This window comes from Xenorhabdus hominickii, assembly GCF_002632725.1.
Classification (GTDB): Bacteria; Pseudomonadota; Gammaproteobacteria; order Enterobacterales; family Enterobacteriaceae; genus Xenorhabdus; species Xenorhabdus hominickii.
Genome location: NZ_NJAI01000004.1, coordinates 199,425 through 379,663, shown reverse-complemented (window position 1 = coordinate 379,663; position 180,239 = coordinate 199,425). Strand labels below are relative to the sequence as shown.

General features: G+C 46.3%; 98 protein-coding genes and 3 pseudogenes. 80 read left to right on the top strand and 21 right to left on the bottom strand.

Going from position 1 to position 180,239, the window contains the following annotated elements; all coding sequences use genetic code 11:
* The 3 genes from Xhom_RS14000 to Xhom_RS13995 all read left to right on the top strand — a co-directional run.
* A partial coding sequence (locus Xhom_RS14000; RefSeq protein ID WP_244590775.1) for an IS1 family transposase occupies positions 1-130 on the top strand: 130 nt, incomplete at its 5' end.
* Positions 131-433: 303 nt separating this feature from the next.
* Positions 434-601, top strand: a complete 168-nt coding sequence (locus Xhom_RS30225; RefSeq protein ID WP_157104585.1) for a hypothetical protein — start codon at positions 434-436, stop codon at positions 599-601.
* Between the two features lie 612 nt (positions 602-1,213).
* Positions 1,214-1,438 carry a hypothetical protein gene (locus tag Xhom_RS13995; protein WP_069315133.1) on the top strand — a complete coding sequence of 75 codons (225 nt, stop codon included), beginning with the start codon at positions 1,214-1,216 and terminating at the stop codon, positions 1,436-1,438.
* A gap of 250 nt (positions 1,439-1,688) precedes the next feature.
* Here the strand turns inward: Xhom_RS13995 and smrB are convergent, their stop codons facing one another.
* On the bottom strand, positions 1,689-2,234 hold the full coding sequence (gene smrB, locus Xhom_RS13990; RefSeq protein WP_069315134.1) for an endonuclease SmrB: 546 nt from the start codon (positions 2,232-2,234) through the stop codon (positions 1,689-1,691).
* Positions 2,235-2,418: 184 nt separating this feature from the next.
* On the opposite strand from smrB, the gene hutI reads away from it, so the two are divergent.
* The 13 genes from hutI to Xhom_RS13925 all read left to right on the top strand — a co-directional run bounded on the left by hutI (position 2,419) and on the right by Xhom_RS13925 (position 16,441).
* Positions 2,419-3,687: an imidazolonepropionase gene (gene hutI, locus Xhom_RS13985; protein WP_069315135.1), complete on the top strand. Its 1,269-nt coding sequence runs from the start codon at positions 2,419-2,421 to the stop codon at positions 3,685-3,687.
* Between the two features lie 19 nt (positions 3,688-3,706).
* Entirely contained in the window at positions 3,707-4,666 is a 960-nt protein-coding gene (gene hutG / locus Xhom_RS13980) for a formimidoylglutamase (protein WP_099139776.1), read from the top strand.
* A gap of 33 nt (positions 4,667-4,699) precedes the next feature.
* Positions 4,700-5,431, top strand: a complete 732-nt coding sequence (hutC, locus tag Xhom_RS13975) for a histidine utilization repressor (protein WP_418384902.1) — start codon at positions 4,700-4,702, stop codon at positions 5,429-5,431.
* Between the two features lie 325 nt (positions 5,432-5,756).
* On the top strand, positions 5,757-7,436 hold the full coding sequence (gene hutU / locus Xhom_RS13970) for a urocanate hydratase (RefSeq protein WP_198148731.1): 1,680 nt from the start codon (positions 5,757-5,759) through the stop codon (positions 7,434-7,436).
* Positions 7,437-7,450: 14 nt separating this feature from the next.
* Positions 7,451-8,983, top strand: coding sequence for a histidine ammonia-lyase (gene hutH / locus Xhom_RS13965; protein ID WP_069315137.1), 1,533 nt, complete (start codon positions 7,451-7,453; stop codon positions 8,981-8,983).
* Between the two features lie 90 nt (positions 8,984-9,073).
* On the top strand, positions 9,074-10,432 hold the full coding sequence (locus tag Xhom_RS13960; RefSeq protein WP_069315138.1) for an amino acid permease: 1,359 nt from the start codon (positions 9,074-9,076) through the stop codon (positions 10,430-10,432).
* Between the two features lie 222 nt (positions 10,433-10,654).
* Positions 10,655-11,587: a 50S ribosomal protein L3 N(5)-glutamine methyltransferase gene (gene prmB, locus Xhom_RS13955; RefSeq protein ID WP_069315139.1), complete on the top strand. Its 933-nt coding sequence runs from the start codon at positions 10,655-10,657 to the stop codon at positions 11,585-11,587.
* A gap of 147 nt (positions 11,588-11,734) precedes the next feature.
* Positions 11,735-12,820 (top strand): chorismate synthase, encoded by a 1,086-nt coding sequence (gene aroC / locus Xhom_RS13950; protein ID WP_069315140.1) that lies wholly within the window; start codon positions 11,735-11,737, stop codon positions 12,818-12,820.
* Between the two features lie 85 nt (positions 12,821-12,905).
* Entirely contained in the window at positions 12,906-13,706 is an 801-nt protein-coding gene (locus Xhom_RS13945) for a sulfite exporter TauE/SafE family protein (RefSeq protein WP_069315141.1), read from the top strand.
* Positions 13,707-13,727: 21 nt separating this feature from the next.
* Complete coding sequence (locus Xhom_RS13940; RefSeq protein ID WP_069315142.1) at positions 13,728-14,279, top strand: elongation factor P hydroxylase; 552 nt, start codon at positions 13,728-13,730, stop codon at positions 14,277-14,279.
* A 21-nt stretch (positions 14,280-14,300) separates the two neighbouring features.
* On the top strand, positions 14,301-14,576 hold the full coding sequence (locus Xhom_RS13935) for a YfcL family protein (protein WP_069315143.1): 276 nt from the start codon (positions 14,301-14,303) through the stop codon (positions 14,574-14,576).
* 531 nt (positions 14,577-15,107) lie between these two features.
* Positions 15,108-15,830 (top strand): hypothetical protein, encoded by a 723-nt coding sequence (locus Xhom_RS36615; RefSeq protein ID WP_232326222.1) that lies wholly within the window; start codon positions 15,108-15,110, stop codon positions 15,828-15,830.
* A 92-nt stretch (positions 15,831-15,922) separates the two neighbouring features.
* Positions 15,923-16,441, top strand: a complete 519-nt coding sequence (locus Xhom_RS13925; protein WP_069315144.1) for a GNAT family N-acetyltransferase — start codon at positions 15,923-15,925, stop codon at positions 16,439-16,441.
* A gap of 83 nt (positions 16,442-16,524) precedes the next feature.
* Here Xhom_RS13925 and mnmC read toward each other — a convergent pair whose 3' ends face one another.
* The gene (gene mnmC, locus Xhom_RS13920) at positions 16,525-18,576 is read right to left on the bottom strand and encodes a bifunctional tRNA (5-methylaminomethyl-2-thiouridine)(34)-methyltransferase MnmC2/FAD-dependent 5-carboxymethylaminomethyl-2-thiouridine(34) oxidoreductase MnmC1 (RefSeq protein ID WP_069315145.1); all 2,052 of its coding nucleotides are present in this window, start codon (positions 18,574-18,576) and stop codon (positions 16,525-16,527) included.
* 202 nt (positions 18,577-18,778) lie between these two features.
* On the opposite strand from mnmC, the gene fabB reads away from it, so the two are divergent.
* A complete protein-coding gene (gene fabB, locus Xhom_RS13915; protein ID WP_069315146.1) occupies positions 18,779-19,993 on the top strand; it encodes a beta-ketoacyl-ACP synthase I in 1,215 nt (404 codons plus the stop codon).
* A gap of 63 nt (positions 19,994-20,056) precedes the next feature.
* Here the strand turns inward: fabB and Xhom_RS13910 are convergent, their stop codons facing one another.
* From Xhom_RS13910 to Xhom_RS13900, 3 genes are read right to left on the bottom strand one after another with little or no spacing between them, the layout of a single operon-like run.
* The gene (locus Xhom_RS13910; RefSeq protein ID WP_069315147.1) at positions 20,057-21,565 is read right to left on the bottom strand and encodes a tripartite tricarboxylate transporter permease; all 1,509 of its coding nucleotides are present in this window, start codon (positions 21,563-21,565) and stop codon (positions 20,057-20,059) included.
* A 9-nt stretch (positions 21,566-21,574) separates the two neighbouring features.
* Positions 21,575-22,006, bottom strand: coding sequence for a tripartite tricarboxylate transporter TctB family protein (locus tag Xhom_RS13905; RefSeq protein ID WP_069315148.1), 432 nt, complete (start codon positions 22,004-22,006; stop codon positions 21,575-21,577).
* A gap of 12 nt (positions 22,007-22,018) precedes the next feature.
* Positions 22,019-22,999 carry a Bug family tripartite tricarboxylate transporter substrate binding protein gene (locus Xhom_RS13900; RefSeq protein WP_069315149.1) on the bottom strand — a complete coding sequence of 327 codons (981 nt, stop codon included), beginning with the start codon at positions 22,997-22,999 and terminating at the stop codon, positions 22,019-22,021.
* 282 nt (positions 23,000-23,281) lie between these two features.
* Between Xhom_RS13900 and tctD the strand changes: the two genes are divergently transcribed.
* Both tctD and Xhom_RS13890 read left to right on the top strand, forming a co-directional pair.
* Positions 23,282-23,947, top strand: coding sequence for a transcriptional regulator TctD (gene tctD, locus Xhom_RS13895; protein ID WP_069315150.1), 666 nt, complete (start codon positions 23,282-23,284; stop codon positions 23,945-23,947).
* Positions 23,947-25,380 carry a sensor histidine kinase gene (locus Xhom_RS13890; protein WP_069315151.1) on the top strand — a complete coding sequence of 478 codons (1,434 nt, stop codon included), beginning with the start codon at positions 23,947-23,949 and terminating at the stop codon, positions 25,378-25,380. Before tctD ends, Xhom_RS13890 begins: the two co-directional genes overlap by 1 nt.
* Here Xhom_RS13890 and Xhom_RS13885 read toward each other — a convergent pair.
* Complete coding sequence (locus Xhom_RS13885) at positions 25,333-26,232, bottom strand: DMT family transporter (protein ID WP_069315152.1); 900 nt, start codon at positions 26,230-26,232, stop codon at positions 25,333-25,335. The genes Xhom_RS13890 and Xhom_RS13885 overlap by 48 nt on opposite strands.
* Positions 26,233-26,381: 149 nt before the next feature.
* Between Xhom_RS13885 and Xhom_RS13880 the strand changes: the two genes are divergently transcribed.
* From Xhom_RS13880 to Xhom_RS13830, 11 genes are all read left to right on the top strand, one after another.
* A complete protein-coding gene (locus Xhom_RS13880; protein ID WP_069315153.1) occupies positions 26,382-27,161 on the top strand; it encodes an AraC family transcriptional regulator in 780 nt (259 codons plus the stop codon).
* 86 nt (positions 27,162-27,247) lie between these two features.
* Positions 27,248-28,387, top strand: coding sequence for a 4-phosphoerythronate dehydrogenase PdxB (gene pdxB / locus Xhom_RS13875; RefSeq protein ID WP_069315154.1), 1,140 nt, complete (start codon positions 27,248-27,250; stop codon positions 28,385-28,387).
* A 59-nt stretch (positions 28,388-28,446) separates the two neighbouring features.
* Positions 28,447-29,457: an aspartate-semialdehyde dehydrogenase gene (locus Xhom_RS13870; RefSeq protein ID WP_069315155.1), complete on the top strand. Its 1,011-nt coding sequence runs from the start codon at positions 28,447-28,449 to the stop codon at positions 29,455-29,457.
* Complete coding sequence (truA, locus tag Xhom_RS13865; protein WP_069315156.1) at positions 29,457-30,305, top strand: tRNA pseudouridine(38-40) synthase TruA; 849 nt, start codon at positions 29,457-29,459, stop codon at positions 30,303-30,305. Before Xhom_RS13870 ends, truA begins: the two co-directional genes overlap by 1 nt.
* Positions 30,306-30,361: 56 nt before the next feature.
* The gene (locus Xhom_RS13860; RefSeq protein ID WP_069315157.1) at positions 30,362-31,063 is read left to right on the top strand and encodes a DedA family protein; all 702 of its coding nucleotides are present in this window, start codon (positions 30,362-30,364) and stop codon (positions 31,061-31,063) included.
* 132 nt (positions 31,064-31,195) lie between these two features.
* A complete protein-coding gene (accD, locus tag Xhom_RS13855) occupies positions 31,196-32,143 on the top strand; it encodes an acetyl-CoA carboxylase, carboxyltransferase subunit beta (RefSeq protein ID WP_069315158.1) in 948 nt (315 codons plus the stop codon).
* On the top strand, positions 32,136-33,449 hold the full coding sequence (folC, locus tag Xhom_RS13850; protein ID WP_069315159.1) for a bifunctional tetrahydrofolate synthase/dihydrofolate synthase: 1,314 nt from the start codon (positions 32,136-32,138) through the stop codon (positions 33,447-33,449). The genes accD and folC overlap by 8 nt, the downstream gene beginning before the upstream one ends.
* The gene (gene dedD, locus Xhom_RS13845) at positions 33,439-34,098 is read left to right on the top strand and encodes a cell division protein DedD (protein WP_069315160.1); all 660 of its coding nucleotides are present in this window, start codon (positions 33,439-33,441) and stop codon (positions 34,096-34,098) included. Before folC ends, dedD begins: the two co-directional genes overlap by 11 nt.
* Before the next feature lie 260 nt (positions 34,099-34,358).
* On the top strand, positions 34,359-34,847 hold the full coding sequence (gene cvpA / locus Xhom_RS13840; protein ID WP_069315161.1) for a colicin V production protein: 489 nt from the start codon (positions 34,359-34,361) through the stop codon (positions 34,845-34,847).
* Between the two features lie 32 nt (positions 34,848-34,879).
* Positions 34,880-36,397: an amidophosphoribosyltransferase gene (gene purF, locus Xhom_RS13835; RefSeq protein ID WP_069315162.1), complete on the top strand. Its 1,518-nt coding sequence runs from the start codon at positions 34,880-34,882 to the stop codon at positions 36,395-36,397.
* A gap of 157 nt (positions 36,398-36,554) precedes the next feature.
* Positions 36,555-37,148: a UbiX family flavin prenyltransferase gene (locus tag Xhom_RS13830; RefSeq protein WP_069315163.1), complete on the top strand. Its 594-nt coding sequence runs from the start codon at positions 36,555-36,557 to the stop codon at positions 37,146-37,148.
* Between the two features lie 60 nt (positions 37,149-37,208).
* Here the strand turns inward: Xhom_RS13830 and Xhom_RS13825 are convergent, their stop codons facing one another.
* Both Xhom_RS13825 and Xhom_RS13820 read right to left on the bottom strand, forming a co-directional pair.
* The gene (locus Xhom_RS13825) at positions 37,209-38,120 is read right to left on the bottom strand and encodes a TIGR01777 family oxidoreductase (RefSeq protein ID WP_069315164.1); all 912 of its coding nucleotides are present in this window, start codon (positions 38,118-38,120) and stop codon (positions 37,209-37,211) included.
* Between the two features lie 150 nt (positions 38,121-38,270).
* On the bottom strand, positions 38,271-38,891 hold the full coding sequence (locus Xhom_RS13820) for a glutathione binding-like protein (protein ID WP_069315165.1): 621 nt from the start codon (positions 38,889-38,891) through the stop codon (positions 38,271-38,273).
* Positions 38,892-39,022: 131 nt separating this feature from the next.
* On the opposite strand from Xhom_RS13820, the gene yfcD reads away from it, so the two are divergent.
* The 17 genes and pseudogenes from yfcD (at position 39,023) to Xhom_RS36600 (ending at position 88,708) form a co-directional block, all read left to right on the top strand.
* On the top strand, positions 39,023-39,547 hold the full coding sequence (yfcD, locus tag Xhom_RS13815; protein ID WP_069315166.1) for an NUDIX hydrolase YfcD: 525 nt from the start codon (positions 39,023-39,025) through the stop codon (positions 39,545-39,547).
* A 299-nt stretch (positions 39,548-39,846) separates the two neighbouring features.
* Positions 39,847-40,017, top strand: coding sequence for a hypothetical protein (locus Xhom_RS30220; protein ID WP_157104586.1), 171 nt, complete (start codon positions 39,847-39,849; stop codon positions 40,015-40,017).
* A gap of 215 nt (positions 40,018-40,232) precedes the next feature.
* A pseudogene (locus Xhom_RS13805) lies at positions 40,233-40,990 on the top strand (HesA/MoeB/ThiF family protein).
* Positions 40,991-42,206: 1,216 nt separating this feature from the next.
* Positions 42,207-48,404, top strand: a complete 6,198-nt coding sequence (locus Xhom_RS13800) for a type I polyketide synthase (protein ID WP_084022942.1) — start codon at positions 42,207-42,209, stop codon at positions 48,402-48,404.
* 180 nt (positions 48,405-48,584) lie between these two features.
* Complete coding sequence (locus Xhom_RS13795; protein WP_069315170.1) at positions 48,585-53,000, top strand: polyketide synthase family protein; 4,416 nt, start codon at positions 48,585-48,587, stop codon at positions 52,998-53,000.
* Positions 52,997-56,041, top strand: a complete 3,045-nt coding sequence (locus Xhom_RS13790) for a PfaD family polyunsaturated fatty acid/polyketide biosynthesis protein (RefSeq protein WP_069315171.1) — start codon at positions 52,997-52,999, stop codon at positions 56,039-56,041. The genes Xhom_RS13795 and Xhom_RS13790 overlap by 4 nt, the downstream gene beginning before the upstream one ends.
* The gene (locus Xhom_RS13785; protein ID WP_069315172.1) at positions 56,038-56,805 is read left to right on the top strand and encodes an SDR family NAD(P)-dependent oxidoreductase; all 768 of its coding nucleotides are present in this window, start codon (positions 56,038-56,040) and stop codon (positions 56,803-56,805) included. The genes Xhom_RS13790 and Xhom_RS13785 overlap by 4 nt, the downstream gene beginning before the upstream one ends.
* A 100-nt stretch (positions 56,806-56,905) precedes the next feature.
* Positions 56,906-58,138, top strand: coding sequence for an SDR family oxidoreductase (locus Xhom_RS13780; protein ID WP_069315173.1), 1,233 nt, complete (start codon positions 56,906-56,908; stop codon positions 58,136-58,138).
* Between the two features lie 110 nt (positions 58,139-58,248).
* On the top strand, positions 58,249-59,031 hold the full coding sequence (locus Xhom_RS13775; RefSeq protein ID WP_069315174.1) for an amidohydrolase: 783 nt from the start codon (positions 58,249-58,251) through the stop codon (positions 59,029-59,031).
* Positions 59,032-59,047: 16 nt separating this feature from the next.
* Positions 59,048-72,067: a non-ribosomal peptide synthetase gene (locus tag Xhom_RS13770; protein ID WP_069315175.1), complete on the top strand. Its 13,020-nt coding sequence runs from the start codon at positions 59,048-59,050 to the stop codon at positions 72,065-72,067.
* A gap of 105 nt (positions 72,068-72,172) precedes the next feature.
* The gene (locus Xhom_RS13765) at positions 72,173-78,919 is read left to right on the top strand and encodes a non-ribosomal peptide synthetase (RefSeq protein WP_069315176.1); all 6,747 of its coding nucleotides are present in this window, start codon (positions 72,173-72,175) and stop codon (positions 78,917-78,919) included.
* A gap of 26 nt (positions 78,920-78,945) precedes the next feature.
* Positions 78,946-83,853, top strand: coding sequence for a type I polyketide synthase (locus Xhom_RS13760; RefSeq protein ID WP_069315177.1), 4,908 nt, complete (start codon positions 78,946-78,948; stop codon positions 83,851-83,853).
* The gene (locus tag Xhom_RS13755) at positions 83,850-85,454 is read left to right on the top strand and encodes a condensation domain-containing protein (RefSeq protein ID WP_069315178.1); all 1,605 of its coding nucleotides are present in this window, start codon (positions 83,850-83,852) and stop codon (positions 85,452-85,454) included. The genes Xhom_RS13760 and Xhom_RS13755 overlap by 4 nt, the downstream gene beginning before the upstream one ends.
* Positions 85,455-85,462: 8 nt before the next feature.
* Complete coding sequence (locus Xhom_RS13750; RefSeq protein ID WP_232326223.1) at positions 85,463-86,422, top strand: ABC transporter ATP-binding protein; 960 nt, start codon at positions 85,463-85,465, stop codon at positions 86,420-86,422.
* Complete coding sequence (locus tag Xhom_RS13745; RefSeq protein ID WP_069315179.1) at positions 86,415-87,512, top strand: ABC transporter permease; 1,098 nt, start codon at positions 86,415-86,417, stop codon at positions 87,510-87,512. Before Xhom_RS13750 ends, Xhom_RS13745 begins: the two co-directional genes overlap by 8 nt.
* An 86-nt stretch (positions 87,513-87,598) precedes the next feature.
* Positions 87,599-88,185 (top strand): annotated as a pseudogene (locus tag Xhom_RS45865) (SDR family oxidoreductase).
* 7 nt (positions 88,186-88,192) lie between these two features.
* The gene (locus Xhom_RS36600) at positions 88,193-88,708 is read left to right on the top strand and encodes a hypothetical protein (protein ID WP_232326224.1); all 516 of its coding nucleotides are present in this window, start codon (positions 88,193-88,195) and stop codon (positions 88,706-88,708) included.
* Between the two features lie 309 nt (positions 88,709-89,017).
* Here the strand turns inward: Xhom_RS36600 and Xhom_RS13735 are convergent, their stop codons facing one another.
* The 5 genes and pseudogenes from Xhom_RS13735 to Xhom_RS13715 form a co-directional block, all read right to left on the bottom strand.
* A complete protein-coding gene (locus tag Xhom_RS13735; RefSeq protein WP_069315180.1) occupies positions 89,018-99,826 on the bottom strand; it encodes a non-ribosomal peptide synthetase in 10,809 nt (3,602 codons plus the stop codon).
* 4 nt (positions 99,827-99,830) lie between these two features.
* Positions 99,831-109,910 carry a non-ribosomal peptide synthetase gene (locus Xhom_RS13730; RefSeq protein ID WP_069315181.1) on the bottom strand — a complete coding sequence of 3,360 codons (10,080 nt, stop codon included), beginning with the start codon at positions 109,908-109,910 and terminating at the stop codon, positions 99,831-99,833.
* Between the two features lie 95 nt (positions 109,911-110,005).
* Positions 110,006-113,245: a non-ribosomal peptide synthetase gene (locus Xhom_RS13725; protein ID WP_069315182.1), complete on the bottom strand. Its 3,240-nt coding sequence runs from the start codon at positions 113,243-113,245 to the stop codon at positions 110,006-110,008.
* A 244-nt stretch (positions 113,246-113,489) separates the two neighbouring features.
* The gene (locus Xhom_RS13720; protein ID WP_069315183.1) at positions 113,490-115,103 is read right to left on the bottom strand and encodes a cyclic peptide export ABC transporter; all 1,614 of its coding nucleotides are present in this window, start codon (positions 115,101-115,103) and stop codon (positions 113,490-113,492) included.
* 326 nt (positions 115,104-115,429) lie between these two features.
* Positions 115,430-116,110, bottom strand: a pseudogene (locus Xhom_RS13715) (IS1 family transposase).
* 100 nt (positions 116,111-116,210) lie between these two features.
* Between Xhom_RS13715 and Xhom_RS13710 the strand changes: the two are divergent.
* The 8 genes from Xhom_RS13710 (at position 116,211) to Xhom_RS13675 (ending at position 125,860) form a co-directional block, all read left to right on the top strand.
* Entirely contained in the window at positions 116,211-116,495 is a 285-nt protein-coding gene (locus Xhom_RS13710) for an HAD family hydrolase (protein ID WP_071933820.1), read from the top strand.
* A gap of 842 nt (positions 116,496-117,337) precedes the next feature.
* Positions 117,338-118,549, top strand: a complete 1,212-nt coding sequence (locus Xhom_RS13705; RefSeq protein WP_084022946.1) for an aspartate aminotransferase family protein — start codon at positions 117,338-117,340, stop codon at positions 118,547-118,549.
* Positions 118,550-118,569: 20 nt separating this feature from the next.
* Positions 118,570-119,601: an arginine N-succinyltransferase gene (astA, locus tag Xhom_RS13700; RefSeq protein ID WP_099139772.1), complete on the top strand. Its 1,032-nt coding sequence runs from the start codon at positions 118,570-118,572 to the stop codon at positions 119,599-119,601.
* Positions 119,602-119,628: 27 nt separating this feature from the next.
* Positions 119,629-121,107 (top strand): succinylglutamate-semialdehyde dehydrogenase, encoded by a 1,479-nt coding sequence (astD, locus tag Xhom_RS13695; protein ID WP_069315187.1) that lies wholly within the window; start codon positions 119,629-119,631, stop codon positions 121,105-121,107.
* A gap of 35 nt (positions 121,108-121,142) precedes the next feature.
* Positions 121,143-122,486, top strand: coding sequence for an N-succinylarginine dihydrolase (gene astB / locus Xhom_RS13690; protein WP_069315188.1), 1,344 nt, complete (start codon positions 121,143-121,145; stop codon positions 122,484-122,486).
* Positions 122,487-122,498: 12 nt separating this feature from the next.
* Positions 122,499-123,485: a succinylglutamate desuccinylase gene (astE, locus tag Xhom_RS13685; protein WP_069315189.1), complete on the top strand. Its 987-nt coding sequence runs from the start codon at positions 122,499-122,501 to the stop codon at positions 123,483-123,485.
* A gap of 48 nt (positions 123,486-123,533) precedes the next feature.
* Positions 123,534-124,958 carry an amino acid permease gene (locus Xhom_RS13680; RefSeq protein WP_069315190.1) on the top strand — a complete coding sequence of 475 codons (1,425 nt, stop codon included), beginning with the start codon at positions 123,534-123,536 and terminating at the stop codon, positions 124,956-124,958.
* A 194-nt stretch (positions 124,959-125,152) separates the two neighbouring features.
* On the top strand, positions 125,153-125,860 hold the full coding sequence (locus tag Xhom_RS13675; RefSeq protein ID WP_069315191.1) for a hypothetical protein: 708 nt from the start codon (positions 125,153-125,155) through the stop codon (positions 125,858-125,860).
* Positions 125,861-126,107: 247 nt separating this feature from the next.
* On the opposite strand, the gene Xhom_RS13670 is transcribed toward Xhom_RS13675, so the two are convergent.
* Complete coding sequence (locus Xhom_RS13670; RefSeq protein ID WP_099139770.1) at positions 126,108-143,438, bottom strand: non-ribosomal peptide synthetase; 17,331 nt, start codon at positions 143,436-143,438, stop codon at positions 126,108-126,110.
* A 456-nt stretch (positions 143,439-143,894) separates the two neighbouring features.
* On the opposite strand from Xhom_RS13670, the gene Xhom_RS45860 reads away from it, so the two are divergent.
* Positions 143,895-143,996, top strand: coding sequence for an IncC plasmid conjugative DNA transfer DtrJ family protein (locus Xhom_RS45860; protein ID WP_145957464.1), 102 nt, complete (start codon positions 143,895-143,897; stop codon positions 143,994-143,996).
* A 401-nt stretch (positions 143,997-144,397) separates the two neighbouring features.
* Here Xhom_RS45860 and pta read toward each other — a convergent pair whose 3' ends face one another.
* Positions 144,398-146,527 carry a phosphate acetyltransferase gene (gene pta / locus Xhom_RS13665; RefSeq protein WP_198148764.1) on the bottom strand — a complete coding sequence of 710 codons (2,130 nt, stop codon included), beginning with the start codon at positions 146,525-146,527 and terminating at the stop codon, positions 144,398-144,400.
* 192 nt (positions 146,528-146,719) lie between these two features.
* Positions 146,720-147,922, bottom strand: a complete 1,203-nt coding sequence (gene ackA, locus Xhom_RS13660) for an acetate kinase (RefSeq protein ID WP_069315195.1) — start codon at positions 147,920-147,922, stop codon at positions 146,720-146,722.
* A gap of 263 nt (positions 147,923-148,185) precedes the next feature.
* On the opposite strand from ackA, the gene yfbV reads away from it, so the two are divergent.
* The 3 genes from yfbV (at position 148,186) to Xhom_RS13645 (ending at position 151,744) form a co-directional block, all read left to right on the top strand.
* The gene (gene yfbV, locus Xhom_RS13655) at positions 148,186-148,641 is read left to right on the top strand and encodes a terminus macrodomain insulation protein YfbV (RefSeq protein WP_069315196.1); all 456 of its coding nucleotides are present in this window, start codon (positions 148,186-148,188) and stop codon (positions 148,639-148,641) included.
* Between the two features lie 448 nt (positions 148,642-149,089).
* Positions 149,090-149,764 carry a sugar phosphatase gene (locus Xhom_RS13650; protein WP_069315197.1) on the top strand — a complete coding sequence of 225 codons (675 nt, stop codon included), beginning with the start codon at positions 149,090-149,092 and terminating at the stop codon, positions 149,762-149,764.
* Between the two features lie 150 nt (positions 149,765-149,914).
* Complete coding sequence (locus tag Xhom_RS13645) at positions 149,915-151,744, top strand: SLC13 family permease (RefSeq protein ID WP_069315198.1); 1,830 nt, start codon at positions 149,915-149,917, stop codon at positions 151,742-151,744.
* 116 nt (positions 151,745-151,860) lie between these two features.
* On the opposite strand, the gene yfbR is transcribed toward Xhom_RS13645, so the two are convergent.
* Entirely contained in the window at positions 151,861-152,442 is a 582-nt protein-coding gene (gene yfbR / locus Xhom_RS13640) for a 5'-deoxynucleotidase (protein ID WP_069315199.1), read from the bottom strand.
* 225 nt (positions 152,443-152,667) lie between these two features.
* On the bottom strand, positions 152,668-153,882 hold the full coding sequence (locus Xhom_RS13635) for a pyridoxal phosphate-dependent aminotransferase (protein ID WP_069315200.1): 1,215 nt from the start codon (positions 153,880-153,882) through the stop codon (positions 152,668-152,670).
* 799 nt (positions 153,883-154,681) lie between these two features.
* Between Xhom_RS13635 and hexA the strand changes: the two genes are divergently transcribed.
* From hexA to nuoN, 14 genes are all read left to right on the top strand, one after another.
* Positions 154,682-155,665, top strand: a complete 984-nt coding sequence (gene hexA, locus Xhom_RS13630) for a transcriptional regulator HexA (protein ID WP_069315201.1) — start codon at positions 154,682-154,684, stop codon at positions 155,663-155,665.
* A gap of 709 nt (positions 155,666-156,374) precedes the next feature.
* Positions 156,375-156,806 carry an NADH-quinone oxidoreductase subunit A gene (locus Xhom_RS13620; RefSeq protein WP_069315202.1) on the top strand — a complete coding sequence of 144 codons (432 nt, stop codon included), beginning with the start codon at positions 156,375-156,377 and terminating at the stop codon, positions 156,804-156,806.
* Positions 156,807-156,834: 28 nt separating this feature from the next.
* Positions 156,835-157,509 (top strand): NuoB/complex I 20 kDa subunit family protein, encoded by a 675-nt coding sequence (locus Xhom_RS13615; protein ID WP_069315203.1) that lies wholly within the window; start codon positions 156,835-156,837, stop codon positions 157,507-157,509.
* Positions 157,510-157,646: 137 nt separating this feature from the next.
* Complete coding sequence (nuoC, locus tag Xhom_RS13610) at positions 157,647-159,446, top strand: NADH-quinone oxidoreductase subunit C/D (RefSeq protein ID WP_198148732.1); 1,800 nt, start codon at positions 157,647-157,649, stop codon at positions 159,444-159,446.
* Positions 159,447-159,448: 2 nt separating this feature from the next.
* Positions 159,449-159,994, top strand: coding sequence for an NADH-quinone oxidoreductase subunit NuoE (nuoE, locus tag Xhom_RS13605; protein ID WP_069315205.1), 546 nt, complete (start codon positions 159,449-159,451; stop codon positions 159,992-159,994).
* On the top strand, positions 159,991-161,355 hold the full coding sequence (gene nuoF, locus Xhom_RS13600) for an NADH-quinone oxidoreductase subunit NuoF (protein WP_069315206.1): 1,365 nt from the start codon (positions 159,991-159,993) through the stop codon (positions 161,353-161,355). The genes nuoE and nuoF overlap by 4 nt, the downstream gene beginning before the upstream one ends.
* Before the next feature lie 120 nt (positions 161,356-161,475).
* Complete coding sequence (nuoG, locus tag Xhom_RS13595; RefSeq protein ID WP_099139790.1) at positions 161,476-164,199, top strand: NADH-quinone oxidoreductase subunit NuoG; 2,724 nt, start codon at positions 161,476-161,478, stop codon at positions 164,197-164,199.
* A complete protein-coding gene (gene nuoH, locus Xhom_RS13590; protein ID WP_069315207.1) occupies positions 164,199-165,176 on the top strand; it encodes an NADH-quinone oxidoreductase subunit NuoH in 978 nt (325 codons plus the stop codon). The genes nuoG and nuoH overlap by 1 nt, the downstream gene beginning before the upstream one ends.
* A gap of 15 nt (positions 165,177-165,191) precedes the next feature.
* Positions 165,192-165,734: an NADH-quinone oxidoreductase subunit NuoI gene (nuoI, locus tag Xhom_RS13585; protein WP_069315208.1), complete on the top strand. Its 543-nt coding sequence runs from the start codon at positions 165,192-165,194 to the stop codon at positions 165,732-165,734.
* Positions 165,735-165,746: 12 nt separating this feature from the next.
* Positions 165,747-166,277 carry an NADH-quinone oxidoreductase subunit J gene (nuoJ, locus tag Xhom_RS13580; RefSeq protein ID WP_069315209.1) on the top strand — a complete coding sequence of 177 codons (531 nt, stop codon included), beginning with the start codon at positions 165,747-165,749 and terminating at the stop codon, positions 166,275-166,277.
* Positions 166,274-166,576, top strand: coding sequence for an NADH-quinone oxidoreductase subunit NuoK (gene nuoK / locus Xhom_RS13575; protein ID WP_069315210.1), 303 nt, complete (start codon positions 166,274-166,276; stop codon positions 166,574-166,576). The genes nuoJ and nuoK overlap by 4 nt, the downstream gene beginning before the upstream one ends.
* Entirely contained in the window at positions 166,573-168,447 is a 1,875-nt protein-coding gene (nuoL, locus tag Xhom_RS13570; protein WP_069315211.1) for an NADH-quinone oxidoreductase subunit L, read from the top strand. The genes nuoK and nuoL overlap by 4 nt, the downstream gene beginning before the upstream one ends.
* A gap of 19 nt (positions 168,448-168,466) precedes the next feature.
* The gene (nuoM, locus tag Xhom_RS13565; protein ID WP_069315212.1) at positions 168,467-169,987 is read left to right on the top strand and encodes an NADH-quinone oxidoreductase subunit M; all 1,521 of its coding nucleotides are present in this window, start codon (positions 168,467-168,469) and stop codon (positions 169,985-169,987) included.
* Between the two features lie 6 nt (positions 169,988-169,993).
* A complete protein-coding gene (gene nuoN / locus Xhom_RS13560; protein WP_069315213.1) occupies positions 169,994-171,451 on the top strand; it encodes an NADH-quinone oxidoreductase subunit NuoN in 1,458 nt (485 codons plus the stop codon).
* A gap of 127 nt (positions 171,452-171,578) precedes the next feature.
* Here the strand turns inward: nuoN and Xhom_RS13555 are convergent, their stop codons facing one another.
* On the bottom strand, positions 171,579-172,340 hold the full coding sequence (locus Xhom_RS13555; protein WP_069315214.1) for an SDR family oxidoreductase: 762 nt from the start codon (positions 172,338-172,340) through the stop codon (positions 171,579-171,581).
* A 338-nt stretch (positions 172,341-172,678) separates the two neighbouring features.
* Between Xhom_RS13555 and betT the strand changes: the two genes are divergently transcribed.
* Positions 172,679-174,673 (top strand): choline BCCT transporter BetT, encoded by a 1,995-nt coding sequence (gene betT, locus Xhom_RS13550; protein ID WP_069315215.1) that lies wholly within the window; start codon positions 172,679-172,681, stop codon positions 174,671-174,673.
* A 142-nt stretch (positions 174,674-174,815) separates the two neighbouring features.
* Here betT and Xhom_RS13545 read toward each other — a convergent pair whose 3' ends face one another.
* Positions 174,816-175,529 (bottom strand): LexA family protein, encoded by a 714-nt coding sequence (locus tag Xhom_RS13545; RefSeq protein ID WP_069315216.1) that lies wholly within the window; start codon positions 175,527-175,529, stop codon positions 174,816-174,818.
* Between the two features lie 98 nt (positions 175,530-175,627).
* Between Xhom_RS13545 and Xhom_RS13540 the strand changes: the two genes are divergently transcribed.
* From Xhom_RS13540 to Xhom_RS13515, 6 genes are all read left to right on the top strand, one after another.
* Entirely contained in the window at positions 175,628-175,849 is a 222-nt protein-coding gene (locus Xhom_RS13540; RefSeq protein WP_069315217.1) for a Cro/CI family transcriptional regulator, read from the top strand.
* 85 nt (positions 175,850-175,934) lie between these two features.
* Complete coding sequence (locus Xhom_RS13535; RefSeq protein WP_069315218.1) at positions 175,935-176,387, top strand: DUF2335 domain-containing protein; 453 nt, start codon at positions 175,935-175,937, stop codon at positions 176,385-176,387.
* Between the two features lie 360 nt (positions 176,388-176,747).
* Positions 176,748-177,326 carry an NADAR family protein gene (locus Xhom_RS13530; RefSeq protein WP_069315219.1) on the top strand — a complete coding sequence of 193 codons (579 nt, stop codon included), beginning with the start codon at positions 176,748-176,750 and terminating at the stop codon, positions 177,324-177,326.
* Between the two features lie 244 nt (positions 177,327-177,570).
* Entirely contained in the window at positions 177,571-178,341 is a 771-nt protein-coding gene (locus Xhom_RS13525) for a thioesterase II family protein (protein ID WP_069315220.1), read from the top strand.
* Between the two features lie 135 nt (positions 178,342-178,476).
* Positions 178,477-179,304: an alpha/beta fold hydrolase gene (locus tag Xhom_RS13520; protein ID WP_084022948.1), complete on the top strand. Its 828-nt coding sequence runs from the start codon at positions 178,477-178,479 to the stop codon at positions 179,302-179,304.
* Between the two features lie 38 nt (positions 179,305-179,342).
* The gene (locus Xhom_RS13515) at positions 179,343-179,945 is read left to right on the top strand and encodes an RBBP9/YdeN family alpha/beta hydrolase (protein ID WP_069315221.1); all 603 of its coding nucleotides are present in this window, start codon (positions 179,343-179,345) and stop codon (positions 179,943-179,945) included.
* Between the two features lie 164 nt (positions 179,946-180,109).
* On the opposite strand, the gene Xhom_RS13510 is transcribed toward Xhom_RS13515, so the two are convergent.
* Positions 180,110-180,239 (bottom strand): IS1 family transposase (locus tag Xhom_RS13510; protein WP_244590775.1); only part of this gene is annotated, 130 nt, incomplete at its 5' end.

Here is a 180,239-nt window from a genome sequence, read left to right as displayed (position 1 = left end):
AGAGAGAACGAATTTAACTCAGCGTACTCGAGTAAAAAGACTGAATAGAAAAACTATCAGTTATTCAAAATCCGAAGAAATGCACGATAAGGTGATAGGAACTTTTATTGAGCGTGAGTACTATTTTTGATATTCAATCTAACTATTTAATACATGACCGGGATTTTCACCATACCTTTTGCTTTCATATTTACAAGGTTATTTAATGTAACTTAGTGACTAACGACTAATCTGACGGTAGAGCAAAGCCCTAATTCGGGCTTAGGTGATAACCCATTGATATTCAATCAGACGCCAAATTTTGCGTCTGCTTATACTTTGAGCATCTCAAAATCGGGGGGCGCAAAATACCATCAACAGTGTCCGAGGCAAGCACTGCCCCGATTATTTCGGGTCAGTTTGACCCCCACGATAAAATCAGTCTGGTGATTTTATGGCTAAAATAGTATCTAACTCATTAATATTAAATCAAACTGCAAATATGCAGTCTGCTTTTATTTTAACCGCCGGACTTATTGTCGGTTGGTTACCTCGTTGCATAGAGCAAGAACTTACCATCTTTAAGAGGGTTAGTTTGAACACCAAAAATATCGGTATGTAAAATGATGCATATTTATGTCGACGAAAAACGTTGATGCAAAATTCAATATCCGATAATCGGACTTTGAACGTAACTGATAGTTACTCGCAAATGACTTTGTGCATAAATGATATTGACTCACAAACTTTGCACATCTCTTTAAGAGGAGCACAAAAGAGTGAGGCAGAAACAAGGGGTTAAGTCGCTTTGTCCAGACCCTTGTGTCCAAGCAATACGTTGAAACACAATGCATTTATTGTGTTTGTCCAGCACATAAAGTAACCATAGAGGTATTCTCTGAGAACCAAAGTGAGGACCTCGGATAAATCAACGAGTTAACCAACTGTTGGGGAAATCCCAATGGTTTACGCGAGGTGTAATATCCCATCTTGGGTATTGAGATTTCCTCAAACACCTTTTGCTGAATGTAACTGAGTGACTGAATACGTATTACGTTCGCAGTGATTTAACTGACTGATTTTTATTATGAAGAAAAAACAAGATCATCTATAGGCGGTGGTAAATGGCACGAAGAAAGCAAAAGAACGCATCATTGATAGTCGCCACGGTCACAGGCAAGATTACCTTTGCCCCCAAGCGTATTAAAGTGCCAGACAGGTAAAGTACGCTACCATGCAGGTACAGAGCGATAAGCGCAATGATTACCCGCTGCGTGTTGTGGGATTTGATGAGATGGCAGCTATTGGTGATGCTGTTACAGAAAGGTCAGGTGATCACTGTTATGGGGAGATCTTCTTACTGGCAGGGCTATCAGTTAATTGCTTCCTCAATCGCTCTATAGGTTACGACGAAATGCGTCGCGACCTCTTCACAAGGTTGGTAAGTTTAACGTACTAACCCACTCACTGAATTTGCAGAGCTGATTTTAAGCTTTGATATAAAAACAATGAGTAACAGAATGGTCAGCCCCAATTCTTCTATTCACTGCCGACAAAATTCGTCGTTAGTCATTAGCTCAGGGCGTTTAGTGTACTGACCTTGTACATCCCCTTAGCCTGATCTTCCTTTCACCCTGTTCTCATCTTATGCCTTGCTTATAGATTTGTTCAGCAATTTATATATAAGTAATTGAATTATATGTCAATAATTATTGACGTTGTATAAATTCATCCATTTCTACCAAAATGAGCAAGGCAGCGTTTCCTCCCCACTCTTTGGGAGCTTGGTGAAAGGCGATAATATCAGGGTGTTGGGCGAGCCATAATGGTGTTTGTTGCTTGAGAATATGTTTACCATGACCGTGCATAACGCAGGCACAATAAATATGTTCACGTCGGCAAGCAGCAATTAACGCGCCAATTTCTTGTTTGGCCTGCAATTGCGTTAACCCATGTAAATCGAGAAACAATTCTGGGGAATAATCTCCACGACGCAACTTCTTCAATTCATAGTGATTGTCACCTTCTCTAATATAGCGGGTTGGTCCTTCTGTATCGAGATTCGGTTGGAACTCATCAGAAAAATAGTAACTGGCGTCGATTTGTTCTTGCATAAGACGCTTTGGGGCGACATGGCTTATTTTTTTTCTTTTCGGGGTATGGGTAACCGTATCTTGAACGATGCGACGAGCTCCGGTCACAGACGTTCTGAATAGACTGATATCTTCTTCGTTTAGTAGATTTTTCTTCTTCATTACACGTTAATTCACTCACATCTTTTGGTTAGTTTAACTGATTTTTTGTGATTTTTCTTGGAAGCTATCGTTTTAAAGGTCAGGTTGTTCATAAAATGATTTGACAATTGAGCCTGGTTATAAAATATATGTATATACAACATGAAAATTTATACTAACAAGAAAAAATAACAGGACGATAATAATGTCGATTGAACTGAAAGATAGCGATGTTATTTGGTGTAATGCCAGACTTGCTACAATGAACCCTACAATTAATCACATTGATGGCAAAAATAATTATGGCATGTTAGAGCAGCATGACCTTATTGTTCGAGATGAAAAAATCTTAGCGATCTTACCGACAAATAGCGTTCCAGCCAGCCAGTGTAAAGTTATCGATGTAGGGCAACGGCTCATTACCCCTGGTCTGATTGATTGTCATACCCACTTGGTTTTTGGTGGTAATCGGGCGTCTGAATGGGAACAACGTTTGAATGGTGTTTCTTATGAAGAAATCAGTGCTAAAGGTGGTGGGATTAATTTCACAGTCAATGCTACGAGAAACAGCTCAGCCTATCAACTGGAGATGTCTTCCCAAAATCGGCTGAATTCTTTAATTGCAGAAGGCGTGACGACAATTGAGATAAAATCAGGTTATGGACTGGATCTGGAAAGTGAGGAGAAACAGTTGAATGTCGTGCGGGCATTGGCACAGAAAAATGCTATCGAAATCAGCCCGACATTACTTTCAGCCCATACGGTTCCCCCTGAATATAAACACAATCCTGATGCCTATATCGATTTAATTTGTGATTCTATCCTTCCGACACTCTGGCAAAAGCAGTTATTCGAATCCGTTGATGTGTTCTGTGAAACGGTTGGTTTCAATCTTAGCCAGACCAAGCGCCTGTTTGATGCGGCAAAGCGCTTGAATATTCCCGTAAAAGGCCATGTTGAACAACTTTCTAATCTGGGAGGAAGTGAACTGGTTGCTGAATATCGAGGTCTGTCAGTTGATCATATTGAATATTTGGATGAAAAGGGGATTGAAGCTATCAGCCGCAGCGGAACAGCCGCTGTCCTACTGCCAGGCGCATTTTATTTCCTAAAGGAAACTAAACGCCCTCCCATTGCATTATTGCGCCAATATGGTGTCCCGATGGCTATTTCGACCGATTTTAATCCGGGTACTAGTCCTTTTGCCTCTTTGCGCCTGATTATGAACATGGCCTGTGTACAATTTGGTTTAACACCCGAAGAAGCGTGGCTGGGCGTAACCATTCATGCGGCCAGAGCATTAGGTCGGGCTGACAGTCATGGTCAATTGGCGGCAGGTTATATGGCAGACTTTGTTGTTTGGGATGCTCAGAATCCCGTTGATATTTTATATGAAATAGGACATAACCCGTTGGTTTATCGTATTTATCGCGGTGAAATCACGCATCATAATCATTTCAATAACCATAATTAATGATAACGAGGGAAAGGACATGAATTTATGGCATCCTACATCGGAAAATATCTGGCAAGGGCGTAATGATCTTGCCGAAGCGGATAATGCTTTGCGTGTATTTCAGACAATCAAACAACCTGCCCATTTTTCCCCAGAAAAATATCCTCATCACATTGCGTTATTGGGATTTGAGTGTGATGAAGGTGTCAAACTTAACCAAGGTCGTCCGGGAGCAAAGTTAGGGCCTGAATATTTGCGTCAGTCATTGGCAAATCTCGCAAGCTATGATGGCCATGATCGACTGGTTGATTTGGGAAATATCCGCGCCAACCCCGAAAGATTGAGTGAAGCACAGAGTGCCCTTAGTGATGCGGTATATGAGTGCCAGCAGCAGAATATGCGAACGCTTATTTTTGGGGGGGGGCATGAAACGGCATTTGCACATGGAATGGGAATTTATCGTGCGTTTCCGACACAGCGTGTAGGCATCATCAATTTTGATGCACATTTAGATCTGCGAAATTCATCTCAACCTACATCAGGAACACCATTCCGGCAGCTTGCCCATTATTGCCAGAAGGATCAGCGCCTATTTAATTACACTTGTGTTGGAGCCAGTTTGGCGTCGAATACTCAAGCGTTGCTGGATGAGGCCAACCATCTTGATGTCACCATTATTTGGGATACGCATTGTGTTGAGTCGATGCTGGATAAGGTCCAGCAGCAACTGCAAGATGTCATTAATCAAGTCGATATCATTTATCTGACTATCGATCTGGACGTATTGCCAATTTGGCAAATGCCAGCCGTTTCTGCACCAGCAGCGTTAGGTGTTCCGCTAGAACGTTTACTGCCATTAATTCAACTTATCTGTCAGAGCAAAAAGTTGCAAGCTGTGGATTTGGTCGAACTTAATCCTTTGTATGATATTCAAGGAATGGGAGGCAAGGCTGCGGCTCGTCTTGCGTGGCAATTAGTCCATTGGTGGAACAAATAATTAGTGGAACAAATAAGCGAGAAGGGAGCCATTGTGACAGCTGATTTACCAGAGACATTTGCCAAACCAGTGCCTTTGTATGCGAAAGTCAAACAAGCGATTATTGAGAAAATCCATACAGGGGAATGGAAACCGCATGATCGTGTTCCTTCAGAAGCGGAATTAGTTAAACAATTCAATTGTAGCCGCATGACCGCTAACAGGGCGTTGCGGGAACTTATGACAGAAGGTTTTTTGTTTCGTCTGCAAGGTGTGGGTTCATTTGTTTCTGAACCGAAAGGACAGTCTGCCCTGTTTGAAATTCACAGTATTGCGGATGAAATTGCTTCACGTGCTCATCAGCACAGTTGCAAGGTGCTAAAACTCGCTGAAGAGAGTGCCAATATGACGCAATCAGCGGAATTTGGTATTACGGTAGGTACGCCTATCTACCATTCCATTATTGTCCATTATGAAAATGATGTGCCAGTGCAGGTTGAAGATCGTTATGTCAATGCTCAGGCTGTACCGGAATATCTGAAACAAGATTTCAGCCAGCAAACAGCCCATGATTATTTATCACATGTAGCGCCTCTGACAGAAGGGGAGCATATTGTTGAAGCGGTTGCGGGCGATGCCCGTTCTTGCCGATTACTGCAAATTGAGGCAAATACGCCTTGTTTGTTAATTAGTCGCCGAACTTGGTCGAAAGAATTCATTGTATCGAGTGCCAAGCTTTTGTTTCCTGGGCATCGATATAAATTGAAAGGACACTTTAGTTCATGATTTGCCCATCAGTTCATGATTTGTTTACTCGTTTATGATTTGTCATCGGGCCACAAAAAAACCTCTTTTCCCTTTTAAGGGGAAGAGGTTTTCATCAATGTTTGTGATAATAATGTAAATGAAGTGTGATATAAAACACAAAGACAGCAAAAAAATTTCCCTGCCTATCACAGAATAAATCATCAATATCTTATTGATATTTATTATTAATTATAATCCATGCCATATTATCGACTTTATCTGTGTCACATTTTTGCCTATTGAACAGACATGTATATACAACTATACAATTGATAAAATTAATAAAGATGGAAATAGGAAAATCGTGACGATGCAAAATAATAAACTTAGCAACGTAATCATTCGTGCCCCCAGAGGGACACAACTCACAGCAAAAAGTTGGTTGACAGAAGCACCACTCCGTATGCTCATGAATAACCTTGACCCTGATGTTGCCGAGAATCCCGGTGAGTTGGTGGTGTATGGTGGAATAGGTCGTGCAGCCAGAAATTGGGCATGTTATGAAAAAATCGTTGAGACGCTGAAGAATTTGGAAGATGACGAAACCCTATTGGTACAGTCAGGCAAGCCGGTCGGTGTTTTTAAAACACATGAAAACGCACCTCGCGTATTGATTGCCAACTCGAATCTGGTTCCACATTGGGCGACATGGGAACACTTTAACGAATTAGATGCCAAGGGGCTGGCGATGTATGGCCAGATGACTGCGGGTAGCTGGATTTATATCGGTAGTCAGGGCATTGTTCAGGGCACTTACGAAACTTTTGTTGAAGCGGGTCGCCAGCACTATAACGGTAGTTTGACGGGGCGTTGGGTTCTGACAGCAGGGTTGGGCGGCATGGGGGGAGCGCAGCCTCTGGCAGCAACGTTGGCAGGTGCCACTTCATTGACGATAGAGTGCCAGCAAAGCCGCATTGATTTCCGTTTGCGTACTAAATATGTAGATGAGCAGGCTGTTGATCTGGATGATGCTTTATCGCGTATTGAGCGCTATACGCGGGAAGGTAAAGCAGTGTCAATAGCATTGTGTGGTAATGCAGCAGAAATTTTGCCTGAGTTGGTAAGTCGTGGCGTGCGTCCTGATTTGGTAACGGATCAAACCAGTGCACATGATCCATTGCATGGTTATTTGCCAGCAGGTTGGACATGGGAAGAATATTGCCACCGTGCTGAAACTGAGCCAGAAGTGGTAATCCAAGCGGCGAAAGCCTCAATGGCTGCACATGTTGAAGCCATGCTGGCCTTTCAGAAACAGGGTATACCGACTTTTGATTATGGCAATAACATCCGCCAAATGGCGAAAGAATCAGGTGTTGAACACGCTTTTGATTTTCCGGGATTTGTTCCTGCCTACATTCGTCCTCTGTTCTGTCGCGGCATCGGGCCATTCCGTTGGGTGGCTCTCTCCGGTGATCCTGAGGATATTTATAAAACCGATGCTAAAGTAAAAGAGTTGTTGCCAGATGATGCTCACTTACATCATTGGTTAGATATGGCGAGAGCGCGCATTAGTTTCCAAGGTCTGCCAGCACGTATTTGCTGGGTCGGATTGGGTGATCGCGCCAAATTGGGATTGGCATTCAATGAAATGGTACGCAGCGGAGAACTTTCTGCACCGATTGTGATTGGTCGTGACCATTTGGATTCAGGCTCTGTCGCCAGTCCTAACCGTGAAACAGAATCCATGCAGGATGGCTCTGATGCTGTTTCTGATTGGCCATTACTCAACGCTTTATTGAATACCGCCGGTGGCGCGACATGGGTTTCCCTGCATCATGGTGGTGGTGTTGGTATGGGGTTCTCACAGCATTCCGGCATGGTCATTGTTTGTGATGGTACTGATGAAGCTGCAGAACGTATTGCCCGGGTACTACACAACGATCCGGCAACCGGGGTTATGCGTCATGCAGATGCTGGTTATGAATTGGCTGTCCAATGTGCGAAAGAGCAAGATCTGAACTTGCCAATGATTGATGTGAAATAAGGAGCATTATTAATATGAAAAATATGACTATACGTCCTGGAAAAATGACATTTGAAGAATTACGCTATGTTTATCAGCATCCTGTTCACATTAATCTGGACGAGCAATGTTTCCCTGCCATTGAAGAAAGCGTCGCTTGTGTCAATCGTATCATTAGTGAAAACAGAACCGCGTACGGAATCAATACGGGTTTTGGTTTGTTGGCAAATACGCGTATTGCAGAAGAAGATTTGGAAGAGTTACAGCGTTCTATCGTATTGTCTCATGCTGCTGGGGTGGGAAAGCCTTTGCCGGATGAAATTGTCCGATTGATTATGGTGCTGAAAATCAACAGCCTTGCTCGTGGTTATTCTGGCATTCGTCTGGAAGTGATTCAGGGATTGGCCGCTCTGGTCAATGCCGAAGTTTATCCTTGCATTCCAAGTAAAGGTTCAGTTGGTGCTTCAGGTGATTTGGCTCCATTGGCACATATGAGCTTAATATTGTTGGGTGAAGGTAAAGCTCGCTATCGTGGTGAATGGTTGCCAGCAACAGAGGCGCTGGAAAAAGCGGGACTTAAGCCGATCCGTCTTGTCGCAAAAGAAGGATTGGCACTGCTCAATGGAACACAAACTTCAACCGCATTTGCTTTAAAAGGACTGTTTGCCGCAGAGGACTTACTTGCATCGGCTATTATTTGCGGTTCACTATCTGTCGAAGCGGCTTTGGGGTCTCGTAAACCATTTGATGCACGTATTCATGAAGCACGAGGTCAGCAAGGTCAAATTGATGTAGCAACCCTTTATCGTCTGGTACTGGAAGACTACAGTGATATTTCTGAATCTCATCATAACTGCCCTAAAGTCCAAGATCCTTATTCATTGCGCTGTCAGCCACAAGTGATGGGGGCTTGTTTAACTCAGATCCGTCATGCAGCCGATGTGATTATGGTTGAAGCCAATGCGGTCTCTGATAATCCTCTAATATTTACTGAAGAAGATGAAGTAATTTCTGGCGGTAATTTCCATGCGGAGCCTGTTGCTATGGCGTCAGATAATCTGGCTATCGCATTGGCAGAAATTGGCTCATTGTCAGAACGCCGTATTGCTTTGCTGATGGATAGCAATATGTCTCAGTTGCCGCCATTCTTGGTCGAAAATAGTGGTGTGAACTCCGGTTTTATGATTGCACAGGTAACCGCAGCAGCGCTGGCAAGTGAGAACAAAGCACTGGCACATCCTTCCAGTGTTGATAGCTTGCCTACTTCTGCCAATCAGGAAGATCACGTATCAATGGCTCCGGCCGCGGGTCGCCGCTTATGGGAAATGGCGGATAACGTGCGTGGGATCTTAGCCATTGAGTGGCTGACGGCGTGTCAGGGGATGGATTTTCGTCATGGCTTGAAGAGTAGTGTGATACTGGAAAAAGCCCGTCATATCCTCCGTGATAAAGTTGCGCATTATGATAAAGATCGCTTTTTCGCCCCCGATATTGATAACGCTATTCAACTGCTGGTTGAACAACGGCTTTCTGCATTGCTGCCGACCGGAAAGATCTTAGAAAACTAAGCACAGACACATCGTCTAAGGCCGGATAACACCGGCCTTATCGTAGTATTTATCTTTTCCAATCTAATAATAAAAGACACAGGATAAATCATGCAAAACATCTCACAACTCAAGCGAGGGTTAAGTGTTCGCCATATTCGCTTTATGGCACTGGGGTCTGCAATTGGCACAGGACTTTTCTATGGTTCAGCTGGCGCTATTCATGCTGCGGGGCCGGCAGTATTACTGGCCTATGCCATTGGTGGTGCTGCCGTTTTTATGGTCATGCGAGCATTGGGAGAAATGGCGGTTCATCGCTCCGAACCGGGATCTTTTTCTTATTATGCTACCCATTACTTAGGGCCATTAGCGGGGTTCCTGACGGGATGGACTTACGTTTTTGAAATGTTAGTCGTCTGTCTCGCTGATATCACCGCATTTGGCATATATATGAAACTCTGGTTTCCCCATGTCGATCAATGGATTTGGGTACTCAGTATTGTCTTTTTCATTGGGGCGATAAATCTATGTAATGTTAAAGTGTTTGGTGAAATGGAATTCTGGCTTTCTATCATCAAAGTCGCTGCTATTATCGCCATGATCATCGGTGGCCTTTTCCTTATGATGTATGGTTTTGGTCAAGACGCCGGTAATAGCATTGGCCTATCGAACTTGTGGGAACATGGCGGGTTCATGCCAAATGGCATTGCAGGAGTGATTGCTTCATTTACGGTGGTGATGTTCGCATTCGGTGGTATTGAAGTCATCGGCATTACCGCTAGTGAAGCGAAAAATCCGGAAAAATCCATTCCGCGTGCGATTAATGCGGTTCCATTCCGTATTTTGTTATTTTATGTTCTTACCTTATTTGTTCTGATGTGCATTTATCCGTGGAATCAAGTGGGACAGAATGGGAGCCCATTTGTCCAAATATTCTCTAATCTGGGAATTGATTCGGCAGCCAATATCTTGAATGTTGTCGTAATTACAGCTGCAATTTCTGCGATCAACAGCGATATCTTTGGTGCCGGACGGATGATGTATGGTATGGCACAGGAAAAACAGGCACCATCATTTTTCACACAACTCACTAAAAACGGCGTACCGTGGGTCACTGTTGTGGTGATGTCAGGGATCTTGCTGGTCGGCGTTGTTTTGAATTATTTGCTGCCGGAAAAGATTTTCGTAATTATTGCTTCTATCGCGACATTTGCAACTGTTTGGGTGTGGCTGATGATTTTGCTGTCACAATATATGATGCGTCGCAAAATGACAGCAGAAGAAGTTAAACAGCTTAAATTTCCTGTTCCTTTGTGGCCTGTTGCTCCTATTGTAGCCATTGCATTTATGGCATTCGTTATTGCGGTGTTGGGATATTTCCCCAGTACCCGGCTTGCACTGTACGTTGGGGTAGTCTGGATAGCATTATTGACTATCAGCTATTACCTGTGGGTGAAGAAGTCTAAATAACACCCAATATCCTCATCCACCCTGCCGACACAGGGTGGTTTTTATCTTTCTCCACTTCGTTTTGGCCTGCTTCTGGCACGATATTTTCCCGACAGAATTTATTCCTGAGATAATTCACATGTCCAGAAAGCTGATTTGTGTCTATGTTCATGGCAAACTAGCGCGTTAATACTTTTTCATGCGTCTATGCGTTAATACTTTTTTGTTGTTTTGGAGGTGCTTTTGGATAAAATTTTTGTAGATGAGGCTGTTGCGGAGCTGCATACCATTCAGGATATGCTGCGTTGGTCTACCAGCCGATTCAATGCTGCCAACATCTATTATGGTCATGGAACAGATAACCCGTGGGATGAGGCTTTACAATTAGTGCTTCCTACTCTGTATTTGCCTCTGGATATTCCTGAATCGATGATGACATCACGCTTGACCTTAACAGAGCGCCATCGCATCGTTGAACGTGTTCTGCGTCGTATCAACGAGCGTATTCCAGTGGCTTATCTGACGAATCGCGCATGGTTCTGCGGCCATGAATTTTATGTCGATGAACGTGTTCTGGTTCCTCGTTCACCGATTGGTGAATTGATTAACAATCAATTTACAGGATTAGTTTCACATGAACCATCGACCATTTTGGATCTGTGCACCGGCAGTGGCTGCATAGCGATTGCTTGCGCTCATGCGTTTCCTGAAGCTGAAGTGGATGCTGTTGATATTTCTGCTGATGCGTTAGCAATCACCGAGCAAAATATTGAGGATCACGGGCTTTCACATCGCGTGATTCCGATCCGTTCGGATTTATTCCGTGATATGCCTCCGATGAAGTACGATCTTATTGTCACTAATCCTCCGTATGTGGATGAGGAAGACATGAGTGATCTGCCGGATGAATTCCGTTGTGAACCTGAATTGGGATTAGCTGCGGGAGTGGATGGATTGCAACTGGCTCGCCGTATTCTTGCAACTACGCCTGATTTCCTTACGGAAGACGGGGTACTGATTTGTGAAGTGGGTAACAGCATGGTACATCTGATTGAGCAATATCCAGAAGTACCATTTACATGGCTGGAATTCGAACATGGTGGTGACGGTGTTTTCATGCTGACTCGTCAGCAATTAGTTGAACATCATGAGTATTTCCATCAGTTCAAAGACTAATATTTTTTCAGTGCGCTCAATGATTAAAACGGATACGTCATCAAATTAAAGGCAAATAAAATTGATGAAATAAGATAGGTTTTAATCATTGGGTAGGTTATGGTTATTCGATCTCATTTTTAACGCATTAATGATGGCAGGGTAAGAATGGCAGGAAATAGTATTGGGCAGTTTTTTTGTGTCACTACGTTTGGCGAGTCCCACGGGATCGCGTTGGGATGCATTGTCGATGGTGTTCCGCCCGGCATTGCTATTACAGAAGCTGACTTACAAATTGATTTAGACAGACGTCGCCCGGGAACCTCCCGTTATACAACGCAGCGTCGTGAACCCGATCAAGTCCGAATTCTTTCTGGTGTTTTTGACGGTGTGACTACAGGCACCAGTATTGGCCTGATGATCGAAAACACCGATCAGCGTTCACAGGATTACGGTGCGATTAAAGATGTTTTCCGCCCAGGTCATGCCGACTATACTTACGAACAGAAATATGGACTACGAGACTACCGTGGTGGTGGGCGCTCATCTGCCCGTGAAACCGCGATGCGTGTTGCGGCGGGTGCGATTGCCAAAAAATATCTGTTTGATAAACACGGCATTCACATTCGTGCCTGCCTGACTCAGATGGGGAATATTCACTGCGAATTGAAAGATTGGGATCTCGTCGAGCAAAATCCTTTTTTCTGCCCTGATGATAGTAAATTGTCTCAACTTGATGAATTACTGCGGGCACTGAAAAAAGAGGGGGATTCTATTGGTGCGAAAGTCACTGTAATTGCCGAAAATGTCCCTGCGGGGTTGGGAGAGCCGGTTTTTGACCGCTTGGATGCTGATATTGCTCATGCTCTGATGAGCATTAATGCGGTGAAAGGCGTTGAAATAGGCGATGGTTTTGGTGTTGTAAACTTACGTGGCAGTGAAAATCGCGATGAAATCACAACACAGGGATTCACCAGCAACCATGCGGGTGGCATTCTGGGTGGAATTAGCAGCAGCCAGCCAATTGTTGCACATATTGCTCTGAAACCGACATCCAGCATTATGGTGCCAGGAAAAACCATCAATCGTCAGGGCGAAGAAGTGGATATGGTGACCCGCGGTCGGCACGATCCTTGCGTCGGTATCCGTGCTGTACCGATTGCAGAAGCGATGATGGCAATTGTACTGATGGATCACTTACTGCGCCAGCGGGCACAGTGTGCCGATGTGACATCTTCGCTTCCACGTTGGTAAATCAGGAAGGGTTCCTGATACAAGCTCCGGTCGATGCTGAAAAGGCATCATAATAATGGGTAGCAGTTTTCTGGTGAAATAAATAATGGAATGGTCATTACTGGGCCCGGATATTTACGGTTTCCTCTTTTTGGTTGCGATGGTTGCAGGTTTTATCGATTCTATAGCAGGTGGCGGGGGATTATTGACCATCCCCGCTCTGCTATCCGTGGGAGTATCCCCTGTCCAGGCGCTGGCGACGAGTAAACTTCAAGCTGTAGGGAGTTCATTCTCTGCCAGTCTTTACTTTATCCGCCGTGGTATAGTGGATTGGCGCTCTCAGCGTTTTGCTATCGTTATGACCCTGTTCGGCGCTATGTTGGGTGCCTTATTGGTTCAATTTGTATCACCGGATTTTCTGCGTTATTTATTGCCGGTATTGGTGATCATTATCGGTCTTTATTTTCTATTGGTACCCAATATTGGGGCAGAAGATCGGAAGCGTCGTCTTGGTCCACTCGCATTTGGTTGTCTGATTGGGAGCGGAATTGGTTTCTATGACGGTATATTCGGACCGGGAACCGGCTCCTTTTTCGCGCTGTCTTATGTCATGCTCTGTGGATACAATTTGGCAAAAGCAACGGCTCATGCAAAGGTACTGAATTTTGCATCCAACATTGGTGCTTTAGGCTTTTTTATTCTCAGTGGACAAGTCATATGGTTACTGGGTTCTGTGATGCTGATAGGGCAAATGATTGGTGCGCGGTTGGGTGCAGGTCTTGTACTTAGCAGAGGGCAAAAATTGATCCGCCCGATGTTAGTCACGGTTTCTTTTTTAATGAGTATAAAACTTATCCATGATAATCATGGGGATAGTATCCGCTCTTGGTTGGCATTTTATTTTTAATTTTGGGATCCGCATTAATACATGACAGCACATCATTATCAACAACTGATTGAAATTTTTGATAATTGCTTTAGCGATGATTGTAACACCCGTTTAATAAAAGGTGATGATGAGCCGATTTATCTGCCCGCAGATGGTGAAGTGAGCTATGACCGGATTGTATTTGCCCACGGTTTCTATGCCAGCGGATTACATGAAATTTCGCATTGGTGCATTGCGGGTAAAGAGCGCCGTAAACTGATTGATTTTGGTTACTGGTACTGCCCTGATGGCCGTGATGCTCAAACACAGGCTGAATTCGAAAAAGTAGAAGTTAAGCCACAAGCGTTGGAGTGGTTATTCTGTATGTCAGCTGGTTTTCCTTTTAATATCAGTTGTGACAATCTGGAAGGGGATTTCGAGCCGGATCGCTTTGCTTTTCAGCGAAAAGTGCATGCTCAAGTCATGCAATACCTTGAAAATGGAATACCAACACGAGCAGCACGCTTTATTCAAGGTCTGCAATCGTTTTACAATACTCCCCCACTAGAAGCTGAACATTTTCCCTATCCGGAAGATCCTTTTGCTAATTGAAATTGATTTTGAGGAATAACAATGCTCGCAGAGTTTGAAACACGCATTCTGGCACAAATTGATGATATGGTTGAACATGCCAGTGATGACGAATTATTTGCTGGTGGATACCTCCGCGGGCATCTGACATTGGCTGTTGCTGAGTTGGAACAAGAAGGTGCTAATACCGCTGAGCAGCTCCATCAGCGTGTTGAAGAAAGTGTCCATAAAGCGATTAAAGTGGGTGAATTGACACCACCGGATCAAGTTTTGGTTTTGACGACATGGCAAACATTACTGGATAATGCGAAAACTTAATTTATTTATACATCATTATTTCTATTTAGGGCTATTTACGTAGCCCTTTATTTTTTCTGATTGGGCAGAGTCATCATCTATTCACGATTACAAAAAAATTCGTACTGGATCTCAATAATGAGAATAAATAGTGATATCTTCATCTTTTTTGATCTTTTTATAATGAATATAAAGTAAATTTATATGGGTTTTAAATTGACGCCATAGCTAATATTTCAATTAATAGCATTCTATTTATTACTATGGGTTAGGTGTGATTTTCTATTATTATTCTGAAATGTTATTTAAATAATCTCTGCTTTAATCGATAAGGTGAAAATATTTATTATTATCTTAAAATGATCATATTGTTAATGGAACGTCTGATGATTAAAAAATGTAGGGATGATAAAGTTGGAGCAATAGCAGGGTAGGGAATGATGGTTTTTTACATGATTAACTAACTTAAACTTATATACAAGAGGTTGATATGAATTTGTGATTAACGAATTGGGAAAAGGATAATTCAGGGATGTTTAAGGAGACAGTACTATGAAAACAGAAAGATATTCTGTTCAGAGTGAATACGGATTTTATACTGAAAATAATAAAATACTTTTTTTACCTGATTCGATAAATTTTAGTTACTTAAAATATGTTGGGAAAAAAGAGATGAGTACGACATTAGAAAAAAGAATTGAAAATCTGGAATCAGATGTTGCACAAGTAAAAGCAGATGTTGCCGTTATAAAGTCAAATTATGCGATAAAATCGGATATTGAGACTATTAATTTATTAATTTGTAAGGAAATAAGTTCTGTTTGTACTGATGTATCGTTGTTAAGTAGTGAAATGGTATCTATGCGCAAAGACATATCATCATTGAACAGTGAGATGTCATCTGTACGTGAAGATATATCAACCTTGAACAGTAATATGTCATCTGTGCGCATGGACATATCATCATTGAAGAGCGAGATATCATCTGTACGTGAAGATGTATCGTCCTTGAACAGTGAAATGTCATCTGTGCGCAAGGATATATCATCATTGAAGAGCGAGATGTCATCTGTACGTGAAGATATATCGTCCTTGAACAGTGAGATGTCATCTGTGCGTAAGGATATCTTATCTATACATCAGAGAATATCATCTATACATGAAAGTATGTCCGATAGAATAGCTTCTCAAACTAAGTGGATGGTAACAATCATGTTTGGTTTTTCTGGTATAGTTATTGCTGCAATGAGATTTATGTTATTGAGTGCTCACTAAGTAGAAAAATTTAACTTCTGTAATGCGGTTTTGTAATTGTATTTTTTCTACTGAATTAAATGAATAACACTGAGGCATAGTTAAGAAAAAATATGTTTTCTATTCGCTTAACACAAAAATCAGATGTAAGTCGACTGCCAGCAGTCGAATATTCTGCTGCGAAATTATTTAGTTTTATACCAGAATTGTCCTGGATAGCTGATGGTCATGTGCAAACGGAACAACAACATCTGGAGTATCTTTCACAAGACAATAGTTGGATTGCCCTTAATAATATCCAGCCTATAGGTTTTATTTTGGCTAAGCCACTGAATGATGGGTTACATATTATGGAGCTTTCAGTACATGAACATTGGCAAAGGAAAGGCATCGGAAGGGCATTGATTGAAAAAGTGGTTCAAGTTGCTGAACAACGTAATCTCCAAGCTGTTACATTAACAACGTTTCGTCATGTCAGTTGGAATGCTCCTTTTTATCAAAGATTGGGATTCGACATTTTGAAACCACAACAAATTACAGCAGCACTACGCAAAATTTTACAAAGTGAAATTGATTACGGATTTACTGAAGAACAACGTTGTGCCATGAAACGTTTGATCACCACATCTTAACGCAGTGCTGGTTTTTGAGAATGAAAATACAGAATATTGCATCAGGTATGATGTTTTACATACCTGATGCAGATAAGGTGTTTTTAAGGCTTTTCAGTTCTTACTGCTTTGCCCCGTAATAGCTTTCTGACCCAAAATCGGTTTGGATGTAAAGCGGCTAATGTTTCATCATCAAGCGGCAATGCCTCCCCAAAGATCTGGCTTGCCAGTAGTTCAGCACTTAAAGGGGCTGAACATAATCCGCGTGAACCCAATGCCCCAAGGGTAAATAAATTAGGATAGCAAGGGGAATCATCAACGGCGCCACCTGTACTTATTCGTTGGGGTAAGTTTGCATATTTTTCCATAACTTCGCTGAAATTAGGCACGTTTCCAACCATAGGCATATGATCCCGAATAGCACACCGTATACCTTGACGGGATTTGCCTTCAGAAATATCAATTTGCTGTACCCAATCAACATCAGGAAAACATTTCAATAAACGATTACGGTTTTCTTGTTGTTCGATAGAAGAATAGTGTGTATCCAATTGTTCGCGTTGGTAGCTGGCTCCAATGCAGTGATACTGATTATGGTGATTAACAGGGGTCATATACCCATCATAGCACAGCACACTTTTTAGTTTACTGAGGTTATTTGTTGTGGGAATATGGCTGACTTGACCACGAACAGCCGTGACAGGAAGTTTTTTAGTTTGTTCAAATTGTGGCAGGCAGTGACCATTGGCGATGATGACAACGCTGTGGTTTTTGCGTTGTAAATTCTTCTGTCCCTCAATATCTAATTGCCAGCTATTTTTATTCTGAATCAGTTGGGTCACTTTATGATTGAAATACACTTGCATTCCTTGTCGCTCAGCAAGGTTAATCACTGATTGAGTTAATTGAGCAGGGTATAACCATCCTCCTTGTGGATAGTGGATGCCATGATGATTAACGTCCAATCCGCTTATATGGCTAATTTGTTGGCGATCCATGCCAAGTGCAATTGTTTCCGGCCACTGTGTTTGCAATATCTTGCCTATTTTTTTGTCACTTTTTTCATCATAAGCTAGCTGACTGACACCACACCATTGATGGTCAAATAATACATTTTCATTGATTAATTGGTCATACTGACGGCGGGAAAAAGTAAATGCCGACGTGAAAAAACGTTCTAATGGGTCATCCCGACCATTCAATAAAGGATAAATCGCGCCTTGCCGATTGCCTGATGCATTCTGAGCGGGGTGAGCATCCTGACAATATAGCGTGACTTTTGCACCACGACGTAATAAAGCCAGTGCGGTCAATGCGCTGGCAATACCTCCACCAATGATGGCGATATCCTCAGTATGTGTGGCTGTTTGGCGAGAAAACCATGGTGTGCGAGATGGAAAGAGAGAAGTACTGGTTGATGGAGATAAAATACCAGTAAGCATCTCCCTTTTACGTCCGAAGCCTTTAATCTTCGAGACAGTAAAGCCAGCTTCTTGTAAACCTCGGCGAACGATACCGGCGGAGGTAAATGTCGCAAACGTGCCTTTAGGACGGCAAAATTTTGCCATTGCAGCGAACAGTTGTTCGCTCCACATTTGTGGATTTTTGGAGGGTGCAAAGCCATCTAAAAACCAGGCATCAATTTTCCCAGTCAGGTTTGAAGTTATCTCCGGTAATAAATCATTGACATCCCCAAACCAAAGATCCAGTGTGATAGCGCCATTAGCAAGGATTAACCTGTGGCAACCCGCAAGAGGCAAGGGCCATTGTTGACATAATTGTTCTGAAAATTCCTGAAGTTCGGGCCAGCGTTGATGTGCTGTTTTCAGGTCTGCTGCCTGCAAGGGATATTTTTCAAAACTGATGTAATGGAGCCGTTTTAAGGTGGCATCAGGGTGTTGCTGTCTGAAAACAGAAAAAGCCCGCCAGAGCGTTAGAAAATTCAATCCAGTACCAAAACCGGTTTCTGCAATAACGCAGTCTGAGCGAAGATGGGTGTTAAAGCGTTGAGGAAAATTATTGCCTTTCAAAAATACATATAAAGTTTCTTCTAAGCCATCTTGATTTGAAAAATAAACATCATCAAACTGCTCTGAAATGGGGGTGCCCTGCTCATTCCAGCTTAGGGTGGCGCTGCTGATAGCACTGTTTTTCACAATAATGCCTGTATCGTTGACAAAATAATATGAGTGATTTTAACGGCCTTCATGTAGTTGTACCACCCAAGCTAGGGCTTAAGACCTGAGTCCAGATCAATTTTTCTGTGATTTTTTGACCTGATCGGACTTGTTCAGCGTACAAGTGTACGCTAAAGTGCAGGGGAAAATCCCGCTGGTAAACATATTGATGAGGTAAGGAATGAAACGTGCAGTAATCACTGGTCTGGGTATTGTTTCCAGTATTGGTAATAACCAGGAAGAGGTGCTGGAGTCTCTGAAAGAAGGCCGTTCCGGGATAACTTTCTCTGAAAAATTCAAAGAAATGGGAATGCGCAGCCACGTTTGGGGCAATGTAAAGCTGGATACATCAGGTTTGATAGACCGTAAAATCCAACGTTTTATGAGCGACGCATCTATTTATGCTTATCTAGCAATGGACGAGGCCATTAAAGATTCAGGTCTGTCCGATGAACAAGTTTCTAATTTTCGCACTGGGATTGTGGTGGGTTCAGGAGGTGGTTCCCCATACAACCAAGTTGCAGGTTCAGACGGTATGCGTGCCCGAGGATTACGTGGCGTTGGGCCTTATATGGTCACACGAGCGATGGCTTCCGGCGTATCGGCATGTCTGGCAACGCCTTTTAAAATTAAAGGGGTCAACTATTCCATCAGTTCTGCCTGTTCGACTTCTGCACATTGTATCGGTCACGCAGTTGAGTTAATTCAACTGGGTAAACAAGATGTTATTTTTGCGGGTGGTGGTGAAGAATTAAGCTGGGAAATGGCTTGTGAATTCGATGCAATGGGTGCGCTTTCCACTAAATATAATGAGACACCAGAACAAGCTTCCCGTACTTACGATCAAAACCGCGACGGTTTCGTGATTGCAGGCGGTGGCGGTATTGTCGTTGTTGAAGAATTAGAGCATGCATTGGCTCGCGGTGCCCATATTTACGCTGAGATTATCGGCTATGGCGCAAATTCAGATGGAGCGGATATGGTTGCACCTTCTGGTGAAGGGGCTGTACGCTGCATGAAGATGGCGTTGGACGGTATTGAAGGTGGCGTGGATTATATTAACACTCACGGAACATCGACACCAATTGGTGATTTGAAAGAGCTGGAAGCCATTAGAGAAGTTTTTGGTGACGATACGCCTGCTATTTCTGCCACTAAAGCAATGACCGGCCATTCATTAGGTGCGGCTGGTGCCCATGAAGCGATTTACAGCTTACTGATGTTGGAGCATGGTGTTATTGCACCAAGTATCAATATTGAAGATCTGGATGAAAAAGCACTAGGTATGAATATCATCACTGAACCTACCGAACGCGAGCTAAGAACGGTAATGTCCAATAGCTTCGGGTTCGGTGGTACAAATGCTTCTCTGGTGATGCGTAAATATTCAGACTAATTACTAAAAAAATCATCAGCGAGAATGAGAGCCAATCCATGAGCTATGGATTGGCTACTTTAATTATGGTGTCAGGTTTTTATTACGGCGTTTATTAATGGTGCGTAAAACAGGAGGGACAATAATTACCAATACCGCCAGAACCAGCAGAACCTGAGCAATGGCACTACTCCATAGAATTCCAAAATGTCCATTACTGATTGATAGCGCGCGTCTTAGATTTTGTTCCAGCATTTCACCTAATACAAACCCCAAAATCAATGGCGACATTGGAAAGTTCAATTTTCGGAGTATATAGCCAAAAACACCTAACCCAATCATCAGCATCAGATCAAATGTGGTACTGTGAACAGCATAGACGCCGACTGCCGAAACAATAGCTATTGAAGGAACCAGAAACCACATCGGAACATTCAGTATACGGGTAAATAACCCAATCATTGGGATATTCATAATCAGCAACAAAATGTTGGCGATCAATAGGGCGGCAATAAGTCCCCAGACAATGTCCGGTTGTTCTGTAAACATAGTCGGGCCGGGTGTGGTGTTATAAAGCGTCAGAGCACCTATCATGACAGCAGTTGTGCCTGAGCCGGGGACACCAAGAGTAAGCATCGGGATAAATGAACCACATGCTGAAGCATTATTTGCGGCTTCTGGTGCAGCAACACCACGAATATCGCCCTTACCAAACGAATCACTGTTACCACTGATCCGTTTTTCCGTCATATAGGTAATTGCACTCGCAATTGTTGCTCCTGCGCCGGGCAGTATGCCGACAAAAAAACCAATTACTGAAGAGCGTAACGTTGGTCCGACACAGGTAGCGGCTTCTTTCCTATTGAAAAGCAATCGTCCAGTGTTGCGTATCCTCTTTTGCCCCGTAGACGTGCTTTCCAGCATCAATAAAATTTCACTGACTGAGAACAGACCAATCACCACGACGATAAATTGAATGCCATCGGATAGGTGTATGCTATTGAAAGTGAAACGATAAACGCCGGTATTAGCATCCACACCTACAGTTGCTAAACCCAGACCGATTAAGGCTGCCAATAATGATTTGATGGGATTTTGGCTCATCATACTGCCGAGGCAGGCAATCGCAAAAACCATCAGTGCAAAATACTCAGCAGGCCCAAATGCCAAAGACCATTGTGCCAAAAGAGGGGCAAATAAAATGATGCCCGTGATAGCCAGCAATGAACCGAAAAACGAACTGACGGCTGAAATAGAGAGTGCAACCCCCGCTTTACCTTGCTTTGCCATTGGGTAACCATCAAGGGCGGTCATTATTGCAGCAGCGTCTCCCGGTACATTCAGCAATATCGAAGAAATGCGACCACCATATTCACAACCAATATACACTGTTGCCAATAATATGAGAGCGGATTCAGCCGGTAACTTTAATGCAAAAGCCAGTGGAAGAAGGATCGCCACGCCATTTATGGGGCCAAGGCCGGGCAGTAAACCAACAACAGTACCAATAAAACAACCGATTAATGCAATGGCTAAGTTTTTAGGCATTAATGCAACTTCAAAACCTTGGCTCAGATATATCCAAGTATCCATGTTGTCTCCTTAACTGAGCCAACTGCCGACGGGCAGCGTGACATCTAACAGGCGATCAAAGGCAAAAAAGAGCGAAATACCAAGAAATAGACCTGAGATAATCGCTGCAGGGAGCTTGGCGTTGAACAATAATGCGACACTGATAGTCAACAATGTTGTTGCCAGAGGAAAACCTAGCCATTCAAATGACCATGCGTAAATGGCTAGTGAAACAATTAATAACATTAGACGATGCAATACTTTTGGCGCAGGCCAATGAATGAGATCAGGTTTCTTGAATATCAACAGTAATGCACAAAGCGCCGATAATGAAAGAATAGCGATTGGAAATGGGCGGGGGCCGAGAGGCTCATAGCTATATTCACTATGGATTTCCCAGCCAATGACTAGCCCAATTCCGCAAAGAACTAACCAGACAGCGGCAAAGATACGATCGCTCACGATACCACCTTATTATTTTGCTAAACCAAAGGATTTGGCCATCTCATGATATTGGACAACTTGTTTTTTCACATACTCATCCAACTCTTTGCCCGTCATGTTAAATTCAAATAACCCGCGCAGATCGCGTTGTTTTTTGAACTCTTCAGTTTGTTGTAGCTTTTTAAAGGTATCTACCCACCATTGGTATTGTTCATCAGTCACTTTTGGCCCTACATAAAAACCGCGAATCACAGGCCAAACGAGATCATAACCCTGTTCTTTTGCCGTCGGAACATGTGCCAGATCACCATCCAGGCGTTTGTCGGCATAGACTGCAAGGACACGGAGCTTATCACCATTAAGATAAGATAAGATTTCACTCAGATCGCCGGAAACGGCTTGAATGTGGTTACCCAACAAGGCTGTAATTGGCTCTCCACCGCCTTCAAAGGCGACATAACGCATCTTGCGGGGATCAACACCCGCTTCTTTTGCCAGTAATGCTGTTTTCATCCAATCCTGACTACCGATAGAAGCCCCAGCACCGAATACAATGCTGTCAGGGGATTTTTTGAACGCATCCATAAGGTCTGTTAACGTCTTGTAAGGGGAATCACTGCGCACAGCAATCATGCCGTAGTCTGTGCCGACACTGGCTAGCCAACGCACATCATTCACGTTGTATCGACCAAATTTACCTTGAGCAAGGTTCAACAGAGAACCTCCTGAAAAGGCGACAATGGTGCCAGACTCAATAGGTCTTTGAGCAATGATGGTATTATAGGCAACGGCACCGACACCACCGGGCATAAACGTTACCCGCATCGGCTTGTTGATGGCTTTGGTTTCCAATAAAGAAACCTGAACCAGCTTACAGGTTAGATCAAAACCTCCACCGGGCTTGGCTGGTGCAATACATTCGGTTCTATCGGGAGCAGCAATTGCAAAGGCATTAGTACAGACAAGTAGATTTGCAGTGGTTAATAAGGCTTTGAATATTCTCATTTTGATTCCTCATATAGCACCAGTAAAGAAAAATAACAGGGATGACAAATTTTTGGTGCATTTTTATTTATAGAATCGAAACCTTTCAATTACCTTTCATTAACAATAAAATTTGCCTGGATGTGAACTTAGTCGCCTAATTTGCGTAATGTTTCACATGAAAATGTTGATCAATTGTTTCTAAAGACGTTTTATGTTAACCCATAAACAATTACCAAATCTTAATGTTGCATTTGTATAATATTTCCGTTTTATTCCTCTGTTGATTTTTAACAGTGGATATTACTCATGCGCCTTTTATTGGTTGAAGATCATACTGACTTATCACATTGGTTACAGAAGGCATTGAGTCATTCTGGGTTTGTAGTTGATCTGGCTGAAGATGGTATTGTGGCTGATCAGCTTTTGCAGACTGAAAATTATGCCTTACTGATTTTGGATATTTCGTTACCTAGGTTGGATGGGTTTTCACTGTTATTGCGATTGCGTAAGCGTGGGCAAAATTTACCTGTTCTGTTATTGACCGCTCAAACTGATGTGGCGGATCGTGTGAACGGGTTGAATTCTGGTGCTGATGATTACCTAACTAAGCCTTTTGATTTTCAAGAGTTGGGAGCTCGTATTCGAGCGTTGTTGCGTCGTGGGTCAGGTATATCGCAAGAGACACAAAAATTCGGTTCATTAGTTTATGAAGATGAAGGTTATTTCGTATTAAATAATGTACCGTTAGCACTGACGCCCAGAGAATTATCCGTTTTAACAACACTCTTTCATCGGCGAGGACGTCCTGTTTCTAAACTGCAATTGTTTGAGCAGGTGTTTTCTCTATCGGATGAAGCGAATCTACAAAGTATAGAACTGTATGTTCATCGATTGAGGAAAAAGCTACTCAGTAGTGACGTGAGAATATATACATTACGTGGGTTGGGATACCGGCTGGAGCTGAAGGAGTAATGAATTTTTTCAAAATACCACGGTCGTTATTTCACCAGTTGCTGCTGTTCTTTGGGGTGCCTCTAGTATTATTGGGCGGTGCTTCTGTTTATAGTCAGTATGTCGGTGTGAAAAATGCCGCGACATATGCCTATGATCGAACCTTGCTTGCATCGGCCAGAACGGTTGCAGAACGTCTGATTGTTCAAGATAACCATCTGATTGTCGATGTTTCTTATGTTGTTTTGGACAGCTTTGAGCGAAATACCAATGATCGTCTTTACTATCAAGTTATCTCACCAGATGGAAAAACGATTTCTGGTTACGATAACCTTCCTCTCATACCTCAGCATACTCAGCGTTCACCATTGTACACAGCACTTGCGTATTTTTATGATGCGGAATATCAGGGGCAGCGAATACGCGTTGTGGCACTGTACCAGCCCATTAATGAGGGCGGTATTATGGGGATATCATTGATATTAGTAGCTGAGACTGTGATTTCTCGTCAATATATGGCGCAGCAATTACTGTTCTCTTCGTTGGTAAGTCAGGGCACTGTCGTGTTGTTAACGCTGCTTCTCGCTTACATTCTGCTAAAGAAGTTACTTAAGCCGCTGAAAAAACTCTCTGGCGTTATGATCCGCCGTTCTGTCAATGATCTTACTCCTTTGCCAGATATTTTACCGTGGTCTGAACTTTCCCCATTACTTCAAGCGTTCAACCGATATATAGAACGTTTAAAATTAATGGTTGGGCGTCAAGAGCGATTTAGTGCAGATGCTTCCCATCAGCTCAGGACGCCCTTAGCCGTATTAAAAACACAGGTAGCTGTGGCACTTGGTGAGCAGGACCCAGAACAAAGGGAAAAAATTCTGCGAGCGATTAACAACAGTTTGGATGGTATGATTTTGTTGACCGATCGCTTATTGCAGCTGTCAAAACTTAAAGTTCATGAAAAAGAGGCGATCCAAAATTATCAGCCAGTCAATATTGTCGAATTGTTGCAACAAGCCTGCTTTTCCCGTTTGCAGCAAGCCGAAAGCAAAGGGATTGATTTAGGTTATGAAGGGGAAGACGCTCTATGGATTAAAGGCGAGCCCCTATTGTTAGCAGAAATGTGTGCCAATTTGCTGGACAATGCTATCAAATATACGCTACCAAAGGGGATGGTGACAGGCAGGGTGAGAATGATCCCAGACAAAAAATATTGTTGTCTGGAAATTGATGATTCTGGGCCGGGTATTGCGGAAGAAAATATCAGCCAATCACTTATGGCATTTAACCGTCTGGATAATGCCGCGGGGTTGGACGGCGCAGGGTTAGGGCTGACCATCGTCAAAGAAATTAGCCTGTATCACGGTGCCTCACTCCAACTTTTGCCGAGTGAGGCACTGGGCGGATTGCTAGTTCGAATTGTATTCAGGCTTTCTACGCGTGAGTGGGATGCGTAATTGCTGCGCAAGTATCACACCAACTAGCACAATTCCCCCTCCAATCAGGTGATAACTTTGCATTTTTTCATGGAGAACCAGAATAGCAATGATAGCGGTAAATACGGGGGCCAGGTTCATAAAGACAGACGTCATGTTTGCACCAATGCGCACCACACCCTGTATCCACAAGTAGGGCGCAATAATTGATGCAGGAATGCCGGCAAATAAAACAAGAGAAATATTGTCGGCCGTTAACTGAACATTTTCCGTCATGATGAAATTGGGCAGAAGCAGTAAAACACCAAAAGCAATTTGTAAATAGAGTGATTGCCAGTTAGGTAATGGAATGGCCCAGCGTTTTGTTAAAACGCCATATAAAGCGTAGGAAGCAGATGCGATAAACATCAATACTTCGCCGATCCCCAAGCCATGTTGTAATAAAGAAGCTGGGTTTCCTTTGCTGACCAACCAGGTAAGGCCGAACAACGAAAATGCCGTACCGAGGGTGATACCCACCGTCGGGGCAACCCGCAGGACAAAAATACTGATAATGACGGTCAATAATGGAATCAATGAAGTAAGGATCCCTATCAGGGTAGCACTGACAGTATGGGCCGCATAATATGCAAGACTTTGGTTCAGTACCATGCCAAGAAAGCCCAAAATTAATAATTTCCACCAATATTGGCTAACTGTTTTCCACTGTTTCAGGACAGGCAATAAAATAAAAGGAGTCAATACTAGGAAGGCAATGAACCAACGGTAAAAAGCGATTGCAGCAGGTTCAATTGAGGTGGCTGCGGCTTTACTGACGACGGCGTTCATTGACCAGATCAGCACCGCGACGAGGGGAAACAATAAATTCTTCATTGAACTAAGTGACTTATATGAGTGTATCGTTTCTTTAGTTTAGCAGTGACCGATTTATTATATACATCGATAATCTGACAACAGATGAGGCAATCAAGACAATATATCCCTTTGGTTACTGTGTGTAATAAAAAATTGCAGGAGTAAATATGATCGAGTGGACAGCGGCTAACCAATCTGTTTTTCAGCCAACGATGCCTGATACACTCTCTTTTCGTGATGAAACACAGAGAGCGGATACGGAATGTAGATTACATATTCATCCTTTTGGGCAATTGATTTATGTCGTTTGTGGTGTGATGGAAACGTTGGTGGGAGAGCAGCGATTCCTTGCCCCGCCGGAATTTTCTATTTGGATACCGAAAAATATCTTACATTCGAGTTATAACCGTAAAACGATGCGATTTTGGATCATGGATATTCCCCCTCAATGGACGGATGACTTACCTCAGCAGCCTTGTATTCTCCGATTGAGCAGCATCTTCCATACTGTTATGGAGGACTTTTTTAAGCGGCAGGTTCGGCAGCCGGAAACAGAAAAAGATCGGCGTCTGGCGCAGGTATTAATTGATCAACTGGAACTATCACCAAGGCAATGTACTTATTTACCCTCGTCAAAAGATAAATTGCTCGCGCCGATATTACAGACACTGGAACGTAATCCGGCGGATAATACCCCGTTATCTGAATGGGCAAAAAAGCGGTATACCTCAGAGAGAACTTTATCACGGCGTTGTCAGCAGGAATTGGGGATGTCATTTAGCGAATGGCGGCAGCGGCTGCGTTTTCTGCATGCCATATCCTTACTAGAACAGGGTAAAAGTGTTTATGAAATCGCATTTGATGTGGGTTATAGCTCATCATCAGCCTTTATTGCTATGTTCCAGCAGCTTGCCGGTACATCGCCAGAACGTTTCAGGAAAGGCTGATTCGAAATCTCTTGGCTGATATAGGTTTTATACAGAGAAAGTGGCAAAATAATAAATCACGCCCTTTAAGCCGTTGGATGAGAAAAGTGAAAATTCTGGTTGATGAAAATATGCCTTATGCTGAACAACTCTTTCAGCAATTGGGGGAAGTACTGGCAATCCCAGGGCGTCCGGTGCCTGCGGATGTTTTAGATCATGCAGATGCCTTTATGGTGCGTTCTGTCACTAAAGTTAATGAATCTTTGCTGAAAAACAGTTCAGTGAAATTTGTGGGGACTGCCACCGCAGGTATGGATCATGTTGATCAACAATGGCTGTCGCAGGCAGGGATTGGCTTCTCTTCTGCCCCTGGCTGTAATGCGATTGCTGTGGTCGAATACGTATTCTCTGCCTTGATGCTCTTAGCAGAACAAGATCAGTTTCAACTCAAAGATAAAACTGTCGGTATTATCGGTGTTGGCAATGTCGGAGGGCGTTTAGCTGACAGGCTGGCGGTTTTGGGTGTGAAAACGTTACTGTGCGATCCTCCCAGAGCTGATCGTGGCGATGAAGGTGAATTTTGGCCGTTAGAAAAATTGGTGCAGGAAGCGGATATTCTCACTTTTCATACGCCGTTTAATCAATCAGGCCCATATAAAACTTACCATTTAGCTGATGCTGAATTACTTTCTGCATTACCAGACAACCGAATTTTGATTAATGCCAGCCGTGGTGAGGTGGTTGATAATCAAGCTTTACTTTCCGCACTGCAAAGCGGCAAAAAATTACGTGTTGTTCTTGATGTTTGGGAACCAGAACCTAATCTTTCATTACCTTTGCTGGCCTTAGTTGATATTGGCACACCTCATATTGCGGGTTATACCTTGGAAGGCAAGGCTCGGGGCACAACGCAGGTTTTTGAAGCCTATAGTGAATTCTTAGGGCAACCTCGCAAAACGGTACTGGCCGATTTGTTGCCTGAATCAGATTTCAACCAAGTCACTGTACAGGGTGAAGTGACACAAAGCATTCTGAAGCGCTTAATGCATTTAGTGTATGATGTGCGCCGTGATGATGCTCCTCTACGTCAGGTAGCGGATCAGGAGGGCGCTTTTGATAGATTGCGCAAGAATTATCCAGACCGTCGGGAATGGTCTTCACTGACGGTGCATTGTGACTCAGAGAAAAGCGCTCAATTGTTATCCAAGATTGGATTTAATGCCAAATCGAGTTTAACGCGAAAGTGATTTAATACAGGCAGGAGTTCCTGCCTGTCAGCAAAATAAAAGAAGTGGAGAAAACCAACATGTCTGAAGGTTGGAATATTGCGCTGTTGGGTGCAACGGGTGCAGTAGGTGAAGCGATATTGGCGTTATTACAGGAGCGCCAATTTCCGGTTGGTGAACTGCATCTTCTTGCTAGTGAACAAAGTGCTGGAAAAAACAAACGTTTTAATGGCAAAAACATTATCGTTCGTGATGCGGCAGAATTTGACTGGTCACAGGTACAACTGGCTTTTTTTGCGGCAACAATGGAAGCCACAGCACAGTATATTGAAAAAGCAACGGATGCAGGTTGTCTGGTCATCGACAGCAGCGGTCTGTTTTCAGCAGAGCCGGATGTGCCTTTGGTTGTTCCAAGTGTTAACCCCCATGCTTTGGCTGAGTACCGTAACCGTAATATCGTTGCTGTGGCGGATGGCTCAACAAACCAAGTTTTAACTGCCATTAAGCCATTGATCGACGCGGCTGGCATTTCGCGTTTACAGTTGACCAATATATTGCCGATTTCTGTACATGGCAAAGCGGCCATTGATGAATTGGCAGGGCAGAGTGCCCGCTTATTGAATGGCATTCCGCCTGATGAAGGGCGTTTCAGCAAGCAACTGGCTTTCAACATGCTGCCTTTATTACCTGATGTTGAAGGAACTGTGCGTGAAGAACGCCGCATTGTCGATCAAATTCGCAGAGTATTAGAAGACGACGGGCTGCCCGTTTCCGTAAGCTGTGTCCAATCTTCTGTTTTCTACGGTATCGCGCAGATGGTGAATTTGGAAACGATGCGCCCGGTCGGTACAGAAGAAGCACGTAGTGAATTTGAACGTCTTGAAGAAATTCAGGTCTCAGAAGAGGGTGATTATCCTACTCAGGTGACAGATGCTTCAGGTAGTGATGGCCTGAGCATTGGTTGCATTCGTAACGATTACGGTATGCCAGAAATGTTACAATTTTGGTCGGTTGCCGATAATATCCGCTTTGGCGGTGCGTTGATGGCGGTTGAAATTGCAGAAAAACTGATGCAGGAGCAATTTTACTGATGTCTGATACAGAGCTGAGCCAGTCTGTGCCAGAGGCAAAGAAAGTAAAAATTGCACTGGGAATTGAATATGATGGCAGCCGATATTATGGTTGGCAGCGTCAGCAAGAAGTGAAAAGCGTACAGGAGTGTTTGGAAAAGGCCCTGTCGAAAGTAGCAAATGAACCAATTTCAGTTTTTTGTGCTGGCAGAACGGATGCAGGCGTTCATGCGACCGGGCAAGTCGTGCATTTTGAAACTTTTGCACTGCGTAAAGATGCGGCTTGGACAATGGGAGTTAATACCCATTTGCCGCCGAACATTGCAGTGCGTTGGGTTAAAACGGTGGATGATGAATTTCATGCCCGTTTCAGTGCAACGGCTCGCCGTTATCGCTATGTGATTTTCAACCATCGCTATCGTCCGGCGGTATTGGCAAAGGGTGTCACGCATTTTCACTATCCATTGGATGAGAAAAAAATGCATGAAGCGGCACAGAGCTTATTGGGAGAAAATGACTTTACTTCCTTCAGAGCGGTGCAATGCCAATCCAATTCACCGTGGCGCAATATGATGCATATTAATGTCAGCCGACATGGGCACTATATTGTCGTGGATATCAAGGCGAATGCTTTTGTGCATCACATGGTACGTAATATTGTTGGCAGTTTGCTGGAAATTGGCTGTGGTAATCAGGATATAGGATGGATGGCTGAATTATTGGCGCTAAAAGACAGAACAAAAGCGGCGGCAACGGCTAAAGCTGAAGGGTTGTATTTAGTTGCTGTAGACTATCCTGAACATTTTGGTTTACCTGAACCCGTTATGGGGCCTCTTTTTCTGGGAAATGATTTAGTTTCTGAGAAATGATTTGATCTGACATTTTTGAATAATGACAGGGATGTTGGTGCATAACGAGGAATATTATGGAGTTTTTGACTCATTTTGTTGATTTTGCGAAATTCATTGTCGATTTTATTTTACACATTGATACTCACTTAGCTGAATTGGTTGCCAATTATGGTGATTGGGTATACGGCATTTTATTCCTGATTATATTTTGTGAAACAGGTCTGGTAGTTACGCCATTTTTGCCGGGAGATTCTTTGCTGTTTGTAGCGGGTGCCATCTCTGCATTAGATTCCAATAATCTTAATGTGCATATTATGGTGGCCTTGATGCTCATAGCAGCAATTATTGGTGACGCGATAAACTATACTATTGGTCGCGTTTTTGGTGAGAAACTATTTACTAATCCGAATTCAAAGATTTTTCGCCGTAGTTATTTAGATAAAACGCATGAGTTTTTTGAAAAACATGGTGGAAAAGCAATAATTTTGGCTCGGTTTGTGCCAATTATTAGAACGTTTGCACCGTTCGTTGCGGGAATGGGGAAAATGTCTTATCGCCACTTTGCCGCTTATAATGTCATCGGTGCGCTAATATGGGTGCTATTATTCACTTATGCTGGTTATTTATTCGGTGATATGCCAGTCATACAACAGAACCTGAAATTATTGATTGTTGCGATAATCTTTATTTCTATCCTGCCTGGCATCATAGAAATTTGGCGTCATCGCCGTGCTGCATCGAAAAAAGCAGTAGACAGTGCAGACGATATTAAGTAGATGGTCGTTTACAGAGTAAATAGCCGTTAACAGGTTTGAGCAGTTTTTTATCCACACTGTAATAGCATTGTGGTTTAATGGCACGTAAAACAAAAGCTGGCATAAGCCAGATTCAGACGGAAAGGTTCATTAATGAGCTGGATTGAAAAGATTCTAAATAAAAGCAAAATTATGCAAACTCGTAAGGCAAGTATACCTGAAGGAGTTTGGACAAAATGCGATAGTTGTAGTCAGGTACTTTATCGTGCTGAATTAGAGCGTAATCTTGAGGTGTGTCCAAAATGCAACCATCACATGCGCATTCCAGCACGTCAGAGACTGACCTCATTTCTGGATGAAGGTATCGGCACAGAACTGGGTAGCGAGTTGGAACCTAAAGATATCCTGAAATTCCGCGATACCAAAAAATACAAAGATCGTTTAGTAGCAGCCCAGAAGCAGACGCAGGAAAAAGATGCTTTGATCGTGATGAAAGGCACGTTGCACGATATGCCGGTTGTTGCTGCTGCATTTGAATTTAGCTTTATGGGCGGTTCAATGGGCTCTGTAGTTGGTGCTCGTTTTGTCCGCGCTGTTGAACAGGCGCTGGAAGACAACTGTCCGTTCGTTTGTTTTACATCCAGTGGTGGTGCGCGTATGCAGGAAGCGTTGATGTCGCTGATGCAGATGGCAAAAACCAGCGCCGCACTAGCAAAAATGCAAGATCGTGGCCTGCCTTATATCTGCGTTTTGACTAACCCGACAATGGGTGGTGTAACGGCGAGTATGGGAATGCTGGGTGACATCAATATCGCTGAGCCGAAAGCCTTGATTGGTTTTGCGGGCCCTCGTGTTATTGAACAGACCGTGCGCGAAAAACTGCCGGAAGGCTTCCAACGCAGTGAATTCCTGCTGGAAAAAGGCGCGATTGATATGATCGTCTGTCGTCTAGAAATGCGTGAAAAAATCGCCAATCTGCTTTCGATGCTGACTCACCAGCCTCAGCCTACTACGAAAACAGAAACGGTAGCGGAAGAGGTTATTAAACCCGCTGAAATAGAATCTGATACAAACATCAATCCTAATAAAGAAGATGTCTGAAACTTTGCAAATTCCGCAAGCCACGTCGCCACTGACGACGTGGCTTTCCTATCTGGGAAACCTGCACACTAAAGCTATTGATATGGGGCTTGAGCGTGTAAGTAAACTCGGTAGTCAATTAGATCTATTGGAGCCAGCACCAAAAGTCATCACGGTGTCAGGAACCAATGGGAAAGGTACAACCTGTCATACTCTTGAATCCATTTTTCTGGCCGCAGGGCTTAAAGTCGGCGTGTATAGTTCGCCACACTTAGTACGCTATACAGAAAGAGTGCGTATTCAGGGGAATGAGCCGTCAGAACAGGATTTTTGCCGTGTATTTGCAGATATTGAATCCCAGCGTGGCAATATCTCATTAACCTATTTCGAATATGGCACACTCGCGGCGTTACAGCTTTTTAAAGAAGCTGATCTTGATGTCGTTATTCTGGAAGTGGGGCTGGGTGGGCGTCTGGATGCTACCAATATCGTGGATGCCGATGTTGCAGCCATCACCAGCATTGCTCTGGATCATACAGATTGGCTCGGTGCAGATCGCGAACACATTGGCCGTGAAAAAGCAGGCATTTTCCGCCGTGGGCATTTTGCTGTGGTCGGTGAGCCTGATATGCCTCACTCGATTGCTGAAGTTGCTGATGAGTTGGGAGCCAACCTTTTCCGTCGTGGTGTAGATTGGCATTTTTCGCAGGATACGGGTTCGCAAGATATAGATTGCTGGAGCTGGCAAACTGCCGATCAGCAATTTAATGGCTTGCCTTTACCCAACCTACCGTTGGCGAATGCCGCGACAGCGATGGGGGTTATTCATTGTTTATTGCAACAAGACGATAAAGTCAGCCGGGCCATCAATGAACAAGCTATCCATACGGGATTGAAAAACGCCCAGTTACCGGGACGCTTCCAAATTATCAGGGAAAATCCGTTGGTTATTTTGGACGTGGCGCATAATCCCCATGCTGCGGGCTATCTGGTGCAAAAATTGGCAGAATTGCCCCGCTCACCAGACAGCAAAATTCGTGGTGTAGTGGGCATGCTGGAAGACAAAGACATTGCAGGTACGTTAGCTTGCCTTTCCCGACAGATTGAAGAGTGGTACTGCACATCATTACATGAGTCTAGGGGAGTGGAGGCTGATATATTGGCCGGATATATTGCGAATGCCCGAACATTTACAGAAGTGAAGTCAGCATGGCAGCAGGCAATGGAAGATGCAGCAATGCAAGATATCATTGTAGTTTGTGGTTCTTTCCATACTGTCGCTCATGTCATGGAGGCTCTGGAAGAGGAAAAGGAACGTGGCAAGTAAATTTCAAAATCGCTTGGTTGGAACCATTGTTCTTGTAGCATTGGGCGTGATTGTATTGCCCGTGATATTTGATGGCGATAAGAAATATAACGAAGGCCAGTTTGCTTCTATTCCATTGTTACCAAAGCCGGGTGATGAAGAAGACATTGATTCGCTCCCACCACTGACGCAAAACATGCCATCAACTCCCCCTGAAGGAGCTGCAGAAGCAATGACATCACAAGCTCACGAGAACGAACAATTAGAAATACTGTCGAATTCGTTTTTGCCAGAGCCGGTGATAGCTCCGCCTCCTGAGACAAATAGGCCGGATCCAAAAGAGGCGGCGAAACCTGAAACGGTTTCGCCACCCAAGGTAGCCGCTAAACCAGCCGCTAAACCAGCAACTCAGCCTGATACTGCACCACAGGGTGTAGCGTATGTTGTTCAGCTTGGTGCATTGAAAAATGCGAATAAAGTGCAAGAGATTGTGGCAAATTTGCGTCTCACGGGGCATCAGGTTTATACAGTGCCTTCTTCTCCGATACAGGGGCAGTTGACGCGGATTTATGTAGGACCTAACGCATCACGTGAAACACTGGAATCCAAACTGCCCGAATTACGGGAAACGACTGGGTTGCAGGGGCAAATCAAGAATTACAAACCATAACCTCCTCAAAGTAATTCGCGGGAAGCGAAAAACTTCCCGCATTATTATCGGCGGGAGATCAATTGCGATATTGATTGGATATGACAAGTGATTATCCATGGTGTAAGTAGCAGTTACAGGTTAATTCATTGCGGCAGCCGCCGTGCTTATGTCTGCCGGAAATTATTTTCAGTAGCGCGGTAAATCTACTACGCAAACGTTTTCGTTTTCTGTTAGAATGCCCCAGACCTGAGTGTCGGGGCCTATTTTTGGATTAAAATATGATCTGGATTGATTACACGATTATTGCCATCATTGGTTTTTCGGCACTGGTTAGCTTGATCCGTGGTTTTGTTCGTGAAGCGCTTTCCCTGGTAACGTGGGGTTGTGCTTTCTTTGTCGCAAGCCACTTCTATACTTATCTGGCTGAGTATTTTACTCGCCTTGAAGATGAACTGGTGCGTAATGGGGTAGCGATTGCTATCTTATTTATTGCGACATTGATTGTTGGCGCGATAGTAAACTATATCATTGGTTCACTTGTTCAGCGAACTGGCCTGTCAGGTACAGATCGGGTGCTGGGGGTCTGTTTTGGGGCATTGCGTGGTGTATTGATTGTATCTGCCATTTTATTCGTTGCGGATTCTTTCACTCCTCTTCCCAAAAGTCATGATTGGCAACAGTCACAACTGATCCCACAGTTCAGTCAAATTATCAGGTGGTTTTTTGACTACCTGCAAAATGCGTCAAGTTTCCTACCGGAGAGATAATCCTCTCCGTCTGGCTGATGAGGAAAGACTACATGTGCGGTATTGTCGGTATTGCCGGTTTTACACCGGTTAACCAGTCGATTTATGATGCATTAATGGTGCTTCAGCATCGTGGGCAAGATGCAGCAGGTATAGCGACTATTGATGGTAAGAATGGCTTTCGTTTACGTAAAGCCAATGGGTTGGTCAAGGATGTGTTTGAAACACGGCACATGTTGCGTTTACAGGGAAATATGGGGATCGGGCATGTCCGATACCCAACGGCAGGTAGTTCCAGCGCCTCTGAAGCCCAACCTTTTTACGTGAATTCTCCCTTTGGCATCACATTGGCACATAATGGCAATCTGACAAACGCACATGAATTGAAAAAAATGCTGTTTGAACAAGACCGCCGCCATGTTAACACCACATCCGATTCTGAAATCCTGTTGAATGTTTTTGCCAATGAATTAACGCAATTCCCCCATTTCCCTCTAGAACCTGACAACATTTTTGCGGCAATCGCAGAGATGCAACGGAAAATCAGGGGCGCATACGCCTGTGTCGCCATGATTATCGGGCATGGTTTAGTGGCTTTTCGTGATCCGCATGGCATCCGGCCGTTAGTTTTGGGGAAACGTACACTGAAAGATGGCCGTAATGAATATATGGTTGCTTCTGAAAGTGTTGCACTGGATACATTGGGTTTTGAATTTCTGCGTGATGTGGCTTCCGGCGAAGCGATTTACATCACTGAAGATGGGCAGTTGTTTACCCGTCAGTGTGCGGATAATCCTTCATTGACGCCTTGCCTGTTCGAATTCGTTTATTTTGCTCGTCCTGACTCCTTTATTGATAAAATTTCGGTTTATAACGCGCGCTTACGAATGGGAAAAAAACTGGGCGAAAAAATTGCTCGTGAATGGGAAGACCTACATATTGATGTCGTGATCCCGGTGCCTGAAACCTCTTGTGACGTTGCACTGGAAATTGCCCATATTCTGGATAAACCCTACCGTCAGGGCTTTGTTAAAAACCGTTATGTGGGACGTACTTTTATCATGCCGGGCCAGCAGGAGCGCCGTAGATCGGTTCGCCGTAAACTGAATGCCAACCGCGCTGAATTCCGTGGTAAAAATGTCTTGCTGGTGGATGATTCAATCGTACGTGGCACAACCTCAGAGCAGATTGTCGAATTGGCGCGTGAAGCGGGAGCCAAAAAAGTTTATTTTGCCTCGGCAGCCCCGGAAGTCCGTTTCCCGAATGTCTATGGCATTGACATGCCCAATGCCAATGAATTGATTGCGCATGGTCGGGAAGTGGATGAAATTCGTCAGCTTATAGGCGCTGATGCGTTGATATACCAAGACCTTAAAGATCTGATTCAGGCGGTAAGGGAAGAGAACCCGGACATTGAAAAATTTGAATGTTCTGTATTTGATGGCATCTATGTGACAAAAGACATTGACCAAATTTACCTTGATTATCTGGAAAATCTTCGCAAAGACGATGATATGAAAGTGCGTGGACAGAGCGAAATTGAGAGCCTGGAGATATATAATGAAGGATAATATTCTAATTATTCTCAAATTATATCCCCAATAGATTTCGAGTTGAATCGGACCCCAGAAGCATAGTTGGCTATGTGACTGGGGTAAATGAGCGCCGTTACTGTTAATAGTGAGGCAACTTGAAAAATAAAGGGTAGCCAGAATTTCAGAGGAAAGCATGAAAAAATTGATCGTCGGGCTGACGGGAGCAAGCGGTGCGATTTATGGTGTCAGATTACTGCAAATTTTGCAGCCAGTAGCAGGCATTGAAACGCATTTGGTGATCAGCCACTCTGCCCGGCAGACACTGGCATTGGAAACGGACTATACACTGCGGGATGTTCAGGCTTTGGCGGATGTAGTACATGATAGCCGTGATATCGCTGCATCTATCTCCTCGGGATCATTTAAAACATTGGGTATGGTGATCCTGCCATGTTCCATAAAAACCTTATCCGGTATTGTACATAGTTATACCGATGGTTTGATTACCCGGGCCGCAGATGTGGTCTTGAAAGAAGGCCGCAAGCTGGTATTGGGTGTGAGGGAGACACCTCTGCATTTAGGTCACTTGAGGTTAATGACTCAGGCGGCAGAAATCGGGGCGGTGATAATGCCTCCCGTTCCCGCATTTTATCATCGTCCTGATCACCTTCAGGATATCATCGACCAAACCGTCAATCGTGTCCTCGATCAATTTAACATTGACTTACCCGAAGACCTCTTTAAACGTTGGCAGGGTGCTAAACCTATTGGGCATATACCGCAATAAGCTCCAAGTTGCAGCTACTAGCGACTAATAGAGCTGCAACGTGAAAGATGAAAAGGATAGCTAGAAATTGGTACTTGGTTTCACTACATCCTGCAAGGCCTCTTCTAATTGAGAATATCGAAAGCCAAATCCGGCATCTTCCAGCTTTTTGGGGATAGCTTGTTGCCCCCCTAAAACCAGTTCTGCCGCTTCTCCCATCATGACTTTTAACACTAATGCAGGAATGCGCACGAAAGAAGGGCGATGCAATACACTAGCCAGTGTGGCACTGAACTGATCATTATGGACGGGGTAGGGTGATGTCATATTAAAAGGGCCATGTAATTCAGGCGATACCAGCAGATAATAGATGCCATTGACCATATCATCAATGTGTATCCACGGCATATATTGCTTACCATTACCGAATGCCCCACCTAAGCCGAACCGGAACAGTGGCAGCATTTTTTGCATAGCGCCTCCTTCTTTTGCCAGCACAATGCCAGTGCGTAGCAGACATACACGGGTTTTGTCACTTTCTGCCAGTAAAGCAAGCTGTTCCCAACGTTCACAAAGCTGATGAGCGAACTCATCGTGAGGAGTGTCATTTTCAGTCACAACCGATTGCTGCTGATCGCCATAATAGCTGATGGCTGAACCGGAAATAAACACGGAAGGTGGGGATTTACTGGCGTTAATCAATTTGCTCAATTGCTCAGTAAGCTGCCAGCGGCTTTGACAGAGTTTTGCTTTCTGCTTGGGCGTCCAGCGCTTATTGACGATGGGTTCACCAGCAAGATTGATAACGGCATCGAAGTCGTTTAAATCGTGCTGTTCATCTAAAGTTGTCCAGCATTCAACGTAGTCGGAAAATAGAGAGTATACCTTTTGTGGTGAACGGCTCAAAATGGTGATGGAATGGGAAAGTGATAGCAATTGACAAGTCAATCGATGACCAATCAGCCCCGTTCCTCCCGTAATTAAGATACGCATAGCCACCCCCTGTGACGAAAATAGATAACAGATATTGACTATAACAAGGGATGGCTTGCGTGACAGCGAAATATGCTGTTATCTGTTATCAATATCAAGTTTTATGGTTAATAATTTTACCATGAGTTGAATTTGTTGCCTAAATTTCATTTAGTCATCTTTATAGGCAGCTTGCGTTGCTGGACGTTGCCAGATTTTATCAAGCCATTTTTCAACCGCAGGATAATCCTGCAAATCGATTTTTTGATGCTCATGACATTTAGCCCACGGGTAAGTAGCAATATCTGCGATACTGTATTCGTTTCCCCCTAAATAGGGCGTTTTTTCCAGTTGAGTATTTAGCACCTTGTATAAGCGTTTTGACTCTTCCTCGTAGCGTTTAATGGCATACGGTACAACTTCAGGAGCATAGCGATTGAAATGGTGATTTTGGCCGAGCATTGGGCCAAAACCAGCGACTTGCCAGAACAGCCATTGCAATTGCTCGGTACGCTCACGTATATTGTCGCTTAATAATTGACCTGTTTTATTTGCCAAATAAAGCAAAATAGCCCCAGACTCAAAGAGAGAGACAGGCTCTTTTCCATCAACGGGTTGATGATCGACGATAGCCGGGATCTTATTGTTGGGGGCAATGGCGAGAAACTCGGGTTTAAATTGTTCGCCAGTGCTGATATTAATAGGATGGATGGTGTAAGGTAAGCCTACCTCTTCGAGAAATAGAGTGATTTTATAGCCGTTAGGGGTAGGAGCATAGTACAGATCTATCATATAACCTCCAGTAATAATAACTCTTTTAAAAATAGAGTTATGTTACATTACCACTGGTTTTGTTTGTCTGTAAATTGTTACGAACTTGAAAGGCAAAGACGAGTATAAATCATTTATTGAAGGTTTCTAGGATGGCGCAAGAAAAATCAGCAAATATTGAATGGATTGACATAGTCAATGAAGACAACGAAGTCATTGCGCAGGCGACTCGCCAGCAAATGAGAGCACAAAACTTGAGGCATCGTGCTACTTATATTGTTGTGCATGATGGAATGGGAAAAATTCTGGTTCAGCATCGTACAGAGACAAAAGATTTTTGTCCGGGAAAATTAGATGCAACGGCAGGTGGTGTCGTTATGGCAGGAGAAAACTTGCTTGATGCAGCCCGTCGTGAAGCAGAAGAAGAATTAGGGATCGCATGTGTACCCTTTGCAGAGCACGGTGCTTTTTACTACGAAGAAAGCAATTGCCGAATATGGGGAGGATTATTCAGTTGTGTCACTCATGGGCCGTTTGCCTTACAGGAAGAAGAAGTTGCGGCGGTTGATTGGTTAACGCCAGAAGAAATTACTGCCCGTTGTGATGAGTTCACACAGGATTCTCTTAAAGCACTTTCACTGTGGTTAGCACGCAATAATCAGACAGAATTGCCCTGAATATTATTGGCTGCGCCGTCATTTACCCCGCCACATGATTTAACGGCTTGGTGGGGTATTCATTCTACCACCTCAATATAACTCAAAAATTATGGGATAGATCAGTCATACGTCTATCAACAAAATGAAAAAAGCATAAAAAAAAAATAAATAAGACATTTTTGTCATAAAAAAACGCATTTAATGCTTGCTAATAAAATTATTCCTATGTGTAATTTTACCTCCATATAATTATTTTACTGCTCCAAGTAACAACCAATGGATTAATGAAACTATTCATTTAAACAGAGGTGAATATCATGCAAGAATTTCAACTTGTCGGCTATGCTGAAGGATTAATTGGAAAATCCATAGTTCTGGCCGAGTCTATTGATGATTTGTTCGAGAAATATACAGAGCTATCCAGCATTCGTGAAAAAATTACTATTAAAGACAATAAGGTGATGGCATGCAAGCATTGTAATGACTAAGTTCAATAATGAAAAATAGCCTTAACTTTATAAAAAGCCTATAACCACTATATTCGATATATTTTAAGTTGCATCTAAGTAGTAATCGATTTAATTCTTATGAGCATAGCTAATATGTGACTGGGATAAATGACCATAATTAATAAAGAGATAACTTGAAAAATTAAAGGTATAAAATGGCTATAGGCTTTAATGGATAAGTAAAGGATTCACATATGTCTATATTTAAAGATGAAAGATACAACAGGCAAATTAATATTCCAGAATGGGGTGAAGAAAGGCAGAAAAAACTGCTTAAGAGTAGAGTCGTTGTCATTGGTGCGGGAGGCGTAAAATCAACGTTGTTGATGTGTCTTGCTGCTGCTGGAATGGGACATATAAGAATTATTGAATTTGATAAAGTAGAACTTTCAAATTTGAATCGACAATTGCTCTATCGCACCTCGGATATAGGGATAGAAAAAGGGCAAGCTGCAAAAAAACCTTACAAGATCTAAATCCTGAAATTGAAATAGAATTAATATCGGATAAAGCCACAAAAGAAAATATCGATGATTATCTTAGTGGATATGAACTAGTTGTAGAAGGAGGAGAAACTTCAGCCGAAAGAAACTTAATTAATGAGTTTTGCTTAAGAAACAATGTCGTTATGGTACATTGTGCAGCACAATTCAGTTATGGATATATAACCACCTTAATTCCTAAAGATAAAACCGCCTGTTTTGCCTGTATTTTTCCTCATGATCATACTGGAACAGAAATCGCTGGCCCAGCTCCTGTCAATGTCCTAGCGACATCTATAGCCGGCTCTTTGGGAGCTACTGAGGTTCTTAAGTGGTTTATGGGCTATAGAGATAACATGGTAGTAAACTCAAAGCTATTCTTTAACTCTCTTTTAATTAACAAAGGGTTTGAGTTTGAGAACATTGAACGTAATCCTAATTGCCCTGTTTGTTCAAAATACTATGCCTAGTGAATTTTTATTGCCGCCAAAATCAATAAAATAAGATTAGTTGCTCACGTTTTTAAAATATTCTCAACCAATGGCCTTGTTCCTTTTATGGCAATTTTTATTGCGAAAACAAAGGAAAGGCCATTTCTGGATCATTAATACTCCGCATAAAAAAACCTTTGGCATCAAATTGCTTATTTTGCTGTTAAAAAAGAAATTTGAAAGATAAAGGGAATAAGTGATATTTTATTATCCCCCCTTAAAATATATTAACAATAATAATAATCTGATCGACGATGCCCAAATAGCATTATATTCTTTTTTTTTACGCATATTAAAAGATTAAACTTTTGGAAAGTAATTTGTTTTTGTTAACTTATTGTTTTTTATAAAAGTTAAAAAATAATAATTTCTTGAAGGGAGTTTTTTATGGAAATTGAAAGAAAAATCAAATGGCGGTATAACACATCGTGTTAGTTGAGTTGTAAGACTATTTTCTCGGTCTTATAATTAAAATTGTAACATGTGAGATAAAAAGAAAAAATAATTACTGTTATTAATTGTGTAATAAGAGAAAAGATTTATGATTATATTTAACCCTAATATTGGGCTTATCGGGGCTGACACTCATGATGATAATGATTGGCTATCATCTTTATTCTTTACTTTCTTGATGAAGTTTTATTTTTTGATACATTGTTCTTTCACTAATAAGTTCTCTTCTATAAACATTAATCTGACCCCATTAAATAATAGTATGGAATCAATTAAGATTAAGGAGAGTTATCTTGATGTTGGTTGGAAACAGGGGCTGATTAACCTCTATATCCTTCTTTCTGGTTGCGTCTTGGTTGGTTTTGTTTATCCACCCCGGTCACATAGTTATCTATGCTTCCGAGGGGGAATTTACTTGCTGCCTCGATGTAACTCGAAATCTATTGGGTATATATAATGATGTTTCATATTTTATTAACCCTACCTTTTTATTTTTTGTTGCCATATTTTTCCTTATTATTTTAAACCAGTAACTGTTGGTAATTAGTGAGTGGTTTTATGTTGTATGTCTTTTTTTATTAGTTTTTCTTTTCAGGTTATATGGGAAAGAAAAAACAGAAAAATTATCCAAAAAAACAAGTAATATTCTTATCGGAATATTTCTATGATTCACTTTGGCTAATATACCTAAAACATTTCAATTTGCAGCCAGCACAGCGGCAACGAGAAAGGTGAGGAATGTATGTCTGAGTCATATCTTTTACATGATGGATTTTTACATGATAAGAAAGTTCGTGGGGATATCGCGATCGTTGGTATGGCGAGTCATTTTCCAGATGCACCGAATCTGTATAAATTCTGGGAAAATATCATAGAAAAAAAAGACTCACTAATCGATATCACCTCCAAATCAGAAGATGAATATTGGCGAAAAGAGGACTTTTACGATCCTAATCCAACGGTGGCCGATAAAACGTATAGTCATCGTGCAGGCTTTGTGCCTGAAATTGATTTCGACCCGGTGGAATTCAAAATCCCGCCCGCCATTGTAGATTCAATAAGCACTGTGCAGCTATTTGCACTTTATGTTGCCAAGCAGGCTATGTTGGACGCAGGGTTAATCGGGCAAGAAAACCATAAAGTTAACCGTGATCGCATTGGCGTCATTTTAGGGGGCGCTGGGAATGGCAATACGTCATTTTCATTAGCTTCACGCCAACAAGCTCCTTATTTGCGCCGTATCATGATGAAAGCGGGCCTGTCAGAAGAAGTGGCAAATGAAATTATCGAACGGACACATGGCCTATACCTCGAATGGAACGAAGACAGCTTTCCCGGATTTTTGGGTAATGTTGCTTGTGGCCGAATTGCCAGCCATTTTGATCTGGGTGGTACTTCTTATATGGTCGATGCAGCTTGTGCCAGCAGCTTTGCTGCGATTAAAGCCGCGATCGGTGAATTGCACTCCGGTAGTTGTGATGCCGTGCTGACTGGCGGTATCAATTTAGAAAACTCCATTTTTTCCTTCCTGTGTTTCAGCAAAACACCGGCATTATCAAAAAGTAATTTGTCCCGTCCTTTCGATCAAAGTGCGGACGGCATGATGCTTGGGGATGGCGTGGGTATGTTAGTCTTGAAACGCCTTGAAGATGCGGAACTGGATGGCGACAAAATCTATGCTGTCATTAAATCTCTGGAAGCCTCCAGTGATGGTCGTGCCAAGAGTATTTTTGCCCCTCGGATGGAAGGACAGGCGAAGGCACTGAGACGCGCTTATGACGCGGCCGGGCTTATGCCGAGCGATATTCAATTAGTTGAAGCGCACGGTACAGGGACAGCATCAGGGGATGACACAGAACTTAAGAGTCTGCACACGGTGTTCGGGGAATACTCAACACCGCCAAAATCGGTGGCAATTGGCAGTATCAAATCCCAGATTGGGCACACACGCTGTGCCGCCGGTGCTGCCGCCATGATCAAGGTCGCTCTGGCGTTGCATCATAAGGTATTACCACCGACTATCAATGTGGATAAACCGACCCATCAGTTGCTGGCAGAAAACAGTCCCTTTTATGTCAATAGCGAAGCCAGACCGTGGCTGCGTTCCTTCAACGGTACACCGCGTCGTGCGGCGTTGAGTGCTTTTGGTTTTGGTGGCACTAATTTCCATGCCATCTTGGAAGAGTATGAAAAACAGACTCACGGCCGTTATCGACTGAACGAATCTCCTTGGATCATGTTATTTAAAGGTGCAGATCCGGCGGAATTACTTTCTCAATGTGAAGAAGCCCTGACCTGTTTCAGCGGTCACTTGCCTGAAAATGCTATTCGTCAGCACCTTGAGCAGCAAGATATTGAAAACTTAAAACCACAGCAGGCGAGAATACTGTTTGTGGCACAATCCGTTGAGCAGGCTGTGGAATTGCTGTCTATTGCGATCAAACAGTTGCGGCAGAACAGTGCCAGTGGCTGGGAACATCCACGCGGGATCTATTATCGCCCGCAAGGGAAAGCACTGGAGGGGAAAATTGTCGCCCTATTCCCGGGGCAGGGGTCACAATATGTCAATATGGCTCGTGACATCGCCAACGACTATCCCGAAATGCGCCAAGCGTTGGAAACACTGGATGATGTAGTTATCAGTGATTTGGGGCATGAACTGTCTCCTGTGATTTATCCGATCCCCGCATTTTCCGATGAAGAGCGTGAGGCACAGCAACAACGGTTGACAGACACCGCCAACGCCCAACCTGCATTGGGTGCGATCAGTGTAGGTTATTTCAATATCTTGAAAGGGATGGGATTTACCCCTGATTTTGTGGCTGGACACAGTTATGGTGAAGTCACCGCGCTTTGGGCAGCGGGAGTGCTTTCCGATAAAGATTTCTATCGTGTTTCCCTTATTCGGGGCAGAGCGGCTGCATCCGCTAGTGCTTTGCGTAGCACAAATACAGGTGGCACAAATACCGATGCAGGTGCAATGTTGGCCGCTTCGCTTGCTTATGAGCAACGTGCTGAGATCTTGGCGCGTTACCCTGACCTCGTTATCGCCAATGACAATTCGGCACAACAGGTGGTGTTTGGCGGAGCAACTTCCCTAATTAACCAACTGCATGATGAATTGAAAAAACATGCGGTACATTGCCGTATCTTGCCGGTATCAGCCGCTTTCCATACAAAATTTATCCAGCCAGCTTACCCACTTTATCGTGAATGTCTGGCAGACATCAATTTCCAATCACCACAATGCAGATTGTTCTCCAGTGCAACGACAGAGCCTTATGAACATGCATCTCAGGCGATCCGGGAATTGTTGGCAGAACAACTGATTAAACCTGTCAAATTCCGGCAAACCATCGAAGCTATATACCAGCAAGGTGGGCGGTTATTTGTTGAGGTCGGGCCAAAAGGCGTTTTGGGCAAACTGGTCGCTGATATCCTGCAACACAGAGAGCATACCGTTATTTCTGTCAATCCCAACGACAAGGGAGAAGAACGGTTACAGTTTGCGCGTGCCCAAGCCCAGTTATTGGCTGAGGGGATCAAGCTGCGGGAGATAAACCAACATGTCCGCCCTCAACCGATGACAGAAGACAAGAGTAAACGCCTGACTTTCAAATTGACAGGGGGATTCTTCTTATCCGCGAAAAACCAAGCACGACGCCAACATGCCTTGCGCGATGACGATCGTACTACCGTTGAACAATTTATCGCGGAATCAGTGTCTGCATCCGTACCATCAGCCCCAATCCTGCAACCCAGAAATACAACTGAAAGCAAGAACGAACAGGCTGTTGAAAGTGTTGTTGAAAAAGCTGTCGAAGAAAAAGAAGTCGAAAAAGAAGAAGTTGAAAAAGAAGTCAAAACAGAAATCAAAACAGAAGCCAAAAATAACCAGGTCGCTTCAACCCAATTTATTCAACAGAACATGCTGACAATCATTCAAAGACGAGACAACCCAATGGAACAGAATAACCAATTGAGTGAAAACTTAGATGTGAATATGGTAAATGTGAAAACATTAAATGGCCTGTTGCAGGCGCAACAAGTCATGAGCCAACTCCATCAACAATTCCAGGCTAATCAACAAGAGTATATTCAGTTATTGGCGATGCTATTGGATAAGCAGTATAACTTATTGGAAAGTTGCAAAGATCACCAAAACCTGCCAACGATGCTCTCCAGCCTGAGCCAGAGTGTTCAACTGTTGGATAAGAATCTTGAGTTATATCATACCAACCATGAGCGCTATTTTGCAGTACAACAAAGCTTGTTCCAATCCGGGCAAATAGCTTCCGTCAGCAGCTTGACCCAATCTGTGGTGGGATATTCTGCCACCAACGTGGCACCATCAGCACCGATGACGGTTATTGAGAAAGTGGCGCCTACCGTGTCTGTTGAACCGGCTCCTGTCTCTGTATCGACAGTGCAATCACCGACAATACAATCACCGACAGTAGCATCACCAAAAGTAGAACCGGCAAAAAAACCGGAAAAAACAGAAACGATGATGGAAATTACGCCATTACGTTCAACTATTCCGTCTATGCCAAAAACTGAAGAAATACTCGCCACACCAACCATGCCGTCAGAAACGGTTGCTGCTGAACCCATCAAACCTGCGCCCGTAGAGGCAGAAGTTAAGGTGCAAGCGAAGGTACAAACAAAAGTCCTCGATCCTGAAGTAGAAAAACAGATCAAACGTTTTGAGCAGATCACAGAAGAAAGCATTATCAGCCAGTTGGTCGCAATCGTCAGTGAAAGGACGGGATATCCTGAAGATATGATCACACCGGAAATGGATCTGGAAGCGGATTTAGGTATTGATTCTATCAAGCGACTGGAAATTTTTGGAGCAATGTTTGATGCCTTCTCAGCCGATGCGGGTATCTATCATGACTCCTCAAAAAATAAAGATCTGGATACTTTCGACATTGATGCCTTGAGCAATATCAGTAAGATGGCTGTCTTCTTCAAGCAAATGATTAACGAAACTATAGAAGATTTGCTTAATCAGGGAGGCGATAAAACTGGTTCAGAAACACTGTCGTCTGCGACCGAAGTGGTAGAGGAACGTCATTCATATGAAGACAGCAAAGGCCATGCTGCTGACAGTGGAAACTCATTAGGGAAATTGCAGACGCTAGGGTTTTTCACAACAACAGTAGGCTCACATGGGGCTGACAGTGTAAAAAAGCCATTAGCTGAACCGCAACTGAGTGTGTCCCCTGCGGTTCAGCCTGCACTGAATAATCAAACTGTATTAAATGAACAAGCTGTCTTGAATCAAGCTGTACTGAATGAAGAAGCCTCTTTTGCTGATTCACCCGTTTCACGTTTTGCTGTGGTGAAACATTCCCTGCCGAAGCCGGAATGCTTACCGGGGGTGTTTTTATCCTCTAAACGCTGGTTGGTAGTCGATGAAGGAACAAACAGCGCGGATCACCTAGTAGCAGCACTCAGGCAACAGGGGCAGCAAGTAGCTGTCCTGACACTGGGGCAAAACTCGATCGCAATGGGTGACGAAGCCGCATTGAGTGCTACGCTGACAGATATCGAGCAGCAACAAGGCACTATTGAAGGTGTTATCTACTTGCAAGCACCAAAACTGCCAGTACCGGAAAAAAGTGTCAATGCTGTGGCTGAGGTGTTCAACGAACGGGATTATCGTTCGGTTGAAACCACATTCTTGCTGGCAAAACACCTGCAAGGCAGCCTTAACCATGCCAGTCCGCAGGTTGGCTACTTTATAGTGGTGATGCGTGGCGACGGTGAACTGCTCACCTCGGGTCGTGAATATCTACCGATTGTGTCTGCGGGGGTTACTGGATTGACCAAATCACTGAATATTGAATGGGGAAATGTTTTCTGCCGGACAATCGACATTGATGTCAGAATCAAAGACAACGATGTTGCGCAGATAGTGATGGAAGAACTTCAGGATCACCGGACTGATTTGGCGGAAATCGGGCGTAGCGTGAATGGTGAACGCATGACATTGGCACTGACAGAAGAAAAAGTGCTGTCAGCATCATCAGTCAATCAGGTCAACACAAGCGATGTCTTGGTGGTAACAGGCGGCGCTCGTGGCATCACCGCACAATGTGTTATTGAATTGGCGAAACAGCGTCAGGCAGCTTTCATTCTGCTTGGGCGGACGGATATAACAGTACCGTTGCCGGAATGGGCAGAAGGCAAAACTACGCTGGATGAACGCAAAATGGCGGCGATAGCTTACCTGCAAGCGCAAGGTGTACAGCCGACACCCGTTAAGATCAATAGCATGTTAGACCCCCTGAGCCACATTGCTGAAATCAATGCTACATTGCAGGCAATTAAGCAGGCCGGAGGACGGGCGATTTACCTGCATTGTGATATTACCAATGCAGAACAAGTGAAAATGGCATTGAGTAAAGCGCAGCAGCAACTTGGGCAAATCACGGGCTTGATTCATGGAGCCGGTAATCTGGCGGACAAACGCATTGAAAAGAAAACGCTGGCGGATTTACATTCCGTTTTCAATGCCAAAGTCAAAGGGCTGGAGAACTTGTGTCGTGAACTGGATTGCACATCCCTGCGCCATATTATGCTGTTTTCCTCTGTTGCCGGTTTCTTTGGCAATGCCGGGCAAACTGATTACTCTCTGGCGAATGAAGTTCTGAACAAGTTTGTTTACTTGCCTTTCAAGGGCAAAAATAGCCAGATAGTCCGCTCGGTAAATTGGGGGCCGTGGGATGGCGGCATGGTCAGTGATGTTCTCAAACGGGCATATGAAGCACAAAACATGGTGATTATTCCACTTGAGGAAGGTATTCAACGCTTCGTGCGCGAGTTTCGTGATCCCCGCTCATGCCAAATTACGCTTGGCGGAGAAACTTATAAAGCGCCCAAAAAAACTAATATCAGCAGAAATAATAACAGGTATCATTCTCCATCATGAATGATGAAAAATAATGACACGTATATCCAATAATATTCAGGTTGTATCCAGTTGCAGTGAAATAAATAAAGCGACAACTTGAAATACAACGGGTATAAATAATAAAAATTAGATTGATAATATACCTGGGCGAAATTATTCGCTCAGGGTAACTCAATCATGTTCAGGAGCTTCTCCTTTATGGAACATATTGCCATTGTTGGGATGGGCTGTTTATTTCCTGGTGCAGATACCATTGAAAAATATTGGGAGAATTTGCTACAGGGAAAAGATTGCTCCACCCCTTTATCTGCTCAGGAATTGGGGATAGATCCGGCCTGTTATTATTCTCCTGTAGCTGGTACGCCTGATACCATCAATTATGTTAATAATGGGCATGTCCGGAATTTTCATTTTGATGGCAAAGGATATAACTTGCCGGAAGAAGAATTGAACTTACTGGATAACTTATTTAAATGGAGTATTTACGCCTCTGAACAGGCATTAAAAGATAGCGGTTATCGCCAACATAAAACGGTATTGGAAAAAACCGGTTTAATTCTCGGTAATATTGGAATGCCGACTCATTCGGTTAAACGAATAATGAGTCCTTTCTATCAAAAAATATTACAACCTTATATTCAAAAATTAATTGGGCGACCGGATTTCCAATTTGATTCAGTGTGGTCACAAGACAATTCTATTAATGGTCATGGTGAAAAAATAGCTGACCAAAATTTAATTACCGGTGGTCACAATGCCACGATTGCGGCATTGGCATTGGGGTTGTCCGGGCCTCGTTATTGCCTTGATGCAGCCTGTGCATCGGCACAATACGCCATTAAGTTAGGAATGGATTACCTTCTCAGTCGTAAGGCTGACATGATGCTGGTCGGAGCAATTTGCCATACCGACCATATCTATATTGACCACGGTTTCAACATGTTGCAGGTCTTTCCCGCAAAAGGGGAATCTATTCCTTTTGACAGAGCTTCCAAAGGCGTGAAAGCCGGTGAAGGGGCGGGCGTAGTGGCGATCAAACGCTACTCCGACGCCGTGCGGGATAATGACAAAATCTATGGAGTGATTGAATCGATTGGTTTATCCAATGATGCCGGTGCCAAACACATATTAGTGCCTGATCAGCAAGGGCAACGTACCGCACTGGAACGCGCCTATCGGGATGATCCGCAGGGTATCGATTATCTTGAATGTCATGCGACCGGAACAAACATTGGTGATCAGGTTGAATTGGCAACCATTGAAGCCTTCTTTAGTGAACACAGCAAAATCCCCTTAATTGGTGCCAACAAAGCCATCAATGGTCACATGCTCACTGCATCCGGCATGGGTAGCCTGCTGAAAGTTATATTGGCTATGCAACATAACCTGATACCGGCAACCACGAAAGTTAACCAACTGGTTCCGACACCGGAAGGGAAACTGAACATTGAGAATGTTGTGCGAGAAACGGCGCCGTGGCCTACCAGCAATCGTTCGAAACGCGCGGGCATTAACGCCTTTGGTTTCGGTGGGGTTAATGCTCACATGGTCATTGGTGAAGATACGCCTGAACGGAGAGCCGCGTGCAAGCCAGCGAATTCCGAAGGAGATTTAAAATCTGATCGGTTGTCTATCATTGGTATCGGTGTGCATATGGCAAAAACCGAAGATGGTAAGGCGCTGGATCAGACGTTGCAGCAGGGAATACAGCATTTTTACCCGTTGCCGAAAACCCGTTGGGTCGGCATGGAAAAACGTCCTGATATTTTGGCAATGCGTGGGATCAGCCAACCCCCGTTAGGCTCTTATATTGAAAAATTTGAATTTGACTGCAAGCACTTCAAATTACCACCCAATGTTGTAGGGCCACATTTAAGTTCCCACCTATTTTTGTTGCCCATCGCGGAACAAGCGTTTATTGACGCGGGATATACTCTGGATGGCAGTAAACGCAATATCGCTGTGATTATGGCTGGCGGTGTGGATTATGGCTGTCTGCGTTATCAGGCACGCAATGAAATGAACTGGCAACTTAAACAAAGTTTGGCCAGCCACGGTATTCATCTGTCAGAAGAAGATACTGTTGCCTTACAGGAAATAGTCAAAGACAGCCTGTTTCCCAAACCTTACCCAGAGGGCATTACAGGTGGCATAGGCAATATTGTAGCAAGCCGTCTGGCTGGATATTTGAAGTTAAATGGCCCGGCATTTACGCTTTACGGCGAAGAGAATGCCCCGTTCAAGGCGCTGGAATTGGCGCAGTTTATGCTGACCAGACAACACGTAGATGCCGTCATGATTGCCAGTGGCAGTTTTGGGGGCACATTGGAAAATGTGTTGTGGGATCACCAATCCCATCATGCCAACCAAGTGGTCGGGGATGCGGGTGGTGTGATTATCCTGAAACGTGAACAGGATGCCATTCGTGACAATACGCCAACTTATGCTGTGGTTGATGGGCTTGGCATCAGCCATGTGCCGGATCACTCCCTGGATTTCAGGGCGAGTGAAGAAGCCATCGTCACTGCTGCCCAATCAGGTTTGGCAGCCGCAGGTTGTACCGCGGAGCAGATTAATTACATCGAACTGTATGCGGGCGGCAAATCAGGTGAGATTGCAGCAGAGTTGTCTGCTTTGGGGCGGGTTTACGGATCACCAACCGGCCAGTCGGCAGTTACCATCGGTACACTGAAAGCCAACTATGGGCACCTGTCAGCGGCGACAGGCTTGCTTGGCATCATCAAATCGGCATTGCAGCTCACACAGCAATACTTACCAAAACTGCCGGATTACCCACAGCGTCAGGAATTGGCTCACTGTGCGGAAGGTAAATTCCATTTGCCAACACATACTCAAACATGGCCTGCACCGACAAAAGCGCCTCGTCGTGCGGCAGTCAGTCATTTGGGCATCGACCGCGCCTACAGTCATGTGATCTTGAGCGAACCACAAAATGGGAAACGCGCACACCCGATCCATCGTCCTGCGACCAATCAGGCTGGTTTAAAAGTCACAACATATACCGCAAGGGAAAAAACGGTGGAAGAGTTCATTCTGAATGAACAGACCTTGACACGTTTTGCATCAGTGGCAGCGAGTGCTCATCAGATGACGATGACCGAAATATCGGCGACAGAAACTTCTGTGACAGAAACATCCGTGGAAACAGGTACGACCAAAAATATGCCAATGCCGCTGGAAATTAACCACTTTATACGCAATTCCAATACCCAGCTGCATTACCTGCAAATGGAGCAGACCTTTTACCAATTGATAAAACAGCAGCTAGAGAAATTGCCAACCAAAGCAGCACCAGCATCAAAGGCAGTATCAAAGACAATATCGCCAGTAATTTTTGACGAACAACAATTGCTGGAATTAACCGATGGCAGTGTGGAAAAAATTCTGGGGGCGGATTATGCCGAAGTGGATAGCTACCCTATACGCACTCGTATGCCATCGCCGCCGTTCATGTTTGTTTCCCGTATCACCAAGCTGTCTGCCGTCAAAGGTAAGTTGGAGCCATGCTATATCGAATGGGAATATGACATCCCTGAAGATGCTTGGTATGCCGTTAATGGTCGCGTGCCATCGTTTGTCGCATTGGAATCGTCCCATGCCATGATCGTGGCATTCACTGTCATTGGCTGTGACATGATGTTCAAGGGGCAGCGTTGCTACCGTGCGGCAGAATGCAATACCACGATTTACAGTGAAATGCCCAAGACAGGGGAAGTATTGCGTGGCCGTGTCAATATCACCTCGATCAGACAATTGGGTGGTTTGGTGTTGGCGGCTTATGAATATCTCTGTTATGTGGGAGAGCGTCTGGTTTTCCGGCTGGTTGCCACTTCGGGTTTCTTTGGCCGCAAAGAAATTGAGAAGGTCAGCAACTTTGATAGCAGCAGCTATTTCGCCAAAGCTCAGCAAGACATGCCTGCCAAGCCGTTTATACCATTACTGCCTTGCTCTCGAACCACCTTCAGCGAACAGGACATTACCCATGTCATGAATGGCGATTTAGCTGCCTGCTTCGGTGTGCCATATGGTCGTGTCCGTGCAGGAAACTTATGCACGCCGGATACTCGCATGTTGAGCAGGATCTTGAGTGTTACTCCAACCGGAGGGGCATTCGGACTAGGGCAGATAGTGGGAGAACTGGATATCGATCCCGCACATTGGGCATTCAAGGCTCACTTCAAGAACGATCCGGTGATGCCGGGAACCTTGTTGGTTGAAGGGGCAGAACAGCTTATGAAATTCTACCTGTTCTATCTTGGGCTGAATTCCGATTCTGAGATGGAAGTGCAAACGCTGACCGATCATACAACCAGTGCCAAATTCCGTGGTGAAGTGAAATGTGAACGGAATGTATTGCAGTTCCGGCTGACCTGTAAATCCCTAGATACCACCTATTCTGACGACAAACTGGATTCCATCACCTTGTTTTTCATTGCGGAAACCCTTTATCGCGGTGGTGTGGTCGGTGTGAGTGACAACATGGGTGTGAGATACGTGCGCCGTCAGTTTCCACAGAACATGGCACCACAGAGTATGGCACCACAGAGCATTACGGCAGGTGCGACAGAACTGAAACAGGAAGAAGCAAAATGAGTCAGCGCTTATCGGTGAATCAATCAGGCCGCCAATTGGCAGTACCTGTGTTGACGACAGGTATCTCCCATTTGCAGGCACTGGCAACAGAACTCCGGGTTGTTGAAGAAGGGGGATCGGTATCACTGTTATTGCCAAATGATACGCTTGCTGAACAAGCCACCCTCATCGGCCGCCTGCCTGCGGTGACAGCAGGCAGTTTGGGGGATGCCGGTTTCATGGCGGACTATGGTGTGGACTATGCCTATTATGCCGGCGCTATGGCAAATGGTATCCACTCGGAAGAGATGGTCATTGCGTTGGGAAAACAACGCATTCTGGGGATTTTTGGTTCTGGTGGATTGCGTATTGAGCGAATTGCAGAAGCGATTGAGCGTATTCGTCAGGCGCTGCCTGAAGGGCCATTCGGGGTTAATTTGCTGCATAACCCCGGCAATCCTGCATGGGAAATGGCTTGTGTTCGCCTGTGCATCGAAAATCAGGTACGGGTGATTGAAGCCTCAGCTTATATCAACCTAAGTTCAGCACTGGTCTATTACCGTGTCAGTGGATTGGTGCAACAGCCTGATGGCACGATCCTGTGTCAGCATCGCCTGATTGCCAAAGTTTCCCGCCGTGAAGTGGCGCAGAATTTCCTGCGTCCTGCCCCTGAAAATATGCTGAAAAAATTGCTGGTGGAGGAGCTTATCACACCAGAACAGGCTGAACTGGCACGTCAGGTTCCTATGGCAGATGACATCACCGTAGAAGGGGATTCCGGTGGTCATACCGATCAGGGCGTATTGGCCTGTATTTTCCGTTCAATAGTGCAGCTACGCAATGAAATAGCCGATGAAGACGGCTTCTCCTGTCAGCAGGAACGGATCAGACAGGTACGCATTGGCGCGGCAGGTGGCTTGGGATCGCCCCACGCTATTTTGTCGGCCTTTGCCTTGGGCGCAGCTTACGTCGTTACGGGATCAATTAATCAGTCCTGCGTAGAAGCGGGAACATCCCGTGCCGTGAAAAAAATGCTGGGGCAGGCACAGATCAATGATGTTGCCACCGCACCATCAGCGGATATGTTCGAGTTAGGGGCAAAAGTGCAGGTTTTGAAGCAAGGCAGTATGTACGCCCTGCGTGCCCAGAAACTGTACAACCTCTATAAACAGTATGACAGTCTGGATACTTTACCAGCCCAGGAAGTCACCCAGTTGGAAAAACAGATCTTTCACAAACCGCTGGCGGAGATCTGGCAGGAAACCATCACTTATTTCCACGGTATCAATCAGCCAGACATGATTGCCAAAGCTGAAAAACAACCAAAGAAAAAGATGGCGTTAGTATTTCAATGGTATCTCGGTCAATCGTCCCGCTGGGCCATTACCGGTGATCCGATGCGCAATATGGATTACCAAATCTGGTGTGGGGCGGCAATGGGTGCCATGAACGAATGGCTGAAAGCTACACCTTTTGAGGCAGTCGAAAACCGCTATGTCAGCGAAATCGCCCAACTATTGATGAATGGGGCTGCCTATCTTACCCGTATCGCTTTACTTGAATTACTCAATGTTGCTGTACCCGAACAAGTTAAACGGCATGTGCCGCTTCATTTCCCGCTTAACATCCCTGCGGAAATGGCGAGCAGCAATAACCTTAACGAACAATCAGTCCCAAAATCACAGGTGAGGAGTCAAGAATCTATGGATGCTTCAACAAAATTATTACTGGATAACTCAAAAGATTTTTATAAGAAATGTTGGGATCTCATGCCTGGCGGTGCGCACTACAACTTTGGTGATCCAGAGCGCCCGTTGGTGATCCCATTCAACCGCGGGCGCAATTCCCGTGTCTGGGATTTGGATGGCAATGAGCATCTGGATCTATTCTGTAAATTTGGTGCACTGTTGGTCGGGCATCACAACGAGGCATACAACGAATCCCTGATCGAATACATGAATAAAGTCACTTCGGTCGATACCTGTGATTTGGAAGTCAGTGTTTGTGAAACGATGGTCAAACACATTCCCTGCGCAGAAATGGTACGTTTCTGTCTGAGCGGAACAGAGGCGGTACAAAATGCGCTGCGTCTTGCCCGTGCCTTTACGGGTAAGAACCGCTTTATTCGTTTCCACGGCCATTATCACGGTAACGCCGACAATATCATGGGCTGGCGCAAGAAGCAGGATCTGACTTACCCGGTGCCTGAACAGTTCAAGGGTGACTTGTTGGATACATTGGGACGCGATCCCAAAGTCATCGTGGATCAATCCTTCATGCTGCCGTGGAATGACATCGACGTTCTGACCGCAACTATTGAGCGTTATCACGATGAAATCGGCGCTGTCATCATGGAACCCATCTGCATCAACGGTGGCGGTATTTTCCCTGTTGAAGGCTACCTGGAACAAACCAAGGCACTGTGTGAAAAATACAACATCGTACTGATTTTTGATGAAATCATCACCGGTGTTCGTCTGGGATTGGGCGGTGCACAGAAATTACTGGGTGTCACCCCGCATCTGGCAACCTTCGGTAAAGCATTGGGTGGCGGCTCTATGCCTATCTCTGCCATTACCGGCCGCCATGACATCATGAGCCTGTACACGCGTGGAAAAGTAATCCATGCGGGCACTTTCAACGGCTATCCATTGGGATTGGCAGCCATTCAAACCACATTCAAATTGATAGAACAAGATCCGGGCTGCTATGACCGCATGGGAGATGTTATGCGCCAGATCTCCAATGTCTTTGTGAAAGCCGCAGAAGCCGTTGACCTGCCGCTGGTCGTACAGGGAATGCCAAACGCACTGGTTTACCATTCCCAGAACACGCCGGTAGATCGTTCCGAAGGTTACAGCGATAAAGTCAAATTCTGCGACATCATCATCCGTGAAATCAGCAAACGTTACGGCATCCAATTCTCTCCATTATCACGTATGTATTCCAACCTGTTGATGACTCAGGACGACGTGCGTTTCTTCGAAGAGCGAATTTTCGATGCGATGGCAAATGCCCGGAAAGTCATTGATATCACCTTTAAAGAAGGAATTGGTGGATGAGCCGACAAATTGCTGTGGTAACCGGAGCAGCAGGGGGATTTGGCACGGCGATCAGCAAGGTGCTGCTGGATATTGGTTATCTGGTGGCAGCAACCGATGTCAGCAATGAAAAATTGACGCTCCTGAAGGAGCGTCTCGGACAGCCTGAATCCCTTTCGACTTTCACAATGGATGTGACTGTCCCTGACTCTGTAGAGGCGGCGGCACAGCAGATCGCCGATACGCTGGGACAATCCATCACAGTGCTGGTCAACAATGCCGGCATCATCAACCGTGGGTTCTGTCTGTCTGACAAGGGGATCGGTGAGTCAGCCAAGGTGATAGACGTCAACCTCACCGGAGCCTTTAACTGTACTTCTGTGTTTGCCCGTCGTATGGCCCGCCTGAAATATGGCCGAATCATCAATATTGCCTCAATTGCCGGCATTTGGGGAGCAGCGGGCAGCGCGGCTTATGGCGCCTCGAAAGCAGGTCTGATCTCAGCCACTGAATCCTGGGGACGAGAATTAGGGCCACTGAATATCAGCGTGACCGCCGTTGCCCCCGGTATTTGCAAAACTGACATGATGGAACAGTTTGTCAACGCTGACTCAATGGAAGCGGCGGGAGAAGACAAGATTGCCCGTTCCGTTGTTCCGGTCGGCCGTTGGGGAACGCCGGAAGATGTGGCGGAAGTAGTGGGATTCTTGGCGAGTTGCAAAACCAATTACCTCAATACCACAGTGATCCCGCTGGATGGTGGAATGCGTGTCGGGGCTATGTAGTGCCGGAATAATGTAAGAACGCAATTTCTTGCCTGTTTGAACGCATTATTTTGCTGATTTGTGGTGACTTTCGATTTGTGATGACTTTTAGGGGATAAATATGCTCGACCATAATAAAAAGGACGTCAGAAGTATCCTGCTTACCGGTGCAACAGGTGTCATGGGAGGCAGAGTTCTTCTGGAAATTCTGACAACAACCAATATTGACGTTTACTGTCTGATACGGGCGGAAAACCACACACAGGCCATGGAGCGCCTGACTGATATCCTGTCTGTTTATGATGAGGAAAAACACAGCCAACAATTTCTCCATCGCGTTATTCCGGTATTGGGTGATGTTGCAAAATCAAGGCTGGGGCTGACAAAAGATTTTTACCACGAATTGGCTGACAAAATTGACCGGGTGATCCACTGTGCCGCCAATGTCAGCTTAGTGGCATCTTACAGAAAGATTGAACCTGTGAACGTACAGGGCACACAGCATATTATTGATTTCTGTCTTAAAGGTAATGTGCCGATGCTCTATACCTCCAGTTTCAGCATGGTGGGAGATCGCCTCTATTATGACGGTTTTACCCTGCATGAAACGGATCTGGATGTCGGGCAACGATTTGACGACATGGATTACGAACGTTCCAAATTTGAGTCCGAAAAAAAGGTTCACAGTGCGGGCAAAAAGGGCTTGGAATGGGTTATTGTGCGTCCCGGCAACATCTGGGGTGAGAGTAGCAATGGACGTTATCCGTTGGCCAATACCAAGGTCAAAGGAATCTACTATGAAATGATTAAGGCATTAGTGGAAACGGGGCTGTCTTTCGATTCAAAAGAAGACTTTGATATTACTCCCGTGGATTACGTGGCGAAAGCCTCTCTGTATGCCATCTTGCATATGGATAAATTCGACAAAAAAACCCTTAACCTGACCAATCCGAACCCCATCACTTTTAATGAAATCGTCGCCCTGTTGGTCAAATATGGCTATCGCATCCGTACCATCGACACTGACGACTACATGGAAGCGTTGTCGCAAAACAGCGTATACCTGAATGGTCAGCCTTATCGCTCGATCTTTACTGATTTGCTGGGGCTGTTTTACACCGGTATTGACCTCGTCGAGAAAGCCAAATATGCCACACAACTGACGACGGAATGGCTCAGTGGCAGCGGCATTGAGTGTGCCCAGTCCAATCAAGAATTGCTGTTCCATTACTTCGATTACCTGATCGAATGCAAATTCATTCCGTCACCACAGCAGCAGGGAGAAGGAGCTGAAATTCGGGAAAATCTCTTACGCAGCAGTTATCTGGAACAACTCTTTGATACTGATTTTTGATGTCCATTTTCTATACCGACTTATTTCTGTACCGGCATCTAACTGTGAGAGATTTTTCGTTTAAAAAAAACAGGCAATTACAGTAACAACGTATTGACGTGGAGTTTGTAATGATTGCACAAAATCTTAAGGTAACTTTGGTTCAAACGGCTCTGGATTGGGAAAATGCACAACAAAACCGTGATCGCATGGAGCAACATATCGCTGGTATTAACGACAGTGATCTGATTATCTTGCCGGAAATGTTTACTACCGGATTCAGCATGAAGCCTCAGGCTATAGCTGAAACTATGGATGGCCCCTCTGTCCAGTGGATGAAGGCGATGGCAGCCAAGAAAGGCTGTACCCTTGTTGGCAGCATGATTATCACTGAACAGGCACGTTTTTATAACCGCCTGCTGTGGGTCAATCCTGATGGTTCCACTTTCCATTACGACAAAAAACACCTATTTTCTTTCGCGCAGGAAGATCACGAATATACCGCAGGTATTACGCCACTGGTCGTAGACTTCAAAGGTTGGAAAATCGCCACGTTCATCTGCTATGACCTGCGTTTCCCTATCTGGTCACGCAATATTGATGGTCATTATGATGCGGCGATCTACATTGCCAGCTGGCCGGCAAAACGTTCAGCCCACTGGCGCGCCTTGCTGCAAGCCCGGGCGATTGAAAACCAGAGCTATGTTATTGGTGTCAACCGCGTGGGACAGGATGGAAACCAACTGGATTATGACGGTCACTCCATGCTGATCGACCCATTGGGAGACGTGTTGCTGCATGAAATCGACCAAGAGGTCGTGAAAACCGTGCCGATTTCCCTTTCCCATCTACGGGAGGTCAGGGAACGTTTTCCATTCCTGAAAGATGCAGATCCGTTTCTTTTGAAGAATTAAAGAAGGAAGATGGCTAATGGTGATTTCAACCGTATTTGAGCAGACATTTGAGCAGGAATTTGAGCAAATCGTCAGACGTTTCCCTGAGAATATCGCCGTTACACAGGGCAACGAAAGTTTGACTTACCGCTCTTTGTCAAAGCACGTCACGGCACTCAGTCTCACGTTGCTTCATCAAGCTGATAGCCAGTTTGTCATGACCTTGATGGAAGAGAGCATTTCTCTGGTAACAGCGGCATTAGCCATCATGAAAGCAGGGAAAGCGTTCGTTCCATTGTCTCCTAATCTACCGGAACAGCGCCTTGCCTCGTTGCTGGCGCAGTTCCGTGGAGCCACTATCATCACCTGTCGTCAATGGTTGCCACTGGTTGAACATCTGCAAGGGGATCACAAGCTGGTACTGATTGATGATCTACAGGCAGACGGTTTTATACCGGTGGACGATTTACGGCAGGAAGCGGCTTTATCCGCCAGCTGCCAGAATCATCGCGCTGGTGCTGAGGTTGAGGTTGAGGTTAAGGCTGATGCTGATAAAGCACTGGCCTATGTCTACTTTACATCCGGCTCCACCGGACAGCCGAAAGCGGTATTGGGACGGGGAGACAGCTTACTACATTTTATTCGCTGGGAAAGCCGTGAATTGAATGTGACTCCCGCCGATAAAGTCAGTTTGCTGACAACACAGATGTTCGATCCTTTCCTGCGTGATTTATTGTTGCCCCTGTTGAACGGGGCAACATTGTGCGTTCCGCCAGCACATGATATCCGCTATGCCCCACAGGAATTGCTGGGTTGGATATACGATCAGCAGATCAGCATTACCCATCTTATCCCCTCACTGTTTCAGATTTTGCTGGAATGCCCACAAGCCAGCCGTGACCTGCGATCTCTGCGTTATGTATTGTTGTCGGGAGAGATGTTGAAAGGGCCGATGGTGAAACTGTTTTACCGACACCAACTTAAGCATACTCAGTTGATCAACTTGTATGGTGCGACAGAGGCCACACTGGCACAAGTTTATCATCGTGTCACCGAACAAGATTCAGAACGTCCTTTGGTCCCCGCTGGCAAACCGATAGACGATACAACCATTCTTGTCGTGGATGAACAGGGCGAAACGGTTCCTGAGGGAAGCATCGGGGAAGTATGGATCGGCACTTCTTTTATGAGTGCCGGATACCTTTCGTCACCTAAAACCCAGTTATCAACAACGGAAAACAATTCACGCTTCCTGACGCTGCAAAAAGGGGAATTGGCGGGGCTGCCGGTTTACCGTACGGGAGATTTAGGGCGCATTGATGAACAGGGAAATTTAACCCTGCTTGGCCGCAACGATTTTCAGGTCAAAATCAATGGACAGCGATTAGAAACGGCAGAGATTGAGAGCTTACTTGAGCAACATCCAGCTGTACAACAAGCTGTGGTACAGGCATTCGAACAGCCGCAGGGCATCCGGTTAGTGGCATTTATCCGTTTGGCACCGAAAATGGCCGTGACGGCGAAAACATTAAATATCTATTTAACGCCCAAACTGGCGGCTGCAATGCGGCCAGCCGACTACCAATTCCTGCCTTTGTTCCCGATTCTGCCCAATGGCAAAATTGATCGCAAGGCACTGCAAGCACCTGCTATCAAGCAGACGCACCGCAATCATCACGATACCGCCGCCGCCCCACAAGGGGAACGGGAAATAAAACTGGCCGCTATCTGGCAATCGTTATTACACATTGAACATATCAGCCGTGACGACAGTTTTTTTGCTTTAGGGGGCGATTCCTTACAGGCGATCCGCATGATCGCTCAGGTACGGGAACAGATGGGACTGAATCTGAATTTCAGTGAACTGTTCCGACAACCGATACTTGCACAGTGTGCCTCCATGCTAAACCTTGCCGATATTCCCTCAGAAGAAACCGGCATATCAGCAGCAGAGAGGGCATCGGAGGCAAACCAACACAGTGTCAGCTATGAACAACAAGGCATTTACCTGATCCAACAAACCGCCGCATCCCGTTCACTCTACAACATGGCCTATGTTTCCCAATGGCAGGGATCACTGGATCACGACCGGCTGCAACAGGCTTTTGCTGCCCTGCTTGCCCGTTATGACGTATTGAGAACCGGATTTTTGACCGAAGACGGCGAAGTGATTGCGCAGGTGGCAGATGTGACAGAAATGACTGAGTGTGTGTCTGCCAATATCATCTGGCAAGATCTCAGCCGATATGGCACACAGGCCCAATCACAAGTCGAAAACATCATCAGCCAATTTGCCGCCTTACCTTTTGAATTAGCCCAACCGCCATTGGTGCGCATGGCCGTGCTGACACTTCGACCACATACTCACCAGATGGTGCTGGTTTTTCATCACTTGATTGCCGATGAAGAGTCTGTGAAACAGCTATGGGATGTCTTGCTGGAAAATTACAGCTTGTTGCAAGCGGGAGAATTACTCGATATCCGGCCTGCACGCTATGGTCAGCGGGAACATGCCCGTGTTCAGCACCAAAGAGTCAGCGGAGCAATGGGTATGGCGGCCCGTCAATATTGGCAACGCCAATTAGCGGGGCCGCTGCCGCTGCTACAATTACCTTATGATTTTCCTGCACCGACTTCGCGCAGCTATCAGGGAGAACGTTTACCGCTCAGACTGCCGGCCGCATTCCATGATCAGGTTGATGCACTGGCCTATCAGCATGGCGTGACACCTTACTTGGTTTTACAAGCCGGATTTATGGCGTTTTTAGCCCGTTATTCACGTCAAAGCGATATTCTGTTGGGTACACCGGTTTCCAACCGTCACTATTTTAGTCAGGAAAAACATAGCCAGGATCAGCATCCTGTTGGTTTGTTGCTCAACTTATTGGTAATACGCAATCAGATAGATCTCAGCCAATCGTTCGAACAATTGTTGGCACAGGCTAAATCCACCTTTATTGATGCCCTTGCACATCAGGATATGCCTTTTAGTCAATTACTGCCCTTATTGCAGGATAGCGGGGAAGATCACCATCATCCGGGGATCTCTCCCCTGTTCCAGACTCTATTTGCTTATCAGAATATGCCGGTTACCGGCAAACGGATTGGCTCAGTACAACTTTCCCCGTTACTCCAGTGGGATATCCAAATCGCCAAATATGAACTGGCGCTGGAAATGTGGCGTGAGGAAGGTGAATTGCGGGGCATATTCGAGTATTCCAGTGATCATTTCCTGCCGGAAACTGTTTCCTGCATGGTAGAAAACTTCTGCCACTTTTTACCGCAATTGTTTAACCAACCACAACACGCCATCGGGCGCATTTCCCTGCTTAGTCAGGCTCAGTGGCAGCAACTGGCAGAATGGAACCAAACCGAACAGCCGTTCAGCGATAATGTCGGTATTCACCAGCTTATCGAGCGTCAGGTACAACGCGTGCCGAACGCGGTTGCCGTAGAATTCGGCCAACAATCCCTGACTTATGCTGAGTTGAACCAGCGAGCCAACCAACTGGCCCATTTCCTGATCCAACAGGGGGTAGGGCCGGAAATTTGTGTCGGGCTGAGTGTTGAGCGTTCACTGGAGCTGGTGGTCTGTTTTCTGGCTATCCTGAAAGCTGGTGGAGTTTATGTTCCCATCGATCCTGATTATCCGCTGGAGCGCAGCCGTTATGTTATTGAGAATGCTGGCTTGCACCTGTTGGTAACACAAGATAAGTTTATAGCGCGTTATCAGGATTGCGATGTGCCTCGGTTCTCCCTTGAACGCCTGATGCCACAATTGGCGGGTGTCAGTGTTGAAAACCCGAAAATCAATATTCAGGCAGAGAACACCGCCTATATTATTTATACCTCCGGCTCAACCGGTAAGCCCAAAGGCGTTCCTATCCGTCACCGGGGCGCGTGTAATCTGGCAGAGTCCGCCGTTGAATTTCTGGCATTGCCTGCGGAAAGTCGGGTACTCCAGTTTGCTTCTTTCAGTTTTGATACCTCCATCTGGGAAATCTTGATGGCACTTTGCTCCGGCAGTGCCTTGCTGATGGCACCACGCCTTGCCGTGATGCCGGGGCCGGATCTGCTGGAGCAGCTTATTACACGGCGTGTCACTCATGTCACATTACCGGCTTCGGCGTTGGCGGCATTGCCTGATGCAGATTTACCGGATTTGCAGGTGATGATAGTGGCGGGGGAAGCGTGTGGGGTAGATCTGCTACGCAAATGGGGTAAAAACCGTCGGTTTATCAACTCGTATGGCCCAACGGAAGCAACCGTCGGCACAACTCATGCCGAATTGACAGTTGATGACAGCCATATCCATATTGGCCGTCCGATCCCCAATTCCCAAATCTGGATCTTGGATGAATACGGTGCACCTCTGCCGATTGGTGTGGCAGGAGAGTTATGCATCGGTGGTGTGGGTGTAGCAACCGGATATCTTCATCGGCTTGAACTGACAGAGCGCAGTTTCATTCCCGATCCGTTCAGCTCTCTTCCTGATGCCCGACTTTACCGCACAGGGGATCTGGCTCGCTATCAGGCGGACGGTAATATCGATTATCTGGGACGCATTGACCAGCAAATAAAAATTCGGGGTTACCGTGTCGAACTGGGGGAAATTGAAAGCGCCTTGCGCCGCCATCCGGCCATTTCTGACGCTGTGGCAATGGTGCGGCAAGATTATCTGAACGCCAGCGCCATTGTGGCCTATGTGCTGATTCAACCTGAGACGACTCTTGACTCAGCGCAGATTGAACTGCATTTGGGTGACGCCTTGCCAGAATTTATGCGTCCTTCCTGTTACGTCTTTCTGAATGAATTTCCCCGTCTGCCCAATAACAAAGTTGACAGAAAAGGTTTCCCGAAACCAGAACGGCAGACAGACGAAACCGTAGTGGAACCTGCCCGTAACGAGACCGAGCAGGCAATTATCCAAGTCTGGCAGAACGTATTGGGATATCAGGCCATTGGCCGTAATACGTCATTTTTTGCCGTTGGCGGACACTCCCTGCTGGCGGCTAAAATGGTGGCGAGCCTCGCCAGACAGTACCAACTGAATTTCAAAGTCAGTGACATTTTTATCTACCGAACCCCGATGAAATTGGCTGAACGCGCTGTTCCGGCAGCCCACTCAACTTTACTGAATTTGCCAGCCGTCCATGATGCGCCGTTGAGTTTTGCCCAGCAGCGGATGTGGTTCCTCAGTCAGCTCTACCCTGACAGTACTTACTATCACATTACCAATATCAAAAGCTTCACAGGTAAGGTGGATGCCGAACGGATGCGGGAGAGCGTCACTTTATTGTTCCGCCGCCATCCCTGCCTGGATCTGCGTTTGCGGATGGAAGGAACGACACCACGGCAATATTGCAGTGATCAGCCGTTCCACTGCCCCCATGAAATGATTGCAGTGCAGGATGAGCAGGAATGGCAGCAGCAGTTGCAGCAACGGGCAACCAAGATGATGACAACACCGTTCCGGCTGATTGAACAGCCGCTGTATCGTGTGTTGTTGGTGACGGATGCACAACAAGGAACCGCGTTGATTTTCTGTGTGCATCATATTCTGGTTGATGAACAATCTCTGGCGCAACTTGATGACGAGTTGATGTCACTTTATCAGTTGGGAGAAAGCGCCCCACAGACCCCTGCGCCCAGTTACCTGCAATTTGCCGCATGGGAACGCAGCGCGGAAGGGCAACAAACATGGCGTGCCCAGTTGGATTACTGGCAGCAGCTTTATCACTCTTTGCCGCCAGTGGTCACATTGCCCCAGCAGCGTTCCGTCGTGGAAGGCACAGTGGAAGGCATAGCGGAAGAAGCAACAAAAGCGGCTTATCACTACTTGCCGTTATCTGCCAAACACACCGCAGCTTTACGCCATCTGGCCCAACAGCAGGATACAACACTGTTCAGCCTATTGCTGGCGGCGTTCCAGATCTTATTGCAGCGTTACAGCAGTGAAGGTGAGCCAACAGGCGATATTGTTATAGGAATACCGGTTTCCCTGCGTGACAAACCAGAATTGCAGTCAGTGATGGGCTTGTTGCTTAACACACTGGCTCTGCGCCAGAGCGTGGATATCAGATTGCCGTTCACTGAATTTCTGGCAAACAGCGCACAGACATTGATGCAGGGCATGGCCAATAAAGATGTTCCGTTTGAGCAGGTTGTGGATGCCGTTCTGCCCACAGGGAAACGTTCACTGTCACCTCTGTTCCGGATCATGTTTGTGTTCAATGCGTTCCAGCCACAGACTGGTTTATCACACCATACACATTCCATCGACAGTCAGTCAGTCGACAATCAGGAAGCCAAATTTGACTTAACCCTGTTTGTGCAGGAAAAGGCAGACAAACTGCAATTGCTGATCGAATACCGTGAGACATGCTTTGCAGCGGAAACGATGGCGCAGTTGGCGGCGCATTATGCCCAATTGTTGGACAGCCTGTGCATTACACCTGATCATCCCATCTATCAACTGAACATGTTGTTGCCGCCAGAGCGCCAGCAGCAGGTCAGCGAATTGAATGCCACAGGGAAGCCACTGCTACATCCAGCGGTACACCAATGGTTCGAACAACAGGTGAGACAAACACCGCAGGCTACCGCCTTGCGTGAATTACACAGCTTGAGCGATAACGATGGCTCAGGGCCGGTTTTCAGTTATGAGCAATTCAGTTATGAGCAATTCAACCGGCAGACTAACCGGCTGGCGAGGGAGCTATTGGCGCAGGGAATTGGCACTGGCTCACGGGTAGGGATCTGTCTGCCGCGCTCAGCCATGTTGGTCATGGCAATATTGGCAGTGCTGAAAACCGGTGCAGCCTATGTGCCGGTTGATACGGCCTATCCGGTGGAGCGTGCCCGTTTCATGCTGGAAGATGCACAGGTTGCACGGGTTATTACGACTCCTGAACAGGCTGCCAGATTGGCTCTGTCACAAGATGACATCCTATTGCTGGCAGAGTGGCAACAGGCAGACAACCTTGCTGATGCTATTAATTTTGCTGACGTTGATAATCCTGATATTGAAATATCACTGGAACAACCGGCCTATATTCTTTATACCTCCGGCTCTACCGGCCGGCCGAAAGGCGTCATTATTCCACATCGTGGATTGGTCAATTACCTGCAACATGCGTGTGAGCATTATGGTAATCCGGACAGACAAGGGAACACCCTCCACGCCTCCATCTCGTTTGATGCCACTATTACCAGCCTGTTCCTGCCGCTGTTACAAGGTCAAACCCTGTTTATCCTGCCTGAAGGGGATGATATTTCCGCATTAGTACAGGCGTGGCAGCAATTGCCTGATTTGGCGATGGCGAAAATCACACCCGCCCATCTGGAGTTGTTGAGTCAGCAGTTGCCACCGGACAGTGCAGCCCGGATCCCCTTGCTGGTGATTGGAGGCGAAAGCCTGTCTGGCAGTGCTTTGCGTTTCTGGCGGCAACATGCACCTCAGGTCAGGATCATCAATGAATATGGCCCGACGGAAACCACGGTCGGTTGTGCTATTTATGACGTCCTAGCCGGTGATATTGAAGGAGATGGCGTGTTACCTATTGGGCACCCCATCGCCAACACCCAACTTTACCTGTTGGATGAGTGTCAGCAATTAGTGCCTTTTGGCTCGGTGGGTGAGCTGTACATTGGCGGAACAGGCGTTGCTTTGGGCTATTTCAATCTCCCTGAGATGACGGCCAGCCGGTTTATTGCCGATCCGTTCTCAACATCACCACATGCCAAACTGTACCGCACCGGCGATTTGGCCCGTTACTTGCCCGACGGCAACTTATTATTCTTAGGCCGCAAAGATCAGCAAATCAAACTGCATGGCTACCGGATTGAACTGGAAGAAGTGGAAGCACAGCTTGTGGCTTGTCAGGATGTTGCGCAAGCGGCGGTGGGAATGCGGGATATCCACGGGCGTCCACATCTGGTTGCTTATCTGGTAATGAAAACGCCGGCTCTGGACATGGAAAGAGACATAGAAAGGGATATAGACAATGTGCGGCAGGCATTGATGCAACGACTGCCGGCACATATGTGCCCGACTCAATGGATCTTACAGGAAACATTGCCACTGACAGATAATGGCAAAATAGACCGCAAGAGATTGGCACAGATCCCGCTGAGCGTAAACTCTCGTCATGCTCTCCATCGGGCACCTGTCACCTCATTAGAAAGACAGTTGACCAACATTTGGCAACATGTATTGGATCAGGACAATCTGGGCATTGATGATGATTTCTTTGCCTTGGGGGGCGATTCCATTCTCAGCCTGCAAATTGTGTTTAAAGTGCGGGAAATGGGATTGCAGATCACACCCAAAATGCTGTTTGACTATCCCACCATTGCCGCATTGGCCGCAGTGCTAACACCGAGGGTCGCTGGTGAGGACAAAACCCAACCGGTACAAGGCGAATATGCACTGTTGCCGATTCAGCGCTGGTTCTTTGCTCATCACCATGCCAATCCGCATCACTACAACCAGTCTTATCTATATACGCTGGAAGCCGGAACTGATCTGTCACTGCTGGCACAAGCGCTGGCTCTGGTGGTCAACCAGCATGACGGACTGCGTTCCCGCTTCCCGCAGGACGGAGAACTGGCACACATTGGGGAACCTGTTACCACATGGCCGATAGAACATGTTCAAATAACACAAGGCCAGATAGCGGAAAACCCAGCGAATGAAACGTTGGCTCAGGCGGTTGCCCAACGGCAGGAACAACTGAATATTGAACATGGCCCTTTGTTTACGGCCACACATTTCACTACGGCGGAAGGGGATTATCTGCTGTTGACCATACACCATTTAGTGGTGGATGGTGTGTCGTGGCGCATTCTGACGGACGATTTAAGTCACTACTACCGCACATTGTTAGCTAAAGAAACGCCCCGCCTGATGATGAAAAGTGCGTCTTTGATTGAATGGTCATCTCACCTTGCCCATTATGCCCAATCTGAACAGGCACAAGATGAGCGTCATTTCTGGAAACAAAATTTCTGGAAACAAAAAGGGCAGCAAGAATTGAGCCAAACTGCCCCTGCATTGCCGTGTGACACGGGGGATAAACCTGTTCCCGGTTTAGTGAAAGATTCCGCCAATTATCGGTTGTCGTTGGATATTGCCGCCACTACTGCACTGGTTCAGCACACAGGACGGGCATACCGCACCCACGTCGGGGATTTATTATTGGCGGCATTGGTGACAACGTTGCAACGCTGGAGTGGCTCTGAATTATTGCACGTGGATATGGAAGGGCACGGACGGGAAAGTCTGCATGAAACCGTGGATGTCAGCCGGACAGTGGGCTGGTTCACGACCATTTATCCGTTGTTGCTGAATTTGCCCGCATCCTGCCCGCCAGATCAGTTAATCCAGCGGGTGAAAGAAGCCGTACGTCAGGTGCCTTATAGTGGAACCGGTTATGGTGCTTTGTGCGCCTTCTCTGCATCACATAGTCAGCTACCCGTTATCCCACCAGCAGATATCTGTTTCAACTATCTTGGGCAATTTACCCGCACATTCCACCAAACACCATTGAGCGGAGTGGCAGACATGGTGTTAGAACATCGTTATGCCGCGGATAATTCAAGGTCGCATGCGTTGGCGGTAGATTGTTACATCGATGAAGGACAATTGCAGATAGAGTGGACGTACAACCGTCAATGCTATCGACATGACACAATCAATGGACTGGCAATGGCAATGAAAGAGCAGATTGTTCAACTGACTGAACATTGCATGGCACAGCCTCAGACCACTTACACACCTTCCGATTTTCCGCTTGCCTGCCTGAATGCAGAAACGTTGTACCAATTGCAGCAGCGTTATGGCGTGATGGACGATATCTATCCCTTGACATACACCCAAGAGGGGATGGTATTCCACTCAATGGCAGAACAGGGATGCGGGCTGTATCACGAACAATTGTGTTTTGGCTTGCCCCGGAATGTGGACATTGCCCGTTTGCAGCAGGCATGGCAGCAGGCGGTTGATTACTATCCTGTCTTGCGTAGCCGCTTTGAGTTGAGCCTGACCACTGAGCCAGTACAGATTGTCCTGCCTCACCAGACGCTGGTGTGGCGGCAGCATGATCTGCGTCATCACGACCCCATCGAAGCAGAACAACTATGTCTGCAACGGTTGACAGAGGATTTGGCAGAAGAATTCACACTGGATCACGGTGCTCTATACCGTATCACGGTGCTGCAATTGCCTGATGGAGAAGCGCAACTGTTGTTCAGCCACCATCATGCCATTCTGGATGGCTGGTCAGTCAGACTGATGCTGACGACCGTCGAATCACTTTATCACCGTTCAAATGATGCTCTGCCACCCGCACCGGCATTTAAATCATTTATTCGCTGGCAGCAACAGAACCGCAAATCATGCTTCGACTACTGGCAGGCACAGTTGGCGGCTGTCAATGTAGCAACCCCACTGCCAGCCGCGCATCCGGTCCGGTCAGCCAGCCAATTGAAACAGCGTTACGCTTTTCAGCTATCCGCAGAACTTTCTGAACAGTTGGCAGCAACCGGCCGTCATCACCGCCTGACGATCAGCACCCTGATCCAAGGGGCGTGGGCGTTATTGCTACAACGATACAGCCAGCAAAATGAATGCCTGTACGGAATGACGGTATCTGGCCGACAGGCGGAGCTGGCAGGTATCGATAAAATGGTTGGGCTGTTAATCAGCACATTGCCTGTTCATATCACTGCTAACGCCAATCAACCTGTTGTCCATTGGCTGACTGCCATCCAGCAGCAACAACGGGAGAATGAAAAGTTCAGTGATGTCTCGCTGGCAGAATTGAAATCAACCGGTGATTTACCTGCGTTTGATACCTTGCTGGTGTTTGAAAACTATCCACAGAAACCTGCGTCACAGGAAAGCTTGTTTGAATTTGAACAGGCTGCGGAAAGCACCAATTATGCACTGGCACTGATCACCGCGTTTTCCAACGGCTTACGGGGTGAATTGGTGTATGACACTGGTTTGTACGACGCCGCGATCGTGGCACGTCTGGCAAGGCATTTTATCGGCATCCTGACCCAGATGCTGCATAACATGGCAGGAAAACTTGCTGATATTACATTGCTGGATGAACAGGAAAAACAGCAATTGTTGCAGCAATGGCAGGGACCGATTGTGCCGATTTTTGCCGGTAACGTATACAGCCTGTTTGCCCGTCAGGTACAGAACACACCGCAGCACATTGCCGTGATTGATGGACAGCGGCAGGTCAATTATGCAGAACTGGCCCAGCAGGTCGAACAGATTTGTCATCGTCTGCACCAATGCCAGATTAATGCCGGAGACAGAATAGCTCTCTACTTACCGCGCAGTTTGGATTATATCGCTGCAATGCTGGCAGCGAGTAGAATGGGAGCCTGTTATGTGCCGATTGATATCGCTTATCCGGCTGAACGGGTCGCCTATCTGTTATCTGACAGCCAAAGTTGTTTGGTTGTGACGCATCAGGCATTGGCCGATCGCCTTGCACCTGAGATTGCGGTGCTGGCTCTGGATCAGCAGACGAGATCTCTTCCAATGCCAGCTTTGCCACCATTGATTGATGATGCCAATACACTGGCTTACCTGATCTACACCTCCGGCTCGACGGGAATGCCGAAAGGCGTGATGGTTGAACACCGCAACCTGATTAACTATCTGACGGATGCGGGTGAGCGTTATCAGGTTAATGCGGAAACTCAGAGCCTGTTCCATTCTTCTGTTAGTTTTGATGCCACGCTGACCAGTCTTTACCTGCCGTTATTGCATGGCGGAAGCCTCATCGTAGTACAGGATGATACGGGCATCATGCCGATGGTTGCCGCATTACAGCAAGAACAGGGCGGGCATTTGCTGAAAATCACGCCGGTTCATCTCGGGATTTTGGGAGAATATCTGGATGCCGCGATGAAATCTCATGTGAATGCGCTGGTGGTAGGGGGCGAAGCTCTCAGTTGTGAAGCCGTACAAGCATGGTTGGCTGATGCGCAGGATATTGGCGTATTTAACGAATATGGCCCGACAGAAACCGTTGTGGGTTGCTGTGTTCATCGAGCTGACCGACATCAGGACTTACGGGGCATGATGCCGATTGGTCTGCCCATCGCCAATACTCAGTTGTTTGTACTCAACGATGATTTATCCCCAACACCTTTTGGCATGGCTGGAGAGCTATACATAGGTGGATCGGGTGTGGCACGGGGTTACTGGAACCGTCCTGAACTGACCACAGAAAAATTCATCATGCTGCCAACACCGCAAGGCGAACAGCGGATTTATCGTACAGGCGATCGGGTATGTGCGCTGCCAGATGGCGAATTGCACTATCTTGGACGCTGTGATCGGCAAATTAAACTGCGGGGCTATCGCATTGAGCCTGGCGAAATTGAGGCTCTGCTGATGCAGCATCCGCAAGTCCGGCAAAGTGTTCTGCTTTCGTATTCCAACCAGCCGGATGATATGCAGTTGGTGGCCTGTGTATCCCTTAAATCGGGAAATCATTTACCTCAAGAACAGGCATCACCGGAAACCCTACGGCATTTCCTGAGCCAGCATCTGCCAGCTCATATGTTGCCCACTACCATTGTGTTGCTGGATGAAATGCCACAAACCACGAATGGTAAGGTGGATCAACACGCCTTGCTGACACGTTTGCCGGAATACTTCGCTGCCTTGCAGAAGTCAGAACAGGAAAGCTATACGTTACAGAAAAATTATGCATTACAGGAAAACCCTGCGTTACACATGCCCCTAACCCCACTGGAAAGTCGTCTCAGGGATATCTGGTGTGAAGTGCTGCAACGGGAACAGATAGGATGTAACCAGAATTTCTTTTCACTGGGCGGGCATTCATTGCATGCGTTACGCATTGCTGCCCGCATTGAACAACAACTGTCAGTCAGGATCTCGTTGGCTGAACTTTTGCAACATCAAACTATTACGCAGCTTGCTCATTTATTGGACTCTCGTATTACAGGGGAAATCCCCGTTCGTCACAGTACCATCAAACGTGTCGTGCGGAGGCAGGAATAAAACTCACTTATAACCAATTTATATTCAATCGATTTCGAGTTGCACCGCGGTGACCAATGAATACAGCCAGCAAAGCAGCAACTAGAAAAATAAAGAGAATTAACAATGGGATTTGTCGGAGGTCGTATGCAGGAAAACACATATAAATTCAAAGCATCCTTAGCGCAAAAACGGTTGTGGTTACATGAGCAACTCGAACAAAAAACCGCGAGTTATCACATCGTGACTGCGCTGGTGCTGGAAGGGACGTTGGATATACCGTCACTTCAGCAGGCTATCAACGATATGGTGGATAGGCATGAATCCTTCCGCACAGATTTTATTTATCAAAACGACATGCTCTATCAGCGTTGCCATGAATCGATCTCCTTACCGTTGGTCACGGTTGATCTGTCTGGATTAAATGAAGAACAACAAAAATTGCGTTTGCAGCAAGACAGCCAGCAGCCATTTGATTTACAACAAGCACCTTTGTTGCGTTTTACCCTGTATCACTGTGGTTCAGAAGGTCGTGAATCAGAACGTCATTATCTGGTGATGGTATTGCACCACATCATTTCTGATGGTTGGTCTGCCGGCATCATCAGCCGTGAATTGACTGTCTGCTATAACGCCCGCCGGCAAGAAAACGCGCCGGTACTGCCGGAACTGCCCATTCAGTACATTGATTATTCCGAATGGCAGCACCAACAGCATGAAGAGCAGGCGTTTGGTGAATCGCTGACATGGTGGAAGGATAAATTGGTTGGTGTTGAACCCATCGCCCTGCCGTTTGATCATCCGCGTCCGAACCGATTGAGCCTGCGCGGAAAGACCCATTTCTTCACGTTATCGCCTGAATTGAGCCACGCGCTGATAAAACAGGCACAACAAAACAACAAAACCGTATTCACCACTTTGCTCAGTGCGTTTTACCTGCTGTTGCACCGCTATAGCGGACAGACCGATCTGGCGGTGGGATCGCCGGTATCCGGGCGCGGGCAATTGGATCTGGAAGGCATTGTCGGCTTTTTTGTCAATACACTGGTCTACCGGATTGAACTCAATCCCCATGCCACTTTTGCTAAGTTACAGGATCAGGTGTTTGACACCGTACTCCATGGGCTGGAACACCAACAAGTGAGCTTCGAACAACTGGTGGAAGCCATCAATCCCAAACGTGACCTGAGTTATTCCCCGTTGTTTCAAGTGATGTTCTCCTTTAACGAATCCAGTACGTCAAGCTGGCAGTTCGAGGGCGTAAAAACCAATCCGTTCACGCTACCGGGGGATTACGCCAAGTTTGATTTGACGTTATCAATGGAAAACGTGTCATTGGAAAACGGTACGGAACAATTGCAGGGGGCGTTTGAATACAGCACTGATCTGTTTGATGAAGCAACCATCAGGCAATTTGAAGCTAATTTCCGCTTCTTATTGGCGGAAATCGCCCAAAATGCTCAAACCGTTCTGGCCGATTACCAGTGTATCAATGATGCCGAAAAACAATGGCTTCTGCATGAATGGCCGCATCAATTGAGCCATTACCCAGTAACACAGACCTTGCATCAAGCGTTTGAGCAACAAGTGTTGCTCCGCCCACAGGCTATTGCCCTCAGCGCTGATAATGGATTGATGTTGACCTATGAACAGCTCAATCAGCGAGCCAATCAACTGTCGCACTATATTCTGCAAATCATGCAGCAAATGGGGGAAACCTCAGCTTCATCACCTTTGATCGGGCTTTGTCTGGAGCGGGACGAAGAGATGCTGGTTGCCATTCTGGCCGTCCTGAAAGCAGGGTTGGCTTACTTGCCCATTGACAGTAGCCTTGCGGAACAACGGGTACGTTTTTATGTTGAAGATGCCAATGTTCAACTGGTGATTGGTGTACCGAAATATCAAACACTGTTTGATCATGACAGCGTGGATTACCTTTGCATTGATACCGAAAAAGCCTTTATCCAAACCATGCCACTGGATAACCCCAATATCGCTTGTTATCCGGACCATTTGGCTTATGTCATTTATACCTCAGGCTCTACCGGCGTACCGAAAGGGGTAGAAATTCCCCATGCCAATGTTATGCGGCTGTTCAGCGCCAGTGAACGCCATTTCACGTTTACGGAAAATGATGTCTGGACGTTGTTCCACTCCTGTGCGTTTGATTTTTCAGTATGGGAAATATGGGGAGCACTGCTGTTCGGTGGACGCCTGAGCATTGTGCCCTATTGGGTCAGTCGTACACCAGAACGTTTCTATCAATGGGTACAGCAGGAAGGCGTAACCGTGCTGAACCAAACCCCTTCGGCTTTCCAGCAATTTATGGCGGCAGACAATCAATTGAGTGAAATGCACCATAAAGAGGCGAAAAATTCGCTGGCACTGCGTTATGTGATTCTGGGGGGAGAAGCATTGGAACCAACCCATTTGCAGGGCTGGTTCAAAAAATATGGGGACGGAGTGCCGGAAATCATCAACATGTATGGCATCACCGAAACCACAGTGCATGTTACCTATCGCCGGATTACGGAGGCAGATGCCTTACAGGGCGGCAAAAGTCCGATTGGTGAAGCGCTGGACGATTTGGAGATTTTCCTGCTGGATGAACAAGGCAAATTGTCACTGTTGGGAGCGGTGGGAGAAATGTATGTGGGTGGTGCCGGGGTCGCTAAAGGCTATTTGAATCGCCCGGAAATGACCGCTCAGCGTTTTATCGACAAACGGCAGATTTTCCCGCAGGCAGAAGCAGGGCAACGGTTATACCGCAGCGGTGATTTGGCGCGTTTACGTCGTGATGGTTCGCTTGAATACCTCGGCCGTGCCGACCATCAAGTGAAAATTCGCGGCTTCCGCATTGAACTGGGGGAGATTGAAACCGCGCTGAAACGGCTTGAATTTATAGAACAAGCGGTGGTTATTGCTCACCAAGATGATAATAATCATGCTCCTCGTCTGGTGGCTTATATTGTGACCGTTGCTGGTGAGAATAACGGATCATCTGCGGAAAAATGGTCAGTTGAGGCATTGCGCGTTGAACTGAAACGTACCTTGCCGGATTACATGTTGCCCTCTGCCTTTATTTTCCTTGATGCCTTGCCTCTGACCAGCAATGGCAAGATTGATCGCAAGGCGCTGCCTGCCCCGCAACAAATGCGTCCTCAATTGGCCAGTGAATATCAGGAGGCACGCAATGCCACAGAAGCTGAGTTATTGGTCGTATGGCAGGAGACATTACCAGTATCCCAAATTGGCATTCACGATAACTTTTTTGCCTTGGGCGGGGATTCCTTGCGTGGGGTGCAATTGACGGGCAAAGCTCAAGATCGCGGCTGGTCATTGACGCTGGTGGATCTGTTCCTGCACCAGACAGTGGCAGAGCTGGCCGCTTTGATTGATCAGCGCCATCAGGAAGAGCAGCCACCAGTAAAACAAATCGCACCATTCAGCCAAATTTCTCAGGCAGATCGCCAGCGTCTGCTGGAGGAGAAAGAAGCCCTGACAAAAGGCATCGTCGATGCTTATCCGTTCAGCCGGATGCAGGAAGGTATGTTCTATCACATGGATCTTTCACCTGAATCCAATGTGTATCACTGTACCGGAACTTCTCACCTACGCATCAATGGGCCATTTGATGAGCGCGCCTTTCGGGAAGCCACCGCTCAAACTGTGGCGGCCCACGATGTGCTGCGCACCGCGTTTGATATGGAAAATTACAGTGAACCCCTACAGTTGGTGCATGAATTTGCCGAATTACCCATTGTTGTGGAAGATCTGCGCCATTTGTCGGTAGAGGAACAGGATGATCAGGCGATGGCACTATTGGAAGCCGAGCGGGTGAATCCTTTTGATCTGCTGAAACCGACCTTACTGCGTTTCTTTATCCAACTGCGCACTGACAACTCATTCCAGTTCACGATGACTGAATGTCATCCGGTGTTCGATGGCTGGAGCTATAACACCATGATCGTGGAAGTGTTCAACCGCTATGCCACGTTGACAGGCCAAGTCAATTGGCAGGCGCCGGATAAAAAATCACTGGAATACCGTGATTTCATTGCGCTGGAGCAGGCGGCGATTGCAGATGAACAGCAAAAAGCCTATTGGACGCAAAAACTGGATGATTGCACCATCCTTGAATTGCCCCGCAAACAACATACGGATGTGATTGATGACACTGGCGTGCCTGCCGCCAATCGGCCGAAATTGAAATCCTTCTCCCTGATATTGGATACCCATATCTATCAGGGATTGCGTCACCTGATGCAGCAGCTTAGCGTGCCGATGAAAAGCCTGTTGTTAACGGGGCACATCAAAGTCATGAGTATTTTCAGTGGAGAAAATGACATCCTGACGGGGATTACCGCCAATGGTCGCCCTGAAGCACAAGGAGGGGATAAACTGTATGGCCTGTTCCTCAATATTCTGCCATTCCGCCAGATCCTGACGCCAGTTTCATGGAATGAATTGATCCGACAGGTCTTTGCCAACGAAATCGAAGCAATTCCTTACCGCCGTTACCCGTTGGCGGAGATTCAACGTCAATTTGGTCAGCAACCGCTACTGGATGAAGTGTTGTTTAACTACATCGATTTTCACATTTACGATCAGATGGCGCCGGAAATAGGGCTGGAAGTGGTAGACAGACTGCACACTCAGGATGTTTATGAGGGGACTCACTTTACATTGGATATTCACTTCCAGCATCTGACGCTGTCTTCGGCGCTGGCAAGTGATCAGATCTCGGTTCAGATTGATTATGATGAAACGAAATTAAGCCGTGGACAGGTAGCAAATATGGCGGAGTGCTACTCTGCTGTCTTTGCGTCGATGGTGGCAGAACCACAGGCATTGCATTGTGCCAGCCATTTTCTCCCTGTGACACAACAACGGCTGATTGAGAGTTTCAGTCATGGCGAAGCCGGCTATCAGGGACAAGCGACACTGGCCGATTTGTTTGCGGAACAGGTCGCCCGCTCTCCTTCTGCGTGTGTGGTTGAATTGGGTGAACGGCAGCTCAGTTATCTGGCGTTGCATCAGCAATCCAACCAACTGGCGCATTTGTTGGCACAAAAGGGTGTAAAACCGGGACAGCGTGTCGCTTTATTGTTGGGACGCAGTATCGAATTAATTGTGTCGATTATGGCCTTGGCAAAACTGGAGGCGGTTTATCTGCCACTGAATACCGAAGATCCGGCAGCCCGATTGATAGAGCAGATTGAGGATACCCAATGCCATCTTCTGGTTTCTGACCGACGGATAACAAACAGCCTACTGTCGCTGACAGAAATGAGCCTGCCCCCGGTGCTTTGGCTGGATGCAGAACAGTCAGCATTGGCCCAGATGCCTGTCACGGATCTGACACTCAGTACCAATAACCAGACCACCAATTTACCCGCTTATATCATGTATACCTCAGGCTCCACGGGCAAGCCAAAAGGGGCACTGATTGGGCAGAAAGGTATTATCCGCTTGGTGAAGGATGTCAGTTATATTGATTTCCACACTTTTGGACGCTTCCTGCAACTGGCGGCAGTCAGTTTTGATGCCTCAACGTTGGAGATTTGGGGGCCATTGTTAAATGGTGGCTCTATCGTTATCTATCCGCAGGGGGCCATTTCGATTCCGCAATTAGAAAAGATGATCAATGATTCGGGAGTAGAAAGTCTGTTCCTGACCGCCTCTCTGTTTAATCTGATTGTTGATGAGCGCCCACAAGTATTACAAACAGTGAAGCAGCTTATTTCTGGTGGTGAAGCAATGTCAGCCGCCCACGCCGCCCGCATCAGTAAACACTATCCGCAGTTACGTCTGATCAATGGTTATGGGCCGACAGAAAATACCACGTTCACAACCAGCTACTGCTACCGTGGCGATGAAGGTACCAGTGTTCCCATCGGAAAACCCAATGCAGGTAATCTGGCCTATATTTTGGATGCCTTCCGCCAGCCTGTTCCTATCGGTACCGTAGGTGAGTTGTACATTGGTGGCGATGGTCTGGCAATAACTTACCTGAATCAAGAACAGCTCTATCAAAAGCTGTTCATTGAAAATCCATTCGATTCATCCCTCTCTGCCCGCCTGTATAAAACAGGGGATCGGGGACGCTATTTGCCTGACGGTGAAATTGAATATTTGGGACGCATTGACAGCCAGAACAAGATATTGGGTTATCGGATTGAAACAAAGGAAATAGAAGCCGTGTTGTGCCAACACCCGATAGTTGAACGGGCGGTGGTTCGCGTGATTGAAGAAGCCCGCGGTAAACGCATTGCTGCTTATGTCGTTCTTCGTGCCCAACAAATTCTGGATGTTATGGCATTGCGCAGCTATTTGTCGGAAAGACTGCCGCGTTACATGATCCCCACTTATTTCCAGGCACTGTCTTCTCTGCCGCTGAAAGAAAATGGCAAGCTTGCGATAGAACACCTGCCACATCCTACCTCGGTGGCTGCATTGACCACTACGACGGAAGCAGAAAAGGAAAACTTACAACGGGAATGCCCGTCCGATCCGGTCATACAAACCATTCAGCAAATTTGGGGGGAGATCTTGGATATGGAGTCTCCCGATTGTGATGAGAATTTCTTTGATTTGGGCGGCGATTCATTGCTACTGGCCCGTATTCACTTGAAGCTTCACACATTGGGATATACCCGCTTGTCCATTATTGACTTGCTTAACCACTCCACTATCCACCAACTGGCGCGGTTTATTTGCAACGGAAATGAAAAAGAAGAGCGTGGAACCTTATCACCTTCAGTAGGAATGCCGCAGGAAAATTCAGCTATCAATCGGGACAGTATTGCTGATGGGCGTCAGCGTCTGGCGCAAATGCAGAAGAAAATGCAGAAAAAAATGCAGCAACAATGAAGGTAAGGGAAAAGGGATAACAGATCATGAACAATGCAGAGTTAAATAAAGTCCAAGCTATGGGATCAGACGAATCGATGCATGGTTTTGAAATGAATGACTTTGAAATGAATGGCTTCGAAATTGCCATTATCGGTATGGCGGGTCAATATTCCGGTGCCAATGATATCGAGGCGTTTTGGCAAAATATCGCGGCGGGAGTGGAATCCGTCAGACCCCTCAGTGATGCTGAGCTGGATGCAGCGGGGATATCGATAGAAGCGCGTTCGCGATCCGATTTTATCCGTAATGTGTCAGTATTGGATAATCCCGAAGATTTTGATGCTGAATTTTTCGGTTACTCACCACGAGAAGCACAGGTCATCGATCCACAGCAGCGTCTGCTGCTGGAAACATCATGGTTGGCACTGGAAAATGCCGGTTATGTTTCGGATAAATATCCGGGGACAATCGGTGTTTTCGGCAGTAGTTCCAGCAGCAGTTATTTATTGCACTATTTGTTGAAATATCCATCCGCCATGCAGCATTTTTTGTCAGACATGCTGTTATTTGGCAATAATAATGACCTGCTATCAACGCGGGTCGCCTATAAACTAAATCTGCGGGGGCCAAGTCTGACCATTGGTTCAGCCTGTTCCAGCTCGCTTGTCGCTTTGCATTACGCCTGCCAGTCTTTATTGGCAGGAGAATGCGACATGGCACTGGGCGCTGGCGTTCATATTGGTTTCCCATCCCATAGCGGTTACCACTTTGATAGCAGTGGCATTCTGTCTCATGATGGGCACTGTCGTACCTTTGATGCGGATTCGTCGGGGACGTTGAGTGGTGATGGCGTCGGTGTCGTGGTGCTGAAACGGCTACAGGATGCCTTGGATAGCGGCGACAACATTTATGCTGTCATAAAAGGTTCTGCGGTCAATAACGATGGAGCAGGAAAGATAGGGTTTACGGCACCTTCCGTAGCCGGTCAGACCGTGGTGCTTCAGCGGGCATTATTGGCCGCTGAGGTATCGGCAGAGAGTGTCAGCTATATTGAAGCACATGGCACGGCTACCCATCTTGGTGATCCGATGGAGATGCAGGCCCTGCTTAATGTTTATGATCAGGATGCCGTTGCTGTTCGGGAAGGATTAGCGCAAGAAAAATCAGCTCAGCAACGTTGTGCCGTGGCCTCGGTCAAAGCCAATGTTGGTCATACCGATTCTGCGGCGGGGGTAACAGGCGTGATGAAAGTCGCGCAGATGTTGACACACCGCTATCTGCCACCAGCGGTCAACTTTACCCGTTTGAATCCTGAAATTAACCTGACGGGTTCAAGACTCTATATTCCGACAGAAGGGCAAGAGTGGCAGAGTCAGAGTATTCGTCGGGCGGGAGTCAGCTCTTTTGGTGTGGGTGGAACCAATGCCCACATGATTTTGCAGGAAACCGCCTATACACCTTCATCCGGACCGGCCCGGCCGCAACAATTGCTCTGCTTTTCCGCCAAATCCCCAGCGGCTTTGCAGGCGAATCTGAAAAAATTCCGTCATTGGCTGGAAAAATCCGCTCAATTGCCATTAGCGGATATCGCTTATACCCTGCATGTTGGCCGCAGTGAAATGGAGTATCGGCATAATCTGGTGTGTGATGATCATTCACAGGCCATTGCTGCGCTGGATAATCACTTGTCTCAGTTTTCACAGGGAACTATCGCACGTACCACTGCTTCATCGGTTGTCTTTATGTTCAGTGGGCAAGGCTCCCAATATTCCGGCATGATGCGGGGGTACTATGATCAGATAAGTAGTAATCAGGTAAATAATGATCACAAAACGCGATTCAAGGCAGTAGTGGATGAGTGTGCGGAAATTTTGCTCCCCTTGCTGGGACGAGATATTCGCCCGTTGATATTTGACCTTACGGAACGTGGTGAAGAGTCCGCACTGTATCAAACACGCTATACCCAGCCAGCTCTGTTTGTTGTCGAATATTCCTTGAGCCAATTATTGATGGAGTGGGGCATTCATCCGACGGCCTGTATCGGCCACAGCATTGGTGAATATGTCGCAGCTTGTCTTGCGGGCGTATTTACGTTGGAAGATGCTTTGACGATAGTCGTCAGACGGGCAGAGCTGATGAACCGGATGCCGACGGGAAAAATGTTGGCGGTGGGACTGAATACCGAGGCCTTACAAGGGTATTTGACTGATGGCGTGACATTGGCGGCTGACAATGCGCCTGAATTGTGTGTGGTGTCGGGTGAAACAGAAGCCGTATTGGCACTGGAAACCCGCCTGACGGCAGAGGGCATTGATGCCAGAAGGTTGCATACTTCCCATGCTTTCCACAGTGCCATGATGGATGAATGTCTGGAATCGTTCAGGCAGGCATTTAATGAGATTACGCTGTCACCGCCGAAATTGCCATTTATCTCTTGTATCACGGGGGAGTGGATCAGTGCGGAACAGGCAACCTCACCGGATTACTGGGTTCGTCAGTTACGCGAACCTGTCGCCTTTAAACAAGGTATTGCGTGCTTGCTGTCTGCAAATACTGTTTCCTCAAGTGCGGTTTCCTCAAATAGCAAGCTCTTGCTGGAAGTGGGGCCGGGCAGTGTCCTGAGCGGACTGGCAAGAATGCAGATGACGGGAGTCTCGGCACATCAACAAGTGTTCAGCAGTACGCGCGATATCAAGCAGGATATTCCCGATCGGCAACATTTACTGAGTGTATTGGGAAAACTGTGGCAACAGGGCGCCTCTGTAGATTGGACCGCTCTTTATCGACAGGAGAAACGCCGTCGTCTTCCTCTGCCCGGATATGTATTCCAGCATCAGCGTTACAGCCTGGAATCATTAATTGGTAATCATTCTGAGCTAAGTACTCGTCCTGAGCTAAGAAGTAGCAAACGTTTACCACTGGAACAGTGGAGTCACCAGATTCGCTGGAAGCAAATGGCCGCTTCATCGGTGGGGAATATTAGCCTGCATGGGCAAGTTTTCCTGATTTTTATGGATCGACTGGGGGTAGGTAAGCGGTTGACTACTCAGCTCGAACAGCTTGGCGGAGAAGTCTGGAAAGTCGTGCAAGGACGGCATTTCAATGCAAATCCCCAGTTGCGCCGGATCATGATTAACCCGCAACAGGGCGAAGATTATCAAGCTTTGGCGGCTTTGTTTAAGCGCCAGAAAATTCAGATTAACAACATTGTTCACGCATGGTCGATAACACGTTCGTCCACCATTTCATTGCAGACGGCATTCACGAATTATGAGTCTTTGTTGCATATTGCCCGGCAATTAGCGGTAGGCAGGATAGAAAATCAACATGATACATCCTTGGACACCAGTCAGTTCAAAATAAACATTCTTTCTAACCGACTGCACGCCATTTCAGAATATGATCGCAATGATCCCGCCAAAGCGTTGCTGATTGGCCCTTGTCGCGTGATCCCTCAAGAATTTGAACAGGTGCAGTGTAAGAGTATTGATATTGCCCTGTCAGCCAACCGATGGTCACTGCCTCTACTTAGCCCTGTTTCATCCAACATGCTGGTTTCGGCATTGCTGGCGGAAATCCTCGGACAGCCAGGAGAAGATCCAAAAGAAAATAATATCGTGGCACTTCGTGGCAGACAGCGTTACATCCCACTGATTGAAACCGCCATATTACCTGCGCTGATAGATGACTCATCGAACGCTGGCTCTGAGGTCACACGGTCACCATTATTCAGGCAGGGCGGGAATTACGTGATCACGGGCGGATTTGGCGGCATTGGTGCCACAATCGCAACTCATCTGGCGAGCCAATATCAGCCTCATTTGATCTTTATCAGTCGCAGTGAATTGCCGCCAAAAAACGAATGGTCAAGCTGGATTGAGAATCATGATAGCAATAACAAACGGTCTCGCCATATTCGTTTACTGCAACAATTACAGCAAATGGGGGCTTCCGTTTCCGTTATTTCAGCGGATCTGGCCGATGCCCGTCGGATCAATAAGGCTCTGACAGATATCGTTATTCAGTATGGTCAAATCCACGGCATTTTCCATTCTGCCGGTATAGCGGATGCGGGGTTGATCCAAAATCGCAGCTTTGAAGACTCCTTACAGGTATTCAAGTCAAAAGTCATTGGAACACAGGTACTGGATAACTGGTTAAAACGCCATCCACTGGATTTTTTCGTTTTATGCTCATCGCTGGCCTCCACGGTTGGTTCAATCGGGCAGGTTGCTTATTGTGCAGCCAACGCATTTGAAGATGCTTATGCCCTGTTACACCATCAATATCGTTCGAATAAGAAAGAACAGACCCGCTACCTTGCCATTGGCTGGGATTCATGGCGTGACGTGGGAATGGCTGTGGATAGCATGAGTCAGTGGTATCAGAATGATAAGGAACAGGAAAGTATTAAACATGGCATTTTGCCGGATGAGGGGTGTCAGTTACTGGAAGCTCTGTTGGCCCATAATGACAGTGTTTACGCCATTTCTACCCGTGGATTGCCGTTGCCGGATGTGAATATTTCGGAGGAACAAGATGAGAGGGCGGTGACAGCAACGATGGTGAAGACATCGACGCAGAAGAGTGGCCAAGCATCCTCGACACAACAATCGATACAACAAATAAATGAACAGACATTGTATCCCCGCCCGGTACTGAGCGTAGATTATCAGCCACCACGTAATCAGACAGAAACAATCATTGCTGATATTTGGCATGAGAAAATGGGAATTGGCCCATTAGGGGTGTTTGATGATTTCTTCGAGCTGAACGGTCATTCAATGATGGCCGTGCAAATCATAGCTAAAATTAAACAACGGCTGCAAGTGGCATTTCCGGTGGGATTTATTTACGAATACGCCACGATTGCCCAATTGGCTGAACAGGTAGAGCGGCGCAATAAACCGCAGGAGAACCATGAAGTTGATATGCCGGAGGGGGGAAAATGAGTATCCAGATTCAAATTGATCAAGCAACCCAAACAGCACATCATTCAAGGGAAAAAAAACATTCAAGGCAAAAAGCGCAAGGCGAGTGGTTCCCATTAGGATATGCCCAACACTGTTTCTGGTTTGTCGCCAGCGCACTTGGCAATACGGCCAACAATCAGTTGGTCATTATGATAGAAGGGGAATTGCGGATTACTTTGCTGGAACAATCCATCAATGCCCTGATTCAGTCGCATATCTCCCTGCGCACGGAAATTCTGGATTATGCTCCGATTCAGCGAACTTGCTATGTAGGGGAGTTTGACCTGCCTGTTCGGGATCTGTCAGGGCATGATGCCGATGAACAGGAGCAGAATATTATCAAATACGCCCGACAACTTAAGGCTCCCTTTAACTTGAGATCGCCCCCTCATCTACGGGCACAGCTTTTCCGGTTGGGAGAAGCACAACATCTATTATTTTTGTGTTTTCCCCATATTGTGGCTGATGGGGGAGCAATTCATCTATTCGAACAACAATTATGGCGGCTTTATGCCCAGGGATGTCAGGGAAGAAAGCCGCAGTTAAGTGTTGCAGATAATATGCAGATTGGTGAATGGGTACACTGTGAGCGGGAAATTTATCTGCGTCAGGGGCAGCAGGATCTGGCTTTTTGGCGGAGCCACCTGAAAGGATACCCTTATGCGTGTTTTCCTGCCCGCTACATCAATCAGGATACCTTAACGGATCACGAGTTCCACCTGCCGTTTCCTGATGATAGTTACGAAAAACTGGACGTTTTGGCAAAACAGCAAAGAGCGACGTTGCAGATGGTATTTCTGACGCTGGTTGCTGAGGTCATCCATGAAATGACGGGTCAGTCACGCTTTTCACTCAATTCTGTGTTGGAAGGGCGGGAACAACCGGGTAGTGAGACGTTAATGGTTCCGATGTTGCGTGTTATGCCAGTTCCTGTCTGCATGGATGGCATAAAGGATAAAGTAACAGGAGAAGCAACAATAGCCCTGTTAGAACAGGTCAGGGAGAAGATTTTACTCGCTTATGATCATATGGAATGCCCGTGGAGTATGCCCGTTGGCATTATGGCTGAGCAACGTTGGCATACCAGCCCGAAAATTTACTCTCTGGCAATCCGTGCCGGTAGCCGGCTTTACAGCAAAATTTTCCGACGAGCCAAGCTCTACCCCCGTTTTCTGGCCGATCTTCTGTTTATGGAGCCTCAACCTCCGCAATCCATTATGCGACGTTCGGATCGCACTCAAGGCAGTGCAGGGGTTTCTGCTCCGACAATTAACATCAACCTGTTGCAGGATGTTTTCAAAGCCGCTGTCACTGATTCAAGTCCGGGGGGGTTACGTCTCAGTTCTTACTGGGAAAGTGAACATCAAGAACATCACATGCTGTCCAATCAGGCAATTTCCACGCAGTCTGTTTCCACTCAATGGGAAAATGACTCGGTCAATATCTATGTCACACTTTCTAAGGAAGGTAAACCAATCATGCAGATCTATTGTTGCTGTTTCAATCAGGAGGGAATGGCGCGTTTTACAGGGTTGCTGAAGGCTAAATTATCATCTCTTTCCCAATCTATCATCAAATAGAGAATCTTATGGGTATTCAACACGATATGCAGCGCAATACTGAGAAAGTGATTGAGTTTGAACAGGTCAAAAAACACTACAAAGACTTTCAGGCACTGAAAGGGGTTTCTCTGGATGTTTATCGAGGGGAATTTTTGGGCTTGCTGGGGCCAAATGGTGCCGGCAAAACGACATTGGTTGAGATATTGGAAGGGTTGAAAAAACCGGATTCAGGCTCCGTTCGGGTATTGGGCAAAACCTGGCAGCAAGATGCGTTTTACTTGCGCCAGCGTCTTAGTGGTGTTCTACAGGAAACCTTGTTCATCAATAAACTGAAAGTTGAGGAGATACTGAATCTGTTTGGCAGCTTTTATGGCTGTTCACGCAAGCGGGCGCAGGAAGTGATGGAGTTGGTTGAGCTGACAGAAAAGCGCAAAACCTATGCGGAAGGACTATCGGGCGGTCAACGCCAACGGCTTGCGCTTGGTGTGGCCATCATGAATGAACCGGAAATTCTCATTCTGGATGAACCTACCACGGGGCTTGATCCGCGCTTTCGCCATGATACATGGGACATTCTGCGCAAACTCAATCGTGAAAAGCATTCAACGATGATCCTGACCACCCATTATATGGAAGAGGCTGAATATCTCTGTGACCGCATTTGTATCATGAATAAAGGTGAGATTATCACTCAGGGCAGTATGAATGAGTTGTTGAAAAAGCATTGCAACGGCGAGCTCATTGAATTCGTTACCCATTTTCCGGAACGTTTTCAGGAACTGGGCCAGCATGAGCAAGTATTGAGCTATGAATATGATGAGAGAAAAAACAAATTCTGCATGTTGATCGAGGACTCAGCCAGTTTTGTGGCTTACCTTTTTGATTTTGCTAAACAAGCCAACGCTGACATCCTTGAATTGATGATCAGGAAGAAAACGTTGGATGACTTGTTCATGACCTTGGCAGGGAGACGATTCCATGAATAATGCCTTGATTAACTTGATGAATACCCAATTCCGTCAATATATTCGTGAGCCGGAGATCCTATTCTGGTCATTTGGTTTTCCGCTTTTGCTGGTTTGGTTATTGGGGGTGTCGTTTTCTTCTCAAGATGTGCCTGAACGGGACATTGGTATTATCCTGCCCACGGAAATTGTCGAACAGCAGAAAATAAAACAGTGGGGAGAGCAGCTTACTGCACAGGAACATACCATTTCTGGCATTATCAATAAAGATGACATCAAGCGCGATAAGTTGGTGAGAGTCAAATATAACATCACATATTACCCCAATCATGATGCTGTGGTGCTGGGGCTAAAACGTGGGGACATCGAGATGTTCATTGAACAGGATGCGGAGGGTAAACGTATCCACTATCTTGACCCACAAAACAGTGATGCCCTGCTGACCTACTACCTGCTTAATCAGCAGGAAGGAAAACAGGCAAAAGATAATTTGTCTATTCTGGAAACACCGGGACTACGTTATCTGGATTTTCTGGTGCCGGGGTTATTGGCGATGGCAATCATGGAAACCTGTCTGATTGCAGTTGGCTGGGCGCTGGCAGAGAAACGCATCGCGCGGGTAACGCGCCAGATGTGCATTACGCCGATGCGAAAATCCACGTTCCTGATGGCGCACATCCTTGCGTGTCTCATCATCAATTTCACTGAGATATTAATCATCTACCTGTTTGCGGAGGTCTACTTTGATGTCGTGATGCAGGGATCTTTCTATGCCTTCCTGTTGTTGTTATTGACGGGAAATATCTGTTTTTCGGGTCTGGCGGTGCTGGTGGCATCCCGTGCCCGTAAGGCACAAACGGCCAATGGCCTGTTGGAAGTATCTATCCTGATACAAATTTTGTTGTCAGGGATCTTTTTCAGTTACAAAAAATTCCCGCCGTGGATGGCAGACATCATTGAATACCTGCCATTGACGATTCTGGCTGACAATATGCGCAAGATATTTATTGAAGGCAGTGATGTTATGCAGGTTATCCCCGCAGCCATTATTTTGAGCTTAATTGGGATTGTAACATTTATTATGGGGATGAAGATCTTCCGTTGGTATTAAAAGATTGGGTATAAAAATAGAGGAAATTGAAAACAGAGAAAAGACGAAGCCGATTTCGTCTTTTCATCTGATTATAGGGGATAAACATGCTTAGCAACGTCAAAAAGGATATCAAGAATATATTAATTACGGGTGCAACGGGGGTTGTGGGAGGACGAATCTTACTTGAAATTCTGACCACAACGGATGCCGATGTTTATTGCCTGATCAGAGCTGAAAATAATCAGCAGGCACTGGCGCGTTTAGCAAATTTTTTGTTTGCCTACGATCAGGCGAAACAGAGCCAAAACATGATCCATCGGATCATTCCCATATTGGGTGACACTACCCAAAAAATCTTGGGCTGACGGAAGTACTTTATTCAGAGTTGACGGTCAAAATTGACCGAGTTATCCATTTTGCGGCTTGGACTAATTTGATGGCAGCTTACAGTAAACTTGCACCCGTTAACGTGCAGGGCACACATCATGTCATTGAGTTCTGTCTTCAAGGCAATATACCGATGCTCTATACATCCAGTTTTAGTATGGTGGGAGATCATCTGTATCGTGCCAATTTTACGTTGCGTGAATCGGATCTTGATGTAGGCCAGCGATTCGATGGCATGAGCTACGCGCGTACCAAATTTGAATCGGAACAAGCCATTCATCAGGCGGGTAAAAAAGGGCTTTAGTGGATCATTGTGCGTCCGGGCATTGGTCGAAACTGGCCTGACTTTCAGCGCGCAGGAAGATTTTGACATCGTGCCCGTTGATTACGTCGTAAAAGCCTCACTGTATTCCATTTTGTATATCGAAAAATTTGATGGCAAAACCCTTCATCTCACAGATCCAGACCCGATGACGTTTAACGACATCGTTTCCAGTCTGCGGGAGTTTGGATACCGCATTGAAACCATTGGCAACGATATTTACATGGAGGCGTTGACACAAAATCGACTTTATTACAATGGCCAGCCTTATCGTTCCTCTTTTACTGACCTGCTGGCCCTGATCCATAACGGCATGGAAATGAATGAAAGAGCCAAATATGCCACGGAGATAACGACTGATTTACTGCGTGGCAGTGGAATTCAATATCCCCCATCGAACAAGAAACTGCTCTTTTGTTATATCAATTACCTGATTAAACTTGGATTTATACCGTCACCGCAACAGCAGGGAGAGAAGGGAGAAATCAGGGCAATTGCGCCATAGAATGGTCCGTTGACATAACGGATTGATATTATTGGCTCTGTAAGGGCAGGGCATTAATAAAACAGCAATTTAATTAAGCTCCTGTCCTATTAGGCTCTAAGCTAATATCACAGTAGTAAGAACTCAAAATATGGCTGTAGCGATAGTTTTTCTGCAAATATCTTTTATGCAGGAGAGTATGGCTCGGTGGTGGCAATAGAACGCTGTATACGTTAACCGTCCATTTTTCCCCTGACTATCGAAAAGGGCATTAGCCTCTGGTTTAAACTCCCGCCTTCCTAATAAGGCGGGAGTTGTTTAGCTATATGTTTACTTCTCCACACTCGCGATAGCTGATGCCAGATCCTGAACGAAAGGATGGCGCATCATGGTGATGTGATCTCCGGCTAAACGCTGTGGTACTACCTCACCAGTTACTAAGGTTTCCCATCCGGTGATTATGCTCTCGACAAATGTCTCCAATTCCTCATCTTCTTGGTTATCACTCGCTAAGAGCAAGTGAACACTCCCGGAATAGCGGTCTTGTGGCTGGTAATGCGCTAACGAATGAGACTTGAATACACGCACATAAGTTGCGATTTCTTCAGGTTCAAGCTGAGATGGCAAGAGCTCCTCTTCGATCAGGCGCAGGCGCAAGCTATCGATTTGCGCCTTTTCTGTCATCGACTGGAATTCTTCCTCAGTGAAGTGATCTTCTGCGCCCTTAAGTGCGGCAAGCACATTGCCAAATTCGGCCATCCAACGGCTGTCAGACCATTCTAATTCATCCTTCGGTGCGAAGTTTTCAAGGGGTGGTTCGCTATCGACTAAAGCCAGCAAGGCAATTTCTTCACCTTGTTGGACGAGCTGACGAGCCATTTCAAATGCGAGCCAGCCGCCGAATGAATGTCCACCCAAGTAATAAGGGCCGGTTGGCTGGACTTTTTTCATATCGTCGATCATCACATCAGCCATTGCTTCAAGGCTCTGTAAATGAGTGTGACTACCGTCTAATTCGGGGGATTGCATACCCCAAACAGAGTAATCTCCCTCTAATTCTGTCGCCAGTTCACGAAGATAAAGCACTTGCCCGCCCGCGCCCGGGGCAAAGAACAGCGGTTTCGCCCCAGTGTTTTGTGACAAACCGACCATTGAGCCAACATCAGCATTATCACGGTTTTCAATGATGCGAGCCTGCTCTTTAATGGTGGTGAATGTCATCAAACGTGCCATCATTCGCTGTTCCAGCCCGAATTTTTCTACTGCCAGCGAACAGGCTTTCAGGATTAGCAGGGAATGCCCGCCCAGCTCGAAGAAGTGGTCATGGCGGCTGACACGTTCTAAGCCCAGCAGGTTCTGCCAAATCTGGGCCAGTGTGCTTTCCACTTCACCTTGTGGCGCTTCATAGCCACGTACTACGATGGCGGACTGGTCAGGGGCAGGGAATGCCTGACGGTCAATTTTGCCATTGGATGTGAGCGGGAAGGCATCGAGTGTCACAAATGCGCTGGGAAGCATATAGTCCGCCAGATGTTGGGCAAGCTGTTGTCGCAGTTCGCTGGGGACAAGGCTGATACCGGATTGAGGCTGCACATAGGCGATGAGGCGCTTATCATCAGAGGCTGTTTCGCGCACAAGGACGATAGCTTCAAGTACGCCCTGACATTGAACCAGTTGATTTTCTATCTCACCCAATTCAATGCGGAAACCGCGCAGCTTGACCTGAAAATCATTGCGTCCCAGATATTCAATCATGCCATTGGGCAGCCAGCGGCCCAGGTCACCGGTTTTATACATACGGGCATCAGGCTGTCGGCTGAACGGGTCGGCAACAAATTTCTCCGCCGTTAAATCGGATCGGTTCAGGTAACCACGGGCCACGCCGGCACCACCGATATGGATTTCACCGCTGACACCCAATGGGACCGGTTGTCCGAGCGTATCCAGAATATAAATGCGGGTATTGGGCAACGGATAACCAATCGGGATGTTATCAGTGATAGGCACAGTGTGTTGATTGTCCAGCATCAGCGTTGTGGCGATGACTGTCGTCTCGGTTGGGCCATAGGAGTTAATCCAGCGGCAGGACTGCGTTTCCGGCATGGCGTGCCAACTCAGCAAATGGCGGAGTTCTGCTTTCTCACCGCCGACAATAACCGTGCGCAGGTATTGGCCGAAACCACTGCGACCCGCTGTCATCTCCTGTACCCAGTGATGCCAGAAGGCGGTCGGGAGATCGATGATGGTGATCTGTTGCTCATTCAGCAGAGTGACAAAATCTGCATCCGGTACGCGGATATGAGCCGGGCGCAGAACCAGCGTAGCGCCGGAGGCGAGGGTAGGGAAAATATCTGACACCGAAGTATCAAATGCCACGGTGGCAAATTGCAGTATGCGATCTCCGGCCTGCGGTTCACTGGTTTTGTGTTGGGTGTGGATAAAATTCACCACATTGCGGTGTTCCAGCATCACGCCTTTCGGTTGTCCGGTTGAGCCGGAAGTATAGATGATATAAGCCAGATGATGCGGCTGTAGCCCTATCTGACTGGCATCAGGATTATGCTCAGGCTGTTGTGCCACGTTTTCCCGATGTTTTTCGTTATCTAACAGCCAGACATTCACGTCCTGTAGCGGCAAACGAGCCTGCAAATGTGTCTGGGTCAGCAGTAACACCGGCTTGCTGTCTGTTAACTGATAAGCCAGCCGGTCGAGAGGATATTCCGGATCGAGTGGAATGTAGCCCGCGCCCGCCTTGAGAATCCCGTACATGCCAATAATCATGTCCAGATTGCGATCAGCACAGATAGCGATACGATCATCAGCACGTACGCCAGACGCAATCAGGCTATGCGCCAGTTGGTTGGCGTGGCGGTTCAGTTCTGCATAACTCAATTGTGTATCGCCAAATACCAAAGCGGTGGCATCCGGTGTGAGTTCCGCTTGTTGCTCGAACAGTTGATGGATCAACTTATCCTGCGGATAGTCCAGTGCGGTGTCGTTAAACGTCTCCAGTAATTGGGTACGTTCTGCCAGTGGCAGGATATCGATTGATTGGATTGCTTTTTCAGGAGCAGTTTGCAGTGTGGCCACAATGCCTTTTAGCGCGGTGTTGACATAAGCATTAATGCGTACAGGATCAACTTGCTGGCTACATTGCGCTGTGAGCTCGAATCCATCATCAAAATCATCCACATCCAGCGACAGTGGGTAGTTGCTGCGCTCTTCACTTTCCATTTCCTGAATGCCGTCCCAGGCCGGTGAACTGGATTGTTCATCATCACGCGGGCTATGGCGGAAATTGAGCAGGCTGTTAAACAGTGGCAATGATGCCTGAATGCCACTGCAACGCTGTGCAATCGCCAACGGCGTCTGTTCATGATCCAGCAACTCGCTTAAGTGCTGATAAGTTTCCTGTACCACTTGCCCAACATTGCGATCCTGCAAACGAATACGAACAGGCAGGGTATTGATAAACATCCCAAGTACTTGGGATGCGCCCATCCCGCCCTGTAAGCGACCCAGTAATACGGTACCGAATACCACATCATCACGGCCGCAGCATTGTGCCAATACCTGTGCCCATACTACATGGAACAGCACCGCAGCGCTGATCCCCTGTTGACGGGCGCAGTCGCGGATCTGCTGAGCAAGTTCGTCATCCAGCGTGAGGATATTTTCCACTATTTCATCGTGCTCATCGCGTTTGCCACCCTGTACATCCAGTAAACCAAAGGGCAGGGTCGGCTCTTCTACATCTCCCAGTAATTGTTGAAAATAAGCCTTGTGTACCTCAATCGGCACTTTGCGGATCTGGGCAATAAAATTGCGGTAAGGTAGGGGCGCGGGCAGATTCGCTTCTTCACCCAAGAGTAATGCTTGTACTTCACCGAAAATGATTTCCAGTGACAGGTGGTCACAAACCAGATGGTGATGCAGCAGGCTCAGCCACCACAGCCCTGAATCGGGATCTTTGGCAATGTTGGCTGCCAACAGTGGCGCTTTGGTAATATCCAGCCGGATTGTTTGCGGATCGGTAAGGCACTGTAATTGTGTTTCGGCATTTTCCCCTGCTGAGAGAGTGAGTTCAGTAATGGGTAATGGTGCATGGCGGTAGACGACTTGCACTGGCGTAGGGAGTTCCTGCCAATGGAAGGCACTGCGCTGAATATCATGTCGATCAATCACCTGCTGGAGTGCCTGCAAGAAACTATCCAGCCGTTCCCGACTGTCAAAGTTCATCAGGATGTTTTCGAGATAGGTATCGCCTTCCTCTTCCAGCAAATGATGGAACAGAATACCTTCCTGTAATGGCCCCAACGGGTAGATATCCTGAATGTTGGCGGTACCGCCCGGTACGCGGTCAACAATCTGGTCAATCTGTGCTTGGGTTAATTCCACAAGAGGCAGCATTTCGGGCGTAATGGTAAGGCTGTCTTCGCGGATCAGGTTTGGTGGAATAGCTTGGGCTGCCGTGTCTTGTTCACTGTTCCGGTTCAGGCGTGAGCTCATGGCAGCCAGTGTCGGAGCAGAGAAGACGGCACTGACATCAATGGATAGCCCTTGCTGACGCAGTTGTTCAATCAGGCTGACGACCAGCAGTGAATGCCCACCCAATTCAAAGAAATTATCGTGGCGTCCGACGTGTTCCAAGTCCAGCAGGGATTGCCAGACGGCCGCCAATTTCTGTTCGATTTCGCCTTGTGGTGCTTCGTATTCACGATTGACAGTAGCAGTATGATCGGGAGCGGGCAACGCTTTACGATCTAACTTACCGTTGGCGGAGAGGGGGAAGGCATCCAGCATGACAAAGGCACTGGGAAGCATATATTCCATCAGGCGGGTGCTGAGTTGCTCGCGCAGATCGGCCGGTGTCAGGGTGATGCCGGTATGTGGGATCACATAGGCCACCAGACGTTTGTCACCATTCTTTTTTTCTTCACGGGATTCGTCGCGGGCGATCACAACAACATCACTGACTCCGTTACAAGCCGCCAGTTGTGCCTCGATTTCCCCCAGCTCAATGCGGAAGCCGCGTATTTTGATCTGAAAATCGTTGCGCCCCAGATAATCAATCATGCCATTTGGTAACCAGCACCCTAAATCGCCGGTCTTATACATGCGGGCGTTGGGCTGTTCGCTGAAAGTATCGACAACAAATTTTTCTGCGGTCAGTTCCGGCCGGTTCAGATAACCACGGGCGACGCCCATGCCACCAATGTGAATTTCGCCGCTCACGCCGACAGGTGCGGGCTGACCGTGGGCATCCAAAATATAGATGCGTGCATTGGGCATCGGATACCCAATGGGAATGTTGTCGGTGACAGTCAGTATCTGTTTATCATCTAGCGTCAAAGTTGTGGCGGTCACGGTGGTTTCGGTCGGGCCGTAGGAGTTAAGCCAACGGCAGGATTGTGTCTCCGGACGTGACAGCCAGCCCATTAAATGACGGTACTCTGCTTTTTCACCCCCGATAATCACGGTATGCAGATAAGGACTGAAACCGCTGCGACCCGCCATCATCTCCTGTACCCAGTGATGCCAGAAGGCAGTCGGCAGATCGATGATGGTGATCTGTTGTTCCCGCAAGAAATCGACAAACGTCATGTCCGGTATGCGGATATGAGACGGACGCAGAACCAGCGTGGCACCGGAAGCAAGGGTCGGGAAAATATCTGATACTGAGGTATCAAACGCCACGGTGGCAAATTGCAGGATGCGATCCCCTAATTGAGGTTCGCTGGTCTGGCGTTGGGCATGGATAAAGCTCACCACATTACGGTGTTCCAGCATCACGCCTTTCGGTTGTCCGGTTGAGCCGGAAGTATAGATGATATAAGCCAGATGGTGCGGTTGAAGGCCTATTCTCTCAATATCAGGATTATGCGCAGGCTGTTTTGACACACTTGCTTGATGGGTTTCATCATCCAACAGCCAAACAGGCATTTCCTGTATTGGCAGGCGAGCCTGTAAATGTTGCTGAGTCAGCAATAAAGCCGGTTGGCTATCCGATAATTGATAGGCCAGTCGTTCGGTCGGATATTCTGGATCGAGCGGAACATAACCCGCACCCGCCTTGAGGATCGCGTACATGCCAATAATCATGTCCAGACTGCGATCGGCACAAATTGCCACCCGATCATCGGGGCGTATGCCGGCAGCAATCAAGAGGTGTGCCAATTGATTGGCGTGCTGGTTCAGCTCTGTATAACTCAATTGGTTTTCGCCAGATACCAACGCGATGGCATCCGGTGTGCGCTCAACCTGCTGCTCGAACAGTTGGTGGATCAGACTGTCCTGCGGATAAGTCAGTTGGGTTGCGTTAAAGTCCACCAACAACTGCGTGCGCTCTGCTGATGGCAGGATATCGAGCGCGCTAATGGCTTGCTCTGGCGCGTATTGCAGCGCAGCCACAATACTTTTCAGAGCGGCATTCATATAAGCATTGATGCGAGCCGGATTAATTTGCTGACTGCATTGGGCGGTGAGAGCAAATCCATCGTCAAAATCATCCACGTCTAACGACAACGGGTAGTTACTGCGTTCTTCACCATTCAGCTCCTGAATGCCTTCCCAAGCCAGTGAGTTGGATTGTTCATCGTCACGCGGGCTATGGCGGAAGTTGAGCAGGCTGTTAAACAGTGGCAGGGGAGCCTGAATGCCGCTGCAACGTTGTGCCACCGCCAATGGGGCCTGTTCGTGCCCCAGCAATGCGCTTAACTGCTGATAAGTTTCCTGTACCGCCTGCTTAACGGTGCGTGTTTGTAAGCGAATGCGGATAGGCAGGGTATTGATAAACATACCGAGCACTTCGGCTGCACCAGCTCCTCCCTGCAAGCGGCCCAACAAAACGGTACCGAATACGACGTCGTCCCGTCCACTGCATCGCGCCAAGACCTGTGCCCACGCCACATGGAACAGCACAGCAGAGCTCATTCCCAATTGACGGGCGCAACCGCGCAGGTTGTTAGCCAGCTCGTTGTCTAGCGTGAAAATATCTTCTGTTATTTCATTGAGACTTCCACCCTGCACATCCAGTAAACCAAAGGGCAGGGTTGGTTCTTCCACATCACCCAACAGCTCGCGGAAATAGGCTTGATGAGCCTCCAGCGGGACATTGCGGATCTGAGCGATAAAATTGCGGTAAGGCAGGGGCGCTGGCAGTTTGTCACTCTCTCCCAGAAGCAGGGTTTGCACTTCACTGAATATCATATCGAGCGAAATGTGGTCGCAGACCAAGTGATGATAGAGCAGGGAGAGCAGCCACTGTCCCGATTCTGGATCTTGGGCGATATGCGCCGCCAGCAGTGGCGCTTGGGTAATATCCATCCGCACTGAGCGCGGGTCAGTAAGACGGCGTAATTGTATTTCGGCGCTTTCTGCTGCTGAGGCACTTTTTTCTGTTAAGAGTATATGTTCAATCATGGGCAATGGCGCACGGCGATAGACAACCTGCACCGGTTTAAGGAGTTCTTTCCAATGAATGGCACTACGCAGAATATCATGGCGGTCAATGACTTGCTGGATTGCCTGCAAGAAGCTGTCCAGCCGTGATCGACTATTAAAAACCATCAATTGATTATCGAGATAGAGATCGCCCTCGTTTTCCAGCAAATGATGGAAAAGAATGCCTTCCTGTAATGGTCCCAGCGGGTAGATATCCTGAATATTGGCGATACCGTCCGTGACATGGGCGACAATTTGGTCAATTTGGTTTTGGGTTAACTCCACCAGCGGTAGCATATCGGATGTGATGGCAAGACTGTCTTCGCGGATCAGATTCGGTGGAATCGCCTGCTCGGTGGTAGTTTTATGACTATTCTGACTCACGAGTGCGCTCATGGCCGCCAGAGTGGGAGCAGAAAAAACGGTGCTGACATCAAGGGACAGACCTTGTTGGCGCAGCTCTTCGATCAGGTTGACGACCAGCAGGGAATGCCCGCCCAACTCAAAGAAATTGTCATGACGGCCGACTTGCTCCAGACCGAGCAGTGATTGCCAGACGGCCGCCAATTGCTGCTCAGTGTCGCCTTCTGGCGCTTGGTATTCACGGCTGACCACCGCCGCCTGATCCGGTGCCGGCAGGGCTTTGCGATCCAATTTGCCGTTGGCAGACATCGGGAACGCGTCCAGCATGACAAAGGCACTGGGGAGCATATGCTCCATCAGGCTGCTGCTCAGTTGTTCACGCAGGTGAGACGGGCTGAGTGTGACCCCCGATTGCGGGATCACGTAGGCCACCAGCCGCTTATCCCCCCGGCCTTCTTCACGGGCGATCACCACCGCATCGCTGACCCCTGCACAGGCCGCCAGTTGGGTTTCAATTTCCCCCAGTTCAATGCGGAAGCCCCGGATTTTGACCTGAAAATCATTGCGCCCCAGATACTCAATGGCGCCATTGGGCAGCCAGCGGCCCAGGTCACCGGTTTGATACATCCGGGCATCAGGCTGTTGATTGAACGGATCGGCAACAAATTTCTCGGCCGTTAAATCGGGGCGGTTCAGGTAACCCCGCGCCACCCCCGCGCCGGCAATATGGATTTCGCCACTGACGCCGATGGGAACCGGCTGGCCGTGCGTATCCAGAATGTAAATGCGGGTATTGGGCAACGGATAGCCAATCGGAATGGTATTTTCGAGCGGCAGGGGCTCTTTGCTGTCCAGCGATAATGTGGTGGCAATCACCGTCGTTTCGGTCGGGCCATAGGAGTTGATCCAGCGGCACGCCTGGGTTTCCGGGCTGGAGAGCCAGTTGATTAAATGGCGGTATTCCGCCTTTTCGCCGCCGACAATAATGGTACGCAGGTACGGGCTGAAACCGCTGCGCCCCGCCATCATCTCCTGTACCCAGTGGTGCCAGAAGGCGGTGGGCATATCCATAATGGTGATCTGTTGTTCTCGCAGGAAATCGACAAAGGTGATGTCCGGTATGCGGATATGGGGTGGCCGCAGCACCAGCGTAGCGCCGGAGGCAAGGGTCGGGAAAATATCAGACACCGAAGTATCGAATGCCACGGTGGCAAATTGCAGGATGCGATCCCCCAGTTGAGGATCGCTGGTCTGGCGCTGGGCATGAATAAAGTTCACCACATTGCGGTGTTCCAGCATCACGCCTTTCGGTTGTCCGGTCGAACCGGAGGTATAAATGATGTAGGCCAGATGGTGTGGCTGGAGTCCCATTTGGCGGGCATCAGGATTTTGGACCGGTTGTTTCGCGACGCGCTGCCGATGATGGTCATCATCCAGCAACCAGACCGCCATATCCTGGAGCGGCAACCGAGCCTGTAAATGCTGCTGAGTGAGTAATAATGCGGGTTTGCTGTCCGTCAACTGGTAGGCCAGCCGTTCAGCGGGGTATTCCGGATCGAGGGGAATATAACCTGCACCCGCCTTGAGGATCGCGTATATGCCGCTGATCATATCCAGACTGCGCTCGGCACAAATAGCAATACGGTCATCGGGGCGCACGCCAGAGGCGATCAGATGGTGAGCCAGTTGGTTGGCTTGGTGGTTCAGTTCGGCGTAAGTCAGCTGACGCTCACCAAACATTAACGCAATGGCATCCGGTGTCCGTTCTGCTTGTTGTTCGAATAGCTGGTGGATCAGGATGGTCTGTGACGGTGAGGACAGATGCGGATAGTCCAGAGCCGTCTCATTAAAATCCACCAAAACTTGGGCACGTTGCTGAGGTTGCAACAGAGGCAAATCTTCCACCCGCTGCGAATCATCTTCAACCATCGCCGTCAGCAGGGTTTGCAGGTAACTGGCAATGCGTTCAACGCTGGCAGGGTCAAACAGATCACTGGCGTACTCCAGCTCACCGACTAAGCCGTTATCAGTATCATTCATGGAAAGTGAAAGATCGAAATGCGAGCTGCTTTCGGTGAGATTGATTTCACTGATCGTCACATCCGGCAATTCAATACTCTGTTGCCCCGGCGTGTTATCCACTGACATCATAACCTGAAAAATCGGGCTGTGGCTCAGACTACGCGGAGGTTGCAGCGCTTCGACCAGTTGTTCGAACGGTAGATCTTGGTGGGCATAGGCTTTCAGGGCATGTGCTTTCACTCGTGCCAACAGATCTTTTACACTCGGATTGTCATCCAACTGAACCCGCAGTGCCAGCGTATTGACGAAGAAGCCGATCAGCGGCTCCAATTCGCGGTGTTGCCGGTTGGCAACGGGTGTACCTATCACTAAGTCTGTTTGGCCGCTGAGACGGGAGAGCAATGTTGCCCATCCTGCCATCAACGTCATAAATAACGTTGTACCATGACGTTGGCTCAGGGTTTTTAATCCGGCCTTGATTTCAGGTGGCAAAGTGATAGTGACGCATCCGCCGGCATAACTTTGTTTCTCCGGGCGTGGTCGGTCGGTGGGTAACTCTAAAAGTGCCGGCGCGCCCTGCAATGCATCACGCCAGAAATTCACCTGTTTTTCCAGCACTTCTCCCTGTAGCCACTGCCGTTGCCAAAGGGCATAGTCGGCATATTGGAGTGTCAGGGGTGGCAGGGGATCATTTTGTCCCTCGCTGAATGCGTGGTAAAGCGTGGACAATTCGTGCATCAGAATATTGAGTGACCAACCATCGGAAATAATGTGATGTTGGGTTAACAGCAAAATATGGTCATTTTCTGCTTGTCGGAGCAGCCGGCCCCTGATCAGGGGGCCTTGTGCAAAATCGAATGGCTGGTTGGTTTCACGCTGGACGATGTTTTCAATGGCTGTTTGCTGCTCAGCCGAAGGCAGATGGCTGAGATCCTCCACGGTCAAAGAGAAGCCATTATTAGGTTTGCCAATGACTTGTTGGGCTTGGCTGTCGACCATTTTAATGGTGGTACGCAAAATTTCATGGCGAACGACAATCTTGTCCAGAGCGGCTTGCAGGGCATTCAGATCCAGATGACCTTGCAGACGCAAGCCACCGGGAATATGGTATGCCGTCTGTGCGGCCGGATCTAACTGCGCTAAGAACCACAGCCGCTGTTGTGCCCAAGATAGCGGGAGCGTTTGTTGATCAGCACTTCTCGGAGCAATCTGGCTCTTTTCCTCTACCTGACTATTTTGGATGCGTTCTTTAATTTTTTTCTGGAGTACCGCTTGTCTTAATTTTAATAAAGTCAGTTCGTTATTACTCATTTAATTAATCATCTCCATTTAACAGGGCACGCAGTTCATCTTCAGACAAGTTCTCCAATTCTTTTTGCAGTGATTCGATATCATCTTGTGCGAAAAAGGTCTCAATTTGTCTTGATTCAATAAGCTCAGCGAGTTCAGACAGGGTGGAATGCGCAAATATGTCCGAGATTGATACTTCAAGATGGAATTCATCACGTAATCTCGCCATTAACTGAATAATTGACAGGGAATTTCCTCCCAAATCAAAGAAACTGTCATAACGTCCTACCTGCTCTAATCCCAATAGAGTCTGTAGGATAATGGCGATTTGCTGTTCTATTGTACCTTCGGGCGCTGCATATTCAAGACCAGCGATAGCTGAACGATCGGGGGCGGGCAGCGCTTTGCGATCCACTTTGCCGTTGGCGGTCAGCGGGAAGGCATCCAGCATGACAAAGGCACTGGGAACCATATAGCTGGCCAGATGGATATTGAGATGTTCCCTCAGATGGTTTGCATCCAGTGTGGCATCGGGCTGTGGAATGACATACGCGACCAACCGTTTATCACCGTTCTTTTTTTCTTCACGGACTTCTTCGCGGGCCACGACCAATGCTTCCCTGACGCCTGAACAGGCGAGCAATTGCGCTTCGATTTCACCCAGCTCAATGCGGAAACCGCGGATCTTGACCTGAAAATCATTGCGTCCCAGATACTCAATCGTGCCGTCTGGCAGCCATCGGCCTAAATCGCCGGTTTTGTACATGCGTGCGTTGGGCTGTTCACTGAAAGGATCGTGAATAAAGCGTTCTGCCGTCAGTTCTGGCCGGTTCAGATAACCACGGGCGACGCCCCTGCCACCAATGTGAATTTCACCTCCCACGCCGAGAGGAGCCGGATGACCGAGGGTGTCCAAAATATAGATATGGGTATTGGCGAGCGGACGACCAATCGGAACTGTGCCTGAGAATGAATGTGTCTCTGTCAGAGGCAGGGCGGTTGCCGTCACGGTAGTTTCCGTGGGGCCATAGGCATTGAGCAAGCGACATGCCTGAGTGTCGGGCATGGACAGCCAGTTTGATAAATGGTGGTACTCCGCTTTTTCTCCCCCGATGGTGACAATGCGCAGATGAGGACTGAAATAACTGCGACCTGCGGCCATTTCCTGTACCCAGTGATGCCAGAAGGCGGTCGGCAGATCCACGGCTGTGATGGCCTTCTCTTGCAAGAAGGAGATAAAGGCCATATCCGGTACTTGGATATGAGCAGGACGCAGGATTAAGGTTGCACCAGCGGCAAAGGTCGGGAAAATCTCTGACACAGCGGTGTCAAAGGCAATGGCGGTAAATTGCAGAACGCGATCGCTTGATTGGAGATCACTGGTCTGGCGTTGGGCATGAATAAAGTTCACCACATTGCGATGCTCAATCATGACGCCTTTGGGTTGCCCCGTTGAACCAGAAGTGTAAATGATATAGGCCAAATGGTGTGGCAGGAGTCCTGATCGTTCAGTGTCAGGATTATGCACAGGTTGTTTGGCGACGTTATCCCGATGAGTTTCATCATCCAACAACCAGACCGGCACATTCGGTACAGGCAAACGTGTCTGCAAATGTTGCTGGGTGAGCAGTAATACCGGTTGACTATCTGATAACTGATAGGTCAGCCGGTCGATGGGATATTCCGGATCGAGCGGAACATAACTCGCTCCGGACTTAAGCACGGCCAACATGCTAATGATGATACCAAGATTACGCTCCAGACACAGCGCCACACGATCATCGGGGCGCACACCGAAAGCCATTAGTTTGTGTGCCAGTTGGTTGGCATGACAGTTCAGTTCTGCATAACTCAACTGAATATCGCCAAAAACCAGTGCGAGGGCATCCGGTGTCCGTACCACTTGCTGTTCGAACAGTTGGTGGATCAGCTCATTTTGTGGATAAACTAATTCAGTGTCATTAAAGTCCACCAACAATTGCGTTCGTTCTGTGGACGGTAAGATATCGACCGCTTCTATTGCTTTTTCTGAAGAATGTTGTTCTGGTAAATATTGTCCTGGTGAATATTGCTTTGGTGCGTGCTGTAGTGCCGACACAATCTCTTTCAGCGCGATCTCCATATAGGCATTCAGGCGAGCCGGATTAATCTGCTGACTGCATTGGGCGGTGAGGGCAAAGCCGTTGTCAAAATCATCCACATCCAGAGACAGTGGGTAGTTACTGCGTTCTTCGCCACGAAGGATCTTGATGCCTTGCCAGGCCATTGATGCGGATTGTGTTTCGTCACGCGGGCTGTGGCGGAAGTTGAGCAGGCTGTTAAACAGTGGCAGGGGAGCCTGAATACCACTGCAACGCTGGGCAACAGCCAGTGGGGCCTGTTCGTGATCCAATAGTTCACTGAGTTGCTGATAAGTTTCCTGTACTGCTTGTTTAACGGTACGTGCCTGCAACCGAATGCGGATAGGTAGGGTATTGATAAACATACCGAGAACTTGAGACGCACCAATTCCTCCTTGTAACCGGCCGAGCAGAACCGTACCGAATACTACATCGTTCCGACCGCTGCACCGTGCCAAAACTTGCGCCCATGCCACATGGAACAATACTGCGGCACTCATACCCTGTTGGCGGGCGCAATCACGCAGATTACGCGCCAAGTCGCTATCGAGCGTGAGGACATTCTCTACTATTTGTTTATGTTGATCATGTTGTTCACCCTGTACATCCAATAAACCAAAGGGCAGGGTTGGTTCTTCCACATCGCTTAACAGTTTGTGGAAATAGGTTTGGTGAGCTTCCAGCGGAACGCTGCGGGTTTGAGCGATAAAGTTGCGGTAAGGCAGGGGCGCAGGCAGGCTGTCGTTTTCTCCCAGGATGAACGCTTTCATCTCATTGAATATCATTTCCAGTGAGACGTGGTCACACACTAAATGGTGATGCAGTAAAGAGAGCAGCCATTGTCCCGAGGTAGGATCCTGAACAATATGTGCCGCCAGCAGTGGCGCTTGGGTGATATCCATGCGCACCGTGCTCGGGTCGGTGAGACGGCGTAACTGGGTTTCGGCGCTTTTCTCCACGCTACCTTCCATTGCCAGTGTGTGTTCAATCACTGGCAATCGTGCATGGCGATAAACAATTTGGACAGATTCTGGTAGTTCTTGCCAGTGGACAGCACTGCGTAAAATATCGTGACGATCAATCACCTGCTGGAATATTTGCAAGAAATTGTCCAAGCGAGTCCGGTTATCAAAAGCCATAAGCTGGCTGTCCAGATAGAGATCACCTTCGGTTTCCAGTAGATGGTGGTACAGTATTCCTGCCTGCAATGGCCCCAGCGGGTAGATATCCTGAATATTGGCAACGCCCTCAGGAACAAGGCCGGTAATCTGGTCGATCTGGTTTTGGGTTAATTCCACCAAAGGTAACATCTCTGGCGTAATGGCGAGGCTGTCTTCGCGGATCGGGTTTGGAGGAATGGTCTGCGAGGCGATAGACTGGCCGCTGTTCTGATCTAAGCGGGCACTCATGGCTGCCAGAGTGGGGGCAGAAAAGACGGTGCTGACATCAAGGGACAGATTTTTCTGGCGCAGCTCTTCGATCAGGTTGACGACCAGCAGGGAATGCCCGCCCAACTCAAAGAAATTGTCATGACGGCCGACTTGCTCCAGACCGAGCAGTGATTGCCAGACGGCCGCCAATTGCTGCTCAGTGTCGCCTTCTGGCGCTTGGTATTCACGGCTGACCACCGCCGCCTGATCCGGTGCCGGCAGGGCTTTGCGATCCAGTTTGCCGTTGGCAGACATCGGGAACGCGTCCAGCATGACAAAGGCACTGGGGAGCATATGCTCCATCAGGCTGCTGCTCAGTTGTTCACGCAGGTGAGACGGGCTGAGTGTGACCCCCGATTGCGGGATCACGTAGGCCACCAGCCGCTTATCCCCCCGGCCTTCTTCACGGGCGATCACCACCGCATCGCTGACCCCTGCACAGGCCGCCAGTTGGGTTTCAATTTCCCCCAGTTCAATGCGGAAGCCCCGGATTTTGACCTGGAAATCATTGCGCCCCAGATATTCAATGGCGCCATTGGGCAGCCAGCGGCCCAGGTCACCGGTTTGATACATCCGGGCATCAGGCTGTTGATTGAACGGATCGGCAACAAATTTCTCGGCCGTTAAATCGGGGCGGTTCAGGTAACCCCGCGCCACCCCCGCGCCGGCAATATGGATTTCGCCACTGACGCCGATGGGAACCGGCTGGCCGTGCGTATCCAGAATGTAAATGCGGGTATTGGGCAACGGATAGCCAATCGGAATGGTATTTTCGAGCGGCAGGGGCTCTTTGCTGTCCAGCGATAATGTGGTGGCAATCACCGTCGTTTCGGTCGGGCCATAGGAGTTGATCCAGCGGCACGCCTGGGTTTCCGGGCTGGAGAGCCAGTTGATTAAATGGCGGTATTCCGCCTTTTCGCCGCCGACAATAATGGTACGCAGGTACGGGCTGAAACCGCTGCGCCCCGCCATCATCTCCTGTACCCAGTGGTGCCAGAAGGCGGTGGGCATATCCATAATGGTGATCTGTTGTTCTCGCAGGAAATCGACAAAGGTGATGTCCGGTATGCGGATATGGGGTGGCCGCAGCACCAGCGTAGCGCCGGAGGCAAGGGTCGGGAAAATATCAGACACCGAAGTATCGAATGCCACGGTGGCAAATTGCAGGATGCGATCCCCCAATTGAGGTTCGCTGGTCTGGCGCTGGGCATGAATAAAGTTCACCACATTGCGGTGTTCCAGCATCACGCCTTTCGGTTGTCCGGTCGAACCGGAGGTATAAATGATGTAGGCCAGATGGTGTGGCTGGAGTCCCATTTGGCGGGCATCAGGATTCTGGACCGGTTGTTTCGCGACGCACTGCCGATGATGGTCATCATCCAGCAACCAGACCGCCACACCCTGGAGCGGCAACCGAGCCTGTAAATGCTGCTGAGTGAGTAATAATGCGGGTTTGCTGTCCGTCAACTGGTAGGCCAGCCGTTCAGCGGGGTATTCCGGATCGAGGGGAATATAACCTGCGCCCGCCTTGAGGATCGCGTATATGCCGCTGATCATATCCAGACTGCGCTCGGCACAGATAGCAATACGGTCATCGGGGCGCACGCCAGAGGCGATCAGATGATGGGCCAGTTGGTTGGCCTGGTGGTTCAGTTCGGCGTAAGTCAGCTGATTCTCACCAAACATTAATGCAATGGCATCCGGTGTCCGTTCTGCTTGTTGTTCGAATAGCTGGTGGATCAGGATGGTCTGTGACGGTGAGGACAGATGCGGATAGTCCAGAGCCGTCTCATTAAAATCCACCAAAACTTGGGCACGTTGCTGAGGTTGCAACAGAGGCAAATCTTCCACCCGCTGCGAATCATCTTCAACCATCGCCGCCAGCAGGGTTTGCAGGTAACTGGCGATGCGTTCAACGCTGGCAGGATCAAACAGATCACTGGCGTACTCCAGCTCACCGACCAAGCCGTTATCAGTATCATTCATGGCAAGTGACAGATCAAAATGGGTGCTTCTTCGGGCTAATGGCAGTTCATCCAGTACTAAATCGGATAACTCAAGAGATTGCTGGGTTGGGGTGTTATCCAGTGCGAGCATCACCTGAAATATTGGGCTGTGGCTCAGGCTGCGTGGAGGTTGCAGGGCTTCGACCAACTGCTCGAAAGGCAAATCTTGGTGCACATAGGCTTCCTGTGCATGGGCTTTCACTTGAGCCAATAACGAACTGACGGTGGGGTTATCTTCCAGCCTGACTCTGAGCGCCAGCGTATTGGCGAAGAAACCGATTAGTGGTTCTAATTCACTGTGCTGGCGGTTGGCAACGGGTGTGCCGACAACAATATCTTGCTGACCGCTGAGACGGGAAAGCAAGATTGACCACGCCGCCAACAAAGTCATAAATAATGTGGAACCATGACGTTGGCTCAATGCTTTTAAGCCATCACGTAATTCAGGGGAGAGTGTAAATGCCAACTGATCTCCGCGATAGCTTTGTACCGCAGGGCGAACTCTATCCGTGGGCAGTTCCAGTAAAGCAGGTGCACCTTGCAGCGCATCACGCCAGAAATTAACCTGTTTTTCCAGTACTTCACCTTGTAACCATTGTCGCTGCCAAAGGGCATAATCCGCATATTGGAGAGTCAGAGGAGGCAGGGGGTCATCCAGATTTTGATTAAAGGCGCGGTACAGGGTGCTCAGTTCATAGATAAGTACGTTCAGTGACCAACCATCCGAAATCATGTGATGCTGGGTCAACAGCAAGACATGCTCATCATCTGCGAATCTCAGTAATTGAGCGCGTATCAATGGCTCCAGTGCAAAATCGAAAGGGTGATCAGTTTCAAATTGTGTTGCTTCATCAAAGGCCGTTTGTTTTTCTGCCTCAGTCAACTGACGAAGATCTTTTATCGTTAAAGTCAGACCACGGTCAGTATCGGCAATAACTTGCTGTGCCTGGCCTTCAACAATTTTAATCGTGGTACGTAGAATTTCATGGCGGGCGACTATTCTGTCCAGTGTGGCTTGCAGGGCATTTTGGTTTAGCTGGCCTTTCAAACGCAGCCCGCCAGAGATATTGTATGCCGTCTGTGCCGCCGGATCTAACTGTGCCAAAAACCACAGGCGTTGCTGTGCCCACGATAAGGGAAGCGCTTGTTGCCGACTGGCGGGTAATATCGTCGGTTGGGTGGATTGGTTGGCGGTACTCAATGATTGTGCTAAATCTGCCAAGATTGGGTGAGTGAACAGATCTTGCAGGTCTACTTTTATGTTGAGAGCGTGGCGCAAACGGGATGCCATTTGCACGGTCAGCAACGAGTGTCCGCCTAACTCAAAGAAATTGTCGTGGCGGCCGATTTGCTCCAATCCCAGTAAAGACTGCCAGACCGCTGCCAGTTTCTGTTCGATTTCCCCTTGCGGCGCGGCATATTCACGGCTGGCGATAGCCGCCCGATCCGGAGCTGGCAGCGCTTTGCGATCCAACTTGCCACTGGCGGTCAATGGAAAAGCGTCCAGCATGACAAAAGCACTGGGGAGCATATGCTCCATCAGATAGGTGCTCAGTTGTTCACGGAGCTGAGTGGGTGTCAGCACGACATCAGGCTGGGGTATCACATAGGCGACCAGACGCTTGTCACCTGTAGTTTCCTCACGGGCAATGACTACAGCATCTTTAACACCTTCGCAGGCCGCCAGTTGTGCCTCAATTTCCCCCAGTTCGATGCGGAAGCCACGGATCTTGACCTGAAAATCATTGCGCCCCAGATATTCAATGTTACCATTGGGTAGCCAGCGTCCCAGATCCCCGCTTTTATACATGCGGGCATCGGTTTGTTTATTGAATGAATCGTTGCAGAAGGGGTCGGTGACAAATTTTTCCGCAGTCAGTTCTGGGCGATTCAGATAACCTCGGGCGACACCCAGACCAGCGATATGGATTTCACCACTAACACCGATAGGAACAGGCTGACCTGACGAATCCAAAATATAGATCTGAGTATTGGCATTCGGGTGGCCGATCGGAATGATGCCATTGAGCGGATATGCGTCTGTACCATCCACTATCAGGTTGGTTGCTGTAATGGTCGTTTCCGTCGGGCCATAGGAGTTAATCCAACGGCACTGTTGGATTTCCGGCAGAGAAAGCCAATCCACCCAATGGCGGTATTCCGCTTTTTCGCCACCGACAATGATCGTATGTAAGCACGAGCTGAACCCCACGCGACCGGCTTTCATCTCCTGCACCCATTGATGCCAGAAGGCGGTAGGCACATCCATAATGGTGATCTTCTGCTGATTCAAGAAGTCGATAAACTCCGCATCTGGTACACGGATATGTGCCGGGCGCAAGACTAACGTCGATCCCGCCGCAAATGTCGGGAAAATATCAGACACTGAAGTATCAAATGCCATGGTGGCAAATTGCAGGATGCGATCGCTGGGCTGTGGCTGGCTGATCTGATGTTGGCTATGGATAAAATTAACCACATTGCGGTGTTCAAGCATTACACCTTTAGGCTGCCCCGTCGAACCGGAGGTGTAGATGATATAAGCAAGATGATGTGGCAGAAGCCCCAGTTGGCTGGCATTAGGGTTATGTATTGGCTGTTCAGCCACACTCTTCCGCTGATGCTCATTATCCATCAGCCAGACCGGAACACCTTTTATCGGTAAATGAGCCTGTAAATGCTGGTGGGTCAGCAATAACTTCGGCGAGCTATCTGACAACTGATAAGCCAGACGTTCAGCAGGGTATTCTGGGTCGAGTGGCACGTAGCCCGCACCCGCTTTGAGAATGCCCAACATGCCGATGATCATGTCCAAGCTGCGTTCGACACACAGAGCTACACGATCATCGGGTTGTATGCCAAATTCTATGAGGCTGTGTGCCAGTTGGTTGGCGTGGCAATTCAGCTCTGCGTAACTCAGTTGAGTCTCTTGATAAACCAAAGCCACCGCGTCAGGTATTGCCTCAGCCTGTTGCTCAAAAAACTGGTGGATCAGCTTATCCTGCGGATAGGTCAATGCGGTATCGTTAAAATCTACCAATAACTGTTTGCGCTGTTGTGGTGTTACCAGCGGCAGTTCAGCCACTCGCTGAGAATCGTCGGCGGCCATTGCCGTCAGCAGGGTATATAACTGACTGACCAGACGTTCTATTGTGGCATGGTCAAACAGATCACTGGCATACTCTAAATCACCCACTAAACCGTTTTCAGTTTCATTCAGTGTTAATGTCAGGTCAAAGTAAGCGCTGTCCCTGATTAATGGCCGTTCACTCAGCATTAGCCCCGGCAATTCGAAATGTCGTTGCCCCGGTGTATTATCCGTTGCCAGCATCACTTGAAAGATGGGGCTATGGCTCAGGCTGCGTGGGGGTTGCAGGGTTTCAACCAGTTGTTCGAAGGGCAGATCTTGATGGGCATAAGCATTCAGCGCTTGTGTCTTCACTTGCGCCAACAATTCGCTGACACTGGGGTTATCGTGTAATTGCACTCGTAGCGCTAAGGTATTGACAAAGAAGCCGATCAACGATGCCAATTCCGGTTGTTGGCGATTGGCGACGGGAGTGCCGATCACCACATCATCCTGTCCACTGATACGCGAAAGCAGAGTAGCCCATCCGGCCAATAACGTCATGAATAAGGTTGTGCCGTGACGCTGGCTGAGTTCTTTTAACCCCGCATGTAATGCAGGGGGCAGAGCGAGATCAACCCGATTCCCGACATAGCTTTGTTTCATGGGACGCGGACGATCGGTGGGCAATTCTAAAAGTGCCGGCGCACCCTGCAACGTGTTGCGCCAGAAACTGACCTGTTTTTCGAGCAATTCTCCCTGTAACCATTTTTGTTGCCAGAGAACATAATCGGCATATTGGATCGTCAGGGCTGGCATCGGATCAGGCTGTCCCTGACTGAATGCGCGATAAAGGGTGGATAGTTCATGCATCAGTACACTGATTGACCAACCATCAGAAATAATATGATGCTGGGTTAACAATAGAATATGTTGGTCTTCTGCTAATTTCAGCAGGCGTCCTCTGGCTAAGGGGCCATGAACAAAATCAAAAGGCTGATTCGCTTCAAAATAAGCGATTTTATCAATCGCAGCTTGTTCTTCTGCAGACAGTTGTTCTGTAGATAGTTGTGAATATTGCCCTGAGAATAATTGACTAAGATCGTCTTGTGTCAGGGAAAAACCACAATCTGCATCACCAATAATTTGCTGTGTTTCGTCTCCTACCGTTATGAACGTTGTCCGCAGAATTTCATGGCGAGCCACAATGCGATCCAATGCCGCTTGTAGCGCATTCAGGTTCAGGTTACCTTGCAGGTTCAGACCCACTGACATATGGTACGCCGCCTGAGCAGCCGGATCTAATTGAGCAAGGAACCAAAGGCGTTGCTGCGACCAAGATAATGGCACACCATTATCGCGCCCTTGAGTCATGATTTCTGTTTTTTGAGTAGACTGGCGGTTCAGTTTTGCTGATTTGGCTAATTCAAGTAATCTTCTGCGTTCAGCTAATGGTAGAGATGAAAACTCGTTATTCTTCATTTATTTATCACCACTTAAAGCAATGTAAAATATACCTTTTCTCTTTCACGTTGCAGCTTGGTTGGCCGCAACGTGAAATCCATTAGGTATAAAAATTAACTTATTGATTTATAAATATCTTGTAGGGACTCTGAATCAAATTGCAGTAACAGAGAGTCGATAATGCATTCTTCAAGCTGACAGAGGATGGGATGTGAAAACAGCTGATGGATGGATAATTCAACATCAAATGTTTTTTTGATCTGCGACTGTAGCTGTAGTACCAGCAGAGAGTGACCGCCCAGTTCGAAGAAGTTGTCATAGCGGCCTACCCGATCTAAGCCCAGCAATTCTTGCCAGATGGTGGCTAATTGTTCTTCGGTTTCCCCTTCTGGGGCGGAATATTCACGGGTGGACATGGCTGAGTGAGCGGGGGCGGGTAATGCTTTGCGATCGAGTTTGCCATTGGGTGAAAGAGGGAAAGTTTCCATCATCACAAATGCACTCGGTATCATGTAATCGGCGAGATTTTTGCTTAATTGTTCACGCAGTTGAGAAATGTTCAGGGTGTAATCGATATCGGGGATCAAATAAGCGACTAATCGTTTATCTCCCGTTTCATTTTCACGAGCAACAACCACGGCTTCCCGGATGCCCGCACATTGGGTCAGGCAGGTTTCAATTTCGCCCAGTTCAATGCGTAATCCCCGGATTTTGACCTGAAAATCGTTGCGACCGAGGTAAGCGATGCTGCCATCAGGTAACCAACGCCCCAGATCGCCGGTTTTGTACAGGCGAGCATCCGGATCGGGATTGAATGGATCCGCAATAAAGCGCTCTGCGGTCAATTCAGGTAAATTCAGGTAGCCACGGGCAACACCAACGCCCCCGATATGGATTTCACCCGAGATTCCCATTGGAACAGGTTGCCCGTGTGCATCAAGGATATAGATTTGAATATTAGAAATAGGGCGCCCAATCGGAACCTGTCCGCTATAACTATCGGGAACACATTGCCAAGCGGTCACATCAATGGCGGCTTCTGTCGGCCCATATAAGTTATGCAGTTCACTGTGAGCAAAGTGGGACAGACATTGCTGTTGCAGGGCATGAGGAAGAGCCTCTCCGCTACACAAAATCTGGCGTAGGGAAGGGCAGCGTCCGGCAGGAGCATAATGGAGGAAACTTTGCAGCATAGAAGGCACAAAATGGAGTGTGGTAATGCTGCGTTTTTCGATTTCTTCCAATAAATAGGATGGCTCTTTATGGCCGCCGGGGCGTGCCATCACTAATTGGGCACCAAACATCAGAGGCAGGAAAAACTCCCAAACAGAAACGTCAAAACTGAATGGCGTTTTTTGCAAGACCCGATCCTGAGGTGTTAATTGGTAGGTATCTTGTGCCCAGAGCAAACGATTAACAACACCACGGTGCTCATTCATCACTCCTTTGGGTAACCCCGTTGAACCGGAAGTATAGAGCACATAAGCCAAGTGACGGGATGTCAGCCCCAACTGAGAGGCGTCTAAGTTATCGACGGGGTGGCGGACAATATCGGCCTGATCTGCCGGATTGTCCAAAACCCAGACCGGAATATCTGTCACGGGCAATTGTTCTTGCAGATAGCTGTGAGTCAACACGATTACCGGTTCACTGTCTGACAGAATATAGGCAAGCCTATCAGTGGGATATTCTGGGTCGAGCGGCACATAGGCGGCACCAGCTTTTAAAATCCCCAACAGGGCAACGACCATATCCAGACTACGCTCCATGCAAATAGCGACACGATCATCCGGATGAACACCTGCGTTGATCAGGGTGTGGGCCAGTTGGTTTGCTTGTTGATTCAATGCGGCGTAACTGAGTTGGGTATCGTTACAAATTAGGGCAGTTGCTGAGGGGCTACGTTCTACCTGTTGTTCAATGAATTGGTGGATCAGGGCGTGTTGCGGGAAAGGTTTATCGGTATCATTGAAATCATGCAGAATTTGCTGACGTGCTGGTTCATCCATCAGGGGTAAATGATGAACCGTTTGTTGTTCGTCATCTACCATTGCCGTCAGCAGAGTCAAGAGATTCTGCATAAGCTGAGAGATGAATTCGGTATCAAAAATGGTGGTATCGTAATAAAAGGCATAACGGATTTGGTCATCAACTTCCAGGATATTGACCATTAACGGAACGGGAACATCAGCATAGAAAGGGTGAGGAAAAGGCCGTAACTCTGCATTTCCCCACTGTACCGTGACACTGTCATCTTCTGCCATCCAGAGTGCAGGCAGATCGCCAACGTATCTGGCTTTTTGAAATATCATGACTGTCTGGAAAACAGGGTGCTCTTCTGCATTACGTTGCAATTTCAGTTGTTCCAGCACTTTGGAAAACGGATATTTCTGGTTCTCAATACCCTGACGAACTGTTTTTGTCGCTTGTGTGATGTGTTCCTGTACCGTCATGTCAGGGTTGATTTGGCTGCGTAATGCGACGGGATTGATAAATTCACCGACCAATTTTCCCCAGCGGGCTCGGCCTCGTCCGGGCATGATAGAGCCGATAATAATGTCATCTTGTTCGGTATAGCGATTCAGGAGAATTTGGTAGGCAGCCAGAAAAATGGCGAACAGGCTGTTATCATACTTTGGTGCCAATGCTTGCAGTTTATTTGCCAGAGACTTGGGAATCTTTGTATATAAAGAGGTCTTTCCTGTCGCGGAATCAGTACTATTTTTAGGTGGCCATTGCGATACCGCTAAATTACCAGCCAATTTATTTTGCCAGAACTTTTGCTGTTTTTTTGCGCTAGCACTGTTGAGCCACTGTTGCTGCCATTCCACATAATCGTGAAAACTATTTTCTGGTACAGGTTCCAGAGAGTTGTCCGAAAGTAGGGCATCAAGTTCATCCAACAATAGCCAATAAGACCAGCCATCAACGGCCAGATGATCAAATGTCAGCACCATAATGCTTTCGTGTTGACTGCACTGATACCAACTGGCATAAACCCGCAGAGGATGCGTCAGATCAAAAGTATGCCAGCAGTCGTCCTGAACGCGCTGTTGTAGTGCTGCTGCGCTGAAGTGTTGGGCATCATGGACTGTGAGTGTGATCTTAGCGCTATCTGCGATGCAGTAGCCCAATTCTCCGTGGTATAACCCAAAACATGCCCGCAACATTGGATGCCTTTGCACCAATTTATTGAGCGCCTCTTCTAAATTCCCGGCTGTTAAGCCTTTAATGCGAGCACAAAACGCACTATTATTTTGACCTCGTTTATCAGGATCAATTTGGTATTGAAACCATCGGCTGCTTTGAGCTTCCGATAAAGGGAATGATTTCAATTTTTCAGGGTAATTCATTCTATAGCTCCCCTTTTTATGGGTACATTAAAAATCAAAACATGAGAACTGATAAAACAAAAATCACACTTGCATTTAAAATGAAAAAAAAGAGTTCAATGGAATAAAGAAAAATATATTCCATGTCGCTAATAATATTTTTTATCTATCCTTCATCTTTCAAGCTGCAGCTTTGTTAACTATGCTGCAACTTGAAATTTTCTGGGTTAGATAGCCATTATTTATTAATGCTTAATGAATTTTATTATTTATATTCTTTAATATGACCATCTTCTAATTTGATAATGCGATCAGCAATATCAAAATAAGCATCGTCATGACTGATAATAATGACAGTTTTACCACTGGCTTTTAATTCAGGCAGTAGTTCAGTATAGAATAGACGTTTAAATACGGGGTCTTGGTCGGCAGCCCATTCATCAAACAGATAAATAGGACGGTCTTCCAAATAAGCAGAAACTAAAGCCAATCTTTTTCGTTGACCAGCAGAAAGATCTGTTGTAGAAAATCCGCCATCCACAATTTTAACTTTGTGGCTCATATTTAATGCTTCAATATAATGAGTCGCCTTTTCAGTCACATTCGCATCACTATTAAGCAATTGCTCAAAGAGATGATAATCGGAAAAAACGGCGGAGAAGAATTGGCGATAATGCTCATTATTGGAAGGCGTTACCTTCACACCATTAAGCAAAACAGATCCGGATTCTTGTTCAAACAGACCAACAAGCAACATGGCAAGAGTTGTTTTTCCGCTGCCATTACCACCGACAATGAAAACAATTTCACCTTGCAATATTTTCAGACTTAATGGGCCAAGTGCAAATTGGCGGTCTTCTTTATCTGTTGTGTAATGGTGGATGACATCTTGCAATTCAAGTGCTATCGGCTGTTGATTCTGGAATGGATTAGGGCCTTCAATTTGTACTGCGAGTGATTCTTCCAGTTGACTGTCAAGGTGGCGCATTTTATTTAATGACACTTCCGCTTCCCTTAACTCTGGAATGGCACCGATAACCTCACTGATGGGGCCGGACAAAAAGAGAACAAGCAATGATACTGTAACGAGCGTCGAAGGTTCTTGGGGGAACCAGATAGGGACGATAAAAACGATCACACCAATAATGATATAGAATGTGACAGAACTGGCATTGATGACCCAAGCATAGCTGGAGTTAGCTTTAATACAGATTTGCTGGAATACTTTGGCCGCAGGAGCGATAACTCTATCAATAAAAAGATTACCTTTTTGTTTATTAAGTTGTAGCTCTTTGCTGCCATCAATCAGGCTTTGGAAATTAAGGTATATCTTGTCGACTTGGTCACGCATCTGAGTCATCAAACGTAACGGGTGTTTCTCCCAGAGATAAAACAGATACATTGAGATAAGACTCAGTACAGCCAGAATAAGGAACAGTTGCCAGGACATCCAGGCTAAATAACTGAAACAGGCTATGATGAGGGTCACATTACCAAAAACTGTGGGTGCCAACATAAAAGAGTGCACGAATACATCGACATCTTTCGTTAACACAGCCAGAAGACCGTGCCGTCCAAGTTTATGTAGTTTTTTGAGTGGGGCACGCAAAATTTTATTACTCAAACTCAGGCGCAATGAAAAAATAGTCGATTGAGCTAAATGAGATAATGTAATTTCTGATACTGTTTTTGTAATAAAAAAAATAAAACAAATACCAAAAAAGCTCCAGAGGAACGTGGTTAAATTAATTTCTTCTGTTACGCCTTGGCTAATCATACCTACTATTGAAGCACCGGCAAACCCACTAATTAATGCGCTTATTGTCGATACAAGCAGTAAAATCCAAGATTGACGATATAAATAAGCTATCAGAGTCATAAAAAACAAGCCATTGTCGAAGGTTATAGTGAATATGAAAATTCATATGTCTATCTACTCAATCTATTATGGTTGTTTTTTTATTAAAAAACTGCAAGCGTGATTTATAGCATAGCGTTATTAATAAATATAACTATGATAAAAATCACCACGCATGTAAATAATAACTTAAATTAATTACAAAGATGAATTATCTTGGTGAGGTTTTTTGATGGTTAATGTTTTTGTGTATCCAATAAGCCTCAAATTTTATTACAGATTGTTAACGTTAATTATTGATTGCTGATCCAATGATAATTTCTTATTTTTATGGTCGTGAATCTAATTTATTGATAATGATGAATGTTCAGATAATATCCGATGACTCTGTCATGCATTTCGATGGATTTTGAAAAAGACAACGTTTTACGAGTCAGTCTTTTACCAAATGCTGACGCAGATTCAGGTTAGGTCTTTCGATATGTTGTGTATAACGCTGGCTGTAGTTTTCCCATCAGCATTTTTTCATCGCTTTTCCAACCATCCGTCATATAGACCACAATGTTGAAAGGAGTCAGTAACGCCATCAAACGCATCAAGGTCTTTTTTGTTCTTGTCCCAAAAACGTGGGCGATCACTTTTCGTCTGCTCCGGTCGTAAGCATAAAAGCACCAACGGGGCTTTTTCTTCGACTTCACATATGACCACGACTCATCCATTTCACAGCAGACAATCACTTCAGTGCCGGGGCAATAGTTTCGGTTACGGATTTGGGACTGAGTTTTTTAAGTGACGAAGGACAGTATTCAGGCCAATTCCCATGACACGCGCTGTTGCCTGACATCCCATTCCGTTCATGGAATTTGCTTATGTGTCCCGGAACGACATGCGGTATAGGTGAATTCCAATGGCCAAGAATGACGACAAGATTGGCAAAGGTAGCGCTGATGACCAGAACGAGATCGCCCATTACGATGGAGCCCTTTAACTGCACAACAAGACGGGCAGATCACATCAATATTTACCATTTGAATGTTCTCCAAATAGGCAGACTATACACGATTCAATAAATTGATGTCATGACCAGCTGTTGCATCCTCATAACCAAAGCTTCATATAATAAAAGTATTGACAGATTGTGATATAGTTAATTATTTCGACATAGTTATAAGTGGTGAAGAATTTATTAAAAGTAAGCCAAGTCCTGAAATTTACATACATATGTTAGAGCTATTAAATGTTTCACCTCAAGAAGCTATAGTAATTGAAGATTCGTACTCTGGGATATTATCTGCTAAAAAAACCGGTTTAAGAGTCATTGCGTTTGAAGAAACCAGAATGCCAATTGATCAGTCAATAGCTGATTTTATTACAAAAGACATGTTAAGTATTTTTAATATAATAAAAAAATAACAAGTTGAAATTATTTTTTATTATTTAACAAAGGATTTCTTGAGTAAATATAATTTTCTTATAAAGTCAAAATAAAAATTACTCTCTAATGTTTTTATTTTTCAAATTAATTTTTTACTTATTTCTTTTACATAGCTTGTGGCGTGAACAATGCTTGAGCTTTTTTTGTTCATTAATCACCCAGTAGCATTTAGTTGTTTGTAACAATTCCGTTACATTCTCGATCGCTTACTGAAAAAATCAGAGGCTGCTTGGTAGATTCTGTATCCGTTAAGGGATAGAGGTAACTGACAATAAATTTAGTGTTATTTCATCGAAAATGAGACGTTTATGAGCAAGGAATGGTTTCTTATCATGAGGTGTCAAAATGATTGCGATTATTTGTAACAAATTGATATTAAATATTTTTATGTGTTTAAAAAGTAAAAATCATTAATTGCAAATACATTTTTTAGATCATGCCTATAAAATACTGGCATGATTTATGAATAATTATTGAACATTTTTATCTCATTCCCGTTATCTTCAATTCTATACCTCTTTTTGTTTATTTTTTTATGCATAAACGATGCATAAATTGAAAATAAAGTTATGTTTATAAATTGTGAAAAACATCATAAAGTAAATTCATTGTGACTGTATTGTATTGACTTTGTTAAAACCCAAAGAGATTATGAGATTAATTACTAATCACAAAAGATAAGGAAGATATTGAGACAGTGTCATTGGAAACTAATCAAATCATGAATAGATAATTTTAATGAATTTATTAATTAAAAATTACATCCAATGATATATGAATTTATTTTCCTTTTCGTAGCCTATTTATTGAGGAAAAACAAATGCCGAATATGATTCAAAGAAATTGGTTTGACCAGTATATGGTTCCCTGTTTTTCACCAGCAACATTTATCCCAGTTAAAGCCAAAGGCTCGCGTGTATGGGATCAGGATGGGAAGGAGTATGTTGATTTTGCAGGGGGGATTGCCGTTAATGCATTAGGTCATGCTAATGATGAATTAAAGAATGCATTAAGTTTTCAAATGGAAAATATATGGCATATTGGTAATGGCTATACAAATGAGCCTGTTTTAAAACTCGCAAAAACGCTAGTGGAAAATACATTTGCCGATAAGGTTTTTTTCTGTAATTCCGGTGCTGAAGCGAATGAAGCGGCATTAAAAATTGCCAGAAAATATGCTTTGGATAAATTCGGTAGCCATAAAAATGAAATTATTTCATTCGAAAATTCTTTCCACGGTAGAACGCTATTTACGGTGACTGTCGGCGGTCAGCCTAAATACTCTCAGGATTTTGCGCCACTTCCACAACAAATTACCCATCTTCCCTATAACGATATTGCTGCCATCGAAGCGCATATTTCAGAAAAAACCTGTGCCGTCATTGTGGAACCGATTATCGGTGAAGGGGGCGTTATTCCTGCCGATCCGGCATTTTTGAAAGCATTGCGGGAACTGTGCGATCAGCATCAGGCATTACTGATCTTTGATGAGATCCAAACTGGGGTTGGGCGGACTGGGTATTTTTATGCCTATGAGGAAATGGGTGTGGAACCTGATGTTTTGACCAGTGCCAAGGGGCTTGGCGGCGGTTTCCCGGTTGCTGCCATGTTGGTTAAACAACATGTTGCAGAAGCTTTCCAGCCCGGCTCACACGGGACAACATTTGGTGGAAATCCGCTGGCTGCCGCTGTTGCCAATAAAGTGGTCGACTTGGTGAATACGCAGGAATTTTTGGCCGGGGTGCAAGAGCGTCATCATGAATTTATCCGGCAGATGTCCGCGTTGAATCAACGTTATCAGGTATTCAGTGAATTACGTGGAAAAGGGTTATTGCTGGGGGCAGAGCTGGATAAAAAATATCAGGGCAAAGCGAAAACCCTGACCAATATCGCCGCGGAAGAGGGGTTGATTGCCCTGATAGCCGGCCCCAATGTGTTGCGTTTTGCTCCTGCATTAAATATTGAACAGCAGGATATCAATGACGGTTTCATCCGCCTTGAAAACGCCCTCAAGCGATTTGTTCAGGAATAAAACCGATTTGAGGTGATACCATGATGCTATTTAGATCCGTTCAACATGAAGATTTAGAGGATATCCTCAATCTTTCGTCCCGTGCTGGCGTTGGCCTGACGACGTTACCAAACAATCAGGAATATCTGGCAGCACGGATTTCACGCAGTATTGATTCTTTCAACGATGAAAGGGGACGAGCACAACAAGGGTTTTTATTTACCTTGGAGGACACGGAAAAGCATCGTGTTGTTGGTGTCAGCGCGCTGGAAGTTGCTGTCGGGCTGGAGGAGCCTTTTTACAATTTCCGCGTGCAGAAGTCAGTACGTGCCTCCCGTGAATTGGGCGTTTACAACTCATTTGAGACGCTGATTGTCGGGCAGGATTATACCGGTTCCAGTGAGCTGTGTACGCTATTCCTTGACCCCGGTTACCAAGGGGGACGCAATGGTATTTTTCTTTCCAGAAGTCGTTTTCTGTTTATTGCCGCATTCCGGCATCTCTTCCCTAAATCCATTTTTGCGGAAATGCGCGGAGTTGTGGATAAACAGGGCGAATCTCCGTTTTGGAATGCGCTGGGGCAACATTTTTTCAATGTTCCTTTTCAGCAGGCTGATTATTTAACCGGAATTGGCAGAAAAACCTTTATTGCGGAATTAATGCCATTCTACCCGATTTATGTCCCGATATTGCCGGAGTTGGCCCGTCAGGCTATCGGTCAGGTGCATGAAAATACAGTTCCTGCTCGCACTATTCTGGAAAAAGAAGGCTTCGCTTATCACGGCGGGGGCGATATTTTTGATGCGGGCGCCATCTTGGACGCGGAAATTGACAATGTACGCACAGTCAAAGCCAGCAGAGTTATGCATGTCAAAAAACGTGCAGATATTTTCCGACCACCAGATGGCATACCGTGCATTGTTTCTAACCTGCATTTTCAGGAATTTAAGGCACTACTCTTGAACATTCCCCATTCTCCGGAGGGCGATGAACTGTATCTCACTCCCGCAGAGATGGATGCGCTCCATGTGGACGATGGCGATTCGGTACGCTTTGTGTCTCTTCTCTCTTAATCGTTTTCACAATTAAAGGTTTTCACAATGAATCATCAAGCAAATTACATTGGCGGTGAGTGGGTAGCAGGGCAGGGCCTGCCGGTCATCAAATATTCCCCTGTTGATCAGCAAATTTTATGGCAGGCTAATGGTGCGTCTGCCCATCAGGTGAATGACGCTTGCCAAGCTGCCCGTAAGGTGTTTCCAGAGTGGTCTAGACTGGCGGTTGAAAAGCGAATTGCAATTATTCAGGCATTTGCTGATTTGCTGGCACAGGAAAAAGAAAACATCGCCTGTGTGATCAGCGAAGAAACCAGTAAGCCATTATGGGAAACACGGACAGAAGTTCAGTCAATGATTGGCAAAGTCGCCATTTCCATTGAAGCATGGGAACAACGGACTGGTTATTCTGAAATGCCGATGCCAGATGGTAAGGCCGTATTGCAGCATCGTCCTCACGGCGTGATGGCCGTCTTCGGTCCCTATAATTTCCCCGGCCACTTACCGAACGGACATATTGTTCCTGCGCTGATTGCCGGCAATACATTGGTATTCAAGCCCAGTGAATTGACGCCGATGACGGCAGAAAAAACAGTGGAATTATGGGTTAAGGCGGGATTGCCGGTCGGTGTGCTGAATTTGGTTCAGGGGGATAAGGAAACCGGCGGTGCGTTGCTGGATAGTCGTGAAATTGATGGCGTGCTGTTTACCGGCAGTGCCGCGACAGGGTTCCACTTCCACCGTGTACTGGCAGGCCAACCAGAAAAAATGCTGGCGCTGGAGATGGGCGGTAACAACGCTCTGATCGTGGACGATTATGATGATATTGACGCGGCAGTTTACACCATTATTCAATCCGCATTTATCTCTGCAGGACAGCGTTGTACGTGTGCCCGCCGGTTATTGGTGAAACAAGGACAGAAAGGGGATGAGTTGATCCAACGGCTACTTGATGCTGTAGGCCAAATTACGCCAGCGCATTGGAATGCCGAACCACAGCCTTTTATGGGCGGCGTTATCTCTTTAGCGGCGGCAAAAACACTGCTGGAAGCCCAGTCCAAGTTGCTGGAATTGGGTGGCGTTTCCCTGCTCACTTTAGTGCAGTCTGATCCTCGTTCAACGTTTATGACACCCGGCATTATTGACTTGACGGATGTCAAAGACATTCCTGATGAAGAATATTTTGGCCCTTTGTTGACTTTGAGGCGCTATAACACTTTCGATGAAGCGATTGCCATTGCGAATGATACGCGGTTTGGGCTGGCGTCTGGTTTGATTTCTCCTGATGCCTCCTTGTTCCAGCGGTTATTGCAGGAGGCAAGAGCAGGGATTGTGAATTGGAATAAGCCATTGACGGGCGCATCCAGCAAAGCGCCGTTCGGGGGCATTGGTGCATCAGGGAATCACCGCCCCAGTGCTTATTATGCCGCGGATTATTGCGCTTGGCCGATGGCTTCCTTGATGGCAGATAATGTGGTTTTGCCGGAAACCCCAGCGCCGGGGCTTGAATTTTTTCAGTCTTAATTTATCCACTAATAAATAGGATGTCAGAGGTGACTATGTCGGGAATTGAAGCAAATTTTGATGGTTTAGTGGGAATGACTCATCATTATGCTGGGCTGTCAATGGGTAATGAGGCTTCCATGAATCATCGGGGGCAAGAATCTAATCCCCGCAAAGCCGCTCTTCAGGGATTGATGAAAATGAAGGCTCTGTCTGATATGGGGCTGGTGCAGGGGGTTTTACCCCCACAGCAACGCCCCAATCTTCCTGCATTGCGACAGCTTGGGTTTACCGGTAGTGATGAGCAGGTATTAAGCAAAGCAGCGCAATATTCCCCACTGCTGCTGTCCAATCTCAGTTCGGCTTCTTCTATGTGGACAGCCAATGCTGCAACAGTTTCACCATCAGCGGACAGTGCTGATCAACGTGTCCATTTCACCGTGGCAAACTTAAATAACAAGCTGCACCGTTCACTGGAAAGTGTCACGACTTCACGAGCGTTGAAAGCAACTTTTGCTGATCAGAGCTGCTTTGTTCATCATGATCCTTTACCGCAACATGCGGATTGGGGGGATGAAGGTGCAGCGAATCATAACCGCTTTTGTGGTGAGTATGGTGAAGCGGGTGTCCAGCTTTTTGTCTATGGCCGCAAAGCATTGCAAGAAAGTGAAGCACCCAAACGCTATCCTGCACGACAGACACTGGAGGCCAGTCAGGCAGTCGCTCGCCTGCATCAGTTAGAAGAAACACGGACGGTATTTGCTCAACAGAATCCCGTTGCCATTGATAGCGGCGTGTTTCACAACGATGTGATTGCCGTCAGCAACCGTAATGTTCTTTTCTATCATCAACTGGCTTTTTTAAACTCGCAGTCGGTACTGACTGAGCTTGGCGAAAAACTGGCGCAACTCGGTCAAGCATTGATTGCGCTTGAAGTGCCGACAGAGCAGGTTTCCATTCAGGATGTGGTCGGCTCCTATCTGTTTAACAGCCAATTATTGAGCAAACCTGATGGCAGCATGATGCTGATTTTACCGGAAGAGTGTCGCCAGAATCATAACGTTTCAGCCTACTTGCAAGAGTTGCTGGCAAAGGAAAACTCACCCATTAACAAACTCCACTTTTTTGACCTGCGGGAAAGTATGCGTAATGGCGGAGGGCCTGCCTGTCTTCGGCTTCGGGTTGTTTTGAACGAACAAGAGTTGGCGGCGGTGAATCAGGCTACCTTAATGACGCCTGCATTGTATCAGCGTCTGACAACTTGGGTAGAGCGTCATTATCGTGATTCTCTGTACGTGGCTGATCTCGCTGACCTGCAGTTGCTCAGCGAAATCTATTTTGCTCTTGATGAACTGACGCAGATCCTCAAGCTCGGTTCTATCTATGAGTTTCAGCGTTAATCAGGAGATAAAATGGATTTACTGACATTACTGCTTGAAAACAAACTGGAAGAGACTTTGCGTTTTCCGCCAACAATTAAACCATCGTGGTTGGCAGAGGGAGTATTGCAGCTATTTCCTCAAGGAAGCCCTCAAGAGGAAAAAATCGATACGTTGATTATTTCAGCCGGAATACATGGCAATGAAACAGCGCCGGTGGAAATGTTAATCCAATTGTTGTCACAACTGGCGCAGGGAAGCCTACCGTTACAGCATAACCTGTTGCTGATTTTCGGTAACTTACCCGCTATGCGTGAGGGCCAGCGGTATATCGGGCATGATCTCAATCGTATGTTTGGCGGTCGCCATCAGCATTTTCCCGTAGGGAATGAATCAAACCGCGCCAGAGAGCTGGAAGCCGTTATCCATCAATTCTTCAGTGAACCAGCGGTCATGGCATCCGAGAAACACAGGCACCTTGATCTTCATACTGCGATCCGCGGCTCCTGCCATGAGCAGTTTGCTCTGTTGCCATACCAGACACGTGAGTATGCTGCGGACTTTTTACAATGGCTGGAAGATAGCGATATTGACGCTGTGGTATTCCACAATACGGTGGGAGGCACATTCAGTAACTTTACCAGTGAACATTTCAACGTAGACAGTTGTACGATGGAAATTGGTAAAGCCCTGCCGTTTGGCCGGAACGATCTGGCTAGGTTCAGCAATATTACGGCAGCTCTGCGGGATTTGATCGCCGGTTCGTTTTCAATCAAACGAAATAAACCAGCCATCAAACGCTATCGTGTGGTTGATGCCATTATCAAACAACATAATAGTTTTCAGCTTCATATACCCGAAGATACGAAAAACTTTACTGTGTTATCGGACGGTTTCGAGATTGCCAGTCAGGATAATCAATCTTGGAAAATCACGTCTCCTGCAAACTTTATTCTATTCCCTAATGCCCATGTTGCCATTGGGTTGCGGGCGGGTTTATTGCTGACGCAATTAACATAACTAATTCATATAACCAATTCATATAAAAACAAAATCGTGGAGGTATTGATGACGAGGTCATTAAAAACACCCGTGGAGCAATCCACTGGTGCGCAGAAACTTCACCGTGGATTAGGTAAACGTCATATTCAGTTGATCGCAATTGGTGGTGCCATTGGTACCGGGCTGTTTATGGGGACGGGGAAAACAATAGCAGTATCAGGCACATCCATTATTCTGACTTATCTGTTGATTGGTTTTTTCGCCTTCATGGTGATGCGGGCAATGGGGGAACTGTTGCTCAGTAAACTGGATTACCGAACATTTGCTGATTTTGTGGCGGATTATCTCGGGGATAAGGCCAGCTATTTTTTGGGCTGGACTTATTGGATGAGTTGGGTTGTGAGTTGCATTGCGGATGTAGTGGTCTGCGGCGGTTATATTCAGTATTGGTTTCCAGATAGCTCACTTTGGCTGACGGCACTGTTTATCTTAGGATTAATGTGTTTATGTAATTTTTTTTCAGTACGGCTATTTGGTGAAACGGAATTCTGGTTTGCCATGATTAAAGTGGTCGCCATCGTTGCCTTGATTATCGTCGGTATTGGCATGGTTTTTGTGGGATGGACCTCACCCAATGGCGTGACAGCTTCTGTGCGTCATTTGACGGAGCCCGAAGTATTCCTGCCTAACGGGGTATTTGGTTTTTTTGCCGGTTTTCAGATAGCTATCTTCTCTTTTACGGGGATTGAGCTGGTTGGTACGGTGACGGCTGAAACCAAAGAGCCGGAAAAAATCTTGCCGAAAGCCATCAATAGTATTCCCATCAGGATCATTATTTTTTATGTATTTTCCATGATGTGTATTATTGCTGTTACTTCATGGCCGCATATTTCACCGGAAGTCAGCCCATTTGTGACATTGTTTGCACTGGCCGGATTACCGGCAGCAGCAGCGGTGATAAATTTCGTGGCACTGACTTCGGCGATGTCGTCAGCGAACAGTGGGTTATATGCCTGTACCAGAATGCTTTATGGCCTGTCTACGGAAAAATTGGCCCACAGTAAATTCGGGAAACTTTCGATACAAAGTGCGGTACCCACATTTAGCTTGATATTCTCTGTTATCTGTATGGCAAGTGGCGTATTTCTGCTGTTTATCATTCCCAATGTTATGAAATTATTTACGATTGTTTCTACCGTGGCGGCGATCATGGTGATTTATAGTTGGTGTATGATACTGCTTGCTTATCTGGCTTACCGAAAGAAACGCCCTGACTTGCATAAAACATCAATTTATAAAATGCCGATGGGCATTCCCATGACATGGTGTACCTTAATGTTTTTTGCCTTTACAGTAGTGATCATGGTATTTGATTATGATACCCGCATTGCATTATATGGTACACCAATATGGTTTATCATATTAGAGGTGTTATGGCGTATGCGGAAATACCGAGAACAACGGGGAACTCAGGAGGAAATGATAAATTAACTTCAGTTACTCCTCTGAATAAATTGTTGGATATTGTTGTTTTCATATATTGCTACTTTCACATATTGTTATTTTGGGAGGTGCCATGATACCCATAGCAAGATCCAGAACAACGTATTTTAATAATGTATTAAGAGGTATTTTATATTGGTTACCGCCCCTATCTTTCAAATTGATAATCAGAGGAGAATGATATGAAATCAAGATCAAAATCTTTTAATATCAATAAGCCATATACTCCTGATACGTTAACCCGATGGGAATCTAGCCCCCATATATCGTTTAATATTATGGATAGACTATCTCTAAATATAAGGGAAGTTTCTCCATCAAAAGCATTAATTATTATTAATGGAATGAAAACGAAAATAAAAAAAGATGGCTGGGAATATATACCCGGTAAAAATGAAACCTTGGATGAAGAGCAGGTAAAATGGAATAACCGCTGCTATTGTGTTGTGGATATGTTTGGAATGGGGCTGAATATATTACAAGATATCAAATACAATACTGATAAAAAATATCACTGTTTTATCGCTTATTTTAGAAGTGCTCCTGTTGGTGTTTTGATATTGTCTTATACATTATCATCTTCTGAATCTTCTGAATCTTCTGAATCTTCTGAATCTTCTGAATCTTCTGAATCTTCTGAATCTCCTGAAATCGTTGTGTTAGCAACACATTGCGGTCTCAAAGATGGTGGTATTCTATTGATAGAACATGTGGTAAATAAATCAAAAGAGCTAAACAGAGGAGGCCGGTTGATAATAATGCCGCTCGGTGATGTGCAACAGGTTTTTTCTAACATCGGCTTTGTTGATATGAGTTCGGGAGATATGGAGCTAAATCCGGCGGAAAGTCACAGATGGAAATTAGCGAATAATAAATATCGTCTTACATAAAAATGTACACTAAGGGCCTACTGAGATAGGCTCTAAATCAATTGTAAGTTGTCTGTGTTGGCCGCATGTGGCAAGGTGCTTATTGGTATCACTCACGATGATAACTGCTTCACTTGGCTGATTATTGTCTAAAATTGGAAAATGGCAGACTGGTTGTTTATGGTACATTGGTGATATTGGTAACTTAATACAGATTGTTAACATGAGGCATTCCCTTGAACGGCCATGCCTCATGGCGTGTTATTTTTTACTTTTTCGTATAACTCAATTTTTGCCATAGCACATCGACAAAGGGTTTGACGTTAGGTATGGACAACATGGTCATATGGTTTCCTTCCACCAGCATCGTGCTTAGCTGAACCACATGTGTTTGCCATCGGGTGGAATTAATTTCAGTTTCTTCCTTATTCCCCTCTTTTGCATTGATCAAATGGACAAGACCTTGATAACGGTCACGAGGCGTATAGCACGTATTCAGATTGGCTTGCATGACTTGGACGATCCCCTGCAACATGGATATCGGTGAATTGGCTGTGAAAAGTCCGGTGCGTATCAGGGCTTGGTGCAGATACCGGAGTTGTTCACTGTGTTTCTGACCTTCAAAATCTTGCCTCGTGAGTGGCAGTGGTTGGTCAAGTAACATGTTGTAGATTTTAATTAACTCGAGCAGTGTTCCGGTATAATTGAACGATTTAGGCGCACAATCTTGCGGATCGGGCGCTGTGGTATCAATGAGGATCAGATCTGCGACCTGTTCTCCTTGTGCCTGTAGTTGTAGGGCTATCTCGAAAGCAATCTTGCCTCCGAAAGAGTGTCCCAATACGTGATAAGGGCCTTTGGGCTGTATTTGGCGTATCGCTCTAATATAATCACGGGCGGCTCCTTCAACGCTGGTATGCGGTGGGCGCAGGGGATCTATCAGTCCGCGAGCCTGCAAAGCATAAATGCTCAGATGTGACGGGAACGACAGGGCAAACTCAAGCAGGCTGGAAGCGCTAGCACCAGCGCCTGGAATGCAGAACAGGGGAGGTAAGTTTCCCGCTGGGCTTAATGGCACAGGATTACCATCGAAAACGGAGACGGATTGGCCTGTCCGTTCATGAAAGATACGTCCATGAAAAGTACGTCCATGGAAAGTGCGTTTATTCACGGCTAAAGCCAGTTCGCTCAGAATTGGGTGAGAAAACAACATCGCCAACGAAACTTCCATATTTTGTTTCTGCATACAAGTCAGCAACCGTATTGCTATCAATGAATGTCCCCCCAGCTCGAAGAAATTATCATGGCGGCCAATACGATCCAATCCCAGTAATGCTTGCCAAATTTTGACCAGTTCGGTTTCGATTTCACCCTCTGGGGCGGCATAACGGCGTGTCATTATTGCAGATTGATCCGGCGCCGGCAGTGCCTGATAGTCGAGTTTACCATTGGGTGTCAGTGGGAAAACATCGAGTATCATAAAAGCGCTGGGGATCATATAGTCAGCAAGATGTAGCGCGAGCTGTTGACGCAATTCGGTTGGTTTCAGTACAGCGTTTGGTTTAGAGAGCAGATAGGCTACCAGACGTTTTTCACCGGACAGGTCTTCGCGAGCGAGTACCACGGCTTCGCTCACCCCGTGGCATTGGGTGAGATGGGTTTCTATTTCACCCGGTTCGATACAGAGACCATGTAGTTTGATCTGAACGTCATTGTGCCCCAAATACTCAATATTTCCATCGGAATGCCAGCGTCCCAGATCACCCGTTTTATACATGCGAGCGTCTGGTTCGGTGCTGAAAGGATCAGCAAGGAAACGTTCGGCTGTCAGTTCCGGACGATTCAGATAACCACGAGCAACGCCGACACCAGCAATATAAATTTCTCCTATGACGCTCAGAGGAACAGGCTGTTTATGTGCGTCGAGAATATAGGCTTGAATATTTGGCAGTGGCCGGCCAATCATTGAAACATCCGGTACATCGGCCGCGGAGCGGTATTCATACCAAATTGCATTACCGCTGATTTCGGGCGCACCGTAGAAATTCAACAAACGAATTTCTGGATATTTTATCATCACTTGCCGGGCTAACTCTGGTGCCAGTTTTTCCCCACTGCAAACTAAAGTTTTGATTGATTCCAGGCCATCACCCTGCATGAGGAGTTTCAATAGCGAAGGTACAACCATTAGGTAGTTAACATTGGTGCGGTACAACCCCGAACTGAAATAAGTCATATCTTTGACGTGATGCTCATCGAGAACCACCAATTTGCCACCGGCTGATAAAACGCCCAGTGCTCCGGTTATTGAATCGATGAAACTGATGTGGGTTTGCAACGCCGCTACCAACGGTGGTGTTACAATATCGTGGACAAACCATAATAAGTGATTGCATAGGGCTTGATGGATGCTCATTACGCCTTTGGGTTGTCCGGTGGAGTTGGCCGTGTAGCTCACATAAGCCAAATGATGGGAAGTCAGCGTTTGTACTTCCGGGTTGTGGTTCGGTTGTTCAGCCAGCGTTACGTCGAGATTATCGAGTATTATTGTCGGCACAGATGTAAACATAGATGTAGGCACTGAGCCAGCTAATATATCAACTTGGGCAGATTGAATAAGGAGTATCACGGGGGTTACATCATTAAGCATATAAGCTAACCGTTCGGCTGGATAGGTCGGGTCCAGAGGCACATAAGCGCCTCCTGACTTAAGGATAGCGAGTAAACCTACCACCATTTCCACATTGTGTTCGACACAAATTGCCACGTGATCATCCGGACGAACCCCCTGTGCGATCAAATAATGCGCCAGACCATTGGCACGGCGATTCAGTTCTCCATAACTCAGTGCTTGTTCTCCACAAACCACAGCGGTAGCTTCGGGATGGTGTGTCGCCTGAGCCTCGAAAAGTTGATGAACCAAAGCCTGTTGCGGGAAGACGACTTCCGTGTTTTGAGAGGCGTGAGTGGTATTGAATTCCACCAATATCTGCTGACGCTCGCAGGCAGGAATAATGGATAGGTTCAGAATTGGTTGTTGGGATTTGGTTTCTAATGCGTTAACCAGACCTGTGAGAGCCGTGGTCATATAAGCGTTCAGACGATCCGGTTCGATGCTTTCCACTGTTTGGGCAATCAAGCGGAATCCTTCACCCAAATCATCCACGGATAAATCGATGGGATAGTGGGAACGTTCATGTCCTGCCAACCAGCGTATGCCTTCCCATGTGAAAATTATTTCCTCCGATTGGATATGGCGATAGTTTAACAATGCATTGAACAGTGGCAGAGAAGGAGGCACACTGCTACAACGCTGTGCCAGTGCCAACGGTGCTTGTTCGTGTTCAAGCAAGGTAATGAGATGACGGAAGGTGGTTTGAATCACGTTTTGAGCATCAAGCCCTGCCAATGAAATCCGGATGGGCAGGGTATTGATAAACAAACCCAATCCCCTGTCAATACCAGCGTTTTCTCGCATTCGTCCCAATAAGATGGTGCCGAATACCACATCCTCCTGCCCGCTGAGTTTTGCCAACACCAGTGCCCACGCGACATGGAACAACACACTGGGGCTGACGCCCTGATGGCGGGTCTGTGTGCGGATTGTACTGGCCAAAGTTGCATCCAGTGACTTTCTGTCTTCTGTAATCTGCCTGTCCCCACGATAGATATCCAACATTCCAAAGGGAGCAGTGGGAACATTTATACCGGTGAGCATTTCACGAAAGTAGGCTTCGTGGGCTGATGCCGGAACATGCAGGGTCTGGGCAATAAAGTTACGGTAAGGCAGTGCCGGAGGCAGGTGCTCGGTACGCTGGTTCTTAACATATTTTTTTTCAAAAAAATGACTCTTAACTCGTTGATACAGGAGTTCGTTGATTTCAACGACGATAAGATCCTGCGTCAGATGGTCACAGATCAGATGGTGAGAACGCAGAGCCAGCAACCATTCGCTTTGCTTGGCATCATGGGCAATATCTGCGGTTAAGAGTGGTGCCTGAGTCATATCAATACAGTGCTGATTCGGATCGATGTGAGCTAGCAATTGAGCCGGAGCATCCTCTTCACTGGATGGCACAAACGTGTTGATACGCAGGGAAGCTTGACGCCAGACAACCTGCACAGGCTGACTCAGTCCCAACCAGCAGACCGACGTGCGCAAAATATCATGGCGGTTAATGATCTGTTGTAAGGCAGTCAAAAAGGTATCAAGACGCTCGCGGGTATCGAAAGCGAGTAAACTGTACAATAGATACGTATCGCCCTGTGTCTGCAAGCTGTGATGGAACAGGATACCTTCCTGTAACGGAGCAAGTGGGTAAATATCCTGAATGTTAGCGGCACCGTTGGGAATGGTGGCGGTAATGGCATCAATTTCGCGTTGGCTTAGGGTGATCAGCGTTAACATGTCTGGCGTGATAGCGGTGCAACCGTCTGGAATGCGATTAGGTGGCACAATAAACGTGGCCGTGCTGTCTTGTTCTGCCAGGATGGCTTGCGCCATACCGGCCAGTACCGGAGTGTCAAACACGGTACGAATGCTCAGCGCCAATCTTTGGTTGCGCAGTCGTTCGATCAGGCTGATTATCATCAGCGAATGTCCACCCAGCTCAAAGAAATGATCATGGCGACCAACGTGCTCCAGCCCTAACAATGTCTGCCAAATCTGGGCCAATGTCGTTTCGATTTCACCGATCGGGGATTCATATCCATGAGTGACGATTGCCGTCTGATTCGGTGCTGGCAGTGCCTGACGGTCGATTTTGCCATTGGGTGTCAGCGGGAATTTCTCAAGCATGATAAAAGCGCTGGGTAGCATATACTCGGCAAGATGTAACGCAAGTTGCTGACGCAGTTCAGCGGGAACCAGCTCAATACCAGATTGAGGTTGCACATAAGCGACCAAACGTTTCTGGTTAGGCTCGTCTTCACGGACGAGAACCAGTGCTTCGCACACTCCGTGACACTGAGTGAGGCGCATCTCGATTTCTCCCGGCTCAATACGAAAACCGCGTAGTTTGACCTGAAAATCATTGCGGCCGAGGTATTCGATATTACCATCGGGCCGCCAACGGCCGAGGTCGCCGGTTTTGTACATGCGAGTGTTTGGATCGGAGGCAAATGGATCAGTGAGGAAGCACTCGGCAGTAAGTTCAGGATGGTTCAGATAACCACGGGCAACCCCCGCCCCAGCGATATGAATTTCACCTGCAACACCGAAGGGAACCGGTTGGCTTTGTGCATCCAGAATATAAATCCGGGTATTGGCGATCGGACTGCCGATGGGAATTTTCCCACCTTCGCCAGCCGTTAATGGAACTTCATACGCTGTAGCGAAGGTAGTTGCTTCCGTTGGGCCATAGACCTGCAACAAGTGTGTGGGTGGAAAATTGCTTCTCAATTGGATCACCGGGCGGATATCAGCCTGCTCTCCACCGAAAAGCACATAACGTAAGCCTGATAATGATGAAGCAATCAAACTTGCATATTGATTGAACAGGGCGGTGGTGAGGAATAATGCACTCACTCCTTCCGATGATAAACACTGACCAAAAGTAGTGGGCTCCAGTAAGGTTTTTTCTGGGATCAACAGAATGCGGGCACCATGAATTAAGCCAGCCCACACCTCCCAAGTCGTGGCATCAAATGAAATATTGGCACAGTGGGCAATACAGTCCTCGGGACTAATATCGGCAAAGCCATTATTGGTGATGAGACAAACGACATTGCGATGTTCGACCATGACACCTTTGGGCTGTCCCGTAGAGCCAGAGGTGTAAATCACGTAAGCCAGATGGCGTGATGTTAGCCCTAATGCCTGCCTATCTGGATTGTGAGTGGGTTGCGCCTTTATGGCTGATAAATGAGAAACGGCTGGCTCTTGAGTGTCGGGGAATACTGCCTCAATCAGCACGGTAGGCACGGAGCTGGCTAGCCGATCAACAAGATTTTTTTGAACAAGCAAGGCAATGGGTGCCGCATCATTTAGCATATACGCCAGACGTTTTGTGGGATAAGTCGGGTCGAGAGGCACATAAGCCCCGCCTGCCTTAAGGATCGCAAGCAAACCTACCACCATCGCCGGACTGCGTTCGGCACAAAGTGCTACGCGATCATCAGGCTGTACACCCAATGCAATCAAGTAGTGAGCTAGCTGATTGGCGCGATAATTCAATTCGTGATAACTCAGCGATTGGTTTTTAAAGATCACTGCAATAGCATCTGGGTTGCGCTGTACCTGCGCTTCGAATAATTGGTGAATCAAGGCGTCTTGGGGGAAATCGGCCTGTGTGGTGTTGAAATCGACCAGCATCTGTTGGTATTCAGTAGCAGGCAGAATAGATATGTTCATGATCGGCGTTTTGGGGGCGGTTTCTAACGCGTTAACCAGACTTGTGAGAGCGGTGGTCATATAGGCGTTCAGACGGGCCGGATCAATGCCTGTCACGGCTTGAGTCACCAAATGGAATTCTTCACTCAAATCATTCACGGACAAACTGATGGGATAGTTGGTTCTTTCCTGCACTGTCAGCAGTCGTATGCCTTCCCACTGAATACGCGTGTGCTCCGGTTGATCATGGCGATAGTTGAGCAATGTACTGAAAAGCGCGAGGTTTGTCGCTATCCCGCTACATTGCTGTGCCAGTGATAACGGAGCCTGCTCATGTCCCAGCAGTTGCGTCAAGTTGTGGTGAGTTGTTTGAACAATTGTCTGTACGCTGTTTTCTGCCAACGAAAACCGCATGGGCAGGGTATTGATAAACAAACCCAGTACCCGCTCGTTGCTGGCACAGCCTTGCATTCTCCCCTGTAGAACAGTTCCGAATACCACATCATTCTGCCCGCAGAGTTTCGCCAGTACTTGCGCCCACGCGACATGGAACAGCACGCTGGGGCTAACCCCCTGAGTACGCGCCTGTATCCGTATTGCTGTGGCCAGTGCGGGAGCCAGTGGTTGTGAGGCTTCCGTTATTTGTTTTCCCTCGCTGCGAACATCCAGCACATCAAAGGGAGCCGTCGGTTTATCCATACCGACGAGTATTTCACGAAAGTAGGCTTCATGGGTTGAAGCTGGCACACTCAGCGTTTGGGCGACAAAGTTACGATAAGGCTGTGCGGTGGATAAGTGAGTATTGTGGTTATGCAGTAGTTCGCTGATTTCTGCGATGAGAAGCTCCAGCGTCATATGATCACTAACCAGATGGTGGAAGCACAGAACCAGTAACCATTCGTCGAGCTGTGGATCATAAGCAATATCGACGGAGAAAAGCGGAGCCTGATTTAAATCGAGACGACGTTGGTTCGGATCAGTATGAGCCAGTAATTGTGATAGGACATCCTTTTCACTATTTGGCATAAAAATATCGCTTGGCGTAAAGGTGTTGATGGGTAAAGACGCTTGGCGCCAGACGACCTGAGCTGGCTGATTTAATCCTTGCCAACAGATAGCTGTGCGCAAAATGTCGTGACGATCAATGACCTGTTGCAAAGCGGACAGGAAATTATCGAGGTATGCGCGGTTATCGAAGGCGAGCACGTTACGCAATAGATACGTATCCCCTTGCGCCTGTAACAGTGAGTGAAACAGGATGCCTTCCTGTAAGGGGACGAGTGGATAGATATCCTGAATATTGGCTGCACCATTGGGGAGAGTGGCTGCAATGGTATCAATCTCGCTTTGCGACAGAGAGATCAAGGTCAGCATTTCCGGTGTGATAGCATTACAGCCATCGGGAATACGGTTGGGGGGCACGATAAACGTAGTCGCGTTGTTTTGTTTTGTCAGAATGGCTTGCGCCATCTCGGCCAGTACAGGTTTGGCAAATACGGTTCGGATATCAAGAGTCCAACCCAATCTGCGTATTTTTTCGATCAAACTTACTATCATTAACGAATGCCCGCCAAGTTCGAAAAATTGGTCATGGCGTCCAATGTGTTCCAATCCCAGTAATGCTTGCCAAATTTCGGCTAGGGTAGTTTCGAGTTCACCAACCGGCGGCTCATAGTCACGTATTACGACTGACGCCTGATCAGGCAGTGGTAAGGCTTGGCGGTCGAGTTTGCCATTTGGAGTTAACGGAAAGGCATCAAGCGTCACAAAGGCGCTGGGTAACATATATTCAGGTAGATATGGCACCAGTTGTTGGCGTAATTCGGTTGGTACTAACACTACACCCGGATCGGTTAGCAGATACGCCACCAGCCGTTTTTCATCCGGCGTATTTTTGTGGTCAATGTTTTCACGTGCTATCACTGTATCTTCACTTGTTATCACAATGCCTTCACATGCCAGCACGATGGCTTCGCGCACTCCGCGACATTGATTGAGGCGGGCTTCGATTTCGCCGAGTTCAATACGGAAGCCCCGTAGCTTGACCTGAAAATCATTGCGCCCCAAATATTCGATATTACCGTCGGGGAGCCAACGGGCCAGATCGCCGGTTTTGTACATGCGGACGTTCGGGTCTGAGGCAAACGGATCGGGTAGGAATCGTTCTGCCGTGAGTTCAGGGCGATTCAGATAGCCACGGGCAACACCGACACCGCCGATATGGATTTCTCCTTTAACACCAAGCGGAGCAGGCTGACCACCGGCGTCGAGAATATAAATTTGAGTATTGGCGATGGGTTGACCAATCGGAACGCTATCAACAAAACGGCTCGGGTGATTGGTATCAAATATCGTACAACCAACCACGGTTTCGGTGGGGCCGTACTCGTTGATGATACGTGATTCAGGCGATAACTCGCGCCAGAGTGCCACAGTAGAATGGGGCAATGTATCGCCAGCCACGACAAAGCAATGTGCCGGGCATGGTTGTCCCGTTGCTTTTAATGCCAGCCCCATTGCGGAGAGATGGCTAGGTGTTATTTTCACCAGTGCCCCCGAATCCATTGATAACAAAGCGGGAAGTAGTTCAGCGAGTTCTTGCCCATCATGGAGCAGGCGAAGCTTGCCACCACACAGTAAAGGCAGATAAAGACTGGTGATGGTGGCATCAAAGGCTAACGGTGATGAAACGATACCATCTTGTTGCTGTTCAGTAAGGCCATAATCCAGTGCCCATTGCAGGTAGTTACACACGCCGCGATGTTCCACCATCACTCCTTTGGGCTGTCCCGTAGAGCCAGAGGTGTAAATCACATAAGCCAGATGATGTGAAGTCAGACCCAGTGCCTGAATATCAGGATCGTGTATGGGCGCAGAAGCCGGCATGAGTGGTTCTAAATCATCAAGCATGATTGCGGGGATATGGCAGTCCGCTATATCAATCAAGCCCGTTTGAGTGAGTAAAAGTACGGGTTTGGCATCATTGAGCATATAGGCCAGCCGTTCGGCAGGGTAGGCCGGATCGAGCGGAATGTAGGCCGCGCCGGCTTTCAGAATACCCAATAAACCCACCATCATATCCAAACTGCGTTCGGTGCAAAGTGCAATCCGATCATCAGGACGTACACCTTGTGCAATCAGGTGATGGGCCAGACGATTAGCTCGTTGGTTCAATTCACGATAACTCAGTGACTGTTCCCCGAAAATAACGGCAATGGACTCTGGTGTACGTTGTACCTGCGCTTCGAACAGTTGATGGATCAAGACTTCTTGCGGGAAATCGGCCCCGTTGTTTTGAGTGGTTTGGGGAGCGTTGAAATCGACCAGTAAATGTTGGCGTTCAGTAGCAGGTAGCATAGACAGATGATGAATGGTTTGCATTTCATCAGTTGCCATGGCCGTTAGCAGATGAGTGAAATAACCCACCATGCGTTCAATTGTTGCGTGATCGAACAGATCGACGGAATATTCCAGATGGCCGTGTAGATCCTCTGCGGTTTCAGTGAGTGACAGCTTCAAGTCAAAATGTGTTCTGAGTTGTGTTTGTTCAATCAGAGATACGGATAAACCCGATAATTCAACGGGCTGGAGGGGAGTGTTATCCAGAGCCAACATGACCTGAAAAATTGGGCTGTAGCTCAGACTGCGGATTGGTTGCAGAGCATCCACAACCTGTTCAAAAGGCAAATCTTGATGGTCATAGGCGGCCAGTGTTCGTTCGCGGATGTGGGCAAGCAATTCCGTCACAGTGTTGCAAGACGCTAGTTCGATACGTAATGGCAGGGTATTGACAAAAAATCCGATCAAGTCCTCTAACTCTCTATGGTGGCGATTGGCCACAGGAGTTCCGATAACGATATCGTTTTGCCCACTCATACGGGCAAGTACGACAGCCCAAGCTGCCAAGAGGGTCATAAATAATGTTGTACCCTGACGCTTCCCAAGTGCTTTGATGGCGGTCATGGTATTAATATCCAAATGAACGGGCACCTGACTGCCGATATAACGTTGCTCTGGTGGACGGGGATAGTCGGTGGGCAGTTTCAGCAACCCCGGTATGCCCTGAAGCTGCATTCGCCAGTAATCACGTTGTGCCGTGAGGATCTCATCCCGCAGCCATTCACGTTGCCAGACAGCATAGTCAGCATATTGAATAGGCAGAGGTGGTAAGGGATCTTCCAGTCCCTCAAGTGTCATACGGTAGAACGCCCCCAGTTCGCGGAACAAAATTCTCGACGACCAGCCGTCGGAGATAATGTGATGCTGGGTAAAAAGTAAAATATGTTCTTCATCTGCCAGTTGCAACAATTGTCCTCGGATCAGAGGGTTGTGAGCGAAATCAAAAGGAGTCGATCTGTCGTGTTCCATCAGTCCGGTAAGGCGATATTGTTGTTCAGTGGCAGTTAATGAACGCAGATCTTGATAGTTCAGGGCAAAGCCGCAATCAGCAGGCGCAATCTGTTGGCAGGGGTGTTCATCAATCAGGATAAAGTGGGTACGCAGAATTTCATGTCGGGCGACGAGTCGGTCAAGTGCGGTGGTGAATGCATTAAGGTCAAGATGTCCGTTCAGGCGAAGGACCACTACAGTGTGGTAGGCCAGACTGGATGCGGGATCGAGCTGGGCGAGGAACCACAGGCGTTGCTGGGCTAACGCGAGCGGTATCGGTTGGCTGCGTTCGGCGACAGGAATGAGAGTGGAATCTATCTTTGACGCGTCAGTGATTACAACAGCCAAATCAGCCAAAATAGGATGTGTAAACAGTTGCTGTAAGGGCATTTCCCGAGCCAGCTTCTGACGAACACGAGCAGAAAGCTGAATTGCGAGTAGGGAATGACCTCCTAACTCAAAGAAATGATCATAACGCCCGACCTTTTCCACTCCCAATAACGTTTGCCAGATTTCGGCCAGTGTCATCTCCATGTTATTGATGGGATCAGCGTAGCCGCTGGTCACGAACGCAGTCTGATCCGGTGCTGACAGTGCCTGTCGGTCGAGTTTACCGTTAGGCGTCAGCGGGAAGCTATCGAGGGTCACAAAAGCGCTGGGGATCATATATTCGGCAAGGTGTCGCACCAGTTGTTGCCGTAGTTTTGCGGGCTTGAGTTCCGTATTGGGTTCGGCGAGTAAATAGGCAACCAGATGCTGCTGATTTGCCTTATTTTCACGGACAATGACTACCGCTTCGCGTACACCGTAGCATTGCATCAATTTGGTTTCAATTTCCCCTAACTCAATCCGGAAACCGCGTAGTTTGACCTGAAAATCATTGCGACCAAGGTATTCAATATTACCGTCAGCCAGCCAGCAGCCCAAATCGCCGGTTCTGTACATGCGGGCTGCTGGCATATTGGAGAACGGATCGGGTAAAAAACGCTCTGCCGTCAAATCGGGACGATTTAAGTAACCGCGGGTAACACCGTCGCCGGCGATATAAATTTCGCCCGTGACACCGAGGGGAACCGGCTGTTCTTGTGTATCCAAAATATAAATTTGCCTGTTGGCAATCGGGCGGCCAATAGGTATTTTTCCATATTTTCCGGCAGATAACGGTACTTCATAGGCAGAGGCAAATGTGGTTGTTTCTGTTGGCCCATACATATGCAACAGATGTGTGGGCGGATAATTCTTCCTCAATTGGATCACAGGGCGGATATCGGCTTGTTCACCACCAAAGAGAAGATAACGTAACCCTGATAATGAGGATGCGATACTGTTTACGTATTGATTGAACAATGCGGTGGTGAGAAATAACGCACTGACGCCCTCTGAGGACAAACACTGACCAAAAGAAGCCGGCTCCAATAACGTCTTCTCTGGGATCAACAATATGCGTGCCCCATGAACTAAACCTGCCCATATTTCCCAAGTCGCTGCATCAAATGAAGCACTGGCACAATGTGCAATACAGTCATCGGGGCCAATATCGGCAAAGCCATTATTGATGATAAGGCGAAATATATTTCGATGTTCAACCATCACGCCTTTCGGTTGTCCTGTCGAGCCGGAGGTGTAAATTACACAGGCAAGGTGGTGAGACATTAATCCCAGCGATTGGCTATCGGGATTGTGGCTCGGTTGCTCTGTTACCGGTGAACCGGGGGAATCGAGTATTAGCACAGGTATAGCAAGCATAGATATGACGTTGTTGCCCAGAATGTTGACTAACCCCGTGTGAGTGATCAGAGCAACGGGAGTCGCATCGTTGAGCATATACATCAGTCGTTGGGGAGGATAAGCCGGATCGAGCGGTACATAAGCTCCGCCGGCTTTGAGAATACCCAGCAGTCCGACTACCATTTCCAGACTGCGTTCGACACAAATCGCCACGTGATCATCAGGGTGTACCCCCAGTGATATCAAATGATGAGCGAGTCGATTGGCGCGTTGGTTCAGTTCCCTATAACTCAGAGAATGGGCTTCGAAGACGACGGCAATGGCATCAGGGTTACGTTGTACTTGTGCTTCGAACTGTTTATGAACGAGTGATTGATGAATCAACATATGTTGCGGGAAGTCGGCCTGTGTGGCATTGAATTCGACCAACAACTGCTGGCGCTCGGCGGTGGGCAGAATAGAAATGTTCAAGATTGGCATTTGGGAGAGGGTTTTCAGCGCCATGACCAGACCTTCCAGAGCGGTGATCATATAAGCATTCAGGCGAACCGGATCAATGCCCTTTGCGGCTTGGGTAGTCAAATGGAAACTTTCGCCTAAATCATCCACGGATAAGCTGATCGGATAATTTGTCCTCTCCTGCGTTGTGAGCAGACGTATGCCTTTCCATAGGGAGCGAACGCCCGCTCGATTATGACGATATTCTTGGCTATGACGATAGTTGAGCAGGGTACAGAAGAGTGGCAGGGGCGGTGCAATACCGCTACAACGTTGTGCCAGCGTCAGAGATGCCTGCTCGTGCTCCAGTAGCTGCGTCAAGCTGTAATGGGCTGCTTGCACGATTGTTTGCGCACTGTTTCCTGACAGCGAGATCCGCACGGGCAGGGTGTTGATAAACAGGCCGAGTACCCGATTGATACCAGCCCCCCCCTGCATGCGGCCGAGCAGAACTGTCCCGAAAACAATATCATTCTGACCGCTGGTGTGTGCCAGTACCTGCGCCCATGCGACGTGAAATAACACACTGGGACTGACTCCCTGATGACGTGCCTCTGTGTGGATTGCCTTGGCCAGTGTGGGAGGTAGCCGCTGGGTGGCCTCCATCACCTGTTTAGCTTCGTTAAGAAGCTCCCGTATTCCAAAAGGCGAGGTTGGTACTTCTACGTCGGCGAGCAATTCGTGGAAGTAGGCTTCATGGACTGATTCCGGCACACTCAGGGTTTGAGCGACAAAGTGACGGTAAGGCAGAGCTGGGGGTAAGGGTTTGGCACGATGGTTTTCGACATGATGGTTCTTAACATAATTGTGCATCTGTTCGCTGATTTCTGCGATGAAAAGCTCAAGTGTCAGATGATCACTGATCAGATGGTGGAAGCTCAGGGCCAGCAACCATTCGTTTTGTTGCGGATCACGGGCGATATCAACGGAAAAGAGCGGTGCCTGATTCACATCGAGGCATCGTTGGTTCGGATCGATGTGAGCCAGCAATTGAGTCGGAACATCCAGTTCACCTGACGGCACAAAGGTGTTGATGTGCAAAGACGCTCGGCGCCAGACAACCTGAACAGGCTGGCTTAGTCCTTGCCAGTAGACGGCCGTGCGCAGAATATCGTGGTGATCAATCAACTGCTGTAAGGTAGACAGGAAAGTATCAAGGTGTGCACGGGTGTCGAAGGCAAACATACTGTGCAATAGATACATGTCTCCCTGTGTTTGCAATAGATGATGGAACAGAATGCCTTCCTGTAATGGCACGAGCGGATAGATATCCTGAATATTAGCGGCACCATCAGGCGTAGCGGCGGCAATGGTATCAATTTCACTTTGCGATAGGGATATCAGGGGCAACATATCAGGTGTGATGGTGGTACAGCCGTCGGGAATGAGATTGGGTGGTGCAGTGAAATTGGTCGAGTTGTCCTGCTCCGTTAATATTGTTTTCACCATGTCAGTTAGTATTGGTGTGGCGAATAAGGTGCGGATATCAAGAGACCAGCCCAATCTGCGCAGTTGTTCGGCCAAGTTGACCATCATCAGAGAATGTCCGCCGAGTTCGAAAAAGTGGTCATAGCGGCCAATACGTTCTATTCCCAGTAATGCTTGCCAAAGCTGGGCTAAGGTGGTTTCTATTTCCCCCTCAGGAGCTTCATAGCTGTGTGTTACAACCGATGTATGATCCGGTAAAGGCAGGGCTTGACGATCAAGTTTGCCATTGGGCGTCAATGGGAAGGTGTCCAGAATCACGAAGGCGCTGGGCAGCATGTACTCGGGCAGATACGGCGTGAGCTGCTTGCGCAGTGTCGTTGGTTCAGGTTTTGCATTGGATTCGGTGAGCAAATAAGCCACCAGCCGTTTTTTTTCCGTTTCTTCCGTGTGAACCAGTACCACTGCATCGCGCACACCGAAGCACTGCGTGAGTTGAGCTTCAATTTCGCCCAATTCAATGCGAAACCCCCGTAACTTGACCTGAAAATCGTTACGGCCAACGTACTCAAGGTGGCCGTCAGGCAACCAGCGGGCCAGATCGCCGGTTTTATACATGCGAGTGTCCGGATCTGACGAAAAGGGATCGGGCAGAAAACGTTCCGCTGTCAGTTCTGGGCGATTAAGGTAGCCACGAGCAATTCCCGCACCAGCGATATGAAGTTCACCAATGACACCAATCGGAACAGGCTGACTGTGAACGTCGAGGAGGTAGGTACGCAGATCGGGCAACGGTTGACCAATCGGGCTGCGACATCCTGACATAATGTCAGATCCCGCAAGTTCACAATACGTGGCATGAACAGTGCTTTCAGTAATGCCGTACATATTGACCAGACGGGTTTGTTGGATGGGATTACGGACAATCCACGGGGCGAGTGTATGCAACTCCAAGGTTTCACCCCCGAAGATGATACAACGCAGAGTGTGTGAGTTAGCATCCTGAGCGGGGATCAATTGGCGAAAAGCACTGGGTGTTTGATTCAGTATCGTTACCTGCTCACGGCACAGCAGGGAATAGAACATCTGCGGTGAACGAGCGCAATCGAACGAAACCACAACCAGCCGACCACCGTAAATCAGAGCACCCCACAATTCCCATACCGAAAAATCGAAAGCGAAAGAGTGGAACAATGTCCAGACATCCTTATTGTTGAACTGAAACCGATCTTGTGTGGCGGCCAGCAAATGAGTGACATTGGTGTGTTCGACCATTACCCCTTTCGGTTGACCGGTCGAGCCGGAAGTATAAATGACATAGGCCAGATGATGTGGTGTCAGATCGCCTGCGTGGATCTTAGGATGACTGCCCGGCTCTTCGTGATAAAGCCCGATATTATCCAGCAGCAGAGTCGGCACAGGGCAATTCAGTTTTTCGATGAGAGTATGTTGCGTAAGCAGAGCAATGGGGGCTGCATCGTTAAGCATATAGGCCAGTCGTTCGGTCGGATAAGCCGGATCGAGCGGAACATAGGCCCCACCGGCTTTCAGAATACCCAATAAACCGACCACCATCTCCAGACTTCGTTCAACGCAAATGGCTATCCGATCGTCAGGATTTACTCCCAGTGCAATCAGATGATGGGCCAGCCGATTGGCGCGGCGATTGAGTTCATCATAGCTGAGTGACTGCTCTTCAAAGACCACGGCTATGGCATCAGGAGTGCGTTGTACCTGCGCTTCGAACAGTTGATGGATCAGTGCATGTTGCGGGAAGTCGGCTCCCGTGTTTTGAGAGGACGGAGTGGCGTTGAAATTGGTTAATACTTGTTGGCGCTCGGATTCTGGCAAGATGGGTAAATCGACTATCGGTGTATCCAGATTAGTGAGGGCAGCCTCGATCAAAACAGCAAGACGGGACTGGATAGCGATGACTTCTTCGGTACTCAGATAGTCGGTAGAATAAATGAACTCAATCGTGGTGGGTTGGTATTCGTCTTCTTCAGGGGCAGTATATATGTGTTGTTTGATCGCGACCAAAAGGGGATATAGCTTCCCACGATGTGTTTCTACCTTACTGATATTAAGGCCTTCTATATGCAGATTGGATTTAAACGGTTCAAATGACAAGGTGACATCAAAGAGTTGGGTACGCCCTGTTTTCTGCTGGATCCGCGTATGTCGGTTTATCTCTGTAAGGGGCAAGCGTTGGTGTTTATAGCAACGGTTCAATTCTGTTTCAGCTTTGTGTATAACATCAAGAAATGTGTCACCTGGTGAAAGGGTCACACCGACCGGAATAACGGACGTGAACATCCCCATTGTGCGTTTTTGTCGGGCATTTTTGCGATTGTGCATGGGAACACCAATGACAATTTCATTTGTATCTGACACACGCGTGAAATAACTTACCAGAGCGGTATACATAAAATTCAGAACAGATAATCCCTGTTCGGCCATGGTCTTTTCGATACGTTTAAAAAGCGCTTTGTCTATTAACCAACAAATTGGCTTGGTTGATTCAGAAGGGGAGCTTTGGTTGGGGGTTTTTGGTTGTATTAATGGAGGGGGCAGATTTTGATAGCGTGTGAACCAGAACTGTAAATCGTATGAGTAACGTTTAGAAGCCAGATAATTCAGGTCGTCCGCAACGAAATCAAGGTAAGAAGGGGCTGGCTCGTAGAATGTTTCACCTTTTAGCAGACAATTATAAGCGTCAATAGAATCTGTAATGAGAAGGTTCGTACTGATACCATCACTGATCAAATGATGGCAACAAAACAACCAATATCTGCGTGTATCGCTTACCCGTAGCAATTCAGAACACCACAAGTTGCTGTCCAAGTGGAACTGATGCATAAACATAGCATCGATATATTGTCTGGCTTGGGTTTCTGCATCTGGATATGGTGAGAAATCGTGTATGACCATAGATGCGTTAGGTCTCTTAGCTACCTCCTGCTGCGGTAATCCCAAGGTGTTGATGAAGTATAAACGCATTGCATCATGGCGACAAACAACAGCGTCAAAGGCACGGGTGAATAAGGCTTCATCCAATGCTCCTTCAATGCAGAGAAAAAAACCAATATTGTAGTTAGAAGAATCGGGCCGGATGATTTGATCAAACCAGATGACCTGTTGAGGAGAGCTGAGAGGATATGAGACTAGAGAGTTGCTGCTATCAAGTGATAAGACAATTTCTGTAGTGCGATCATGGTCGTATGACATACTCATTTCCCTTTTATGATAATTCAGACCATCTGACACTTTGATGCTGAAAAAAGAGGGTGATCGATTTTCATTAATGTCAATAATGTGCAAGAAATGATGAATGGTCTTTATTGAGGGTGGAGTTTTATACTGAAAATTTATGATTGAAAGACAATAATCGATAAAATAATGCAATAATCACGTTACGTCGATATTTTTTGTTGTTTCATTGAGCATGATGAAGTTGAGTGCTATTACTTGCATGATTATTAAGGTAAATTTTTGCATTAGGAAGCGTAAGCATCCGGTGATCCTACTTTACTTTGTCAGATAACAAGAAAGCGGGATTTTGGCTAAAGGCATTCACAGGTCAGAAAGCGGCCATTTGAATATCACTCAGCCAAGGTCACAGCCGCCACTGGTATCGTTTATCCAGCTGCGCTGATTTTTTACTCCGGTTGAGGCAGAGTATGAATCCCTTTTGTTTATCATCACGCTAAACGTGTTATTAAACCTGTTTTTATTATTCCTTGTTTTGTCTATTTATCTCAATCAACTGCGTATACCTTAATCTGATATTGTCCTCTGCATCATTATTCTTGGGTACAGTGGTGATTATTACTATCACGATGTTTAAGAATATCGATATTTAAATAATATTTTTAATGTATTAAATTAAATTAATGGTAATTTTTTCTAAATCCGCTAATCCAGATGTATTCCCACAACATTATATTTTATATAAAGTAAGACCATTAGGATCTTTCGATAAAGAAATATTAGTAACTTCTTCAAGAAATATGCAGTATTAATCGACTCTCTTAGTGAAAGATTATTCGTTAAAGATAATTGGTAGGGTGTAGAAGCATCGAATTGCTTGAAACAAAAACAACCCCAACGAAAAAGTATGGGGTTGTTTCTATTTGTGGGTGTTATCTCATCATGTATTTCACAATCAAATAAAACCAAGCAAACAATTAGGCATTTTCTTGCTGAGTTGACTGAATAGCAGTCAGTGCAACGGTATAAACGATGTCATCAACCAGTGCGCCACGGGACAGGTCGTTAACAGGTTTACGCATACCTTGCAGCATTGGCCCGATAGACACCAGATCCGCAGAGCGCTGTACCGCTTTATAAGTGGTGTTACCAGTGTTCAGATCTGGGAAGATAAACACGGTAGCCTGACCAGCAACTGGGGAGTTTGGTGCTTTGGATTTTGCTACGTCTGCCATGATCGCTGCGTCGTACTGCAATGGACCATCAATGATCAGGTCTGGGCGTTTTTCTTGTGCCAGACGGGTTGCTTCGCGAACTTTCTCTACGTCGCTACCTGCACCAGAGTTACCGGTGGAGTAGGAGATCATCGCAACGCGTGGTTCAATGCCGAATGCTTTTGCAGAATCTGCGGATTGGATCGCGATTTCAGACAGTTGCTCAGCGGTTGGATCAGGGTTGATCGCACAGTCACCGTAAACCAATACTTGCTCTGGCAGCAACATGAAGAAAACAGAAGAAACCAATGAGCTGTTTGGCGCCGTTTTGATTAACTGTAATGGTGGACGAATGGTGTTCGCTGTCGTGTGAACTGCACCGGAAACCAGACCGTCAACTTCATTTTGTTCCAGCATCAAGGTGCCAAGAACCACGTTGTCTTCCAGTTGTTCACGAGCAACAACTTCGGTCATGCCTTTGTTCTTACGTAGTTCAACCAGACGTGGAACGTAACGTTCACGTACAGCCGCCGGGTTGACAATTTCAATGCCTGCACCCAGTTCAACGCCCTGAGCCGCAGCCACACGACGGATTTCTTCTGGATCACCCAGCAAGATACATTCAGCAATGCCACGTTCAGCACAGATAGCAGCGGCTTTGACTGTACGTGGTTCATCGCCTTCTGGAAGAACGATACGTTTACTAGCCTGACGAGCCAGTTCGGTCAGCTGATAGCGGAATGCTGGTGGAGACAGACGATTTGGGCGCTCTGATGCTGCCGCCAGAGAATCAATCCACTCGCTGCTGATGTGCTGTGCAACGTAGTTCTGTATTTTTTCGATACGTTCGTGATCATCCGCAGGTACTTCCAGACTGAAGCTTTGCAGGTTCAGTGAAGTCTGCCATGTGTTGGTTTCTACAGTGAAAACTGGCAGGCCAGTGCTGAAAGCACGTTCGCACAGTTCACGGATAGAATCATCAATTGAATAACCGCCGGTCAGCAGTACCGCTCCGACTTCAACACCATTCATCGCTGCCAGACAAGCAGTGATCAGGACGTCAGGGCGATCAGCAGAAGTTACCAGCAGAGAACCCGGACGGAAGTACTCCAGCATGTTAGGAATGCTGCGGGCACAGAAAGTCACGGATTTGATGCGACGGTTCTGAATATCACCTTCGTTGATGATGTCAGCTTTCAGGTGTTTTGCCATATCAATCGCACGGGTGGCGATCAGATCAAAGCTCCATGGAATACAGCCGAGGATTGGCAGTGGACTGTTTTTAAAGATGCTTTTTGGATCGATGTGGGCAATAGTTGCTTTGCTGGCTTCGTCAAAGATTTCGGACAAATCTGGACGAGTACGGCCTTGATCATCAACAGGTGCATTCAGTTTGTTAACAATAACACCGATGATGTTTTGGTTTTTAATCCCACCATACTCTGCACGGCTCAGTTCAATGCGCTCTTTTAGCTGTTCTGGGCTGTTGGTGCCCAGTGCAGTTACAAAGACGATTTCAGCGTTAAGTGTCTTGGCGATTTCATAGTTAAGAGATTGGGCAAAAGGATGTTTGCGAGTCGGAACCAGACCTTCGATCAGAACCACTTCTGCATTTTTGGTATTTTCGTGGTAATGCGCCACGATCTCTTCCATCAACACGTCTTTTTTGTTGGTGGTCAGCAGAGATTCTACATGTGCCATATCCAGTGGTTCAGCAGCATGGATACTGGAATGTGAACGGATAATGGAGGTAGTTTGATCCTGAGAACCAGTGTGACGTGGTTGTGCGATAGGTTTGAAAACGCTCAGGCTAACGCCTTTTTGCTCCATGGAGCGAATGACACCCAGGCTGACACTGGTTAAACCAACGCTGGTGCCAGTGGGGATTAGCATAATTATACGGGACACGGAAACCTCTTTAGCGGTTGCTCGTCAGTCAATAAACGTGACTCAATGCGGTATGTTATATAAATAGAGAAAACATGAACTATGAGCTAACGCAATTTTTATTAAGGAAATATTAGTCAATGCACGTCTGAATAGAGAACCGCCAGCAATGCTGGCGGTTCTTGAAAGCTATACTGCTTATGCGGTCAGGCGTGCTGAATCCTGAGCAATTACCAACTCTTCATTGGTTGGGATAACCAGAGCAGGACGGCTGTTATCAGTGGTGATAACACCTGATTTGCCGAAGCGAGCTGCAAGGTTACGCTCATGATCATATTCGAAGCCCAGCAGAGCAATTTTCTTCATGGTCAGTTCACGAACCAGAGAGGAGTTTTCACCGATACCACCAGTGAATATGATCGCATCCAGACGTCCTTCCATCATTGCGCTGTAAGCACCGATGTATTTTGCCAGACGGTGGCAGAAAACGTCCATGGCACGTTTAGCATCCGCGTGAGTTTCGTAGTTATCTTCTACGTAACGGCAGTCGCTGGTGACTTCGGTCAGACCGAGTAAGCCAGATTCTTTGGTCAGCAGCGTGTTGATTTGATTAATGCTCATGCCCATTGCATCGTGCAGATGGAAGATGATAGCAGGATCGATATCACCACTGCGGGTACCCATGACCAGACCTTCCAATGGAGTCAGCCCCATAGAAGTATCAACACATTGGCCGTTAACAATCGCAGAAACAGAACCACCGTTACCCAGATGGCAGGTGATGACGTTCAGTTCTTCAACTGGCTTGTCCAGCATCTTGGCTGCTTCACGGGAAACATAGAAGTGGCTGGTACCATGTGCGCCATAACGACGAACGCCATGTTCTTTGTACAGGTTGTATGGCAGTGCGTACAGGTATGCTTCTTCAGGCATAGTCTGGTGGAATGCAGTGTCAAATACTGCAATGTTTTTCTCAGCCAGATGTGGGAATTCTTTTTGCGCTTCTGCAATACCGATCAGGTGAGCCGGGTTGTGCAGTGGTGCGAATGGAATGGCAGCTTCGATACCTTGGATCACTTCGTCAGTGATAATGACGGAAGAAGTGAATTTTTCACCGCCATGAACAATACGGTGACCGATGGCTGAAATTTGTGCAGAAAGTTCTGGCTTTTGAGCCAAAATAGTATTAACAATGAAGTTTAGTGCTTCACTGTGTGCTGCGCCGGCACCTAAAGCAGCTTCGTTTTTCGCACCATCCATTTTCCACTTAATACGGGCTTCAGGAAGGTTAAAGCACTCTGCTAAACCAGAAAGATATTCTTCACCATTGGCAGGGTCGATGATAGCGAATTTCAGGGAGGAGCTACCGCAGTTAAGAACCAGTACCAGCTTACTTGACATGGAAATACCTATTATCTTGTGTGATCTAATCTTAAATAAGAATGATGTTAAAAAATAAAATAATTTGTTAACAAACTGAACCTAATTGTTGCGAAAAAGGTCAAAATTTCTGTTTTGCTGCTGCAACAACATAAAAGTCTGTGTAGGATACCGTTTGCTAGCAATAAAGACAAAATATACTTAATAGTATTAATACTACAAAAAAGGTTTTATCTTTTGTAGAGATTTTTTAAAAATTATACCTTTAATTGATTGAGGTCATGATGAACACGACACCACCGGTCAGCCAAGGTTGGTTCAAACGGATGCAATTAGGGCAACAATATTTAAAAACGTGGCCATTGGAAAAGCAGCTCGCTCCCGTTTTCCCCGAAAACCGCGTGATTAAGGCTACTCGCTTTGGTATTCGTTTTATGCCTCCATTGGCAATTTTTACTCTGACATGGCAAATCGCACTGGGTGGTCAATTAGGCCCATCAGTGGCGACGGCGTTGTTTGCCTGTAGTTTGCCGTTGCAAGGATTGTGGTGGTTGGGAAAACGTGCGGCAACGCCTTTACCGGAAGCGCTGTTGAAATGGTTTTATGAAATTAGGGAAAAATTTACGGAAGCAGGCATTGCCATGGTGCCTATGGAAAATGTCCCGACTTACTTCTCACTGGCTGAATTGCTCAAACGTGCTTTCAAGCAGTTGGACAACTCTTTTCTTGATGATATTTAAATCTCTGAAAACCGCCCTTCAGGCGGTTAATGAATTAGTTATTTGATAATCCCTGTCTGGGTTAATAAACTGTTATCAAATTCATATCCATATCCATGCACAAGTCTTCGTATGCAAAATATCATCGTGATTTTCTGACCCTTATCAAATGAGTATTGGGTATATAATTGCGTGAGTAAAATACCTATTTAATTGAATTATTTAGAGAAATTTATCGTAACTTTATTAAAATGTTCATTTTAGGGTGAGCACGGAGAGGCTATACTTATTTCGTTTTCAGGAGTTTTGTTTCCGGTAGTTATAGCTTTGAATGTCAGAATGCTGAGATGAGATCGATATGAGTGTATGTTAACTCTTGGTTTTCTCGTGTTAGCTAATACAATACCGTCTGAGCACCGTTGAAATTTGTCAGATGGTTAACGCATAGCTGAGTTTGAAGGAGTAAAGTGTGGTACTGAACTGTAAAGGTTTCTTATTCGATTTAGATGGTACGCTGATCGACTCACTGCCTGCGGTTGAGAGGGCATGGAGCTTGTTTGCTGATAAGATGGGTATCGACCGAAATGAAGTGCTGAACTATGTTCATGGTACTCCAGCCATATTGTCACTGCGCCATTTTATGCCAGATGCCAGTGAAGATGAAATCATCAGCACTTTCAAATGGATTGAAAAACTCGAAACAGAAGATACAGAGGGCATTACTGCTTTGCCCGGCGCTGTTGCCCTGATTGATAAGTTAAATGCGTTGGATATTCCGTGGGCAATTGTGACGTCTGGGACGGTTCCTCTTGCTTCAGCCCGCCATAAAGTCGCTGAATTACCTGAACCAGCCCATTGGATAACAGCAGAGTCTGTGAAACAAGGAAAACCAAATCCTGAGCCTTATTTACTGGGAGCCAAAATCTTGGGGTTATTGCCTGAAGATTGTGTGGTTTTTGAAGATGCTGCCGCAGGGATCCATGCAGGTTTGGATGCAGGCTGTCAGGTCGTGGTAGTCCACAATTCGCCAGATATGCCGCGCCGTGATGAAATTCATTTGGTGATCGATAATCTGGAAGATATTGAAATTGTTAAATCTGGCGGTGATGTGTCTATTTATACAACAAATCAGGAAAATGATTGATCATAACGGGCGTTTTTCCCTGAGAAAAATGCTCTACTTACTCTGTTAACGTTTGTACCCATTAAGCTTTTGATAACAGCCAGTTTGCTTTTTGGCAGACTGGTATTGCGGATAGGGCATGTTTAGAAGGTATCGTTGATAGAGGTCAAATTGAATAGCGAATTGTTGTGGGTATTGACCCTGCTATTGATAGCTATTGTGCTTTTCACCACAAATAAAGTCAGAATGGATGTTGTGGCTTTATTGGTAATCATTGCATTTGTCTTGAGTGGCACACTGACATTAAGTGAAGCTACTGTCGGTTTTAGTGATCCCAATGTACTGTTGATTGCCGCTCTGTTTGTTATTGGCGAAGGATTGGTAAGGACAGGTGTTGCCTACCAAATGGGAGACTGGCTGGTTCGTGTTGCAGGTAACAGTGAAACCAAAATGTTGGCATGCCTCATGTTATCGGTTGCGGGCTTGGGCGCTTTCATGAGTTCAACTGGCGTTGTGGCCATCTTCATTCCGGTTGTATTGAGTGTGGCTGCCAGAATGAAAACGTCTCCGGGGCGGCTGATGATGCCTTTGGGTTTTGCGGGTTTGATCAGCGGTATGATGACATTGGTGGCGACGCCACCCAATATGGTCGTCAATAGTGAGTTGATACGTGAAGGTTTGCAGAGCTTTGATTTTTTTTCTATTACACCGATTGGCATATTAGTGTTGCTGGCAGGGGTTATTTATATGCTGATCGCCCGTCGTTGGCTCGGTGGAAAAGCTCTCCAAACAGAAAACGATCGTTATCACCGGACATTTCGTGACTTGATTCGCAACTATAAATTGTCTGGACGTGCCCGCCGCCTTGCCATCCGTCAAGGTTCTCCGTTGATTGGTCATACACTGGATGAGTCGGGATTGCGGGCTTGCTATAACGCCAATGTCATTGGTGTCGAGCGGTGGCGTAAGTTTCGTCGGGTGATCGTTGCCGCCACCGGGGATATGGAATTCAGAGATCAGGATGTTCTGCTGGTGGATATGTCTGCCAGTGATGTTGATTTGCGGAAGTTTTGTAGAGAACAACATTTGGAACCGATGGTACTGCACGGAGAGTATTTTTCGGAGCGATCCCGTGAGGTGGGAATGGCAGAGGTTTCTGTGATCCCGGAATCCGATTTATTGGGGCAATCGTTGCGCAGTATGAAATTCCGTACGCGTTATGGCCTTAATGTGGTAGGTATTCGTCGCGGTGGCAAGGCACTGGAGGGCAAATTAGTCGATGAATCTTTGTTGCTCGGTGATACGTTATTGGTTATTGGCGACTGGAAACTGATCCGTGCGTTGAAAACCAAAGCCCCTGATTTTATTGTGTTGAACCTGCCTGTTGAAGTGGAAAGTGCGGCGCCTGCGGCGTCACAGGCTCCTCATGCGTTGTTCTGCCTTGCCTTGATGGTGGCTATGATGCTTACCAATGAAATTCCAAATTTTATTGCTGCGTTGATTGCCTGTCTTCTGATGGGAAAATTTCGCTGTATCGATATAGAAAGCGCTTATCGAGCTATTCACTGGCCGAGCATTATTTTGATTGTCGGCATGATGCCGTTTGCATTGGCATTGCAGAAAACGGGAGGGATTGATTTAATTGTCAGTGGCTTGATGGATATTGCCGGTAATATGGGGCTTCGGGTGATGCTGATGTGCTTGTTTGTGCTCTGTGCCGTTATCGGATTGTTTATTTCCAATACAGCGACGGCGGTGTTGATGGCACCGATCGCGATTGCAGCGGCTAAAGAAATGTCCGTTTCTCCCTTACCTTTTGCGATGATTATTGGTGTAGCGGCTTCGGCGGCTTTCATGACACCTGTTTCATCTCCCGTCAACACATTGATTTTGGGGCCGGGAGGGTATCAATTTGCTGATTTTATGAAAATCGGTGTCCCATTTACGTTCATTGTTATGGGAATTAGTGTCGCGATTATTCCTATACTTTTCCCGTTCTGATCTTTATACCCTTGCTTTTCAAGTTGCAGTTTCAGCATCATGTGAAGCTGCATCATGGTTATCTATTTATGTTACTGAATGCCGCGTTATCGAATATTTGTTAGAATGCAAGCCTGTCAGAGACTGATTTCATCAAGAGAGAGACTGAAACTCGGTACGAATACATCCATAAAATAATCCATTTCGTCGCTATGTCGTTCTGCCAGTGTTTTATCCAAGCGGGTTTTGGCTTGATTGAATTCGGTATTGCCTGCAGAGAGTTCCTCCAGACATTTCAGATAAGCGCATAACGCATCGGCTTGTTTGACAATGTGGATCTCTTCTTCGGTATGGTGATGCTCATCCAAGATGGAGCGGAAATCATCTTGTAATTCCGTTGGTAGCATATTCAACAATTTTTGTTGGGCAATTTTTTCTATTTTCTTATATTCATGGGCAATCTGAGGGTTGTAATATTTTATCGGAGTAGGTAAATCTCCCGTGATGACTTCGCTGGCATCGTGATACATCGCCAGCAGAGCGATCCGTTCTGCATTGACATTGCCGTTGAATTTACGATTTTTGATAACCGCCAGTGCGTGGGCGACAAAAGCGACCTGCAAACTGTGCTCTGAAACATTTTCTGTGCGCACATTTCGCATCAGAGGCCAACGGCTGATAAGTTTCAGTCGGGATAATTGGGCGAAAAAATGGCTCATAATTTTCTCTTGCTGCGAAATAATGTGATTAATTGTGAGCGGACGAGGAGGGGAAGTAAACCTATTCAGTGTTAATTTTCGTCAAGGTACCCTCGTTATCTTTCAAGTTGCCGTTTTGTTGGCTACACCAATTCACCCAGAAACATAGCTAGCTATGTTTCTGGGGATGTTTTCGTTTTAATGCAACTCAAAATCTATTGAGTAGATACTTTATAAATATTTTGACTATTGGCGATAGTTAACGATAAAGCGAGAAAATTTCTCGATAGCAATTTGCAGATCAGTGACATGCGGTAATGTGACGATGCGGAAATGGTCAGGTTTTGGCCAGTTGAATGCCGTACCTTGAACCAGCAGGACTTTTTCCTGCAATAAGAGATCCAATACCATTTTCTGGTCGTCATAAATATTGAAACGCTTGGTATCTATTTTAGGGAACATATACAGTGCACCCATTGGTTTCACACAAGAAACCCCCGGGATCTGGTTAATCAATTCCCATGCACGATTGCGCTGTTCATAGAGTCGGCCACCCGGGAAAATAAATTCACTGATACTCTGATAGCCACCAAGTGCTGTTTGAATCGCGTGTTGCATTGGTACGTTGGCACAAAGACGCATTGATGCCAGCATTTCCAACCCTTCAATATAGCCTTTTGCTTGCTTTTTCGGGCCATTCAGTACCATCCAGCCTTGACGAAAACCAGCAACACGATAGGTTTTTGACAGACCATTAAAGGTAACAGTGAAGAGGTCGGGAGCCAATGCCGCGATGGAGTGGTGCTGAGCATCATCATATAGGATTTTGTCGTAAATCTCGTCGGCAAAAATAATCAAATTATGCTGGCGGGCAATTTCCACTATTTCCAGTAACAGCTCTTTACTATATACCGCCCCAGTTGGGTTATTCGGGTTAATAATAACGATGCCACGGGTACGTGGGGTAATTTTACGGCGGATATCATCAAGATCAGGGAACCAACCTTGCTGTTCATCACACAGATAGTGGACAGCATTACCGCTGGAAAGTGATACAGCGGCCGTCCAGAGAGGGTAGTCAGGCGCAGGGATCAGCATTTCGTCCCCTGTATTCAACAAGGCTTGCATGGATTGAACAATAAGTTCAGAAACACCGTTACCAATAAAGATATCTTCAACGGTGATATCCAGCATATTTCTGGCTTGATAATGCTGCATGATCGCCTTGCGTGCTGAATACAACCCTTTTGAGTCGGAATAGCCTTGGGCTGTTGATAGATTACGAATGACATCGACCAAAATTTCATCGGGTGCTTCGAAGCCAAATGGCGCCGGATTACCAATGTTTAATTTCAGTACCTTATTGCCTTCTTCTTCAAGTCGCTTGGCTTCTTTGAGGGTATTCCCCCGGATGTCATAACAGACATTATCTAATTTGCTGGATTTATTAATGGAAAACATAGAGTGCCTGAACCTCTTGGCAAAATGGATACTACCCGGCATAAAAAGTGTGATGTCCAATGTACTCTTCTCGGTCTATCTTTTGAAGATACTTTGATATCTTTGGTTAAAACGGTTGCTTTAAGAATAAATGCCTCATCTTGCTCTCTGAAAACTTGAGCTATATTGGTATTTTATTCTTTCTTTTGATGTTAAGTTAGTGTCAAATTTTGAGTAATGGTGTGTTTTTAGTTGGCCTAGAGAATCAGAGGTGACATTTCGACAATTAATTTTTAGTAAATTTGTGTGATAAAACTGGAATTGTCAATAAAAGTAATAAGGTTTGTATAATGTATTCTTATAATTTATCTTTACTGGCGTAAAGTTAATTTAGGTTTTTATCACGTGATACTTCGACAATTGTTTTGAATGTTTATCCATAACATTTTCAGGCCTATTTAATGAAAGTGAAAATCCATTAAAAATACTAATACTGTCTTGCTACGTTAAGTTTTCCTAATTCAGATAACGTTATTCTTTGAAGCAAGTCAGAAAAAGAGTGTTTGTACTGGAAATCGATGATTATGTGATGTAAATAGAGTTTTATCTCTAGTTATTTTTTGAATTGCGTAAATTTTGTTAAGAAAAGGAGAAATTAAAACCCATGATGATCTAAATAGTAAAAAAAAGTGCAGTAAACCTTTGCCCTATTTAATAGAGTAGAGTAATGTCACAATCGGTATTATTTTATTTGATACTGCTGAAGTAAAAACACCAGGTTAGTTAGTAATTAAAATCAAAAAAAAGTGATGAATAAACAATGATAAATGCAAATCGTCAGATAATAAACCTCGATCTCGATCTGCTAAGAACTTTTGTTGCCGTTGCTGACTTAAATACTTTTGCAGCAGCAGCAGCAGCTGTTTCTAGAACGCAGTCGGCTGTGAGTCAGCAAATGCAGCGGTTAGAGCATCTGGTGGGGAGAGAATTATTTGCTCGCCACGGTCGTAACAAGCTTCTTACCGAGCATGGTCTTCAACTTCTTGGTTATGCACGTCAGATCCTCCGTGCCAATGACGATGCAACAGCATCATTAACCTACAATGATGCAGACGGTGAATTAAGAATAGGTGTGTCTGATGACGCTGTTGATACCCTTCTGCCTTTCTTGTTGAACCGTATTGCCTCTGTCTATCCACGTGTGGCTGTTGATGTGCGCATTAAGCGCTCTCAGTTTATTGAAAGCATGTTGGATAACCATGAGATTGATTTGGCAGTAACCACAGCAAAAATTAACCACCATCCCAAAACGGTATTACGCTCTTCTCCTGTTTTATGGCACTGTGCGCCAGATTTTCAGTTGCAGACGAACGAGCCTGTACCGTTAGTTGTGATGGATGAAACTAACCCATTCCGCCAGATCGCTCTGGATACGCTGGATATGGCAGGTATTTCATGGCGCATTGCGTATGAAGCTGCTTCCCTGTCTGCTGTTCGTGCGGCTGTGAATGCAGAAGTCGGTATTACCGCTCGCCCTCTGGAAATGCAGAATGCAGACCTGAGAATTTTGGGGGAAAGTGAAGGGTTACCACGTCTGCCGGAAATTCAATTCTTCTTATATCGTAACAGTAACGAACAGAATGAATCTGTCCTGACCGTTTTTGATGCTATAGAAAATAAGAAAACACCTTATACTGTAACTCCTATTGAATCCGACGAAACAGATGAATCTGTTGAATCAATTGAATCCACCAAATCGGCTGAATCCGTTGATGAAGCCCCCGTCGAAAATATAGACGAATAAATATTACATATTTTATAGGCTAATATTTCCATTTTATTTGTGGAGATATTAGCCTGTTGATAATTGCTTATTAATAATCATCTCTAGTTTCCATTCCCCTTTCTGATATTTACCGCTAGAAATATGCCCTACTAATTTTCCTGCCTCTTTTGAATTTTGGTTAAAATAATGTTTCTTTGTTAACAACTTTCATTTTTTTAATTGATAAAATAAATCTATTCATAGAAATAGATGTCTGTTTGCACTTTAATCGTTCCTTTTAGAAACAATTTATTAAGAATTGAATATATTGTGTTCAAGTGATTAATGGTTTTCAGCAAATTTGTGGGCTTGATCATAAAAATACCCTAATAGATACAGTGGAAAGACAGGTTTTTCCTGAGATAATGGTGTAGTAAAGTCGAGTTATCGGTTAGACTAGATAAAGTGTGTTGTTAGTTTTTTGTACGACTGACACGTTTTAGCGGTACATAAGCACAATCTGTTAATTAATGGTTCTTGCTTTGTAAATAAATAGGTAAACACATTTGTCTTGATTGACAAAATATGTTGAGAGGAATAAAAACCAAAACGATTCAAGTCATCAATACTATTGATTAGCACTGTTTCAGGTTTGGTTGTTATCCCTTCCCATGAATCGATGTGGTGCAACACTGCCAGCAAAAAGAGCAGATACCTTGACACCACTTTTGATGAGTAAGCAACGAGTATGTCTACATCTACTGGAGTTTTGGCCCATCACTGGGCGTTTGCGATTTTCCTGATAGGTGCCCTTGGTTTGTGTGCGCTTATGCTATTGGGTGCGTACTTTCTTGGGGGCAAGGCTAAAGCCAGAGCAAAGCACATACCCTATGAATCAGGTATCGATTCTGTCGGCAGTGCTCGTCTCCGTCTGTCGGCGAAGTTTTATCTGGTCGCCATGTTCTTTGTTATCTTCGACGTTGAAGCCCTGTATTTATACGCATGGTCAGTCTCAATCAAAGAGAGTGGCTGGTTGGGCTTTGCCGAAGCCAGCATTTTCATTTTGGTGTTATTGGCCGGCTTGGTTTATCTGGCGCGCATTGGAGCACTGAACTGGACGCCTGCACGTTCAAAAGGTCAAGTCAGTAAGCCCAGTGTTGATATTAATACCAAACAATAGTCATGTGCAGTAATAGCGAGGCATAAAGATGGATTATACGCTCACCCGCATAGATCCGAACGGTGAGAATGACCGTTATCCCCTGCAAAAACAGGAAATTGTCAGCGATCCTTTAGAGCAGCACGTCCACCGTAGTGTCTATATGGGTAAATTAGAACATGCTCTGCATGACATGGTGAATTGGGGCAGAAAGAATTCCCTATGGCCTTATAACTTTGGCCTTTCCTGTTGTTATGTTGAGATGGTGACGTCATTTACCGCAGTTCACGATGTTGCACGTTTTGGTGCAGAAGTATTGAGAGCATCTCCCCGTCAGGCCGACTTCATGGTTATTTCAGGAACCTGCTTCGTCAAGATGGCACCTGTCATTCAACGTTTGTATGACCAAATGTTGGAGCCAAAGTGGGTTATTTCAATGGGAGCCTGTGCAAATTCTGGTGGTATGTACGATATTTATTCTGTAGTGCAAGGGGTTGATAAATTTATCCCTGTTGATGTCTACATTCCGGGCTGCCCGCCACGCCCTGAAGCCTATATGCAAGCATTGCTGCTGTTGCAGGAATCCATAGGTAAAGAGCGCCGCCCATTATCATGGGTTGTTGGCGATCAGGGGGTTTACCGCGCGAATATGCAATCAGAAAGAGAAAGGAAACGCGGCGAACGTATTGCAGTGAAAAACCTGCGTACCCCAGACGAAATTTAAGGCTTTTAGCCAAATAGCAAGGCGTTAATCATATAACAAGGCCTTGGCTATAAAATACAAACCAGAGCAGTGTCGTAACTCAAAAGCAATAAAGTGTTGCGACCACAATAAACCCTGATCAAGCGTTGTGGTGAAGAATGATGACAGATCAGATAGCGCAAGAAAGCGCTCTGCCAGCTTGGGAAACACGGGATCACCTTGATGACCCTGTCGTGACCGAGCTTAATCGTCAATTTGGCCCGGAAGCTTTTACCGTCCAGCCGACCCGTACTGGTATACCAGTTGTTTGGGTTAAGCGGGAACAGTTATTGGAAGTAATAACGTTCCTGAAAAAATTACCCAAACCTTATGTTATGTTGTTTGATTTGCATGGTGTTGATGAGCGTCAGCGTATTCACCGACAAGGTCTGCCTTCAGCAGACTTTTCGGTGTTTTATCACTTGATTTCTATTGAGAGAAATCGTGACATTATGCTGAAAGTCGCCCTCAATGAGAAAGACTTGAATGTCCCAACTTCTACGTCAATTTTCCCGAATGCCAACTGGTATGAACGTGAAACGTGGGAAATGTTCGGGATTACATTCAACGGCCATCCGAATTTACGTCGTATCCTGATGCCGCCGACTTGGGAAGGGCACCCGCTGCGTAAAGAATATTCTGCGCGCGCCACGGAATTTGATCCTTTCACGCTGACTAAGCAGAAAGAAGATCTGGAAATGGAAGCCCTGACTTTCAAACCCGAAGAGTGGGGGATGAAACGTGGCACTGAGAATGAGGATTTCATGTTCCTCAACCTTGGCCCAAACCATCCTTCAGCTCACGGTGCATTCCGCATTGTTCTTCAGCTTGATGGCGAAGAAATTGTCGATTGTGTTCCCGATATCGGCTACCACCATCGTGGTGCAGAAAAAATGGGTGAACGTCAGTCATGGCACAGTTATATCCCTTATACCGATCGTATTGAATATTTGGGGGGATGTGTTAACGAAATGCCTTATGTGCTTGCCGTCGAAAAATTGGCTGGCATTGAAGTACCTGACCGCGTGAAAACCATCCGCGTCATGTTGTCTGAACTGTTCCGCATCAATAGTCACCTGCTTTATATCAGCACATTTATTCAGGATGTCGGTGCTATGACGCCGGTGTTCTTTGCCTTTACTGACCGCCAAAAAGTTTATGATGTTGTTGAAGCCATTACTGGGTTCCGTATGCACCCGGCTTGGTTCCGTATTGGTGGTGTCGCGCATGACCTGCCTCGTGGCTGGGATAAATTGTTGCGTGACTTGTTGGACTGGCTGCCAAAACGTTTGAATTCCTATGTCAAAGTAGCATTGAAAAATAGTGTCCTGAAAGGACGTTCCGTCGGAGTGGCTTCCTACAATGCGAAGCAAGCTCTTGATTGGGGTGTCACTGGTGCGGGGCTGCGCGCAACCGGCATTAGTTTTGACGTGCGTAAATGGCGTCCTTACTCCGGTTATGAAAACTTTGATTTCGAAGTACCCACTGGCTACAACGGCGACTGTTATGACCGTGTGATGTTGAAAGTGGAAGAGATTCGCCAGAGTATGCGCATCCTTGAACAGTGCCTTAAAAATATGCCGGAAGGCCCGTTCAAGGCTGATCATCCTCTGACAACGCCACCACCGAGAGAACGAACTCTGCAACATATCGAAACCATGATTAATCACTTCCTGCAAGTGTCATGGGGGCCGGTCATGCCTGCCAATGAATCATTCCAGATGATTGAAGCGACTAAAGGGATTAACAGTTATTACCTGACGAGTGACGGTAACACGATGAGTTACCGTACCCGCATTCGTACACCAAGTTTTGCTCATTTGCAGCAAATTCCATCGGTGATCCGCGGCAGTCTGGTTTCTGACCTGATAGTTTATCTGGGCAGTATCGATTTTGTTATGTCTGATGTGGATCGCTAACGATGCAAAGTGAATTTAACGCAAACAAGCAAGTACGCCTTGATGTGGTTAACGTAACGGATGCTCAGACAGCGGATAAGTTTGTACTGAGTGCGAGAGAACATGATGCCATTGAGCAGGAAAAGCACCATTACGAAGATCCGCGCGCAGCGTCAATTGAGGCACTGAAAATTGTGCAGAAACAGCGTGGTTGGGTGCCAGATGGTGCTATCTACGCTATTGCTGAAGTTTTAGGTATTCCTGCCAGTGATGTGGAAGGTGTGGCAACATTTTATAGCCAGATTTACCGTCAGCCAGTAGGGCGCCACATTATTCGATATTGTGACAGTGTTGTTTGTCACATCACAGGCTATCAGGGGGTTCAGGCGGCAATAGAAAAGCACCTGAACATTCGTCCGGGGCAAACTACGACAGATGGGCGTTTCACACTGCTGCCAACCTGTTGCTTGGGTAACTGTGATAAAGGGCCGACCATGATGATCGATGATGATACCCACAGTTATGTCACACCCGAAGAAATTGAAAAATTGCTGGAGCAGTATCAATGACAACGCATTCAGGAGTGAAAGAAATTATCCGCACAGCGGAAAATCATCCCCTGACATGGCGGTTGCGTGATGACCAACAACCTGTCTGGCTGGATGAATACCGTAGTAAGAATGGTTACAAAGGCGCTGAAAAAGCACTGAAGGGTATGGCATCTGATGAAATTACCTCGTTGGTGAAAGATGCTGGCTTGAAGGGACGCGGTGGTGCAGGATTTTCCACAGGATTAAAGTGGAGTCTGATGCCAAAAGACGAAAGTATGAATATTCGCTACCTGTTGTGCAATGCCGATGAGATGGAGCCAGGGACTTATAAAGACCGCTTGCTGATGGAACAACTGCCTCATCTGCTGGTAGAAGGTATGTTAATCAGTGCGTTTGCGCTAAAAGCATACCGTGGCTACATTTTCCTGCGTGGTGAATATGTAGAAGCAGCAGTTCATCTGCGTAAGGCCATTGAAGAAGCCAAGGCCGCTGGTTTGCTCGGCAAAAACATTTTGGGTAGTGGTTTTGATTTTGAATTATTTGTTCATACCGGCGCGGGACGTTATATCTGTGGTGAAGAAACTGCACTGATTAATTCCCTTGAAGGGCGCCGGGCGAATCCGCGTTCCAAACCCCCATTTCCTGCAACAGCCGGCGTTTGGGGTAAACCAACCTGTGTCAATAACGTCGAAACGCTGTGTAACGTCCCAGCTATCCTTGAACATGGCAAAGAGTGGTACATCGGTCTGAGTGACGGCAAAAGTAAAGACGCCGGCACAAAACTGATGGGTTTTTCTGGTCGAGTCAAAAATCCCGGTCTTTGGGAGCTGCCTTTTGGCACAACTGCTCGTGAAATTCTTGAAGATTATGCTGGTGGTATGCGTGACGGGCTGAAATTCAAAGCTTGGCAGCCAGGTGGTGCGGGAACTGATTTTCTGACAGAAGCTCACCTTGACCTGCCAATGGATTTCGAAAGTATCGCTAAAGCCGGCAGCCGTTTGGGAACCGCTCTCGCGATGGCAGTAGATCATGAGATCAATATGGTATCCCTGACTCGGAACCTTGAAGAGTTTTTCGCCCGCGAATCCTGTGGTTGGTGTACACCATGCCGTGATGGATTACCGTGGAGCGTCAAAATCCTCCGTGCTATTGAGAGTGGGAAAGGGCAGCCCGGTGATATTGAAACGCTGGAGCAACTCTGCCGTTTCCTTGGCCCCGGCAAAACTTTCTGTGCCCATGCACCCGGTGCCGTAGAGCCTTTGCAGAGTGCCATCAAATATTTTCGTGAAGAATTTGAAGCAGGAATCGTCATGAAAGACTATGGCAATACCAGCCTGATTGCGGGCATTCAACCAAATTTGCTCAAGCAGCGTTGGTAAGGTTAATTTGCGGGCCTTCTTTGCAAAATAACTTGCAAGAATAGATTGCAAGAATGGCTCACTGAAGCAGAATTTTTGTTTAACGCCTGCCACGGCAGGCCATTGGGAAGCATGCTGACTATGGCTACGATACATGTAGACGGCAAAAATTATGATGTAAACGGGGCTGATAACCTGTTACAAGCCTGCCTCTCATTGGGGCTTGATATACCTTATTTTTGCTGGCATCCAGCGCTGGGAAGCGTTGGCGCTTGCCGCCAGTGTGCGGTGAAGCAATATCAGAACGCGGAAGATACTCGCGGTCGTCTGGTGATGTCTTGTATGACACCCGCGTCAGATGGCACGTATATCTCCATTAATGATGAAGAAGCAAAACAATTCCGTGCAAGTGTCGTGGAATGGTTAATGACCAACCATCCTCATGATTGCCCTGTCTGTGAAGAAGGGGGCAACTGCCACTTGCAGGATATGACGGTGATGACGGGGCATTCATTCCGCAAATACCGTTTTACCAAACGTACTCACAAAAATCAGGATCTGGGGCCATTCGTTGCTCATGAAATGAACCGTTGTATCGCTTGTTACCGTTGTGTCCGCTACTACAAAGATTATGCGGATGGAACGGATCTTGGCGTTTATGGCGCTCATGACAATGTCTATTTTGGTCGTCCTGAAGACGGTACACTGGAAAGTGAATTCTCCGGCAATCTGGTCGAAATCTGCCCGACCGGAGTATTTACCGATAAGACCCATTCAGAGCGCTACAACCGTAAATGGGATATGCAGTTTGCACCAAGTATCTGTCAACAGTGCAGTATCGGCTGTAATACCAGCCCCGGTGAACGTTACGGTGAATTGCGTCGGATCGAGAACCGTTATAACGGCACTGTTAACCATTACTTTATGTGTGACCGAGGCCGTTTTGGTTATGGATATGTCAACCGTGAAGATCGTCCTCGTCAGCCACAGCAATTGCGTGGTGATCAGTGGATTTCACTGAATGCAGAGCAGGTTATGCAGGGTGGGGCGGATATTTTGCGTCAGGCAAAAAATACCATTGGTATTGGTTCACCGCGCGCCAGCATTGAAAGCAACTTCGCGCTGCGTGAATTGGTTGGGGCGGAAAATTTTTACAGCGGTATTTCAGTAGAAGAACAGAGCCGTCTTGATATGATGCTGGAAATCCTTCAACAAGGTGGCGTTCATACTCCGTCTCTGCGTGAGATTGAAGGTTACGATGCGGTGTTAGTTTTGGGTGAAGATCTCACTCAAACAGCCGCTCGCATGGCATTGTCTGTTCGTCAAGCGGTCAAGGGTAAAGCGCGTGAAATGGCGGCAGCCCAGAAAGTGGCAGATTGGCAGATTGCAGCCGTGATGAACATTGGACAGCATGCTAAGTATCCTCTGTTTTTAACCAGCGTTGATAATACCCGATTGGATGATGTTGCAGCATGGAGTTATTGCGCACCCGTTGATGATCAAGCACGCTTTGGTTTTGCTGTGGCACACGCCTTAAACAGCATTGCTCCTGCTGTTAATGATTTGCCGGATGAACTGAAATCGAAAGTAGACATCATTGCACAAGCACTGCGTGAAGCGAAAAAACCATTGATTATCAGTGGCAGCAATGCATGTAGTGATACTTTGATTCAGGCGGCAGCCAATATTGCATGGGCACTGAAAGATAAAGGAGCTAATGTCGGTCTTTCTTATGTTGCTGCGTATGCCAATAGCCTCGGTTTGGCAATGATGGAAGCACAACCACTGGATGTTGCTTTACAGCGTATCGCTAAAGGTGATTCAGACACAGCTATCGTGATGGAAAATGATCTCTATCGTCATGCGCCTGCTGATAAAATTGACAGTGCACTCGATAGCCTGAAAAACCTGATCGTTGTTGACCATCAACGTACTGCCATCATGGATAAAGCACACCTGATCCTTTCAGCTTCTAGTTTTGCGGAAAGTGACGGTACATTGGTGAATCAGGAAGGCCGTGCTCAGCGCTACTTCCAAGTCTATGAACCTGCATTCTATGATAAATCAATCGTTATGTTGGAAAGCTGGCGTTGGATGCATTCCCTCTATACCACTTATACCCAATGCCAGACAGACTGGACTCAGCTTGACCATGTGATTGAAGCCTGCGTCGAAGCGATGCCTCAATTCAAGGGAATTGTCAAAGCTGCTCCTGATTCTACATTCCGTATCCGTGGGCAAAAACTGGCTCGTTCACCGCATCGTTACAGCGGTCGTACTGCCATGCTTGCTGATGTCAGTGTTCATGAGCAACGTCAGCCACAAGATATCGACACCGCATTTGCCTTCTCGATGGAAGGAAATAACAGTCCGTTTGCTGAGCGTCAGCAAATCCCGTTTGCATGGGCACCGGGCTGGAACTCCCCGCAGGCATGGAACAAATTCCAGGTCGAAGTGGGTGGCAAATTGCGCTTTGGTGATCCCGGCGTTCGTTTAATTGAGGCCGTGGATGGTGGGTTGAACTATTTTGACGCTATTCCGGCAGCATTCACGGCGCAAAAAAATGAATGGTATGTCGCGCCTTATTTCCATCTGTTCGGCAGTGATGAATTGTCACAGCGCGCTGATGTCATTCAAGAACGTATGCCAGAGCCGTATGTGATGATTAATCATCAAGATGCTGAATACCTGAGTGTGAAAGAAGGTTCCATGATGGAGTTTGATTGTGCGGGTCAGCAATTGCGTTTGGTTGTGCGTCTAAGCAGCAATCTTGCACAAGGGCAGATTGGCCTCCCGTTGGGAATGCCCGGTATCCCACCAGTTCTGGCAGGTAAATCAGTCAGTCAATTACGGGAGGTTGCATAATGAGTTGGTTTACTCCCGATGTGATTGAAATTTTGCTTTCCGTCCTGAAAGCGGTTGTGATTTTGCTGGTCGTAGTTGTCTGCGGAGCATTCATGAGCTTCGGCGAACGCCGTTTGCTCGGATTGTTCCAGAATCGTTATGGGCCAAACCGGGTAGGTTGGGGCGGTTCATTACAGCTTGTCGCTGACATGCTCAAAATGTTCTTTAAAGAAGACTGGGTACCCCGTTTCTCTGATCGGGCCATTTTTACTTTGGCACCTGTCATTGCGTTCTGTTCGCTGTTGTTGGCTTTTGCCATCGTGCCTGTAAGCCCAACGTGGATGGTGGCTGACCTTAACATCGGTATCTTGTTCTTCATGATGTTGGCGGGTCTGGCGGTGTACGCTGTGTTATTTGCCGGATGGTCGAGTAACAACAAATATTCCCTGCTGGGAGCCATGCGCGCATCAGCACAGACATTGAGCTACGAAGTCTTCCTTGGTCTTTCCATGATGGGTGTTGTGGCACAAGCCGGTTCTTTCAACATGGTGGATATTGTCAATTCGCAGCAACATCTGTGGAATATCATTCCCCAGTTCTTTGGCTTCCTGACTTTTGCCATTGCGGGGGTTGCGGTGTGCCACCGTCATCCCTTTGACCAACCTGAAGCTGAACAAGAGCTGGCGGATGGTTATCATGTCGAATATTCCGGTATGAAATTCGGTCTGTTTTTCGTCGGGGAATATATCGGCATCGTGACCGTCTCAGCCTTAATCGTCACGCTGTTCTTTGGTGGCTGGCATGGGCCTTTATTGCCTTCATTTATTTGGTTTGCGCTGAAAACAGCCTTTTTCATGGTGATGTTTATCCTGATCCGTGCTGCTTTGCCGCGTCCGCGTTATGACCAAGTAATGTCATTTGGCTGGAAAGTCTGCCTGCCGTTAACGTTACTCAACCTGCTGGCGACTGCCGCAGTGATTTTATACAACGCTCAATAAAGGGGTGATTAAACCATGACATTGAAAGAGTTAGTGGTTGGTTTCGCCACCCAGGTACGCAGTATTTGGATGATAGGGCTTCATGCCTTCCATAAACGCGAAACAAAAATGTATCCGGAAGAACCGGTTTATTTGCCACCCCGTTACCGTGGGCGCATCGTTCTGACGCGTGATCCTGACGGTGAAGAGCGTTGTGTTGCCTGTAACCTGTGTGCGGCGGTGTGCCCGGTGGGATGTATCTCACTGCAAAAAGCCGAGGAAAAAGATGGTCGTTGGTATCCTGAATTTTTCCGCATCAATTTCTCGCGTTGCATTTTCTGCGGCCTGTGTGAAGAAGCCTGCCCAACGACAGCTATCCAATTGACGCCTGATTTTGAGTTGGGTGAATTCAAGCGTCAGGATTTAGTCTATGAAAAAGAAGATCTTTTGATCTCTGGGCCGGGTAAATACCCTGATTATAACTTTTACCGTAAGACTGGTATGGCAATTGACGGCAAGGATAAGGGTGAAGCCGACAATGAAGCTAAACCTATCGACGTTAAAAGCCTGTTGCCATAAGGAGCGATATTCATGGAGTTTGCATTTTATATCGCAGGGCTGGTTGCCATCCTGACAACGCTCAGGGTGATAACGCACACAAATCCTGTACATGCTTTGTTGTACCTGATTACGTCCCTATTGGCACTTTCTGTTGTCTTTTTCTCGTTGGGGGCATATTTCGCTGGTGCACTGGAGATCATTGTTTACGCTGGGGCGATCATGGTGTTGTTCGTCTTTGTCGTGATGATGCTGAATCTGGGCAAATCTGTTTCGGAACAAGAACGGATATGGTTAAAGCCGGGTGTCTGGCTTGGCCCTTCCATTTTAGCCACAGTGTTGTTGGCTGTACTGATTTACGCTATCAGCACTTTGTCATCAGCAGAAATCAGTGGTGAAGTCGTCAGCGCCAAAGAAGTGGGTATCAGCCTGTTCGGGCCTTATGTATTGGCCGTCGAGTTGGCATCTTTACTGTTATTGGCGGGGCTAGTGGTGGCTTATCACATTGGCCGTGAAAATCGTCAGGGTGAAGTGATTAGCAATCGTGCGGAGGATCAACAATGATACCTTTAGACCATGGTCTGATTCTGGCGGCCATCTTGTTTATATTGGGCTTCACTTGCCTGATTATCCGCCGCAATTTGTTATTTATGCTGATCGGGCTGGAAATAATGATCAATGCTTCAGCGCTGGCGTTTGTTGTTGCTGGTAGCTATTGGCTCCAGCCTGATGGTCAGGTGATGTACATACTGGCTATCACTCTGGCAGCAGCCGAGGCGAGTATCGGTCTGGCACTGTTACTACAGTTGCACCGTCGTCGCCAAAATCTGAATATTGATACAGTCAGTGAGATGCGCGGATGAACTTACTCTATTTAACAATTCTGTTGCCACTGCTGGGATTTTTGCTATTGGCATTCTCTCGTGGCCGATGGTCTGAAAATCTATCAGCCACCATCGGGAGTGGCTCTGTCGGTTTGGCAGCATTGGTTACACTCTGGGTCGGGATAGACTTCTTTTCCCAAAATAGCCTTGCTCCGGATGGGGCAGGGGGGCTGGTTTACAGTCAAACATTGTGGAACTGGATGGCAGTCGATAACTTTAATATCCCTGTCAATCTGGTACTGGATGGCTTGTCATTGACCATGCTGAGTGTTGTTACCGGCGTTGGTTTCCTGATCCACGTCTATGCATCGTGGTACATGCGAGGTGAAGAAGGCTATTCCCGTTTCTTCGCTTATACCAACCTGTTTATCGCCAGCATGGTAGTACTGGTTCTGGCGGATAACATGTTGCTGATGTACCTCGGTTGGGAAGGGGTGGGGCTGTGCAGTTACTTGCTGATCGGTTTCTACTATAAAACCCCAGCCAATGGCGCAGCAGCAATGAAAGCCTTTATCGTGACCCGTGTGGGTGATGTGTTCCTTGCCATTGGGATGTTTATCCTTTACGACCAGCTCGGCACATTGAGCTTCCGCGAACTGGCGGTATTGGCACCACAACATATTGAGGCGGGTTCTACTGCAATCACTTGGGCAACCTTGATGATCCTAGGTGGTGCTGTGGGTAAATCAGCGCAGTTGCCATTACAAACGTGGCTGGCGGATGCGATGGCAGGCCCGACACCGGTTTCAGCGTTGATCCATGCTGCGACCATGGTGACCGCGGGTGTGTATCTGATTGCCCGCAGTCATGTTCTATTCCTGATGGCGCCTGATATTCTGCATTTGGTTGGCATTATCGGTGCTGTTACTTTGGTGCTGGCGGGTTTCGCAGCGTTGGTGCAGACTGATATCAAACGTGTACTTGCATACTCCACCATGAGCCAGATTGGTTATATGTTTCTGGCATTGGGCGTACAAGCATGGGATGCAGCTATCTTCCATCTGATGACTCATGCCTTCTTCAAAGCATTGTTGTTCCTGTCCTCTGGCTCAGTGATCCTTGCTTGCCATCATGAACAGAACATCTTCAAAATGGGCGGGCTGAGTAAGCGTATTCCGTTTGTTTACCTCTGCTTCATTGTGGGCGGCTCTGCATTGTCGGCATTACCACTGTTGACCGCCGGTTTCTACAGTAAAGATGAAATCTTGTGGGGCGCTCTGGCAAATGGTCATATGTACCTGATGCTGGCAGGGCTTGCTGGCGCATTGATGACTTCTCTGTATACCTTCCGCATGATCTTTATTGTGTTCCACGGTAAAGAGAATACCCAAGCGCATCCTGTTAAGGGGATCACCCACACCTTGCCACTGTCAGTACTGTTGGTGTTGTCTACTTTTGTAGGGGGCACATTGATTAAGCTACCGCTGGCGGGAGTTTTGCCGGGAATGCCGGAAAATAGTGCAGCAGGGCATGATGGTAAACTGACATTGGAAATTGTTTCTGGTGTGGTTGCGGTTATCGGCATCTTGCTGGCGGCTGCATTGTACCTCGGCAAACGCAGTGTTGTGAATGCGACAGCAAACAGCGCACCGGGTCGTTTCTTCTCCACATGGTGGTTCCATGCTTGGGGATTCGATGCACTGTATGATTGGGTATTTGTAAAACCATTCAAAGGAATTACGAAAGTATTACAAAATGATCCGTTGAACTCACTGATGAATATCCCTGCCATATTGTCACGTTGGGGCAATAAAGGGCTTAGATTAAGTGAGAACGGACAGATCCGTTGGTACGCTACCTCTATGGGGTTGGGTGCAGTGCTGGTTTTAGCTCTGCTGCTTTTGATTTAATTAAGGGACACATTGCGCCATGCTACTACCTTGGCTAATTCTTCTGCCCTTCATCGGAGGCCTGCTGTGCTGGCAGGCAGAGCGTTTCGGCACCCGTGTGCCGCGTTGGATAGCGCTTCTGACAATGGGGTTGACTCTGCTGCTTTCCCTGCAACTTTGGTTGCAGGGCGGTTATACACTGACTAATCCACAAGGCATTCCACAGTGGCAATCCGAATTCCTGCTCCCGTGGATACCCCGTTTTGGCATTTCCATTCATTTGGCTTTGGATGGTTTATCACTGCTAATGGTGGTTCTGACTGCATTGCTGGGTTCAATGGCTATCCTCTGTTCATGGAATGAAAACCAGCCATATCAAGGTTTTTTCCATCTGAACCTGCTGTGGATACTCGGCGGTGTGATGGGGGTTTTCCTTGCCATCGATATGTTCCTGTTCTTTTTCTTTTGGGAAGTGATGCTGGTGCCGATGTACTTCTTGATCGCACTTTGGGGTCATAGAGGTTCACAAGGAAAAACCCGTATTACGGCGGCGACAAAATTTTTCATCTATACCCAAGCCAGTGGTCTGGTGATGTTGATTTCGATTCTGGCATTGGCTTTCATCTATCACGATGCAACGGGAGAGTGGTCATTCGGCTATGAAAAACTGCTGAATACCCCGATGTCACACACGGTTCAATACCTGCTGATGCTGGGATTTTTCATCGCTTTTGCCGTGAAAATGCCGGTTGTGCCTTTGCATGGTTGGCTACCGGATGCCCATAGTCAGGCACCAACGGCAGGTTCCGTTGACCTTGCGGGGATCTTGTTGAAAACGGCTGCTTATGGCCTGTTACGTTTTGGTCTGCCCCTGTTTCCACAAGCTTCTGCGGAATTTGCTCCAATCGCAATGTGGTTGGGTGTTATCGGCATCTTCTACGGTGCATGGATGGCTTTCAGCCAGACTGATATCAAACGTCTGATTGCTTATACCAGTGTTTCCCACATGGGCTTCGTCCTTATCGCTATCTACACAGGCAGTCAGCTGGCTTATCAGGGTGCGGTTATCCAGATGATTGCGCATGGTCTGTCAGCCGCAGGTCTGTTTATCATTTGTGGGCAGTTGTATGAACGTCTGCATACCCGCGACATGCGTCAGATGGGCGGTTTGTGGGGAAAAATTCAATTGTTGCCAGCGATATCCCTATTCTTTGCTGTGGCAACATTGGGTATGCCGGGAACCGGTAACTTTGCCGGTGAATTCATGATCCTGTTCGGCAGCTTCAGCAAATTCACTCTGATTACTACCGTATCCGTGTTTGGTTTGGTGTTTGCGTCCGTTTATGCGCTGTACTTGATGCAGAAAGCTTATTACGGTACGCCAAAAACTGATAAACCATTACCACCGATGGATGGACGTGAAATCTCCATTTTGCTGTTGCTGGTTGTCTTGCTGGTGATTTTGGGTGTCTACCCACAACCGATCCTTGATACCTCGGCTGTAGCGATGAGTAACATCCAGAATTGGTATTCAGCTTCACTTTTAACTACAAGGCCGTAATTCGCCATGACAATAACTCCTGAACAATTGATCGCACTGTTGCCGCTATTGATCGTCGGATTGACGGTGGTGGTTGTGATGCTGTCCATTGCGTGGCGACGCGATCATTTCATCAATGCCACTCTGACGGTAATTGGTCTGAACCTGGCTCTGTTTTCCCTTTATTTTGTTGGGCAGCAGGCGCCAATGAATGTCACGCCACTGATTCATGTGGATCGCTTTGCAATGTTCTATACAGCCCTTGTGCTGATTGCGAGCCTTGCAACGACGACATTCGCTTATTCGTGGTTGGAAAATTATCCCGATAATAAAGAAGAGTTTTACCTGCTGGTATTGATTGCAGCGGCTGGAGGCGTTCTACTCTCTTCTGCTAACCATATGGGATCGCTGTTTATCGGTATTGAATTGATTACTCTGCCACTGTTTGGCTTGATTGGTTATGCATATCGCCAGAAGCGTTCATTGGAAGCCAGTATCAAATATATGCTGTTGTCTGCAACCGCATCCTCATTTTTACTATTTGGTATTGCTTTGCTATATGCCGAATCCGGTGATTTGTCTTTCTCAGCTCTCGGCAAAAGTCTAAGTGACAGTAAACTCCATGAACCACTGGTTTTGGCCGGATTGGGTATGATGCTCGTGGGTTTGGGTTTCAAACTTTCCCTTGTGCCTTTCCAGCTTTGGACACCAGATGTTTATCAGGGTGCTCCAGCGCCTGTGTCGACTTTTCTGGCGACTGCCAGTAAAGTTGCCATCTTCGCGGTGGTTATGCGTTTATTCCTCGAAGCGCCAGTGACCGGAAGCGAAACTTTGCGCATTGTGTTAACCGTGATCGCGATTGCCTCTATTTTGTTCGGTAACTTGCTGGCACTGACACAAATCAATATCAAGCGTCTGTTGGGATACTCATCCATTGCGCACTTAGGGTATTTGCTGGTGGTATTAATTGCCATTAAAGACCATACGTTGGCAGAAGAAACCGCAGGTCTCTATCTGGTGGGTTATCTGCTTGCCAGTATTGGGGCATTTGGTGTAGTCAGCCTGATGTCCAGCCCATACAGAGGCCCTGACGCAGAATCACTGTTTTCATATCGCGGATTGTTCTGGCATAAGCCGATCCTGTCAGCCGTTATGACGATTATGATGTTGTCATTGGCAGGAATACCGCTGACATTCGGTTTCATTGGTAAATTCTATGTGATCGCAACGGGTGTAGAAGCAAGATTGTGGTGGTTGACTGGTGCGGTTGTATTAGGAAGTGCCATTGGCCTTTACTACTATCTGCGTGTCATGGTCAGTTTATACTTGCCTCCACCTAAGGCACTGAACCGCGATACTCCACGCGATTGGGCTCTGACTTCTGGCGGAATAGTGGTATTGGCTACTGCATTATTAGTATTATTCCTCGGTGTTTGGCCACAACCGTTGATTGATATTGTTCAGCAGGCGAAAAGCGTCATGTAGAGCAGAAGGTCAACAAACATTATTGAAGGCCCAGCCATTATTGTCTGGGTCTTTTTTATTATTGCCTGAGTCTTTTTTATAAAAAGTAGGGAGGGGTTCAAACAAGACTATGTTTTTTTAAATCAAACTATAGCTGTTTGATATCTTCAAAAATCGGGCCTTGAAAGTAAACCGCGTTAATATGGCAACTACGAGGTTGAGTAAGAATAAACTTTATCGTTTCCCATACTGAACGACCATTCAGCACTTGCTGACCCATTCTTTTGTGATCTTCTAGAACTTCATCAAAGCCATTGACCTCGAAATCGGGAGGGTAAATTCCAGTGACACGGATATTGTCTTTGCTTAATTGATGAGAAATTGTTTGGCAGAAACCACTCATGGCATGTTTAGCTGCGAAAAAGACCGGATGAGCGACAGATCGGGTAAAGTTCGGAATACCGCAGACTGACACCATTGCAATAATATCGGCTCCCTGTGATTGGCGTAGACTTGGCAATAGTGTTTTGGTTAAGAGTATGGAGCCTGTCGCGCCTGAATTCATTGTACTAATAATATCGGCATCACTATCATTATTACTCAGATTACCTTCCAGCCATTGAGCAGCACTCAATACCAAAATATCAATAGGCGTACTGTCTTGCAGCAATTGATTGACAAATGCATTCACTGATTGAGTATCACTGATGTCACATTGGTAGCTTCTTGCTATTCCACCTTCACTGCGAATAATTTCCGTGGTGGCTTCAGCACTTGCCAATTGGCGGGCGCAAAGATCGACATGAGCACCTTCACGAGCTAACCAGACAGAAATAGCTTGCCCAAAATCGCGGCCACCGCCAGTTACTACAACACGCTTACCTTTCAATTCATTTAATACATTTGACATAGTTTCTGTTTCCCTCATATCCAGTTTATGCAATTAAACAGAGAAGTTAGGTTAACATTTATTTTGTTAACTTATTAACAAATAATGTCTAACTTGATTTTAATATGAATTAATGAGGTTTTTTTGCAACTTTAAAATGGAGAGTAGACCTCTGTCTAAATGCAGTTGCATCTTCTTTTATGTTAAGGTGACCATTAATGCAGATTGAGTGAATTATGAACACAAGATATCTGTGATATATGCAAGCCTTTGTTAAGGTTGATTTTTATTGGGATCTCCAAAAATATTTTTTGGAATAAATAGGAGATAGTGTCGGACACTAATTTTGAAGGATAATTATGAGTCAAGATAATACTGGTCAGGTAAAGACTAAAACTTACATTAATCCACCAGTCTTTTTCTTCTCAGCGTTTTTGGTCATTGCACTGGTGACATTCGCTGGTTTGAAACCCGAACTTGCCGACCGATGGTTTAAATCTTTGCAACAATACCTTTTTGTTAATGCCAGTTGGTTTTATATTCTGGCAGTTGCGTTGATTTTACTCTCGGTAACTTATCTGGGTTTGTCCAGATATGGCAACATAAAATTGGGTCCCGACCATGCTGAACCAGATTTCAGTTATTTTTCCTGGTTTGCCATGCTTTTTTCAGCAGGTATGGGGATTGGACTTATGTTTTTTGGCGTGGCAGAACCTGTCATGCACTATCTAGTACCCCCAGTAGGTACGCCCGAAAGTATTGCGGCTGCAAAGCAGGCCATGCAGCTGACTTTCTTTCATTGGGGGCTTCATGCTTGGGCGATATATGCCATTGTAGCTTTGATTCTAGCATTTTTTAGTTATCGACACGGTTTACCTCTGACTTTACGCTCTGCCTTGTATCCGATTATTGGTGATAAAATTTACGGTCCGATTGGCCATGCTGTAGATATCTTTGCGGTTATTGGTACAGTATTTGGTGTTGCCACCTCTTTGGGCTATGGCGTTCTTCAGGTTAATGCCGGTCTTAACCATTTATTTGGTTTACCTATCAATGAGACAGTTCAGGTTGTACTAATCATTTTGATTACAGCTCTAGCAACCATCTCTGTTGTTTCTGGCTTGGATAAAGGCATCCGCATTCTTTCCGAAGTTAATCTGAGCTTAGCCGTTTTATTGCTTATTTTAGTGGTTGCTTTGGGGCCAACCGTACTATTGCTGAAATCTTTTGTGGAAAACACGGGTGGCTACCTTTCAGAAATTGTCAGCAAAACGTTTAATCTGTATGCCTATGAACCTAAATCCAGCAATTGGCTAGGGGGATGGACATTATTGTACTGGGGATGGTGGCTATCTTGGTCTCCATTTGTTGGCATGTTTATCGCTAGGGTTTCCCGAGGTAGGACAATTAGGGAGTTTGTGACTGGCGTCTTATTCGTACCCAGTGGTTTTACCCTGATGTGGATGACGGCATTTGGCAATAGCGCCATTGACTTGATTGCCAATAAGGGGGCAAAAGAATTAGCCCACGTAGTCCAGGCAGATGTCTCGCTGGCATTATTCAACTTCTTGGAACATTTTCCGTTTCCGACAGTTTTGTCGTTCATTGCCATAGCAATGGTTGTCATGTTTTTTGTCACCTCCGCTGACTCTGGGGCAATGGTGGTTGATACGTTAGCTTCTGGTGGTGCTAATAATACACCGATCTGGCAACGGATTTTTTGGGCTAGCCTGATGGGCGTGGTTGCCATTGCACTATTGATTGCTGGGGGCTTGTCTGCCCTACAAACGGTAACAATCGCCAGCGCGCTTCCTTTCTCTATTATCTTGTTGATCTCAATTTATGGTTTACTCAAGGCACTGAGAATTGATGCCTATAAGAAAGACAGTCAGCAAATGACCACGATTGCTCCTCCAGCCAGTCGTAACCCGATCCCGTGGCAAAGGAGACTAAGAAATATCGTTTATTATCCTAAAAGTTCTCAAGTGAAGCGATTTATGAACGAAGTCATCCAACAAGCAATGGAAATGGTGGCAGAAGAACTAGAGAAGCAGAACAAAGTTGTGATTGTTAATGATGAAATGGACGATCGAATTCATCTGGAAGTTGATTTTGGTGAAAACCTTAACTTCGTGTATGCGGTTCGCTTGAGAGCCTATATTCAGCCAACGTTTGCTCTTGCAGGTCTAGAAGATAATGAAAAAATTGAGGAACAAAAATACTACCGTGCTGAAGTCTATCTCAAGGAAGGAGGACAGGATTACGATCTGATGGGATGGACCCAAGAACAGATCATCCATGATATTTTGGATCAATACGAGAAGCACATTCATTTTTTACATTTGGTTCGTTAATAAAAAACCTTCAATTCCCAGACTCACAATCTGGGGATTTTTTTACTTCATTATTCATTACCGTTGTGCTGTATCTTAAAATCTATTGGGTATATTGAAAGACAATAAATATAGGTTATAGGGAGTTAAATAATCTTTTCATTTAAGGCAACTCCCCAATTTTGGCCTCTACAATCACCCCAACAATATGCACATGATCATTGAGTGGTATCATATTGTATTGATTATTCAGTGGTTTTAAAAAAGTATCGTACCCTTCAGTGATCAATTGCTTAAAAGTGAGTTCTTTTGCTCCATCAAGTTTTGCAACTACCAAATTATTGGATCTCGGTTTTATGTCTGGATCAACTAAAATAATCATGCCTTGTGGGATACTTAATCCATTCGGTGATACCATTGAATCACCTTTCACTTCTAGCCAAAAAGCGCGTTGTGAGCATTTGACGGATGTCTCATATCTCGTTTGGGTGCTGTCTGTATAGTATTTTGATGTGGGATCTTCGCACCAATTACCAGCATTTATCCAGTCGAGCAGTGGGTATTGTTTTTGAGAATGTGGCTCGCCAACAAACGTAACATTATCACCATAAAGAACGGTAACAAGTTTCCTTGCCTGCATATCCAGTGATGGGCTGAAGTCAGCAATTTTAACGTTCAATTTTTGGGCGAAATAAGTTGCCATCTCCAAATTAAGGGCATTTATGCCATTGAGATAATGTGAAATGGCGCTTTGCGTCTTGCCAATTTCTTCAGCAAGAGTTTCCTGAGAGATGCCTAGCTGTTTTTTCTTGGACTCAAATAAGTCTTTTAAGCGTGCGGCATCTGCAAGCTGTTCTGGTGTGAGTTTCTTTTTCATGCCCTCATTTTAATACCATTGCTATTAAAATGATAAATACTAAAAGTATTGAAATATTTAGTACTTGAGATATTATTATGCGGTGAGCTGGAGGAAACATGGAAAAAATTCCGTTATCAGAATATGTGAAACTGTATGGCCAAGCTAAAACAGCACGTTTGGTTGGTGTTCATCAAACTGCGATAAGTAAGGCATTACGAGCGGGTCGTAAAATATTTTTGGTGTGCCAAGAAGATGGAACCTATAAAGCTGAAGAATGCCGGCCATTTCCCAGCCAAAAGCAAACCACATTGAAGGCCGAGGAAATATCAGAGGTATAATTAATTCATCTCTATTATAGGTTGAACTTAATTATCTAACTGATTTTATTAAGATGTTTTTTGTGTATATTGCTCAGGAGAGAACATGAATTCTAACATTCGTCACTATCTTAGAGTGACAGGGAGTATTCTTGATATCATGCCTGCAAACGATTATAGCGATGCTTTAAATACTGATCCATCAAGTGAGGATTTACTTGAAAATCAATCTGTTTCGCATTCTCCTGACTTATTTCCGTCTCCTGATGTATTAAAAAGCTATGAATCTATTCTTCCGGGTTATGCAGAAAGGGTATTTTCTTTCAGAGAGAAAGAGCAATGCTTTCAACATGAAAGGCAGCAAAAAGCACTTGATGGCTTGATAAATCGGGATAAAAGAGGGCAATGGATGGGTTTTTCCATTGCTATGTTTATTTTAGCTGTTGCTACTATTTTTGCATTTAGAGGAGAAATGCTGTTTGCCGGCACGTTAATCACACTTGATTTGGTAGGATTGGCTGCCGTGTTTGTTATCGGACATAAATCAAATATTAAGTGATTTTAAAATAGTATTATAGGTTGTTTATAAAAGATATCATACATTTTTACATCTTGTTTTATTTGAATTTTTTTTGATTATTATTTAATAATCAATCGATTTGATTTTTAAGATTATAAGCCAGTTAAGCGGACAGAATATACATAGACAAACTTGGAAAAAATTGTATGATAGGAATGTGTTTATACATTAAAAAATAAATTATAGTCTATCCCAATAGATTTTTTTGTTGCAGATAAATATTGATTTTCGACGGTGTGAAAAAATTTTAATATATATTAAATATGTCAATATCTTGAGTGTAACAAAAATTAAATGACATAATGGGATAGGCATATTAATATGCTATAGAGAGTTAATATGGATATTAAAAACTTATGTGACCTTTACCAATCAGGAAAGAAACTGAAATATATTTTTTTCTGGGGTCATAAAACTAATCATGCCAATCAAGTAATCAAATCTTGCCTTAGCCAGTGGTATCCGGCCCACTTTACTGTTGATGAAGTAACATATACCAGTGCGGAACATTATATGATGGCAGAGAAGGCGCGTTTGTTTAATGATTCAGAAATACTGGAGAAAATTATCAACGCTAAAAGCCCAGGAGCTGCGAAAGCCTATGGTCGAGAAATCCGTGGGTTTAAACAATCAATTTGGGATGAACACCGGCTAGAGATCGTGATTGAAGGAAATTTAGCAAAATTCTCCCAAAACAAACCATTGGGAGAGTTTTTATTGAATACGGGAAATAAGATACTGGTTGAGGCCAGCCCTGTTGACCGAATTTGGGGTATTGGACTAGCAGAAGATGTTCCTAATATTCAAAATCCATTAACGTGGGATGGTTTGAATTTATTAGGTTTTGCACTAATGCGTGTACGCGATAAATTAAATAAAGACTCCATAAATGCAGAGTTGCATCGAAATGATAAGTAAATGATCTAGATCTTGGGGCCTAGTGGTTAGGCTCTAAGCCTCAAATTAAATTTCTTAAGTAATATAGCTTATTGCAGATGTTCCGATTAGCCTGATAATCGCGAATTAATAATTGTAATCTAAACAATCTTTTCTGATATAGAAAAAGAAATCGATAGATATTACTCTGTATTTAATGAGTGTTTTTACAGCTATCCATTTTTACACAACCCTTTCTTATTCATACTATTTAAGGAATTTAATCTTGCCTGATTCAGTTTTATTTTCTGCAATAAAAAGACCGGAAGCTGGAGTGCAATTGGTATTTTTACACCATGCCGGAGGCTCTTGTTTCTCTTACGTAGAATTGGCTCATAAATTATCGGGCTTTATTGATGTCTATTGCTTGGAACTTGCGGGCAGAGGAATGCGTGTTTCAGAGCCGTTCCAGACAGATGTTGAAGCTATATTGTCCGATATCCTTGCTTCAATAAAACGTTTGAGGTTGGGCGAGGACAAACCCTTATTGTTGTTTGGGCACAGTATGGGGGCAGAGTTTGCCTATCAGGTAGCTCATAGGCTTGAGAAAGAAGCACCTAAACAGAAATTGGCACTCATTCTCTCTGCCCGTGGTTTTTTCGATCCCGAAGAATTGAAAAATGAGCCAATTGAAGAATATACCGATGATTATGTATTGAATGTACTTGATCAGTGTGCAGGAACTCCACCTGAAGTACTTGTTGACCCTGACTTGCGAAACTATGTGATCAACACCATGAGGAATGACATGATTTTATTGGATTCTCTGACTCGATTACCAAAGATGAAGCTAAATATCCAAACTCATGTGATAGGGGGAAATAAGGACAATAGGGTCCCTGTTTCTCAACTAACTCAATGGCGGCGGTTATTATCTGAGTCAGCAGAACAACAAGTTTTCACCGGAGGTCATTTTTATTTGTTCTCTAATGATGAAGTGAGATCTTGGCTAGAGAAAAAAGCCAGAGAGCTTGCAGGGCAACTTTATACCCAATAGGTTTCGAGTTACATCGTGTCGGCAAAGAAACGAATCTCTGAAAACATGGCTGACTGAGATAAGTGAGCGTAGCCAACAACGATGTAACTTGAAAGAAAATAGGGATAGGTTGATCGTTTTTATAATGGGCAAGCAATGTTCAAATATCAGGAAAATAAAATAACCGTTAATGGTGTTCAACTCGTTTATCTCTGCAATGAAGAGAATAATAAAACACCTTTATTGTTTCTACATGGAGCTTTGGCGGATAGCTATATGTGGAACAAGCATATGTTTGAACTGGAAGATACTGTATCACCAATGTCTTTAAGTCTGCGTCATTTTGGTGATTCAGATAAAGTTGGTGCATTTGGCATAGAAACCCATGCTAATGATGTTGTCGAAATGATTTGCAAATTAGGCTGCGAACCTTTACATCTGGCTGCATGGTCTTATGGCGCTGATGTGACATTGTTATCGGTATTAAAAGCACCTGAGTTATTTCGTAGTCTTTTTCTCTATGAGCCAGGATATCCGGTTCATTTAACTGAAGATGAATCCGCATTATTCATGGTGGATGCTCAGGTTATGTTTGGCCCTTTATTTGAACAATCAGGAAAATTAACACCGCCTGAAATGGTAGAGATTTTGATTGATGGTTCAGGCAATCAAAAAGGGTATTTTGCTTCACAACCTGAAGTTGTGCGAATGGCTCAGTTAGCGCAAGCAGATACAGTGATAAAGCAATTGGGTCAAGTTGAGAAACCCGATATAAACGCTAATTCTTTAGTAACGATAACATTACCTGCTTATGTCTCTTATGGTGAGCATTCACGTTCGCTGTTTCGGCTGGTTAGTGCATCAGTGGCGAGGAAAATTCCCAATTGTCAGTTGGAAATTGTTTCGGAGGCAACGCATATGTTTCCTATGGAGCAACCTACTGCTTTTAGTGAAAAAGTAAAGAATTTTATCCAAAATATATGATCCACTAAATGGATGAGTTGCTGAATAAGGTAAAGCTAATGAGATTAGAAAAGGTAAATGGTAGGGGACTATTTTCAGGCAAAAAAATAATTATTGTACATGGATATACTGCATCACCTTCATCAAACTGGTTCCCTTGGTTAAAAGCGATTTTAACTGAACAAGGGGCGGATGTTATTGTGCCTACAATGCCTGAATCATTAGCCCCTAAACCTGAAGCATGGGCTAATATGCTGATGGATATAGTGCCAACAGTAGACGAAAATACAATTATTATTGGTCATAGCCTCGGGTGTATTACTGTACTGCGGCATTTGGAGGCGATACGCTCTACATCTTTCCATATTGGCGGGTATATTTTGGTTTCTGAATATGATTCTCCTCAGCCTACTTTACCTGAATTAGATGATTTTACTGTTGGACCGTTGAATTATGCTTTCTTGCGTGAATTAACTGAACATCGAATCTCAATTATTTCATTAAATGATGAAATTGTTTCTCCACAATCGTCTCAAGCTTTAGCTGACGCACTACAAACTAAAATCATTAACATCGATAATGGTGGGCACTTTCTTGATAGGGAAGGATTTACCCAATTATTACCTGTCTATGATGCCTTGAAAGTGATGGTATCAGAATAATCTTTTGTTCCATTAAGCTTAAATAGTGGGAATAGCTTTTGCAGAGTGGTGAAAATTTTGATTTATTATTTTCAATGTTTAAACTACTTACCTTGAATGCACATTACACATTAAAGTACACAAAGCTATGTTATCGGTCATGTATTAAATAGTTAGATTGAATATCAAAAATAGTACTCACGCTCAATAAAAGTTCCTATCACCTTATCGTGCATTTCTTCGGATTTTGAATAACTGATAGTTTTTCTATTCAGTCTTTTTACTCGAGTACGCTGAGTTAAATTCGTTCTCTCT

Excerpts from the sequence above, each read along its gene's own strand:
- nuoI (WP_069315208.1), top strand. The coding sequence starts at position 165,192 with ATGACATTGAAAGAGTTAGTGGTTGGTTTCGCCACCCAGGTACGCAGT.
- Xhom_RS13750 (WP_232326223.1), top strand. The coding sequence starts at position 85,463 with ATGGGTATTCAACACGATATGCAGCGCAATACTGAGAAAGTGATTGAG.
- betT (WP_069315215.1), top strand. The coding sequence starts at position 172,679 with ATGAGTCAAGATAATACTGGTCAGGTAAAGACTAAAACTTACATTAAT.
- Xhom_RS13635 (WP_069315200.1), bottom strand. The coding sequence starts at position 153,882 with ATGTTTTCCATTAATAAATCCAGCAAATTAGATAATGTCTGTTATGAC.
- hutG (WP_099139776.1), top strand. The coding sequence starts at position 3,707 with ATGAATTTATGGCATCCTACATCGGAAAATATCTGGCAAGGGCGTAAT.
- purF (WP_069315162.1), top strand. The coding sequence starts at position 34,880 with ATGTGCGGTATTGTCGGTATTGCCGGTTTTACACCGGTTAACCAGTCG.
- Xhom_RS13770 (WP_069315175.1), top strand. The coding sequence starts at position 59,048 with ATGGTGATTTCAACCGTATTTGAGCAGACATTTGAGCAGGAATTTGAG.
- nuoF (WP_069315206.1), top strand. The coding sequence starts at position 159,991 with ATGACAACGCATTCAGGAGTGAAAGAAATTATCCGCACAGCGGAAAAT.
- Xhom_RS13545 (WP_069315216.1), bottom strand. The coding sequence starts at position 175,529 with ATGAAAAAGAAACTCACACCAGAACAGCTTGCAGATGCCGCACGCTTA.
- accD (WP_069315158.1), top strand. The coding sequence starts at position 31,196 with ATGAGCTGGATTGAAAAGATTCTAAATAAAAGCAAAATTATGCAAACT.
- truA (WP_069315156.1), top strand. The coding sequence starts at position 29,457 with ATGTCTGATACAGAGCTGAGCCAGTCTGTGCCAGAGGCAAAGAAAGTA.
- yfcD (WP_069315166.1), top strand. The coding sequence starts at position 39,023 with ATGGCGCAAGAAAAATCAGCAAATATTGAATGGATTGACATAGTCAAT.
- Xhom_RS13860 (WP_069315157.1), top strand. The coding sequence starts at position 30,362 with ATGGAGTTTTTGACTCATTTTGTTGATTTTGCGAAATTCATTGTCGAT.
- Xhom_RS13620 (WP_069315202.1), top strand. The coding sequence starts at position 156,375 with ATGTCTACATCTACTGGAGTTTTGGCCCATCACTGGGCGTTTGCGATT.
- Xhom_RS13995 (WP_069315133.1), top strand. The coding sequence starts at position 1,214 with ATGCAGGTACAGAGCGATAAGCGCAATGATTACCCGCTGCGTGTTGTG.
- astA (WP_099139772.1), top strand. The coding sequence starts at position 118,570 with ATGATGCTATTTAGATCCGTTCAACATGAAGATTTAGAGGATATCCTC.
- Xhom_RS13830 (WP_069315163.1), top strand. The coding sequence starts at position 36,555 with ATGAAAAAATTGATCGTCGGGCTGACGGGAGCAAGCGGTGCGATTTAT.
- nuoC (WP_198148732.1), top strand. The coding sequence starts at position 157,647 with ATGATGACAGATCAGATAGCGCAAGAAAGCGCTCTGCCAGCTTGGGAA.
- Xhom_RS13780 (WP_069315173.1), top strand. The coding sequence starts at position 56,906 with ATGCTCGACCATAATAAAAAGGACGTCAGAAGTATCCTGCTTACCGGT.
- Xhom_RS13870 (WP_069315155.1), top strand. The coding sequence starts at position 28,447 with ATGTCTGAAGGTTGGAATATTGCGCTGTTGGGTGCAACGGGTGCAGTA.
- Xhom_RS13515 (WP_069315221.1), top strand. The coding sequence starts at position 179,343 with ATGAGATTAGAAAAGGTAAATGGTAGGGGACTATTTTCAGGCAAAAAA.
- Xhom_RS13730 (WP_069315181.1), bottom strand. The coding sequence starts at position 109,910 with ATGAAGAATAACGAGTTTTCATCTCTACCATTAGCTGAACGCAGAAGA.
- fabB (WP_069315146.1), top strand. The coding sequence starts at position 18,779 with ATGAAACGTGCAGTAATCACTGGTCTGGGTATTGTTTCCAGTATTGGT.
- Xhom_RS13615 (WP_069315203.1), top strand. The coding sequence starts at position 156,835 with ATGGATTATACGCTCACCCGCATAGATCCGAACGGTGAGAATGACCGT.
- Xhom_RS13675 (WP_069315191.1), top strand. The coding sequence starts at position 125,153 with ATGAAATCAAGATCAAAATCTTTTAATATCAATAAGCCATATACTCCT.
- yfbV (WP_069315196.1), top strand. The coding sequence starts at position 148,186 with ATGAACACGACACCACCGGTCAGCCAAGGTTGGTTCAAACGGATGCAA.
- Xhom_RS13785 (WP_069315172.1), top strand. The coding sequence starts at position 56,038 with ATGAGCCGACAAATTGCTGTGGTAACCGGAGCAGCAGGGGGATTTGGC.
- hutH (WP_069315137.1), top strand. The coding sequence starts at position 7,451 with ATGAAAAATATGACTATACGTCCTGGAAAAATGACATTTGAAGAATTA.
- aroC (WP_069315140.1), top strand. The coding sequence starts at position 11,735 with ATGGCAGGAAATAGTATTGGGCAGTTTTTTTGTGTCACTACGTTTGGC.
- yfbR (WP_069315199.1), bottom strand. The coding sequence starts at position 152,442 with ATGAGCCATTTTTTCGCCCAATTATCCCGACTGAAACTTATCAGCCGT.
- astD (WP_069315187.1), top strand. The coding sequence starts at position 119,629 with ATGAATCATCAAGCAAATTACATTGGCGGTGAGTGGGTAGCAGGGCAG.
- Xhom_RS13885 (WP_069315152.1), bottom strand. The coding sequence starts at position 26,232 with ATGAAGAATTTATTGTTTCCCCTCGTCGCGGTGCTGATCTGGTCAATG.
- Xhom_RS30220 (WP_157104586.1), top strand. The coding sequence starts at position 39,847 with ATGCAAGAATTTCAACTTGTCGGCTATGCTGAAGGATTAATTGGAAAA.
- Xhom_RS13540 (WP_069315217.1), top strand. The coding sequence starts at position 175,628 with ATGGAAAAAATTCCGTTATCAGAATATGTGAAACTGTATGGCCAAGCT.
- Xhom_RS13925 (WP_069315144.1), top strand. The coding sequence starts at position 15,923 with ATGTTTTCTATTCGCTTAACACAAAAATCAGATGTAAGTCGACTGCCA.
- Xhom_RS13820 (WP_069315165.1), bottom strand. The coding sequence starts at position 38,891 with ATGATAGATCTGTACTATGCTCCTACCCCTAACGGCTATAAAATCACT.
- nuoN (WP_069315213.1), top strand. The coding sequence starts at position 169,994 with ATGACAATAACTCCTGAACAATTGATCGCACTGTTGCCGCTATTGATC.
- Xhom_RS13960 (WP_069315138.1), top strand. The coding sequence starts at position 9,074 with ATGCAAAACATCTCACAACTCAAGCGAGGGTTAAGTGTTCGCCATATT.
- astE (WP_069315189.1), top strand. The coding sequence starts at position 122,499 with ATGGATTTACTGACATTACTGCTTGAAAACAAACTGGAAGAGACTTTG.
- Xhom_RS13745 (WP_069315179.1), top strand. The coding sequence starts at position 86,415 with ATGAATAATGCCTTGATTAACTTGATGAATACCCAATTCCGTCAATAT.
- cvpA (WP_069315161.1), top strand. The coding sequence starts at position 34,359 with ATGATCTGGATTGATTACACGATTATTGCCATCATTGGTTTTTCGGCA.
- ackA (WP_069315195.1), bottom strand. The coding sequence starts at position 147,922 with ATGTCAAGTAAGCTGGTACTGGTTCTTAACTGCGGTAGCTCCTCCCTG.
- Xhom_RS13680 (WP_069315190.1), top strand. The coding sequence starts at position 123,534 with ATGACGAGGTCATTAAAAACACCCGTGGAGCAATCCACTGGTGCGCAG.
- Xhom_RS13720 (WP_069315183.1), bottom strand. The coding sequence starts at position 115,103 with ATGACTCTGATAGCTTATTTATATCGTCAATCTTGGATTTTACTGCTT.
- Xhom_RS13935 (WP_069315143.1), top strand. The coding sequence starts at position 14,301 with ATGCTCGCAGAGTTTGAAACACGCATTCTGGCACAAATTGATGATATG.
- Xhom_RS13520 (WP_084022948.1), top strand. The coding sequence starts at position 178,477 with ATGTTCAAATATCAGGAAAATAAAATAACCGTTAATGGTGTTCAACTC.
- Xhom_RS13725 (WP_069315182.1), bottom strand. The coding sequence starts at position 113,245 with ATGAATTACCCTGAAAAATTGAAATCATTCCCTTTATCGGAAGCTCAA.
- Xhom_RS13670 (WP_099139770.1), bottom strand. The coding sequence starts at position 143,438 with ATGTCATACGACCATGATCGCACTACAGAAATTGTCTTATCACTTGAT.
- pta (WP_198148764.1), bottom strand. The coding sequence starts at position 146,527 with ATGCTAATCCCCACTGGCACCAGCGTTGGTTTAACCAGTGTCAGCCTG.
- Xhom_RS13910 (WP_069315147.1), bottom strand. The coding sequence starts at position 21,565 with ATGGATACTTGGATATATCTGAGCCAAGGTTTTGAAGTTGCATTAATG.
- nuoM (WP_069315212.1), top strand. The coding sequence starts at position 168,467 with ATGCTACTACCTTGGCTAATTCTTCTGCCCTTCATCGGAGGCCTGCTG.
- Xhom_RS36615 (WP_232326222.1), top strand. The coding sequence starts at position 15,108 with ATGAAAACAGAAAGATATTCTGTTCAGAGTGAATACGGATTTTATACT.
- Xhom_RS13940 (WP_069315142.1), top strand. The coding sequence starts at position 13,728 with ATGACAGCACATCATTATCAACAACTGATTGAAATTTTTGATAATTGC.
- Xhom_RS30225 (WP_157104585.1), top strand. The coding sequence starts at position 434 with ATGGCTAAAATAGTATCTAACTCATTAATATTAAATCAAACTGCAAAT.
- nuoG (WP_099139790.1), top strand. The coding sequence starts at position 161,476 with ATGGCTACGATACATGTAGACGGCAAAAATTATGATGTAAACGGGGCT.
- Xhom_RS13790 (WP_069315171.1), top strand. The coding sequence starts at position 52,997 with ATGAGTCAGCGCTTATCGGTGAATCAATCAGGCCGCCAATTGGCAGTA.
- Xhom_RS13775 (WP_069315174.1), top strand. The coding sequence starts at position 58,249 with ATGATTGCACAAAATCTTAAGGTAACTTTGGTTCAAACGGCTCTGGAT.
- nuoE (WP_069315205.1), top strand. The coding sequence starts at position 159,449 with ATGCAAAGTGAATTTAACGCAAACAAGCAAGTACGCCTTGATGTGGTT.
- Xhom_RS13760 (WP_069315177.1), top strand. The coding sequence starts at position 78,946 with ATGAACAATGCAGAGTTAAATAAAGTCCAAGCTATGGGATCAGACGAA.
- tctD (WP_069315150.1), top strand. The coding sequence starts at position 23,282 with ATGCGCCTTTTATTGGTTGAAGATCATACTGACTTATCACATTGGTTA.
- nuoK (WP_069315210.1), top strand. The coding sequence starts at position 166,274 with ATGATACCTTTAGACCATGGTCTGATTCTGGCGGCCATCTTGTTTATA.
- folC (WP_069315159.1), top strand. The coding sequence starts at position 32,136 with ATGTCTGAAACTTTGCAAATTCCGCAAGCCACGTCGCCACTGACGACG.
- Xhom_RS13765 (WP_069315176.1), top strand. The coding sequence starts at position 72,173 with ATGGGATTTGTCGGAGGTCGTATGCAGGAAAACACATATAAATTCAAA.
- smrB (WP_069315134.1), bottom strand. The coding sequence starts at position 2,234 with ATGAAGAAGAAAAATCTACTAAACGAAGAAGATATCAGTCTATTCAGA.
- Xhom_RS13825 (WP_069315164.1), bottom strand. The coding sequence starts at position 38,120 with ATGCGTATCTTAATTACGGGAGGAACGGGGCTGATTGGTCATCGATTG.
- Xhom_RS13945 (WP_069315141.1), top strand. The coding sequence starts at position 12,906 with ATGGAATGGTCATTACTGGGCCCGGATATTTACGGTTTCCTCTTTTTG.
- Xhom_RS13705 (WP_084022946.1), top strand. The coding sequence starts at position 117,338 with ATGCCGAATATGATTCAAAGAAATTGGTTTGACCAGTATATGGTTCCC.
- astB (WP_069315188.1), top strand. The coding sequence starts at position 121,143 with ATGTCGGGAATTGAAGCAAATTTTGATGGTTTAGTGGGAATGACTCAT.
- Xhom_RS13890 (WP_069315151.1), top strand. The coding sequence starts at position 23,947 with ATGAATTTTTTCAAAATACCACGGTCGTTATTTCACCAGTTGCTGCTG.
- hutI (WP_069315135.1), top strand. The coding sequence starts at position 2,419 with ATGTCGATTGAACTGAAAGATAGCGATGTTATTTGGTGTAATGCCAGA.
- hexA (WP_069315201.1), top strand. The coding sequence starts at position 154,682 with ATGATAAATGCAAATCGTCAGATAATAAACCTCGATCTCGATCTGCTA.
- nuoL (WP_069315211.1), top strand. The coding sequence starts at position 166,573 with ATGAACTTACTCTATTTAACAATTCTGTTGCCACTGCTGGGATTTTTG.
- Xhom_RS13735 (WP_069315180.1), bottom strand. The coding sequence starts at position 99,826 with ATGAGTAATAACGAACTGACTTTATTAAAATTAAGACAAGCGGTACTC.
- Xhom_RS13535 (WP_069315218.1), top strand. The coding sequence starts at position 175,935 with ATGAATTCTAACATTCGTCACTATCTTAGAGTGACAGGGAGTATTCTT.
- Xhom_RS13755 (WP_069315178.1), top strand. The coding sequence starts at position 83,850 with ATGAGTATCCAGATTCAAATTGATCAAGCAACCCAAACAGCACATCAT.
- nuoJ (WP_069315209.1), top strand. The coding sequence starts at position 165,747 with ATGGAGTTTGCATTTTATATCGCAGGGCTGGTTGCCATCCTGACAACG.
- Xhom_RS13795 (WP_069315170.1), top strand. The coding sequence starts at position 48,585 with ATGGAACATATTGCCATTGTTGGGATGGGCTGTTTATTTCCTGGTGCA.
- Xhom_RS13800 (WP_084022942.1), top strand. The coding sequence starts at position 42,207 with ATGTCTGAGTCATATCTTTTACATGATGGATTTTTACATGATAAGAAA.
- Xhom_RS13530 (WP_069315219.1), top strand. The coding sequence starts at position 176,748 with ATGGATATTAAAAACTTATGTGACCTTTACCAATCAGGAAAGAAACTG.
- nuoH (WP_069315207.1), top strand. The coding sequence starts at position 164,199 with ATGAGTTGGTTTACTCCCGATGTGATTGAAATTTTGCTTTCCGTCCTG.
- Xhom_RS13555 (WP_069315214.1), bottom strand. The coding sequence starts at position 172,340 with ATGTCAAATGTATTAAATGAATTGAAAGGTAAGCGTGTTGTAGTAACT.
- Xhom_RS13880 (WP_069315153.1), top strand. The coding sequence starts at position 26,382 with ATGATCGAGTGGACAGCGGCTAACCAATCTGTTTTTCAGCCAACGATG.